General features: G+C 38.4%; 220 protein-coding genes, 3 pseudogenes and 2 riboswitches (1 of these 225 cut by a window edge). Of the genes and pseudogenes, 167 read left to right on the top strand and 56 right to left on the bottom strand.

Translation table 11 applies throughout. From position 1 onward, the window contains the following. The 14 genes from dnaA (at position 1) to IGJ19_RS00070 (ending at position 17,121) form a co-directional block, all read left to right on the top strand. A complete protein-coding gene (dnaA, locus tag IGJ19_RS00005) occupies positions 1-1,335 on the top strand; it encodes a chromosomal replication initiator protein DnaA (RefSeq protein ID WP_023518857.1) in 1,335 nt (444 codons plus the stop codon). 197 nt (positions 1,336-1,532) lie between these two features. Next, positions 1,533-2,663 carry a DNA polymerase III subunit beta gene (gene dnaN, locus IGJ19_RS00010; RefSeq protein WP_019723042.1) on the top strand — a complete coding sequence of 377 codons (1,131 nt, stop codon included), beginning with the start codon at positions 1,533-1,535 and terminating at the stop codon, positions 2,661-2,663. 207 nt (positions 2,664-2,870) lie between these two features. Continuing rightward, on the top strand, positions 2,871-3,113 hold the full coding sequence (gene yaaA, locus IGJ19_RS00015) for a S4 domain-containing protein YaaA (protein ID WP_019723041.1): 243 nt from the start codon (positions 2,871-2,873) through the stop codon (positions 3,111-3,113). Continuing rightward, on the top strand, positions 3,100-4,215 hold the full coding sequence (recF, locus tag IGJ19_RS00020) for a DNA replication/repair protein RecF (RefSeq protein WP_071867654.1): 1,116 nt from the start codon (positions 3,100-3,102) through the stop codon (positions 4,213-4,215). The genes yaaA and recF overlap by 14 nt, the downstream gene beginning before the upstream one ends. A gap of 6 nt (positions 4,216-4,221) precedes the next feature. Continuing rightward, positions 4,222-6,168, top strand: a complete 1,947-nt coding sequence (gyrB, locus tag IGJ19_RS00025; RefSeq protein WP_071867653.1) for a DNA topoisomerase (ATP-hydrolyzing) subunit B — start codon at positions 4,222-4,224, stop codon at positions 6,166-6,168. A gap of 19 nt (positions 6,169-6,187) precedes the next feature. Then, a complete protein-coding gene (gyrA, locus tag IGJ19_RS00030; protein WP_115357059.1) occupies positions 6,188-8,683 on the top strand; it encodes a DNA gyrase subunit A in 2,496 nt (831 codons plus the stop codon). Positions 8,684-8,922: 239 nt separating this feature from the next. Beyond that, a complete protein-coding gene (gene rpsF / locus IGJ19_RS00035) occupies positions 8,923-9,222 on the top strand; it encodes a 30S ribosomal protein S6 (RefSeq protein WP_019723039.1) in 300 nt (99 codons plus the stop codon). 47 nt (positions 9,223-9,269) lie between these two features. Then, complete coding sequence (gene ssb / locus IGJ19_RS00040; RefSeq protein WP_010734556.1) at positions 9,270-9,791, top strand: single-stranded DNA-binding protein; 522 nt, start codon at positions 9,270-9,272, stop codon at positions 9,789-9,791. Positions 9,792-9,816: 25 nt separating this feature from the next. After that, positions 9,817-10,053 (top strand): 30S ribosomal protein S18, encoded by a 237-nt coding sequence (gene rpsR / locus IGJ19_RS00045; RefSeq protein ID WP_010734555.1) that lies wholly within the window; start codon positions 9,817-9,819, stop codon positions 10,051-10,053. Positions 10,054-10,219: 166 nt separating this feature from the next. After that, positions 10,220-12,193, top strand: a complete 1,974-nt coding sequence (locus tag IGJ19_RS00050; RefSeq protein WP_074801123.1) for a DHH family phosphoesterase — start codon at positions 10,220-10,222, stop codon at positions 12,191-12,193. Between the two features lie 5 nt (positions 12,194-12,198). Further along, entirely contained in the window at positions 12,199-12,651 is a 453-nt protein-coding gene (gene rplI / locus IGJ19_RS00055; RefSeq protein WP_010734553.1) for a 50S ribosomal protein L9, read from the top strand. 189 nt (positions 12,652-12,840) lie between these two features. Continuing rightward, positions 12,841-14,208, top strand: a complete 1,368-nt coding sequence (gene dnaB / locus IGJ19_RS00060; RefSeq protein WP_010734552.1) for a replicative DNA helicase — start codon at positions 12,841-12,843, stop codon at positions 14,206-14,208. Between the two features lie 376 nt (positions 14,209-14,584). Then, on the top strand, positions 14,585-15,877 hold the full coding sequence (locus IGJ19_RS00065) for an adenylosuccinate synthase (protein ID WP_071867650.1): 1,293 nt from the start codon (positions 14,585-14,587) through the stop codon (positions 15,875-15,877). 380 nt (positions 15,878-16,257) lie between these two features. Then, positions 16,258-17,121 (top strand): DegV family protein, encoded by an 864-nt coding sequence (locus IGJ19_RS00070; protein WP_010734550.1) that lies wholly within the window; start codon positions 16,258-16,260, stop codon positions 17,119-17,121. A 72-nt stretch (positions 17,122-17,193) separates the two neighbouring features. On the opposite strand, the gene IGJ19_RS00075 is transcribed toward IGJ19_RS00070, so the two are convergent. Next, positions 17,194-18,816: an ABC-F family ATP-binding cassette domain-containing protein gene (locus IGJ19_RS00075; RefSeq protein ID WP_430604261.1), complete on the bottom strand. Its 1,623-nt coding sequence runs from the start codon at positions 18,814-18,816 to the stop codon at positions 17,194-17,196. Positions 18,817-19,051: 235 nt separating this feature from the next. Between IGJ19_RS00075 and IGJ19_RS00080 the strand changes: the two genes are divergently transcribed. Beyond that, a complete protein-coding gene (locus IGJ19_RS00080; RefSeq protein ID WP_019722684.1) occupies positions 19,052-19,573 on the top strand; it encodes an HdeD family acid-resistance protein in 522 nt (173 codons plus the stop codon). 100 nt (positions 19,574-19,673) lie between these two features. On the opposite strand, the gene spxB is transcribed toward IGJ19_RS00080, so the two are convergent. After that, entirely contained in the window at positions 19,674-21,416 is a 1,743-nt protein-coding gene (spxB, locus tag IGJ19_RS00085) for a pyruvate oxidase (protein ID WP_430604262.1), read from the bottom strand. 159 nt (positions 21,417-21,575) lie between these two features. Between spxB and IGJ19_RS00090 the strand changes: the two genes are divergently transcribed. Both IGJ19_RS00090 and IGJ19_RS00095 read left to right on the top strand, forming a co-directional pair. Beyond that, positions 21,576-22,553 carry a Gfo/Idh/MocA family protein gene (locus IGJ19_RS00090; protein WP_086335265.1) on the top strand — a complete coding sequence of 326 codons (978 nt, stop codon included), beginning with the start codon at positions 21,576-21,578 and terminating at the stop codon, positions 22,551-22,553. A gap of 97 nt (positions 22,554-22,650) precedes the next feature. After that, on the top strand, positions 22,651-23,469 hold the full coding sequence (locus IGJ19_RS00095; RefSeq protein WP_019722681.1) for a ZIP family metal transporter: 819 nt from the start codon (positions 22,651-22,653) through the stop codon (positions 23,467-23,469). Positions 23,470-23,548: 79 nt separating this feature from the next. On the opposite strand, the gene IGJ19_RS00100 is transcribed toward IGJ19_RS00095, so the two are convergent. Next, positions 23,549-23,746, bottom strand: coding sequence for a hypothetical protein (locus tag IGJ19_RS00100; protein WP_065096712.1), 198 nt, complete (start codon positions 23,744-23,746; stop codon positions 23,549-23,551). Between the two features lie 194 nt (positions 23,747-23,940). Here IGJ19_RS00100 and IGJ19_RS00105 point away from each other — a divergent pair, with 194 nt between their 5' ends. Further along, positions 23,941-24,519 (top strand): TMEM175 family protein, encoded by a 579-nt coding sequence (locus IGJ19_RS00105; RefSeq protein ID WP_071867646.1) that lies wholly within the window; start codon positions 23,941-23,943, stop codon positions 24,517-24,519. Positions 24,520-25,156: 637 nt separating this feature from the next. On the opposite strand, the gene IGJ19_RS00110 is transcribed toward IGJ19_RS00105, so the two are convergent. After that, positions 25,157-25,606 carry a hypothetical protein gene (locus IGJ19_RS00110; protein ID WP_019722679.1) on the bottom strand — a complete coding sequence of 150 codons (450 nt, stop codon included), beginning with the start codon at positions 25,604-25,606 and terminating at the stop codon, positions 25,157-25,159. A 471-nt stretch (positions 25,607-26,077) separates the two neighbouring features. Between IGJ19_RS00110 and IGJ19_RS00115 the strand changes: the two genes are divergently transcribed. Beyond that, positions 26,078-27,106 (top strand): FUSC family protein, encoded by a 1,029-nt coding sequence (locus IGJ19_RS00115; RefSeq protein WP_071867644.1) that lies wholly within the window; start codon positions 26,078-26,080, stop codon positions 27,104-27,106. Positions 27,107-27,166: 60 nt separating this feature from the next. Here IGJ19_RS00115 and IGJ19_RS00120 read toward each other — a convergent pair whose 3' ends face one another. The 4 genes from IGJ19_RS00120 to IGJ19_RS00135 all read right to left on the bottom strand — a co-directional run bounded on the left by IGJ19_RS00120 (position 27,167) and on the right by IGJ19_RS00135 (position 31,247). Beyond that, complete coding sequence (locus IGJ19_RS00120) at positions 27,167-28,606, bottom strand: 6-phospho-beta-glucosidase (protein ID WP_430604263.1); 1,440 nt, start codon at positions 28,604-28,606, stop codon at positions 27,167-27,169. A gap of 33 nt (positions 28,607-28,639) precedes the next feature. Beyond that, entirely contained in the window at positions 28,640-29,950 is a 1,311-nt protein-coding gene (locus tag IGJ19_RS00125; protein ID WP_019722676.1) for a PTS sugar transporter subunit IIC, read from the bottom strand. A gap of 145 nt (positions 29,951-30,095) precedes the next feature. Continuing rightward, positions 30,096-30,842: a MurR/RpiR family transcriptional regulator gene (locus IGJ19_RS00130; RefSeq protein WP_019722675.1), complete on the bottom strand. Its 747-nt coding sequence runs from the start codon at positions 30,840-30,842 to the stop codon at positions 30,096-30,098. Between the two features lie 87 nt (positions 30,843-30,929). Further along, entirely contained in the window at positions 30,930-31,247 is a 318-nt protein-coding gene (locus tag IGJ19_RS00135) for a MazG nucleotide pyrophosphohydrolase domain-containing protein (protein WP_074801112.1), read from the bottom strand. 68 nt (positions 31,248-31,315) lie between these two features. Between IGJ19_RS00135 and IGJ19_RS00140 the strand changes: the two genes are divergently transcribed. Next, positions 31,316-31,879, top strand: coding sequence for a TIGR00730 family Rossman fold protein (locus IGJ19_RS00140; protein ID WP_074801110.1), 564 nt, complete (start codon positions 31,316-31,318; stop codon positions 31,877-31,879). A gap of 450 nt (positions 31,880-32,329) precedes the next feature. Next, positions 32,330-33,157, top strand: coding sequence for a class I SAM-dependent methyltransferase (locus IGJ19_RS00145; RefSeq protein ID WP_430604264.1), 828 nt, complete (start codon positions 32,330-32,332; stop codon positions 33,155-33,157). A 169-nt stretch (positions 33,158-33,326) separates the two neighbouring features. Here the strand turns inward: IGJ19_RS00145 and IGJ19_RS00150 are convergent, their stop codons facing one another. Together IGJ19_RS00150 and IGJ19_RS00155 are read right to left on the bottom strand one after the other, a co-directional pair. Continuing rightward, positions 33,327-33,791 (bottom strand): helix-turn-helix domain-containing protein, encoded by a 465-nt coding sequence (locus tag IGJ19_RS00150; protein ID WP_430604265.1) that lies wholly within the window; start codon positions 33,789-33,791, stop codon positions 33,327-33,329. Positions 33,792-33,812: 21 nt separating this feature from the next. Then, a complete protein-coding gene (locus IGJ19_RS00155) occupies positions 33,813-34,883 on the bottom strand; it encodes an ATP-binding cassette domain-containing protein (RefSeq protein ID WP_430604266.1) in 1,071 nt (356 codons plus the stop codon). A 1,157-nt stretch (positions 34,884-36,040) separates the two neighbouring features. On the opposite strand from IGJ19_RS00155, the gene IGJ19_RS00160 reads away from it, so the two are divergent. The 7 genes from IGJ19_RS00160 to IGJ19_RS00190 all read left to right on the top strand — a co-directional run bounded on the left by IGJ19_RS00160 (position 36,041) and on the right by IGJ19_RS00190 (position 42,987). Then, positions 36,041-37,111 carry a radical SAM/SPASM domain-containing protein gene (locus IGJ19_RS00160; protein WP_019722665.1) on the top strand — a complete coding sequence of 357 codons (1,071 nt, stop codon included), beginning with the start codon at positions 36,041-36,043 and terminating at the stop codon, positions 37,109-37,111. Positions 37,112-37,128: 17 nt separating this feature from the next. Further along, positions 37,129-37,392 carry a hypothetical protein gene (locus tag IGJ19_RS00165; RefSeq protein WP_071867635.1) on the top strand — a complete coding sequence of 88 codons (264 nt, stop codon included), beginning with the start codon at positions 37,129-37,131 and terminating at the stop codon, positions 37,390-37,392. Positions 37,393-38,091: 699 nt separating this feature from the next. Next, positions 38,092-38,835, top strand: a complete 744-nt coding sequence (locus tag IGJ19_RS00170) for an ATP-binding cassette domain-containing protein (RefSeq protein ID WP_430604267.1) — start codon at positions 38,092-38,094, stop codon at positions 38,833-38,835. Continuing rightward, on the top strand, positions 38,810-39,481 hold the full coding sequence (locus IGJ19_RS00175) for a methionine ABC transporter permease (protein ID WP_065096719.1): 672 nt from the start codon (positions 38,810-38,812) through the stop codon (positions 39,479-39,481). The genes IGJ19_RS00170 and IGJ19_RS00175 overlap by 26 nt, the downstream gene beginning before the upstream one ends. Before the next feature lie 10 nt (positions 39,482-39,491). Continuing rightward, positions 39,492-40,307, top strand: a complete 816-nt coding sequence (locus tag IGJ19_RS00180) for a MetQ/NlpA family ABC transporter substrate-binding protein (protein ID WP_430604268.1) — start codon at positions 39,492-39,494, stop codon at positions 40,305-40,307. A gap of 375 nt (positions 40,308-40,682) precedes the next feature. Then, on the top strand, positions 40,683-41,849 hold the full coding sequence (locus IGJ19_RS00185; protein WP_430604269.1) for a carbohydrate binding domain-containing protein: 1,167 nt from the start codon (positions 40,683-40,685) through the stop codon (positions 41,847-41,849). Positions 41,850-42,255: 406 nt separating this feature from the next. Further along, positions 42,256-42,987, top strand: coding sequence for a hypothetical protein (locus IGJ19_RS00190; RefSeq protein WP_074801068.1), 732 nt, complete (start codon positions 42,256-42,258; stop codon positions 42,985-42,987). Between the two features lie 115 nt (positions 42,988-43,102). Here the strand turns inward: IGJ19_RS00190 and IGJ19_RS00195 are convergent, their stop codons facing one another. Beyond that, positions 43,103-43,756 (bottom strand): hypothetical protein, encoded by a 654-nt coding sequence (locus IGJ19_RS00195; RefSeq protein ID WP_430604270.1) that lies wholly within the window; start codon positions 43,754-43,756, stop codon positions 43,103-43,105. A gap of 288 nt (positions 43,757-44,044) precedes the next feature. Next, positions 44,045-44,989, bottom strand: coding sequence for an AraC family transcriptional regulator (locus tag IGJ19_RS00200; RefSeq protein WP_430604271.1), 945 nt, complete (start codon positions 44,987-44,989; stop codon positions 44,045-44,047). Between the two features lie 110 nt (positions 44,990-45,099). Between IGJ19_RS00200 and IGJ19_RS00205 the strand changes: the two genes are divergently transcribed. The 4 genes from IGJ19_RS00205 to yicI are packed head-to-tail and all read left to right on the top strand — an operon-like array spanning position 45,100 to position 50,403. Then, on the top strand, positions 45,100-46,380 hold the full coding sequence (locus IGJ19_RS00205) for an ABC transporter substrate-binding protein (RefSeq protein WP_430604272.1): 1,281 nt from the start codon (positions 45,100-45,102) through the stop codon (positions 46,378-46,380). 47 nt (positions 46,381-46,427) lie between these two features. Beyond that, on the top strand, positions 46,428-47,294 hold the full coding sequence (locus IGJ19_RS00210) for a carbohydrate ABC transporter permease (RefSeq protein WP_074801054.1): 867 nt from the start codon (positions 46,428-46,430) through the stop codon (positions 47,292-47,294). Further along, entirely contained in the window at positions 47,291-48,130 is an 840-nt protein-coding gene (locus IGJ19_RS00215; protein WP_142433319.1) for a carbohydrate ABC transporter permease, read from the top strand. Before IGJ19_RS00210 ends, IGJ19_RS00215 begins: the two co-directional genes overlap by 4 nt. An 11-nt stretch (positions 48,131-48,141) precedes the next feature. Then, positions 48,142-50,403 (top strand): alpha-xylosidase, encoded by a 2,262-nt coding sequence (gene yicI / locus IGJ19_RS00220; RefSeq protein ID WP_430604273.1) that lies wholly within the window; start codon positions 48,142-48,144, stop codon positions 50,401-50,403. Positions 50,404-50,551: 148 nt separating this feature from the next. On the opposite strand, the gene IGJ19_RS00225 is transcribed toward yicI, so the two are convergent. From IGJ19_RS00225 to IGJ19_RS00265, 9 genes are all read right to left on the bottom strand, one after another. Then, positions 50,552-51,067, bottom strand: a complete 516-nt coding sequence (locus tag IGJ19_RS00225; protein WP_019722787.1) for a YjbQ family protein — start codon at positions 51,065-51,067, stop codon at positions 50,552-50,554. Further along, a complete protein-coding gene (locus IGJ19_RS00230; protein ID WP_430604274.1) occupies positions 51,068-51,763 on the bottom strand; it encodes a triose-phosphate isomerase in 696 nt (231 codons plus the stop codon). A 12-nt stretch (positions 51,764-51,775) separates the two neighbouring features. Further along, positions 51,776-52,609, bottom strand: coding sequence for a class II fructose-bisphosphate aldolase (locus IGJ19_RS00235; protein ID WP_430604275.1), 834 nt, complete (start codon positions 52,607-52,609; stop codon positions 51,776-51,778). 12 nt (positions 52,610-52,621) lie between these two features. After that, on the bottom strand, positions 52,622-52,906 hold the full coding sequence (locus tag IGJ19_RS00240) for a PTS sugar transporter subunit IIB (protein ID WP_019722790.1): 285 nt from the start codon (positions 52,904-52,906) through the stop codon (positions 52,622-52,624). A 12-nt stretch (positions 52,907-52,918) separates the two neighbouring features. Beyond that, the gene (locus tag IGJ19_RS00245; protein WP_071867754.1) at positions 52,919-54,265 is read right to left on the bottom strand and encodes a PTS galactitol transporter subunit IIC; all 1,347 of its coding nucleotides are present in this window, start codon (positions 54,263-54,265) and stop codon (positions 52,919-52,921) included. Positions 54,266-54,277: 12 nt separating this feature from the next. Continuing rightward, positions 54,278-54,733: a PTS sugar transporter subunit IIA gene (locus IGJ19_RS00250; protein ID WP_071867753.1), complete on the bottom strand. Its 456-nt coding sequence runs from the start codon at positions 54,731-54,733 to the stop codon at positions 54,278-54,280. Next, entirely contained in the window at positions 54,723-56,678 is a 1,956-nt protein-coding gene (locus IGJ19_RS00255; RefSeq protein ID WP_430604276.1) for a BglG family transcription antiterminator, read from the bottom strand. Before IGJ19_RS00255 ends, IGJ19_RS00250 begins: the two co-directional genes overlap by 11 nt. A gap of 805 nt (positions 56,679-57,483) precedes the next feature. Next, complete coding sequence (locus IGJ19_RS00260; RefSeq protein WP_430604277.1) at positions 57,484-58,665, bottom strand: helix-turn-helix domain-containing protein; 1,182 nt, start codon at positions 58,663-58,665, stop codon at positions 57,484-57,486. A 29-nt stretch (positions 58,666-58,694) separates the two neighbouring features. Beyond that, on the bottom strand, positions 58,695-59,345 hold the full coding sequence (locus tag IGJ19_RS00265) for a hypothetical protein (RefSeq protein WP_430604278.1): 651 nt from the start codon (positions 59,343-59,345) through the stop codon (positions 58,695-58,697). Between the two features lie 403 nt (positions 59,346-59,748). On the opposite strand from IGJ19_RS00265, the gene IGJ19_RS00270 reads away from it, so the two are divergent. Both IGJ19_RS00270 and IGJ19_RS00275 read left to right on the top strand, forming a co-directional pair. Continuing rightward, positions 59,749-60,120: a hypothetical protein gene (locus IGJ19_RS00270; RefSeq protein ID WP_430604279.1), complete on the top strand. Its 372-nt coding sequence runs from the start codon at positions 59,749-59,751 to the stop codon at positions 60,118-60,120. A gap of 150 nt (positions 60,121-60,270) precedes the next feature. Next, complete coding sequence (locus tag IGJ19_RS00275) at positions 60,271-62,268, top strand: hypothetical protein (RefSeq protein WP_430604280.1); 1,998 nt, start codon at positions 60,271-60,273, stop codon at positions 62,266-62,268. An 86-nt stretch (positions 62,269-62,354) separates the two neighbouring features. Here IGJ19_RS00275 and IGJ19_RS00280 read toward each other — a convergent pair. Beyond that, positions 62,355-62,660: pseudogene (locus IGJ19_RS00280) on the bottom strand (IS5/IS1182 family transposase); the annotation flags it as partial. A gap of 70 nt (positions 62,661-62,730) precedes the next feature. Continuing rightward, positions 62,731-64,212 carry a helix-turn-helix domain-containing protein gene (locus IGJ19_RS00285; protein WP_430604281.1) on the bottom strand — a complete coding sequence of 494 codons (1,482 nt, stop codon included), beginning with the start codon at positions 64,210-64,212 and terminating at the stop codon, positions 62,731-62,733. A gap of 263 nt (positions 64,213-64,475) precedes the next feature. On the opposite strand from IGJ19_RS00285, the gene IGJ19_RS00290 reads away from it, so the two are divergent. From IGJ19_RS00290 to IGJ19_RS00300, 3 genes are all read left to right on the top strand, one after another. Beyond that, a complete protein-coding gene (locus IGJ19_RS00290; protein ID WP_430604282.1) occupies positions 64,476-66,968 on the top strand; it encodes a bacterial Ig-like domain-containing protein in 2,493 nt (830 codons plus the stop codon). A gap of 385 nt (positions 66,969-67,353) precedes the next feature. Next, positions 67,354-67,863 carry an RNA polymerase sigma factor gene (locus IGJ19_RS00295; protein WP_217809049.1) on the top strand — a complete coding sequence of 170 codons (510 nt, stop codon included), beginning with the start codon at positions 67,354-67,356 and terminating at the stop codon, positions 67,861-67,863. A 4-nt stretch (positions 67,864-67,867) separates the two neighbouring features. Further along, positions 67,868-68,881, top strand: a complete 1,014-nt coding sequence (locus IGJ19_RS00300) for a DUF4179 domain-containing protein (RefSeq protein ID WP_430604283.1) — start codon at positions 67,868-67,870, stop codon at positions 68,879-68,881. Positions 68,882-69,159: 278 nt separating this feature from the next. Here the strand turns inward: IGJ19_RS00300 and guaA are convergent, their stop codons facing one another. From guaA to IGJ19_RS00315, 3 genes are all read right to left on the bottom strand, one after another. After that, entirely contained in the window at positions 69,160-70,725 is a 1,566-nt protein-coding gene (gene guaA / locus IGJ19_RS00305) for a glutamine-hydrolyzing GMP synthase (RefSeq protein WP_430604284.1), read from the bottom strand. A gap of 58 nt (positions 70,726-70,783) precedes the next feature. Continuing rightward, a complete protein-coding gene (gene coaA, locus IGJ19_RS00310) occupies positions 70,784-71,707 on the bottom strand; it encodes a type I pantothenate kinase (protein ID WP_019723173.1) in 924 nt (307 codons plus the stop codon). Between the two features lie 376 nt (positions 71,708-72,083). Then, positions 72,084-73,004 (bottom strand): LysR family transcriptional regulator, encoded by a 921-nt coding sequence (locus IGJ19_RS00315; protein WP_195513762.1) that lies wholly within the window; start codon positions 73,002-73,004, stop codon positions 72,084-72,086. A gap of 451 nt (positions 73,005-73,455) precedes the next feature. Then, positions 73,456-73,623: riboswitch (M-box (ykoK) riboswitch) on the bottom strand. A 330-nt stretch (positions 73,624-73,953) separates the two neighbouring features. Between IGJ19_RS00315 and IGJ19_RS00320 the strand changes: the two genes are divergently transcribed. The 15 genes from IGJ19_RS00320 (at position 73,954) to deoD (ending at position 88,492) form a co-directional block, all read left to right on the top strand. Next, positions 73,954-74,559, top strand: coding sequence for a class I SAM-dependent methyltransferase (locus IGJ19_RS00320; RefSeq protein WP_195274006.1), 606 nt, complete (start codon positions 73,954-73,956; stop codon positions 74,557-74,559). 406 nt (positions 74,560-74,965) lie between these two features. Next, complete coding sequence (locus tag IGJ19_RS00325; protein WP_104872642.1) at positions 74,966-75,550, top strand: hypothetical protein; 585 nt, start codon at positions 74,966-74,968, stop codon at positions 75,548-75,550. Then, positions 75,534-76,100 carry a hypothetical protein gene (locus tag IGJ19_RS00330; RefSeq protein WP_108144368.1) on the top strand — a complete coding sequence of 189 codons (567 nt, stop codon included), beginning with the start codon at positions 75,534-75,536 and terminating at the stop codon, positions 76,098-76,100. Before IGJ19_RS00325 ends, IGJ19_RS00330 begins: the two co-directional genes overlap by 17 nt. Before the next feature lie 14 nt (positions 76,101-76,114). Next, positions 76,115-76,696, top strand: a complete 582-nt coding sequence (locus IGJ19_RS00335; RefSeq protein WP_161642265.1) for a hypothetical protein — start codon at positions 76,115-76,117, stop codon at positions 76,694-76,696. A gap of 308 nt (positions 76,697-77,004) precedes the next feature. Continuing rightward, positions 77,005-78,021: a LacI family DNA-binding transcriptional regulator gene (locus IGJ19_RS00340; RefSeq protein ID WP_071867745.1), complete on the top strand. Its 1,017-nt coding sequence runs from the start codon at positions 77,005-77,007 to the stop codon at positions 78,019-78,021. A 141-nt stretch (positions 78,022-78,162) separates the two neighbouring features. Beyond that, positions 78,163-79,464 (top strand): pyrimidine-nucleoside phosphorylase, encoded by a 1,302-nt coding sequence (locus IGJ19_RS00345; protein ID WP_430604285.1) that lies wholly within the window; start codon positions 78,163-78,165, stop codon positions 79,462-79,464. 13 nt (positions 79,465-79,477) lie between these two features. After that, a complete protein-coding gene (deoC, locus tag IGJ19_RS00350) occupies positions 79,478-80,140 on the top strand; it encodes a deoxyribose-phosphate aldolase (RefSeq protein WP_071867743.1) in 663 nt (220 codons plus the stop codon). Positions 80,141-80,158: 18 nt separating this feature from the next. Beyond that, complete coding sequence (locus tag IGJ19_RS00355; protein WP_430604286.1) at positions 80,159-80,557, top strand: cytidine deaminase; 399 nt, start codon at positions 80,159-80,161, stop codon at positions 80,555-80,557. Positions 80,558-80,620: 63 nt separating this feature from the next. Then, positions 80,621-81,706 carry a BMP family lipoprotein gene (locus tag IGJ19_RS00360; RefSeq protein ID WP_071867741.1) on the top strand — a complete coding sequence of 362 codons (1,086 nt, stop codon included), beginning with the start codon at positions 80,621-80,623 and terminating at the stop codon, positions 81,704-81,706. Positions 81,707-81,954: 248 nt separating this feature from the next. Next, positions 81,955-83,517 (top strand): ABC transporter ATP-binding protein, encoded by a 1,563-nt coding sequence (locus IGJ19_RS00365; protein WP_071867740.1) that lies wholly within the window; start codon positions 81,955-81,957, stop codon positions 83,515-83,517. Further along, positions 83,510-84,643 carry an ABC transporter permease gene (locus tag IGJ19_RS00370; protein WP_071867739.1) on the top strand — a complete coding sequence of 378 codons (1,134 nt, stop codon included), beginning with the start codon at positions 83,510-83,512 and terminating at the stop codon, positions 84,641-84,643. The genes IGJ19_RS00365 and IGJ19_RS00370 overlap by 8 nt, the downstream gene beginning before the upstream one ends. After that, a complete protein-coding gene (locus IGJ19_RS00375; protein WP_010734484.1) occupies positions 84,643-85,599 on the top strand; it encodes an ABC transporter permease in 957 nt (318 codons plus the stop codon). The genes IGJ19_RS00370 and IGJ19_RS00375 overlap by 1 nt, the downstream gene beginning before the upstream one ends. A gap of 94 nt (positions 85,600-85,693) precedes the next feature. Further along, positions 85,694-86,860, top strand: a complete 1,167-nt coding sequence (gene deoB, locus IGJ19_RS00380; protein WP_071867738.1) for a phosphopentomutase — start codon at positions 85,694-85,696, stop codon at positions 86,858-86,860. Between the two features lie 85 nt (positions 86,861-86,945). Then, positions 86,946-87,761, top strand: coding sequence for a purine-nucleoside phosphorylase (locus IGJ19_RS00385; RefSeq protein ID WP_010734482.1), 816 nt, complete (start codon positions 86,946-86,948; stop codon positions 87,759-87,761). 23 nt (positions 87,762-87,784) lie between these two features. Next, on the top strand, positions 87,785-88,492 hold the full coding sequence (deoD, locus tag IGJ19_RS00390) for a purine-nucleoside phosphorylase (protein ID WP_430604287.1): 708 nt from the start codon (positions 87,785-87,787) through the stop codon (positions 88,490-88,492). Positions 88,493-88,873: 381 nt separating this feature from the next. Here deoD and IGJ19_RS00395 read toward each other — a convergent pair whose 3' ends face one another. After that, positions 88,874-89,731, bottom strand: coding sequence for a carbohydrate binding domain-containing protein (locus IGJ19_RS00395; protein ID WP_430604288.1), 858 nt, complete (start codon positions 89,729-89,731; stop codon positions 88,874-88,876). A gap of 919 nt (positions 89,732-90,650) precedes the next feature. Here IGJ19_RS00395 and IGJ19_RS00400 point away from each other — a divergent pair. Further along, on the top strand, positions 90,651-91,001 hold the full coding sequence (locus IGJ19_RS00400; RefSeq protein ID WP_430604554.1) for a CPBP family intramembrane glutamic endopeptidase: 351 nt from the start codon (positions 90,651-90,653) through the stop codon (positions 90,999-91,001). A 467-nt stretch (positions 91,002-91,468) separates the two neighbouring features. Here the strand turns inward: IGJ19_RS00400 and IGJ19_RS00405 are convergent, their stop codons facing one another. The 3 genes from IGJ19_RS00405 to rpiA form a co-directional block, all read right to left on the bottom strand. Continuing rightward, positions 91,469-92,155: a 2,3-diphosphoglycerate-dependent phosphoglycerate mutase gene (locus IGJ19_RS00405; protein WP_010734478.1), complete on the bottom strand. Its 687-nt coding sequence runs from the start codon at positions 92,153-92,155 to the stop codon at positions 91,469-91,471. A 276-nt stretch (positions 92,156-92,431) separates the two neighbouring features. After that, the gene (locus IGJ19_RS00410; RefSeq protein ID WP_019723066.1) at positions 92,432-93,016 is read right to left on the bottom strand and encodes a recombinase family protein; all 585 of its coding nucleotides are present in this window, start codon (positions 93,014-93,016) and stop codon (positions 92,432-92,434) included. A 111-nt stretch (positions 93,017-93,127) separates the two neighbouring features. Next, on the bottom strand, positions 93,128-93,811 hold the full coding sequence (gene rpiA, locus IGJ19_RS00415) for a ribose-5-phosphate isomerase RpiA (RefSeq protein WP_010734476.1): 684 nt from the start codon (positions 93,809-93,811) through the stop codon (positions 93,128-93,130). 306 nt (positions 93,812-94,117) lie between these two features. On the opposite strand from rpiA, the gene rpsL reads away from it, so the two are divergent. The 37 genes from rpsL (at position 94,118) to truA (ending at position 116,738) form a co-directional block, all read left to right on the top strand. Then, the gene (rpsL, locus tag IGJ19_RS00420; RefSeq protein WP_010734475.1) at positions 94,118-94,531 is read left to right on the top strand and encodes a 30S ribosomal protein S12; all 414 of its coding nucleotides are present in this window, start codon (positions 94,118-94,120) and stop codon (positions 94,529-94,531) included. A 91-nt stretch (positions 94,532-94,622) separates the two neighbouring features. Continuing rightward, the gene (gene rpsG, locus IGJ19_RS00425) at positions 94,623-95,093 is read left to right on the top strand and encodes a 30S ribosomal protein S7 (protein ID WP_010734474.1); all 471 of its coding nucleotides are present in this window, start codon (positions 94,623-94,625) and stop codon (positions 95,091-95,093) included. A 78-nt stretch (positions 95,094-95,171) separates the two neighbouring features. Next, a complete protein-coding gene (fusA, locus tag IGJ19_RS00430) occupies positions 95,172-97,256 on the top strand; it encodes an elongation factor G (RefSeq protein WP_010734473.1) in 2,085 nt (694 codons plus the stop codon). A gap of 172 nt (positions 97,257-97,428) precedes the next feature. After that, positions 97,429-98,616 (top strand): elongation factor Tu, encoded by a 1,188-nt coding sequence (gene tuf, locus IGJ19_RS00435; protein ID WP_010734472.1) that lies wholly within the window; start codon positions 97,429-97,431, stop codon positions 98,614-98,616. A gap of 497 nt (positions 98,617-99,113) precedes the next feature. Further along, on the top strand, positions 99,114-99,422 hold the full coding sequence (gene rpsJ / locus IGJ19_RS00440; protein WP_010734471.1) for a 30S ribosomal protein S10: 309 nt from the start codon (positions 99,114-99,116) through the stop codon (positions 99,420-99,422). Positions 99,423-99,453: 31 nt separating this feature from the next. Next, positions 99,454-100,083 (top strand): 50S ribosomal protein L3, encoded by a 630-nt coding sequence (gene rplC / locus IGJ19_RS00445; protein WP_010734470.1) that lies wholly within the window; start codon positions 99,454-99,456, stop codon positions 100,081-100,083. A 27-nt stretch (positions 100,084-100,110) separates the two neighbouring features. Further along, on the top strand, positions 100,111-100,734 hold the full coding sequence (rplD, locus tag IGJ19_RS00450) for a 50S ribosomal protein L4 (RefSeq protein ID WP_010734469.1): 624 nt from the start codon (positions 100,111-100,113) through the stop codon (positions 100,732-100,734). Further along, positions 100,734-101,024, top strand: coding sequence for a 50S ribosomal protein L23 (rplW, locus tag IGJ19_RS00455; RefSeq protein ID WP_002290449.1), 291 nt, complete (start codon positions 100,734-100,736; stop codon positions 101,022-101,024). The genes rplD and rplW overlap by 1 nt, the downstream gene beginning before the upstream one ends. A 38-nt stretch (positions 101,025-101,062) precedes the next feature. Further along, entirely contained in the window at positions 101,063-101,893 is an 831-nt protein-coding gene (gene rplB, locus IGJ19_RS00460; RefSeq protein ID WP_010734468.1) for a 50S ribosomal protein L2, read from the top strand. 42 nt (positions 101,894-101,935) lie between these two features. Continuing rightward, positions 101,936-102,214, top strand: a complete 279-nt coding sequence (gene rpsS / locus IGJ19_RS00465) for a 30S ribosomal protein S19 (RefSeq protein WP_010734467.1) — start codon at positions 101,936-101,938, stop codon at positions 102,212-102,214. 22 nt (positions 102,215-102,236) lie between these two features. Beyond that, a complete protein-coding gene (rplV, locus tag IGJ19_RS00470) occupies positions 102,237-102,584 on the top strand; it encodes a 50S ribosomal protein L22 (protein ID WP_010734466.1) in 348 nt (115 codons plus the stop codon). 13 nt (positions 102,585-102,597) lie between these two features. Beyond that, positions 102,598-103,254, top strand: coding sequence for a 30S ribosomal protein S3 (rpsC, locus tag IGJ19_RS00475; RefSeq protein WP_010734465.1), 657 nt, complete (start codon positions 102,598-102,600; stop codon positions 103,252-103,254). Positions 103,255-103,256: 2 nt separating this feature from the next. Then, positions 103,257-103,691: a 50S ribosomal protein L16 gene (gene rplP, locus IGJ19_RS00480; RefSeq protein ID WP_010734464.1), complete on the top strand. Its 435-nt coding sequence runs from the start codon at positions 103,257-103,259 to the stop codon at positions 103,689-103,691. Further along, entirely contained in the window at positions 103,681-103,869 is a 189-nt protein-coding gene (rpmC, locus tag IGJ19_RS00485) for a 50S ribosomal protein L29 (RefSeq protein WP_002288664.1), read from the top strand. The genes rplP and rpmC overlap by 11 nt, the downstream gene beginning before the upstream one ends. 24 nt (positions 103,870-103,893) lie before the next feature. After that, positions 103,894-104,160, top strand: coding sequence for a 30S ribosomal protein S17 (gene rpsQ, locus IGJ19_RS00490; RefSeq protein ID WP_010734463.1), 267 nt, complete (start codon positions 103,894-103,896; stop codon positions 104,158-104,160). Positions 104,161-104,217: 57 nt separating this feature from the next. After that, positions 104,218-104,586 (top strand): 50S ribosomal protein L14, encoded by a 369-nt coding sequence (gene rplN / locus IGJ19_RS00495; RefSeq protein WP_010734462.1) that lies wholly within the window; start codon positions 104,218-104,220, stop codon positions 104,584-104,586. 36 nt (positions 104,587-104,622) lie between these two features. After that, positions 104,623-104,931: a 50S ribosomal protein L24 gene (gene rplX / locus IGJ19_RS00500; protein ID WP_010734461.1), complete on the top strand. Its 309-nt coding sequence runs from the start codon at positions 104,623-104,625 to the stop codon at positions 104,929-104,931. Positions 104,932-104,959: 28 nt separating this feature from the next. Next, on the top strand, positions 104,960-105,499 hold the full coding sequence (gene rplE, locus IGJ19_RS00505; RefSeq protein WP_010734460.1) for a 50S ribosomal protein L5: 540 nt from the start codon (positions 104,960-104,962) through the stop codon (positions 105,497-105,499). A gap of 18 nt (positions 105,500-105,517) precedes the next feature. Continuing rightward, a complete protein-coding gene (locus IGJ19_RS00510; protein ID WP_002356214.1) occupies positions 105,518-105,703 on the top strand; it encodes a type Z 30S ribosomal protein S14 in 186 nt (61 codons plus the stop codon). Positions 105,704-105,739: 36 nt separating this feature from the next. Continuing rightward, positions 105,740-106,138 (top strand): 30S ribosomal protein S8, encoded by a 399-nt coding sequence (gene rpsH, locus IGJ19_RS00515; protein ID WP_010734459.1) that lies wholly within the window; start codon positions 105,740-105,742, stop codon positions 106,136-106,138. Between the two features lie 31 nt (positions 106,139-106,169). Further along, a complete protein-coding gene (gene rplF, locus IGJ19_RS00520; RefSeq protein ID WP_010734458.1) occupies positions 106,170-106,706 on the top strand; it encodes a 50S ribosomal protein L6 in 537 nt (178 codons plus the stop codon). Positions 106,707-106,870: 164 nt separating this feature from the next. Then, on the top strand, positions 106,871-107,227 hold the full coding sequence (gene rplR, locus IGJ19_RS00525; protein ID WP_010734457.1) for a 50S ribosomal protein L18: 357 nt from the start codon (positions 106,871-106,873) through the stop codon (positions 107,225-107,227). Positions 107,228-107,247: 20 nt separating this feature from the next. Then, positions 107,248-107,748, top strand: coding sequence for a 30S ribosomal protein S5 (rpsE, locus tag IGJ19_RS00530; RefSeq protein WP_010734456.1), 501 nt, complete (start codon positions 107,248-107,250; stop codon positions 107,746-107,748). 14 nt (positions 107,749-107,762) lie between these two features. Beyond that, complete coding sequence (gene rpmD, locus IGJ19_RS00535) at positions 107,763-107,942, top strand: 50S ribosomal protein L30 (protein ID WP_010734455.1); 180 nt, start codon at positions 107,763-107,765, stop codon at positions 107,940-107,942. A gap of 48 nt (positions 107,943-107,990) precedes the next feature. After that, complete coding sequence (gene rplO, locus IGJ19_RS00540) at positions 107,991-108,431, top strand: 50S ribosomal protein L15 (RefSeq protein WP_010734454.1); 441 nt, start codon at positions 107,991-107,993, stop codon at positions 108,429-108,431. Then, entirely contained in the window at positions 108,431-109,726 is a 1,296-nt protein-coding gene (secY, locus tag IGJ19_RS00545; protein ID WP_023518901.1) for a preprotein translocase subunit SecY, read from the top strand. The genes rplO and secY overlap by 1 nt, the downstream gene beginning before the upstream one ends. Before the next feature lie 59 nt (positions 109,727-109,785). After that, on the top strand, positions 109,786-110,433 hold the full coding sequence (locus IGJ19_RS00550; RefSeq protein ID WP_010734452.1) for an adenylate kinase: 648 nt from the start codon (positions 109,786-109,788) through the stop codon (positions 110,431-110,433). Between the two features lie 190 nt (positions 110,434-110,623). Continuing rightward, positions 110,624-110,842 (top strand): translation initiation factor IF-1, encoded by a 219-nt coding sequence (gene infA, locus IGJ19_RS00555; protein WP_002288695.1) that lies wholly within the window; start codon positions 110,624-110,626, stop codon positions 110,840-110,842. Positions 110,843-110,874: 32 nt separating this feature from the next. Beyond that, on the top strand, positions 110,875-110,991 hold the full coding sequence (rpmJ, locus tag IGJ19_RS00560) for a 50S ribosomal protein L36 (RefSeq protein ID WP_002288710.1): 117 nt from the start codon (positions 110,875-110,877) through the stop codon (positions 110,989-110,991). A 17-nt stretch (positions 110,992-111,008) separates the two neighbouring features. Further along, positions 111,009-111,374, top strand: a complete 366-nt coding sequence (gene rpsM / locus IGJ19_RS00565; RefSeq protein ID WP_010734451.1) for a 30S ribosomal protein S13 — start codon at positions 111,009-111,011, stop codon at positions 111,372-111,374. 27 nt (positions 111,375-111,401) lie between these two features. Next, positions 111,402-111,791 (top strand): 30S ribosomal protein S11, encoded by a 390-nt coding sequence (gene rpsK / locus IGJ19_RS00570; protein WP_010734450.1) that lies wholly within the window; start codon positions 111,402-111,404, stop codon positions 111,789-111,791. Between the two features lie 79 nt (positions 111,792-111,870). After that, a complete protein-coding gene (locus tag IGJ19_RS00575; protein WP_005880735.1) occupies positions 111,871-112,809 on the top strand; it encodes a DNA-directed RNA polymerase subunit alpha in 939 nt (312 codons plus the stop codon). A gap of 26 nt (positions 112,810-112,835) precedes the next feature. After that, on the top strand, positions 112,836-113,216 hold the full coding sequence (gene rplQ, locus IGJ19_RS00580; RefSeq protein ID WP_010734449.1) for a 50S ribosomal protein L17: 381 nt from the start codon (positions 112,836-112,838) through the stop codon (positions 113,214-113,216). 268 nt (positions 113,217-113,484) lie between these two features. Further along, complete coding sequence (locus IGJ19_RS00585) at positions 113,485-114,324, top strand: energy-coupling factor ABC transporter ATP-binding protein (RefSeq protein ID WP_074800000.1); 840 nt, start codon at positions 113,485-113,487, stop codon at positions 114,322-114,324. After that, positions 114,300-115,169 (top strand): energy-coupling factor ABC transporter ATP-binding protein, encoded by an 870-nt coding sequence (locus IGJ19_RS00590; RefSeq protein ID WP_071867779.1) that lies wholly within the window; start codon positions 114,300-114,302, stop codon positions 115,167-115,169. The genes IGJ19_RS00585 and IGJ19_RS00590 overlap by 25 nt, the downstream gene beginning before the upstream one ends. Beyond that, complete coding sequence (locus IGJ19_RS00595) at positions 115,159-115,956, top strand: energy-coupling factor transporter transmembrane component T family protein (RefSeq protein WP_071867778.1); 798 nt, start codon at positions 115,159-115,161, stop codon at positions 115,954-115,956. Before IGJ19_RS00590 ends, IGJ19_RS00595 begins: the two co-directional genes overlap by 11 nt. 35 nt (positions 115,957-115,991) lie before the next feature. After that, positions 115,992-116,738, top strand: a complete 747-nt coding sequence (gene truA, locus IGJ19_RS00600; RefSeq protein ID WP_010734445.1) for a tRNA pseudouridine(38-40) synthase TruA — start codon at positions 115,992-115,994, stop codon at positions 116,736-116,738. Positions 116,739-116,817: 79 nt separating this feature from the next. Here the strand turns inward: truA and IGJ19_RS00605 are convergent, their stop codons facing one another. After that, positions 116,818-116,973, bottom strand: a complete 156-nt coding sequence (locus tag IGJ19_RS00605; protein ID WP_430604555.1) for an IS3 family transposase — start codon at positions 116,971-116,973, stop codon at positions 116,818-116,820. Positions 116,974-117,180: 207 nt separating this feature from the next. Here IGJ19_RS00605 and IGJ19_RS00610 point away from each other — a divergent pair, with 207 nt between their 5' ends. Both IGJ19_RS00610 and IGJ19_RS00615 read left to right on the top strand, forming a co-directional pair. Next, positions 117,181-117,282 carry a phosphotransferase gene (locus IGJ19_RS00610; protein ID WP_430604556.1) on the top strand — a complete coding sequence of 34 codons (102 nt, stop codon included), beginning with the start codon at positions 117,181-117,183 and terminating at the stop codon, positions 117,280-117,282. 184 nt (positions 117,283-117,466) lie between these two features. Further along, positions 117,467-117,940 carry an NUDIX domain-containing protein gene (locus IGJ19_RS00615; protein ID WP_430604289.1) on the top strand — a complete coding sequence of 158 codons (474 nt, stop codon included), beginning with the start codon at positions 117,467-117,469 and terminating at the stop codon, positions 117,938-117,940. Positions 117,941-118,236: 296 nt separating this feature from the next. Here the strand turns inward: IGJ19_RS00615 and IGJ19_RS00620 are convergent. From IGJ19_RS00620 to rpmB, 3 genes and pseudogenes are all read right to left on the bottom strand, one after another. Beyond that, positions 118,237-118,901, bottom strand: a pseudogene (locus tag IGJ19_RS00620) (transposase); the annotation flags it as partial. Between the two features lie 172 nt (positions 118,902-119,073). Next, positions 119,074-121,746: a YfhO family protein gene (locus tag IGJ19_RS00625; protein ID WP_071867776.1), complete on the bottom strand. Its 2,673-nt coding sequence runs from the start codon at positions 121,744-121,746 to the stop codon at positions 119,074-119,076. Positions 121,747-122,192: 446 nt separating this feature from the next. After that, on the bottom strand, positions 122,193-122,381 hold the full coding sequence (gene rpmB, locus IGJ19_RS00630; protein ID WP_010734442.1) for a 50S ribosomal protein L28: 189 nt from the start codon (positions 122,379-122,381) through the stop codon (positions 122,193-122,195). Between the two features lie 271 nt (positions 122,382-122,652). Between rpmB and IGJ19_RS00635 the strand changes: the two genes are divergently transcribed. The 10 genes from IGJ19_RS00635 (at position 122,653) to IGJ19_RS00680 (ending at position 134,553) form a co-directional block, all read left to right on the top strand. Beyond that, complete coding sequence (locus IGJ19_RS00635; protein ID WP_010720424.1) at positions 122,653-123,015, top strand: Asp23/Gls24 family envelope stress response protein; 363 nt, start codon at positions 122,653-122,655, stop codon at positions 123,013-123,015. 51 nt (positions 123,016-123,066) lie between these two features. Beyond that, on the top strand, positions 123,067-124,749 hold the full coding sequence (locus IGJ19_RS00640; RefSeq protein WP_086335298.1) for a DAK2 domain-containing protein: 1,683 nt from the start codon (positions 123,067-123,069) through the stop codon (positions 124,747-124,749). A 109-nt stretch (positions 124,750-124,858) separates the two neighbouring features. Then, complete coding sequence (gene recG, locus IGJ19_RS00645) at positions 124,859-126,895, top strand: ATP-dependent DNA helicase RecG (protein WP_065096389.1); 2,037 nt, start codon at positions 124,859-124,861, stop codon at positions 126,893-126,895. A gap of 46 nt (positions 126,896-126,941) precedes the next feature. Beyond that, positions 126,942-127,943, top strand: coding sequence for a phosphate acyltransferase PlsX (gene plsX / locus IGJ19_RS00650; RefSeq protein WP_071867773.1), 1,002 nt, complete (start codon positions 126,942-126,944; stop codon positions 127,941-127,943). 119 nt (positions 127,944-128,062) lie between these two features. After that, a complete protein-coding gene (gene acpP, locus IGJ19_RS00655) occupies positions 128,063-128,305 on the top strand; it encodes an acyl carrier protein (RefSeq protein ID WP_071867781.1) in 243 nt (80 codons plus the stop codon). Positions 128,306-128,891: 586 nt separating this feature from the next. Continuing rightward, the gene (locus IGJ19_RS00660; RefSeq protein WP_010734437.1) at positions 128,892-129,896 is read left to right on the top strand and encodes an ABC transporter ATP-binding protein; all 1,005 of its coding nucleotides are present in this window, start codon (positions 128,892-128,894) and stop codon (positions 129,894-129,896) included. Beyond that, positions 129,897-130,841 carry an ABC transporter ATP-binding protein gene (locus tag IGJ19_RS00665; RefSeq protein ID WP_010734436.1) on the top strand — a complete coding sequence of 315 codons (945 nt, stop codon included), beginning with the start codon at positions 129,897-129,899 and terminating at the stop codon, positions 130,839-130,841. Continuing rightward, entirely contained in the window at positions 130,841-131,803 is a 963-nt protein-coding gene (gene opp4B / locus IGJ19_RS00670) for an oligopeptide ABC transporter permease (RefSeq protein ID WP_010734435.1), read from the top strand. Before IGJ19_RS00665 ends, opp4B begins: the two co-directional genes overlap by 1 nt. A 28-nt stretch (positions 131,804-131,831) precedes the next feature. Continuing rightward, positions 131,832-132,746 (top strand): ABC transporter permease, encoded by a 915-nt coding sequence (locus IGJ19_RS00675; RefSeq protein WP_010734434.1) that lies wholly within the window; start codon positions 131,832-131,834, stop codon positions 132,744-132,746. 25 nt (positions 132,747-132,771) lie between these two features. After that, on the top strand, positions 132,772-134,553 hold the full coding sequence (locus IGJ19_RS00680) for an oligopeptide ABC transporter substrate-binding protein (protein WP_071867771.1): 1,782 nt from the start codon (positions 132,772-132,774) through the stop codon (positions 134,551-134,553). A 149-nt stretch (positions 134,554-134,702) separates the two neighbouring features. Here IGJ19_RS00680 and IGJ19_RS00685 read toward each other — a convergent pair whose 3' ends face one another. Next, positions 134,703-135,998: an ISL3 family transposase gene (locus IGJ19_RS00685; protein ID WP_260697409.1), complete on the bottom strand. Its 1,296-nt coding sequence runs from the start codon at positions 135,996-135,998 to the stop codon at positions 134,703-134,705. Positions 135,999-136,452: 454 nt separating this feature from the next. Here IGJ19_RS00685 and IGJ19_RS00690 point away from each other — a divergent pair, with 454 nt between their 5' ends. Together IGJ19_RS00690 and IGJ19_RS00695 are read left to right on the top strand one after the other, a co-directional pair. Next, entirely contained in the window at positions 136,453-138,423 is a 1,971-nt protein-coding gene (locus IGJ19_RS00690; RefSeq protein WP_074800013.1) for a DUF1430 domain-containing protein, read from the top strand. Then, positions 138,416-139,036 (top strand): ATP-binding cassette domain-containing protein, encoded by a 621-nt coding sequence (locus IGJ19_RS00695; RefSeq protein ID WP_074800016.1) that lies wholly within the window; start codon positions 138,416-138,418, stop codon positions 139,034-139,036. Before IGJ19_RS00690 ends, IGJ19_RS00695 begins: the two co-directional genes overlap by 8 nt. 277 nt (positions 139,037-139,313) lie before the next feature. Here IGJ19_RS00695 and IGJ19_RS00700 read toward each other — a convergent pair whose 3' ends face one another. Next, positions 139,314-139,955 (bottom strand): hypothetical protein, encoded by a 642-nt coding sequence (locus IGJ19_RS00700; RefSeq protein ID WP_430604290.1) that lies wholly within the window; start codon positions 139,953-139,955, stop codon positions 139,314-139,316. Between the two features lie 471 nt (positions 139,956-140,426). On the opposite strand from IGJ19_RS00700, the gene IGJ19_RS00705 reads away from it, so the two are divergent. From IGJ19_RS00705 to IGJ19_RS00740, 8 genes are all read left to right on the top strand, one after another. Continuing rightward, positions 140,427-141,281: a helix-turn-helix domain-containing protein gene (locus IGJ19_RS00705; RefSeq protein ID WP_430604291.1), complete on the top strand. Its 855-nt coding sequence runs from the start codon at positions 140,427-140,429 to the stop codon at positions 141,279-141,281. Positions 141,282-141,741: 460 nt separating this feature from the next. Beyond that, positions 141,742-142,434 (top strand): ribonuclease III, encoded by a 693-nt coding sequence (gene rnc, locus IGJ19_RS00710; protein ID WP_010734427.1) that lies wholly within the window; start codon positions 141,742-141,744, stop codon positions 142,432-142,434. A 12-nt stretch (positions 142,435-142,446) separates the two neighbouring features. Continuing rightward, positions 142,447-146,028 (top strand): chromosome segregation protein SMC, encoded by a 3,582-nt coding sequence (gene smc / locus IGJ19_RS00715; protein ID WP_071867767.1) that lies wholly within the window; start codon positions 142,447-142,449, stop codon positions 146,026-146,028. A gap of 8 nt (positions 146,029-146,036) precedes the next feature. Then, positions 146,037-146,846: a Cof-type HAD-IIB family hydrolase gene (locus IGJ19_RS00720; protein ID WP_010734425.1), complete on the top strand. Its 810-nt coding sequence runs from the start codon at positions 146,037-146,039 to the stop codon at positions 146,844-146,846. A 12-nt stretch (positions 146,847-146,858) separates the two neighbouring features. Further along, positions 146,859-147,857: a signal recognition particle-docking protein FtsY gene (gene ftsY, locus IGJ19_RS00725; protein ID WP_010734424.1), complete on the top strand. Its 999-nt coding sequence runs from the start codon at positions 146,859-146,861 to the stop codon at positions 147,855-147,857. Between the two features lie 401 nt (positions 147,858-148,258). Then, entirely contained in the window at positions 148,259-150,535 is a 2,277-nt protein-coding gene (gene gshAB, locus IGJ19_RS00730; protein ID WP_430604292.1) for a bifunctional glutamate--cysteine ligase GshA/glutathione synthetase GshB, read from the top strand. Positions 150,536-150,887: 352 nt separating this feature from the next. Next, complete coding sequence (locus IGJ19_RS00735; protein ID WP_430604293.1) at positions 150,888-152,372, top strand: transposase; 1,485 nt, start codon at positions 150,888-150,890, stop codon at positions 152,370-152,372. Between the two features lie 13 nt (positions 152,373-152,385). Next, on the top strand, positions 152,386-152,700 hold the full coding sequence (locus tag IGJ19_RS00740) for a hypothetical protein (protein WP_071868051.1): 315 nt from the start codon (positions 152,386-152,388) through the stop codon (positions 152,698-152,700). Between the two features lie 279 nt (positions 152,701-152,979). Here IGJ19_RS00740 and IGJ19_RS00745 read toward each other — a convergent pair whose 3' ends face one another. Next, positions 152,980-153,420 carry a YueI family protein gene (locus IGJ19_RS00745; RefSeq protein ID WP_071868050.1) on the bottom strand — a complete coding sequence of 147 codons (441 nt, stop codon included), beginning with the start codon at positions 153,418-153,420 and terminating at the stop codon, positions 152,980-152,982. Between the two features lie 383 nt (positions 153,421-153,803). Here IGJ19_RS00745 and IGJ19_RS00750 point away from each other — a divergent pair, with 383 nt between their 5' ends. Genes IGJ19_RS00750 through IGJ19_RS00765 form a run of 4 tightly spaced genes read left to right on the top strand, consistent with a single transcriptional unit; the run spans position 153,804 to position 157,433 of the window. After that, positions 153,804-154,754 carry an ABC transporter permease gene (locus IGJ19_RS00750; protein ID WP_071868049.1) on the top strand — a complete coding sequence of 317 codons (951 nt, stop codon included), beginning with the start codon at positions 153,804-153,806 and terminating at the stop codon, positions 154,752-154,754. Then, complete coding sequence (locus tag IGJ19_RS00755; RefSeq protein ID WP_071868048.1) at positions 154,747-155,706, top strand: iron chelate uptake ABC transporter family permease subunit; 960 nt, start codon at positions 154,747-154,749, stop codon at positions 155,704-155,706. Before IGJ19_RS00750 ends, IGJ19_RS00755 begins: the two co-directional genes overlap by 8 nt. Further along, positions 155,703-156,458 (top strand): ABC transporter ATP-binding protein, encoded by a 756-nt coding sequence (locus tag IGJ19_RS00760; protein WP_074800032.1) that lies wholly within the window; start codon positions 155,703-155,705, stop codon positions 156,456-156,458. The genes IGJ19_RS00755 and IGJ19_RS00760 overlap by 4 nt, the downstream gene beginning before the upstream one ends. 21 nt (positions 156,459-156,479) lie before the next feature. After that, a complete protein-coding gene (locus tag IGJ19_RS00765; protein WP_074800035.1) occupies positions 156,480-157,433 on the top strand; it encodes a siderophore ABC transporter substrate-binding protein in 954 nt (317 codons plus the stop codon). A 68-nt stretch (positions 157,434-157,501) separates the two neighbouring features. Here IGJ19_RS00765 and IGJ19_RS00770 read toward each other — a convergent pair whose 3' ends face one another. Both IGJ19_RS00770 and IGJ19_RS00775 read right to left on the bottom strand, forming a co-directional pair. Beyond that, a complete protein-coding gene (locus tag IGJ19_RS00770; protein WP_254905451.1) occupies positions 157,502-157,624 on the bottom strand; it encodes a hypothetical protein in 123 nt (40 codons plus the stop codon). 67 nt (positions 157,625-157,691) lie between these two features. After that, complete coding sequence (locus IGJ19_RS00775; RefSeq protein WP_010734416.1) at positions 157,692-157,988, bottom strand: hypothetical protein; 297 nt, start codon at positions 157,986-157,988, stop codon at positions 157,692-157,694. Between the two features lie 219 nt (positions 157,989-158,207). Here IGJ19_RS00775 and IGJ19_RS00780 point away from each other — a divergent pair, with 219 nt between their 5' ends. The 5 genes from IGJ19_RS00780 to IGJ19_RS00800 all read left to right on the top strand — a co-directional run bounded on the left by IGJ19_RS00780 (position 158,208) and on the right by IGJ19_RS00800 (position 161,055). After that, the gene (locus tag IGJ19_RS00780) at positions 158,208-158,786 is read left to right on the top strand and encodes a GNAT family N-acetyltransferase (protein ID WP_010734415.1); all 579 of its coding nucleotides are present in this window, start codon (positions 158,208-158,210) and stop codon (positions 158,784-158,786) included. A gap of 47 nt (positions 158,787-158,833) precedes the next feature. Then, a complete protein-coding gene (locus tag IGJ19_RS00785; protein ID WP_010734414.1) occupies positions 158,834-159,193 on the top strand; it encodes an iron-sulfur cluster biosynthesis family protein in 360 nt (119 codons plus the stop codon). An 18-nt stretch (positions 159,194-159,211) separates the two neighbouring features. After that, a complete protein-coding gene (locus IGJ19_RS00790; RefSeq protein WP_023518919.1) occupies positions 159,212-160,108 on the top strand; it encodes a metallophosphoesterase in 897 nt (298 codons plus the stop codon). A gap of 450 nt (positions 160,109-160,558) precedes the next feature. Continuing rightward, a complete protein-coding gene (relB, locus tag IGJ19_RS00795; RefSeq protein WP_071868045.1) occupies positions 160,559-160,792 on the top strand; it encodes a type II toxin-antitoxin system RelB family antitoxin in 234 nt (77 codons plus the stop codon). After that, positions 160,789-161,055, top strand: coding sequence for a type II toxin-antitoxin system RelE family toxin (locus IGJ19_RS00800; RefSeq protein WP_071868044.1), 267 nt, complete (start codon positions 160,789-160,791; stop codon positions 161,053-161,055). Before relB ends, IGJ19_RS00800 begins: the two co-directional genes overlap by 4 nt. Before the next feature lie 118 nt (positions 161,056-161,173). On the opposite strand, the gene IGJ19_RS00805 is transcribed toward IGJ19_RS00800, so the two are convergent. After that, entirely contained in the window at positions 161,174-161,797 is a 624-nt protein-coding gene (locus IGJ19_RS00805; protein WP_074800039.1) for a helix-turn-helix domain-containing protein, read from the bottom strand. A 183-nt stretch (positions 161,798-161,980) separates the two neighbouring features. Then, positions 161,981-162,715 (bottom strand): MIP/aquaporin family protein, encoded by a 735-nt coding sequence (locus IGJ19_RS00810; RefSeq protein WP_074800041.1) that lies wholly within the window; start codon positions 162,713-162,715, stop codon positions 161,981-161,983. 433 nt (positions 162,716-163,148) lie between these two features. Here IGJ19_RS00810 and IGJ19_RS00815 point away from each other — a divergent pair, with 433 nt between their 5' ends. The 4 genes from IGJ19_RS00815 to IGJ19_RS00830 are packed head-to-tail and all read left to right on the top strand — an operon-like array spanning position 163,149 to position 166,323. Next, positions 163,149-164,678, top strand: coding sequence for a helix-turn-helix domain-containing protein (locus tag IGJ19_RS00815; protein ID WP_074800044.1), 1,530 nt, complete (start codon positions 163,149-163,151; stop codon positions 164,676-164,678). Continuing rightward, a complete protein-coding gene (locus tag IGJ19_RS00820) occupies positions 164,668-164,889 on the top strand; it encodes a DUF2829 domain-containing protein (protein WP_010734410.1) in 222 nt (73 codons plus the stop codon). Before IGJ19_RS00815 ends, IGJ19_RS00820 begins: the two co-directional genes overlap by 11 nt. Then, a complete protein-coding gene (locus tag IGJ19_RS00825; RefSeq protein WP_019723414.1) occupies positions 164,886-165,647 on the top strand; it encodes a 3-oxoacyl-ACP reductase in 762 nt (253 codons plus the stop codon). Before IGJ19_RS00820 ends, IGJ19_RS00825 begins: the two co-directional genes overlap by 4 nt. A gap of 28 nt (positions 165,648-165,675) precedes the next feature. Then, positions 165,676-166,323 (top strand): DUF998 domain-containing protein, encoded by a 648-nt coding sequence (locus tag IGJ19_RS00830; protein ID WP_074800047.1) that lies wholly within the window; start codon positions 165,676-165,678, stop codon positions 166,321-166,323. A gap of 118 nt (positions 166,324-166,441) precedes the next feature. Here the strand turns inward: IGJ19_RS00830 and IGJ19_RS00835 are convergent, their stop codons facing one another. Together IGJ19_RS00835 and rpsD are read right to left on the bottom strand one after the other, a co-directional pair. Continuing rightward, positions 166,442-166,984 carry a biotin transporter BioY gene (locus IGJ19_RS00835; RefSeq protein WP_430604294.1) on the bottom strand — a complete coding sequence of 181 codons (543 nt, stop codon included), beginning with the start codon at positions 166,982-166,984 and terminating at the stop codon, positions 166,442-166,444. Positions 166,985-168,220: 1,236 nt separating this feature from the next. Beyond that, on the bottom strand, positions 168,221-168,832 hold the full coding sequence (gene rpsD / locus IGJ19_RS00840) for a 30S ribosomal protein S4 (RefSeq protein ID WP_010734406.1): 612 nt from the start codon (positions 168,830-168,832) through the stop codon (positions 168,221-168,223). Positions 168,833-169,155: 323 nt separating this feature from the next. On the opposite strand from rpsD, the gene IGJ19_RS00845 reads away from it, so the two are divergent. From IGJ19_RS00845 to IGJ19_RS00885, 9 genes are all read left to right on the top strand, one after another. After that, positions 169,156-169,953 (top strand): formate/nitrite transporter family protein, encoded by a 798-nt coding sequence (locus IGJ19_RS00845; protein ID WP_010734405.1) that lies wholly within the window; start codon positions 169,156-169,158, stop codon positions 169,951-169,953. A 33-nt stretch (positions 169,954-169,986) separates the two neighbouring features. After that, the gene (locus tag IGJ19_RS00850; protein ID WP_430604295.1) at positions 169,987-170,619 is read left to right on the top strand and encodes a DNA alkylation repair protein; all 633 of its coding nucleotides are present in this window, start codon (positions 169,987-169,989) and stop codon (positions 170,617-170,619) included. A gap of 14 nt (positions 170,620-170,633) precedes the next feature. Further along, positions 170,634-171,407 (top strand): HAD family hydrolase, encoded by a 774-nt coding sequence (locus tag IGJ19_RS00855; protein WP_071866085.1) that lies wholly within the window; start codon positions 170,634-170,636, stop codon positions 171,405-171,407. A gap of 439 nt (positions 171,408-171,846) precedes the next feature. Further along, the gene (locus IGJ19_RS00860) at positions 171,847-172,644 is read left to right on the top strand and encodes a TIGR00282 family metallophosphoesterase (protein WP_023518925.1); all 798 of its coding nucleotides are present in this window, start codon (positions 171,847-171,849) and stop codon (positions 172,642-172,644) included. A gap of 15 nt (positions 172,645-172,659) precedes the next feature. Continuing rightward, positions 172,660-173,034 (top strand): YlbF family regulator, encoded by a 375-nt coding sequence (locus IGJ19_RS00865; protein ID WP_071866086.1) that lies wholly within the window; start codon positions 172,660-172,662, stop codon positions 173,032-173,034. 13 nt (positions 173,035-173,047) lie between these two features. Continuing rightward, positions 173,048-175,636 carry a DNA mismatch repair protein MutS gene (mutS, locus tag IGJ19_RS00870; protein ID WP_373865789.1) on the top strand — a complete coding sequence of 863 codons (2,589 nt, stop codon included), beginning with the start codon at positions 173,048-173,050 and terminating at the stop codon, positions 175,634-175,636. 17 nt (positions 175,637-175,653) lie between these two features. Next, a complete protein-coding gene (gene mutL / locus IGJ19_RS00875; protein ID WP_430604296.1) occupies positions 175,654-177,762 on the top strand; it encodes a DNA mismatch repair endonuclease MutL in 2,109 nt (702 codons plus the stop codon). A 28-nt stretch (positions 177,763-177,790) separates the two neighbouring features. Beyond that, positions 177,791-178,357, top strand: coding sequence for a Maf family protein (locus IGJ19_RS00880; RefSeq protein ID WP_430604297.1), 567 nt, complete (start codon positions 177,791-177,793; stop codon positions 178,355-178,357). A 174-nt stretch (positions 178,358-178,531) separates the two neighbouring features. Further along, complete coding sequence (locus IGJ19_RS00885) at positions 178,532-179,476, top strand: tocopherol cyclase family protein (RefSeq protein WP_086335319.1); 945 nt, start codon at positions 178,532-178,534, stop codon at positions 179,474-179,476. A gap of 123 nt (positions 179,477-179,599) precedes the next feature. On the opposite strand, the gene msrB is transcribed toward IGJ19_RS00885, so the two are convergent. Both msrB and treR read right to left on the bottom strand, forming a co-directional pair. Continuing rightward, positions 179,600-180,046: a peptide-methionine (R)-S-oxide reductase MsrB gene (gene msrB, locus IGJ19_RS00890; RefSeq protein WP_430604298.1), complete on the bottom strand. Its 447-nt coding sequence runs from the start codon at positions 180,044-180,046 to the stop codon at positions 179,600-179,602. Between the two features lie 389 nt (positions 180,047-180,435). Beyond that, positions 180,436-181,149 carry a trehalose operon repressor gene (gene treR, locus IGJ19_RS00895; protein WP_142433578.1) on the bottom strand — a complete coding sequence of 238 codons (714 nt, stop codon included), beginning with the start codon at positions 181,147-181,149 and terminating at the stop codon, positions 180,436-180,438. 232 nt (positions 181,150-181,381) lie between these two features. On the opposite strand from treR, the gene treP reads away from it, so the two are divergent. From treP to IGJ19_RS00925, 6 genes are all read left to right on the top strand, one after another. Next, on the top strand, positions 181,382-183,361 hold the full coding sequence (treP, locus tag IGJ19_RS00900) for a PTS system trehalose-specific EIIBC component (protein ID WP_430604299.1): 1,980 nt from the start codon (positions 181,382-181,384) through the stop codon (positions 183,359-183,361). A gap of 151 nt (positions 183,362-183,512) precedes the next feature. Continuing rightward, positions 183,513-184,115, top strand: a complete 603-nt coding sequence (ruvA, locus tag IGJ19_RS00905) for a Holliday junction branch migration protein RuvA (protein ID WP_430604300.1) — start codon at positions 183,513-183,515, stop codon at positions 184,113-184,115. Positions 184,116-184,127: 12 nt separating this feature from the next. Beyond that, complete coding sequence (ruvB, locus tag IGJ19_RS00910) at positions 184,128-185,129, top strand: Holliday junction branch migration DNA helicase RuvB (protein ID WP_071866094.1); 1,002 nt, start codon at positions 184,128-184,130, stop codon at positions 185,127-185,129. Positions 185,130-185,177: 48 nt separating this feature from the next. After that, positions 185,178-185,780, top strand: a complete 603-nt coding sequence (locus IGJ19_RS00915; protein ID WP_192923821.1) for a TetR/AcrR family transcriptional regulator — start codon at positions 185,178-185,180, stop codon at positions 185,778-185,780. Between the two features lie 47 nt (positions 185,781-185,827). After that, a complete protein-coding gene (locus IGJ19_RS00920; RefSeq protein ID WP_071866096.1) occupies positions 185,828-186,298 on the top strand; it encodes a low molecular weight protein-tyrosine-phosphatase in 471 nt (156 codons plus the stop codon). Between the two features lie 131 nt (positions 186,299-186,429). Beyond that, positions 186,430-186,804: a hypothetical protein gene (locus tag IGJ19_RS00925; RefSeq protein WP_019724219.1), complete on the top strand. Its 375-nt coding sequence runs from the start codon at positions 186,430-186,432 to the stop codon at positions 186,802-186,804. Between the two features lie 295 nt (positions 186,805-187,099). Here the strand turns inward: IGJ19_RS00925 and brnQ are convergent, their stop codons facing one another. From brnQ to IGJ19_RS00945, 4 genes are all read right to left on the bottom strand, one after another. Beyond that, on the bottom strand, positions 187,100-188,464 hold the full coding sequence (gene brnQ, locus IGJ19_RS00930) for a branched-chain amino acid transport system II carrier protein (RefSeq protein ID WP_071866097.1): 1,365 nt from the start codon (positions 188,462-188,464) through the stop codon (positions 187,100-187,102). Positions 188,465-188,845: 381 nt separating this feature from the next. After that, positions 188,846-189,586 (bottom strand): amino acid ABC transporter ATP-binding protein, encoded by a 741-nt coding sequence (locus IGJ19_RS00935; protein ID WP_071866098.1) that lies wholly within the window; start codon positions 189,584-189,586, stop codon positions 188,846-188,848. Positions 189,587-189,598: 12 nt separating this feature from the next. Further along, the gene (locus tag IGJ19_RS00940; protein WP_071866099.1) at positions 189,599-191,194 is read right to left on the bottom strand and encodes an ABC transporter permease subunit; all 1,596 of its coding nucleotides are present in this window, start codon (positions 191,192-191,194) and stop codon (positions 189,599-189,601) included. A gap of 212 nt (positions 191,195-191,406) precedes the next feature. Next, a riboswitch (Lysine riboswitch) is annotated at positions 191,407-191,581 on the bottom strand. Between the two features lie 279 nt (positions 191,582-191,860). Next, a complete protein-coding gene (locus tag IGJ19_RS00945) occupies positions 191,861-192,157 on the bottom strand; it encodes a hypothetical protein (RefSeq protein ID WP_010734383.1) in 297 nt (98 codons plus the stop codon). A 176-nt stretch (positions 192,158-192,333) separates the two neighbouring features. Between IGJ19_RS00945 and IGJ19_RS00950 the strand changes: the two genes are divergently transcribed. From IGJ19_RS00950 to IGJ19_RS00970, 5 genes are all read left to right on the top strand, one after another. Then, a complete protein-coding gene (locus IGJ19_RS00950) occupies positions 192,334-193,050 on the top strand; it encodes an NAD-dependent protein deacylase (protein WP_071866102.1) in 717 nt (238 codons plus the stop codon). After that, on the top strand, positions 193,047-193,883 hold the full coding sequence (locus IGJ19_RS00955) for a chorismate mutase (RefSeq protein ID WP_086335322.1): 837 nt from the start codon (positions 193,047-193,049) through the stop codon (positions 193,881-193,883). The genes IGJ19_RS00950 and IGJ19_RS00955 overlap by 4 nt, the downstream gene beginning before the upstream one ends. Positions 193,884-193,887: 4 nt before the next feature. After that, positions 193,888-194,415 (top strand): transcription repressor NadR, encoded by a 528-nt coding sequence (locus tag IGJ19_RS00960; RefSeq protein ID WP_071866104.1) that lies wholly within the window; start codon positions 193,888-193,890, stop codon positions 194,413-194,415. Positions 194,416-194,566: 151 nt separating this feature from the next. Further along, complete coding sequence (locus IGJ19_RS00965) at positions 194,567-196,000, top strand: hypothetical protein (RefSeq protein ID WP_086335323.1); 1,434 nt, start codon at positions 194,567-194,569, stop codon at positions 195,998-196,000. Positions 196,001-196,074: 74 nt separating this feature from the next. Further along, entirely contained in the window at positions 196,075-198,801 is a 2,727-nt protein-coding gene (locus IGJ19_RS00970) for a hypothetical protein (protein ID WP_430604301.1), read from the top strand. A gap of 174 nt (positions 198,802-198,975) precedes the next feature. On the opposite strand, the gene def is transcribed toward IGJ19_RS00970, so the two are convergent. Next, positions 198,976-199,539 carry a peptide deformylase gene (def, locus tag IGJ19_RS00975; RefSeq protein ID WP_010734376.1) on the bottom strand — a complete coding sequence of 188 codons (564 nt, stop codon included), beginning with the start codon at positions 199,537-199,539 and terminating at the stop codon, positions 198,976-198,978. A gap of 242 nt (positions 199,540-199,781) precedes the next feature. On the opposite strand from def, the gene rpsO reads away from it, so the two are divergent. From rpsO to IGJ19_RS00995, 4 genes are all read left to right on the top strand, one after another. Beyond that, on the top strand, positions 199,782-200,051 hold the full coding sequence (gene rpsO, locus IGJ19_RS00980) for a 30S ribosomal protein S15 (RefSeq protein WP_010734375.1): 270 nt from the start codon (positions 199,782-199,784) through the stop codon (positions 200,049-200,051). A gap of 177 nt (positions 200,052-200,228) precedes the next feature. After that, positions 200,229-202,340: a polyribonucleotide nucleotidyltransferase gene (gene pnp, locus IGJ19_RS00985; RefSeq protein ID WP_071866107.1), complete on the top strand. Its 2,112-nt coding sequence runs from the start codon at positions 200,229-200,231 to the stop codon at positions 202,338-202,340. Between the two features lie 176 nt (positions 202,341-202,516). Beyond that, positions 202,517-202,774 carry a GlsB/YeaQ/YmgE family stress response membrane protein gene (locus IGJ19_RS00990; protein WP_065096493.1) on the top strand — a complete coding sequence of 86 codons (258 nt, stop codon included), beginning with the start codon at positions 202,517-202,519 and terminating at the stop codon, positions 202,772-202,774. Between the two features lie 100 nt (positions 202,775-202,874). Continuing rightward, complete coding sequence (locus IGJ19_RS00995; RefSeq protein WP_115357113.1) at positions 202,875-204,872, top strand: KUP/HAK/KT family potassium transporter; 1,998 nt, start codon at positions 202,875-202,877, stop codon at positions 204,870-204,872. A 137-nt stretch (positions 204,873-205,009) separates the two neighbouring features. Here the strand turns inward: IGJ19_RS00995 and IGJ19_RS01000 are convergent. Together IGJ19_RS01000 and pepG1 are read right to left on the bottom strand one after the other, a co-directional pair. Next, a pseudogene (locus IGJ19_RS01000) lies at positions 205,010-205,087 on the bottom strand (putative holin-like toxin); the annotation flags it as partial. 193 nt (positions 205,088-205,280) lie between these two features. Then, complete coding sequence (pepG1, locus tag IGJ19_RS01005; protein WP_104775597.1) at positions 205,281-205,424, bottom strand: type I toxin-antitoxin system toxin PepG1; 144 nt, start codon at positions 205,422-205,424, stop codon at positions 205,281-205,283. 260 nt (positions 205,425-205,684) lie between these two features. Here pepG1 and IGJ19_RS01010 point away from each other — a divergent pair, with 260 nt between their 5' ends. Then, positions 205,685-206,983, top strand: a complete 1,299-nt coding sequence (locus IGJ19_RS01010) for a hemolysin family protein (protein ID WP_074799582.1) — start codon at positions 205,685-205,687, stop codon at positions 206,981-206,983. Between the two features lie 46 nt (positions 206,984-207,029). On the opposite strand, the gene IGJ19_RS01015 is transcribed toward IGJ19_RS01010, so the two are convergent. The 3 genes from IGJ19_RS01015 to IGJ19_RS01025 all read right to left on the bottom strand — a co-directional run bounded on the left by IGJ19_RS01015 (position 207,030) and on the right by IGJ19_RS01025 (position 209,885). Continuing rightward, entirely contained in the window at positions 207,030-208,406 is a 1,377-nt protein-coding gene (locus tag IGJ19_RS01015) for an MATE family efflux transporter (RefSeq protein ID WP_074799583.1), read from the bottom strand. Positions 208,407-208,624: 218 nt separating this feature from the next. Continuing rightward, positions 208,625-208,948: a DUF960 domain-containing protein gene (locus tag IGJ19_RS01020; RefSeq protein ID WP_071866112.1), complete on the bottom strand. Its 324-nt coding sequence runs from the start codon at positions 208,946-208,948 to the stop codon at positions 208,625-208,627. Between the two features lie 328 nt (positions 208,949-209,276). Beyond that, positions 209,277-209,885, bottom strand: coding sequence for a 50S ribosomal protein L25/general stress protein Ctc (locus IGJ19_RS01025; protein WP_071866113.1), 609 nt, complete (start codon positions 209,883-209,885; stop codon positions 209,277-209,279). Positions 209,886-210,206: 321 nt separating this feature from the next. Between IGJ19_RS01025 and IGJ19_RS01030 the strand changes: the two genes are divergently transcribed. From IGJ19_RS01030 to IGJ19_RS01070, 9 genes are all read left to right on the top strand, one after another. After that, positions 210,207-210,923 (top strand): 16S rRNA pseudouridine(516) synthase, encoded by a 717-nt coding sequence (locus IGJ19_RS01030; protein ID WP_430604302.1) that lies wholly within the window; start codon positions 210,207-210,209, stop codon positions 210,921-210,923. 71 nt (positions 210,924-210,994) lie between these two features. Then, positions 210,995-211,201, top strand: a complete 207-nt coding sequence (locus IGJ19_RS01035) for a hypothetical protein (RefSeq protein ID WP_233433747.1) — start codon at positions 210,995-210,997, stop codon at positions 211,199-211,201. Further along, entirely contained in the window at positions 211,198-211,893 is a 696-nt protein-coding gene (locus IGJ19_RS01040) for a YjjG family noncanonical pyrimidine nucleotidase (RefSeq protein WP_142433575.1), read from the top strand. The genes IGJ19_RS01035 and IGJ19_RS01040 overlap by 4 nt, the downstream gene beginning before the upstream one ends. Before the next feature lie 83 nt (positions 211,894-211,976). Next, positions 211,977-212,606: a uridine kinase gene (gene udk / locus IGJ19_RS01045; RefSeq protein ID WP_010734363.1), complete on the top strand. Its 630-nt coding sequence runs from the start codon at positions 211,977-211,979 to the stop codon at positions 212,604-212,606. Between the two features lie 330 nt (positions 212,607-212,936). Beyond that, the gene (locus IGJ19_RS01050) at positions 212,937-213,539 is read left to right on the top strand and encodes a TVP38/TMEM64 family protein (protein WP_074799588.1); all 603 of its coding nucleotides are present in this window, start codon (positions 212,937-212,939) and stop codon (positions 213,537-213,539) included. Positions 213,540-213,564: 25 nt separating this feature from the next. After that, on the top strand, positions 213,565-214,053 hold the full coding sequence (locus IGJ19_RS01055) for a GNAT family N-acetyltransferase (protein WP_177187663.1): 489 nt from the start codon (positions 213,565-213,567) through the stop codon (positions 214,051-214,053). A gap of 434 nt (positions 214,054-214,487) precedes the next feature. Further along, the gene (locus tag IGJ19_RS01060) at positions 214,488-215,861 is read left to right on the top strand and encodes a hypothetical protein (RefSeq protein ID WP_074799589.1); all 1,374 of its coding nucleotides are present in this window, start codon (positions 214,488-214,490) and stop codon (positions 215,859-215,861) included. Beyond that, positions 215,842-216,288: a YaiI/YqxD family protein gene (locus IGJ19_RS01065; RefSeq protein WP_071866118.1), complete on the top strand. Its 447-nt coding sequence runs from the start codon at positions 215,842-215,844 to the stop codon at positions 216,286-216,288. The genes IGJ19_RS01060 and IGJ19_RS01065 overlap by 20 nt, the downstream gene beginning before the upstream one ends. A 176-nt stretch (positions 216,289-216,464) precedes the next feature. Further along, on the top strand, positions 216,465-216,830 hold the full coding sequence (locus IGJ19_RS01070) for a DUF2512 family protein (RefSeq protein WP_071866119.1): 366 nt from the start codon (positions 216,465-216,467) through the stop codon (positions 216,828-216,830). Between the two features lie 180 nt (positions 216,831-217,010). Here the strand turns inward: IGJ19_RS01070 and IGJ19_RS01075 are convergent, their stop codons facing one another. Further along, positions 217,011-218,756, bottom strand: a complete 1,746-nt coding sequence (locus IGJ19_RS01075) for an ABC1 kinase family protein (RefSeq protein ID WP_430604303.1) — start codon at positions 218,754-218,756, stop codon at positions 217,011-217,013. A gap of 178 nt (positions 218,757-218,934) precedes the next feature. Here IGJ19_RS01075 and IGJ19_RS01080 point away from each other — a divergent pair, with 178 nt between their 5' ends. The 8 genes from IGJ19_RS01080 to IGJ19_RS01115 form a co-directional block, all read left to right on the top strand. Next, a complete protein-coding gene (locus IGJ19_RS01080) occupies positions 218,935-220,002 on the top strand; it encodes a D-alanine--D-alanine ligase (protein WP_019722696.1) in 1,068 nt (355 codons plus the stop codon). 197 nt (positions 220,003-220,199) lie between these two features. Beyond that, entirely contained in the window at positions 220,200-221,552 is a 1,353-nt protein-coding gene (locus IGJ19_RS01085; RefSeq protein ID WP_074799593.1) for a UDP-N-acetylmuramoyl-tripeptide--D-alanyl-D-alanine ligase, read from the top strand. Positions 221,553-221,868: 316 nt separating this feature from the next. Further along, positions 221,869-223,404: a degradosome RNA helicase CshA gene (gene cshA / locus IGJ19_RS01090; protein ID WP_074799594.1), complete on the top strand. Its 1,536-nt coding sequence runs from the start codon at positions 221,869-221,871 to the stop codon at positions 223,402-223,404. Between the two features lie 708 nt (positions 223,405-224,112). Then, a complete protein-coding gene (gene acpS, locus IGJ19_RS01095) occupies positions 224,113-224,463 on the top strand; it encodes a holo-ACP synthase (protein ID WP_010736606.1) in 351 nt (116 codons plus the stop codon). Positions 224,464-224,478: 15 nt separating this feature from the next. Beyond that, positions 224,479-225,597 (top strand): alanine racemase, encoded by a 1,119-nt coding sequence (gene alr, locus IGJ19_RS01100; RefSeq protein WP_071866123.1) that lies wholly within the window; start codon positions 224,479-224,481, stop codon positions 225,595-225,597. Between the two features lie 10 nt (positions 225,598-225,607). After that, positions 225,608-225,970, top strand: a complete 363-nt coding sequence (locus IGJ19_RS01105; protein ID WP_019722700.1) for a type II toxin-antitoxin system PemK/MazF family toxin — start codon at positions 225,608-225,610, stop codon at positions 225,968-225,970. Between the two features lie 651 nt (positions 225,971-226,621). After that, on the top strand, positions 226,622-229,351 hold the full coding sequence (locus IGJ19_RS01110) for a YhgE/Pip domain-containing protein (protein ID WP_086335332.1): 2,730 nt from the start codon (positions 226,622-226,624) through the stop codon (positions 229,349-229,351). A 300-nt stretch (positions 229,352-229,651) separates the two neighbouring features. Next, positions 229,652-230,686 carry the 5' portion of an APC family permease gene (locus tag IGJ19_RS01115; protein ID WP_010736602.1) on the top strand. The gene runs 789 nt beyond the window's last position, so the window shows 1,035 of its 1,824 coding nt (coding positions 1-1,035); the start codon lies at positions 229,652-229,654; its stop codon lies off the right edge, out of view.

Below are 230,686 nucleotides of genomic sequence, written 5' to 3' on the forward strand. Positions count from 1 at the left end.
ATGGTATCCCTCGATGCTTTATGGACTGAATTAAAAACGACTTATCAAAAAGAACTGTCTCCAGCAAGTTACAATACTTGGATTGAGACAGCACAACCTAAATCCTTAGAACAAAGCCAATTAGTGGTGACTGTTCCAAGTAAGATCCATAAGGAATATTGGGAAAAAAATCTCGCAACAAAGATTGTTGAGGTCGGCTACATGTTAACGGGAAAAGAGATCATTCCACGTTTTGTGACCGGTGAAGAAGCGGAACAAGAAGAAGTAGAAGAAATCAAAACAATGAAAGTTCCCCCAATCACGCCAATCAAAAAAGCGATGTTGAATCCTAAGTATACCTTCGATACATTTGTTATCGGAAAAGGTAATCAGATGGCTCATGCCGCTGCCTTGGTCGTTGCTGAAGATCCTGGTTCGATTTATAATCCATTGTTCTTCTATGGTGGTGTCGGACTTGGTAAGACTCACTTGATGCACGCGATTGGTCATCAAATGTTGTTAAGTCAGCCAAATGCGAAGGTCAAATATGTAAGCAGTGAGACGTTTGCCAATGATTTTATCAATTCGATCCAAAATAAAACGGCCGAAGAATTTCGCCAAGAATATCGAAATGTCGACTTACTATTAGTCGATGATATTCAATTTTTTGCTGAAAAAGAAGCAACTCAAGAAGAATTTTTCCATACCTTCAATGCGCTCTACAATGAAGGAAAACAAATCGTCCTAACGAGTGATCGTTTACCAAACGAAATCCCTAAATTGCAGGAACGTCTCGTTTCTCGCTTTGCTTGGGGACTTTCAGTAGATATCACGCCACCTGACCTTGAAACAAGAACAGCTATTTTGAGAAAAAAAGCCGCAGCAGAACGCTTAGAAATCCCTGATGATACCTTAAGTTATATTGCGGGACAAATCGATTCCAACATTCGTGAACTAGAAGGCGCTCTTGTACGTGTTCAAGCATTTGCTACGATGAACAGTGAAGATATATCAACTAGTTTAGCTGCTGATGCTTTAAAGACATTGAAATCTGGCAAAGGTCACCCGCAACTCTCGATTTTGCAGATCCAAGAAGAAGTTGCAAAGTATTACCACATTCAATTAAAGGATCTAAAAGGAAAGAAACGCGTCAAATCGATCGTTGTTCCTCGTCAAATCGCTATGTACTTGGCGCGGGAATTAACCGATAGCTCTCTTCCTAAAATCGGCGCTGAATTTGGTGGAAAAGATCACACAACTGTCATCCATGCGCACGAAAAAATCCAGCAGCTGATCGATTCAAGTGTCAGCATGCAAAATGAAGTATCAGAAATCAAAAATTTCCTATTAAACTAAAAAGATGCTTGATAGAAAGAAAAACACCTTGTGGATAAAATTAGAAATCATTCAAAAGTTATACACATATTTTCCACAGCTGTTTTTTCTTTTCTCTTCTGGCATTTTTATAGTTTTCCACAGTATCAACAGTACCTAATACTTTTATTACTTTATTTACTAATAATAAAATAAATATATGGCAAAGGAGATCTACAATGAAAGTAACCTTAAACCGCGCAACATTTATGCAAGAATTGCAAACTGTTCAGCGTGCGATTTCAAGTAAAACGACAATTCCTATTTTGACAGGGGTTAAAATCACCCTCAATCAAGAAGGACTGACTTTAACAGGTAGTAATGCAGATATTTCAATTGAGACGTTTCTATCTGTTGAAAATGAAAAAGCGCAAATGCAAATTGAAGCAACAGGAGCCATTGTTCTACAAGCTCGCTTCTTCAGTGAAATCATTCGTCGATTGCCCGAAGAAACCTTTACGCTAGAAGTGTTAGAAAACAAACAAGTGGCCATTACTTCAGGGAAAGCGAATTTCTTAGTGAATGGGTTAGATGCGGATAATTACCCTCATCTTCCTGTTGTAGAGAGTCACAACCAGATGAAATTGCCTGTACATGTATTGACCAAATTGATCAATGAAACAGTGTTTGCTGTTTCTCAACATGAAAGTCGCCCAATCCTTACAGGTGTTCATTTCATTTTGAAAGACAACTCGTTATTAGCAGTAGCAACTGACTCACATCGTTTGAGTCAACGAGTGATCCCGATCGAACAATCAGCTGATCAATTCGATATCGTGATTCCTGGAAAAAGTTTGACTGAATTATCACGTTCATTGACAAATGAAGAAGAAATCGTAGAAATCAGTATTATGGAAAACCAAGTATTGTTCAAAACTGAAAATATGTATTTTTATTCACGCTTGTTAGAAGGGAATTATCCCGATACGAATCGTTTGATTCCTTCAAGTTTCAATACCGAAGTTGAATTTTCTGTTCCAAGCTTTTTAGCAGCGATCGAGCGTGCCTCTTTGCTCTCACATGAAGGACGCAACAATATCGTTCGTTTGTCGATCCAGCCTGATTCTGTTGTTCTATACGGTAATTCTCCTGAAATCGGAAAAGTAGAAGAGAGCTTGAACTATACGACTAGCACCGGTGATCCGCTGGACATTTCCTTTAATCCGGACTATATGAAAGCTGCTTTGCGTGCATTTGGCGATATGAGTATCAAAGTAAAATTCATTTCTGCCATTCGTCCATTTACGTTAGAACCAACGGAAGATGGGGTACAATTCATCCAATTGATCACTCCAGTACGCACAAACTAAAATACTAATTGAAAATAAACTGAAAAATAAACCATTTTAAACAGAAGGCCCTAAAATCAATTTTAAGGCTTTCTGTTTCTTTTTGTTCAAATCACCTTTTTTCATTTAAATCCGCTCATATGGAAAAATATATGGATAAATTTGTTTTCTTGCGAAAAAAAGGGTATAATAAAGTATACTTTTAATAATGAAAATGAGGGATGAAGAGTGAAACAACAAGTCATTCTAAAAACTGAGTTTATGACGTTGGGTCAAATGCTGAAAGAAGTCACAGTCATCGGCAGTGGTGGACAAGCAAAATGGTATTTAGCAGAAAACACGGTTTTGGTTGATGGCGAGCCAGAAAATCGTCGTGGACGAAAGCTTTATCCCGGTATGATGATCGAAGTTCCAGAAGCAGGAACTTTTTTTATGGTAAAAAAAGGGAATAACGATAATGAGGCTGAATAAGCTGCACCTCAAAAATTATCGAAACTATCAAGAATTGCAAATTGATTTTTCCAAAAACCTCGTGATTTTTTTAGGAGAAAATGCCCAAGGAAAAACGAATCTTTTGGAAAGTATTTATGTGCTTGCAATGACAAGAAGTCATCGTACAAATAGTGAACAAGAGTTGATTGGATGGAACGATGAGCAGTCGATGATCCAAGGGGAGATCACCAGAGGAACCTCTAAGATTCCGTTAGAGATCCAACTGTCTAAAAAAGGACGAAAAACAAAGATCAATCATATCGAACAAAAGAAGTTGAGTAGTTATGTTGGACAATTGAATGTCATTTTATTTGCTCCTGAAGATCTTTCTTTAGTGAAAGGAAGCCCACAGATCCGACGCAAATTTTTAGATATGGAATTAGGTCAGATCAATCCAATCTATCTTTACGATCTTGTCCAATATCAAGCAGTCCTAAAGCAGAGAAATCAATATTTGAAGCAATTGAATGAGAAAAAACAAACGGATTTACTTTATCTTGATATTTTATCTGAACAACTAGCAGAATTTGGTAGCAAAGTACTAAAGGCAAGAGCGCAGTTTATCAAGCGTTTAGAATATTGGGCAAATTCTTTACATCAACAAATCACGCATCAAAGAGAACAGTTGGCAATCGAATATGTGACCGCCCTCTCTTCTTTAGACACTATGACAGTTCAAGAGATCCAGTCACAATTTTTAACGTTGCTCGAACAAAACAAAAAGAAAGATCTCTTTCGAGGGACAACGACTGTAGGTCCCCATCGAGATGACCTTTCTTTTTTTGTCAATGAAAAAAACGTGCAAAATTTTGGTTCTCAAGGTCAACAGCGAACAACGGCATTAAGTGTCAAATTAGCAGAGATCGATTTGATCAAAGAAGAAACAGGCGAGTATCCGATCCTATTACTGGATGATGTAATGAGTGAGTTAGACGACCAACGTCAACTCCATTTACTTGAAACGATTGAAGGGAAAGTACAGACATTCTTAACTACTACCTCCCTAGATCACGTTAAAAATAAAATGACTGTTGAACCTGAGATTTTTTATGTTCAGCAGGGAGAAATAAAAGGAGAATAAACATACATGACAGAAGAAAGAAGTTTAGTCGAGCGCGCAAAAGAATATGATGCCAGTCAGATTCAAGTGCTTGAAGGTCTTGAAGCCGTTCGGAAACGTCCGGGGATGTACATTGGTTCAACAAGTTCAGAAGGACTTCACCACTTAGTATGGGAAATCGTCGATAATTCGATCGATGAAGTCTTGGCAGGATTTGCGACAAAGATCCAAGTCATCATTGAGGAAGACAACAGTATCACTGTCATCGATGATGGTCGTGGGATTCCGGTCGATATCCAAGCGAAGACCGGTCGTCCAGCTGTAGAAACAGTTTTTACTGTCTTGCATGCGGGTGGTAAATTTGGCGGTGGCGGCTACAAAGTATCCGGTGGTCTTCATGGGGTTGGTTCGTCCGTTGTGAATGCACTATCGACACTATTAGATGTCAAAGTGTACAAAGATGGTAAGATCTATTACCAAGAATATCGTCGTGGGGCGGTAGTCGATGATTTGAAAGTCATCGGTGACACTGATTTAAGTGGAACGACCGTTCACTTCATCCCAGACCCAGAAATTTTTACAGAAACGACAACTTTCGACTTTAATAAATTAGCGACTCGTATTCGTGAGTTGGCTTTCTTGAATCGTGGGATGAAAATCTCAATTGAAGATCGTCGCGAAGAAAAGCCTGTCGTGAAAGAATACCATTATGACGGTGGAATCAAAAGCTACGTCGAATATTTAAATGCGAGCAAAACAGTGATTTTCCCAGAACCTGTTTATTTAGAAGGGGAACAACAAGAAATCACTGTCGAAGTTTCGATGCAATATACAGACGGTTATCATTCTAATATCATGAGTTTTGCCAACAATATCCATACGTATGAAGGCGGAACACATGAATCAGGATTTAAGACAGCTTTGACACGGGTCATCAATGATTATGCACGCAAGCAAAAATTGATGAAAGAAAATGATGATAATTTGACAGGTGAAGATGTGCGTGAAGGCTTGACAGCAGTCATTTCGATCAAGCATCCAGATCCTCAGTTTGAAGGACAAACGAAAACAAAATTAGGAAACTCAGAAGTACGTACGGTCACTGATCGTTTGTTCAGTGAGCATTTCATGAAATTCTTATTGGAAAACCCAAGTGTGGGCCGTCAGATTATCGAAAAAGGACTACTTGCCTCTAGAGCCCGCTTAGCGGCTAAACGCGCGCGTGAAGTGACGCGGAGAAAAGGGGCATTGGAAATCAGTAATCTACCTGGTAAATTAGCCGATTGTTCCAGCAATGATCCTGAAAAAAGTGAATTGTTCATCGTCGAAGGAGATTCAGCTGGTGGTTCAGCAAAACAAGGACGAAGCCGTGAATTTCAAGCGATTTTACCGATCCGTGGGAAAATCTTGAACGTTGAAAAAGCAAGTATGGATAAAATTTTAGCCAACGAAGAAATTCGCTCACTGTTTACAGCGATGGGTACAGGGTTTGGTGAAGATTTCGACGTGTCCAAAGCACGTTACCATAAATTAGTCATCATGACCGATGCCGATGTCGATGGTGCCCACATTCGTACGTTGCTATTGACGCTCTTTTATCGTTATATGCGCCCAATCGTGGAAGCTGGCTATGTTTATATCGCGCAACCACCGCTATATGGCGTTAAACAAGGAAAGAAAATCACGTATGTCCAACCAGGAAAAAATGCCGAAGAAGAGTTGAGAAAAGTCATCGAATCATTACCAGCAACACCAAAACCAAGTGTTCAACGATACAAAGGGCTTGGTGAAATGGATGATCATCAACTATGGGAAACGACGATGGACCCAAGCAAACGTATGATGGCTCGTGTCAGTGTAGATGATGCGATTGCTGCCGATGAAGTGTTTGAAATGTTGATGGGTGATCGAGTAGAACCTCGTCGTGCATTCATTGAAGAAAATGCTCACTATGTTAAAAATCTAGATATTTAATCATGAAGGAGGAAGAAAAATGAGTGAAGAAATCAGAGAAAACATCCATGATGTCAATCTAACCAGCGAAATGAAAGACTCCTTCATAGATTACGCCATGAGTGTCATTGTCGCTCGGGCTTTACCAGATGTTAGAGATGGATTAAAACCAGTTCACCGCCGTATTTTATACGGGATGAATGAGCTAGGTGTCACACCAGACAAAGCACACAAGAAATCAGCCAGAATCGTGGGGGACGTTATGGGTAAATACCATCCCCATGGTGATAGTGCGATCTATGAGTCAATGGTTCGGATGGCGCAACCTTTTAGCTATCGCTACATGTTAGTAGATGGTCATGGAAACTTTGGGTCAGTTGATGGAGATGGCGCAGCTGCGATGCGTTATACTGAAGCCAGAATGAGTAAAATCGCGACAGAAATGTTACGTGATATCAATAAAAATACGGTGGATTTCCAAAGCAACTACGATGATACGGAAAAAGAACCAGTTGTCTTACCGGCACGTTTTCCTAACTTGCTAGTCAATGGTACGACAGGGATCGCAGTCGGAATGGCGACGAATATCCCGCCACATAATCTGACAGAAGTTGTAGCAGCGATTGATCTATTGATGGAAAATCCAGATGTGACAACCAATGAATTGATGGAAGTCTTACCTGGGCCTGATTTTCCTACAGGCGGATTAGTCATGGGGAAATCCGGCATTCGTCGAGCGTATGAAACAGGAAAAGGTTCAATCACTGTTCGAGCAAAAGTAGAAATCACGGAAATGCCAAATGGAAAAGAGCGGATCTTAGTCACTGAATTGCCATACATGGTCAATAAAGCGAAATTGATTGAGCGAATTTCAGAATTGCACCGTGACAAACGAATTGAAGGTATCACGGATCTAAGAGATGAATCTTCTCGTGAAGGAATGCGTATCGTGATCGATGTGCGTCGTGACGCGAGTGCCTCTGTTATTTTGAACAATCTCTACAAATTGACATCCTTACAAAACTCATTTGGTTTCAATATGTTAGCGATCGAAAAAGGCGTACCGAAAGTTCTAAGCTTGAAGCAGATCCTTGAAAATTATATCGAACACCAACGCGAAGTTATTACACGTCGTACGGTCTTTGAAAAGGATAAAGCAGAAGCAAGAGCACATATCTTAGAAGGACTACGAATCGCCTTAGATCATATTGATGAAATCATTGCGATCATTCGTGGGTCCAAATCAGATGAAGAAGCGAAAAACGCGATGATCGAACGCTTTGATCTTTCTGACCGTCAATCGCAAGCAATCTTAGATATGCGTTTGCGCCGTTTGACTGGTTTGGAAAGAGAAAAAATCGAAAATGAATACCAAGAATTATTGAAACTCATTGAAGATTTAGCTGATATTCTTGCTCGCCCTGAACGGGTAACAGAAATCATCCAAACCGAACTTGCTGAATTGAGTCAACGATTTGGCGACAAACGTCGTACAGAATTACTGGTCGGTGAAGTCTTGAGTTTAGAAGACGAAGATTTAATCGAAGAAGAAGAAATCGTGATCACATTGACGAATAATGGCTATATCAAACGTTTAGCCAACAACGAATTCCGCGCACAACGTCGTGGGGGTCGAGGCATCCAAGGAATGGGTGTTCATAACGATGATTTCGTGAAAAATCTTGTTTCTTGCTCCACACATGATACATTGCTGTTCTTTACCAATAACGGAAAAGTGTATCGTGCGAAAGGATACGAGATCCCAGAGTACGGACGTACAGCAAAAGGGATTCCGATCATCAACTTACTTGGCATTGATTCAAGTGAGAAGATTCAAGCAATCATCGCAGTAACTGGTGAAGCAGAGGAAGGACATTACTTGTTCTTTACTACGCGACAAGGAACAGTCAAACGTACGACTGTCACTGCTTTTGCCAATATCCGTAGCAATGGGTTGATTGCGATTGGTTTGAAAGAAAATGATGAATTGGTCAACGTCTTATTGACTGATGGCAAATCAAACATCATTATTGGTACACACGATGGATATTCTGTGACTTTTGCAGAAGATGCCGTTCGTGATATGGGACGTACAGCCTCTGGGGTTCGTGGGGTTCGTTTGAGAGAAGACGATTACGTCGTTGGAGCAGCCTTGATGAGTGAGGATCATGAAGTCTTGATCATCACAGAAAAAGGTTATGGAAAACGTACCAAGGTTTCTGAGTACCCTGTCAAAGGACGTGGGGGTAAAGGGATCAAAACTGCGAATATCACTGAGAAAAATGGTCCATTAGCTGGATTGACGACGGTGACAGGCGAAGAGGACATCATGTTGATCACAGACAAAGGCGTCATCATCCGCTTCAACGTTTCAACGGTTTCTCAGACAGGTCGGGCAACGCTAGGCGTGCGCTTGATCAAGATGGAAGCAGAAACGAAAGTAGTGACCATGGCAGCAGTAGAACCAGAACCTGCGGAAGAAACGACTGTCGAAGCAGAGACAGTTGATGTGGAAACTGATACTACAGAAGAATAGAAAATAGGCGTAAAACAAAAGTGAACGTCCTAAAATCAAAACTCCCAAGAATAGGTAAAACTATCTTTGGGAGTTTTTGGTCGTCTCAAAAGAAAAATTTAGAAAACAAAGAACAGCAGCTTGCTTTTTTAGTGCGTTGCGTGTATAATTGAGGATTGTGAGTAGTCTAATTTATTAGAAAACTCTCCTTGCTCTTGGGAAAGCTGAGAGCCGAAAGTCCATAGGGAGGTGAAAAATCAATGGAAAACACGAAATATGAAATCATGTATATTATTCGTCCAAACATTGATGAAGAAGCAAAAACTGCTTTAATCGAACGTTTCGATTCAATCTTGAAAGATAACGGAGCTGAAGTTATCGAATCAAAAGATTGGGAAAAACGCCGTTTAGCATACGAAATGAACGGTTACCGTGAAGGTATCTATCACATCGTTAAAGTATCTTCTCCATCATCAGCAGATGCAATCAACGAGTTTGATCGTCTTGCTAAAATCAATGACGATATCGTTCGTCACATGATCGTAAAAGAAGAAGCTTAATTATTGTTTCACATGGAACAATCAAACGATGAGAGGAGATGACCATTTTGATTAATAACGTTGTACTAGTTGGACGTCTGACAAAAGATCCAGATTTACGATATACATCAAGTGGCACTGCTGTAGCAACGTTCACTTTAGCTGTCAATCGTAACTTCACGAGCCAAAACGGCAACCGTGAGGCGGATTTTATTAATTGTGTGATTTGGCGAAAATCAGCAGAAACACTAGCAAACTATGCACATAAAGGAACTCTTTTAGGTGTAACTGGTCGTATTCAAACGCGTTCTTATGATAATCAACAAGGACAACGTGTGTACGTAACAGAAGTAGTTGCTGAAAACTTCCAATTATTGGAAAGTCGTGCAGCATCTGAAAACCGTCAACAAAGCGGTGGCTACCAAGACACTGGTCAATCGACAAATAATTTTGGCGGAAACGGCGGAAACAATAACTATAATCAAACATCTCAATCATCCAACGGTATGCCTGATTTTGATCGTGATTCTTCTGATCCATTTGGATCAAGCTCAACGATCGACATTTCAGACGATGATTTACCATTCTAAACGAATTTGATAGGAGGGAAATAGAATGGCACAACAAAGAAGAGGCGGACGTAAACGTCGTAAAGTAGACTACATCGCTGCTAACCATATTGAATATATCGATTATAAAGATATCGAATTACTAAAAAGATTTATCTCAGAACGCGGTAAAATTTTGCCACGTCGTGTAACAGGTACAGGCGCTAAAAACCAACGTAAAATTACGATTGCAATCAAACGCGCACGTATCATGGGATTACTACCATTCGTTGGCGAAGAATAATTCGCTTTAGGAATGATTCTGTAGGAATACCCAATCGTTTCAAACCATTACAGAGGAAGTTATGACTACTGTCGTGACTTCCTCTTTTTGTTCCATTTAGGTGTTTAGTCGCTTACATGACATGAGTTATGGTAAAATTAGGCTAATCAGTTACGGGAGGAAAGACATGGATAAAGAAAAAATAAAAGTAAGCCCGAGCCCTCTGCTCATTCTTTTATTGATCCTTGCAGAAGTTTTGGTTGTATTATTGATGCCATTTCGATTGATCAGTGCGTTGTTCATCCTGATTGTGAATCTATTTTGTATTCGTTATGGTTTAAAGATGAAACGGTGGTTGACTCTAAGGAATCGTGACAAGATCCAACAAGCTTCCACAGTTGCGGAATCCAATTTGAATTATGTTTCTGAGATCATGCCAGTCGGAATCATCTCTTACCAACCAGCGACACAAACCATTGATTGGCTGAATCCTTTCGCATTGAATGTGAAAGACCAAAGCTCTTTATTGGAAGCAGACTTGTTAGAAACTTTTTTTTCAGCAAAAGAAAAAAAGAAAAATCAAGTCTATTTAGCTGACAAAACGTTTCAATTTGAATTGGATACGGTGAAAGGGGTCGTTTACTTTATTGACGTGACCCAGAACCAATTACTGAAGATCCATCAAGTGAATAGCCAGCCAATCATCGGGATTCTTTCAATCGATAACTATGCAGATACGGTCGATAAATTGGATGAAAAAGAAGTTTCTTATTTGAACTCCTTCATTACGACACTGATTTCTGACTGGATGAATGAATATCATGTGTTTTTTAAACGAATCAATTCAGAGCGCTTTTTCTTTTTTGGACAGATGAGTGACTTAAAGAAAATGATGGATAAGAAATTTGATCTTTTAGATCGCTTACGAGCAGAAGCTGAAAGACAAAACCATCCGTTGACCCTTAGTATGGGAATTGCCTATGGACAACAAACACTAGAAGAAATCGGTAGCGAAGCTCAAAATAACTTAGATATCGCTTTGGTTCGTGGTGGGGATCAGGTCGTGGTGAAAGAAGTTCGTGAAGGAGCGAAACCTACTTACTATGGTGGGAAATCAGCAACGACCATCAAACGTACGCGCGTTCGTTCACGAGCGATGAGTACTGCTTTACGCAAAATTTTTGATGAAACCGGCGATGTATTTATTATGGGGCATCGCTTCCCTGATATGGACGCTATCGGTTCAGCCGTTGGAGTCAGTTGTCTGGCACGCTTCAATCAGAAAAAAGCCTATATCGTCATCGATGAAAAAGAAATCATTCCAGATGTGGAACGCTGTTTAACAGAAATCCATAAAGAACCAGAGTTGGAGATGCAATTGATTACGCCAGAGCGTGCAATGGAGCTTAAGAAAGCCAAAGACTTACTCGTAATGGTCGATTACCATAAACCATCGCTATCGATCTCTCAGAGCCTTTACGAGCAATTTGATAAGATCGTGATCATTGACCATCATCGTCGAGGCGAAGAGTTTCCAAGCAAACCGCTTTTAACCTATATTGAATCATCTGCGTCTTCTGCTTCTGAGTTGGTCACAGAATTGATCCAATATCAAAGTAGCCGAACCAATCGGATCAGTCGTTTAGAGGCGACATTGTTGTTAGCTGGCATGACCGTTGATACAAATAACTTCAACGTGCGAACGACAGCACGTACGTTTGATGTTGCAAGCTATTTAAAGACTTGTAGTGCAGACGCATCCTTAGTACAATATTTATTGAGCTCTGATTTAGCCACTTATTTAGAAATCAGCCACTTGATCGCCCACAATGAACAAGTGACGGAGGATATTGTGGTGGCAGCAGGGACGGATGAAAAAGAGTATAATAGTGTTATCGCAGCAAAAACAGCAGATACGTTGCTCTCAATGGTCAATATCAACGGTGCTTTCGTCATTACGAAACGGACGGATGGCTTAGTTGGTATCAGTGCCCGCAGCACAGGAACGATCAATGTCCAATTGATCATGGAATCCCTAGGTGGTGGCGGACATTTCACCAATGCGGCAACACAACTGGAAAATGTGACTGTAGAAGAAGCAAAACAACAACTGCTCGCTGCTATCCAAGAAAATATGAATCAATTATATAAAAAGGAGTAGATGAGATGAAAGTCATTTTCTTACAAGATGTTAAAGGCAAAGGCAAAAAAGGCGATGTCAAGGAAGTTCCTACAGGCTATGCGCAAAATTATTTGATCAAAAACAATCTGGCAAAAGAAGCAAATAAAAGCAGTATCAGTCAGTTAGAAGGACAGAAAAAAGCCCAAGAAAAGCAAGAAGCAGAAATTCTTGAAGAAGCCAAAAAATTAAAAGAGTTTCTTGAAAAAGAAGAAACAGTCGTGGAATTAAAAGCCAAAGCAGGAGAAGATAGCCGTTTGTTTGGCTCGATTCCATCAAAACAAATCGCTGAAGGCTTGAATAAGCAATACAAAGTAAAATTAGACAAACGTAAAATCGAGTTGAATAACCCAATTCGTACGCTAGGCTATACTAACGTACCTGTGAAACTACACCATGAAGTAACTGCAACGATCAAGGTACACGTTGTCTCTGAATAAACGAAAAGAACATGTGACGAAATCACTTCGATAAATCAGCCGCAGAGGACAAAAATCGCTTTCGATTATTTTTGACTTTTGCGGTCTATTTTCGAAGGAAGAGCTTTTGGAACAGATGTTCATTTTAGGGATGACTTTTCTGCCATTTTCTTGTAAAATGAAGCAATTGAAAGCAAGGAGCGATAGAATATGAGTGAAGTGTGGCAGGATCGAATTCCACCGCAAAATATTGAAGCTGAGCAAGCGGTTCTAGGTTCTGTTTTTCTAGACGCTGAAACGATCATCGATGCCATGGAGTACATAGAACCGAAAGATTTTTATCGTCGGGGACATCAAATCATTTTTGAAATCATGATCGAATTGAATGACCGTAGTGAAGCGATTGATGTCGTGACCGTCAAAGATCGTTTGGAGCAACGAAATCTCTTGGAAGATGCTGGTGGAGTCAGTTACTTATCTGATTTAGCTTTAGCTGTACCAACGGCAGCAAACATTGTCTACTACGCAAAAATCGTGGAAGAAAAATCATTACTCCGTAATTTGATCCAAACAGCAACAGGGATCGTGACTAGAGGTTTTGAACAAGGAGAAGAAGTCCAATCCATCTTAGATGATGCGGAACGTAGTATTCTTGAAGTATCAGAAAAACGTAATCGTAGCGGGTTCTTATCCATTGCGGAAGTCTTGAATTCTACGATTGAAAATATTGACCAACTCGCGCAAAACAATGAAGAGATCACAGGTTTGCCAACTGGTTACCAAGGATTAGATAAAATGACTGCTGGCTTCCAAGCAGAAGAGCTGATTATTTTGGCTGCACGTCCGGCGGTAGGGAAAACCGCCTTTGCCTTGAATATTGCCCAAAATGTCGGTACAAAGACAGATCGTTCCGTAGCGATCTTCAGTCTAGAGATGGGGGCAGAATCATTAGTCAACCGGATGCTTTGTGCGGAAGGTTCGATTGAAGCGAGTCACTTACGTACGGGACAGCTTTCAGAAGAAGAATGGTCCAATTTGATCGTTGCGATGGGTAGTTTATCCAAAGCAAATATCTTCATTGATGATACACCAGGGATCAAAATCTCTGAGATACGAGCAAAATGTCGGAAACTTGCACAAGAAAAAGGGAATCTAGGTTTGATACTCATCGATTACTTGCAGTTGATCGAAGGAAATGGGAAAGAAAACCGCCAACAAGAAGTATCCGATATCTCACGTCAATTGAAAAAGCTAGCGAAAGAATTAAAAGTTCCCGTCATTGCTCTTTCCCAGCTTTCTCGTGGAGTGGAACAACGCCAAGATAAACGACCTGTCTTAAGTGATATCCGTGAGTCTGGTTCGATCGAGCAGGATGCAGATATCGTAGCATTCTTATATCGTGATGATTACTATGAACGTGAAGGTGGCGAAGATGGCGATGCGCCAGAACCACAAAATGATAATGTGATCGAAGTCATCATTGAAAAAAACCGGAGTGGAGCAAGGGGAACGGTCGAATTGCTCTTTATCAAAGAATACAATAAATTTTCCTCGCTTTCTCCGCGAGAAGAATATTAGAACGAATAAATCTGAATAAATCAAACATCGAGGTCGGGACAGAAGTGTTTAGCCTCGAGAAATAAGGTGCCAGCCACGAAAATTGTTCTTCAAATTTTTGTGGCTGGCGCTTTATTTCTCGAAGAGGTTACTTCTATTCCCGCCGTTTATTCGATTTTAGGTGGTGTGAGAGGACGAATGTCCGGACATGTTTTTTTCAAATTCAGTCAGGTCAGGCGCCTACTTGTTAGTGACCAATGGAACGTAGCAAATTATAATGTTCGCTTTTTAAACGTTTTCTCTAAAATATATTAAATATCATTCGATTTTAGTTGAATAAAGTTTGAAGTATTGTTACAATAATTCAGGATTAAATAATATTAAATGAGGTGTTCAAATGTCATCTGTAGTAGTAGTGGGTACACAATGGGGCGACGAAGGGAAAGGAAAAATTACTGACTTTCTTAGTGAAAATGCTGAAGTGATCGCACGGTACCAAGGTGGCGACAATGCGGGACACACAATTAAATTCGATGGTGTTACGTATAAACTGCACTTGATTCCTTCGGGGATTTTTTACAAAGATAAAATCAGCGTGATCGGGAACGGTGTGGTAGTCAATCCGAAATCTTTAGTCAAAGAATTGGCTTATTTACATGAAAAAAATGTGACGACAGATAATTTACGTATTTCTGATCGTGCGCATGTGATTTTACCGTATCATATCAAATTAGACCAATTGCAAGAAGATGCAAAAGGAGAAAATAAAATCGGTACGACCATCAAAGGGATCGGACCTGCTTATATGGACAAAGCCGCTCGTGTCGGTATCCGTGTAGCCGATTTATTGGATAAAGAAATTTTTGAAGAGCGTTTACGAGTGAATTTAGACGATAAAAACCGTCAATTTGTGAAAATGTTTGATTCAGAGCCAATCGACTTTGAAGAAATCTTTGAAGAATACTACGAATATGGCCAACAAATCAAACAGTACGTGACGGATACATCAGTTATCTTAAATGATGCGTTAGATGCAGGAAAACGTGTTTTATTTGAAGGCGCACAAGGTGTGATGTTGGATATCGATCAAGGAACGTATCCATTTGTTACCTCATCGAATCCAGTGGCTGGTGGTGTAACGATCGGTAGTGGGGTCGGACCTTCTAAAATCAATAAAGTGGTCGGTGTATGTAAAGCTTACACATCACGTGTGGGAGATGGCCCATTCCCTACTGAATTGTTTGATGAAACAGGTCAACAAATTCGTGAAGTCGGTCGCGAATATGGTACAACGACTGGACGTCCACGTCGTGTCGGCTGGTTTGATACAGTCGTGATGCGTCACTCAAAACGTGTGTCAGGTATCACGAATCTATCATTGAATTCGATCGATGTCTTGAGCGGTTTAGAAACAGTGAAAATCTGTACAGCGTACGAATTAGACGGTGAACGAATCTATCATTATCCAGCGAGTTTGAAAGAATTGAACCGTTGCAAACCAATCTACGAAGAATTGCCAGGTTGGTCAGAAGACATTACTGCTTGTCGCACACTAGCTGAATTACCAGAAAATGCACGTAACTATGTAAGACGTATCTCAGAGCTTGTAGGCGTGCGTATTTCAACATTTTCAGTAGGACCTGACCGAAACCAAACAAATATCCTAGAAAGCGTGTGGGCGCAAATCTAGGCCTTTCAGTGATGATTCGCTAACAGGAACATTCTTTTAAGAATGAGTGGACCACTGAAATCACGAGAAATAAATGAAATCGGGACAGAAGTGTTTAGCCTCGAGAAATAAGGCGACAACCACGAAAATTGTTTTTCTAATTTTTGTGGTTGTCGCTTTATTTTCCAAGAGATTACTCCTGTTGCCATTATTTATCGGTTTTAGGGCGACACACAAAAATGAATGTGACTTTTGTTTTAGACTGATCGTGTTCATTTAAGCGTTCGCTTGATTGGCTTGTACCAAGTACAACGAATATAAGAGCTGAAGTTATTTAAAATTAAAGGAGTTTGCTATAATAGACTGCGATGAAAAGTGGAGAAAAAAAGGAGTTGGAACGAATGTATCAAATAGTCACAGATTCATGTTGCGATCTGCCCTATCAAGTGTTGGCAAATGCAAATGTTGATTTTTTATCCATGGAGATCCAGATTGGTGAGGAAATACGAATCGATGATCTGGGAAAAACATTTGATTATGAAGGGTACATCCAACAGTTACGTGAAGGAGCAATGCCTACGACCTCACAAATCAATGTGGGTCGCTATTTGGAGTTCTTCCGTAGCTATGTGGAGAAAGGCATCCCAGTCTTGTACGTTGCTTTTTCGAGTGGCATGAGTGGTTCTTACAGCAGTGCTTTACAAGCAGTCGAACTATTGAAAGAAACCTATGAGGACCCGCAAGTTCATGTGTTTGATACGAAAGCCGCAAGTATCGGGGAAGGACTACTTGTATTAGAAGCGGTTCGTTTGAAAGAATCGGGTTATTCTTTGGAAGAAACATTGGCTTGGCTACAAAATAATTACCTCAAAGTTCATTCTTGGGTAACCGTTGATGATTTAAAGCATTTAGAACGAGGAGGACGCATCTCTAAAGCAAGTGCTGCTATTGGTAGTCTGTTAAGCGTGAAACCGATCATTACCGTTGAACCAAGTGGTCATTTGAAGAATGTCGATAAAGTGCGTGGCAGAAACAAATCCATTCAGAAAATCGTGGAGGAAACGGTCAAAACGATCGTAGCTCCATTGGAACAAACGGTGTATATCGCTTATGCAGGAGACCTAGAAAGTGCTGAGAAAGCCAAAAAATTATTAGAAGAAAATATCAAAACAAAAGAAATCAAACTCTATCCCTTAGGACCAACGATCGCCAGTCATACAGGCTACGGGTGTATCGCCATCTTTTCAATGGGTGTGAGTCGATAAAAAAGAAAAACAGCTGTACAACGTAAGACTACTCACGTTGTACAGCTGTTTTTATAGTCACTTTTGAAATATTTAGTTCCACAATTGTTCTAATTGTTTTTGGATGTCTTTGTTCTCTAAGAATTCATCATATGTCGTATCCGCACGATCGATCACGCCTTTATCAGAAACAGCAATGATACGATTTGCTAACGTTTGGATGAATTGGTGGTCATGAGAAGCAAATAGGATCGAACCTGAAAATGCCATCAAACCATCATTCAATGCAGTAATTGATTCTAAATCTAAATGATTCGTTGGGTCGTCTAAGACAAGGACGTTTGCTTTTGAAAGCATCAATTTAGAAAGCATGCAACGAACTTTTTCGCCCCCAGAAAGAACATTCACGGGTTTTAGTACTTCCTCACCAGAAAACAACATACGACCTAAGAAGCTACGTAAGAAAGTATTGTCATCTTCTTCTTTACTTGCATATTGACGTAACCAATCAAGAATCGTTACGTCCGTATCGAATTCCTTCGTTGTATCCTTTGGTAGATAAGCATTGCTTGTTGTTACGCCCCAACGGACAGTACCAGTATCAGGTGTTAAATCACCCATGATTACTTTAAACAGCGTTGTAGTTGTTATATCGTTTTCAGCAACGAATGCTACCTTGTCTTCTTTGTTTAATGTAAATGATATATCATCTAAAATCTTTTTACCATCTATTGTGACACTCACGTTTTCTACTTGTAGTAAGTCATTTCCAATTTCACGTTCTGGTTTGAATCCAACGAAAGGATAGCGACGTGAAGAAGGTTGGATATCATCCAATGTGATTTTTTCTAACATTTTTTTACGGGATGTTGCTTGTTTTGATTTTGACGCATTTGCACTGAAACGTGCGATAAAGTCTTGTAATTCTTTGATTTGTTCTTCTTTTTTCGCATTGGCGTTTGCTTGTAACTTAGTTGCTAATTGGCTTGATTCTAACCAGAAATCGTAGTTTCCTACATAAAGCTTTATTTTTCCAAAGTCTAAATCTGCCATGTGGGTACAAACTTTATTTAAGAAATGACGGTCATGGGAAACAACGATCACTGTATTCTCAAATTCGATCAAAAATTCTTCTAACCAGTTGATCGATTGGATATCTAGTCCGTTTGTCGGCTCATCTAGAAGTAAAACATCTGGTTTACCGAATAGCGTTTGCGCAAGCAACACTTTCACTTTTTGTCCACCAGTTAGTTCGCTCATCAATTGATGATGTAATTCTTCAGGAATGTTCAATCCTTGAAGTAGAACTGCTGCTTCTGGCTCTGCTTCCCAACCGTTTAATTCTGCAAATTCGCCTTCTAATTCTGCCGCACGAATCCCATCTTCATCTGTGAAATCTTCTTTCATATAGATGGCATCTTTTTCTTTCATTACTTCATATAAACGTTTATGGCCCATGATTACTGTTTCCATCACAGTATATTCTTCATAGTCATAGTGGTTTTGTTTCAAAACAGCCATACGTTCATCTGGACCTAATGTGACAGAGCCTGTTGAAGGTTGCAAGTCACCTGATAACACTTTAAGGAATGTTGATTTACCTGCGCCATTTGCTCCAATTAAGCCATAACAATTGCCGGGAGTGAATTTTATATTAACATCATCAAATAGTTTGCGATCTGAAAAGTGCAAACTTACATCATTTACAGTAATCAATTTTTTTCCTCACTTTATGTTTATAATATTTGCCAAGTCTTCTAGAATTATATAGGGGAATGTTGAAAGTTTCAAGGAAATCAGTAATTCTTTACGTTTCACGTGAAACAATCAAAAGAAGAAAAGAGATAAACCGTTTTTTTACAACTAAAGCATTTTCATAAATGCTAAATTTTTGAAGTTATTTAAATGGGGGCGTAAGATAGAAATAGATTAAAAGAAAGTAGGGATTAAAATGAAAGAAAGTAGAAAAATTGATTGGGGTTCACTCGTTTTAGGGATATTATTTGTTTTAGTTTCCTTGATTTCTTTTCGCGATCCAGTAGGTAACTTAGTTGCTATCGTTATTGTATTTGCTATTTTTGCGATCCTAAAAGGATTATTTGAGTTATTTCTACGTAGTCGAGTAAAAGAACTGACAGGATATAAAGGGAAGATGCCGATAGTGATTGGGATCATTGATTTATTGATTGGGATCTTTTTCATTTTCAATATTGGTGCTGGGGTAGTTGCACTACCATTTGTCTTCGCTGTTTGGTTTATTATTGATTCTGTTTTGGCTTTATTTACTGCTGATTTATTCAGAGGAATAAGCGAAGGACATTATTGGTTTACAGTGGTCATCAATGTATTGGGTATCTTACTAGGTATTATTTTATTATTCAATCCTTTATCCTCTGCGTTGACGCTAAGTTTTTTAGTTGGATTTTATTTTATGGTCGTTGGGATCAATCAGATTGTTTATGCGTTTAGATGATTAGTAATAAAATAAGTGTATGAAATTTGAAAAAGATCCACCTCAAATCCTATCAATTTGAGGTGGATCTTTTCTCACTAACTTGTGGTTTACTGGATTTTTACAACTGTTTAGAAAGATGATGCGTATATATTTCATGAAGCACCGGCATATCATGTACTTCGTATTTTTCTTTGAAGCGCTCAATTTCTTCTTCGCTATACTTTCTTGGGTCTAAGTGTAAGTCTTCGACAGGTAAGGGCCGTTTGTTGGGGATCTTGACGTCGATCACGACTGGTCGATCAGATTTCGCCGCAGCATCGAAGGCAGGGCGTAATTGTTCGTAGTGTGTGATCGTGAAGCCATCGGCACCTAAGGCTTCGCAGGCTTTCCCAAAATCAGCTTGTTCAAGGGAAACACCAAATTTTTGTTGTTCAGTATCTTCTTGTTCTGCTTCGATAAATCCGAATGAATCATTTGAGAAAACGACATTGATGATTGGCAACTGATAGCTGACTTGGGTCAAGATATCTTGCATCACCATGGCAAAACCGCCGTCTCCGCTTAAAGTAAAGACTTGTCTCTCCGGAAAACTTAATTTAGCAGCAATGCCTCCTGGTACACCGTTGCCCATCGTTGCAAACCAACCAGAAGTAGTGTGTAACTGCTCACCAGTCATGTTCAGCAAACGGATCGAATGAATGGTCGTATTTCCAACATCTGTCACAAAAATAGCATCACGCTCAGCAATCCGGTTGATTTCTTTATAGATTGCTTCTGGTCGAATCGATTGCTCTGTGGGTTCTTCAAACGATGTTAACCAACGTCGCCAATTGCGAAGATTTTCTTGATTGGCTAGATACCAAGCATCTTCTGAGCGTTCTTTTCCCCATTCAACTAGGTTTTCTAACGTTGTTTTACCATCACCTAAGATAGCTAAATCGGTGTGGTGGCGGCGGCCGAATTTGGCGGCATCAATATCGACTTGGATAAAGGCTGCTTCTGGATTGAAGAACGTCCGCCCAAAAGGAAAGTCACTTCCTACAAATAAAATCAAATCGGCTTCTGCCAACGCTTCATTCGCAGGTTTTGTCGCTACCCGACCTGCAAATCCAAGAAAATTTTTGTCTTCATCTGGCACGATCCCTTTTGCTAAAACAGAGGCAACCACTGGCATTTTGAAATATTCGGTAAATTTCTTGATCTGATCATAGCCATGACGAACACCTTGACCGATGAACAAGACAGGCTTTTGAGCTTGTTCGAGATAAGGAAGGGCTGCTTTCACGTCTTCCATCTCAGGGAGGATCACCCCTGTTTTGTACGTAGAAGCATTAGAAACATCCTGCCACTCGATTTCTTCAAAACCAAAATCAACTGGGATCGTCACAACAGCGACTCCTTGATGTGCATAAGCTGCCTTGATCGCTTCGTCAACGACATAAGGTAAACTTTCTGGTGTCATGACTGTCCGATTATAAACACTAACATCAGCGAAAATTGGATTTTCATTTAATTCTTGAAAGGCAGTATAATTCATAGAAGTCGAAGCCACTTGTCCTAAAAGGGCGACAACTGGGACGTGATCCATTTGGGCATCATAAAGTCCGTTGATCAAATGGGTGGCTCCAGGACCAGCTGAGCCAAAGACAGCTCCGACTTTTCCTGTTAATTTGGCATCCGCTGCGGCAGCTAACGCGCCCACTTCTTCATGACGTACTTGGATATAATCGATTTGGTCTTTTTCATGGTACAACGCATCCATAATGGAATTGAACGAACCACCCGGAATCCCATAAATATGATCAACTCCCCAGCTTTCAAGCACTTTTACTATGGCAATACCGGCATTTATCGTTGACATTTTGATCCACTCCTTAAAAAAACAAATTATATTTATTGTCTAAAGTATAAATCTTCCTTATCAAAAGCCCAACTAAAGCGACTTTCAACCAAGTAGAGTGAATTGCCAGTAATGTGTGAAACTATGTTATAGTGGATTCAAAATGTTAGGAGGAAGAGTATGCTGAAAATCGGGATTATGAGCGGTGCCTCGATCGTACCTCGTTTTGTGGAGGGGATCAAAGAAAGTGGCGTGGCACAAGCTGTAGCGATTGCGACACGTCGCTTAGAAAAGGCGCAACAGTTAGCCACAGAGTTAGGTATTCCAAAAGCGTATGGCAGTTACGAAGCGTTACTTTCTGATAACAAGATAGAACTGATTTATATTCCATTGATCAATCACTTGCATTTTTCAGCTGCGAAAGCCGCGATCCAAGCAAAGAAACATGTGCTTTTGGAGAAGCCTTTTACGCTACATTCGGAGCAAGCACAAGAACTCTATGCCTTGGCTAAGGAACACAAGGTTTTTCTCATGGAAGCACAAAAAGCCCTATTTCTACCTGCGATCGAAGATGTGAAAAAAACCATTGAGACCGGAAAAATCGGAAACGTTCAATTAGTGGAGATACGTGATGCAAGACCAGGTTCAGAGAAGATTCCTTGGTTCTGGAAGATGGAACAAGGAGGTGGCGTATTGATTTCCAACGCCTCTTACCCATTAAGTGTCAGTCAATATTTATTTGGTACAGGATTTGATGAATATAACGGCTTATGTGTAGAACATGGAGAAGGTCTGACGGACGAAGAGTGTATGGTCAACCTGAAGAAGAAAGACCTTTTCATCAGTTTATTCCTTACGACAAAAATGGATTTTACTAGTACGTATACCATCATTGGAGAAAAGGGCACGATCATCATCCCTAACTATTGGAAAACAGACCATTATACGATCCAGATGAACAACGGAGAAGTGTTAACAAAAGATTTTCCAATGGATAGTGAATTTGTCTTTGAGATCCGTCATGTCGCCGATTTACTTTCCTCAGGTAAGAAGCAAGATACGGTGGTCGATCCAAACATGACGATTATAAATGTTCAAGTCGTTGATGATCTTTACCATAAGTGGTTTGGGAATGATTGGAAAAGCGTGAGGGGATAATCGCTTAGAATAAAGGATCATCAGATTAATAGTAGAATAGTAGTCACATTTTTGGCAATATGCTAGAGTAAGAATAAAAAGGTGAAAGGGGAATTGTATGGTTGATTGGTTACTGAAGCTAGAACCTTGGCAGCAAGCGTTGACGGGTACGGCATTTACTTATTTTATGACTGCGCTTGGGGCTGGCTTAGTATTTTTCTTTAAAGAAATCAAAAAAGATGTACTCAATTTGATGTTAGGTTTCGCTTCGGGTGTGATGATCGCCGCCAGTTTTTGGTCTTTATTAGATCCGGCAATCACAAAAGCAGAAGAAAATGGTGATATTGCTTGGCTTGTGGTGAGTATTGGTTTTGGGCTAGGGGGATTATTTTTATACATTGCCGACAAAACCTTACCACACATGCATTTTGGTCCAGCACACGAAAAAGAAGGCTTACCAACACATTTAAAACGCACGATTTTGCTTGTCTTTTCCATTACCTTGCATAATATTCCAGAAGGATTAGCAGTAGGTGTGGCATTTGGTGCAGCGGCAACTGCAGATAATCCAACGACTGCGGTGCTAGCAGCGATCTCTGTTGCGCTAGGTATTGGTATTCAAAACTTTCCAGAAGGTGCGGCTGTTTCGATTCCTCTCCGACAAGAAGGATTAAGTCGAACAAAAGCTTTTGTCTATGGGCAAGCTTCAGGAGTGGTTGAACCGATTGCTGGAGTCATCGGGGCAATCTTAGTGACAAAAGTTGCAGTCTTACTACCTTATGCCTTAGCTTTTGCTGCGGGTGCAATGATTTACGTCGTCGTGGAGGAACTGATTCCTGAAGCGCAACAAACACTTTCAAGTAAACGACACTATGCAGTTTTTGGTGTTATGACTGGTTTTATTATCATGATGATCTTAGATGTAGCATTAGGTTAAATGATATATCATTTAAAAGAAGTAAAAAAAGAGGCAGAAATTTTCTGCCTCTTTTTGTTTTTCATTTAGGAAAATAGTATTAGTAGTATTTTCTTTGTTGCGTGGTGCGAGTGATCCAACGGACTAACCAAATTGCAATGGCTGCTGGAATCAACAATTTAATACCTAACCATAATAAACCACTGATCACGCCAACGAATAGATTGAGGACAAAGCTAGCTACGACGAAACCTACCACTAATAGGATGATTGTTTGAAACGTATTTCTTTTTTGCATGATGATCGCCTCTTTTCTCGTTTGATAAACTTCTCAATAGAAGTTACGCTTGCTGTTTTCTATATAGTAAGTATAGCAAGGATTGATTGACTTAACCTCCACCCAGAGCCCGATTTCTACTTGCTACTTTGGTGTGAAAAGGTTGCTTTTTTGCCCTTATTACGAATAAAATGAAGCGAAAGGAGAGGAAAGTCATGCCGAAAAATCGACTAGAAGCCTTTACAGACGCCGTGATCGCTATTATTATGACGATTTTAGTGTTGGAGCTACATGAACCACACTCAGATACCTTGGAAGCGCTAGTTGCACTTGCGCCACGTTTTCTTATTTATATCATTAGTTTCTTTACCCTAGGCATTTATTGGAATAACCACCATCATTTGTTTCAAGCCGTCCACAAAGTGAATGGGCGAGTGCTCTGGGTGAATAGCTTTTTTATTTTTTTCCTGTCGCTGTTTCCTTTCGTTACTTCATGGATCAGCGAATACAGTAACAGTCTTGTCCCTGAAATGACCTATGGTATAGTGATATTAGGAGCGAATCTCACGTATTATTTGTTAGCAAGGACATTAGTTGCCTCAGAAGAAGACGAGAATGCATCTATTAAAGAGTTGTTTGGCAATTATCGTAAATCCTACGTATCTATTGGTTTGAATGTCGTGGGATTGATTTTGGGATATTTGATTGCGCCCATCGCCGTGTTAATAGTCAATGTCTTGATTTTGGTTACTTGGTTGATCCCAAGTCGTAAAATTGAAGCGTACTATCGCTAGATACTTGAATAACATAGTCAATCAAAAGACACAGAATAGTTAGGGAATACTCCTTTCCTGTTCTGTGTTTTTTTGTATGCTCTTGACTCGTTTAACGATTATAAAAAAATTTAACAGAAACATAAGTAAAAAATAAAAAAACAGTCGAATTTTTTAGGCACAATGATAGTTAAAGAGGGATGCATATGAGAAAACGAAAAAAATTTTATCCAGCAATCATTACAAGTTTTATTACCGTACTTATTTATGTAGAGCAATCGAGGTGTAATTTGCTCGTTCTCCTGTTATCAGTTTTACTTACTGTCATCGTCACGCTTAAAGGATAGACGATACAAAGAAGTAAACAAACCTGAGCTCGATCGATCACAAGGTCAAAGATGACGGATTTTGTGGACAAATAGAAAGAGCTAATGAGTTATCCACTGTGGATAACTCATTATTAGATCAAAAATTTGGATAACAAGCGTATTTATTTTTTATTGTTATTTTAAATAACATAGATAAATCGATACTAAAGGATGGACAGATATTCGTTGGATCTCAAAAAAAAACAAACTGAAAGGAAGAGGAATTTCTTCGTTTCAGTTTGCTTTTTTGTAGTATAAATATAAATCTATATTTACCCCCGTAGGGTATGTCAGCGTGTGTTGTAAGGTTCTCCTTCAATGGATACATTGTTTTTATAGGCAAAGTAACGATCATTTTTTTTCGCAATGCCAAATGTATCAGAAACATGAATGTTTTGTGGAGAGAATTTTATTGCTGGAATCGAGAACGATTGCTCTTTTGGATCAGTCACTCTGATTTCAAACGATAGTTCATTTTCATCTTCTTTTGTTAGTACGATATGGGGTGTATCATTAAAATTGATTTCTGTTACTTCGTAGATGCCTAAAAAATCGACCGAGTCACCAATGCTTTTCAATAATTGATTTTTTGTAGGAACATATTCCATTTTAATTTCGTCTGTTTGGATCATTTCAGCTTTGGAGGTAACATCTCGAACAGGAGAATTCAAAAAATGAATAAAAGAAAATAAACCGACACATGCAAACAAGCTACTGATAATTAAAATAATTTTCTTCATTTTCCTTACTTTTTGTCCTTTCTGTGTTCTCCAACGTATATGTCTGATGTTAAAATCAAAAAAACTTTATGTAACAATAAATTTTAATTTTTTTTTGTTATTAAAAATGATTTCTTTCATAGTATAAATTTAAAATACAAAAAAATAAAGCGGATTTCACAAATTCTTTGACTAGATGAAAAGCTTTTAATTTTAGATAGCTAAAACTATCTATATTATTACAAATAATGGTGGTTATTATTAATTAATTATAATATTTAATTAGTTATTTAATGATTGGTGGGAATTTCTGGCTGTTTAAGCGATGAAAATTGGTGTTATACTAGATAAAGTAAATTCGTTTAAATTTTTCTCTGGAAAACTCTCCTTTTACTTCTAATAGTTGATTTCTTTGATACTTCTTATAAATAGACAAGACATCCTTAAGGCGAAAACGATTTTTATATACATTTCAAAATAAGGAGGTTTTTTATGGTTAAATCTTATTTTACATTTAACAAAATTCAAGAAAATCCATTTCGTATCATGAATCTGATGGTGATGATCTTTCTCGTTTTATGGATCGGTTACATCAATCATAATTTTTTGATTTCAAGTTTCTCTTCTCTAGGTATCTTTACCTTCTTTTACTACCAGAACATTCCGATGAAGCAATTATTAAAGCGCCTATTTTTGATTGGTTGCGGTCTATTACTGGCTTTTACATTAGGGCTATTGTCGACGTATGTCATCTGGCTTGAACCATTTGCTGTTGGAGCAGTTGCTTTTTTCAGTCGATTTATTTTGCGTTTGTTCCATATTTCTAAACCAGGGGGCTTATTCTTTGCGATGCTAGCGGCTATGGGAACGAGTATGTCCGTTCCATTTTCCCATTTGCCGACAGTAGCTTCTTTTTTCTTTATGGGTGTTGTGTTTGCTTTGATTGCTGCATTTCTAACGAAAAAAATGGATTCACGCCCGGAACAGGAAGTGATAAAGGTATCCTTGAAGGAGCGTTTTCACCAAGAACCTTTAGTGATCATTGATTCGATTTTTTACAGCGCTGCATTGTTCCTTTCCGTTTATGTGAGCCATGGCTTGAACATGAAAAATCCTTATTGGCTGACACTGTCTTGTGCCTCGATTTTATTGGCTGAGAATTTAGATGCGATGAAACATCGGCAAGTGCAATACTTGATTGGTTCGATGTTAGGGTTGTGTTTATCGGCTGTCTTATCACTGATTCCTTTTTCCCAACTTGAAACGATTTTTTTAATTACGTTTCTTTATGGTATTTCTCAGTTTTTAGTTGCCCGAAATTATGCAGTGGCGAATATTTTTTTGAACCCCATGGCATTGATGCTTTCGACACTGGTCAGGAACACGTACTTGATCTCATTGATCGAGTATCGCTTTATTGGTATCGTCATCGGTAGTTTCATTGGTCTAGGCGTAGCCTGGGTGATGAATATCGGTCTGCAACATTACTTAGCAGTTGTGAAAGAAAAATATGAAACATAACAAAGAAAGGCGGTCACGACAATGAAGTCGGATCGCCTTTCTTTCTTTCTTTGTTCGTTACTAAAGCTGTTCACCATTTGTTTCAATCACTTGTTGGTACCAAGCAAAGGAATCTTTTTTCAAACGTTGTAAGGTTCCGTTACCGATATTATCTTTATCGACATAGATCATGCCATAGCGTTTTTCCATTTCACCACTGCCAAAGCTGACGATATCGATGATTCCCCAAGGTGTATAACCAATTAATGGTACGCCATCTTCAACTACTGCTTTTTTCATTTGTTCGATGTGTTCTCTTAAATAATTGATCCGGTAGTCATCATGGATCTCATTTGAATCAGTTAACTGATCGTAGGCACCAAAACCATTTTCAACGATAAACAGTGGGAGATCATAACGCTGGTACACCGTATTCAATACATAACGCAACCCAACAGGATCAATCGGCCAGCCCCAGTCAGAAGCAGTAATATAAGGATTTTTAACTAGTTTGGCTGAAGGAATATCTTCTGTTTGTCTGCCCTCAACATCGGGAAGGGTTGTGATCGTTCCCGACATATAATAGCTAAAACCGATATAGTCAACAGTTCCTTGACGTAAAATTTGTCGTTCTTTCTCGCTGATCTCGATCGTGAGCCCTTTTTGTTCCCAATACTTTTCTGTGTAGGTAGGGATTTCTCCGCGTACATGGACGTCACTGTAGAAGAAACGACGTTCATTTGCTTTGACTGAAGCAATCATATCTTCTGGCGCACAGGAGTAGGGATAGATTGGAACGTAAGCCATCATACAACCAATCTGAAAATCGGGATTGATCTTTTTCCCTTCATTGACAGCCCAAGCACTGGCAATCAGTTCGTTGACCCCTGCTTGGAATACTAAGGCCTCTTTATCTTGGTCATCTTCAATGATCATGGCTGAATTGGTCCAAACATGAACGGGCTCTTGTCCGTCCGCCTGATTATTGATTTCATTGAAGGTCATCCAGTAAGTTACTTTGTCTTTGTAACGGTCAAATACGCACTGAGCAAATTTAACAAATAAAGGAATGACCGCTTTATTGGCAAAGCCACCAAAATCTTCATAAATGGCATAAGGAATCTCAAAATGAGACAACGTGACTACCGGTTCGATCCCGTTTTTTAAGCATTCGTCAAAAAGATCATCGTAAAATTTTAATCCCTGTTCATTCGGTGTTTCTTCTTGACCAGTAGGAAAGATCCGACTCCATGAAATGGAAGTGCGTAGACATTTTAAGCCTAGTTCTTTAAATAATTGGATGTCTTCTTTGTAACGATGGTAAAAATCAATGGCTTCGTGGTTTGGGTAATATTCCTCTTCGACGACTCCTTTAGTGATCTTCCGCGGAATCCCATTTCCGCCAGCAGTCATAACATCAGCGATACTTGGACCTCGTCCATCAATATTCCAAGCACCTTCTGCTTGATGAGCAGCAATTGCGCCTCCCCATAAAAAATCTTTGGGTAACTCTCTATTCATACAAATTCCTCCTAAGTTTCATTGATTCTTAAGTTATATCTCTGTGCGTTGTGCGCGGTTGGAAGCCATGACAAAAGGTAGGTAAATCAAAACGGAAATCGCTAAACAAAGTACGCCTATTACAATTCCCATGATATTCCCACCAGTTCCTAAAAACAAATTGATGATCCCTGGGGTGGTCCAAGGTAAACCAATCGCTGGTGATGGCATGATTGGCCAGACGACTGTGACGAAGTAACCGACCAGAATATTGACCATCGGTGTTAAAACAAAAGGAATGATCATAATTGGATTTAAGACGATCGGTAGTCCAAAAATCATCGGTTCATTGATTTGGAAAATACCTGGTACAAAAGATAGTTTGGCGATTTCGCGATATTCAGGTCGTCGTGAAGCAATAAAAATCGCAATGATCAAGCCTAAGGTCATACCCGTTCCACCCATGTTTGCAAACATATCATTCAAGATGCCCCAGGTTTCTTTGTAAGGGACATCCCACAGCGAACCACCATCATTGATGAATTGGAGATTGGCTAAGTCCTGCTCGGTAAAAATCGCTGAACGAACAGCATTCAATGTGTTTGGCCCATGAATACCAATAGAAAATAGCAGTGTCTGAATAAAAGCTAAGAGTAGGACACCAAACACATTTCCACCTAAGTCACGTAAAGGTGCTTGGATACCGGCATAAATCAACTCGTTGATTCCTTCAGGCGCGATCATCAAGACGAAGAAGTTGATCAAAGCTGACATAGAAACAACGATAATGATTGGGATCATCCCAGAAAAAGAGCGAGAAACAGCTGGTGGAACGAGTTCAGGCATCTTGATTTGCAATTTCTTGACTTTGAATAATTTCGGTAGGAATTCTCCAACCAAGCAAGCGACAATCATCGCAACGAATAACCCTTGAGCACCCAAATATTGCGTCGAGATGACATTCATTTCATCGACTGCAAAAGAAGTAGGGTAAAAGATCATAAAGCAAGCGACACTAGTTAGCCCAACTAAGGTTGCATCAGCTTCGAAATGTTTTGCCAAAAGCTGAGCGACTAAAAAAGCAATAAACAAACTCATGATATTGATTGTGCCATTTGCTACAGAAGCAAGGACTTGTTGTGCACTTTCTAAATTTGGAAAGATACGTGAAAGTTGAAATAATTGCACGATAAAACTGTCTTTTGAAAATAAAATATTATTGACTAGGATGACTAATGAAGAAGAAATCGTTAATGGAAAAATAAGCATGAATGCATCTCGAACGGCTGCAATATGTCGTTGGTTGTTTAACCGTGTTGCAATAGGAACAAGACTTCGATCTAATAAATCATTGAATTTTTGCATAAGAATAACACCTTTCGCTATATGATGGATTCATTATAGCGAAAGGTGTGAAAGAAAAGTAAGCGCATTCTTATTTAGGATAAAAATTTGGAACAATGAAAATTATTTCGTGGTAGGAACATAGTGTTCCAAATTGAGTGGTGAATCATTCATCCTCTAAATAACCGATCAGTGTTTCAAGGATCGCCATGGAAGGTAGCTGACTAGTCAAATCAAGAAAGATGTCTTTCCGTTCTTCTTTAATGGCATAGTCAATCGAGTAATCACACAATTGAGCCAATGAACTTTCTTTATGTGCGGTAATACAATACTTATGCACGCTATCAGCATGAGCTAAACCTGAAATTACTTCGATTAGTTCTTTTGTTTCACCTGAAACACTCAAAAAGACTAACGCATTTTTTTGATCTGGACGCAAAAAACTACGAATCGGATAAGTCAGTTCATCTAAGCTAATACAAAAGTAACCGATATTCGCTAATTTTCGTGCCACATATTGTGCTAATGCTCCCGAAGCCCCCATGCCCATAAATAGGATAAAATCAGCTTGACGCAATGTTTTTGCCATTTTTTTGATTTGGTATTCAATATCGGGATGAAAAATAGTCATGTTCAACTGATTGATTCGTTCTTCTAACATTAATTGCTTGTCATCTGTTTCATAATGGGCTTTTTCCAAATGGTTTTTAATATAAAAACGAAATTCCGGAAATGAATCAAAGCCGACTTTTTGGATAAAACGAAAGACAGAAGTTGAAGAAACATGCGCATCCGTCGCTATATCTCGTACCCGCATATAAGGTATTTTCTCAAGGTTATTAACGATAAAGCGGTAAATCTCTTGTTCAACGGCAGACAATTTATTTAAGTTAAGACTTTCAAAGATAGCCATGTGTTTACCTCAAGATTCTTTTTCTTTAGAGTATAGCACGATGGAAAGGGTTTTTCTAAAAAAATTGGAAATGGCATCGTGAGAAGACTACATATTGAACCGGTTCTCTAGTTTTTGTTTGTGGTGATGAATGATTTCTTCGAATGTTAAGTCATATTTATCAGCAAGAATCAGAACATTATCTAAGACATCACCCAATTCCTCCATCAGATTTTCCTTGTAAAAATCAATTGTTTGTATAGATTCATCCGGACGATCCCGACCGATTTCGAGACTTCGAACCGCTCTTGAAACTTCGCCAACTTCTTCAGTTAAAAAGCCGATACGGATAAATGGATCGTAGTCGTACCAATTTCTTTTTTTATAAAAATCAACTACCCAATCATTGTATTCTTTCATGTTCATGTTGAGGTTAACCACCTTTCAATTATATAATAGCATAAGCTGAAAAAAATTTGGAAGGGGTTGCGGAAATGAACATTGCAGTCTATTGCGGAGCAAGTAAAGGGAATTCTCCAGAATTTGAACGAGTAACGAGAAGCTTAGGTGAGTGGATCGGGAAGAATGAATATCAGTTGGTTTATGGTGGTGGAAATGCTAGTTTAATGGGGATTATTGCTGATTCAGTACTAGGATCTGGAGGGAAAGTGACAGGTATCATGCCTGACTTTTTGGCAAAACGAGAACTAGCAAAAAAAGATGTCACCTCTTTGATGATCGTGTCGTCGATGCACGAACGGAAACAAAAAATGATTGAATTATCAGATGTCTATATTGCACTGCCCGGCGGTCCTGGAACCATCGAAGAAATTACTGAAGTGATTTCTTGGGGAAGAATCGGCCAGCATGTCAATCCATGTGTGTTAATGAATCACCAAGGATTCTTTGATCCATTAAAGCAGCAGTATCAAGCCATGGTCGATCAAGGCTTTTTAACAAGAGAAGACTTCGATAAAATTTTGTTTGCGGATGCACTGACAGAGATCCAGCCTTTTGTTGAACAGTATATCCCGCCTAAAATCAGGGAGTATAAATAAAGCCATTACTTGAACGCACCCCTTTCATAACGACTAATATAGTTGCCTGAGCCATTTGGACACATTGATCACCTTTAGGAAAAAAATGCTTTGGCATACTATTATTTTATAGATACGCTTCTTTTACGATCGTTTTATAGTCACCAGAGAAAAAATTGACAATTACAGGTATTCTCTATAGAATGAAACTATAAATTTAACAGAAAAAGGTGATGAATCCGGCATATCAGATGTTATATAATCAGTAACATGGGTATGATTGGAAGCGAGTAAATAAAATCAATTCAATAGGTTAAAAAATTAGCTGAGACACAGCTTTATTTAGCGTACCTATGTATTTGATTTTATTTTACTCGCATCTTCGCCTTATGCAGGGAAGCCGTAGAGTAAAATCTACGGCTTTTTTCTTTTGTTCAAATTTATAAAAAGAAAATGAGGAGATGGAAAACAATGATTGAAACACTTTTAAACCAACCAACACTTTATCAACAAACGAAAGGCGCATTTTGGGATGATCGTCACATCTCAAAACAAATGTTACAAGCACATCTTGACCCTGAATTTGAAGGTGCAAGTCGAAAAGCTGGGTTTATTGATGAATCTGTTCGTTGGATCAATACAGTAATCCCGCCGAAAACCTATCCAACGTTATTAGATATTGGCTGTGGTCCGGGAATCTATGCAGAAAAATTTAGTCGATTGGGGTATGAAGTAACGGGGCTTGATTTTTCTAAGCGTTCGATAGAACATGCCAAAAAATCTGCGGAAGACCAACAGTTACCGATTACGTACCATTATGCAGATTATCTGACAATGGATCTAGATAAACAATACGATATCATCACGATGATCTATTGTGACTTTGGGGCGTTATCAGCGAGTGATAGAAAACGATTATTGGAAAAAATTTATCAGCATCTAAAACCAACAGGAAAAGTTCTATTGGATGTTTTTTCGATGGCAAGTCATCAATCATTTGAAGAAAAGCGAGTTTGGGATACTTGTCCAGATGGAGGATTTTGGACAGATGAACCCCATGTGGCCTTGCAATATAATACAAAATACAACGAACGTGTAACTTTAGAACAAACGACGATCCTTACTGCGAACGAAACCAAAACTTATTATTTATGGATGACGTATTTTACAAAAGCAACTCTGCAAAAAGAAATGGAAGCGGCTGGTTTTGTTGTTAGTGGGTTTTACGGGGATGTAAAAGGAAGTCCTTATGATGAGAACTCGCCGACACTAGCTGTCTGGTTAACAAAAAAAGAGTAATAATTGCTTCTTGAATTTGAAGTAAAGGTGTTCAACCTTAAAAGATAAGAAGAGAGCTACAAGAACCTGTTGCTAGGTTTTGTGGCTCTTTTCTTGTTTTTTGATTTTACATATTGTGTGATTACGCCTGTCTACTTAATTTTTAAGAAGATAGGCATAACCACATAATTTAATCGTCTGTATAAGTTACTTCATAGATGTCCGTTTGTTGTTGCAACAAATGATTGATCCATTTGCCAAAATTGATGACATAGTCAAAACTTCCACTTAAAAGTAATTCTGCATGTTTTTCCTTATATATTTGGTAATAAAATAATCGGTCTTGATCATTAGCATAAACATCTTGATGGTAGTCGAGAATGTTATCTTTAAATTTTTGTATAGAGCTAACATGTTCAAAATACAGATTGAATCTTAGCGTATAAGGTAATTTGTTGATAGCAGAATCATTCTTGTCCATAAAAAAAACAAGTTGATGGCCCGCAATAAAGTCTAAAATATTATCCGTTGAAAAATACCATTTTCCTCCTATTTTCAAACCTATCAGTTTTCCAGACTTAATGTAGTTGCGGATAGAACGTGTGGTAACATCTAACATATCAGCGACCTCATTGACAGAGTAATAATTTTCCATTGAAAATACCTTCCTTAAACGTTAATCTATCGTCTCTACATGAGAGGACAGTTGAATGATTTTATTCGCAAAAGCTTTATTCTCTTTATCATGGGAGGTGAATAAAATAATTTTATTTTGGTGCATTTTAATAAGTGTATTAAATATGGCATCCGCAGAGTCTTTGTCGATACTACTCGTACTTTCATCTAGAATCCATATCTTGCTGTCTTGGAGCATCATGCGAGCAATAAACACACGTTGCTTTTCTCCTCCTGAGAGATTGGCGCCATTGTCAACGATCAAAGAATCCCAGTTTTTGTTTTTAAAAATCGGTGCAAGAAGTGATGATTGTTTCAACGCTTCTTTTTTCTCTTCAGAAATCGTCTGACCGAGAGTGATATTGTATTCAAGAGTATTTGAAAAGAGTAGAGTCGCTTGAGAGAGATAAGTCATCTGTTCCCTGACTAACCTTGTGTCTAATTGTTCAATAGGAAGATCATTGATATATAGACCATTGCTTTCATAAAACCCCAATATTGATTTTATCAAGGTTGATTTTCCAGAACCAGAAGGACCTTCGATGTAACAAATATCTCCTAAATTCAATGTTTCAGTCAATGATAGATGGATTCTTTTTGCATTTGATGTCATCGTGATTTGCGGATCTTCAAATTTAATGCTAGTGATTTGGCCAATTGGTGTGCCAGATAAATCTTCTTGATGAAGTTCTAAGTTTTCTTGAACAAATTGTTGGTTTGCCACGACCGTTCGATAATCGACATTGATTTTGGATAAATCAGAAAGGGAAGTGAAGAAAATAGGCATTAGTATACTGACTACCATCATATTATTCAACTGGAGCTGTTGGTTATACACCAAGTAGCTGATCGTTATAAAAATAATATTTTGAGAAAGTTGGTTGATGAATGAGACAGTATAACTAGTGATCTGGGCAAATTTATTTGTTGATGCCAAACTTGAATACATATTTTTGATGGTTGAGAAAGTTAATTGTTTAACGAAATCAAAATTCGGCAACATTTTAAATTGTTCTGGGTTTCCAAGTAGTAGAATCAGGTCTTTCTGGGCTTGAGCATTTTCGTCTTGCATTGTCTTGATTCTTGAATTAAGTGTTTTATTAATAAAAATATAAGAAAAAAGATTGATTGGGATCAGGATGAGTGTGATTAAAAAAATTAATGAATTAAGTGAAAAAAATATACTTAAGACGATGAGAATAGAGATGGTCGATTTTAGTACTAAAAAGAAGCTAGTTGTCATAAATGTGTAGGTTGTATCCACGATTCGAAAAATTCGAGAAACTAAATTTCCGGATTCTAAATTGATATATTTCTCAAATTTTAATGTATATATTTTAGATAATAGAGTGGAAAAGGAAGTTAAATTGAATTTTTCCGCAAAGTTTTCCCGATAAATGATCAGACAGACTTGGAAAATATATGAAAGTGTCATAGCACCCATTATTAGGAAAATAATAGGAAATATAGAGGAAGCTTGGTAGCTTTGGATACTGTTCAATATAAATGGTGCAATCAGGGTGGTTAGCACGGTTACTAAGACTAATAACGTTGATATAAAGATGTAAATATAGCTTTTTTTTGTAAGGAAGTTCATTTTTTCTGCTCCTTAAGTAAATATTTGACAAAATTTTATAAAACATATTATACTTTAGTTAGGAAAAAAAGTGAACTATATTTTCATTTTTTTTCTTAAAGCAGAAGGTAAGTAGTGGGTTAGAAACTTAATCTGAAAAAGAAGATAGTTTCTGTTACTGCTTATTCTTGTGTTCATTGTATGTCACTAGTTCATAACATAAAGGAGGGGTGCAAATGTTTAAAAAACCTGAATTGAAAAAAATTGTGGGAGCATATACAGCTCCATGTGCTTGTGGTGTTATTTCTGGGCAAGGTTCATAAGTGAAAAAGAGAACATGACAGTGATGTCTCTTCCCGACAAGCAAGCTGAGGTCTGCGAAATTTTTTGTAGATTTCAGCTTTTTGAAAGGGCTTTTATCAACACTTCCTACTTATTTTTGGTGCAGAAAGTGGGCGCTCCCTTCGGTTTACCCTGCGAAAATGAACTTGTGGTTTAAAAAATGAGGTGATTTTATCCGAATCAAAGAGAATCTTCATGCCTATCGATTCAATGAACAATTTATCGTACATAATGTCCTACGTAGTACATGGATATTAGTTGATCAAGAAGAATTAAACAAAATAAAAAAGCAAGATTACAAACATCTACCAATGGCAACCCAGAAAAAGATGGATCTGTTTCAAATCCTTTTAGAAGACCCGATTGAAGTAGAAAAAACGGAGCATGGAATACCAGAGACAGCTTATTTGGTTATGACCCATCAATGCAATTTGAAGTGTGTTTACTGCTATGCAGAAGCCAGTCCTGAAAAGGAATATGAGGATAGTTTAAATTTTGTCGAATGGATCGACGTTCTCAATCAATTGAAGGATTGCGGTGTAAAGAAAATTATCTTTACTGGCGGTGAGGTTGGGTTAAGTAAGGATGCGCTAAAATATATCGATTATGCCAAAAAAATTGGTCTAACTATTGGTTTGATCACGAATGGGACTTTAGTACGGAATGCAAAAGATGCAGCGTTTCTAGCTGAAAGATGTGCTTCGATCACCATCAGCTTAGATTCGATCGACCAAGTCGCAAATGATAAAAATAGAGGAAAAGGCTGTTATCGCATAGCAATGAGAGGGATTCAAAATCTATTAGACTTGAATTATCCAAATATTGCAGTCAATACGATCATTACCAATAATAATTTTAATAATATTGACGAAACGGTGGAATTTTTAAAGAAGAATAACATCAATTATAAATTAGGCGGATTCAGTGAACTAGGACGTGCAAAAATGGCAGAGATTTCTTTAACTGAGAGTGAGAGAACGGAAATCGAGTTAAAACAAAAGAACAAAAATCGTTCACCATTTTTAAAACCTTTCACCATCAAAGAATCCTGTGGACTTGGCGTTGGAGAATTTGCAATCAATCCTGTTGGTGATATATTTGCCTGTAAACTGTTAGAAACTGCTGACTACAAACTGGGAAATATTAGAGAAAAGCAACTTAGCGAGGTTTTTGGCGAAGAGAATATTACCTTTATTCGCTCTCAAAGCATCAATCATTTAACAAAATGTAACGATTGTTCATTCCGTTACTTATGCGGTGGAGGATGTCGTGCACATCATTATTATGCAACCAATGATACCCAAGGTGTAGACGAAGCAGAGTGTAATTTGATCAAGGAAATCCTAAAGCATCAAATGGTTCGTAGCTGTACAAATGAATAACGAAAAGAGTGGAAGACATGAAACTCAATGAGAACATTACTTATGAAAAAATGGGGAATGACTTATACATCATGGTTGAGAGTGAACGTTTTGTTTTAGACAATGACGTAGCAATTGATATATTTGATTTGTTAAAGGCTGAATCGACGAAAGAAAACATAAAAGCCTTTGTGCGAAACAAGTATCGTTTAGATAAAGAATTTACAGATGAAGAAAAAGATGCTTATGTAGAGGAATTTTTGACCGTGCTTAAAATTAATGGAATTATGACTGGATCTTGACGATCGTTGAATCTAGCAAAATAAGCAGCAGCCTATCAAATTTGACGGGCCGCTGCTTTTTTTTCGAGAGTAAACAGTTTTGTTCTGCTCTCGTTTTTAGTGTTGCTAAAAGTGGCACATCATTAACACTGTATGGACGAAAAGTACTAAAAACTACTTCCCCAAACAATTTTCAGTCCCGATTATTTCATCCATAATAATTGTATCCAGGATAGCTGTCATTCGTTCATGTATCAATAATCTAATTTTTGATACCATATAAGATAACGAACCAATCTATAGTGTATCATTAAATGAGCCATCCAATATCCAGATTATAACATCTTTTTACTTTCGCTCTATTTATTATTTTTTCTCAAATTAAAAAAAATAGTATACTAAATCAATTTGTTTTTAGATTTGATAAATTATGGAGTTCACCCATAAAAAATATATTTTAATCTCAAGATAGACTGGTCGAAAATGAATAAGTAAGCTATCTTTTATGAGCTTACTAGTACAGAAATAAAAACAGTGCATATTTATTGGTGAGTAAAAAAGTTGCTTTTTGCTTTCTTTTAATAGATTATAAAAATAGAAGTTTTTGTACTTTATTTACTCTTTAAAAAATTCAGATAAATCTTTGGTTAACAATAAAATTAATACAGTTTTTTTCTTTGTGTTAATCTTTTAATTGCATTTATAGACTGGAGGAAAAATGTGATCGAGCTAGTAAATGTGTCGAAGCAGTATGAAAAGACCAAGTCGTTGCATAAGATTAGTTTTACGGTGAAACAAGGGGAAGTGATCGGGATCGTTGGGAAAAGTGGTTCTGGGAAATCGACCTTGTTACGTTTATTGAATTTGATGGAAACGCCTACTGAAGGTACGATCAAACTAAATGGTGTAGATGTTCAGTCATTATCAAAAAAAGAGCGCCGACAGCAACAACAGAAAATAGGTATGATTTTTCAACATCATAACCTACTTGAAAATTTACGTGTTTACGAAAATATTGCATTACCTTTAAAGTTACAAAGGAAGAAAGAGCCTAAAAAAATCAATGATCTACTCGATTTTGTTGGCATGAGTCATAAAGCAGAAAGCTATCCAGTCAAACTTTCTGGAGGGGAAAGACAACGGGTTTCTATTGCAAGAGCGTTAAGTAGGGATCCACATTTGTTACTTTGTGATGAAGCAACGAGTTCTTTAGACGAAGAAAATACAGAAAGTGTGGTTCGTTTATTACATAAAACACATGCCGAGTTTCAACCGACTATTTTTTTTGTTAGTCATGAACTGGAAACCGTCAAACGCTTATGTAAAAGGATCTTAGTCATGGAAAATGGGCATCTGATCGGTGAATTGACGAATGACCCAAAACAGTACGCGGAAGAGGAACTAACTTATTTTGAAAAAATAAAAAGGAGTTTGACTGATGAACTTGCCCACAGCATTGATTGAATATTGGCCGTCTCTAATCAATAGTTTGAAAGAAACGGGCATCATGATGGCGATTTCCATGTTCGTTTGTGTGTTGGGAGGGTTGCCAGTAGGATTAGGTCTATATTTGACGAATCCCAAGGTTAGAGGGACACACCCTTGGTTATACTGGTTGCTCAACTTCATTGTGACAGTCGTTCGCTCGTTTCCATATCTTTTATTAGTGATCGCGTTGATCCCAGTGACGCGATCGATTTTAGGAAGGGCCTTTGGACCTGTTCCTTCATCCATACCACTTAGTATTGTGGCAGTCGCGATTTTTGCTCGTTTAGTGGAGCAAGTGTTGTTAGATGTCCCTGAAGAAATCTATGCCTTATCGAATTCATTAGGTGCTTCCAGATTTCAATACATCTGGCACTTCTTATTTGTTGAAGCGCGAAGTGGCTTAGTGTTGGCTTATACTACGACAACAGTTAGTATGATCTCTTATTCCACCGTCATGGGTGTCGTAGGTGGTGGCGGGATCGGTGATTTTGCTGTCCGTGTCGGCTATCAACGGTATGAGTATGGAGTCATGTATGTTGCTATTGTGATCATGATCGCTTTGGTCTTTGTTTTACAAATGTTTGGAAACTTTGTCGCACAATCATTAGATAAACGAAAGTAGGAGAAAAGTTATGAAAAAGTTTTATTTATTTGCATTTGCTTTAGTTGGTGTTCTAGTCTTAGCAGCCTGTGGTGGAAGTAATGAAACCGCAGAAAGTAAAAAAGAAATCACTGTAGCGGTTCAATTGGAATCCTCAAAAGATATTCTAGAAATTGCTAAAAAAGAAGTAGAAAAATCAGGCTACACGATCAATATCATGGAAGTCAGTGATAATGTTGCTTATAATGATGCCGTCCAACATAAGGAAGCAGATGCAAACTTTGCGCAACACGAACCCTTTATGGAACGATTCAATCAAGAAAAAGACGCTGATTTAGTAGCTGTCCAACCAATCTATTATTTTGCTGGCGGATTTTATTCAAAAGAATATGATGATGTCAATGATTTGCCAGAAAACGCTAAAGTGGGCATTCCTAGTGATCCAACAAATGAAGGTCGTGCGTTAGCGATTTTGAATGAGAATGGGATCATTCAATTGAAAGACGGAATCGGTTTTGATGGTACAGTCGCAGATATTGTAGAGAATCCTAAAAATCTTACCTTTGAAAGTATTGATCTTTTGAATCTAGTAAAAGCTTATGATGAAAGTGACATTGCGATGGTCTTTTGTTATCCAGCATATTTGGAACCAGCAAACTTGACGACAGAAGATGCCTTGTTACTCGAAGACGAAGCAGCAAGCAAACATTATGCGTTGCAATTAGTTACTCGAGAGGAAGAAAAAGATAGCGAGAAAATCAAGGTGTTGAAAGAAGCGATGACTACACCAGAAGTCGCTGACTACATCAAAAATAATTCAAAAGGCTCAAATATCCCAGCATTTTAAACAACGTACTAACCATAACAAATAATATTATGAGTGACACCTTCATGCGTTATGTTCTGCTAGATGACCTTCTTGAATGATTTCTAAAATAAAATTCAAAAAAATACAGCTTTGTGCTGTATTTTTTTATTTTATCCAAGAAAAAGAATAATTGAAATCATTCGATAAATCTATTGTACTATTGATTTTTTTACAATTATTATCCATTACATATTTTTGTTCAGTGTTATGTTTCCATAAAAATATTTTTCCGGAAAAAAGTGTTTTCTTGTTGAGATATTTATCAGTTATTCTTTTTAGAGAGCGAGATAGATTATGTTTTATGGTTCGCTGTATAACGAATTATCCGCTAAAAAAATAAATAAGGAGCTTGAGATGAAAAAAAACAACTTGAAAAAAATTGCAGCAACAAGCATGTTACTTCTTACGTTAGGAGGACCAGTCGTGACATCTGCGGCAAGTCAATCAACAGGTGATTCGGCGAATGTCAGTAATCAGGTAGAAGAACAGTTGACGATCAAAAACGGTGACTTCAATGATGGTTTGAACCATTGGATCGTGTCTAGTCCAGGTACACAGAATCCAACAATCGAAGAGTTAAGCGGGAATAAATATGCAGTTGCTACTTATGGAGAAAACATTCATCAATATTTGGCACTGAAACCAAACACGACCTATACATTCGGCTATGATGTAGCAGGTAGCGCTGATTTTCCAGCAAAAGTTGAATTTGGTACGATGAATCATGATGAAGGTTTTATTTCGTTAGAAGAAACATCACACAACAATGAAAACTGGACACGTAGAGAATTTACATTTACTACCCCTGATACAGAGAATACATACATCATTCGTTTTTCTTCGACAGGAAATGGTTGGGCGAAATTTGACAATATTCAAGTAGAACCAGAAAAAACAGAAACGAGTTTATTGACTGTAGGAACACAAGATCGTGAAGCTTATGCGTATTTAAATCTAGATGCAGAACGTTTCAACAGTTCAGAACGATTGATGGTCTATGTTGATGGTCGTTATCATTTTGAAACCTATAAAGGTAAAGCTTACTATTCATTTACAAGCAAAACCGATGAAGGTACTCAAGTACGTCGTAGCATTTCCGGTGTCAAAGGACAAGTAATCGAAGTCTATACCGCACCAAATTCACCTGGTCACAGCTCAACAGGCAAGCGCTTGTTAGAATCGATCACATTAGAAGAAGATTTAGCAGTGGACACTTCTTTATTAGAACATGCGGTGAAGAATATTCAATTAACAGGAAACAGATTAGACGTTGATTTTGATCGTGCAAGTTTCGAAGGGAACAACCGAATGTTCATTCGTAAAAATGGTGCCTATGTCGCAGAAATCTATAAAGGTAAAGTTTATTATGGATCAGTTCGTGAAAGAGCAGAGGACAGCGTAAAAGTTAGTAAAACAATTGATTATAAATCTGGCGATGTAATCTCAGTTGAATTAAGCAGTGGAACACCTGGTGGTTCATCGAATGTGTTGCAAGTATTAGCAACGTATGAAGTAGAATAAATCGATCAGAAGCTGAAACAATAGGAGGTATCCTCCAAACAATAGGCGGCAACTACAAAATCTTTGTAGTTGTCGCCTTATTTCTCGGGAAATGTGAACAATTGTAATGATATAGGTAACTTATAAAAAGTATCCAAGGGATTTACTGTCATTATTTTGTCGGAAAATCAATCAATGACGCAAACCAAAATAAAAGATAAGGGGGTCAATCGAAGACTAATGCGTAACTGGAAGTTTAAATTTTATTGAATTAAAATCTTGGCTATTTGGGTTAAGTAAATCAAGTAGTTTTATTTCATTTCAAAATAGTTAAGTGTACATGAAAATTTCTTCGATTAGTTAAACTGAAAAGTTATTAATAATATGCGTTATAATAATACTGATAAATTAAATAGAGGTGTTCAATATGAAAAAAATAGTACCAATCAGTATCTTATTAATAATTCTTCTCACAGGATGTGGCTCAAAAAATAATGAAACCGTTCAATCCTCCAATGGTCAAATAATTGAAAGTAGTAATAAAAAAGAATCTTCATCTAATACAAGTGAGAATCATTCACAGCAATCAACTGTTCAAAAATCAGAAGAAACAACTTCTACTCTTTCAGAAAGCAAGACAATAGAGTCTACTGTCTCAGAGAGTGAAATAACTGAAAGCGAACATTCAACAACTTTTCCAGAGGATTCAGCAACATCCTCAACAGTACCCTCGGAATCCATAAATGATCCGTTAAGTGTTTACTCAGACGAACAAATTGAATATGCACGCGTCTGGTTAACTACTAATGGTACAGCTTATAAAAATGATTTAGGTAATGCAGGGTTTACATTAAATGTTAACCATTCTCCAGCGGGTACAAAAATCAATCCTTATGACGAAAATAGCATAGTTTATCCTCAAGAGACAGTAACCTTAACCGGAAAATATGGGTATCAAGGTTTAGTTGTTTATTCTAGTAACCATGATGGTTCAATAATGTATTATCCTGTACCAAGTCACTTTCAACAGTCAGATGATCCAGTTACTATGAAGCAGGAAGAACAGAAAATACTCGATAATGCGCAGAGAATAAATATACCTACGGGAAATACAGAAGATATCCAGATCTTGATTAGTGCGATGAACATATTCAACTAAGCAAAAAATAGCCTATATTAACTTTACTGATATATAAACAATAAATAAGTACCATGTTAAGGAACAAGGTACTTATTTATTGTTTGTTAGCTTAAGTGAGATTTTATTCATAATGTCAATGTGTAACTGGAAGTTTAAATTTTATCGAACGAAAATCTTGGCTATTTTGGTTGACTAAATCACGCACGTAATAATATTCAATGTTAATTTCATCAACATTAGTATTCTTCATATCACCGTCTAATAAGAAGTAAGCTTGTACCACACCTGTGCTTCCCAATTTTAAAGGGGCTGTTTCTGGCTGACCGCTGGTTTGGTGTTGTAACGTAGGATAAACATTAATTCCGTCTTCTGTAACTAAATCAAAGTTTCTATAAAATTGTGAACCATCGTTAAAACCATTAATTGAATGGTTTGTCATGCGAATGTCAAGTCTAATGATAGTGTCTGATTTTGGAACTAAGTAGGCTTGTTCCCGAATAACGTCATCTGGTTGGGCACTGGCTTTGATAATTTCGATAGTAACTGCAGGTTCTCCATTTAAGTAGATTGTGGCCGGATCGTTTAATCCATGAAGTGTTGTCGTATCGTTTGTTGATTCGCTCTCTGAATCTGAGTGATCAGAGGGTGTTGCGGATGATTTATCTGCTGTAGTTACTGTACTAGCGATTACCGAAGAGTTTGTATTTGTGGTACTTGTTGATTTGCAGCTTGTTAACGTAAACAAAAAAAATAAACTAATCATTGCTAAAAAAAACTTGTTTTTCATATACTTGTTAACTCCTAAGTGATAGATATAGTTTGAATACATATTATTATAACATCAATAATTTAAAGTAAAGAATAAACTAGGATGCTCACATCTGGTAAATGAAGAGAAATAAATAAGTATTATCCTAGATTATCTATAAAAGAAATATCGACTAAAAAACTTTCTCCAAGTTTTAAGTCGATATTTCTTTATATTCAGTAACTATCTATGAGAGTTGTCCTAGTCTTTTCCACTATCGTTACTGTATGAGGTGAAAAAGCTGCTGGTAACAATCAAGAGATAGACTCATATATTGGTGAAATCGCACATTTTTTTCCGATAACCTGTCGGAGTCATTTGCGTTTCGCGTTTAAACAGGCTAGTGAAGTAATTAGGGTCTTCAAAACCGGCTTCCAAGGCAATATCGATGATTTTCAAATCTGTATGCAGTAACAGGTACTCTGCTTTTTTGATGCGCATTTGATTTAAATACGTGAAAAAAGTCATACGAAAATGTTTTTTAAAAAAACGACAGAAATGCTCTTTGCTATAGCCAATATGACGACTGATTGCTTCAAGAGTGATCGTGTTTTGGTAATTTTCTTCAAGATATAGAATGATTTTTTTACAGCGATACGTGTTGAGTTTGTTTTTACTAGCAACTAATTTTGCAGGATTTACCTGAGTACTACAGCGCGAAAAATGTTTGATCAGTAAGAACAATTGTGCTTTGATCGTCAGTTCAAAGCGAGATTCTTTCAAGGCAAATGTATCAATGATCGTGATCACCAGTTGTTGGATCTCCGCAATACTTGAGCAATCATTTGTAAAATGGATCGCTACTTGTTCTGGTGAATGGAGCAATGGATCAAGGTAAGTTTGCTGGATATGATCGGAAACGCGACTTTCAATGAATGAAGCATCAAACACGATGGCAAAGAAAGCACAGGCATTCATTTGATGATTGAGTGCTTCATGTAATTGATTCGCAGGAATAAACATGACCTCTCCTTCGTGAACAACGTAAGATACTCCTTCTATTTTGACTTCCATGAGTCCTTGATAGACATAAAGAATCTCTAGTTCTCGATGCCAATGGGGGTGGATCATATTTTCCTGATGGGCGGGGTGATTCGTATAGTGAACGGCAATTGGAAATAAACTATCCCCATGTTCGGTCATTTCCTTTAGTGTCGTATCAATATCTTGTTGACTGGGATTGGGGGTAAAAATATCGTTTGGTCTAAACATCACATTTCCTCCATTTTGATCAATATTACAAGGTATTTCGATTAAGATAGCGATTACATACCGTTGTAAATATCAATATAATCAATTTGTGAATAAGAGGAGGAATGGTGATGAAGAAACAACGAAGATTTTTGCTACTTGCTTTTGTTATGGTGTTAGGAATTACTGGTTGCGGTACGGCACAAAGCGGGTCTTCAGATGATGGTAGTGTAACATTAGAGATTTTCAATATCAAGACAGAAACAGCCGAGCAAATGGATGCTTTGGTAGAGGATTTTGAAAAAGACCATCCGCAGATCAAGATCAACTTGACGACGGTTGGCGGGGGAACCGATGCGACAGCAGCGTTGCAATCAAAGTTTTCCTCAGGGGATGAACCAGATATCTTTATGTTGGGTGGATTAGCAGATACGCAGATTTGGCAACATAAACTCTATGATCTTGGGGAAACGACGTTAGCTAAACAAGCAATTGAGGGAACATTAGAGGGGGCTACACTCGACGATACGGTCTATGGGGTGCCGATGAATATCGAGGGATATGGCTGGTTGATCAACCAGAAGATTTTTAAACAAGCTGGCATCGATAGTGGATCGATCAACTCATTTGAGGCATTTGAAGAAGCCGTTCAATTATTGGATAGTAAAAAAGATGAACTTGGGCTACAAGGCGTATTTGGTTTTAGCGGGGCAGAAACGTGGGTATCCAGTCAATATAGTTCAAATTTTCTTGCTCCGGAGTTTGATAACAGCTTAGAAATGACCTATGAGGCACCGGAATTAAGCGTAGATTATGCCGAGCAAATGAAAAACTACACCGACTTGGTCATTAAGTACAATGCACAACCAATGGAGGCAATGGATTACAGTACATCTGTTGAAGAATTATTTGCCAGTGAAAAGGTGGCTATCATCCATCAAGGAAATTGGATCGTACCGACATTGGATAGCTTAGATGAGACGTTCACGAAAGAAAAACTAGGGATTCTTCCTATGCAGATCGAAGCATCGGGAGAAAGCAACATCGTGGCGGGGCCAGCTTGGTATTGGGGGGTCAATAAAGACAAAGACCAAGAAGTCATTGATGCGTCGATCGAATTTTTAACGTGGATGTATACGGATGATCAGGCGATGACAGCAATCATCGATGAGTTTCAATTCATTCCGGCGTATACCAACTTTTCGAGCGAAGCGATCAATGATCCGTTATCTAAGGAAATCTATACGTATTTAAGCGAAGGTAAAACCGTTCCATGGGTCCATAATTCCTATCCAGATGGGTTTGGACAAAATATATTTGGTGTCCAGATCCAAGCGTATGCAGCCGATCGAATCTCTTGGGAGGAATTTATTGATACCTTGCAAACCAATTGGGCACAAGAAAGGAAGTAAGCGGTGAACGGTTGGTTTTTATCTAGTGAGATACAAGGAGGGTTCTCATGTTAACAAATCGCACAAAAGCTTTTTGGTTATTACTTGCACCAGCGTTATTGGCGTTAGCGATCGTTTTGTTCATTCCATTACTGACAGGTAGTTATTATTCACTGACAAACTGGAATGGCAATACAGTAGGTGAATTCGTTGGATTTGAAAACTATCTTCGGGCATTGAATGATCAAGGATTTATCGACAGTTTACTGTTTACCGCAAAATTCTCATTTTTCAGTGTGATTTTGATCAACATCGTGGCTTTAGGTCTAGCGATGTTCGTGACACAAAAATTAGGTAGATGGACGACTTTTTTCCGTACGATCTTTTTCATGCCAAATTTGATTGGAGGGATCATCCTAGGATTTATTTGGCAGTTTATTTTCAATAAAGCATTTGAAAGTCTAGCAACTATGACGGGTATCGATTTTTTTGCCGGTTGGCTGAACACGCCAGAAACGGGGTTTTGGGGGCTCATTATTTTATTTGTTTGGCAAATGAGTGGCTATATGATGCTGATCTATATCTCATTTCTCAACAATATTCCAGAAGAGATTTTGGAAGCGGCAGATATGGATGGGGCGAATCCTTTGCAAGTCTTTTTCCGTATCAAATTACCCATGTTGATGCCAGCTTTCACCGTCACTTTGTTCTTGACGTTGTCCAACGCATTTAAAATCTATGATCAAAACTTAGCACTGACACAAGGTGGTCCGTTCAATTCCACGCAAATGGTGGCGATGAATATCTACAATGAAGCATTTGGGATGCGAAAGATGGGGTATGCACAGGCGAAAGCGGTGATTTTTCTTGTCATTATTGTGATCATCTCAGTGGTTCAAATCTCACTGACACGGAAAAAGGAGGTCAGCGCATGAAGCAATCAAAAGTGAAACATCCACGACAGGTTAAGAAGTCTCTACTGATTTTTAGTGGATTGGTGCTTGCAAGTCTGTGGTTTTATCCGTTTTTCTTAGTGGTGATCAATTCATTCAAAACCAAAGCAGAGATATTCCAGAACACACTCACTTTACCAACTGGGCTAACACTTGATAACTATATCGAGTCGTTCGAGCGATTGGATTTTTTCAAAAGTGCAGCTAATTCGTTACTGATAACGATCGGATCTTTAGTATTGATTGTGTTTGTTTCTTCCATGGCGGCCTATGCGTTATCGAGAAATACGAGTCGCTTAAGTTCATTTCTTTATTTTATTGTCGCAATTGGCTTATTGATTCCTTTTCAGGGAATCATGATTCCCTTGATTTCACTTTTTGGGCAAGTCAGTATGCTGAATCAGCCAGGTTTGATGGTGATGTATCTAGGATTAGCGACAAGTATGTCGACCTTTTTATATTACGGTGCTTTACGAGGGATTCCGAAATCATTAGATGAAGCGGCATTGATCGATGGGGCAAATACCTTCCAAATCTATTGGCAAGTCATTTTTCCTTTGCTGAAGCCTACGACAGTGACAGTCATCGTGTTGAATGCCTTATGGTTTTGGAATGATTATCTGTTGCCTTCATTAAGCATCAACAAAGCAGGGATGTATACAATTCCTTTACAGATGTTTTATTTCTTCGGCGAATTCAATAAGCAGTGGCACTTGGCACTGGCTGCGCTAGTGATCGTCGTCTTACCGATTATTATTTTATTTGTTGTCTTGCAAAAACATGTCGTAAAAGGCATTTCAGATGGCGCAGTGAAGTAGGAGGAAAATAAATGAAGTTTACAAACGGCTATTGGTTGGCAAAAGAAGGGTTTCATCTTGAACACCCGAACCATGTCTATGAAGCTCAAGTGAAGGAGGATAAGTTAACTCTTTTCTTGCCTTATAAACCGATCCAGACAAGAGGGGATACCTTGAACCTAGGGATGACGACCTTGTCTTTTGAATCACCAAGAGAAGATATTATCAAAGTACAACTGGTGCATCATGACAAAGCACAAATCGGCCCTCATTTTCAACTAAACAGACAGTCATCTTCTGTCATGATCGATACAGAAAATGTAGAATTTTATACGTTTCAATCAGGACAATTAGTCGCACGAGTGCCGAAAAACGCCGCATTCCAAATTGATTTTCTCGCGGAAGGGAAATGTTTGACTTCTTCTTTGCCAAAAGCACAAGCCACTATTCAAAGTAGTGACGGTATCCATTACATGCGAGAACAGTTATCATTAGATCCGTATGAATATGTCTATGGCTTAGGTGAACGATTCACCCCGTTCATCAAAAATGGGCAAATCATTGATTGTTGGAATCAAGATGGCGGTACTGGTAGTGAACAAGCGTATAAAAATATCCCATTTTATTTAACGAACCAAGGGTATGGTGTCTTTGTCAATCATCCTGAAAATGTCTCATTTGAAGTTGGTTCGGAGAATGTTTCACGCACACAATTCAGTGTAGTAGGTGAACGATTGGAATACTATATCATCTATGGACCCGATATGAAAACGATCTTAAGAAAATACACTGATTTAACGGGCAAACCCGCATTGCCACCTGCATGGTCGTTTGGTTTGTGGTTATCAACTTCCTTTACGACGGACTATCGTGAAGAAACAGTCATGGGATTTATTGAAGAAATGCAGACACGAGAGATTCCGTTTGATGTCTTTCATTTTGATTGTTTTTGGATGAAAGAATTCGAGTGGTGCGGTTTTGAATGGAATCGCGAGCTGTTTCCAGATCCGCAACAACTGATTGAAAAAATCCATCAGAAGGGCTTGAAGGTCTGCGTATGGATCAACCCGTATATCGGACAAAAAGCGGCGGCCTTTCAAGAGTGTAAAGAGAAAGGCTATTTCATCAAAGATAAACATGGCGAAGTTTGGCAGTGGGATCTTTGGCAAGCGGGTCAAGGAATCATTGACTTTACAAATCCAGAAGCGCGTCATTGGTACAAAGAAAGGCTGAAAGAACTCATAGAAATTGGCGTCGATTCCTTCAAGACGGATTTTGGTGAACGTATACCTACGGATGTGAATTACCACGATGGTTCTGACCCGCAAAAAATGCACAACTATTATGCGTATCTTTATAGCGAAGTCGTCTTTGAATTATTAGCAGAATTACGCCCAGATGAAGCGGTCGTATTTGCTCGTTCTGCTTCGGTTGGTTCACAAAAATTCCCAGTTCATTGGGGTGGGGACAACTTATCGGAATACCCGTCCATGGCGGAATCACTGCGGGGTGGACTCTCATTTGTGTTATCCGGCTTTGGCTTCTGGAGCCATGACATTGGTGGATTTGAAGAGAATGCGACAGCGGATATTTATAAACGTTGGACACAATTCGGATTATTATCTACTCATAGTCGCTACCATGGTAATATTGAATACCGAGTACCGTGGAACTTTGGGGAAGAAGCGGTATTGGTCAGCCAACGATTTTCAAAATTAAAAAATCGCTTGATGCCTTATATCTATGAGCAAGTGGTAGAAACAGCGCAAACAGGTATCCCGATGATGCGTCCAGTGATGCTGGAATTTCCAGAAGACTATACGACGCATACGATCGATAAACAGTATATGTTCGGTGAACGGCTGTTGATTGCACCGATTTTCAATGGGCAGGGAAAGGTCACTTTTTATTTACCAGAGGGACGTTGGACGAATTATTTAGATAATCATGTATATGAAGGACAACAATGGTACACACAGACCTATGATTACTTCCACTTACCCCTCATGGTCCGTCCTAATTCATTGATAATCGAAGGTTCCGTGGATACGACCGCTGCATACGACTACACGAAAGACTTGACTGTGCACGTTTTTGAACTGACTGAAAAAGTGACGCAACAAGTGGTAGATCAACAGGGGCTTGCAGTTGGTACGATCACTGTCATACCCGAAGATGAGAGCTATCAAATCAAGACAGAAGGGTTATCAAACGTCCAAGTGGTGTTTAGAAATCGAAAAGTTCAAGGAGCAAACGATCATCCGCTGGGGTGTTCCATTCTCGTTGACCACTAGAAGAACCATTTGATTTCAGACAACAAAAAAGACGAAACGACACCTTCACATCAACCAATGGGAGTAGGTAGGATGTGCGTGCTGTTTCGTCTGTTTTGTTTAGCCATCAATGGTGGTTCCGAATGAATGGGAAATCGAAAGCGAGAAGTTACTCTCCCATCACCATGACGTGACAGGTTCGGTTTCGTACACGGTTTTGGTCAAAGTCTACGAAGTAAATATAGCCAACAGAGCCAATCTCTAATTTTCCTTCGCTCAAAATAAAACTTTCGCTTGCACCGAAAAAGGAAGAGCGGATGTGAGCATCGCCATTTAAAATCGTTGCAGGATCGGTTGGATAGTTAGGATCATCCAGACCCATCAGGAATTCTAAATGCTTCGGTCCTGGATAACGATAATTCGTGTTCTCAGATAGCTCTCTCGGAATGATTTTATCTAAAATACGATTTAGGTCTACTTGTAGAAATTCATCGCCATTAAAATCGGTATCGTGCATATACTCTTCAAAAATCACTGAGCAAGTCGTATGAGGAGATTGAACGAGACAAATACCATTCGTGATCTGACTTTTCTCAACGATTGCTTTTACTTGTTCAGTAATATTGTGATAAGAGACACGATTACCATTTGAAGTCAAAGTTAATTGGTCTTTTGCAAATTTCATCTATTTAAGCTCCTTTTTCAATTCCACTACTTTATGGATCATATCCGTCAATGTTTGAGCAGGATCGTCAGCTGCTACGATGCCACTTGTCCCACCCGTACCATCTGCACCGGATAATAACGCTTTTTCTACATCTTCAACAGTAGAAATCCCCGCTGCTTGTAAGAGCTGGATGTCTGGATTGATTGCGCGAACCGCATCATTGGTTGCTTTCATGTAAGAAATATCACTGGATTGACCAGTGCCAATCAACTCCGTCGGTTCACAGACCATCACATCAGGATGAAGTGTTGCCACTGCTTGTGCTTCTTCAATGGAATCTGCACAAACGATCGTAAGGATGCCTAATTCATCTGCACGTTTTACTGCTTTTGTAAGTTCATTGACAGTCATTGGATGTTCCGCATGATTTAAAAACGTAGCAGTAACCCCAGCTTCAGCAACTGCTTCAGGAAGGAGATAGCCCATGCCACGACCGACTTGGAGACCATCCAAATGTTGGACAGTAATAAATAAATTAGAAGTTTCGTTTTTGATTCGGACAGCATCGACATGCTGGACAGTGAATAAAATGTCAATATCGTGTGTAGCAGATAGTTCATCTGCTACCTTGGCTAAGGCAAGTGCCTGGTCGCCATATAAATAAGCTTTCGGATTAACAACAAAGAATGGGGCACGTAAGGTTCTTTTTTGCATAATTACACTCCTTTATTCATGAGAAGCTGTGTGGAAGACATTAAAATAATGCTCTAGAGTTTTAGCGATTGCTTCGTTTGCATCATGGATCAAGTCAAAGTAATTTTCTGGTTGCTTTTCACGGATCTTATCCATTGATGCTGTGATAAAGTCGGTAAAGATATTGATTTTACGAATCCCGTTCAGCGCACATTTCTCAAGATTTTCATCCCCAGAAGAAGAACCACCGTGTAACACTAAAGGAATAGCTAATGCCTCATACAGCTGTTGTAGAACATCGAAATTGATTTTAGGTGTACCTGTATAGTGACCATGGGCGGTACCGATAGATACTGCCAATGAGTCTATGCCAGTTGCTTCTGCAAATTTCACAGCTTCACTAAATTCTGTATAGATGGAGTCACTTTCCTCTGATTCCAAGCTATCTCCAGCGCCGACGTGACCGATTTCTGCCTCAACAACCACACCGAAAGGATGAGCATAATCAGCGATCGCTTTTGATCGGCGAACGTTCTCTTCGAATGAATCTTCTGATGCGTCGATCATGACCGAAGTAAATCCTAGAGCGATTGCTTGCTTGATGATTGCTTCGTCTTGACCATGATCTAAATGTAAGGCGACAGGTGAAGTACTTTTTTCTGCTAAGAATTTACCAATCAAAGCGGCTTCTTCTAACGACATCATATTCATATGAGACTGGGCAAACGCCAAGATCAATGGTTTCTTTAATCGTTCAGCTGTTTTTACGTACGTTCTTGCGCTATCTAAATCGAAGAAATTGGCAGCAGGGATCGCGTAATTGTTTTTATCTGCCTGTTCAAATAATTCTTTTGTGGTAACCAGCATGTGGATTCTCCTTTATTCGTTGATTTTCTTCTCGATTTCAGCATACATCGCTTCGGTACCGATACCTGTCAACAAAGGCAGACCCATAATGACACGATCTTTGATTGAATCTGGCACGACTGTCGTACTGACAACAATGTCATATTCATCGATTTTATTCATTTCGTCGGCTACTTTTGATTGATACAACTTTACTTGCTCCGTTAGCCCTTTTTCTTTTAACCATTCTTTTACTTTGTTCGTTACAACGGTAGAAGTTGCAACACCTGTACCACACATAATCAATAATTTTTTCATTCTAGTTTCCTCCTATTCAGCTGTTTTAGCTGCTTGTTTTTTTGGTAAAATTTTGTTGACGTAGATCAATCCGAAAAGAACAACTGCACCGATGATCGCTAAACCACCCCAGCTTAAAACTTTTGTTAGTCCGACATACATCCAAGTGGTCCAAAGACCACCTTCTGCCATCGCAGTAATCGTTGAGTTTCCTTGTAAATCAAAGTTTGCCGAACGAGCAGCTGTTGTGACTAGTGGGGCAACCCAAGATGTGATGTAAAGAATACTTACCATATAGAGTGTTCCAGCGATTACTGTTCGAATAATGTTTCCTGCAAAGACTGCAGCCATCAAACAGATCAAGAATGGAATCGTTGCTAAGTCACCAAAAGGCAAAGTTGTATTGCCGGGTAGGATAACCGCTAATAAGATCGTAATCGGCACGAGTAATAAGGAAGAAGAAAGAACAGCTGGATGACCTACAGATAACGCAGCATCCATTCCGATATAAAGTTCTCTTCCTGGGAAACGTTTTTTGACAAATTCATTGGCAGCTTCTGATATTGGAGTAAGCCCTTCCATTAATAAAGCAACCATTTTAGGCATGATCACCATAACTGCTCCTGTTTGAACCGCCAATTGACCAGTACCTGCAACATCATAGCCAGCTAAAATCCCCATCACCAAACCAATCAGAAAGCCCATTACAGTTGAATCACCAAAAACACCGAATTTCTTTTGAATCGTTTCTGGGTCAGCTTTCCAATCTTTCAATCCTGGGATACGGTCAAAAATCCAGTTCATTGGTAATGCAAAGACAAATCCTGGAGCTGCTGTTCCATGAGGGAACGTAATATTCGGGAATCCATAAAATTTGTTGATAATCGGACCTAAAATATCGCCCATCAAAAGGATCATCATCAAATAAATCACCGTTGCAGCGATTCCCATAGCGAAATCACCGGTCAAAGCAAAAATAAGTGAAGAAATAAATGCAGCATGCCAGATATTCCAGATATCAACATTCAATACTTTCGTCAAGCCGAGTAAAATCAGTACGATATTCAATACCACACCGATTGGAATAGCGAGACTCCCCAAAATCGTTCCATAAGAAATCGCTGCGGCTGCTGGCCAACCGACATCGATCGTGGTCAAGTTCAACCCTAAACGCTCAACCATGTGCTGTGCCGCTGGTCCCAAGCTGTTTCCTAGTAAGTCAATTACTAGATTCAATCCGACAAAACCAACACCAACTGTCAACGCTGAAGTAAATGCTTTTCCTGGTTTTGTTCCTAAAATGATCCCGAAAATAAAGATAAGGATAGGAAGGACAACAATCGAACCTAAATCAACAAACCACTGTAATGCGTCTAACATAAATGTTCCTCCTTAATGTAAGCCATATTTTTTGATAATCGCTAGATATTCTGTTTCTGTAGTGAGTGTTAAGAGTTCCTCTAAAACGCCAGGTTTCTGGAACATCTCAATCAATTGTTGTAACATTTCCAACTGTTCATGAGGTTCTTTCAACGCAAGCATAAACAACAATGAAACATCTATCTCTTTATCATTGGTGCCCATTTCAATAAATGGTAATGGTTTTTTGAGTGACATGAACGCCACTTGTGATTCATTGACATACTGGCTATCTGTATGTGGAATCGCAACGCCTATACCGTTGATGGCTAAGCCTGTCGGAAATACTTCCTCACGTCGAATAATATTTTGATAGAAATCATCCGTGACACATTGTTTCTTTCGTAGTTCTTCTGATAGCTTTTGCAACGCTTCTTCTTTCGTTGCGAATGATTGATTCAATAACGCAAGTTGATGATCAAAAAACAAGCTCATTCCCTCCTCTTATAAGTCTGTGATAAAGTTCATCTGGTGTTTGACTCGCTACAATCCACTGGATTTCTTCTGACGAATTGAACAAGTCATAAATTGAAGCGATCAATTCTTTTGCTTCGGTCATATTTTCTTCAGCGATTGCTAATAAAACAATCAATTGGATCTTTGTGTCTCCCCAAGCAATTGGTGAAGCAAGTGTGACAAATGCCAATTTTGTTTCTTTCACTGTATGTGGATCAGCATGAGGGATGGCCACCCCGGTTTTTAGTCCTGTACTACCTAATTCTTCTCGATCAAATAAAGAGCGTTTAAAACCGTGGCTAACTAAGTCTTTTTCCAAGTAATCATCGGCTAAAAAAGACAAGATCGCTTCTTTTGTTGAAAAGGGCTTTTGTATATAAATGAAATCTGGGTCAAGATATTTTTTTAGTAAAGTGGGCGATTGATATTTTTTTGAATGGAATTTTTTTTCATTTTCATTCAAATTAGAAATTCTTGCTGAAATGTTTGTGATTTCCTCGGTAGTTGGTAAAGCAGACACGTACATAACAGGCGGTTCTACTTCTTCTAAAGGGATTGTTGAAATGATTAGATCAACCATTTCCAAAGAAGTATGAGAGAGTTTGTTTGATTGAATGATTTCTAAAACCGTATTCGCCGAAATGGTCTGCTTGATCCGATTGAAAATCAATTCTGAAGTGGCAAGGCCAGAGCGACAAACGATGAGGATATGATTTGTCATCTTTCGCTTTTCAAAAGCCAGTTGGAAATGAATCGTGAGAAAAGAGACTTCATCCTCTGTTAAAGAACAGCGGAATTCTTTCTCTAACTCGCTAATCGCATACTTGGTCAATGTGAACATCGTCGAATATTGTGTTTTGATACTTTTAAGCAAAGGGTTCTTGATCAACATACCAGTTTTCAGACGATGGATCATGGGTACGATATGTGAGAGCAAGGCTTGTAACAACAGTTCATCTTGTGTCAGATCAATTTTCAATAAAGTCGACATTTTATCAATGATTTGTTTTGTGGAAACTGTGATTACTGAATCAGGCTTATCCGTACTTTGGACATAAGGTTCGATCCCATGAGCAAGTAAAAGCGAACAGATATATTGGATATCTGACTCCTGTAATGAAATAGACAAGGATTCATTGACCATTTCGGCAAATGAACGGGCAATCATATACAGTTTCATTCGTTTCAATTCATCAAAGACTAGCTGTTCTTGCTTTTCGATGTGATGATCTAAAAGAAGCCTAGATAAAAAAATCTGTAAGGATAAAGATAATGATTCTACAAAATAGTTATTAATTTGCCGTCCAATTTGCTGGATCATCCCATAAATAAACTGTTCTGTCAGGTCAATAATTCGCTCATCAAACAGCGAAGGAATAGAAGTATGTTGACTTCCTTCAGTTTCCATATATGGTTCTAAGAATGATTTGAAAACATTTTGTTGAACAGACTCATCTGCGATCAATTGCAATCCATGTGACGTTACTTTTCCTGTGATCTGTTTCGATTGGCAAAATCTTACGATGTCATCTACATCATTTTTGATCGATTGCTGGCTCACAAAAAAGTATTCAGCAAACTCATGATAACGCATGGCTTTTTCTGAAAAAAAATAGTTCCCGAATATAAACAAGCGTCGGTATTCTGGGGAGTATTCATCAAGAATGAGTTGCTCATATACCAACAAAGAACGTGCATTTTGTTTCGCTGATTCAGTACCTTCTAAGCGAATACCCTTGCGAGGTAGCTTAGTGATCACGGTACCAGTTTCTTTTATTTTTTCTTCCAAACTTGTTAAGTCGTTGTAAACTGTCTTAGGAGAGACATACAACTGTTTTTGGAAAAATGCTGCTGGTTGATACTTTTCTTGGTCTAAAAGTAGACGTAGCAACAACTTTTCCCTTTTGCTTAAACTCATCGAACCCACCTCCGGAAGCGCTTCCTTAATTCTATCTTAATGAAATTTTGTTATGTAGTAAATGATAATTAATTACCACATTAATGTGGTAGTCCTTGGTATAACAATGTTTTTTCGATTTCAACGGACAGTTTATGAGTGGGACAAGGTAATGATAAAAAGGAATTAATCAAAGTTTAATGCTTAGCAGAATGTTTAAAGGGGACGAGTGAGTAAAAGAGAAGTTGTTGTTTCAATACTGATTTTTAGTTGTTATTGTTTGGCTTAAATAAATGCCAATAGAATCCAAGTGCATGAAAAACGAAGGCTTTAGAATGAATAAGAGAATAGGCAAAGTGAGCAAATCAGTGTTAATTTTTATCAAGAGAATTTGAACAAATCGATGTATTTATTAAAGTGGATTTTACTCTGAGCGTTCTGATTTCATATGTACAGCTGTGCGAGCGGAGCTAGAAAAAACATAAAGAGCATATAGCTATTATTTTAGAAAGTGACTATCCGTACAGAAGTAATGTTTTTTTTATTATTGATAAAGAAATCAGCGGGGAGTTGCTAAAAGAGACAGTTATCAGTGTCAAAGTTTGGGAAGAATCAATGTAATAGTTGGAATCAAAGAGATATTTAATAGAATTGGTACTTAAAGTAGCATAAAAAATAGTCTAGATGACCTATTTAGAATTGAAGTGAGCATTCAAAATAAGCCATCAAAGCTAAAAAAAATTTTTGGCTTTGATGGCTTGTTATTGGAAAAATTACTTTTGGTAAATTTCATGAGGTAAAAAATTGCTAGAAGGTTTAACTGTTCCTATTTTCGATTAGGTGAAAAAGGGATGATATTTGAATGATAATAGTCTGTTCGAACCGTATCATTGAATTTTGTTAAAAAGTCTTCATCAACACTGAGTAGGTTAGCTAGAAAAGAAAGCTCAATATTGTATTTATCCAAAAAATCACTTAATAAAAGAAGTTGATTATCAAAAACAAAATGAAGAAGTGCGCGAATCTTGCCAGGTTGGACTATTGGAATATCTTCATCTAGAGGTTCTTTTTGGCGCATATTGTATTTATTGAGTGAAGCATAAAAATATCTGTTTTCCTCGAAACTAAGTAAGTCCAATTTATACGCACGGTACTCTAAAGCAATGATTGAAACCATATATTTCATTTTCAATTCCACATAAGAGTATGGGTTCGATTTCTTTTTGATTTGCTTAAAATCGTTGATAAATTCTTGTTCCGGAAGTAAGAAATAAGAGGCGAAGTCATTTGCTTCTTTTTCAATGACCTTATGTTCGTCTTTAGAAAGGCTATCCATATCAATCAATCGATGCATTAAAAGGTGTCCTAGTTCATGTGCTAAATCAAAATTTCTTCTGACAGAGGATTTTTTTCGATTTCCTAAAATGATAAAGGGACGGTTTTCTTTCGTCCAAACACTATAGGCATCAATCTCTGCGCCCATATTTTTTTCAAGAATCGAAATTCCAGACATCTCAAATTTATACAATAATTCTTTATTATTCTTTATATTTAATTCAATTCTAGCTTTTTCTGCTAGATGTTGAATGATCATTTTTTTATCAGTAGTTTTAGAAGCGCCATAATAATAGACTTCAGATGCTTGTCTTAATTGGTAGATTATTTTTGGTGGCTCCTCTACATTCGCTTCAAATGCTAAGATAAAATGGCTAATGAAATTTAAATACGTTGTTTCCATCTTTGCTTTTTTTCTAGCTTCGCGATCTTCTGCTCTATAGGCGATCCGTTCAATAGTCGCGATGTTTTTGATGAAAGATTCGGTATAAAAGAATTGGGGTTTTACAAAAAAAATTTGCTTGAATTCATTTATAATCTCAAATTTGGGCACCGTATATCCATTTTCATATTGCCATATCGCTTGCTCGCTGACATTGACTAAATCAGCGAGTTCTTTTCTGGAGAGACCTTTTAACTCTCGAACAGCTTGCAATTTCTCTCCGAAAAACATAGTTAACACATCCTAACTTTTTAATTTCATCAATTTTCTTTTTCCTCTATCTCTACAGCGACAGAAAGTCCAAAAGCATTTGGTTCTCCGGAAAAGATCGTTTGATCGGTCGTTTTTTCTTCTTTGATGATCGCTACGTCATCATATGTAATCTCATAGGTGCTAGTAGCCATATAAGTGGATAAATCTTTTATCAAAACTAAACTCATTGTCTCACTATTTGGCATCATTAAGTGGATAGAATCAATTATTTTAGTGGCATCATTGATTTCGTATGTAACTATGTAAAAACGAGAACAAGCATGTTCAACCGCTAACGAGCGACCTTCTTGGATCGCTTTTATTTCTTCGGGATAATTTAATTCTAATTCGATTTGCTCGGTTTGTTCTAAAAGCGTCAATCCTGTTTCTGTGAATGCGGGAAGATTAAGATCGGCTAAGTCTGTTAGGTAGTTTTTTTCTTTTTTTATCACGCCATCAAACGTTTGTCGGATTCTTCGAGAGTTCTTGACGATCAACATAAAAGTATCGGCTTCTTCATTTAGAGTGAACTGTAAATATTCCCAAGTATAGCCAGCTTTTTCAACTGTAAAATCAATGCCAACACTTTGTCCGATTTTTGCTACTTGATCATCAATGTGATTCCCTTTCGTCCAAGCGTATGCACCACTAACCAACATTTCCTTCTTCTTTGCTTTACGTTCATCAAGATAGTGTAATTATCCTTTCAAAGTGCCATCGACGATTGCTTGATAAATGCCTTCATTTAACTGGAATACGTTCATAAAACCTCCCATTTTTCAATTGATATGAGTATTATACAATAATTCAAAAAGTAAAAACATTGATTTTTCATTTTTTTTAAAGTGAATGGGGAATATGACGAACAATTCTTTTTTTAGGTTATTTCTCGAAGTTAAGAACTTTTGTCACAACCTCATGTACAATTATGACTTCAAAAAGGTATTTTTTGACTAATATCGAAAACCATCGACAGAAAATGGTATAAGTGATGTATATCCACTTGTAAGAAAGTTAAATAGTTAGCCTATGCAAAACATCTATTTTGGAGTTGATGCGAACATGAAAATCATATTAAGTAATATATTAAGAAACGTGTTACTTGCTTCATATTTAAGTACGATAGTAATTGGGCTAATAAAAATATTTTTAAAACAAGAATTTGTTATATTCAGCCTACCCGATATTTTATTGATTTTAGGATTAGCGATACTAAATGAAGAAAAGATCTATCTAAAAATTGGTAAACTGAAAGCATTTTTGCTCACTTTTCTTCTGCTGTATACATTTGAATCAACAGTGGAATACAGGAGTAATTATAAAATCGTTCTTCCCCTTAATAAGTACCTATGGATAATAGCAGTAGTTTCTTTAGGAATGTGTTTCTATTATCTGAGGAATTACTTTATAAAAAAAGACATTAAAGTAGAGTAAAAGAGTATTTCTAGTTAAGATATTTCTCCCCTATTAGTTCAGTAGATTGCTGTGAAATTTTGGAAAGTACATTTTTTGTAATATATATTTTACAAAATAAAATTTTTTAAAGCTATGTGTTACTAAAAGCGAATGAAGGAGTATTTCAGTATGGCAAATAACTTTTATACAAAAAATCCACAATTTGATTATTTAGATTATATGAGTGAATTACAAAAACTAAAAAAAAAGAAATTTGTTGAAAAGCTATTTACAGGAGCACTAGAAGATCCAAATCTTTTTTTATGTAAAATTAGAGCTCTTGGTTTAGAAATTAATGAGTATTCATGTTTGAAACAAACAAATCCATATCTAGATAAATACAATTTGTTTCTTAGTCAATGTACTGATAAAAAAATAAAAGAAAAGATAGAAAGACATTTAAAACATGTTAATCAGTTACAAAATTTATTTATAGAGTCTAATAACTCTATAAATAAAGAACTTAGTGAAACGATTATAAATAATAAGCATATTTTGGTTATTTTTATTATTTTTTTAGAAAGTCAATTGAGTTTATTAAGAGAGCAAAATGATTTGGATATTAGTCTTGAAAAAAGAGTGAATTCTTATGATAGTTACATATTTAGTTCCGGAAATATTTTAAGATACTTACTCCACCATATTTTATTAGAAGAACAATGCGGAATTAATCGAATTTTTTCTGAAAAAGATTTATTGTGGAATGTAAAAATATATTCTAAATATCAAGATAGGGATAATTTAATGGATGCATTTGAGTATTGGAAATATTCAGATATAAAAATAGAAAGAAAACCTGATAAAATAAGTATTGATTTTTTAGATGAAGATTTTAATAGGGCTGTTTTGGTCTCTAATTTTAGATATAAAAGATTTATGACTAGTATTGAATTAGATATTTTAAATTATAAATTAGAAAAAGACCAACGAAGTATTGATGGAGCTATTGATGAAGAATTATCAACTTTTTTGTCAGAAGAACTTTGTCGAAGATATATTGGACAGGAAAATTTAGATAAAAAAATTTATGACATTGAAATCAGAAAATGGATAGATGGTATTTATTTTTTACAACATGAGTCTATTTTATATTTTAATAAAAAGAAGAATAGAGCTATTTATTCTGTACAGAATTTATGTGTTGTAAAATCAGAGTTTGATTGGATCAAAAGATTATCTCATTTTTCTTCCAATATAACGAATAAAGAAGCAAAAGTTATAATAGAGAAATTTACTTTCAGCAAGAAATCAAAGGATTTAATTGACGCACCATTAATAAAAGTTCAAGATAAATTAATACTATTACCTACATTGGCCAAAGAAACTCGCCCATTATCAGCAATTTTATCAATGTTTTCTAAAGATGAGGAAGGAGATAGAAAAAATAGAGAAGACACTGCCTTAGGATTTAAAGGACTTATGCTTGAACAACGTACTAAGCATTTATTAAAAGTTTGTAGCCAGATTGATGCTAAACGTTTACATGTTAAAATGACAAAAGAAATAGGCTTGGAAAGGGAGATAGATTTAGCCTTTGTTTTAGATGGAATTCTGTTTTTAATTGAATGTAAATCTTTCAATCAGCCATATACAGTGAGGGAGCATGCTAAAACGAATAAGAAAATAAAAGAGGCGATTAAACAATTAAATAAGAATGCTGATTATTTCGAAGAGAATATGTCTATAACAATAAGACAATTGGGATTAAGTGAAAAAAAATCAATAAAAAAAGTTCAACGTGTATTACTTACCTCTACTATTCTTGGCGAAGCTGGAGCACAAGAAAATGTATTAATAGTTGATGAATCTTCATTAAATGCATTTTTGTTAAGAAATCCTCCAACCGTTTCCCATGCTGATGATACTATCAAAGAAAGAATATATTTAGATAAAGAAAATATATATTCAGGAAAAGTTACAGCAGAAAAGTTATTAAATTTTTTGAAAAAACAACTTTCAATCAAGCTTATGCAAAGTCTTATAGTAAAAGAACATAATTTAGATGGAGAAATAGGTTACAAATGTTGTAGAAAAGATATTGAAGATTTTTATTTGGAAAATGATGAAGAAAAAAACATAGCTTTAGATAGAATCTTTTCTGCTTATGAGAAAACTTTATCAAAATAGTTTTTTATTTCAAAATTATATTAAATGAAAATTGTTATAAAACGATTATCACAGATAATAGCAAGAAAGTGGGATATTAGTCCTTTCTAAAAAATAGAGAAGAGTCCAATTTTAACAAAATCCATCAAAATTGGACTTTTTTTATTCGTATTCGTATGTTTCTCTCCATGTATTTCCCTAACTTTCTCAAATTAGTGCGATAAGTGGCAATCCGATATCAATTGTCGCTGCTTGTCTCCCACGTAAGTGAAAACGTTGGAACGCAATTGAGCCTTCATATTCGTACAATGTGAAATCTTGGACAAATCCACCTGTATCTTTTTCCGACTATTGCCTTTGAACGGGACAGATCGGTTTGTTAGGCAAATATACTCGTCTTGTTCTTTCAAATAGTACTAATTTTGATTCTATTTGCTCTTCTCTTTGCTTTCTTTTTAATCACAATTGAGTAAGCGCTTAATATTAGCGGAATTGATTTTTCTGACTCTTTTGTTTGTCTAGATAGGTTTCTTGGATCAGGAAGAGTAATTCTTTCCATCTTGTTTCATTATCTAATGACTCTAAATAAAAAATCTTCTTATTTGCTGTGGACCGTTCTAATGTATCTGTGATGACGATATCTGATAAAGAATAATTATCTGTGATCATAATTTGCTTTTCATTGAATAGATGTCTAAGCTGATTCTCAATAAAAAAACTTGCAGTAAAATCTTTGGACAGATATAAATAGATGTTCACTTCTGACTTCATTTCAGAAGTGAGAAGAGTATAAAGTTGATTTGATAAGTAATTTTTATGCTTTTCATTAAGAGTAAGGGATGACAGATTCATTTCAATGATCGACATATATTCATTTTTTACATGTGACTGAAAAGACCAAGAAGGAATAAATAAATCAGTAAAGCAATCTAATACATCACCAACTAAAAAATAAAAAGTATTGAACAATGTTAAATAGTAGTTAAATAAATATCGTTCTTCTTCTGAAGTACTATCGTCTATCAAAATAGCATTCAAGCTAAGAATATCTCTAGACAATGTACAGTAAGGATGGTTTTCTTTAACAAAAGTTTTTCCTAAATCGATTTTATCCTGTGTTTGAATGATATCTGAAATAAAAATACGTGCAAGGAAATTAAAATATTGAATTTCCGTTTTTTCCACGTTTCTTTCGAGAGGACCAAATATATTCTGTTGAAAAATCGAAGCTATACCAAGAATTTCATGAACAATCGTGAAGAGCGTTTGGATCAATCGCTCTTTTGGTGGAGTCACATAATTCTGATTTTTGACTCTGATTTGCAAAATAGCATAGAGAATACAAAGGGATCTATTTTTTATATTTGATCGTTTGTGTGAGTTGGTCAATATTTCTTCTGGAATATTCTTTAGAATGCTTTCAAGGGATATATCACAAAAAGGCCATTCTATATCTTGAAATGAATCCTGCAAGAATACATAAGAAAACAACCGTATATTCATTTCATTTCCTTTTAAAGAATAAATTCCTTTTGTAATAGTAATTGTGAAGTCGAAAGCTGAGAATAATTCATTTAGATTCTGGGTAATCTTATTCAGATAACTAGTTGAGATAAAAAGCTCATTTATGATTGTATTTTTATCAAGTGAAGTTCTAGTGAGTAATAAAACAGTATAATTAAACATCGTATTTCTTTTAAGTAATTGAAGCTTTAGATTGTATGCCACATCGATTGCTTTTGATTTAAATGTGGGATGGATTTGAATAATACCAGATTTTTTTATCACTATAAAGTCTTTGAGATCTTGATGTTCTTCTAAATGTTTTTTTATAGTTGAAATGGCTTCTCTAACGGTTCTTTTAGATAACTTCAAATCTCGTGAAATATCAGCAGTCGTTGTTTGATCTTTATTTACAATAAAAAATAGAACTGCTAATTCTTTTCTTAAATAGTCTGGTATCATCCTCATTTACTCCATTTCTTGAATACAATTTTTGTCGTTTATTCTACAGAAATTGTGGATAGTAGTCGTTTTTTCGTCATGTTATTATATCACTGTTGGTATAGATATGTAAAACGATAAAATGTTATTTTTTAAAATTTTAAATCCTGTATTTAAATGTTTTTCATTTTTTCAACGTTATTTTTTAGATGGTTGGAAAATACATTTATCAAGTTTACACATCTGAATGGGAAAATAGGTTGAAAATGAAATGGAGAGAAGCAATGAAAAAGAAATTTGTAGCTATTTTTAGTGTCATGCTATTAGTAAGCCCTTCCTTAGTAGGAACAGGACAAGTAGTGGCGGAGACTATTGAAACAGAGCAGTCACAGGAACTAGAGGCGCAAGAGGTCGACAAAGGAGATATGACTGGTAGCACTGAAAGCATGCTTGAAAATAGCACAACTAGTGAATCGATTGAGAGCATTATAGAAGATTCTACCAATCAATCCAATAACACTGAGGTAGAAAATGAGAAAGCATCTTTCAGTGAAGATTCAATGCCCATTGTAGAAGTGGAAGATAGTTCTTTAGCTAACACAGTTGGAGAGGATTTAGTGTCGCAAGAAGAAACTACAAATGGAGAAGTCAGTTTAATAGTCAATGAAGTTGCATCTGGTCACTTGGGTACAGTTGATTGGGTAATTGAGGCTGATGGCACTTTGCATATAGGGGCAGGTCAATTATCGCCAACGGTTATGACGAATGGGCGTTCACCATTTTTTTCATATGCTGATCAAATTACTTCAATAATTTTTGAAGGAAAGGTAATAGCAGGTGAATCTTTAGAAATGCTATTTTGTGATTTGAACAAAGTTAGAAACATAGAAAAGCTAAGCTATCTTGATACGAGCCAAACTACTAATATGCATTATATGTTTTCGGGTATGTCTGGATTAACTTCAATTGATGTATCAGGATTTGACACAAGTAAAGTGACGGATATGAGACAGATGTTTGCTGGAGCAAGCAGTTTGACCTCTCTTGATATATCAAATTTTGATACGAGTTCTGTCACGTATATGGGAGAAATGTTTTATGCAATGACAAATTTAACTTTACTTGATTTATCCAATTTTGAAACACCTAATCTTACGAATATGATGGGTATGTTTTCTTATGCGGGTATAAAATCACTGGATATATCAAATTTTAATACCTTGCAAGCAAAAATGGGTCCAGATACTTTTTGGCAAACGCCGATTGAACATATCAAGCTAGGAGAAAATTTTGTATTTAAAGATTCTCTATTAGGTTCACCACCAATTGATAATACCTACATTGGAAAATGGCAGAAAGACCAGTCAGGTCCTCTTTATACTTCTTTAGAGTTAGCAACTAATTATATGGGTGCAACCATGAAGGGAGATTGGTATTGGGCTACTTCACAAGAAAGTATTGAAGTGATTGATTCTTCTATCTATGAAGGGGATAAATGGGAAGCAAAAGATAATTTTGTTTCTGCGAAAGATAAAGACGGGAATCCAGTGGCTTTTGAAGATCTGACAGTTGAAGGCACAGTGGATACTACGAAGGCTGGTACGTATGAAGTGAAATACAGCTATGACGGAGCAACAAGCATTGCTAAAATCACCGTGAAAGAAATCCAAACGGCTGTAAATGTCCATGACTCCACTGTTTATATCGGTTCAACATGGAAAGAAGAAGATAATTTTGATAGTGCAGTTGATAAAGATGGCAATCCAGTAGGTATCGAGGCAGTGGCAGTTGAAGGCACAGTAGATACAACGAAAGTCGGCACCTATGAAGTAAAATACAGCTATGACGGCGTGACAAGTATCGCTACAATTACGGTGAAGGCAAACCAAACAGTAGTGAATGTCCATGACTCCACGCTCTATATCGGTACGAATTGGAAAGCAGAAGATAACTTTGACAGTGCGGTTGACGGAGAGGGCAATCCAATAGGCATGGAAGCTGTGACAGTCGAAGGCACGGTAGATACCACGAAAGCTGGCACATATGAAGTAAAGTACAGCTATGACGGCGTGACAAGTATCGCTACAATCACAGTGAAAGCAATCCAAACAGCTGTAAATGTCCATGACTCCACTGTTTATATTGGTTCAACATGGAAAGCAGAAGATAACTTTGACAGTGCGGTTGATGAAGATGGCAATCCAGTAGATTTCAAAGCTATAACGGTGGAAGGTGCGGTGGATACAACGAAAGCTAGCACGTATGAAGTGAAGTACAGTTATGCCGGCGTGACAAATGTCGCCACGATCACGGTGAAAGAAATCGGAGCGCCGACCATAAATGTCCATGACTCCACGCTTTATGTTGGCGCAACATGGAAAGCAGAAGACAACTTTGACAGTGCAGTTGATGAAGATGGCAATCCAGTAAGTTTCGAAGCTGTAACGGTGGAAGGTAGTGTAGATACCACGAAAGCTGGTACCTATGAAGTAACCTATAGCTATAAAGGTGTAACGAGCACCGCCGCGATCACTGTTAGAGCTAAAGACAAAAATGGAACTACAAGCAATGATAATAAAGGTACACATTCTCAAAATACAAACAATAAAACAAGCAATAAAACAAGCAACAAAACTAGTAATAGAACGAATAATAAAATCAGCAATAAAAATCTACCCCACACTGGAGAGCAAACAAACCATATATGGCAACTAGTTGGACTAGTAACATTTCTTGTTTCATTAATCTATTTAACAAGAAGAAAGAAAATCCAATAAGATGATTCAAGTAGATAGAATGTTCAATCATTTGCTAATAGACTAAAGTTGATTTCTTATTTTTTGATCAAACAATACCAGCATGAGAACGAATTTTGTTTGAAAAAATCAAAATTTGTTGAGCTGATATTAGGTGGTTCTGATATGTATAGATTCACCTTTTATGTAAAAATTAGGTAGTTGAAGTGATTGAGATGCTTAGTGAGAAAATTTAAATATGATTGAAGACTGAGAGCTTAGATACCTCTCAGTCTTTTCGTTATTCGATCCACCTTTTATACAGCTGATTTGACAAGGTATCCATTGTTTAAGAAAAATTTTTTGAAAGGGAACTTTTTGCATGTTTTTTTGCTCTAATAGAGTAGATAAAGGTGGTGAATTTCTATTGTTAAGTGAAAAATGGCTAGTTAAAAGAGCTCAAAAAGGGGATGGGGAAGCCTTTGTAAAGTTAATAGAGCAGTATGAAAATGTTCTTTATGGGATAGCCAAAAGATATTTAGGTATAGAAGATGCAGCCGATGTTTTACAAGATACTATTTTAATTGCTTTTGAAGAAATTGGGAATTTGAAACAGCCTCAATATTTTCATACGTGGATAACAAAAATATTAATTAATCAGAGTTATAACCTGATTAAGAAAAACAATAAATTTTCCTATAACTATTCTGACAATCATCAAAAATTATTAGTAGAAGATTGTGAAGAAGGATTGGAACTTGAAAACCTTATTTCAAAGCTAGATCCGGTGTATAGAGTACCGATTTTACTTTATTATTACAGCGGTTTTTCATACAAAGAGATTAGTATTATTCTTGGAGAACCATTAGGGACTGTTAAATCAAGAATTTTTAGAGGTAAAGCCTGGTTGAAAAAAGAATACACGAAAGGTGATTAAAAATATGAATGAAGATTTTGAAAAAGAATTAACTAATCTAAAATATAATGAAGAAAAAATACCTAGGGAAGTAAAAGAAAAAATAGATGTCGCATACCAAAAAATCAAAACAAGTAAAAATAGGAGAATAAATTATAGAATAATACTAATAGCTAGTATAGCTGCGTTGGTTTTGATAGTTGTTTGCATCTCTCCAATAACACAAGCTGTTGGAAATTATTTGAAATTTGGACAATTTACATCCAAAAAGTTAGTGGAAGGAGAATTTGTTCATCAACTAAATAGTGTTGTTAAAGACAACGAAATTGAAATCAAATTAGAAAAAGCTTACATAGACCAGAAACAATTAGGACTATATTTCATTATCAATCTTCCTGAAAAATCCAAGCTTGTGTCCTCAAAAATAGATTACTATAACCTAGGATTTTCGATAAAAGAAGACGGCGAAGTACTATTTACAAACAACTCTACAGAAGATTCTCAAGTTGACTCGTATACATTTAATCAATATTTCGATGATTCCACAAATACTTTAGAAATTTCTTATCTAATAAATAGTTTCGAAAATGATTTTGATACTATGGAGGAACTGTCAGTTGAAATTAACAAAATAAGTGGAGTAAATCAAGGTGGAAAAGGAGCTGGGAAAGGATTTTCTAAGGTTGAAATATTAACTACGGAAGGTAATTGGCCTTTACCTGTAAATGTACAAGAAATGAAAAATTTTCAACCAATTGGTTTTACAGGTAATGTAATAGAAACTGGTAATAAAGCCTTTGGTAAAGCTTATCCTACAATGTTTGTTGTAGAAGCTGATCAGTTGAATGTTGCAAAAAATAGTACCGACATAAAACTCACCTATGAAAGTGAAGGTAAACTGAAAGAATCTAACTTATTGGAAAGTCGTTTATCTAGTGATGGTAAAGTACTTTGGTATTTTGATTTTATTGGATACGATGAGCAAGGTGTATTAAATGTCCAAATTGATGGTAAAGATGTCATTGTATTAAAAAAATAGTGTTTTAAAAAGTTAGATTATTGGTCTCATTTTTCAATGGATTTCAATTTGTGTGTTGAGTAGAACCTTTCCCATAAAATAAAGCAAGACAAAAGCTATAAAGACATATCTTTATGGTATAAACTTCTTGTTCAGAAATTTAGCTATGACACAACTATAAATAGTACATCAAAGAAACAAAGTTATTCAATGGACTTCTTTTTGTATTCCTATAGATACAAAACAAAAAAACCGTGAATCCCTTCATTAACAAAGGATTCACGGTTATTTTGATTATTCTATTCCCACTCCACAGTTGCTGGTGGTTTAGAGGTAATATCGTACACGATACGGTTCACGTGTGCGACTTCATTGACGATACGTACAGAGATTTTTTGTAGCACATCCCATGGGATACGTGCAAAGTCAGCTGTCATACCATCGATCGATGTGACCGCACGGATACCGACTGTGTAGTCATACGTACGACCGTCGCCCATGACACCAACAGAACGGATACCAGGTAAAACCGTGAAGTATTGCCAGATGTCACGGTCAAGACCGGCAGCGGCGATTTCTTCGCGTAAGATCATATCTGATTCACGGACGATCTCCAATTTTTCTTCAGTGATTTCACCTAAGACACGGATACCAAGACCTGGTCCAGGGAATGGTTGGCGCCAAACGATTGAGTCAGGCATACCAAGCTGTGTCCCTAGTTCGCGGACTTCGTCTTTGAATAATGTGTTCAATGGTTCGATCAATTCAAATTGCATGTCCTCAGGCAAGCCACCTACGTTGTGGTGTGATTTGATCGTTTGGGCAGTTTCTGTTCCACTTTCGATTACGTCGGTGTAAAGTGTTCCTTGTGCTAAGAAAGACACACCTTCTTCGCCGGCAAGCTTTGTTGCTTCGTCGTCAAACAAGTAGACGAACTCGTTACCGATGATTTTACGTTTTTGTTCAGGATCAGAGACACCTGCAAGTTTATTTAAGAAACGTTCTCTTGCATCTACTTTGATGATGTTCAAGCCGAATTTTCCGCCTAAGCTTTCCATGACTTGATCCGCTTCGCCTTTACGCAATAGACCATGGTCAACGAAAATCGATGTTAATTGATCACCGATCGCTTTTTGTAAAAGGACACCAACGACGCTTGAATCCACTCCGCCAGATAAACCAAGTAAGACTTTTTTATCGCCAACTTGTTCACGGATTTTTTCGATCTGCATGTCGATGAAATTGTTCATTGTCCAATTGCCTTCACAGTGACAGATGTCAAAAGCAAAATGACGTAATAATTCGATTCCGTATTCTGAATGACGGACTTCTGCGTGGAATTGGATACCGTAGAAGTTACGTTCTTTGTCTTGGATCGATGCAATTGGGCAATCGCTACTTGTAGCAACAGTTTCAAAACCTTCTGGTACTTTGGTTACTAGATCCCCATGGCTCATCCAAACGGTTTGTTGTTTTGGTGTTTGGCTGAATAGTGCCGCATCATCGGCTGTTACTTCAAGCAATGCTTTGCCGTATTCACGGTTTTTCGCAGGCTCAACAGAACCGCCAAGTTTGTACGTGATCAATTGCATACCATAACAAATACCCAACACTGGAATTCCTAAATTGAAGATTTCAGGATCAATGCCAAAAGCATTCTCATCATAGACACTGTTTGGTCCTCCAGAAAGGATGATCCCTCTCGGATTCATGGCTTTCACTTCTTCAGCTGTAATACGGTGGCTCAATAATTCAGAAAAAACACCTAAATCACGGATGCGTCGTGTAATCAATTGATTATATTGACTACCGTAATCTAGTACGATGATTTTTTCAACGTTTGTCATATCGGCAACGTTCGTCACATTTATTACCCCTATCCCTTTAAAATTTATCTCAAAATAGTTGAACTATTTTAAAATGCTAATATTTTCGCATGAAAATCGAATCGATAATATGATTTTCAGTTTTATGGAGAATTATATCGGCTCTTCCACGAGTAGGCAAGATATATTCGTTTAAATTCTTCAAATTCACATTTTTCCATACATCTCTTGCCATTTTAAACGCATCTTCACGATTACCAATGGCAAATTGGTAGTAATAGTTTTGTGGATGTTGAAAAGCTGTATCAAGTAACGCGCCAAAGCGATCCAAATACCATTTTTCAATCAATTCAGAATCTGCATCAACGTAGACAGAGAAATCAAAAAAGTCACTGACGTAAATTTGTTGATTAGCTGGTAGTTGAAGCGTGTTGATTCCTTCGACGATCAAAATGTCCGGTTGTTGGATCAGTTCATATTCATCGGGAATAATATCATAGACATCGTGAGAGTAGACTGGAACTTTGGTTGTTTCTTGACCGGATTTCACTTGATTAAGAAAATCGATCAACCTTTCCATGTCATAGCTTTCCGGAAATCCTTTCCGGTCCATGATACCACGTTCTTTTAAGACTTTATTCGGATATAAAAAACCATCTGTGGTGATTAGCTGGACATTTCTTCGTTTGAATGTCCGAGACAAAATCATTTGCAATAAGCGCGCGGTGGTGCTTTTACCGACTGCGACACTTCCGGCAATCCCGATAATAAACGGTGGGACTTGAGTGTATTTATGAAGGAATAACCCTTTGCTCAGAGAGAGGGATTCAAACTCTTTCATATGCAGAAAAATCAAGTGCGCAAGTGGTACATAAATGTCGCGAACATCTTGCATGGAAATACGGTCATTCAAACTTTTTATACTATCTAGTTCATCTTGTGTCAATGGAGCTTGACCATTTCGGTAAAATTCGCGCCACTCTTCTCTTGCCACACGGTAATAATTCATTGGATCATTCATACATAGCCTCCTGGATTCTCCCATCAATGGACCTATTTTAACATAAATGCGTGTCAAACCCTACCACTTAGGCGAGAAACTAAATGGTTTTTTCTCATATCAAAGGATGGAAGAATAGGCGTTCTTTCTTTTTTGATAACTGAAAAGAGGCGAAGAGAATAGAGGATTGTATAAGAAAAAAGTAACAGTTTAACTCAAAGTTAGCTGAAATAGTAGGAATAGAAGTAACATTCTGGGAAATAAAACGACACCCACCAAAAATTGAAGAACAAATTCAGTGGATGCCGCCTTACTTTTCGAAGATAAATCTCTCTATGATCTCTTATCAATGTTCATTTACGACATTGAAATACTTGTTTTATTTTGATTTCAGTATTTATCGTTTTGGTAAGTAATAGGTGCCAGTATCAGCAGCGCCCATCATTTGTGTAGTGTGACATGTTTGATTGAAAATCGCTTGGATTTCTTTTTCAACCTCTGGATAGAAGTAAAAGTTTTCTGATTCACTGTTTTTATAAAGATAAAAATGAATGGTTGGAAATGTTGGCAGAGAGACAAAACAAACAGGTTCAATAGCTAAAAGTTCTTGCGCAAAGGTATTGGCTAATAGCATTCCTTTTCCTTCTGTAATCATTTTCGTTGCTCCTAAACTATCTGGACAGACGACATATTTTGGTTCATTGGTCAGCTGTTTGACTACTTTTTTCGTAATCACTTGATGTTCGACATGGTCGAGTAAAAAGATAAAAGGTAACTCTTCTAGTACTTCCGCGGATAATATCCCATCTGGTTTTACAAAATAGCTACTGATTGCAACTTTAAGTTCCAAAGTGGCTAACCTTGTTTGAATGAATTTGGGGTGATCTAAGGTAGCAGAAGTAATGGCAAAGTCGATTTCTTTCTGACTTAGTTTATTTAGCAGATCCAATGAAGGAATATAACGGTAGTCGATCGTAAAGTTTTGATGCCGGCTTGGATATTTGTTTGCTTCAAAGATAAACGAAGCATCGCTTGTGCCGACACGCAAAGAAGGATAGTCTACTGATTCATTTAATGAGATATTCAATTTCTTCGCTTCCGCCAAAATCAATTCTACGGAAGGAAGGATCGCCTTTCCATGGGTACTCAATATGATCTTTTTCCCGTGACGCTCAAACAGATCTGTCCCGATTTCTTGTTCTAAACTTTTTAACGAACTACTTAACGAAGAAATACTAACATGGAGCTCTTTTGAAGCTTGTGAGAGACTATTGAAACGGGCAATCATATAGAAATATTCTAATTTTTCGATCGACATACAGCTATGCCTCCTTTATCATTCTATTCTCCTCATAACTGTCTCATGGGCCTCTTAAGAAAACAACAGTTATCTTGAAGTGCACGTAGAGATTAAACAATCCTTAATATTTTGTGAAATAAATCACTATATAATTGAATAACAAATGAATCCTTACAATTGATCGGTTGCTGATGGAATTGGATATAAGTTGGTAATTCATAAATTTTTGATGGAAAGGCAGTCATTGATTTGTTGCACGGGATGAAGCAAATCTCAACTAGGCAAGGAAATCGAAATCGCCGAAAACAGAAAGGGAATGTCGAGTCTGACATTTTTACCTAAAGCGGTTTGTCATCGTTATTTTGGTGGTGCGATTTTTGCTGACAACATAAAAAAGCCTCCTTAATACATAAAGGGCGGCGTACTCAAATAACCATTGGAAAGTGTAATTTGCAATTGTAGTGCGCAATTGTAATCACGTTAATTGAGCTTTGGCTTTCTGAGACGTAAGAAACAAGTTCTAGTTATCTTGGTAAAGCCTTAATTCGACAATCCCTGCTTTACTCGTTACTGTCTCTCGACATTTCCGAGCGATAACCTATGTTCTTCAGAGTAACCTCACCTAATATGATTATTTTTTCAATCACATCATAAAGGTCAGCGGAAGTAAGAGTCAATAATACTCCTTCTTTTAATCGGGTGATCATCTCGCTATTTATCATCATAAAGACGGTTATATCAAGGGTCATGCTCGTCCGATGTACCCTGTTCCTACTTTCACGAAACAGATTACGCAAATACCGAAAAAGGGTAAATAGAGAAATTCTAAGGAATGCGATTTTTCCTTCTATATTGCATTAAATAGCTTCATTCGGTAAAAGAAAACCGAAGACATACAGTTTCACTTGCACCTTCTCATAGAACACGTTAGACTATGAACAACTAACAGATAAGAAGGATGGAAACTATGACGAATCATTATTATTCCGAACACCCAGAGACTGCTCATGAGTTTGACGAATGGTCATTTGAGCTAAGAGGGAAAACCTTTCAGTTCGTGACGGACTCCGGCGTGTTTTCACGTGAAACAGTCGATTATGGCTCACGTGTATTGATCGATGCCTTTGAATGGGCACAGTTACCAGAAGGCAAAATTTTGGATGTTGGCTGTGGCTATGGTCCGATTGGGCTTTCTCTTGCCTATGCGAGTGAGCGTTTTGTTGAAATGGTAGACATCAACGCCAGAGCGGTTGATTTAGCCCAAGGAAATGCGAAGCGAAATCAAATCAAAAATGTAGCGATTCACCAGTCAAACATTTATGAAGAGGTGCCAGAAACAGACTACGCTGCGATCGTCAGCAATCCGCCAATCCGTGCAGGCAAAAAAGTCGTACATGAAATCTTGACGGGTGCGTATCCTCGTTTACGTACGGGCGGTACTTTAACGATCGTCATTCAGAAAAAACAAGGTGCACCTAGCGCACAAAAGAAAATGCAAGAAACATTTGGGAATGCAGAAATCGTGATCAAAGATAAAGGCTATTATATTATCCGAAGTGTAAAAGAAGATTGAACATAATCGAATGAAAATAACGAAGCAGTCGAAGAAATAAGTAAGATTTCTTTGACTGTTTTTGTTTGTTCACATATGAAGAGGGGAACTGGATAGGTAGGATAAACGGCAGAATAAATAAAGTGAAAATTGCAAAAGACAAGAAACGAAAAATAAAAAAATTGGAAATAAAATAACTTGTTTCTGATTTTTTGTTGTTTTAAAATAAAATTGATTTAATAGATATACAAGCAATTTTTATTTTGTTTTAAATAACGTTGGATAGTTCTGTTGGAAGCAGGTGTATGGTTATCGATATAGCATAAACAGATAGGAGAACTAGACAGGAAATAAAATATTTTATGTTAACCATTTGTTGAGAGTTACAGCGAGAAGTTATTTAAGAAGTAGCGGAGGAGGAAAGAGGATGGAGTTTTTTAACAAAGAAGAAATGGAGAAACTTATATATAAATGGAGCAATAGAATGGGGAAGTACAAAATACTATATTTGGATCATGCTTTTTTTCGTACAACAGACTATCAAGAGGAACAGAGCCATAAACAAGCAATTTTGCAATTTTTAAATAATAAGGATCATCATTTCAACAAAAAAGACAGCAGCTCAATAGAGAATATCATTTTTAGCGAACTTTTATCGTTTGATCACCTAGAGCAGTACCCGATTTTAGTCAATCCTGCGTTGATGCGAGGATCTAATCTTAGCTATAGCGATTTTTTTGCTGATTATGGACATTATACCCATGCTTTTCTTTATGGTAGGGAAGATCATTCTAGTGCAGAGAAGGATTTTTATCGTTTAAATAAAGAATTATTTCCAGAGCAAGAGCGTTTAGTTATTAAAGAATGGAATGATGATTGGTCGACATTTTTTCGTATGGGTAGAAGGCATAAAGGAAACCGCTTATTCACAGTATACGATCCACAACAAAAACGTATAACTGTTATTTACATACCACTAGTAGAGGAGGAACCATATGAAATTATTGGATAAGGAGACGAATCGATTTGTATTGACCATGGTTGAAAAAAACATTTGGATGAAAGATTTAGCAATCAACTATGTATTTTTCCAAGAAAAGAATGATCAAGGATACGAAAGCCATAGAAAAGCAGCCCTAGCATTTGTTACGTTCATCAATCAGAGACGAGGGCATGATCGAATTGAGTATACAGATAAACTTGATTTCCCAGTCAATATAACAGCATCCTATTCCATAAACCCAAGTGTAATGGAAGCAGAACGAATTTCATTCGACGCTTTTTTTTCTACATATAGTGACTTGAAAGGGCAGTATCTTTCAGATTATGCCTACGCTTTTTTTAAAATCCCTTTTTTCTATAAAGGAAGTAAAAAAGATTTTATTGAACTAAATGATTACTTGTTTCCTAGGAAAGAAACGTTAGTCATTTATCAATGGAACAACACGTGGTCAGATTATTTTGCTTATGGAAAACATTCCGGAAAAGGAGCGTATCTGTGGACGATTTATGATCCAACAAGAAAAAGATTTACGGTATGCGGGGCATCTACATTGAATTGAATGAGGAGGACAGAATGAAATTCTTAAAAGAAGAGACGTTTCAGTTTGAAAAGAAGCTTTGTTCAAAAAAATTTCCAAGAGCTAGGCTTGGACTCGATTATGTATTTTTTGAAGAAACAGATTATCGTGGATGGCCCAGTCATCGTAAAGCTGCCCTCGAATTCATCAAAGTGAAGAATGATGAAAGAGGTGTTCCAGGAATTCTCTATACAGATGTACGTTACTTTGATGATTTACCTATCATATGTAGTCCGATTAAATTGATATATGCAGTGAATCCGGAGTTAATGTATGGGAAACAGATAGAGGTAGATGCTTTCTTTTCAGTTGAAAAAGCAGATAAAAACAACTATGTTTCTGGTTACGCCCAAACATTTCTTTGTTCTATGTATTCTAATATTGGAGATGAAGCAGATTTTATTTTTTGGAATGATGTATTATTTCCTGATAAAACTGCGTTAACGATATACAAGTGGAATGATAATTGGTCGAATTATTTTTCTGCGGGTAGGGAATGGATGGGTACTTTCTTTTGGACAATTTCTGATACTGCATCAAATAAACTGATAGTTATCGGTTGTTCTTTGACTGATTGAGGAGAAGTGGATGTCAAAACACCAATTAGCTCAGAAATGTTGAGTTCAATTGGTGTTTTATTGTATAGATCATTTAGTTAAAAGGAGGTGTGTTCCGCACCTATATAGCCAGTGGAGGTGGGTAAATAAAGTTGGACTGGGGAAAGTGAGAGCGAACTTCGAAAAATAAATCGTTGTTTATAAAATTTAGCTGGCAAATATTTATCTGAGACGCATTTACTTTTGACCAAGCCTTTTTTCCCTCTATCCATTTCGAAAACCATTTGGTACACTGTTAGGGAATTTACATATATAAAGGGGGAACAAAAGTGAAACTGACAATTCGAGATATTGCTGAGATGGCGGGTGTTTCAGTGACGACTGTGTCACAGATTTTAAATAATAAAGGCAGCCGTTTTAGTGAAAAGACACGAAAAAAAGTGTTGTCGATCGTAAATGAACATCATTACAAGCCAGATTATTTTGCTTCTAATGTGATCAATCGTCACTCAAAAACGATTGGTATGATCGTGCCAGATGTGACGGATTTCTTCTTTTCAAAAGTGATCGAAGGGGTTGAAAGTTATTTAAATCCCTTAGGATATGTCATCATTCTTTGTAACTCCAGACATAGTCAAGACAATGAACTGAAGTATTTAAGGGAACTTTCTCATCGATCCGTGGATGGTTTATTGTTAGCAACGCCGAATGTATTGCCTCAAGAGTATGCCCTTGATAGTGGTTTTTATAACAACATGCCGATCATCCTGATCGATCGTGGGTTGAATCGTCGGGATAACGGTCGCTTGATCGTGAAGGAATATGAAGGCGCTTATCAAGCTGTCTCGTTATTGATCAAAAATGGTCATACTAAAATTGGTATGCTAAAAGAGACAACTGGCTATTATCAGTTAGAAGAGCGATTCAATGGTTATCGTCATGCATTAAAAGATCATGGATTAGCGTTCAACGGTAAGTTTGTAGAAGAAGGAGATCTGACTGTCCAAGGAGGGTACGAAGCAAGTAAACGCTTGTTACGGCACAAAGATGTGACGGCGGTGTTTTGTGGCAATGATGCCATGGCGATTGGTTGTTACCAAGCAATCGATGAAATGGGCAAGCGTATTCCAGAGGATATTTCGGTCATCGGCTTTGATGGATTAAAATTGTCTGAGTATATGATCCCTAAGTTGACAACGGTCAAACAACCGAGTTTCGATATTGGTTTTTATGCAGCTCGCTTTTTGATTGACACGATTGAATTTCCACAAAGAAAAGTTCCGAACAAAGTCTTTGAAACAAAATTAATTATTCGTGAGAGCGTAAAAACATTGACAAAGGTCTAGTAGGGCGTTATATTGCTTATGTAAGTGTTTACAAAGTTGGTAAGATACATTGCGGGAAAATAGTAAACCGGTTTACTAAAGTGGTTTACCTTTTTCGAAATTCCTGTATAATACCGAATGAAGAACGAGGAGGATTACGGCATGCGGATGGTCGATTTGATCGAAAAAAAGAGAGATGGACACCAATTATCAAAGGAAGAGATTGCGTACATTGTCACGAACTACACAAATGATAACATTCCTGATTACCAAATCAGCGCATTATTGATGGCTATCTTCTATCAGGATATGACCGATGAAGAAATCACTGATCTAACGTTGGCAATCGCTCATTCTGGCGATGTGATCGATTTGAGTTCCTTAGATGGGATCAAAGTCGACAAGCATTCTACCGGAGGGGTAGGGGATACAACCACCTTGATTTTAGCACCTTTAGTAGCAAGTGTAGGCGCAACTGTGGCAAAAATGTCAGGGCGTGGTCTTGGTTACACAGGTGGTACATTAGATAAGTTAGAGGCTATTCCTGGATTTCGGATCGAACTATCAGATGAAGAATTCATCCGCACCGTGAACGAAAGTAAAGTAGCGGTGATCGGCCAATCGGGCAATCTCGCTCCAGCAGATAAAAAATTGTATGCCTTGCGTGATGTGACGGCAACGGTCAACTCGATCCCATTGATTGCTAGTTCGATCATGAGTAAGAAAATCGCCGCAGGAGCGGATGCGATCGTGCTAGATGTGACGACGGGTGACGGTGCCTTCATGAAAAATATCGAAGATGCAAGACGCTTGGCGAAGACCATGACACGGATCGGCAAATTAGCCGGTCGCCAAACAGTAGCAGTGATTTCTGATATGTCTGAACCGTTGGGTGAAGCAATCGGCAACAGCTTAGAAGTCGTTGAAGCCATTGAAACACTTCAAGGGAACGGACCGGAAGATTTAGTTGAAATGTGCTATGCTTTAGGTAGTCAAATGGTCGTTTTAGCCGAAAAAGCGGCATCGATCGAAGAAGCGCGCGAAATGCTAAAAGAAGCCCTCGAATCTGGGCGAGCGCTAGCCAAATTCAAAGAAATGATCCAAAACCAAGGGGGCGACTCGACGATCGTCGATGAACCTGCGCGGTTGTTAACTGCTCGTTATATTTATGAACTGCCAGCGAAGACAACAGGTGTCGTGACAAAAATCGTTGCGAACGAATTAGGGATCGCAGCAATGATGCTTGGTGCAGGACGTAAAACGAAAGAAGATTCGATCGATCATGCTGTTGGTTTGCGATTGAATAAGAAAATCGGTGATAAAGTAGAAACTGGCGAATCGCTATTGACGATCTATAGTAATGAAGAAGACATTTCGCCAGTGATCGACTTGTTATATAAAAATATTGAAATCGGTGATACGGCTGAACAGCCTATCTTGATTCATGACATCATTACAGAGTAAAAGGAGAAGAGACATGGAATTAAATCGAATGATCGACCACACAATTCTAAAAGCAGATGCAACAAAAGCAGATGTGATGCGCATTATTGAGGAAGCAAAAAAACATCATTTCTATTCAGTATGTATCAATCCAACATGGGTTGCCTTGGCGAAAGAGGAATTACAAGGTGAGCCAGTCGCTGTTTGTACCGTTATTGGTTTCCCATTAGGAGCAAATACAGCCGCAACAAAGGCATTTGAAACAACGAATGCGATCGAAAATGGCGCAGATGAAGTGGATATGGTCATCAATATCGGTGCCTTGAAATCTGAACAAGACGATGTCGTGAAAAAAGATATCGAAGCCGTAGTCGAAGCTGCAAAAGATCGTGCGTTAGTTAAAGTAATTATTGAAACAGCCTTGTTAGAACAGGCGGAAATCATCAAAGCTTGCGAATTAGCGAAAGCTGCAGGAGCTGATTTTGTGAAAACATCTACTGGGTTCTCAACAGGTGGCGCGAAAGTGGAAGATATCCGCTTGATGCGTGAAACGGTTGGTCCAGAAATGGGCGTCAAAGCTTCAGGAGGTATCCACAATGAAGCAGAAGCCATTGCGATGATCGAAGCCGGTGCAACACGAATCGGTACAAGTGCTGGTGTGTCAATCATGTCCGGTTCAACTGGCGAAGGCTATTAATATTCTAAGGAGAAAAAGATGTCAGAAATCAAACAAGAATGGATCGATATCGCTATCGACGCTTTGGATAAAGCGTATGTGCCTTATTCCAAATTTCCAGTAGGTGCTTGTTTAGTGACAGCATCTGGGAAAACCTATCAAGGATTGAATATCGAAAATGCGTCATTTGGCTTAACGAATTGCGCAGAACGTACTGCGTTTTTTAAAGCAGTATCTGAAAAAGAAATGGACTTTACACATCTAGTCGTTGCAGGTCATACACCTGAGCCGATTTCTCCATGTGGTGCTTGTCGTCAAGTAATGGCAGAATTTTGTGACCCAGAGATGCCAGTCACGTTGGTTGGCGACAATGGTGTGACGAAAACGATGACGGTAAGAGAGTTATTACCTTACGCATTTTCAGAAAAAGATTTATAAATTATGTTCAATTCAGTCAGCTGACTGTTGAAAAAACAACTACTTTTAGGGGGCTTTACAGAAATGAAAAAAGCAAAATTATTTGGTTTAGGTGCTATCGCACTATCAGCAGGCTTACTTTTAAGCGCATGCGGTAACGGCGGTTCAGATTCTACTGATTCAACCGGTGGAAACAGTGCATCAGGAACAGCAACTGCAGCATTGATTACAGATACAGGTGGCGTCGACGACCGTTCATTCAACCAGTCAGCTTGGGAAGGGTTAGAAGATTGGGGTAAAGAGCAAGGCTTGTCACGTGGAAACGATGGCTTCCAATATTTCCAATCTGCCAATGAATCAGACTATATCCCAAATATCGATCAAGCGTTAAACGCTGGCTTCAAAACAATTTTTGGGATTGGGTTTAAATTGAAACCTGCAATCGAAGAACAAGCAACAAGTAACCCTGAAACAAACTTTGCAATCATTGATGATGTGATCGAAGGAAAAGACAACGTCGTTTCAGCAACATTCAAAGATAACGAAGCTTCTTATCTTGCTGGAGTTGCAGCAGCTTACACAACTGAAACAAATGTGGTTGGATTTATCGGTGGTGTTAAAGGTGAAGTAATCGACCGTTTTGAAGCTGGTTTTAATGCCGGAGTTAAAGCAGGTGCTGAAGCGTTGAACAAAGAAATCGAAGTATTGAACCAATATGCAGGTGATTTCTCAGCTCCAGATAAAGGACGTTCAATCGCACAAGGTATGTACGCACAAAATGCTGACATCATTTTCCATGCTTCAGGTGGTACAGGTAACGGTGTCTTCCAAGAAGCAAAATCATTAAATGAATCAGGCGACAAAACAGTTTGGGTAATCGGTGTTGACCGTGACCAATCTGACGAAGGAAACTACACATTGAATGGTGAAGACAAAAACTTCACATTGACATCAACACTTAAAGGTGTAGGAACAGTTGTAAAAGATTTAGCTCAACAATCAGCAGACGGTAACTTCCCTGGTGGCGAACACACTGTTTATGGTTTGAAAGAAGATGGTGTCGGTATCACTGAAGGCCAACTTTCTGATGAAGCGAAAAAAGCAGTAGATGAAGCAAAAGAAAAAATCATTTCAGGTGATATCGAAGTTCCTGAAACTCCTGAAAGCTAATAAATACCATTTCTATAGCCTTGTTGGACAATTGTTTAACAGGGCTATCGTTTAGTTATCTACTTAATGTTGTTTTTTTATGCAAGTTGCTAGGTACCCCGATTTGGATAAGGGAACAACTTGTAACAAGTAGCTTAGCTCCTTGGATTTTGGTTACTCGATGAGCGACGTTTTGTGAACGATCGTCATCGTCCCTTTTATTTTTTAAACAATGTCGTCTGGATATAAATTGTTAGGATGTGAAAAATGTGGATCAAGAAAATATTGTCATCGAAATGCGAAATATCACGAAACAATTCGGTACTTTCAAAGCAAATGACAACATCAACCTTCAAGTGAAAGCAGGAGAAATCCATGCCTTGCTTGGTGAAAATGGTGCAGGTAAATCAACGTTAATGAATGTTTTATCCGGTCTTTTAGAGCCAACATCAGGTGAGATTTTGATGCACGGCAAAGAAGTAAACATCACGAGCCCGACGAAAGCCAATCAATTAGGGATCGGAATGGTGCATCAACACTTTATGTTAGTCGATGCATTCACAGTAACAGAAAATATCGTACTGGGTAGTGAGCCAAGTACAGGCGGTATCTTGAACCGCAAGAAAGCCCGTGAAGAAATCAAACGATTATCTGAACAATACGGCTTAGCAGTGAATCCGGATGCGTACGTTCGTGATATTTCTGTCGGTATGGAACAACGTGTGGAGATTTTAAAAACACTCTATCGTGGGGCAGATGTCTTGATCTTTGATGAGCCAACAGCCGTACTGACGCCGCAAGAAATCGATGAATTGATCGTGATCATGAAAGAGTTAGTCAAAGAAGGAAAGTCGATCATTTTGATCACACATAAATTAGATGAGATCAAAGCAGTTGCCGATCGTTGTACGGTCATTCGTCGTGGTCAAGGGATTGGAACGGTCAATGTGAAAGATGTTTCTTCGCAACAGTTAGCCGATATGATGGTCGGAAGAACCGTCTCATTCAAAACAATGAAAAAAGAAGCACGTCCACAAGAAGTAGTGCTTTCTGTTGAAAATCTTGTAGTTAAAGAAAACCGCGGATTAGAAGCAGTGAAAGATTTGAGTCTGGAAGTCCGAGCAGGTGAAGTCTTGGGTATTGCTGGAATCGATGGAAATGGACAATCGGAGTTGATTCAAGCGTTAACTGGTTTACGTAGAGTAGAAAGTGGAACGATTCGTTTGAAAGACGAAGAGATCACGAATAAAAAACCACGTAAAATCACTGAATCTGGGCTAGGACATGTGCCAGAAGATCGACATAAATATGGCTTGGTTCTTGATATGACTTTATCTGAAAATATTGCCATGCAAACCTACTATCAAAAACCGTATAGTAAAAATGGTCTGTTGAACTATGGTGTGATGAATGAACATGCGAGAGATTTAATCGATGAGTATGATGTGCGGACAACGAACGAATTAGTTCCAGCGAAAGCTTTATCTGGTGGGAACCAACAAAAAGCCATCATTGCACGTGAGATCGATCGTGACCCTGATCTACTGATCGTTGCGAATCCAACACGTGGATTAGATGTTGGTGCGATCGAGTTTATCCATAAACGTTTGATTGAGCAACGTGATAAGTTCAAAGCAGTTTTATTGGTTAGTTTTGAATTAGAAGAAATTTTAAATGTGTCCGATCGTATTGCGGTAATCCATCAAGGAAAAATCGTGGGGATCGTTGATCCAAAAGAAACATCTGAAAACGAGCTAGGTCTATTGATGGCGGGTTATACTTTAGAAGAAGCACGTAGAGAGTTAGAAAAGGTTGGTGACACACATGAATGATCGTAGCGAAAGGTTCCGTAATCTGCTAGTGCCTATATTTTCGGTTATTTTAGGGTTGATTCTAGGTGCTATTTTGATGGTTGCCTTTGGTTACCATCCAATCCAAGGATATTCTTCCATGTTGAATGCTTCGTTAGGTTCACAACGAAGTATTGGTGAAACATTAAGACAAGCAACACCTTTGATTTTTACAGCCTTAGGTTTTTCTGTTGCAAATTCAGCCGGATTCTTTAATATCGGGCTTTCTGGACAAGCACTTTGTGGTTGGATCATAAGCATTTGGACCGCATTAGCTTTTCCAGATCTACCAAAAATCATTCTCTTGCCAATGTGCGTGATTTTAGGTGCACTTGCTGGGGCAATGGCCGCAGCTATTCCAGGATTGTTACGTGCGTTCTTTGGAACAAGTGAAGTTATCGTAACAATCATGATGAATTATATTTTGCTCTATTTAAGTACGTATACACTTCATGAAATAATGCCTGAATCTTATCGTTCAAGTTTAGACTCTTCAAATATGATCAGTGAGAATGCTTCCTTACGTATTCCTTGGCTAACGCAGATGTTTGGAGGCTCTCGTGTGAATGGCGGACTCTTCTTGGCACTGATTGCGTTAGTGGTTGTATGGATCGTTATGAAGAAAACAACCTTAGGCTTTGAGATCCGTTCTGTTGGATTGAATCCATACGCCTCTGAATATGCGGGAATGAGTAGTAAACGAACAATTGTCTTATCCATGGTTATTTCTGGTGGATTAGCTGGACTAGGTGGTGTGGTCGAAGGACTAGGAACATACCAAAACTTCTTCGTTCAAACAACTTCATTATCCATCGGGTTTGACGGTATGGCCGTGTCATTATTAGGTTCTGGTTCTGCCATTGGGATTTTGTTATCTGCGCTATTATTCAGTGTCCTAAAAATCGGTGGATTAGGGATGCAGACCGGTGCTGGGGTACCGTTTGAAATCGTCAATGTATCGATTGCCTTGATCATCTTCTTCGTGGGGATCAACTTCTTGATTCGTTTCCTTATGGCGAAATTCTTCCAAGGGAAAAAACAAGAGGAAATCGTCGCAACGATTGAAACGAAACCAAATCATCAAAATCAAGAAGGAGGAGAGCTGTAATGTCAACAGTAGAACTGATTTCCTTGATCCTTACATCAACACTTGTTTATTCAACACCGTTGATTTTAACCTCCTTAGGCGGAACGTTTTCTGAACGAAGCGGGATCGTCAACGTTGGGTTAGAAGGCATCATGGTGATGGGGGCGTTTAGTGCGGTCGTCTTCAACTTGACGATGAGTGACACATTAGGCTCAATGACTCCTTGGATTGCTATTTTAGTCGGTGGCGTGGTTGGTGTTCTCTTTTCCTTGATCCATGCAGTCGCAACGATCAGCTTGCGCGCAGACCATATCATCAGCGGAACGGTCATCAATTTGATGGCACCTGCTTTAGGTGTATTTTTGATCAAAGCATGGTATGGTAAAGGACAAACAGACAATATCTCACAAAACTTAGGTTACTTTTCATTTCCTGGATTATCTGAGATTCCAGTGATTGGTCAAATTTTCTTTAGAAATACATTTTTACCAGCGTATTGTGCGATTTTAATTGCTGTTATCGCATGGTTCGTCATCTTCAAAACTAAATTTGGTTTACGTTTACGTTCTGTTGGGGAAAATCCTCAAGCTGCAGATACACTAGGGATCAATGTATATGCGATGCGCTATTCAGGTGTCTTGATTTCTGGTCTTCTTGGAGGAATGGGTGGAGCTGTTTTTGCTCAATCGATCTCTGGGAACTTTTCAGCAGGAACGATTGTCGGTCAAGGGTTCATCTCAATGGCTGCAATGATTTTTGGTAAGTGGAATCCACTAGGTGCGATGGGTGCATCCTTATTCTTTGGTTTTGCACAAAGTTTGAGTATCATCGGCGCGCAATTACCAGTGATTTCTTCAATTCCACCAGTTTTACTACAGATTGCGCCTTATCTATTAACGATTATCGTTTTAGTGGCGTTCTTAGGTAAAGCATCTGGACCAAAAGCCAACGGTAAGAATTATATAAAATCCAAATAATCGTTTAGTGATTAAAAAGGGCGGGTTACGGGAAGTTTTTTTCGGCTCGCCCTTTTTACTTTATAAAGAAAATAAATAGAAAGAAGGAATACTCATGTTTAAACGCGTACATTTGATCGTCATGGATTCAGTCGGAATCGGAGAAGCACCTGATGCTGAAAAATTCGGAGATAAAGGTTCGGATACATTAGGTCATATTGCTAAAGAAGCTGGGTTGACGATACCGAATTTGGAGCAACTTGGATTAGGAACGATTCGTCCTTTAGAAGGGGTCGAAGCAGTGCAAGATCATCAAGGGTATGCGACAAAATTGGAAGAAGTTTCTGTCGGCAAAGATACAATGACAGGACATTGGGAAATCATGGGCTTGAATATCAAAACACCATTTCGTGTTTTTCCAAACGGCTTCCCTGATGAATTATTGAAGAAAATCGAAGACTTCTCTGGACGTAAAATTGTTTGTAACGAACCTTATAGCGGAACAGCAGTCATTGACGACTTTGGTGAACATCAAATGAAAACCGGCGACTTGATCGTTTATACGTCAGCTGATCCAGTGTTACAAATTGCTGCACATGAGGAAATTATTCCTTTAGAAGAACTTTATCGGATTTGCGAATATGTTCGTGAAATTACAAAAGATGATCCTTATATGATCGGTCGGATCATTGCCCGTCCATATCTTGGTGAGCCAGGTAACTTTACGCGAACAAGCAACCGTCACGATTACGCATTAGATCCATTTGGACATACGGTTTTAGACTCATTGAAAGAAGCCGGCAAAGATGTTATTGCAGTCGGTAAGATCAATGATATTTTCAATGGTCAAGGCATCACCGATTCTGTTCGTACGAAAAGCAATATGGACGGTGTGGATCAATTATTGAATGTGATGAAACAAGACTTCACTGGGTTGAGTTTTACAAACTTAGTCGATTTTGATGCGTTATACGGTCATCGTCGCGATGTGGTTGGTTATGCGCGCGCCATTGAAGATTTTGATTTGCGTATTCCAGAATTATTAGATGCAATGGCTGATGATGATCTATTATTGATCACCGCTGACCATGGGAATGATCCAACTTTCACTGGTACCGACCATACTCGCGAATATGTGCCACTACTTGCTTATAGTAAACAAATGAGTGGGCAAGGTAGTTTACCACAAGGTTATTATGCGGATATCTCTGCAACGATTGCCGAAAACTTTGACGTAGCAGCAACTGAAAATGGCGAAAGCTTTTTAAAACTATTGAAATAACGACGTGCATCATCCATCAATGAATCATCATTGGCTTTATTATGTAAGATAGAATAATCAAAATTTTATATATAGGAGAAAAACAATGAAATTAAATGAGATGTTACAAGAGACGACTGCGTTTATCAAAAGCAAAGGTGTCGGAACGATCGATTTTGGCATGATCTTAGGTTCAGGTTTAGGTGAATTAGCAGAGGAGATTGAAGAAGCAATCGTGATTCCTTATGATAAGATTCCGTTCTTTCCAACTTCGACAGTCGTTGGACATGCAGGTCAACTTGTTTACGGAACGCTTTCAGGCAAAAAAGTATTGGCGATGCAAGGACGTTTCCATTTTTATGAAGGTCATTCGATGCAAACAGTCACTTATCCTGTGCGAGTGATGGCTGCGCTAGGCGCGCATTCAGTTGTTGTGACCAATGCGTGTGGGGGCGTGAATGAATCATTTGCACCAGGTGATTTGATGCTGATCACGGATCATATCAACTTTACAGGTCAAAATCCATTGATTGGACCTAATGATGAAGAAATGGGTCCTCGCTTCCCTGATATGAGTGAAGCTTACACAAAAGCGTATCGTGAAATGGCAAAAGCAGCAGCGACATCATTAGACGTAGAATTAAAAGAAGGCGTGTATATGGGCTATTCTGGTCCAACTTATGAAACACCCGCTGAGATTCGTATGTCTCGCGTGATGGGAGCAGATGCAGTGGGCATGTCGACTGTACCAGAAGTCATTGTTGCAGCTCATAGCGGGTTGAAGGTCTTAGGAATTTCTTGTATCACCAACTTGGCTGCTGGTATGCAAGCAAACTTGAATCACGAAGAAGTCGTTGAAACAACTGAGAGAGTCAAACAAACATTTAAATCATTGATCAAAGAAACACTTTCTTTACTATAAAAAATTGATTGAGAGGTCTGGAAATGAGTGTTCATATTGAAGCAAAACCAGGAGAGATCGCAGACAAGATTTTACTTCCTGGCGATCCACTAAGAGCGAAGTATATTGCAGAAACTTTTTTAGAGAATCCCGTTTGCTATAACCAAGTACGCGGTATGCTTGGTTATACTGGAACGTATAAAGGCGAAAGAGTCTCTGTTCAAGGAACAGGAATGGGGATGCCTTCAGCGATGATCTATGCGCATGAGTTGGTCAATTCCTATGACGTAAAAAAATTGATTCGTGTTGGCACGTGCGGTGCCTTGTCAAAAGACGTACACGTTCGCGACTTGGTGTTAGCACAAGGAGCTGCGACTAGTTCTTCCATGATTGAGAAGGATTTCAACGCCTTCCACTTTCCACCAATCTGTGATTTTGACTTGTTGTTAAAAGCATACGAAGTAGCGAAAGAAAAGGGTTTTACTACACACGTCGGCAATGTACTATCAGAAGATTCTTTCTACAAAGACGATTTGACAGAAACATTCAAGTTAGCAGAACTTGGTGTGATGGGCGTGGAAATGGAAGCTGCTGCGTTGTATTATCTAGGTGCAAAATACCACGTGCAAACACTAGCGATCATGACGGTCAGTGACCATCTGATCACGGGTGAAGAAACAACTGCCAGCGAACGTCAGACAACATTCAATGACATGATTGAAGTAGGATTGGAAACGGCGATTCAAGAATAAAGTAATAATTAAACAGCAAGAAAGTGTGACTGCCTAAACTTCTATTAATAGAAAATTGGCAGTCACATTTTTTTGCAGAAACTGTCTCACATAACCTGAAATCAATGACAACCGTTGCTTCAGTTACTTCGAGAGTCCTTCTAAAGTCAACCATTTGAATGTCTAAAATGTGAATCGACATTCCTTCAATTGCAGACGAATGGCACAATCTTAACCAAATAAAATAGAACAGAAAGAAGCGAGTTACGCTCTTTCTGTTCCGAACTAGGCCACCAACAGGATGTGACAAATGAGTCATATCCTGTTGGTGGCTTCGTCTAGATGAATACCTTAATCATTTATTTGCTCACGTAATATGGTATGATTTATGATCATTTATGATTAAAACAAATCTGCTTCAATAGTATATGATTCTAACAATACTCGTCCTGGTAAATGTTGTCCTGGGTGTCCAGGTGCTCTAAAAACTTCGATAACTTGACCTGCAGTACCTGCAATGGCTTGTAGGATTTGGATATTGCCATCAATGAATCTTCTATAGGAATAGTAATGCATCCCGTTGTGTGTTTCAAAAAGGTATCTTCCATCAACAGTCACGACTAGTCTTTCTCGGCTATTGAAACGATCCTGATCTAAAGTTAAGTAGGCAAATGCTCGATTACCTTCTCTCCCTACAGATAACAAGTTTGTTGCTGTTACGCCTGTTTCCACTTGGATATTGTCATATTTCGCCCAACCAGTCCATGTAGAGGCAAAGCGCACAAGGTATGTATTTTCAGCGTCTGGAGTCGTAAAGGTAAGTTTGCCACGTTCCCAGTCCTCATTATTATGTTCAACGCGCTCTAATACATCAAAACCGACACCATGAGTCATGATCCCTAATTCAACACGTCCTGGTGCTGATTCGCTTGCTGCAACATCATAACTGAATGTATACGTTGTATTTGGTTTTAGAGTGACATACTGATGAACGTTTTCACCATTTGTTGCTAAAGCAAAGTTATTTCCATTAACGGTTTGAAGTGTGGGATTATTTGAATCTGGGTCACTAACGATCCAACGATCAAACCCGTCATTAAAGTCACCATTATGGATATACAATTGTTGCTCAATGGCCTGTTTGCTTGTACTAACGATGTCAGTTGTTGATAGACTTGTTGCGAATGTCGAAACTGGCCCTCCTAGACTTAAAACTACCATTCCTGCTGCCATCATTTTCTTTAAATTGTTTGTAATCATCTTGTATCTCCTCACTATATATATTTTTTTATTTTGTATTTTCTATGTAAGATTCAAATGCGATCATCTCTTTGTATCTTACAAATTAATCATAACCGAGAAAATAGCGACTGTGTAAACGCTTTTTTCTCGATAACGTTGATTATTAGAAAAAAATGATAAAATAAAAAGAGTTATAAGGTTGATTTTTATCTAAATTTCATTTATTAGTAACATAAGAAAAGATGGAGAGTTGTGGTGATAGCTCATACAAATGAAAATTTTCTCTTGGAAACAGGATAAAAGAATGAAATTCAAATAAGTTTCTACAAAAAATGTTCGCTCCACAACTGAATGATTGTCTGACATCTTGCTATGCAAAAAAAGGAAGAGGTATAATGAAAAGTAATAGGTCATGCTTTGAGATAATTGAGAAAGTGATGATGAAAATAATAAAGAGTACTTTTACATGGCAAATTGATAAATTGGAAGGGAGATACCAAAAGATATTGTTTATTTAATAAACATAAGCATTGTATGTTGGGAATGCGATAAGAAAGAGAATTACAGTGTTTTAACTATCTAAGCGAATACTGCTTGCTTTTTCAGGAGTCGGTGAGAAGGGGGACAAGATGATTCATAGTTCTATTAATTGGTGGTCAAGGTGAAGATAGATCATATGCGGCTAACTCTAATAAAAAGTATCATCCTAACTGTCTGGATAACCATTTTTTGTATAACAAACTTTGGAATAATAAGAAGTAAGACCATTCTCATACTATTAGAAAATAACCAATTGGGTCTAAATCTGATAATGATTTTATTTATTTACTTACTTTGCATGCCCGAATTAAATCGAGCATTACAAGGTATGAATCTGTCAATGATGAAACAAGTAGGATTCACTTTGCTACTTTTGTTAGTGACGAATTTTATATATATGGTACTTGTATTTGGCAGTTTTGAAGTAGTCTCACAAAATTACGATAGTGTTGTTCTATTTTCTGTCATAGTGATTGCCCCAATAAGAGAAGAATTAGTGTACCGTTACCTATTTTTGAGTATAACTGATTCTAATTGGTTAAAATTAGTGTATGGGCTGGTTTCAACAGGATTCTTTTTCTATGGGCATAGCTTTACATATGGTGGAAATCTATACGCAATGACTCAAGTTCTATTTTTGACTTTAGCTACAACCTATCTATACGTGAAAACCAACAATATATTACCTGCTATTATGTTACATAGCTTATATAATCTATTTCTCCTCTCGCTATCTATTGCCCAATAAAAAGCCCAACCTAGAAAGAATAGCTAGGCTGGACTGTTAGTAAAATGTCTTACATAACGAATAAGGTATACAGAACTAATTGGAGTCTACTATATTTTGTCTCCTTGCCTCGCTTTATCTTGTAATAGTAATAGCTGTATGGTGCGAAGAGATAAACTACCACTATTAAAATCGTTCCTAAGATCATAGCTTTTGAAAAAGGAGTTGCTCAGAATTTGTCCATTGTTCATGCGCAATTGGTATGACAGGGAATAAACTAAACGTTCTTTTTTCTCTCCATGCTACGCCTTCCCTCTTAATTTATTCAAACAGTACTTACTATTATGATCATTAGTTCTTATGTAAATTGATGTCATTCGCATTTGATAGCTAAGACTGCCGTCTATCTAATATCTAAAAAAACAGCCCTTTCATCTCTTACAATAGTAGGAGGTGAGGGGGCTGTCATACTTACAATAAAGGATCTATTATAAGTAGTATTTTTTGATGACAGTCAAGTCGTCGTTTAATTCATAAACAAGTGGTTGACCTGTTGGGATTTCAAGATCCATGATGTCTTCATCAGAGATTCCTTCGATATGTTTTGCTAATGCACGTAAAGAGTTACCATGTGCAGCAACTAAGACAGTTTTGTTGTCTAACAAAGCTGGTGCAATTTCGTCTTGCCAGAATGGCAATGCGCGTTCTAAAGTAACTTTCAAGTTTTCTCCACCAGGTACGTCGCGTTTGTCTAACATTGCATAACGACGATCGTTTGCTGCTGAACCTTCATCAGTTGCTTCCATTAATGGAGGAAGAGTGTCGTATGAACGACGCCAGATGTGAACTTGTTCGTCACCATATTTTTCTGCTGTTTCTTTTTTATTTAATCCTTGTAATTTACCATAATGACGTTCGTTCAAGCGCCATGATTTGATTTGTGGTACCCAAAGTTGATCTGAGTATTCTAAAATCAAGTTACAAGTTTTGATGGCACGAGTTAATACAGAAGTATAAGCAACATCAAATTCGATTCCAGCTTCTTTGATTTTACGTCCGCCTTCTTTTGCTTCTTCGATTCCTTCTGGTGCTAGGTTTACATCTGCCCAACCAGTAAATTGGTTCAATGCATTCCATTCGCTAAGACCGTGACGAGAAAAAACTAATTTTGGCATGTTTAACTCTCCTTTAAAATAAGTGTTATTTCTGAAAATTTCAGTTCTGCCTTATTGTACAATGTTTTTCATAAGATTTCCATTGTAAAATGAAAGCTGTTTGTTTAAAAGACCACTGACGAACTAAAAAAAAGGCTGTAAACAAGCGTTATTACAGAGCTTTCACTCAAAAAACTTGTTTGACAACCTTTTTATCTATTAAGTAAAATAATTTCTGTTTGTTTAGTGTGGGTTCTTTCGATCAATTATTGAAATCAACGGGTTTGTACTTGCTAATTAATTGAATAATTGCTGAAGCTCTTTTTCAGGTAGGTTGATATATTTGTAGCAAGTGCCGACTGAAACGCCACATTTTGAAGAAATAAATTGGATCGTTTCTTTCTTTTCATAGTAGAGACGACGAATTTTTTTGATTGTTTTGGCATCGATTTTTGGTCGTCCGCCGATTTTTCCTTTTTTGCGTGCTTCATCTAATCCAATCAGCGTGCGTTCTTTGATCAATGCACACTCCATCTCAGCTAATCCTTCCATTAATTGGAAGTAGACCGTCCCCATAGGTTCGCGAGTATCGATTTTTTCTGTGATGCTGACTAGATGTAACCCACGGTCTTTAAATAATTTCGTGAATTCTGTTAGTTGTCTTGTCGATTTTCCTAGATGATGAAGCTGGCAAATCACTAATGTATCGCCTTGCTCCATTTTCTCGATGACTTTTTCTAAACAAATGGCGTCAGATAAACTGTCTTTTTGACCATACGTTTCGTGAAAAATTTCGTGACAACCAAAATCAGAGAGTTTTTGCATTTGAGCCGTCAAATCGACATCATTGATAGTTGTACGTGCATAACCGATAATCTTCATGGTGATTCCTTTCTAGCAAAGTTTTCTAAGTGTTTGAGACAAGTAAAAATGTAGCATAAAGTAACTGAAAAAGATAGTTTTTTTAGGCATTTTCAACGAATCTCTTTCGCATTATTTTTGAAAGGGAGTATCGAGTACAGACACGCCATTTTCAGAGGCAACGACAACCTTTGAAACCATATTTAAAAACAAGCCGTGTTCGACGACACCGACTAATTGATCCAAATAAGTCGCTAATTTTTCGGGATCTTCAATTCGTTCTAAATGAAGGTCAATAATATAATGTCCACTATCTGTTACGACGGTCTCCCCAGTTTCTGTTTGACGTAATACAGGCTGATAGTTTTTTTCTTTAAAAAGACGCATCAGTTGTTGAGAACCATAAGGGATGACTTCGACAGGGAGTGGAAAGCGCCCAAGTTGATCCACCATTTTTGATCCATCGACGATCCAGATCGTTTGTTTTGAATAAGATGCGACAATCTTTTCAAATAAAAGAGCAGCACCGCCGCCTTTGATTCCCTGAAAATCGGCACTGATTTCATCGGCACCATCGATCGTCAAATCGACGACTGGGACTTCATCAATACTTTTCAAAGGGATACCTAAGCTTTCTGCTTGTGCTTTTGTACCGCTAGAAGTAGTGACACCAGTGATTTTCAATCCTTCTTCACGCATGCGTCGGCCAATTTCTTCTACCATATAATAGGCAGTAGAACCAGTTCCAAGTCCAACGATCATGCCATCTTCAACAAATTCTGCAGCTTTAATGCCTACTAATTGCTTTAAGTTCATTTCTATCCCTCCAGCATTTTTATAGCTCTTTAACTGCTATTTTAGCTTGATTTGATCGAAAAAGATAGGGAGCATAACACAAATTTTATAGGATAGAAAAAAATGTATATGTTTGGTTGACATTCTTTTTTATCCGTGATATTCTAACCAAGGTGCTTTATCTACAGGTCTCTGTTAAGAGACGTGCTGACTGTTTATCAAAGCATATTTGATAAAGATGCATAACTGCATTTATTTTTTATCGCAAAAAAAGAACCACCTGGATGTGTGGAACTAGATGTGAATCGTGGGAAGGAGGAACTAGGAATGCCTACAATTAACCAATTAGTACGTAAACCTCGTAAATCAAAGGTGGAAAAATCTAATTCACCTGCTTTGAACAAAGGATATAACAGCTTTAAGAAAACTCAAACAAACGTGAACTCTCCTCAAAAACGTGGGGTAGCTACACGTGTGGGAACAATGACACCTAAAAAACCGAACTCAGCTTTACGTAAATATGCTCGTGTTCGTTTGTCAAACTTAATTGAAGTTACTGCTTATATCCCAGGGATTGGTCACAATTTACAAGAGCATAGCGTGGTACTATTACGCGGTGGACGTGTAAAAGACTTACCAGGGGTACGTTATCATATCGTTCGTGGTGCACTAGATACTGCTGGTGTGAACGACCGTAAACAAAGCCGTTCTAAATACGGTACGAAAAGACCTAAAGCTTAATTTTAATTATTTACTACAAATGAAAATCGAACCTACTATATAATAGTCGTTCGATCAACTATGAAGAATATTTCGGAAGGAGGAGTTACGGATGCCACGTAAAGGTCCTGTTGCAAAACGTGATGTTTTACCAGATCCTATTTATAACTCAAAATTAGTAACTCGCTTGATCAACCGTGTAATGGTTGACGGAAAACGCGGTGTTGCTGCTAATATTATCTATAATGCCTTTGATTTGATCAAAGAATCTACAGGTAACGATCCATTAGAAGTGTTTGAACAAGCAATGAACAATGTTATGCCTGTTCTTGAAGTTAAAGCACGTCGTGTTGGGGGTTCAAACTATCAAGTACCAGTTGAAGTTCGCCCTGAACGTCGTACGACTTTAGCGCTACGTTGGGTAGTTAACTACGCTCGCTTGCGCGGTGAACACACAATGGAAGAACGCTTAGCGAAAGAAATCATGGACGCTGCAAACAACACTGGAGCTTCTGTTAAAAAACGCGAAGACACACACAAAATGGCAGACGCGAACCGCGCATTTGCTCATTATCGTTGGTAAGATCCTCTCTGTCTGTCGGCTAATCCCACAGCAGAAAGTCAATTTACAATCGATTTAAACAAAGAGAGGAGTAAGAAAATGGCAAGAGAATTTTCGCTAGAAAAAACTCGTAATATTGGTATCATGGCTCACGTTGATGCAGGTAAAACTACAACAACAGAGCGTATCTTGTACTATACTGGTAAAATCCATAAAATCGGTGAAACTCACGAAGGAGCTTCACAGATGGACTGGATGGAACAAGAACAAGAACGTGGTATCACGATTACATCTGCTGCCACTACTGCGCAGTGGAAAGGTTACCGCGTAAATATCATCGATACACCAGGACACGTAGACTTCACAATCGAAGTTCAACGTTCTCTACGTGTATTGGATGGTGCTGTAACTGTACTTGATGCACAATCAGGTGTTGAACCTCAAACTGAAACTGTTTGGCGTCAAGCAACTGAGTACCGAGTACCTCGTATCGTATTCTGTAACAAAATGGATAAAATCGGTGCAGACTTCTTATACTCAGTAAAATCATTGCACGATCGCTTACAAGCGAACGCGCATCCAATCCAATTGCCAATCGGTTCTGAAGATAACTTCACAGGTATCATTGACTTGGTAACGATGAAAGCAGAGATCTACACAAACGATCTAGGCACAGACATCCAAGAAACTGAAATCCCTGAAGAATATGCAGAACAAGCACAAGAATGGCGTGAAAAATTAGTCGAAGCTGTTGCTGAAACAGACGAAGAACTAATGATGAAATATCTTGAAGGTGAAGAAATCACTCAAGAAGAATTGATTGCCGGTATCCGCCGTGCAACAATCAACGTTGAGTTCTTCCCTGTGTTAGCTGGTTCAGCATTCAAGAATAAAGGGGTCCAATTGATGTTGGATGCTGTTCTTGATTACTTGCCATCACCACTTGATATTGAAGCAATCAAAGGTATTGACTCAAAAACAGACGAAGAAACAACTCGTCCTGCAGATGACGAAGCTCCTTTTGCTTCATTAGCATTTAAAGTAATGACTGACCCATTCGTAGGTCGTCTAACTTTCTTCCGTGTCTACTCTGGTGTCCTTGAAAGTGGTTCATACGTATTGAACGCATCAAAAGGCAAAAAAGAGCGTATCGGTCGTATCCTACAAATGCACGCAAACACACGTCAAGAAATCGACAAAGTGTATTCAGGTGATATCGCCGCTGCTGTTGGATTGAAAGATACAACAACAGGGGACACATTGTGTGCATTAGATGCACCAGTTATCCTTGAATCAATCGAATTCCCAGAACCAGTTATCCAAGTCGCAGTTGAGCCTAAATCAAAAGCTGACCAAGATAAAATGGGTGTTGCGTTGCAAAAACTTGCAGAAGAAGATCCTTCATTCCGTGTTGAAACAAACGTTGAAACAGGTGAAACAGTTATCTCAGGTATGGGTGAGTTGCACTTGGACGTATTAGTAGACCGTATGAAACGCGAATTTAAAGTTGAAGCAAACGTTGGTGCGCCTCAAGTTTCTTACCGCGAAACATTCCGTGAAGCAACAAAAGCGGAAGGTAAATTTGTACGTCAGTCTGGTGGTAAAGGTCAATACGGTCACGTATGGGTTGAATTTACACCAAACGAAGAAGGAAAAGGCTTCGAATTCGAAAACGCAATCGTTGGTGGTGTGGTTCCACGTGAATACATCCCAGCAGTTGAAAAAGGATTAGAAGAATCAATGAATAACGGTGTTCTTGCTGGATACCCATTAGTGGATATCAAAGCAAAACTTTACGATGGTTCATACCATGACGTCGATTCAAATGAAACAGCGTTCCGTGTTGCTGCATCAATGGCTCTAAGAGCTGCTGCAAAACACGCACGTCCTGTGATCCTTGAACCAATGATGAAAGTTACGATTACTGTACCAGAAGATTACTTAGGTGATATCATGGGACACGTAACAAGCCGACGCGGACGTGTCGAAGGAATGGAAGCACACGGTAATTCACAAATCGTTAATGCAATCGTTCCATTGGCAGAAATGTTCGGATACGCGACTACATTGCGTTCAGCAACTCAAGGTCGTGGTACATTCATGATGGTATTTGACCACTACGAAGACGTACCGAAATCTGTTCAAGAAGAAATCATTAAGAAAAACGGCGGAAAAGCTGAATAATTTCTTAAAGCAAGGTAGTCTCGTGAAGAGATTTATCTAGAGACTGTATTTTTTATGCAGTTTCGTGTAAAATAACTTTTGATGATACGGGCATGTGATCGGCAATTTTGTCTATCACATACCTATCAGACAAATAAAAATTAAACTGTAATTTTAGGGAGGATATTTTAAAATGGCAAAAGAAAAATTTGACCGTTCGAAACCACACGTTAACATTGGTACTATCGGACACGTTGACCATGGTAAAACAACTTTAACAGCTGCAATCACAACTGTACTATCTAAGAAAAACGGCGGCCAAGCAATGGCTTACGATCAAATCGATGGTGCTCCTGAAGAACGCGAACGCGGAATCACTATCTCAACAGCTCACGTTGAGTACGAAACTGACGCACGTCACTATGCTCACGTTGACTGCCCAGGACACGCGGACTACGTTAAAAACATGATCACTGGTGCTGCTCAAATGGACGGAGCAATCTTAGTTGTTTCTGCTGCTGACGGCCCTATGCCTCAAACTCGTGAACACATCCTATTATCTCGTCAAGTTGGTGTACCATACATCGTTGTATTCTTGAACAAAGTAGATATGGTTGATGACGAAGAATTACTTGAATTAGTTGAAATGGAAGTTCGTGACCTATTAACAGAATACGAATTCCCTGGTGACGATGTTCCTGTAATCGCTGGTTCAGCTTTAAGAGCTTTAGAAGGCGACGCTTCATACGAAGAAAAAATTCTTGAATTGATGGCTGCAGTTGACGAATACATCCCAACTCCAGAACGTGATAACGACAAACCATTCATGATGCCAGTTGAGGACGTATTCTCAATCACTGGTCGTGGTACTGTTGCTACAGGACGTGTTGAACGTGGACAAGTTCGTGTTGGTGACGTTATCGATATCGTTGGTATCGCAGAAGAAACAGCTCAAACAACTGTAACTGGTGTTGAAATGTTCCGTAAATTATTAGACTACGCTGAAGCAGGCGATAACATTGGTGCGTTATTACGTGGTGTTTCACGTGAAGACATCCAACGTGGTCAAGTTTTAGCTAAACCAGGTACAATCACACCTCATACAAAATTCTCTGCAGAAGTATACGTGTTGACTAAAGAAGAAGGTGGACGTCATACTCCATTCTTCACTAACTACCGTCCACAATTCTACTTCCGTACGACTGACGTAACTGGTGTTGTTGAATTACCAGAAGGAACTGAAATGGTTATGCCTGGCGACAACGTAACAATGGAAGTTGAATTAATCCACCCAATCGCTATCGAAAACGGTACTAAATTCTCAATCCGTGAAGGCGGACGTACAGTTGGTGCCGGTGTCGTTACAGAAATCAAAGCTTAATTCATTTTAAGCCTAACAAAGTAACATTTATTCGGACGTTGAAGTTCGAGGTAAGGATCTTGATCCTTTGCCTCGAACTTTTTTTATTTCAGCAGACAATTGATTAGAGGAGAGGCTATGAAAGAGAGGAATATCCAAAAATATTCTTAATATGTAGTGAATTGCCTTTTTCCTCTAAATAGGCGAATGGAAATTGAAAGGAAAAACAACAAATCCTTCTATAAAAAAGAGAAGGATTTCTCTTTTTTTAATTGAATGAAAACTTATGAAAATAAATTGTTTTTTACAGCAAAAAAACCTTGCGTTGTGAATTTAGATATATTATAATGACAAAGGTGCGTTTACCTTAGGTGAATGGCACAGACGAAATCAAAATGATTTTGTCGGCTAAGAAACGAGAGGTTGCGACACGCCCGGACGCTTTGCCACGAACGAGCGTGACGGAAATTTTCGTGGAGCTATGTCTACTTTTCAAAATAGGCGAAGGAGGGAACAAGATGGCAAAACAAAAAATTCGTATCCGTTTAAAAGCGTATGAACACCGTATTTTAGATCAATCAGCGGATAAAATCGTGGAAACTGCAAAAAGAACTGGAGCTGGCGTTTCTGGTCCAATTCCATTACCAACTGAACGCAGTCTTTACACAGTTATTCGTGCGACTCACAAATACAAAGATTCACGCGAACAATTCGAAATGCGTACACACAAACGTCTTATCGACATTGTGAACCCAACACCAAAAACAGTTGATGCTTTAATGAAGCTTGACTTACCATCAGGTGTTAACATCGAAATCAAACTATAAAAACTAAACTAATAATAATGGAGGTGTACTCATGACCAAAGGAATCTTAGGGAAAAAAGTGGGAATGACACAAATCTTCACTGAATCTGGCGAATTAATTCCAGTTACTGTTGTAGAAGCTACGCCAAACGTAGTACTACAAGTAAAAACAATGGAAACTGATGGCTACGAAGCTATTCAAGTTGGTTACCAAGACAAACGTGAAGTTTTATCAAACAAACCTGCGAAAGGTCATGTTGCAAAAGCAAACACGGCTCCTAAGCGCTTCATTCGTGAATTCAAAAATGTTGAGCTAGGAGAATATGAAGTAGGAAAAGAAATTACAGTTGATGTTTTCCAAGCAGGAGACATTATTGATGTAACAGGTACTACGAAAGGTAAAGGATTCCAAGGGGTTATCAAACGTCACGGCCAAAGCCGCGGACCAATGGCTCACGGTTCTCGCTACCATCGTCGTCCTGGGTCAATGGGTCCAGTTGCACCTAACCGTGTATTCAAAAACAAACGTCTTGCTGGCCGTATGGGTGGCAACCGCGTAACTATCCAAAACTTGGAAGTTGTACGTGTAGATGCTGAAAGAAACGTAATCTTGATCAAAGGTAACGTTCCTGGAGCGAAAAAATCATTAATCACTATCAAATCAGCTGTGAAAGCTAAATAATAGTAGGAAGAAAGGAGGAACTAAGGAATGCCGAATGTAGCATTATTCAAACAAGATGGAAGCCAAAACGGTGAAATCACTCTTAACGAAGAAATCTTCGGAATTGAACCAAATGAAAGTGTTGTTTACGACGCAATCGTTATGCAACGCGCATCATTAAGACAAGGAACACATGCGGTTAAAAACCGTAGCGCTGTTCGAGGCGGTGGCCGTAAACCATGGCGTCAAAAAGGAACTGGTCGTGCTCGTCAAGGATCAATCCGTTCACCGCAATGGCGTGGAGGTGGCGTAGTCTTCGGACCAACACCACGTTCTTACAGCTACAAACTTCCTAAAAAAGTTCGTCGTTTAGCAATGAAATCTGTATTATCAGAAAAAGTTGCAGAAAACAACTTGGTAGCAATCGAAGGATTAAGCTTTGATGCACCAAAAACAAAAGAATTCAAAGAAGTTCTTGCTAAATTATCTATTGACTCTAAAGTATTGGTTGTACTAGAACCTGGTAACGACTTTGCAGCTTTATCTGCACGTAACTTATCAAACGTTTCTGTAGTAACTTCTGACAACGTTAGTGTTCTAGATGTTGTATCAAATACAAAAGTTTTAGCAACACAAACTGCTCTTACTCAAATTGAGGAGGTGCTTGCATAATGAACTTACTAGACGTAATCAAACGCCCAGTGATCACTGAGAAATCAATGCTTGCCATGGATGACAAGAAATATACTTTCGAAGTAGACACACGCGCAAACAAAACTTTAGTAAAACAAGCGGTTGAAGCTGCTTTTGACGTGAAAGTCAAAAACGTGAACATCGTGAACGTACGTGCGAAATTCAAACGTATGGGCAAATATGCAGGATATACAAAAAAACGTCGCAAAGCGATCGTTACATTGACTGAAGATTCAAAAGAAATCCAATTATTCGAAGCTGCTGAATAAGCAACACTCGATAACTGATTAAATTAGGAGGGGAAAACGTGGCGATTAAAAAGTACAAACCTACCACAAATGGCCGTCGTAACATGACAGGTTCTGATTTTGCTGAAATCACAACATCAACACCTGAAAAAACATTGTTACAGCCATTGAAAAACCATGCTGGACGTAATAACAACGGCCGCATCACTGTACGTCATCAAGGTGGCGGACACAAACGCCAATACCGCGTGATCGATTTCAAACGTAATAAAGACAACGTTGTTGCTACTGTTCAAACGATCGAATATGATCCAAACCGTTCAGCTAACATCGCGTTAGTACATTATGAAGATGGAGTGAAAGCTTACATCTTAGCACCAAAAGGACTACAAGTTGGAATGAAACTTGTTTCAGGTCCTGAAGCAGATATCAAAGTCGGAAATGCTCTTCCTTTAGAAAACATTCCAGTTGGTACTGTGATCCACAATATTGAAATGAAACCTGGTAAAGGTGGACAATTGATCCGTTCTGCTGGTACAAGTGCTCAAGTACTTGGTAAAGAAGGCAAATACGTATTGATCCGCTTAAACTCTGGTGAAGTTCGCATGATCTTAGCTGCATGCCGTGCAACAATCGGTTCTGTAGGTAACGAACAACACGAACTTATCAATATTGGTAAAGCTGGCCGCTCTCGTTGGATGCGTAAACGCCCAACTGTACGTGGTAGCGTAATGAACCCTAACGATCACCCACACGGTGGTGGTGAAGGTAAAGCTCCAATCGGACGTAAAGCTCCAGTTTCTCCTTGGGGTCAACCAGCTCTTGGTTACAAAACTCGTAACAAGAAAGCTAAATCAGACAAACTTATCGTTCGTCGTAAAAATAAATAATTACTTTGACCATGTGTCGCACATTTTGAGAGGAGGTTCACCATGGGTCGTAGTTTAAAGAAAGGGCCTTTCGTTGATGAGCATTTAATGAGTAAAGTTGAAGCTCAAGCAGGGGCCGAAAAGAAAAAAGTAATCAAAACTTGGTCTCGTCGTTCGACAATTTTCCCAAGTTTTGTTGGATATACCATCGCAGTATACGATGGACGTAAACACGTACCAGTTTACATCCAAGAAGATATGGTAGGACACAAATTAGGTGAATTCGCACCAACTAGAACTTATCGTGGGCATGTCGCTGACGACAAGAAAACGAGACGCTAATTCGAGGGGAGGATAAAAGCAAATGGCAGAACAAATCACATCAGCTAAAGCAACTGCAAAAACAGTTCGCACTTCACCTCGTAAAGCGCGTCTAGTAATTGACCTTATCAGAGGTAAAAGTGTTGCGGATGCAATTTCAATTTTGAAATTCACACCAAACAAATCTGCTGGGATCATCGAGAAAGTATTGATGTCAGCAATTGCAAATGCAGAAAACAACTTTGACTTAGATGTTGAGAACTTGGTAGTATCTGAAGCATTTGTTAACGAAGGACCAACAATGAAACGTTTCCGTCCACGTGCAAAAGGTTCAGCTTCACCAATCAACAAACGTACAAGTCATATCACGGTAGTCGTATCAGAAAAATAAGGAGGGATAATCTGTGGGTCAAAAAGTACATCCAATTGGAATGCGTGTAGGCATCATCCGCGACTGGGATGCAAAATGGTTTGCTGAAAAAGAGTATGCAGAGTTCTTACACGAAGATTTAAGAATCCGTAAATTTATTTCAACTAGACTTGCTGATGCTGCTGTATCAACAATTGAAATCGAACGCGCAACTGGCCGCGTAAACATTTCAATCCACACAGCTAAACCAGGTATGGTTATTGGTAAAGGCGGATCTGAAGTCGAAAACCTAAGAAAAGAATTAAACAAATTAACTGGTAAAAGAATCCATATCAACATCGTGGAAATCAAAAAACCAGATTTAGATGCTAAATTAGTAGGTGAAGGAATTGCACGTCAATTAGAAAACCGTGTTGCATTCCGTCGCGCTCAAAAACAAGCGATCCAACGTTCAATGCGTTCTGGCGCTAAAGGGATCAAAACTCAAGTATCTGGACGTCTAAACGGTGCGGATATCGCTCGTTCAGAAGGATACTCAGAAGGAACAGTTCCTCTTCACACTTTGCGTGCGGATATTGATTACGCATGGGAAGAAGCAGATACAACATACGGAAAACTAGGAGTTAAAGTGTGGATCTATCGTGGAGAAATTCTTCCAACTAAAAAAAACACTGAGAAAGGAGGGAAATAAACATGTTAGTACCTAAACGTGTAAAACACCGTCGTGAATTCCGCGGAAAAATGCGTGGTGAAGCAAAAGGCGGAAAAGAAGTAGCATTCGGTGAATACGGCTTACAAGCTGTTGAATCACACTGGATCACAAACCGTCAGATCGAAGCTTCTCGTATTGCTATGACTCGTTACATGAAACGTGGCGGGAAAGTATGGATCAAAATTTTCCCTCATAAATCATATACATCTAAAGCGATCGGCGTTCGTATGGGTAAAGGTAAAGGGGCTCCTGAAGGATGGGTTGCACCAGTAAAACGTGGTAAAATCATGTTTGAAATTGCAGGCGTTTCTGAAGAAGTAGCTCGTGAAGCATTACGTTTAGCTTCTCACAAATTACCAATGAAAACTAAGATCGTAAAACGTGAGGAAATGGGTGGTGAATCGAATGAAGGTTAAAGAAATCAGAGAATTAACCACTGCCGAAATGCTTGATCAAGAAAAACAATTAAAAGAAGAATTGTTTAATCTTAGATTCCAATTAGCAACAGGTCAATTAGAAAACACTGCACGTATTAAAGAAGTACGTAAATCGATTGCACGCATCAAAACAGTTTTGCGTGAACAAGCTAAGTAATTATGGAAGGAGGCCATTAAGCGTATGACTGAAGAAAGAAATCAACGCAAAGTTTATCAAGGTCGCGTGGTATCAGACAAAATGGATAAAACAATTACCGTTGCTGTCGAAACAAAGAAAAACCACCCTATCTACGGTAAACGTATGAACTATTCTAAGAAGTACAAAGTACATGATGAAAACAACACAGCAAAAGTTGGCGACATCGTGAGAATTATGGAAACTCGTCCATTATCAGCTACAAAACGTTTCCGTTTGTTGGAAATAGTCGAAGAAGCAGTTATTATCTAATAACACGAGATTTTCCTATATAGATTGAATGCAAAATCTGAAAGGAGGATACACAACGTGATCCAAGCAGAAAGTCGTTTAAGAATCGCTGATAATTCAGGCGCACGTGAAATTTTGACGATCAAAGTCCTTGGCGGATCTGGTCGCAAAACTGCGAATATCGGTGATGTGATCGTTGCTACGGTTAAACAAGCAACGCCAGGTGGGGTTGTCAAAAAAGGTGACGTCGTTAAAGCCGTTATCGTTCGTACAAAATCAGGAGCTCGTCGTGCAGACGGTTCATATATCAAGTTTGATGAAAATGCTGCAGTGATTATTCGTGATGATAAAAGCCCTCGTGGAACACGTATCTTTGGGCCAGTTGCACGTGAACTACGTGAAAACAACTTCATGAAGATCGTTTCTCTAGCACCAGAAGTTTTATAATCTTGAGACACTTAACAAAGGAGGTGCGAAACAGTTATGTTTGTTAAAAAAGGCGATAAAGTTAAAGTGATCACCGGTAAAGACAAAAACAAAGAAGGCGTTGTATTAGCAGCGTTTCCTAAACAGGATAAAGTGGTTGTCGAAGGTGTGAACATGATCAAAAAACACCAAAAACCTTCTCAAGCTGCTCCTCAAGGTGGAATTGTTGAGATGGAAGCGCCACTTCACGTTTCTAACGTGATGGTCATCGACTCTACTGGTGTAGCTGGCCGAGTTGGCTACAAAGAAGTAGACGGAAAAAAAGTCCGTGTTTCTAAAAAAACCGGTGAAGTTTTAGATAAATAAAAAGTTTAAGGAAGGAGGGTCTTACTGAATGAACCGCCTAAAAGAAAAATATCTTAAAGAAGTAACTCCATCATTGATGGAAAAATTTGACTATAGCTCTGTTATGCAAACACCTAAAGTTGAAAAGATCGTCATCAACATGGGTGTTGGTGATGCGGTATCAAACGCTAAAAACTTAGACAAAGCAGTTGAAGAACTAACTTTGATCACTGGACAAAAACCAATGATCACAAAAGCTAAAAAATCAATCGCTGGATTCCGTTTACGTGAAGGAATGCCAATTGGAGCAAAAGTTACCTTACGCGGAGAAAGAATGTACGAATTTTTAGATAAATTAGTATCAGTTTCTCTACCACGTGTACGTGACTTCCATGGTGTAAGTAAAAAAGCCTTTGATGGTCGTGGAAACTACACTTTAGGTATTAAAGAACAATTGATCTTCCCAGAAGTAGATTATGATTTAGTAGATAAAGTACGTGGTATGGACATCGTCATTGTAACGACAGCGAACACAGATGAAGAATCTCGTGAGTTGTTGACACAATTAGGCATGCCATTCCAAAAATAATTAAAGGAGGCGAACTACGTGGCTAAAAAATCAATGATTGCTAAAAACAAACGTCCTGCAAAACATTCAACACAAGCTTACACTCGTTGCGAACGTTGCGGACGTCCACATTCAGTTTATCGTAAGTTCCATCTTTGCCGTATTTGCTTCCGCGAACTTGCCTATAAAGGTCAAATTCCCGGCGTGAAGAAAGCTAGCTGGTAAAAAAGTAAATTCGCATAAGAAGGAGGTAAAAGTTCAATGGTCATGACAGATCCAATTGCAGATTTTCTAACTCGTATCCGTAATGCAAACATGGTTAAACATGAGGCTTTAGAAGTTCCTGCATCAAAAATTAAACGTGACATCGCTGAAATCTTGAAACGTGAAGGTTTCGTCCGTGATGTTGAATATATCGAAGATGACAAGCAAGGCGTGATCCGTGTTTTCCTAAAATTCGGTAAAAGCGGCGAACGTGTTATTACAAACTTAAAACGTATTTCTAAACCAGGCTTACGTGTTTATGTTAAAGCTGGCGAAGTGCCAAAAGTTTTAAATGGCTTAGGTATCGCTATTATTTCGACTTCTGAAGGTGTTGTCACTGATAAAGAAGCTCGTGAGAAAAACATCGGCGGCGAAGTTATCGCTTACGTATGGTAATCAAGTAGAATCTACAAGGAGGTGTCTTTAAGTGAGCCGTATTGGAAATAAGATCGTTGTGATCCCTGAAGGAGTAACTATCACTCAAGATGGAAACAACGTTACAGTTAAAGGACCAAAAGGGGAATTGACTCGTACATTTTCTGCTGATATCAAAATGAATATCGAAGGAAATGAAGTGACATTCACTCGTCCAAATGACAGTAAAGAAATGAAAACTATCCATGGAACAACTCGTGCTAACTTCAACAACATGGTTGTAGGTGTTAGTGAAGGTTTCCAAAAAGGATTAGAATTAATCGGGGTTGGGTACCGTGCGCAAATGCAAGGAACAAAACTTGTATTGAACGTTGGTTACTCACATCCAGTAGAAATCACACCACCAGCTGGCGTGACTGTTGAAGTACCATCTAACACACAAGTAATTGTGAAGGGTGCGAACAAAGAAGAAGTTGGCGAATTAGCTGCGAACATCCGTGGTACTCGTCCTCCAGAACCTTATAAAGGTAAAGGTATTCGTTATGTTGGCGAATTCGTACGCCGTAAAGAAGGTAAAACTGGTAAATAATCGTTTCGAAAAATTTCATAGAAGCCAGCAGCAGGAAAAAAGGATTTTGCTGAAGTATGCCTTCATTAAGAGAGAGTTTACTTGTGCCGCAGCTTCTATTTTTTCAAAACTGATCATTTCTACTGTCTGACAGTAGAAAAAATAAAAATAAAGAGGTGACAATTGTGATTACAAAACCAGATAAGAACAAAACACGTCAAAAGAGACACCGTCGTGTACGTAACACTATCTCTGGTACTGCTGAGCGCCCACGCTTGAACGTTTTTCGTTCTAACAAAAACATCTACGCGCAACTTATTGATGACGTAGCGGGTGTAACGCTAGCAAGTGCCTCTACCTTGGATAAAGAAATTTCAGGTGGAACAAAAACAGAAGCAGCACAAGCTGTCGGTAAATTAGTTGCTGAACGCGCAACTGAAAAAGGCATTAAAGTCGTAGTCTTTGACCGTGGTGGATACCTTTACCATGGCCGTGTGCAAGCTTTAGCTGAAGCTGCTCGCGAAAATGGACTAGAATTTTAGAAGAAGGAGGAATACCATTCATGGTTTATATCGATCCAAAACATTTGGAATTAGAAGACCGCGTTGTTGCAATTAACCGTGTAACAAAAGTTGTTAAAGGTGGACGTCGTCTACGTTTTGCTGCTTTAGTTGTTGTCGGTGACAAAAACGGACACGTAGGATTTGGTACTGGTAAAGCACAAGAAGTACCTGAAGCGATCCGTAAAGCAATTGAAGATGCGAAGAAAAACTTAGTTGAAGTACCTATGGTTGGTTCAACAATCCCACACGAAGTAATCGGTGCTTTTAGTGGTGGTAGAATCCTAATGAAACCTGCTGTTGAAGGTTCTGGGGTTGCTGCTGGTGGACCAGTTCGTGCCGTATTAGAATTAGCAGGGGTAGCAGATATCACTTCTAAATCTTTAGGCTCAAACACACCAATCAACGTTGTTCGCGCAACTGTTGAAGGTTTGAAACAATTAAAACGTGCTGAAGAAGTTGCAGCTCTACGCGGCAAATCAGTAGAAGAATTAATCGGATAAGGAGGACAAACATAATGGCTGAATTAAAAGTAACTTTAAAACGCAGTATTATCGGACGTCCTCAAAACCAACGCGATACTGTTAAAGCGTTAGGTCTTACAAAGATTAACAGTTCTGTGGTTAAGCCTGCTAATGAAGCAATCAAAGGCATGATCAACACTGTTTCTCACTTAGTGGACGTTGAAGAAGTTTAATTAAACAAATGAAATAAGAACTAGGACAATTAAGGAGGTGCCAAACCTATGAAACTTCATGAATTAAAACCCGCTGAAGGTTCACGCCAAGTACGTAACCGTGTTGGTCGTGGTACTTCTTCAGGTAACGGAAAAACTGCCGGACGTGGTCAAAAAGGACAAAAAGCTCGTTCAGGCGGTGGTGTACGTCTAGGATTCGAAGGGGGACAAACACCATTGTTCCGTCGTTTACCAAAACGTGGATTTACAAATGTTAACCGTAAGGACTACGCAGTCGTTAATTTAGATGTCTTGAATCGCTTTGAAGACGGAGCTGAAGTAACTCCTGTTGCTTTAGTAGAAGCTGGAATCGTGAAAAACGAAAAAGCTGGAATCAAAGTTTTAGCTAACGGAGAATTGAACAAAAAGTTAACTGTGAAAGCAGCTAAATTCTCAAAAGCAGCACAAGAAGCAATCGAAGCGGCTGGTGGCTCTGTTGAGGTGATCTAATGCTTAAACTATTAAAAGACGCTTTTAAGGTCAAAGATATTAGATCGAAAATCCTTTTTACTGTATTTGTTCTCTTTGTTTTTCGTTTAGGGGCACATATCACTGTTCCCGGCGTAAATGCAAGCTCATTACAAGACCTATCTAGCTTACCGTTTTTCAACATGTTGAACTTGGTAAGTGGTAGTGCAATGCAAAACTTCTCGATCTTTTCGATGGGGGTTTCGCCTTACATTACTGCTTCGATCGTGATCCAATTATTACAAATGGATATCGTGCCACGTTTTGTGGAATGGTCGAAACAAGGAGAAGTTGGTCGTAAAAAGTTGAATCAGGCAACAAGATATTTGACGTTAGTATTGGCATTTATCCAATCTGTCGGTATCACAGCAGGGTTTAACCAATACGCTCAATTAGGTTTTGTCAACAATCCAAATGTCTCTACTTATGTAACGATCGGTTTGATCTTAACTGCAGGAACGATGTTTGTTACTTGGTTGGGTGAACAAATCACTGAAAAAGGTATCGGTAACGGTGTGTCAATGATCATCTTTGCAGGGATCATTTCAAGATTACCGGAAAGTGTACGTGAAATTTATGAAGATTACTTCGTAAATATCAATTCTTCCGATATCTGGAGATCTGCGATTTTCGTTGCCATCTTACTAGTTGCGGTTCTAGCAATCGTGACATTCGTAACATTTTTCCAACAAGCTGAACGTAAGATCCCGATTCAGTACACCAAACGTATAGCAGGTGCGCCAACAAGTAGTTATCTACCGTTGAAAGTAAATGCTGCTGGGGTAATTCCGGTTATCTTTGCAAGTTCATTTATTGCGACACCAAATGCTGTGTTACAAGCGTTAAGTGGGCGATTCGGATCTGAAAACTGGTATAAAATAATGATGGAGATCTTTAACTATAATACGGTGCCTGGCGCAACGATTTATACGGTATTGATCGTCGCATTTACATTCTTCTATGCCTTTGTTCAAGTAAACCCTGAGAAATTAGCGGAGAACTTACAAAAGCAAGGAAGCTATATACCAAGTGTACGCCCTGGTAAGGGGACTGAAGAGTATGTCTCAAGCTTATTGATGCGATTAAGTACAGTTGGAGCACTATTCCTTGGTTTAGTGGCATTATTACCAATCATTGCACAAATGATTTGGGATCTGCCACAATCAATCGGATTAGGTGGTACAAGTCTGTTGATCGTGATCGGTGTGGCTTTGGAAACTGCGAAACAGTTAGAAGGCTTAATGCTGAAACGTAAATATGTTGGCTTTATTGAGTAAGAAAGCGTGTTGAGGTTTTTCCTCAACACACGTTCTCACATTTATTAGGAGGGAAAGCAATGAACCTCATTTTAATGGGGCTGCCAGGTGCAGGTAAAGGAACACAAGCTGAAAAAATCATTGACGCTTATGGGATTCCTCACATCTCAACAGGAGATATGTTTCGTGCAGCTATCAAAAATGAAACAGCTCTTGGCTTGGAAGCAAAGTCTTATATGGATAAAGGTGCATTAGTTCCTGATGAAGTAACAAATGGAATCGTAAAAGAGCGTCTAGCAGAACCCGATACAGAGAAAGGCTTCTTATTAGATGGCTTTCCTCGTACAATCGAGCAAGCAGAAGCTCTAGATGCAATGCTAAAAGATTTAAATAAACAAATTGATGCTGTCATCGATATCCACGTGGGTGAAGAAGTCTTGGTTGAGCGTTTAGCAGGCCGCTTCATTTGCCGTAACTGTGGAGCAACTTACCATAAAATTTTCAACCCTACAAAAGTTGAAGACACATGTGATCGTTGTGGTGGGCATGAATTCTATCAAAGAGAAGATGATAAACCTGAGACGGTTAAAAATCGTCTGGCTATCAACATCAAAAATAGTGAACCAATCTTGGCTTATTATAAAGAACAAGGTTTGCTACACACTATCGATGGTGATCGTGAAATCGATGCTGTATTTACTGATGTCCAAAAAATCATTGAAAAATAGCACGATTGCCCGTAGCCGACTTGCATTAAGCAGTTACTCTTGTCAAGTTCAATAAATTATGATAGAATATGTCAGTCCGACTTCTAGAGAATCCTCTAGATGATCCATTTTGAGAATTTTGAGGTGGGAACTGCAGTTTCCGCCATTTTATCGTGTGAAAATGCGAAACAAGTACAAGGAGGTACTGTGCGTGGCAAAAGAAGATATGATTGAAGTCGAAGGTACAGTCGTCGAAACTTTGCCGAATGCAATGTTTAAAGTTGAACTAGAAAACGGACACCAAGTTCTTGCTACTGTTTCAGGTAAAATTCGTATGCACTACATTCGTATTCTACCTGGTGACAAAGTGACGGTTGAATTGTCTCCATATGATTTAAACCGTGGCCGTATTACTTATCGCTTTAAATAATTGTACTCCGTAAAACTACAGGAGGTATTATCATGAAAGTAAGACCATCAGTAAAACCAATGTGTGAACATTGTAAAGTAATTCGTCGTAAAGGACGCGTTATGGTGATTTGCCCAGCAAATCCAAAACATAAACAACGTCAAGGATAAATGGAGGTGCACTAAATATGGCTCGTATTGCAGGAGTAGATATTCCTCGTGATAAACGTGTAGTAGTTTCACTTACTTATATCTATGGTATTGGTAACACTACTGCGAAACAAATCTTAGCTAATGCTGGCGTATCTGAAGATGTTCGCGTTCGTGAATTAACGAATGAACAAACAGATGCTATCCGTGCAGAAGTAGATAAATTAAAAGTTGAAGGGGATCTTCGTCGTGAAGTGAACTTAAACATCAAACGCTTGATGGAAATCGGTTCTTACCGTGGAATCCGTCACCGTCGTGGATTGCCTGTTCGTGGACAAAACACGAAAAACAATGCACGTACTCGTAAAGGCCCAGCTCGCGCTATCGCTGGCAAGAAAAAATAATTCTTAAGTGAAGGAGGTTAAATCTTCATGGTAGCAAAAAAAGTGAATCGTAAACGCCGTGTGAAAAAGAATATAGAAGCTGGGATTGCACATATCCACTCTACATTCAACAACACAATCATCATGATCACTGATACTCACGGAAATGCTTTAGCGTGGTCATCAGCTGGTTCATTAGGTTTCAAAGGAAGCAAAAAATCAACTCCTTTTGCCGCTCAAATGGCAGCAGAAACAGCTACAAAAGCAGCAATGGAACACGGATTAAAAACTGTTGAAGTAACAGTTAAGGGACCTGGTTCTGGACGTGAAGCAGCAATTCGTTCATTACAAGCAACAGGTTTAGAAGTGACTGCAATTCGTGACGTGACTCCAGTTCCTCATAATGGTGCCCGCCCTCCAAAACGCCGTCGTGTTTAATGAGTGCCTCTCATTTTGAGTTCTATTAGTAACGTCATTGAACAAGACACTTTTCGTTTTGAAAGGGGTAAAGATAAGAATGATTGAGTTCGAAAAACCAAGAATCGCAAAAATTGATGAAGAAAAAGATTATGGCAAGTTCATCGTTGAACCTCTTGAAAGAGGGTATGGGACTACTTTAGGGAATTCCCTACGTCGTATTTTATTATCTTCTTTGCCAGGTGCTGCCATCACTAATATTCAAATCGATGGTGTACTGCATGAATTCTCTACCATCAAAGGTGTTAGAGAAGACGTCACTCAAATCATCTTGAACATTAAAGGTTTAGCACTGAAAATGTATGGTCAAGAAGAAAAAACCCTTGAGATCGATATTACCGGACCTGCTACAGTAACTGCTGGCGATATTATCGTTGATAGTGAGGTAGAAATTCTTAACAAAGATATGTACATCTGCAGTGTATCTGAAGGTGCTACGTTCCATGCTCGCCTAACGGTGAAACCAGGACGTGGTTATGTTCAAGCAGATGAAAACAAAAAAGAAGATATGCCAATTGGTGTTCTTCCAGTCGATTCAATCTACACGCCTGTACGTCGTGTCAACTACCAAGTAGAAAACACACGTGTTGGACATCGTGAAGATTTTGATAAATTGACAATGGAGATCTGGACAGATGGTTCAATCGAACCATTGGAAGCAATGAGTTTATCTGCAAAAATCATGACTGAACATTTAGACATCTTTGTCAACCTAACTGATGAAGCGAAAAACGCTGAAATCATGGTCGAAAAAGAAGAAACACAAAAAGAAAAAATGTTAGAAATGACGATTGAAGAATTAGACTTATCTGTTCGCTCTTATAATTGCTTAAAACGTGCAGGAATCAATACTGTACAAGAACTTACGAATAAATCTGAGCCAGAAATGATCAAAGTCCGTAACTTAGGACGTAAATCATTGGAAGAAGTTAAAGCAAAATTGCATGACTTAGGTTTAGGTTTACGTAAAGAAGATTAAACCTTTTACGAAGGAGGGAAACCAACGTGAGTTATCGTAAACTAGGACGCACATCTAGCCAACGTAAAGCGATGTTGCGTGATTTAACAACTGACTTATTAATTAATGAACGTATTGTGACTACAGAAGCTCGTGCGAAAGAAGTTCGCTCAACTGCTGAAAAAATGATCACTTTAGGCAAACGCGGAGACTTACATGCACGTCGTCAAGCTGCGGCTTTCGTACGTAATGAAGTTGCTAGCGTGCGTGAAGAAAATGAGGAAATCGTTATCGAATCAGCTTTACAAAAGTTATTCAACGATATTGCACCTCGTTATGCTGAACGTCAAGGTGGCTACACTCGTATCTTGAAGACAGAACCAAGACGCGGAGACGGAGCACCAATGGTTGTCTTAGAACTTGTCTAAAATCACACTAATAACATCACTTTATGGATGATTCTTTTAGAGTGTTATGATGTTGGAAGTTACTTATTCCGAGTCTAGCTCAGCGCTGCTCCCCAAGCGATTCGTTTGGGGAGTATGCACTCATCATAAAGTGTTTTTTTGTACCTTCAATTAACTGTCAAGACAGCCTTGAAGGTATAAAAAAACATTTTAAAAATCAGAAATGATTGAAAACTAAGCAGTTTTTTGATAGGGTTAATAGGAACTTTAGGATGAAGAGGGAGTACTTATGGAGCCGATTATTGAATTAGGAAAGATTAATTACAAATACCAACCAGAAGATTTACGACCAGCATTGAAAGATGTTTCTTTCACGATCAATAAAGGAGAATGGATCGCGATTATCGGGCACAATGGTTCTGGTAAATCAACGCTTGCAAAAACGATCAATGGCTTACTCCTTCCTGAGTCTGGGACGGTCAAAGTTGGTAATCAACTACTAAATGAAGAGAATATATGGACGATCCGCCAAAAAGTCGGCATGGTCTTTCAAAATCCGGACAATCAATTTGTTGGATCAACAGTAGAGGATGATGTGGCCTTTGGTTTAGAGAATCAAGGCATTCCTCGAGAAGAAATGATCGTTCGAGTGAAAGATGCTCTTGAAAAAGTGCGAATGTCTGATTTTGCGACAAGAGAACCAGTTCGTCTTTCCGGTGGACAGAAACAACGTGTGGCGATTGCCGGTGTTGTAGCCCTCCGACCAGAAATCATCATCTTGGATGAAGCAACAAGTATGTTAGATCCTGAAGGTCGTGAAGAAGTCATCACAACGATCAAAGAAATCAAAGAGGAAAGTCAACTAACCGTTATTTCAATCACGCATGATATTGATGAAGCAGCCAATGCAAATCGTATTTTTGTGATGAAAGAAGGCGAACTAGTGAATGAAGGGACACCGAAAGAGATTTTCTCTGCCGGACCTGAACTAATCAATCTAGGGTTAGATTTGCCTTTTCCTGAAAAACTAAAAAGTGCCTTGAAAGAACGTGGCATTGAAGTGCCTAAAGAATACATGACAGAAGAAAGGATGGTGGATTGGTTATGGACATCCGTTTTGAAAAAGTAAACTTTACGTACCAACCGAATACACCATTCGAGCAACGAGCTTTATTTGATATTGACTTGTTGATCAAAGAAAACAGCTACACTGCATTAGTTGGTCATACTGGAAGCGGGAAATCCACCTTGCTTCAGCATTTGAATGCGTTGATCAAACCGACGGAAGGAACCGTCCAAATCGGCGATCGTCAGATCAAACCAGATACAGATAATAAAAATTTGAAACCGATTCGAAAAAAAGTCGGTATTGTTTTTCAATTTCCAGAGGCACAGTTGTTTGAAGAAACGGTCGCAAGAGATATTGCGTTTGGCCCAAAAAACTTTGGTGTAAGTGAGGAAGAGGCGACTCTACTAGCAAAGGAGACCTTAGAACAAGTCGGCTTAGATGAGACGTATTTAGAACGCTCACCTTTCGAGCTGTCAGGAGGTCAAATGCGACGTGTAGCGATTGCCGGTGTTCTAGCTATGAAACCCGAAGTTCTCGTCTTAGATGAGCCGACAGCTGGGTTAGATCCACAAGGAAGAAAAGAAATGATGGATATGTTCTGGCGTTTGCATAAAGAACAGCAAATCACGATTGTATTAGTCACCCATTTGATGGATGATGTGGCAAACTATGCGGATTTTGTTTACGTCCTGGAAAAAGGCCGTATCGTCAAATGCGGAGAACCAAAAGAAGTCTTCCAACACCTTGAATGGTTAAAAGAACGGCAGTTAGGCGTACCAACAGCCACTGAGTTTGCAGAGGAACTACGAGTAAAAGGCATCCAGTTTGATGAATTGCCGATCACCGCAGACGCATTAGCGGACCAATTGGTCAAATTGGTGGGAGGTACAGCTCATGATGAATAAATTGATTTTTGGTCGTTATATGCCTGGAGACTCCTTTATCCATCGGTTAGATCCACGTGCAAAGCTATTGGCAAGTTTCTATTTTATTGGCATTATCTTCTTGGCCAATAACTGGCAGACATATGCCTTATTAGCGGCGTTTACTTTATTTGCTGTTTTCTTGTCAAAAGTAGATATCAAATTTTTTATTCGAGGCATCCGTCCGTTGATCTGGTTGATCTTATTCACTGTAGGCTTACAAGTACTGTTTACAAGTGGTGGAGAAACGTATTGGAGTTGGGGGATTTTCAATATCACTCAATTTGGTGTCATGAACGGACTATTTATTTTTTGTCGGTTTGTTTTGATTATCTTTATGTCCACCTTATTGACATTGACAACGCCGCCTTTAGAATTATCCGATGCGATCGAATATTTGTTACGACCATTGAAAGTTGTTCGCTTTCCAGTGCATGAAGTATCTTTGATGCTTTCGATCGCTTTACGTTTTGTGCCGACATTGATGGACGAAACCGAAAAAATCATGAATGCACAGCGCGCACGTGGTGTTGACTTTGGTGAAGGAAGTCTAGTACAAAAAATGAAAGCGGTGATTCCTTTACTGATTCCGCTATTTGTCAGCAGTTTCAATCGTGCGGAAGATCTAGCTACAGCCATGGAAGCAAGAGGCTACCAAGGTGGGGAAGGCCGGACAAAATACCGTATCCTTCACTGGCACTTACAAGACACTGTTGTTATGGTTGCTTTTGGGCTGATGACCATCGTACTAGTGTTTATCCGTAGCTAAACTTATCAAAGATGAATGAGAACAGGGGAAGATGAATGGTACGCTATAAAGCAATCATTGCCTATGATGGTACCCAGTTCAATGGTTTTCAGAAACAACCCAATGGACGAACGGTCCAAGAAGAACTGGAAAAAACCTTAAAGAAGATGGCAAATGGAAAAGAAATCACGATTTTTGGATCTGGACGGACAGATGCGGGGGTTCATGCAATCGGGCAAGTCATCCACTTTGATTATCCAGAAGAGCGACCTTTGGAACGTATGCGTTTTGGGCTAGATACGCAGTCGCCAGAAGATATTGCTGTGAAAAGTGTGGAGATTGTGCCTGAAACTTTTCACGCACGCTATTTAGTGAAAGAAAAAACCTATCAATTCAAAGTAGATATCGGAAAACCACGTAGTCCCTTCCGTAGACATTATGCGAGCTATTTTCCTTATCCAATAGATGTAGCAAAGATTGAACGTGCATTGCCTGATTTACTTGGTACGCATGATTTCACTTCATTTTGTGCTTCTGGAAGTTCCATTGAAGATAAAGTACGGACTATCTATGAAGCCAGCTTACAGGTCAATGAAGCAGGCGATGAGTTGACGTTTACGTTTCGTGGTGATGGCTTCCTTTATAAAATGATCCGCATTTTAGTTGGTACGTTGTTAAAAATAGGCAACGATCGTTTACCAGAAGATTGTCTTCCAGAAATCATTGCAAAAAAAGACCGCAATGCTGCGGGTCCGACTGCTCATCCGGAAGGGTTATACCTATACGAAGTAAAATATGAATAGCGAAGTGCCCCTTGCCAAGTAGAAAGTCAAAAAACAAAAATTTATACTATGCAGGAATCGAATCAATCGATTCCTGTTTTTATGTAGCTCGCTTTCTGAACTCGTTTGGCAAAAGCTTATTTAATGCTTCAGAGTAGCGATAATTATTGTAGTACCGCATGTAACTACAGACAGATTTCCTTAGGTAATCAAAACTTTGATAACTTTCTTGAGAGAATTCTTCTTCTTTAAATATACCCTATACCCCAGAAATGTTCGATCGGTTATTTAATCATCCAAAAAAAATAAAGCAATTTAAATCTATGAATATACTGAAAAGTGAAATTTACTATGATCAACTAGCAAACAAAGAAGATGTTTTATTAACAAAAATAATTGAATTTCAAAAAAAATTGGAATTCTTCCCAATCTCTTAAGGGACATGCAACAAATTTATCAATGAATACATGGGGATTTACATAAGAGAAATTTTATACTATCAAAAGATAATAAGTTTAAGATTATAGATTTTGATCAAAGCACATACTTCCCAGCTTCATGTTGAAGTTAATACTATCGAATCTAAGAAGTGGAAGTTAGCACTTTTAGTTTATTATTATATATTGATATATGATTTATCAATGATCAAAACTAACTACTCTTTTTTTTTTACAGAGTAAATAGAGTAATATATATATTTATGAAGATTCAAAATGTGATACAGAAAATTATAGACGAGAAGGGTTAGTATGAGAACATATTATAACATATTGTTGATTCCATACATTTTGGAAAGAAGCTCAAATTTGAAATGCTGTATATTTAAAAGAGAAGATATGTCTGTCTGGCAATTTATTGCAGGTGGAGGAGAAGATGAGGAAGCGCCTGATCAAGCTGCGATAAGAGAATTTATTGAAGAAAGTGGGATAGCATCAAATTTTTTGAAAGTTGACAAATTAGTTCAACTGGATTCAACAGCATCTGTTTTGGTAGACCATTTTCCTGAGCTTGTTAAGGATGCATTGAAGAGAGATATTTTTGTAATACCAATTTATACGTTTGCATACGATATAACTGAATATCAAGGAGCCCTACAACCATCCGATGAACATACTGAATTCACATGGGTTACTTTTGAAGAAGCACAACAATTATTACATTTTGATTTAGATAAAACGGCCATTTGTGAGTTGCAAAAGAGATTAAGTAGGAGGAACAAGTAATTTTCCTATATTGAAAGGCGATAATATAAGTTATTAAAAACTGAAAACTAAAGTTGTTGAATTGCCTAAAGGCCTATATGCCGAACAAATAATTCAAATTTAGTTTGGTTGATCTAAGACTGGGACATTAGTCCGTTCTCAAAAATAAAAATGAGTCCCATTTTGATGTATTTTGGGCTCTTTGTCAATAAGGACTGATGAGTTCAATCAAGTGAAATCCAGAAGAAGAGACTCCTTTTTCTTCGTTATTTTACATGAATAACTTGATTCGTCAAAAAAATACGGATTCGCATGTTCTAAAATGATTTAAAGCCATAAGACACTCATTTGAGTGTATTGATGTGAGTGTTCTTTGCTTCGATTTTCTCGTTAGAGTAAGGATAGATTAAGGAATGACGGACACCTTCTTCATAGCTTAGAAAATTTTGTAGTTTTAGCCGAAATTCTTCATCTAGTGTTTCTGATAACTGATGCAAGAGAGTGAGAAACGACTCGTGGTCTTTGTCACGAAAGGGCATCGGCTAGATCATATAAAGCGTGATAGGCGACTTTCAAGGCAGTAGAAGCGCCTAATAACCGATTAAGCGCCATGGATTCTGTCAGATAAGGATACTTGGGTGCGCGAAAGTTACGCCAAGTTTTATATTCTGTATGGTTGATGTTCTTCCGATTTTTGGTGAGTATTCGCCAATGGCTTTTTATTTTTCTTGGCATCGTTTGATCATTCGAGGAAATCAGACGTTTCATTTCACGTACACGAAAATCTTAGAACGCTTGATTCATGTGTTTGACGACATGAAAGCGATCAATGACTAATTTGGCATAGGAAACACTTTTTTTATTAATTGGAAATACGCCGTATTCATATCAGTGACTAGGTAGTTAACATCAGAGGATTCATACATGACTGAAAATAAGTGGTCAACCACGCTAAGTTTCGAGTGGGTACGACATCAACTAATTACCCAGTTTATATGGTTATAGAGCCCGTTTAGTCATCTTAATACTTAGCATTCCATTATTTTCACATGTGCGCATATAAACAGAAACTAGTCCAATTTTGACAAATTATATCAAAATTGGACTAGTTTTTATTTTTGAGAACGGACTAATGCCCCACACTATTTGTCTGTTTATCTTGCGCGACGACGTTCACGTCTTGGACGGTGATCATCGCTTTCGTTTGTAGGATCAATGACGCCGCTAAACGGCTGACGTCTACGAAGGTACCATAGATACAAGATAAACAAGGCAATACATCCAATAAAGAGAAGTAAGCCAGGAATGAATCCTTTTGGCATGTAACTAAAAGTAATCGTATGTTCACCTTCAGGAACTTCCACCATCAAAAAGGCATCTTGGAATTTCTTCACAGGAACTTTTTCGCCATCGATTTTAGCAGTCCAACCACCATCATAAGGGATAGTCGTGGCTACCATCGTTTTTTCAGTCGCATGAACAGTTCCTGTAGCTGTTCGACCGGTAGTAGTCATCTCTACGCCGTTATTTCTGATTTGGTTGATTGCGGCTTGATACGCCACAACATCAAGTCCGACCACCTGTGGTTCCATAAAGCTGACTTCTTTGGTCCCATAGAAGCTTGCAGTGAAGGTAACCGTTGTATCTTGTGGGTAATAACCTAAATCATAATATTGACCAGTAATGTTAATTTGAGATTTTCTAGATACACCATTGACGGTAATAGTTGCTGTAGAGCTTTCTAACTGTGCGAAATTTGTTGGAAACAGGCTGAGATACGCTTGGGTATTCGCAGGTACTTGGACTTCCCAAGTCAATTCTTTCGGTTGATTATTTGCTGTTTCACTATAAGTGACCCCATTTGTCGTTGTTGTGATCTTCGTGTTCTGTTGACTTTTTAGGGTTGGCGTATAAAACGTAAAGAATGATTGATTCAATCCAGAAAGACCATTCATCAAATTTGTTTGACTGGTTAGATTATCACCTATCGGTTGTTCGATCTTATTGATCGTCAAAGGTGCTTTGAAAGCTAATGGTACAGCATTACTATTTTCGTACAAAGTATAGTTGTCCGTTTGTTCGACGGATTGGAAGCCGTATTTATTAAAACTACTATCGTTTTTAGCAATATTGTATTTGATTCCCGTAAATCCATCCATCAACAAGGTATTGTTATTGTAGCGAATGTTCAAATTTGTGCCTCTAGAACGGAAGCCTAAAGTATCCAAGTAAGAGGAAGAGTTTCGATTTCTGATCGAAGAGAACATGCTGATCCCACTATAACCATAATTGATCGAATCATTCGGTGAAACAGGATCAAGGTTTTCTAATCGATAAAACGTATCGGAATCCTTTTTCGAGGCATCAACTAACGTTTTGATCTCAGGATAAGGTTCGGTATACAAACTTCTTGAGGCATAATTCCAATCATCGAGAATGCCATGGATCATACTGTTGGTATTGACTGCGGCTTCGGCTGTCATCAATAGTAACAGAAGAATACTCAAACGTTTCAAATCAAATGGGTGTTGTTGGAATAAACCAATCGTCAATGCGTAGAGCGCTAAAAAGACTAACGTCAAAACAAAGGATGTGAGCGTGACATACGTGTAACTGCCATCTGGTTTGATACCCCAAGCTGTAGCAAAAGCAGCCGCTAGTACAATGATGACACCTAGCAAACGCTTCTGATCCTTCTCCTGTAGCTGTTCCCAACTATGAGCCGCTAACAAGAGTACGAGAAACGAAAAGAGATAGGCATAACGAAACAAGAACATATTTGGTGCGTGCATCCCATGCCAGAATAGATTCAAAGGGACTAAATAGAAGCTAGCAATCAAGATCGCGAATAGCCCACCGAACAACAACTTGTTTTTCAAGGGGAATTTGCGACTGACAAAATACAAGAGACATAATGCTAAAGGAAATAATCCAGCATAGATAAAAGGAATCGATCCGTATTTCGTCGTGTCATAAACACCCACCATGTTTTTCATCAATAAATCTAAATAAGAAGTTGCTTCTGTCTTCAATGAAGTGATCTGCGTCAATGCTTCGCCATTGGCACGTAGATCGAGAATGGCAGGCAGGATGATCACCATAGAAGCGCCTCCTGCTAATAAAGAGGTGATCCCATAAGGTAAAATCGTTCCTTTGTACCTCCGCCAATTCGTCAGTAGTCGTGTAATAAAGTATAAAAAGGAGAAGACTCCGACCATGAAGCCCATATAAAAACTGGATAAGAACAACAGCAAGTAACTAACAAACAATAAAATAGGTTTCTTTTGGTCCATCACACGATGGATACCTAAAATGATCAGAGGAAGATAGACAAAGGTGTCTAACCACATGATGATCTCTGAATGGGCAGTGATAAATGAAATCGACGCATAGCTGACACTTAATGCGACTTGCCCCCAATGTGGAATGCGATAGGTACGTGCTAGAAACCAGAAGGATAAACCTGCTGAACCAACCTTTAGTAAGGTGATGAGATACAAGGCATCTGGCATCAATTGATTCGGGAACAATAAAACGAGTGGTGTGAAAAGTCCACCTAAATAATAAGAAATCAATGATAGATAATTTAAACCAAGTGAGGCATTCCACGTGTAAAAAATGCTTTGTTTCCCTAACAACATATTACGGAAGCTTGCATGAAAGTTTGAAAATTGTGAGAAAGCATCACTAGCCAAGATGCTCCGATCACTTCCTGGATAAATACCGATACTTAAATAAACCAATAAAAGAATCAGCAAAGGGATAAAGAAGCTAGCAGCTGCATAGCGGCCGTTTTCTTTTAAGAATTTTTTCAATGTTGTTTTCATTACAATTCAGTCACCAAATTTCTATTTGAAGTTATATTTAGTTTATCACATTCATGATTTTACTTGCTGAAAATACAACCAAATTCATAAAAAAATTACATTTGAAATTAAATAACGTTTGTGAGTTTAAATTACATTTACATTAAGAAAATAACGCAAAATAAGAAAACACTTTCTACTTTAAAATAAAGTGTTGACAGGCCTTTGCAAATGCGTTATGTTTTATTTGTAACAATTATAAAAAAACATATACCTATCACTATCTGAGGGGTAGTGGCACATAAAAGAAGACTTAAAACAATTATCTGGGTGATTGATTGTTTTAAGCCTTTTTTATTTTTTCTTCTTAAATTTCATGTGGTTGAGGAAATGTCTCTCATTTGATAATGATTCGCAAAAAATAAAAACCGTTCATTTTGTTGAACGGTTCAAATCATTTCATTCAATTATACGCGTTCAACTTTTCCTGATTTCAACGCACGAGTTGACACCCAAACTTTTTTAGGTTTGCCGTCAATCAATACGCGAACTTTTTGTAAGTTAGGTTTAACTGTACGTTTTGTTGAGTTCATCGCATGTGAACGGTTGTTTCCACTTTTTGTCTTGCGACCTGTAAAGTAACAAACTTTTGCCATGTAAATTTCCTCCTTTGCCTTGATTTGGAGCAATAGTAAATTCAGCTCATACCAGAATAACATATCATATGGCGTAGGAATTTGCAAGCATATTTTCATAGAATTGATTGACATTTTCAGTGATTAATTGTAACGTGAACAAAGTCTTTTCCTAATTTTTTTCAATGGTTTTTGAGTACTTTAAGGGAACAACCTTTTATTTCGGTTGACGCTATGATAAAATGTGATAGTAGAAAAATGGGAATATTTTACCCGTTAAGGAGGCTCATTCATGGCTGTAAAAATTCAAACGTCAGCTGGAACCATTGAAATTACCAATGATGTCATCGCAACAGTTGTTGGTGGTGCCGCAACAGATGTATTTGGTGTTGTAGGAATGGCTAGCAAGAATCAAATCAAAGATAATATCACTGAAATTTTGCGTAAAGAAAATTACTCAAGAGGAGTAGTTGTCCGCCAAGAAGCTAATGGGATCGCAGTAGATGTTTATACAATCATTAGTTATGGCACAAAAATTTCGGAAGTTTCTCGTAATGTCCAAGAAAAAGTGAAATATAACTTGGAGACTTTACTAGGTGTTACAGCCAATTCAGTAAATGTCTTCGTGCAAGGTGTTCGTGTACTGCCAGACTAGGCAGGAGACTTGCTGACTGTTCAGCAGTCGATCTGAAGGAGGATTATCTAGGTGAGTGTAACAGAAATTAGTGCAAGCCAATTCCAGGAAATGGTTCAGTCCGGTGCGAATCGGCTACAAAAAAATGCAGAATACGTCAATTCCCTAAATGTATTCCCGGTTCCCGATGGAGATACCGGTACCAATATGAATTTATCAATGACAAGTGGTGCAAAAGCCGTTGTTGATTCTACCTCTGAAAAGGTAGGAGAATTAGCAGCGCTGTTATCTAAAGGTTTATTGATGGGGGCAAGAGGAAACTCTGGGGTTATTTTATCTCAGTTGTTCCGTGGTTTTTCAAAACAAATCCCTGATGTGACTGTTTTGACAGCAACAGATTTAGCTGCAGCTTTTACTCATGGGGTCGAAACAGCTTATAAAGCAGTAATGAAACCTGTCGAAGGAACGATCCTGACAGTTGCAAGAGAAGCTGCCAAAGCTGGTGAGAAGAAAGCAAAATCAACAGATGATGTGATCGAAGTCATGACTGCGGTCGTTAAAGGTGGGAAACGTGCGTTAGCAAAAACACCTGATTTGTTGCCTGTATTAAAAGAAGTAGGCGTTGTTGATAGTGGCGGTCAAGGACTATTATTCGTATATGAAGGTTTTTTAACTGCGTTGAATGGTGAATACCAAGCAGACGAGGTCTATGAACCATCTCCTGCTCAAATGGACGATATGGTGAATGCAGAGCATCATCGTAGTGTGCAAGGTCAGTTAGCGACTGAGGATATCCACTATGGTTACTGTACAGAAATCATGGTGAAGATCGGTGAAGGTCCAACTGTAGATAGTACATTTGATTATGAAGAGTTTCGTAACTATCTAGATGGCCTTGGGGATTCCCTGTTAGTGGTCAATGACGATGAAATCATCAAAGTACACGTTCATACAGAAAATCCTGGGGAAGTCATGAATTACGGACAAAAATTTGGTTCCCTAGTGAAAGTCAAAGTGGACAACATGCGTTTGCAACACGAAACGATCTTAGAACATGACCAAGCCCCTTCAGCGCCGGTCGCACAAACGAAGCCTCGTGTACCTTACGGGATCGTTGCGATCGCAGCCGGAAAAGGTGTGCAAGAGTTATTTGAAAGTCTAGGAGCAAACTACGTGATCAGTGGTGGACAGACGATGAATCCAAGTACGGAAGATATCGTGAAAGCGATCAATGAAGTGAATGCAGATAAAGTCATCATTTTACCGAATAACAAAAATATCTTTATGGCAGCTGATCAAGCTGCTGAAGTGGCTGAACTTCCAGTTGCTGTTGTTCCATCAAAAACAGTTTCTCAAGGATTGACAGCGATGTTGTCCTTCAATGAACAAGCAACGTTAGAAGAAAATAAAGAAACGATGACAGATGTGCTTTCAAGTGTTGTCAGTGGTCAAGTGACACATGCGATCCGCGACACGATGATCGACGGAGTGAAAATCACAGAAGGCGATTTCTTAGGAATGATCGATGGGAAGATCGTGATCTCTAATCCAGATATCTTAGCGACATCACTTGCTACATTAGAGCAAATGATCAACGAGGATACTGAGATCGTCACGATATTAACCGGAGAAGACGGGTCTGCAGAACAAGCACAAGCATTTGCGGATCAACTGAGCGACAAATATCCTGAGTTAGAAATCGAGATCCATCAAGGAGATCAACCTGTCTATCCTTATTTATTTTCTGCTGAATAATACAGCCTGAAGCCGATAGATAAAGCAGAAAATCATTTGAAAGGATCTTCGGTCAACGATTCGCGAATCGTTGACCAAGTTCCTTTTTTTGTTAAAGGAGGGAAATCTTATGCGTTCGTTAGCTGATCCAGTCACAGTGCTGGCAGGTGTTGGTCAAAAAAGAGCGGATAGCTTGGCTAGTCTAGGCATCCATACAATTGAAGACTTGTTAACTTACTATCCTTTTCGTTATGAAGATATCCAAGAAAGAAATCTAAATGAAATCCAAGACCAAGAAAAAGTTACATTAAAAGGGTTGGTTGTCTCTCCGCCAGTAATGAGTCGTTTTGGCTACAAAAAAAGCCGTCTGCAGTTTCGAATGATGCAAGAACATGAAGTATTCAATGTTTCTTTCTTCAATCAGCCCTATTTGAAAGATAAAGTCATTTTATCTGAAGAAATCGCAGTTTATGGGAAATGGGATGCGAAACGTAAAGCACTAAATGGGATGAAGATCCTTGGTTCGCAAAGTCCAGATGATTTCTCTCCGATCTATCATGTCAACAAATCCATTCGCCAAACGACACTGGTCGATCTGATCCGTCGAGGGTTTAGTGAGTATGGTGATTTGATTGAAGAAAACTTACCACTATCTTTAATTGAAAAATACCGTTTGCTTGATCGTCCGACTGCTGTAAGAAGTATGCATTTTCCGCAAAATCATGAGGAAAATCATCAAGCCAAACGACGGATTGTTTTTGAAGAATTCTTTTTTTTCCAGATGCAGTTACAAGGACTGAAAAAAGCCGAAAAGTCTGAAAAGAATGGCTTAGAGATCCTTTATGATGTGGAACGATTAAAACAATTTACGAAAAAATTACCGTTTGAATTAACGATGGCACAAAAACGTGTCACCAATGAGATTTGCCGTGATCTCCGTAATCCACACCATATGCAGCGTTTGTTGCAAGGTGATGTGGGAAGTGGGAAGACCGTTGTTGCTGCGATTGCTTTATATGCGACAGTGACTGCTGGCTTTCAAGGAGCGTTGATGGTCCCAACAGAAATATTGGCGCAACAACATATGGAAAGTTTATCCCAATTATTTGACCCAAATGAAGTGACAGTTGCGTTATTGACCGGATCAACAAAAGCAAAAGAACGTCGCGAGCTATTAGAGCGGTTAGAAAATGGGGAAATCGATATCGTCGTGGGAACACATGCACTGATTCAAGAAGGTGTAGCATTTCAAAATCTAGGATTAGTGATCACCGATGAGCAACATCGTTTTGGCGTGAACCAACGAAAAGTATTGCGTGAGAAGGGTTGGCGTCCGGATGTGTTATTTATGACTGCCACCCCGATCCCTCGAACCTTAGCAATTACAGCATACGGCGAAATGGATGTATCTGTGATCGACGAGCTTCCCGCTGGACGGATTCCGATCGAAACAAGATGGGTCCGAACACCTCAATTAGATAGCGTGCTAGAATGGACCTATAAAGAATTGCGTAGAGGACATCAAATGTACGTGATTTGTCCATTGATCGAGGAGTCCGAAGCTTTAGATGTGAAAAATGCAGTGGAAATTTACGAAAAACTTCGTGAGTTATTTGCACCAGAATATGAAGTTGGCTTGTTGCATGGTAAAATGAAGAATCAAGAAAAAGATCAGATCATGGAAACATTCAAAGAAAATCAACTCCAGATCTTAGTATCAACCACAGTGATCGAGGTCGGTGTCAATGTGCCGAATGCAACGGTCATGCTGATCATGGATGCGGATCGTTTTGGATTAGCCCAGCTGCATCAGTTGCGTGGGCGTGTCGGTCGAGGAAGCGAGGCTTCTTATTGTATCCTCGTGGCAAATCCGAAAAATGAACTGGGTGTCGAACGAATGAAAATCATGACAGAAACCACAAATGGCTTTATCTTGAGTGAAAAGGATTTAGAATTACGAGGGCCAGGAGAAGTATTTGGCTTCCGTCAATCCGGCTTGCCAGAATTTGCGATCGCAGATCTAGTAACAGACGGGAATGTCTTAGAGGTTGCCCGTGAAGAAGCTGCGGCAATCTGGCAAATCAAAGACTGGCAGTTATTACCTGAATATCAACCATTAACAGCCAAGTTGCAATTAGGCGAACAAGATAATCGTTATTTTGATTAACAGATTATCAATACTTTCAAAATGATGACAAGGAGTGGAAATAATAATGAGAATTGCAGTAGATGCAATGGGCGGAGATCACGCACCACAAGCCATTGTGGAAGGAATCGCTCTAGCACAAAAAGATTTCCCTGAGTTGGAATTTGTTCTTTACGGTAAAGAATCAGAAATCAAGAAATATTTGACAGACGAAACAAATATCACAATCGTCCATACTGACGAAAAAATCAATAGTGATGACGAGCCAGTTAAGGCGATCCGTCGCAAGAAAACTGCGTCAATGGTTTTAGCTGCCCAAGCAGTCAAAAATGGAGAAGCAGATGCTATTTTTTCAGCAGGAAATACAGGAGCCTTACTAGCAGCTGGCTTGTTTATTGTTGGACGCATCAAAAACATCGAACGTCCTGGACTAATGTCCACATTGCCAGTTATTGGCAAAGAAGGTGAAGGGTTTGATATGCTAGATTTAGGTGCAAATGCAGAAAACAAACCAGAGCATCTTTTACAATATGGTATTTTGGGGTCATTTTATGCGAGAAAAGTTCGTGGGATCGGCCGACCTCGCGTCGCATTGCTCAATAATGGGACGGAAGAAACTAAGGGAAGCGAATTGACAAAACAAGCATTTGAACTCTTGCAAAATGAAACAAGCTTGAACTTCATTGGCAATGTAGAAGCGCGTGACTTACTAAATGGTGTGGCAGACGTCGTAGTAACCGATGGCTTTACTGGAAATGCAGTGTTGAAATCCATTGAAGGCACAGCGATGAATATGATGACCTTATTGAAATCTGCCATCTTGAATGAAGGCATCAAAGGCAAAATGGGTGCATTACTACTAAAAGACGGTTTACGCTCTTTGAAATCAGAAATGGACTATTCAAAACATGGAGGAGCTGTTTTATTTGGATTGAAAGCACCAGTTATCAAAACGCATGGTGCAACTGGACCGGATGCAGTTCGCTACACGATCCGTCAAATCCATACGATGCTTGAAACCAATGTTGTAGGGCAACTGGTGGAGCAATTTGAGCAAAAAGAGGACTAAATTTTCTGCGAATTGACAAGCTGATGGAGAAAAAAGGGTGGACATTCCAAAAAATTGTCAGTAAAATTAGCTATGGTGAAGAAAACGTAGTAGTTCTAAGAATTGTGGGGGTGAAAAAATTGACGCGCGAAGAAGTATTTAATAAGGTAGCTAAAATCATTTCAAATCACTTTGAAATGGATACAGACAAAGTGACAGATGAATTGAACATTAAAGATGATCTGAAAGCTGATTCAATTAGTATCATGGAATTTGTTCTTGAACTAGAAGATGAATTCGGTACAGAGATCTCTGATGAAGACGCTGAACAAATCGAAACAGTCGGCGGTGCCGTGGATTATATCAGCAACCACTTGAAATAAATTGAATAAATACACATCAACTGATGAATGAATTGACGAAAGCCAATTTCAACTCAAAGCCAAGAAGTCAGAAATAGTTTAGCTATTTCAGGATTTCTTGGCTTTTTCAGGCATTATTTTTAAATAAAAAGGTTTTTTTAAAGAGGAGAATTATGTCATAAAATACGATTGTAATAGGTGGTTTTACAACATTTACATTTCGTATATACTGTATAATTATGCTTTTGTAAAATGGAATATCTATTCGGTTAAAACTGTTTTTTATATAAAGAGTGATTTTTGCAGATTTTTATAATGATTCTTAGTTTATAAAAATAGTAGGATAAAGAGAAGGCTAGCCACATACCTCATTTTTTTTTAATCTTCTTTAAGAGCTGACATAGCTACGTAAGATTTTTCAGACAATTCTGGCAACAGTGTGAAATAATCTTGCAATATAAAACGGTTTTCTATATAATTATTAATAATTAATTACACACTCCTTAGAATGCTACTTATTTAATTTTTTTTTGCTAAGTTGTTATTCAGTGTAGGATTATTTTTTTTATTAAAAACTTCCATCGAGGGAGCAGAGAGGGGTATTCGATTGTCAGATAACCAATTATTAGATGTTCAGAACCTACACACAGGCTTCCGTCTAAAAGATGAATACTACGATGCAGTAGACGACGTTTCTTTTACTTTAGATAAAAACGAGATCTTAGCCATCGTTGGTGAGTCTGGTTGCGGGAAAAGTACGTTAGCTACAACGATTATGGGATTATTAGATCCTAACAATACAAAGATCACAGGGGAGATCATGTACAATGATTTAAATTTGATTGAATTAAATGAAACATTGTATAACAAGATCCGCGGAAATGATATTGGGATGATTTTTCAAGATCCATTATCTGCACTAAACCCTTTGATGAGAATTGAAGACCAAATCAAAGAAGGTTTGTCTTACCATACAAAAATGACGGCTGAGCAAAGACAAGCACGTGCATTAGAATTACTAGAACAAGTAGGGATTCCGAATCCTGCACGAGTTGGACGTCAGTATCCTCATGAGTTGTCAGGTGGGATGAGACAGCGGGTGATCATCGCGATTGCGATTGCATGTAAGCCACCGATCATTATCGCGGATGAACCAACGACTGCCTTGGACGTAACGATTCAAGCACAGATTCTTGACTTACTGAAAGATTTACAAGAAGAAACTAAAACTGGGATCATCCTGATCACACATGATTTAGGTGTCGTAGCTGAAATGGCGGATCGTGTTGCTGTGATGTATGGTGGACAATTTGTTGAAGTTGCAGGAGTCAAAGAGTTATTTGAAAATCCAAAACACCCATATACACAATCATTGCTAAATTCGATTCCACAAGAAGGAAATCACGAGGCAGAGTTACACGTGATTGAAGGCGTAGTCCCTTCCTTAAAAAATATGCCACGAACAGGTTGCCGATTTGCGCCACGGATTCCTTGGATCCCAGCAAGCGCTCACGAAGAAAATCCAGTCTTGCATGAAATCGCACCGAATCATATGGTACGTTGCTCATGTTATAAACATTTCCACTTTAGAGACGAAAAAGGAGAGGTGTAGATGTCAGAATTAATTACAATCAAAGATTTGAAAGTTCACTATCCTATTCGCAGTGGGTTTTTCAACCGAGTAACAGACCATGTCTATGCAGTAGACGGTGTCGATTTTATTATTGAAAAAGGAAAAACATACGGACTAGTTGGAGAATCAGGTTCTGGGAAGTCCACAACCGGAAAAGCGGTTGTCGGCCTAGAAAAAGTGACTTCTGGCCAAATCATGTATGAAGGAAAAGACGTCACGAAAAGAAGTAACCGCAAAAAAATCGGCTACAACAAAGACGTCCAAATGATCTTTCAAGATTCAATGTCTAGTTTAAATCCTAAAAAACGAGTACTGGACATTATCGCTGAGCCGATCCGTAACTTTGAACGCTTGAGCGATCAGGAAGAAAAGAAAAAAGTCAAAGGCTTATTGGACATCGTTGGGATGCCAGAAGATGCGTTATACAAATATCCTCATGAATTTTCTGGTGGACAAAGACAGCGTTTAGGGGTTGCCCGAGCAGTAGCAACGAATCCTAAATTGATTGTTGCTGATGAACCTGTATCTGCCCTAGACTTATCTGTTCAGGCACAAGTATTGAACTTTATGAAACGCATCCAACAAGAATTTGGCTTGAGCTATTTATTCATCTCTCATGACTTGGGTGTCGTAAAACACATGTGTGACAACATCGCGATCATGTACAAAGGTCGATTTGTTGAAATCGGTACACGAGAAGATATCTATAATGATCCGCGCCACATCTACACAAAACGCTTACTATCTGCGATTCCACGAATCGATGTAGACAATCGGGAAATACAAAAACAAAACCGACGAAATGTTGAACGTGAGTATATCGAACATCAAAAAGATTACTACGATACAGCAGGGCGAGTGTATGATTTACGTACACTAACCACTACACACAAAGTAGCGTTGAAAGATGGAGGTGCTAGCTAATGTGGAAAACGATTCTACGAAGAGTTCTTTTGATGATCCCACAAGTGATCATTCTTAGTGTGTTGATCTTTATGCTAGCGCAAGCCATGCCTGGAGATCCGTTTACAGGATTGATCAACCCAAACCAAGATCCAGCTGTGATCGAGCAGATGCGTCAGGCAGCGGGCTTGAATGATCCTTGGTATGAACAATATTTCCGTTGGGTCGGAAATGCCTTACAAGGTGATTTTGGACAAAGTTTCTTGTATAAGCGTTCGGTTTCCTCTTTGATTGGAGAACGAATCGTCAATACTTTATATTTATCTATTTTAACTGTTATTATTACGTACTTGATTGCTGTACCACTAGGTATGTTAGCTGGTCGATACCAAAATTCGATTTTGGACAAAGCTGTTGTTATTTATAACTTCTTCAGTTTTGCTGTTCCATTATTCATTTTCGGATTGATCATGTTGTTTGTTTTTGGCTATCGTTTAGGTTGGTTCCCAACAAGTGGTTCTCAGACTTTAGGTTTCCAGGGAGGATTTTTCGCTCAATGGATGGATCGATTGCAATACATTCTATTACCATCGATCACACAGGCCTTTTTAGCCACAGCAGTAACGATCCAGTATTTACGAAGTGAAGTCATTGATTCGAAATCCTTAGACTTTGTACGTACAGCTCGTTCCAAAGGGGTGCCGACAAACAAAGTATTCAGTCGTCACATTTTCCGTAATGCAGCATTGCCAATGGCATCTCAAATGGGGTATGAAATTACTTCATTGATTGCTGGTTCTGTCGTTATCGAAAAAATCTTTGGTTATCCTGGTGTCGGAAAATTGTTTATTGACTCAATCGGTCAACGTGATTATACCGTAATCACAGCCTTAGTCTTGATTTTAGGAATCGCAACGCTCGTCGGAACACTGCTGTCAGATATTATCATGAGCATTGTTGATCCGCGTATACGAATCCAATAAAAAAATCAAACAGAAGGGAGAATCGATCATGAGTGATAAAAACAAAGAAGTTGCGCAAGAAAGTATCCCACCAATGGGTATACGAATGATTGCACGAGAATTCAAAAAAGATAAAGTAGCCATTTTTTCACTGGCTTTGTTAGTTGTTTTACTATTAGTTATTTTTATCGGGGCAATCTTTATTGACCAAGATAAAGTAATGTTTGTTAGTATTTTTGATAAGTATGCTGAACCTGGCGCCATCTCTTCTCAAGGATCAAAATTCCTTTTAGGAGCAGATGAAGGTGGACGTGATGTCTTCGGTCAATTGATTATCGGAGCAAGAAACTCTGTGATGATCGGTTTTGCGATTACGATCATTACGTCGATCATCGGAGTAGGACTTGGAATTCTTTCAGGGTTTTATGGTGGGATCATTGATAACGTATTGATGCGTATTGTTGATTTTATTATGATTTTACCGATCATGTTGATCATTATCGTGTTTGTTTCGATCATTTCGCGCTATAACGTTTGGTCATTTATTTTTATCATGAGTGCATTTTATTGGGTAGCTAAAGCCCGATTATTCAGAAGTAAGACGTTATCAGAAGCTAGACGTGATTATGTCAGTGCTTCAAAAACGATGGGAACAAGTGATTTCAAAATCATGTTCCGTGAAATCATGCCAAACCTTAGTTCATTGATCATCACCAACTTAACAATGAACTTTGCGGCAAATATTGGGATCGAGACCACTTTGACTTTCTTAGGCTTTGGATTGCCAGCTAATGTACCTAGTTTAGGAACATTGATCGGTTATGCAAGTAACGGTGAAGTTTTAGTGAATCGACAATGGATTTGGTTACCCGCGTCAATTCTAATTTTAGTGTTGATGTTGAGTATAAACTACGTTGGACAAGCATTTAAGCGTTCTGCAGATGCGCGTCAACGTTTAGGATAAGAGAAGTGAAGGGGGAAAATAGGATATGAAGAAAACGATTTTTGGATTTGTCACACTGCTATCTGTGGGAGCATTAGCAGCGTGTGGAAATGGCGGCGGAACTAGCTCGTCAGGTAATAATTCAGCAGATAATGGGGATAACAGTGAATTGACTTTCCCATTAGCAACAACGAATAATGATGAAGCAATCGAAGACGGTGAGTTAAATGTTGCAGTCGCAACAGACAGTCAATTCAAAGGATTATTCCAATGGGAATTTTACCAAGATGCCTTTGATGCAGCGTTTATGGCGCCTTCACATGAACCATTATTTACAAATGATGACAACTTCACGATCACAAACGATGGTGCAGCCTCATTAGAATTAGACGAAGATGCGAAAACAGCGACAATCACACTTAAAGACAACGTAAAATGGTCTGATGGTGTCGATGTCACAGCAGATGATGTTATTTTCCCTTATGAAATCATCGGTAACTCTGAATACACTGGTATCCGTTACGATGATACATTCCGTAATATCGTTGGTATGGAAGAATATAACAGCGGTAGTGCAGATACGATTTCTGGAATTACAAAAGTAGATGACAAAACTGTTAAAATCGAATATAAAGAAATGAACCCAAGCATGCTTCAAGCAGGTGGTGGTATTTGGACATATGCAGCGCCAAAACACACACTTGAAGGAATTGCTATCAAAGACATGGAATCAAGTGATCAAGTCCGTAAGAACCCTGTGACATTTGGTCCTTACTATATGAGTAACATCGTTGCTGGTGAATCAGTAGAGTTCTTACCAAATGAATACTACTGGAATGGTACACCACAATTGAAGAAAATCACAATGAAATCATTACCAACAGCAAGTGCAACAGAAGCATTGAATTCAAAATTGTATGATATGATTTTCCAAATGCCAACAGATACTTACGAAACATACCAAGATATCGCTGGCTATACGAATCTAGGACGTCAGCAAACTTCATACACTTACTTAGGTTTCAAACTAGGTAAATGGGATGCTGAAAGTGGAAGTGTTGAATATGATCCAAACTCAAAAATGGCTGACAAATCATTACGTCAAGCAATGGGTTACGCTTTAGACAACACTGCAGTAGGTGAACGTTTCTATGCTGGTTTAAGAAGCAATGCGACTTCATTGATTCCACCAGTATTTGAAAGTTTCCACGATGCAGATCTAAAAGGCTTCACACAAGATATTGATAAAGCCAACAAATTATTGGATGATGCAGGATATAAAGATGTTGATGGCGATGGTATCCGTGAAGACAAAGATGGTAACAAGTTGACAATCAACTTTGCGTCAATGTCAGGTGGCGAAACAGCGCAACCATTAGCAGATTACTACGTACAACAATGGAAAGAAATCGGTTTAGATGTTCAATATACAACAGGCCGTCTGATCGAATTCAACTCATTCTATGATCGTTTAGAAAATGATGATCCAGAAATCGACATCTACCAAGCAGCTTGGAACACAGGAACAGATCCAAACCCAAGTGGACTATGGGGGGCAAATGCAGCGTTCAACTACACTCGTTATGAGTCAGAAGAAAACACAAAATTGATCAATGATATCAATTCAAGTGCAGCATTTGATGCAGATTACCAAAAAGAAGCTTACAAAAAATGGCAAGAATACGCATTTGAAGAAGCTTTTGCTATTCCAACATTGTTCCGTAACGAAGTATTACCAGTAAACGACCGCGTTAAAGATTGGAATTGGGCATATGATGCTGTCAATCCATGGGCTGTTGTATCTGTAACTTCAGATTCACGTTCATAATCATTAAATGATAAAACCGAATCAGTTCGAGATAGGATTCTCCTATTCTCGGCTGGCTCGGTTTTTTGGCTCTTTGTCAATAAGGACTGATGAGTTGCGAAAAATTAAATCTGGGTCAGAATGAACCTCATTCTGGCTCAGATTTTTTGTTATCTAACATTGATTAATTGATTGGTCAAAAAGATTCTAATTTTCATGTTCTCAAATGATCTAAAACCGTAGGATACTCGTTTCATCGTTTTTATGTGGGTATTCTTTGCTTCTATTTTTCCATTGGAGTAAGGATAAATCATCGCATTGGCGATGCCTTCTTCGTAGGTCAGAAGGTTTTGAAGTTTCTCACGAAAGCCGTCATCTAACGTTTCGGGAAGTTCTGCCAATAAGGAGAAAAACAAGTCAGGGTCTTTGTCTCGAAAAGCTTCAACTAATTCATGGAAAAAGGGATACGCCTCCTTTAGGGGCGTAGAAAAGCTAAGCAATCGATCAATCATCATTGCTTCAGTAAGAAATGGGTATTTAGGTGCTCGGAAACTTTTCCATGTTTTATACTCATAGTGGTTAATGTTTGCACGATTTTTTAGCAGAAAGCGCCAGTTCTTTTTCAGTTTTTCTGCATGGCTTTTCTGTCCTGCTTTACGCAGTTCATTCATTTCACGGATACGCAACTCATTGAAAGCTTGATTCATGTGTTTGACAATATGAAACCGATCAATCACTACTTTCGCATTTGGCAGAACGCGTTTGGTAAGCTGGAAGTAGGCGGCGTTCATGTCTGTGACTAAGAATTTTACTTCTTCTGGATTGATGCAGCCCAAGAAATAGTTTGTTAATCGAGGTAATTTACGCGTAGGTAAGATATCAATTAAATTACCTGTTTCTCCATCTGCGCAAATAAAGCTCATTTTATCTTCTATGGAAGTGTGCGAACGAAATTCATCAACCATCAATACTTTGGGGAGAATCCTCTTAGTGGGCTTTGGTAAATAGCTTTTAAACTCTTTCAATGTACGAATAACGGTAGTCAAAGATACCTGACAGCTTTTCGCAATAAAAGATAAAGAGACTTTTTCAGTCAGTAAAGAAGCAATTTTATATCTGACATGATCCGCAATTGAATGTCTTGGGCGGACAAAATAGCTTTGAGCAGTCCAATGGGTTCGACAGTTTTTACAGGTATAGCGTTGCTTTTTTAAGCGCATAACCATTGGCATATGATTGTATTGTTCAAAGCGGACAATGATTTCCTTCTTCCCATTTTTCACGACAATTGCTTTCCCGTTTCCATCTACCACAGTAGAACCACAACTTCTACAGGTACGAGGATCAGGTGAGAGAATGGCATTAATGACCAATGTCTTTTCCTTATGAAAGATCTCGTAAGAGATCTCAGTAATCATCAAATCTTTATCTATTAATCTCAGCATTTTTTTGATAGAATCATTCATATAGCATATCGTCCTCTCAGTTGTTTATTTTGTGGTGATTTAATCATACTAGAGAACGATATGTTTTTTAATACCTAAAATGAAAATGGGACTGAAGAATCAATTTTGATTCATCAGTCCCATAAATTATAGAGCCGGTTTTTTTGATTAGGAAAAAAAGGAATTATCTGTTTTTAGAACATGTGAAAGTATATAATATATATGAAAGGAGGAGAATAATTAGGAAATTTTATTTTTGTTGTTACTTTATATAGTTCAGAAGACACTATCAATCTTCAGAGGAGAATATATGTGGAGGCTCCTCGCTTTGTACTAAAAATAGATCTGGAGGGTGGTGGATATAGAAATCATAAGTAGCTAAGATATAAATGTAGTTACAATATTTCATAACTTCTCAAATATTGTTCAAAGTGTTTTCAAATTCCTTATATTTTAGGTGCTTTTTTCTTTCATTATGAAAAAAATCTATCGAGGGTTATTTATAGTTACAGTGTTAAGTTTCCTTTATGCCATTTCTTTTATCGGAAATGAAGGAATCAAGAGTGCTATCCCAAATGCTCATTCGGGCATTGTAATTGAAGAAGCGAGTGGAACGATTGAGGAAATCAATCAAAAAATTTCTGCTTATGCAAAAAAACATCAAATTGCTATACATAAACTGGTTTTTAGAATTGGCGCTTCTGGTGAGACGACAAAGGAAATTTATACCTTTGACAAGTTGGAACGTTCGGAATACTCTTTTCCACCTATAAAATCGGATGTTGCCACCTATTTTTATGATTACACAGAGATGCAGCATCAAGATGTGTTGGGGACTTATATTGTAACAGAAGCCCCTCCATCTGGAATGATCGCTGATTTTCATGATCAAGGAATCAAATTGGAGATTGAAGAGATAAAATGGTTTCAGTTATTGACGGCGGGTTTATTAATGAGTATTGGACAACTCTTCTTTATTCTATTTTTCTTTGTGATTTTAGCTTTACTGTTTTATAAAGCTTCCCTTCGCAAGAAAATTGGTGTGATTGAGATGTTAGGACATCGTTGGCTGATAGTGTCCGTCAAGGATAGTTTCATTGATAGTGTGATTTTTACTCTCTTGATGGTTGCTTTTTCTTGGTGGTTTCCACAATTACAGTTTCTTTATCGACCGATTTTTTTCTGGGGTCATTTAATGATTTGGGTTCTTCAATTATTTACGAGTGGGATTATTTTTTCGTTCGGTACGATTTCAGATAAGATAAAAGGAAGGAAACCTTACCGATTATTATTTAGTTTGAACCTTTTATTAAAGATCATCATCTTCACGTTTGTTACGGTGCAAGCCAGTACATTATCAAATAAAGTAATGGAGACGCGTGAACTTGAACAGCAGCTCTCCCAATGGACAAGAGTTCCTGACTATTATCACTTGGCATTTAGTAGAGACACCAATCTACTTGTAAACCCGACAAAAAGTAAAGACGTGCGAAGGAAAGCACAAGCGCGAATCAATGCACGGTTACTTCCCTTGTTGGAAAAATCAGAACAGTCAGGTGGAATTTTTCTAAGGGACAATGAACTTGGTCATAGTAGTCCGACACTAAATTATATTCAAAATGACGCTTTTTGGTTAAGTAATCATCAGGCCGTACAAGAATTGGCTATCAAGGATGCTGAAGGTCAATCGATACACTCATTAGATGATTCTTTTTTCTATCTGCTCATCCCTGAAAATAAGCGAATGTATACAGAAATGATCATTCAAGAAGCAGAGGATGAACTTGATTTTTATCAAAATTCTTTTGAGTACGAAACGAAAGCATACGAAGGCGAGTTAAAAATTCTTTATACGCAAGCAAACCAAGTCCTTTTTAACTATAACTTCCAACCCTATGAAAAAAATTTTTCTTCCAATCCAATTATCGTTTCCATGTCATTGCCATTGATCCAACCAAATATCGAAATATGGATACAGGATATTTCAAATGGGACTTACTTGTTTCGAGACCCTCAACTTGTCCAAGAATTTATTAAAGAAAACCATATGGAACACGATTTTTATGGATTGATTGCTGTAAAAGATAGCATCAATCAATCTCTTATGGAGGTGAGACGTGACTATTATACAACCCTTAGTATTTTGTTCTTGATCCTTATTGGCTTTGTTTTTATTCAAGTCTATTTGAGTTTACTGTATGTGGAAATGAATAAGAAAAAACTGTTTCTCAAATATATTGCTGGTTGGACTCTGCTACAGAGGCATCACAGATATTATGAAATAATATTAGGCATTTCTACCTTTGTTGCGTTGATCTTGCTACTCATCAACCATGCTTGGTGGCAGATTTTGATTCTATTACTATTATTTGAATTATGTATCCTTTTATTCACTACGTATTTATCAGAAAAAAGAAAACGTCTGGAGGTGATCAAATATGATTGAAGCCAAAGAAATCACTAAAAAGTATAAAGGAAAAGTGATTTTTGAAAACGTATCTTTACATGTAGAGACTGGTTCAATAACTGTGATCACGGGAAGTAGTGGTGTAGGGAAAACGACGTTACTGAACTGCTTAGGACAACTGGAGCCAATTGATTCTGGTGAAATATGGATAGACAATCAAATTCTTCACCGTAAAAGTAAAAAACGTTTCTTTCGTGAGTATGCAGGATTTTTATTTCAGAACTTTGCATTGATCGATAATGAAACGGTCAAGCAAAATTTACAGTTAGTAGTAAAAAAAGAGGAAAAAATGATTGCTGCGCTCCGCAAGTTCCAAATGGAAGACTCATTGCACCAAAAAGTATTTCGTTTAAGCGGTGGTGAGCAACAACGAGTAGCTTTAGCTCGCTTGTTTTTGCAAACCCCTAAAATCGTTTTTGCAGATGAGCCCACTGCCTCTTTGGATAAAGGGAATCGGCAACTTGTGATCGAAGCATTGAAAGAATTGAATGAGCAAGGAGTGACGATTGTCTTAGTCACCCATGATTTAGATTTGGCAGAACAACTAGGTGGGCAAGTTGATATGAACCTACTGATAAACAAGATGTTGTGATCAATAATTTTTACGAGTACTCACAATAAAATACGACGATCTCACTCCGATAGAAAAGAGATGAGATCGTCGCTTAAGTATTTTGTTTCATACTTTACTTATTCTTTAAGGTTATGCATAAAAGATTATTCCGTTTCTTTAGTTGCTTTTTCCGACTCATTCAACTCAATATCTGCTTTACTTTTTGATCGTAGTAAACCAATTATTTCATTTAACTGTGTAATGATTTTTAGTAAACCAACAAAAACAACTAAAAAAATATAAATAGTTATTGTAATCACCAACTTGCGTTGTATTTTGACGACCATAGTTCGTCAGTTAGTGTCACTCGAACGGTTCCGGTATTTCCGTGACTAGATACCAGACCACGGGCGCTTGCCGTTTTTCTAACCAATTCACCTGCAATTAAATTACAAATAGCGATAATCACTGCACCAGCAACTGTGATTCCGCATGTAGCAGCAAGAGTGTCTAATATGACCGTGTACAATAAGTTGCCTCCAGTTCCCATGACAAGTCGATCATAGAAATTATACACAGACGTTTTACCAGTGCTAGTATTATAGTACATATTCCAGCCACCATTTTGCAGTTTGCCACCTACGCCTGCTACTGCACGAGACCCATAACTAGCACCATCAAACTCTTCCATCAATTCATCCATGTGATTCTTTACATCTTTGACTGTCATATTCATTACTTTCTGTTCAAAATCTGTAGCAATGGTATTTTGAGTTGATGCTATTGTATTGGGCAAAATCGAACTTGAATATCTTAATTGTGCTTCGTTCATTAATTCAGCAATTGTCTTATCTTCAAAATTGTTAACTTGCGTCACTTTTTGATTCTCACTATCTGATGCGTAAACAACAGAACTTAGTGAAGGAACTAACGGTGTTGCTAAGGTTACAATCGCCATAGAGGTAGTTAATAGCATTTTTAATTTATTTATGTTCATATTATTCGACCTTTCACTATATATTTTTTTATGGTACTAACAAATTTTTGAAAATATTTTCTATTGATCTGCTACGGATTGACAACTTCCCAACCAAATAATATCATTATAAAAGAAATCGTTTTCCCTCCTTTTGTTAGTAGATTTAAAGTTTTTATCTTCCGATTGTTATAGGAAAACTTTATGAACCTTTGTTCTTTTTATTGATGTTTTCTCAAGTAATATTCCTCATTTGGATTAGGTCGATTCCTTATTTATTAAGATATGCGATTGCCAAATAAAGATAATTATAGTTGTTATAGATTAGTTCCTTACTGTATTATTATTTAGTGTATTACGAAATGTTATAATGTATCTTAGTTATATAATAAGATTATTTGATAGTTTGCACCAAAGTTAGTCAAAAATAAGTAGAAAATTTGGTGATTTTATATGGAACATGGGGAATTGATTAAAAAATTAAGAACCGATAGAAGAATAACACGAAGAGAGTTGAGCGCAGGGGTACATTCGATAAGCACATTACAGCGGTTTGAAAATGATACCGCTAGAATTGACATAGATACCATTTGGCAATACTTGGAAAGAATGAATATTCAAATAGATGACTACTATTTGGAGTATTATAACTATCAATTAAGTAAAAAAGAGCACCTACGAAAAAATTTTAGGAGTGCAATTATTTCTGAGTATCATGCAAAAGAGTATTTAGATAACTTACAAGAAGAATATAAAAAAAGTAAAGACGTTTTTTTTCTGTATCTAATTGTTCAAATAAAAGCAGTCGCTGAAAAATTGCCAAATTATCAACTTGGTAAGATAGATGAAAATGAATCAAAAAAAATTTTGGATTATTTGAGTAGGATAGAGGAGTGGGGATATTTTGAATTAGCAATGTATACTAATTGTTTAGGAGTCTTTAAAAAGGAATACCGATTATTTCAATATAAGGATGTGCTCAATCAGTTTAGGAAATTTAAAGGTATACCTAAATATCAACACGCATTAATAAAATTTATTATAAACTCTATCATTTTAGAATTTTCCGAAAAAAATTATGATAGGATTTTGGATTTGTTAGGAATTTTGTATGATGAAACAAAGGACTCAGATTATTTAAAAGGAAGAATATATTGGAAATTTTTTTTCCGATTGTATCAGTCTGTCGTTGGGGATTTTGAATTTGATGGCTCGATAACTATTGAGATGCTAAGGTTGCTTGGATACGAAGAAGAGGCAGAAAATTTTTTGGATATTGAAAGAACGATTTTGAACGATAATACATAAATTAGTTTGTCTACTTAACAAGATGCATTAATCAGATCAGATATACTTCATACCTATAAAATCTGATGTTGTTGCTTATTTTTTAAGATTACATAGAAATGAAAAGAGCAAGATATGTTCATTGCTTATATTGTAATGGAAGTACTCCTATTAAAATCCGAGGACATTGTTTAAATATACGTATGATAAATCATACTGACTGAATAATCGCTGATTCCAACTACAATTAATATAACTTTAAAAAGGCATTTTTCTGTTTTTTGAAAAGTGCTTTTTTGTTCTTTAATGAGTAATGATCTGGATTTAGGAATATTACAAGTTTTAATATATTTTTATGAAAGAGAATCTCCAACATGGTTTATAAAGCTTTTCATACCTTTTGTCTCAACCATTTCATATTTTATAAAAAACCAGTATAATAAGGAAGTATTGAAAAAATAGCCATAAAGGAATGTGGGAAATGGACAATCAGCTAACAAAAGAATTGAAAGAAAAGTATAGCATCGTTTTTCACGATTTAAACTTACTTGAACAAGCTTTTACCCATTCATCCTATGTGAATGAGCATCGCAATTTGCAACTATCCGACAACGAACGTCTTGAGTTTTTAGGAGATGCTGTATTAGAGTTAATGGTTTCTGAATATCTGTATCGTTTGTATCCAGATATCCCAGAAGGAAAATTGACCAAAACTCGTGCAGCTATCGTGCGTGAAGATAGTTTGTCCAAATTTGCCAAGGAATGTCGTTTTGACCAGTACATCCTGTTAGGAAAAGGTGAGGAGAACTCAGGCGGACGAACCCGTCCAGCGCTTCTTTGTGATCTGTTTGAAGCCTTTTTAGGAGCGTTATACCTTGATCAAGGATTTGACGCAGCACATGCGTTTATTGAAACGGTGATTTTTCCGAAGGTACGTGCCGGTGCTTTTTCCCATGAGATGGATCATAAAACAAGATTACAAGAAGTATTGCAAAAAGCAGGAGACGTGTTGATCGAATATCGTTTGATCAATGAAGAAGGTCCAGCACACGAACGTATTTTTTGGATCGAAGTATACGTTGATGATCGGTTGATTGGAACTGGACAAGGAAAATCGAAAAAACTAGCAGAACAAGCTGCTGCTGAGAATGCTTTAGCAGCACTAAGTAAGTGAGGGAAAGACTTCGTGTATTTAAAACGCATTGAAATAGCCGGCTTTAAATCATTTGCAGATAAAACAATCATTGAGTTTGAAAATAGTGTCACAGCGGTCGTTGGACCAAACGGTAGCGGGAAAAGTAATATTACCGAGGCCATCCGTTGGGTACTAGGAGAACAGTCTGCGAAAAGCCTTCGTGGTGGGAAAATGCCGGATATTATTTTTGCCGGTTCTGATTCCCGTAAACAATTGAATGTCGCTGAAGTAACCGTCGTATTAGACAACTCTGATCATTACTTGCCACTAGAGTATAGTGAGATCAGTGTGACACGTCGTTACCGTCGAACAGGTGAAAGCGACTTTTTCATCAATAAACAACCTTGCCGTTTGAAAGACATCCAAGAATTATTTATGGATTCTGGCTTAGGGAAAGAATCATTTTCGATCATCTCTCAAGGAAAAGTCGAAGCAATTTTTAGTAGTAAGCCAGAAGACCGACGAGGGATTTTTGAAGAAGCAGCTGGAGTCTTGAAATACAAACAGCGCAAGAAAAAGGCGGAGCAAAAGCTTTTTGAAACAGAGGATAATCTAAGTCGTGTCCAAGATATCATCTATGAACTTGAAGAGCAATTAACTCCTTTGGCCGCCCAGAGTGAGGCTGCGAAGGAGTTTTTACGATTAAAAGAAACATTGACTAACACAGATATCTCTTTGATGATTGCTGAAATCAAAGCGGCAAAAAAAGAGTGGGATGAACGACAAATACAATTAGATCAGTTCAACCAATCACTAACGTCCTTAACGACACAGATCCAAACAAAGGAACAGTTATTAGCCGACAAACGTAAACAAAATAACCAGGCCGACCGTATGATCGAAAAAAATCAACAAACGTTATTAGCGTTGTCAGAAAAATTAAAGCAAACAGAAGGACAAAAAGAAGTATTACTTGAGCGAACGAAGCATACCCAAAAGAGCTCAAAAGAATACCAAGCTTCTTTAACTGAAGTGCAAGAAAAAGTGGCTCATTTTGAAGAATTACAAGCGACTTTGACACAAGAAGTCAGTCAAAAAGAAGCAGAGATCCAACAGGCTGAAAAAGCACTGATGAGTACGCAACAAGAATTGGAGAAATACCAAAAATCAACAAAAGAATTGTTGGCAGAATTGCGCGATCAGTATGTCGATTTAATGCAAGAACAAGCAACTGTCGGCAATGAATTGAAGTACTTGGAGCGTCAATATGTCCAAGAGACATCTAAAAGTCAGCAAACACTAGCCAAACAATCGGAAGTGGAAGCGAATGTTGCGGAAATGTCCGCTAAGCAAATCGAGTTGACAGAGCGACATGAAAAGCTACAACAAGCTTTGAATGAGGTCAAAGCGTCACTTGAACTTGTGCAAACAAAAGGAAAACAAGCACAAGAGCGCTTGGCAAAAGAACAGCCTAAAATGTATCAACTGATGAACCAAGTCCAACAATTGCGGGCACGTCAGAAAAGTTTACAAGAAATCCAAGAAAATTACTTTGGCTTCTATCAAGGTGTACGTTTGATCTTGCAACAAAAACAACGTCTTTCAGGTATCGTTGGAGCGGTTGCTGAATTGATCGATGTTCCAGCTGATTATACATTGGCAATCGAAACAGCTTTGGGTGGTTCAGCGCAACATGTCATTGTTGAAAATGAAGGCGATGCACGTCAAGCGATCACTTATCTGAAACAACAAAAAGGCGGACGAGCAACGTTTCTACCATTAACGACAATCAAACCTCGCCAATTACCTGCACATATTTTTGCACAAGCGCAAACAGTTGACGGGTTTATCGGAATCGCTAGCGAACAAGTGACTTATCCCGAACAGATCCAGACAATCGTTCACAATCTATTAGGGACGATTCTATTAGCAAAAGACTTAGCAAGTGCCAATGCCATTGCCCAGCAGATTCGTTACCAGTATCGTGTGGTCTCACTAGAAGGTGATGTCATGAATGCCGGTGGTTCAATGACTGGTGGGGCGACGAAGCGAGGCAATCAAGGAAGTTTGTTTGCACAAAATCAAGAATTAAAACAATTGACTAGTGAGTTTCAACAAGCCGATCAGGAATTGCAAAGTCAAGAAAAGAAAGTCCAAGCATTGCAACAAGAAGTCACGGTTTTGGCAGAAGAACAAGAACTTCTGCGGACACAAGGAGAACAGTTACGCTTTGAAGAACAAGAAGTAGCAAATCAACGACAAAATGTGGCCAACGAACTCACTCGTTTTGAAAAAGAACAGCAAATCTCAAGTTATGAAACGCGTGAACTGCAACAATTCATGGAGAATTACCAAAAACAACAGGCAGAGCTTTTAGCAAAACAGCAAGAACTAGAAGTACAACGCCAAGCGATCGATGCTGAAATCAGTTCATTGAGTCAAGAAAGTGACAAGATGGAAGAACGTCGCGCGCAGATCCAGGAAAAACAAGCACAGGAGCAAGCCTCATTAGCCGTATTGAAAGAGCAATACAATCACTTACAGATCCAACTACGTGGCGCACGTGTACAAAAAAATGAGGCATTAGCCAAACAAGAAGGACTAGAACAACAACTGCATGCATTGACTGCGGACTTCTCTGATCACGAACTGACAGAAGAAAGCTTAGATCAACGAATCGCTGATTTAGCGACAGAAAGAGATCGCTTAAAAGCTTCTCTAGAAGACGCCAAACAGTCACGTGAAGAAATGCAAACGACCATCGATGCGTTGGATGCCGACCTATTAGCTGAAAACCGTAAACAAAAAGAACTTTTGACAGAGCAGTCACAGTTAGAGGTCCAAAAGAATCGTGCGGAAATGATTTTGGATAATCATTTGAATTATCTTCAAACGGAGTATCAGATGAATTATGAAAAAGCCTGTGAATCTTATGAAGAAACAACGGATGTAGCGAACAGCCGGGTAGAAGTTGCTTCGTTGAAACAACAAATCGATCGTTTAGGCCCAGTAAATCTGAACGCCATTGAGCAGTATGAGCAAGTGAATGAACGTCATACCTTTTTGGCTGCGCAACGGGATGACTTATTATCGGCTAAGGATCAATTATTTGAAACAATGGATGAAATGGACGATGAGGTACGGACTCGTTTCAAAGAAGTTTTTGAAGCAATCCGCCAAGAATTCAAAATCGTTTTCCCAAACATGTTTGGTGGCGGTCGCGCAGAGCTTGTGTTGACTGATCCGACTGATTTGTTGCAGACAGGGATTGAAATCGAAGTTCAGCCTCCAGGTAAAAAACTACAAAGTTTAAGTTTACTTTCAGGAGGAGAACGTGCATTGACTGCGATTGCGTTGCTCTTTTCGATTATTCGTGTCTGCCCTGTACCGTTTTGTATCCTTGATGAGGTCGAAGCTGCGCTAGATGAAGCCAATGTCAAACGCTTTGGTCGCTATCTCAGCGAGTTCCAAGACGATATACAGTTTATTGTGGTGACGCATCGTAAAGGGACGATGGTTGCTGCGAATGTCTTATACGGTGTGACCATGCAAGAGTCTGGGGTTTCAAAAATCGTCTCTGTCCGTATGGAAGACATCAATGAAGAAGGAAGAATGAGTGAAACGAAAGTGTAGGGGACGAAATGATCAAATTAATCGCTATCGATTTAGACGGAACACTATTGAACGAAGAAAAGAAAATCTCATCTGAGAATAAACAAGCTTTGGCTCAAGCAAAAGCACAAGGGGTAAAAATCGTTTTATGCACGGGGCGTCCGTTAGCAGCGATGGCTCACTATTTACAAGAATTAGGTTTAGTCGAAGAAGGCGATTATAGCATTACCTTCAACGGTGGCTTAGTGCAGAAAAATGATACAGGTGAAATCATCGAGAAAAAAGCGATGTCTGTGTCTGATATCCATCGTCTTTATGCGTTGGCACAAGAACTAGACTTGCCGTTAGACGTCTTATCAGATAATGTCGTCTTGCAATTACCTAGTGCGCCTCAAAAGCAATCGATGTACAATGTATTAAACAACTTATTGCAATTCCAACCAGCAGTACTAGCTGATATCACAGATGAGTTTGTGTTGAACAAAGCAGTCATTGCCTATGAGCAAGAAGAACTAGATGCAAAAATCAAGGAGATTCCAAGCGCTTATTATGAGTCGTATGAGATTATCAAAACGCGCAATGTTTTATTAGAATTTATGCCAAAAGGCGTCACTAAGGCATATGGTATTTCTTTATTAGCGAAAGATTTAGGACTTGAACGTAGTGAGATCATGGCAATCGGAGATGAGGAAAATGATCTACCGATGATCGAATACGCAGGACTTGGTGTAGCCATGGAAAATGCGGTACCTTTTGTCAAAGAAGCCGCTGATCATGTCACGGCAAGTAACATCGAACATGGGGTAGCAAAAGCGATCCAACAATTTGTTTTAGTGTAAAGGAGGTATACTATGGGATTTTTTGATAAGATCAAACGAGCCTTTACTGGTGAAGAAGCACCAGAAGAAGTAGAAGTACAAGAGAAATATGACAAGGGTCTAGAAAAGACCCGTAAAACGTTCGGTGAACGAATGAATGAACTGTTTGCGAATTTCCGTACGGTCGATGAAGATTTCTTCGAAGAATTGGAAGAAACATTGATCGGTGCAGATGTTGGCTTTGAAACAGCCATCAAGATCACTGAAGCGTTACGCCAAGAAGTGAAGCTAAGAAATGCCAAGAAACCAGCTGAGATCCAAAATGCGATCATCGAAAAATTAGTTGAGCTTTATGAGCAAGAAGGCATCGATGAAGTCAATACATTGAATCTCCAAGAAGAAGGATTAACAGTGATCCTCTTTGTTGGTGTCAATGGTGTAGGAAAGACGACGAGTATCGGTAAATTAGCACATCAATACAAAACGGAAGGCAAAAAGGTATTGTTAGCCGCAGCAGATACTTTCCGTGCGGGTGCGATCGATCAGTTAGTCGTTTGGGGAGAACGTGCAGAAGTTGAAGTGGTTCGAGGCAAAGCTGGTGGTGATCCTGCGGCAGTCGTTTACGATGCCATCGAAAAAGCCAAAGAACAACAAGCAGATATTTTACTTGTTGATACAGCTGGACGTCTGCAAAACAAAGTCAATTTGATGAACGAATTAGAGAAGATCAAACGTGTGATCCAACGAGAATTACCAGAAGCACCACATGAGATCTTACTTGTGTTAGATGCGACGACAGGGCAAAATGCCATGGTCCAAGCGAAACAGTTCAAAGAAACCTCTGATGTGACAGGGCTAGTTTTAACAAAATTAGACGGTACAGCTAAAGGTGGAATCGTCTTAGCCATTCGTAATGAATTGCACTTGCCGGTCAAACTTGTTGGTTTGGGTGAAGGCATCGATGATTTAGAAGCTTTTGATCCAAATGACTTTGTCATCGGTCTATTTAAAGGCTTATTGAAAGAAGAATAAACAGTATATGAGCATAAGTTCATCTAAAGAGCTTGTAACAAAGGTGTTCAACTTCAAGAAATAAAAAAGAAGCCACGGGAATCGTTCTTTAAATTTCCGTGGTTTTCCCTTTATTTTTGAAGAGGTTCCGTTTGTTTCAGGCTCTTTTTTCTCCTTCCTTCCAATGGACTAGCGATATTCAAGGAACAATATTTCGAATATAAACCAAAAATGAACCAGCGATTTTTTTGACTGTCCTATCTGGCTATGTGCTATCTTGTTGTTCAGTTTGGAGTCATTTTCCTACAATATCAGGTGTTTTTTTAAAAAAACACCCCTTTTTTCTCATTTTCAAACAATTTCATTCTTTTTCTTGGCGGTTTTTACTATAATGAAACATATGAATTGGAGGACATTTAACCATGAACTATAAAGAATTATTACTGCATCCTCGTTCACTACCATTCATTAGTCAAGCCCGTTTTGGGGTTGAACGTGAAGGGCAACGTGTGAACTTCTCTGGAAAGTTGGCAACAACCGATCATCCTGAGATTTTTGGGGATCGTACGTATCATCCATACATCCAGACAGATTTTAGTGAAACTCAAGTCGAATTGATTACTCCGGTCACGGATTCTATCAACGAACTTTTTAAATACTTGGAAGCAATCTACGACGTTGCTTCACGCTCAATGGCAGATGATGAAATGATCTGGCCTTTAAGTATGCCTCCGGCTTTACCTGAAAAAGACGAAGAGATCATGATTGCGAAGCTTTCTAATTTTGAAGATGTCTTGTATCGTCGTTATTTAGCAAAGGAATATGGCAAACGCAAGCAAATGGTCAGCGGCATCCATTTCAACTTTGAGTTTGGCGATGATCTTTTACAATCCTTGTTTGTACAACAAACAGAGTTTACCGACTTTGCAGCATTTAAAACAGAATTATATTTTAAAACAGCACAGAATTTCTTGCGTTATCGTTGGTTGATCACTTATTTGTTTGGGGCGTCACCTCTAAGTGAAGACCACTATTTTGTCGGCAAACCAGCACCAGCAGAACCGGTACGCAGTATTCGTAATAGTTCCTATGGTTATACGAACCATCCGAATGTCAAAGTATCCTATGCGTCAATGCAACAATATTTAACCGATATTGAAAAAATGGTGGAAGAAGGCAAGTTATCCGAAGAAAAAGAATTCTATGCACCGATCCGTTTTCGTGGTGGAAAACGTGTAGCTGATTTAGCAAAATCAGGTATTCGCTATATTGAACTGAGAAATATTGATTTAAATCCTTACGCACGTGTAGGGATCAGTCAAGCACAAGTTCAGTTTTTACAATCGTTCTTAATGTATATGCTATGGATGGAACATGACGTAGCAGTCGATGCATGGGTCGAAGAAGGCGAGCAGCGAAATGAACACGTGTCGTTAGAAAACCCTATGGATCAAACTGCTTTTTATGATGAAGGAATGCTGCTTCTTCAAGGAATGAAAGAGATGCTTGTAGCTTTAGGACAATCCGAACGCCTACCATTGATCGATGACATGATCGCACAATTGGATCAACCACGTGAAACATTGGCAGGCAAGATTTATCAGCAAGCACAACAAACAAGCCAGCATGACTTTGCTTATACTTTAGGAAAACAGTATGAAGAAGAAAGTTATGAACGTTCGTATCAATTAGCGGGATTTCGTGACATGGAGCTGTCGACACAGATTCTGATGTTTGATGCGATCCAAAAGGGCATCGAAGTAAAGGTCATAGATGAATCAGATCAATTTTTACGTCTACAGCATCAAGAGCATATCGAATATGTGAAAAATGCCAATATGACAAGTAAAGACAGCTACATTGTGCCATTGATCATGGAAAATAAAACAGTCACTAAAAAAGTGCTAAAAGAGGCCGGATTCCGTGTACCTGAAGGAGCCGAATTTACTTCAATCGAAGAGGCTTTGAACGCTTATCCACGATTTGCAGAACAAGCCTTTGTTATTAAACCTAAATCGACAAATTATGGGTTAGGGATCACGATCTTCAAAGAAGGAGCATCTTTAGAAGATTACCAGGCTGGTTTAGCAATCGCTTTTCGTGAAGATACTTCTGTACTAGTTGAAGCATTCATGCCTGGAACAGAATATCGCTTCTTTGTGATCGATGGGCAAGTAAAAGCGATCTTACTTCGTGTTCCTGCCAATGTTGTGGGTGACGGAAAACGGACGGTGGAAGAACTTGTCGCTGAAAAAAACCTAGATCCATTAAGAGGCAGTCACCATCGTGCACCATTGGAATTGATCCAGTTAGGTGAACTTGAGCAGTTGATGTTAAAAGAGCAAGGACTAACCATCCATTCTGTACCTGAAAAAGATCAAATCGTGTATTTACGCGAAAATTCCAATATCAGTACAGGTGGCGATTCAATTGACGTGACGGATGAATTTTCCGAAGCGTATAAGCAAATTGCCCAACAAGCAGTAGAAGCCTTAGGTGCAAAAATCAGCGGGATCGACCTGATCATTCCAGATAAAGATATTGATCCTCAAACAGATGACCAAGCCTATGGCATCATCGAAGCCAACTTCAATCCAGCGATGCACATGCACGTCTATCCATTTGCTGGAAAAGGCAGAAGACTGACGATGAACGTGTTGGAATTGTTGTATCCTGAAGTGATCAAGACACAGAACTAAAATAAGTCATGAATAAGGGCTGTATCAAAAGTATTCAGCCACATTTAGCAACTTGATCCAAAAACAGCTTACCTGTTTGGATCAAGTTGCTTATTTTTTGAAATAATTACTACTGAGCACTGCTTATAGTCTAGGAGTGAAGGTATGACGAGTCGTCCAATCTCTACGATTAAAAAAGACAAAGGAGTACGACAAACTTGATAAAATTAGGTAACAACACCTATCTAATCGAACTTTCATCTTATAGATAGCAATGGTTTGTTACAATGTTTTGTGAAAGCGTTTTAAAAATGTAAGGAGGAATTTTTAGAGAAAGTAGTAAATAGACCAATATATATAAGGAGAACAACATATGAGTATTGAGATGTACCTGTCCGATTCTTTAGCCCAAGCTACGAGTGCCAGCCACTTCTGCCAAAAACAAGTCACTGATTACCAAAATCTCCAACAAGCCATCACTCAATTCACTTTACAAACGCCCAATCTCCAAGGGAAAACCTACGACGCTGCGAAAGCCTATTTTTCCCAAGTACTTTACCCACTCGTGCAAGGAGGAATCTTACTCTCCGAAGCGGTCGAGAAAGCAGCGAAACGATTTCCACAACAGTACATAGAACAAGTCGACTCCATTAGCTTGAAACAATCCGAATTAGAAGCACAGATTCGCCAAATGAATCAATATATCACTCAAGCCGAGGGAATAAGGCAATTGCTTCTTTCACCTTATATGCCAGAAGAACATCAAGGCTTTCAACTCAATCAAAATACATTGTTACTCACAATGTATCATGACTTGAAACACAAGCTGGAAGAAAAACTCCAAAAACTCTTAGCTTACAACCAAAGCTCCGCGCAGTTTTTTACAGAAATCAAAAGTCTCGAACAAGCAGTGAATCAAGGACTTGCCCAAACAAAAACTGCTTGGAATAGCCAAACGAAAACATTCTCTATGCCAAAAGATTTGTCCTGGACAACCACGATCCAAGACAAATGGCAACAAGCAGACAACGAGAAAAAAGGCATCGATCCAACTAAAAACAAAGAACTAGAAAAGTACAATGTCTATGCTCTCATTATTCACGATAGCGAGGGCAACCCACGTGTCTTTTGGAAAATCGAGGACAAGCAATCAGGCTACGGCATCGTGAACCCCGAGCTGTATCAATATGTCACGAAAGTAGGCCATTACTTAGACCCTGAATTGATCCAATTCATGACGTATGACACCTACCAAGAGAAAGTCAATGCAGCATGGCGTCAAGGTGTCAATTACGAAACCGGCGAAAAACTAGACCCACTCTTAGGCAGTCTCGTTTCTACCTCGCAATATGTCAAAGATGGCTATACATGGATCAACGAATCTGAACTCGGTCAAGCCTTGATGGTCTTAGGCTTTACTTATGCGTCTTACAAAGTATTGACGACTACTGGTGTGAAGCAGGTGGAGAATGGTAAGATTGAGGAGGCGAGTGGGTGGGATATTGATAAGTCATCTTGGAGTTTAAATAGAGAAGGTGCAAATATAAATGGCCGTAAATACTCTAGCCATGCTCTAGAAAGAATGGCACCTGATATACCAGAAGTTAGAGCACAATTGAATATTAGAGCACAAAAAATCGCAAAAAATATGGGATATATTCCTGGAACAAATGAGTATAGTGATTTCATAAAAAAATATGTACAGCCAAGGAATATTCCGCCATCAGTAATCGAAAATGCTATATCCAAGGGTGTGAAAACCCGTGGAAATCAAATAAATACATGGAAGTTAGAAACTAGTGATGTTACAGTAATAATTAATGATTTGGGATTAGTAATTACAGTGATTCCTAAGTAAGGGAGATAAGAAAATGAAATATGATGAGTTAGAATTGATGGAGCTTTTCCTATCAGAAGGTGAGAGTATAACTGATAATATAGGTGATGGTAATATCATGTATAAAATTTCCCGAGGTGATTTTAAGCTGAAAATCTTTATAAGGACTTATGAAAACCAAATCAGTGTATTTTTGACTTATAAAGAAGCAGATGTTTTTTATGGAGATTTTTACAATATTACAGAACTAAAAAAGAAAGACATGTATCTAAAGATTTTTAAAGAAAATCAGGAAATTGTAGAACTTTGTTTTGGGATGATGCTTTCAGTGAGTGTTAGCAATCAATAATTGTATGACAAAGGCACATATTTTAAATAGTTCATGATAAATCAAAATATGTGGAAACTACCTAGGAATGGAGCAAAAAATTGAAACTATTGAACCAATGAAACTACAAATCGTAAAAAATTAAAAACTTAATAACTTAATAACGATTGTAATAAACAAAAAAATCATCCACATTACTAGATTTATCTAGTTTGTGAATGATTTTTGTTTTGCTAGAGGAGCATCCGAACGCTGACAAGTTTTGATTAGAAACTCAAAAATTTAGTTTGCCTTTTGAAATCACTTGAATAATCGGTCCCAAAAGCTTTTTTTCTTGGGTACTTCTTCCTCTTGCTTCGTTGGATATTTTTCTTCTACATCGATCACAGGTTCATTCACTGCTTCTTTGCTTGCGATCAGTAGACCAATACTTTCCGGATCTTCGGAAACATGATCGTTTACAACCGTGAATTTCGTTTGATTTTTCGTTGCCAATTGGATGTATTGATTCTGGATATCCAGGGGTAAGGTCCCGTTTATCAGAATAAATGCTTCTGGTCGTTTCTCTAGTTCTTGTAGGAACTTTTCTTTATTTGTCGGCTCATTCATTTCAGCAACGGTCATACTGAGGTAGCAACGTTCACGAAAGGTACCTAGGTATTTATGCTGTTCTTCTGGGTTGACCAAGGGCGTGCCATACATTCCTTTGTCCAAATGATTTTTCAATTCATCTGATGCCATCCAATTTCCTCCTTTGTTGTTTTAAGTCATTATAACATAGAGGTTGTGACAGAAGCATTTTGACCTGATCAGTAAGCTAGAAAATTGAAAAATAGTTTTTCATATTTTGTCATTTTCTAGCTTAGTGTTGAAGGTTAGCTTTTGGATCACCGTGTAGCCAGGTGGTGAGAAAGTCGTTTAGCTCCAAGCATTAAGGCAGAAATTGAGAAATAGCTTCCCACATTTTTAAGGTCAGAAACAAAAATGAATTTTATTTTTGTATCGTACACGTATTCTAAAATTTATAGGGATTGCTCTTATTTCATTAAAAAACGGTTGCTTTTGTTCAATGCTTCACTTAGAATAAGAATGAGAATCATTCTCAGTTAGCGAGGTAAAGGGAAATGCGCGTGGGTCGCTTGATGGTTTTTTTAGTTATTTTAAGTATATGTTCGCTATTTATTGGCGTGTCTCGAGTGGAATTCATGGAGATTATCCGATTTGAAGGACAGAGTATGCAATTGTTGTTGGCGACACGTTTTCCGCGAACGATTTGTTTAGTACTGGTAGGGGCAACGAGTAGTATTTGTGGGTTGATCATGCAACATCTGACTCAAAATAAATTTGTTTCACCAACGACAGCTGGCACGATGGATAGTGCGAGATTGGGTATCTTAGTGGTGATGCTCTTTTTACCGAATGCTTCTTTGTGGATTCGTTCAGCAACTGCATTTTTATTTGCGTTTGCAGGTACGCTCTTATTTTTATCTTTTGCACGATTTTTTCCACAAAAAAATCAGCTGATGTTACCATTGATCGGCGTGATGCTAGGAAATATTATCGGCTCTGCTGCAACATTTTTCGCCTATCAGTTTCAGTTAGTACAAAACATGTCTTCATGGCTACAAGGAAATTTTGCAACAGTCATGCGGGGAAATTATGAATTATTGTATGTAACGATTCCTTTATTACTTATCTTATCTTTTTTTGCCTATCAATTTACGATCGTAGGCTTAGGTGAATCGTTCGCAGTGAATTTAGGGATGAATTATCGCAACATGCAACTACTAGGGATTGGTCTTGTTTCTTTAGCCAGTGCGATCACTTTGATCATGGTTGGGACGATTCCTTTCTTGGGAGTGATCATTCCAAATATCACAGCAAAGCTCTATGGGGATCAGGTACATAAAACGTTAGGAATTACCGCCATTTTTGGTAGTATCTTTTTGCTTATCTGTGACATGATCGCTCGTCTTGTGATTTTTCCTTATGAAATCCCAGTCAGCGTCATCGTAGGGATCATCGGTGGTTTGATTTTCCTTTACTTGTTAGTAAGGGGGCGCAAACATGGGTAAAAAGATCACTGGTCTATTTTTTATTTTGTCTCTACTCGTGATTGGTGTGACGATTGGTTATTTGACCATCAATACGTATGGTAATTGGGCATTTGCATGGGCCTTACGAAGCAAAAAAATCATGGCGTTCATTTTAGTGGCACTTGCGACGAGCAGTGCGACCGTTAGTTTCCAAACGATTACCCAAAATCAATTTTTGACACCTTCTGTGTTAGGGCTCGATTCCCTCTATGTACTTGTTCAAACCCTCCTCTTTTTCTTGATTGGTGGTGTGACGATGCTTCAGCAAACAGGCACAGGCTTTTTCTTAGTCAACGTGGCATTGATGGTTGGCTTAAGCCAGTTATTATTTTTCTTTTTATTACGAAAAGAAGCTCCTAACTTATTCTTATTATTGATGACTGGGATGATTTTAGGGACACTTTTCAATAGTATCAGTACGTTTTTACAAGTGGTGATGGACCCGAATGAATATGATTTGTTGCAAGGGAAGTTATTTGCTAGTTTCGGTAATGTCCAGACTGCCTACCTCCTACCTGCTGCATTGTTGATTGGCTGTTGTTGGGTGTTCCTTTTTTATAAAAGACATTTTCTGGATGTCTTTCATCTAGGGAAGGATCAAGCAACGAACCTTGGGATTGAGACAGAGCGTTTTCAATTTTCTATTCTTTGTTGTGTCAGCTTGTTGACAGGAACAGCCACTGCTTTGGTGGGACCAATCACCTTTCTTGGATTTATTGTCGCAAACGTCAGCTATCGTTTGTTTGCAACGTATCGTCATGGTGTTTTACTATTAGGAAGTTTTTTGATTGCTTTCTTGTTTTTGACTGGGGGACAATTGATCGTTGAGCAAGTGTTTGGGTGGAACACGACGGTCAGTGTGGTTGTAGAGTTCACAGGGGGTATTTACTTTATTACAAAATTGATTCGAGAAAGGAAGGAACTGGGATGATCAATTTGAATAGTGTCGAGAAGTCTTACCAAGGAAAAACGGTCGTCGAGGCCTTGCAATTGGAAATCTCGGATCAACAATTGACAGCCTTCATCGGTCCAAACGGCGCAGGAAAGTCAACCGTTCTTTCTATGATCAGTCGTTTGATTCCTAAAGATGCAGGTGAGATCTACTTGGATCACAATGAAGTAAAAGCTTGGAAGTCCAAAGAGATGGCAAAAAAACTAGCTATTTTGAAACAATCCAATGAGGTCAGTATGAAAATCACAGTCGAAGAGCTTGTATCGTTCGGGCGTTTTCCTTATTCGAAAGGAAAGTTGACAACGAAAGACCATCAGATCATCGAAGAATCACTCCAACACCTAGGGTTGGAAGAACTGAAGGACCAAACAATCGACACGCTTTCTGGGGGACAATTGCAACGAGCGTATATTGCGATGGTCCTTGCGCAAGATACTGATTACATTTTGCTGGATGAACCACTCAATAATCTCGATATGAATTTTGCGGTACAGATCATGCAAATTTTAAAACGTCTTGTACAAGAATTAGGAAAAACGATCGTCATTGTGTTACACGATATCAACTTTGCAGCGAGTTACGCAGATGAAATCGTCGCAATGAAACAAGGAAAGTTATTTAGACAAGGCAAAACAAACGACATTATCAAAAAAGAAGTACTAGATCAATTATACGAAATGGACATTCGAATCTGTGAAATCGAAGGACGCAGATTTTGTCTTTATTTCTAAAAACTACGAAGGAGCATCAAAATGAAGAAAATAGTTTTAGGATTTTTAGTCATGGCATCATTAGGATTAACAGCATGTGGAAATAACGAAGCACAAACGAGTGAAACAACAGCATCAAGTACTGTCGCAACGGATACAATGTTGACAGTCAAAGATAGCAACGGGGAATCTGTGGAAGTGCAACAAAATCCTGAGAAAGTTGTAGTGTTCGACAATGGATCATTAGATACACTTGATGCATTAGGTGTTGGAGACAAAGTCGTAGGAGCGGCAACTAAAAATCTACCTGCTTACTTAGAAAAATATCAAGAAGTTGAATCTGCTGGAGGAATCAAAGAACCTGATTTGGAAAAAATCAATGAGATGCAACCAGATTTGATTATTATTTCCGGTCGTCAAAGTGATTATCAGGAACAGTTGAGCCAAATTGCCCCGACACTATATTTAGCAATGGATGCAGAAAAGCCATGGGAATCGATGCGAGAAAATGTGACAACATTGGCAAAGATTTTTGATAAAGAAAAAGAGGCAGAAGAAAAATTAACAGATTTAACGAAACAAATTGATGAAGTAAAAGAGAAAGCCAGTGCGCTTGATCAAACAGCTTTAGTTACTTTAGTGAATGAAGGGCAACTTTCAGCATATGGTTCAGGTTCACGTTTCGGACTAGTTCATGATTTATTTGGCTTTAAACAAGCCGATGATCAAATCGAGGCGTCTACACATGGTCAAAGTGTTTCTTATGAATATGTTTTAGAGAAGAACCCAGGGATTTTATTTGTGATCGATCGTACCAAAGCAATTGGTGGAGATACAAGCAACGATAACGTAGCTGCAAATGAATTAGTGGCACAAACAGATGCCGGTAAAAATGATCAAGTAATTTCATTGCAACCAGATGTTTGGTATTTGAGTGGTGGTGGACTTGAATCAATGAACTTGATGATTGAAGACGTCAATCAAGCGCTAAAATAATTTTTCAATGAATACACAAGAAATGAACGAGTGCCTATCAACTAGATAAGTACTCGTTCATTTCTTATTCAATGGGTGATTGTTTGATCGTTAGGAAAATCTAGTGTAAGAGTAAATTCATTATCGACTTCATAAGGATCGATTCGTGGGGTTGGATCATGGAAAAAGTGAGCAAGCCATTGTCGGAACATAAGATCGCCTCCTTTGATTTGACTAAAGGATACAAGGCGAACCTTAGAGAAAGCTTAAAGCGTAAAATCAAGCGTGTGTTTCGGCTAATGCTTGATAATTGACGATCTTGACTTGACGATAAAAGTCAGCGGGTAGTTTTGACCAACGTTTCAAAAGTTGATAAAAATAACTATCTTCTGCTTTGATTTTGTACTCACTTAAAATCAATCCGAAGTAGTTTGGTTTTTTCTTTGCTAATTTGTGATAGATCGACAATGCTTTTTCTTTGTCTTCATCAACAAATAGTGTTTTGACTTCAATATAAGATCCTTCAATGTTCTGTGTTTCTTCAATAAAGTAAATGCTTTTTATATATTCTGTCATAAGTAAGACCTCCAGCGCTTGTTTAGTTGTTAAGATAACAATAGCTAAAATTTGTTAATAAATCGTGAACAAATAATTATTCTTTTTCAGCAATTGTTTAAGTTTTTTCGTTTATCAATATTTAATCTGTTATTTTAAGGAGATATTAAGTTTTGTCTTGCTTCTTTCCGTGAATTTCGATACAGTAATTTAAACTAAAGGAAAAGGTAGGGGATGCACATGGAATTATTGATCAATCGAAACTTAGTGTTTGCAGAAAATCGTGTCATAGAAACGGAACGTCTGATTTTAAGACCAATCACATTGGAAGACGTAGAAGATATATTTGAATATGCCCATGATGTAGAAACGACCCGCTTTGTTTTCCCTCGACATCAGTCGATCGAAGATACAAAAATCAGTGTTGCGAATTTTTTTATGGCATCACCGCTTGGAAAATATGCTATTGAATGGAAAGAAAACCGCAAGATGATTGGTACGATCGATTTGCGGATACAAGAAGGCGATGATACGGCTGAATTAGGTTACGCTTTAAATAAAAAGTATTGGGGAAAAGGAATCATGCCGGAAGCTGGAAAAGCGCTTCTGAAATTGGGCTTTGAAAAAATGGATCTCGTAAGGATCTTTGCTTATCATAATACGAAAAATAGTAAATCGGGACGAGTGATGGACAAGTTAGGAATGAGAGAAGAAGCTGTGATTCCTGATGCAAAACGAGAAAAAGGAGAAATCATTTCAATCGTTCTTAAAGGAATTACCAAAAAAGCTTGGTTGGAAGGTCACCCAAAAACAAGTTAGTTGCAACTTCGTACAAAAATCATTAAGCTAAAATTGAGGTGATTAAGATGGAATTTATCGTATCAAAAGAAGCGGAAGAACTGCTTCGTGGAAAAGTGAATGACAATGAACAATTATTGCTAGATGTAGAAGACGGAGATGGACCATTTGCGAATAGCCGGATCACTTGCCAAATCGATACTTCTTTTCGTCTGATTATTGTAGAAAAAGAAACATCGGCAGATCTAAGCTTATATTCTGAAGTAGTCGATACCCAAATGGGACCAATCAAAATCAAGAAAAGCGCACTCGTTTATTTGGATAATCCGACGACGTTAGCAGTAGAACCAACTTACAAGAGTCTGCAACTGAAAGGACCAGGAGGAATCATCAAAAATAACCTCCAAATCGTCACATCAACTATCTAAGATTTAGAAGGAAAAAGAATGGGAAATTTAGCGATCATCAGTGACTTACATGTGGACATCAATCAATTTGGCGAAGCTGAATTAATGCTCTTATGGGAAGTCTTACAACAAAAAAAGATTACTCGGCTTCATTTGGCTGGGGATACCGCCAATAAAGTCGATCGTTGTGTCGCAGTCGCTGAATTTTTTGCAGAGCGACTACCAACGACTTTCCATTTTGGCAATCATGAGTTAGCCGATGTTACTGGCGAAGCAATGATCAGTCATTTTCCAGACGTCCATTTTTTGAATGAGCGCTATATTCCATTAAATGAGAAAACCGTGTTATTAGGCATCAACGGTTGGTATGATTACCAATTCTCAGAAGAAAAAGACGTGAAGAAAATCGTGCGGATGAAGCGTTTGTACTGGTATGACCGCTTGATTGAGCGAGATGGAACGGATCTAGAAGTGAATGATCGAGTAGTAGAAGCAACACGATCATTATTGGATACGCTACACAAAAAGAAAATGAATGTGATCTTGTCAACACATTTTGTCCCAAAACAAGAATTCATTGTTTACCAAAACGCGCCTTATGAACGTTGGAACCAACTCAATGCGTTCTTAGGTTCAGCTTCATTTGGAAAACTACTCGATCAATACGATAATCTTCAACAAGTCGTCTTTGGGCATACGCATCGACGGTTTGAGGATAAAGTACTCCAAGGAACGACGTATAGTTGTCGGCCGTTTGGCTATTATTACGAATGGCAATTGACACGAGATTTTATCGATGAATATCAATTGATTGATCGTTACAATCCAATGAAATTACGCGTATTATTACGAACGCATCGTCCAGAATTTAAAGAATACCAGTTACAACATTTGAAAAAAGAGTTTGAACAAGCAGTAACAGTGATTGCTTACTGAAAATTTGAAGACCACCAAGTATCGATTTAGATGACACTTGGTGGTTTTTTATGTATTTTTTAGTTTTACTTCATCGATCATTCCCATTTATTCTTGATCTCCGCTACTTTATTCCACCAATCCTGTCCGGCAACTTCATCGATCGTGTAATCTAGCGATGTATCAGACAATAAGCTGCCAACTTCTTTTTTCAATTCACTTGTCTAAATGGACACTTAATCGTTCCTTTGTCTTATTTGTGTCCATAATGAGTTGAATTCTCTCTTTGATGTACAAGCTACGACCCTATTCTACACTTATTTAGGGGGATAGACGATAAGAATATTCTTTGTTTCTCTATGGATGAGTAGATGAAAAATCATCTCGATAAGTGAACACAATTGTGTTCTTTCGTTCGAGGGTATGTTATAATTAAAGTGCCTATGAATTAAATCAGAGGAGGGGAATATTATGGCAACAATTACAGTTCGTGTGACAGAAGATGAGAAAAAATTTTTGGATGAAATGGCTAAGTTTGAAGGAAAGAGTCTCTCTGAATTACTTAAAACAAAAACATTAGATGCTTTAGAAGATGCGTATGATGCAAAGATAGGAGATTTAGCCTATGAAGAGTATTTGAAAGATAAAAAATCAAATGATTTATCTGTTCTTTTAGAGGAGTATGATATAGGTGAAAAAAAATGAGCTACTCGGTAAGAACAACTCCTACCTTCGATAGGCAAATAAGAAAACTAGACAAATTCGAAGCAACAACTATATTAAGATGGTTACATAAACAGATCGAAGGCACAAAAAATCCTAGATATACAGGTAAGCCACTTGTGGGGAACTACGCAGGTAAATGGCGATACAGAATAGGAAATTATCGCGTCATTACAAAGATTGATGATGAAAAGTTGATTGTTTTAGCATTAGAAGTAGGACATAGAAAAAATATATATCTATAGTAGAATCTACTCCGAAGTGAATAGTTATACACTTCGGTTTTTTGTATTCAAATATTTTTCACCAAGTCAAACCAAAAAGCACCTTATTCAAAAAGGAATGAGATGCCTTTGTATTGAGTTATCTAACCGAGATTTTATTCTTATTTTTGATAAAGATAAAACTTATCACGCCGAACACGAAGAGTACCAAGCCTAAAAGTAAAGTATGAGTCATGCCGATTGGGTAAGGTGCTACCTGGCCTTGATTGAAAACAAATATTGAAAGATATCCGACAAACATAGAAACTGGCATAAAGATGATTCCAATGATATTAAGCCAATCAACAGATAAGGGGGCTTTTTCTTTTGATAATAATTTTCCAATAAAATAGCCAGCAATTCCAACTGCCTGAATAATCATTGAACCCCAAACATCTTCGAGGGCTTGTTCTGCATACCATCCAGAAAATGCACTGAATAGACCAATTGCAACAAAGGCTGTGGATGAGATGTAAAGAATCTTACTTATTATTTCTTTGCTTTGTTCGTCTTTATTCTCTACAGTTTCGATTCCTTTTAGAATATAATCTGTTGTTACTCCAAAAAATTCACTCATTAAAATTATTTTTTCTAAGTCTGGTGTACTTTGTCCGCTTTCCCATTTAGATACAGCTTGTCTTGAAACGCCCATCGTATCTGCAAGTTCCTCTTGAGATAGCCCCTTTGTTTTTCTCAAGTGTTGTATTCTTTCTGGCATGACCATCGTCAACACTCCCTTCTTTTCTGACTCTATTGTAACAATTTTATCAGTTGCGGAGCTACCATCTAGGTGTTGCGTTCTGCCAACTAATGGTTGCGAGAATGATTTTTAGATTTGAAATCAATAAAAAACGGAAATCTAAGGAATTGCTTCCAAAGATTTCCGTTTTTATAGTATTCATTAATTTTATGCCATAAATAATGCTTTGTAGAGAAATATTGCTACAATACCGGCACAAATCGGTGCCACAACTGGAACCCAAGCGTAATCCCATTGTGAAGAACCTTTATGTTTCAATGGTAACAACGCATGAACCAAACGAGGTGCAAAGTCACGTGCTGGGTTCAATCCAGGACCTGTAGGACCTCCTAGTGAAGCGACCAATGTCCAAACTAAGAAACCAAGAGCTAAGTGAGCTGTTCCTAAGTTATCTTGGAAGAAAGGTGCTTTTGTGATACCTAATGCGCCAAAGAATAAGACGAATGAACCGAAGAATTCGTTGACGAAACCATTGAATTTAGAACCAACACTGTTGATAGTTGAGAAAGTTCCTAAGACATGGTTTACATCTTCAGTTTGATCGTAATAAGGTTTGTAACAAGCGACCACGATCAATTGTCCAAGAGCTGCTCCAAGTAATTGTGCAACGATATAAGGTACGACTTCTGCCCAAGGGAATAAACCATTAGAGGCTAAAGCAATCGTAAATGCCGGATTGATATGATTTCCGCTAATGCCACCAAAAATCATTGCTGGCATCATCACACCAAAACCATAACCAACAGCAATCAGCATCCAGTCACTGCCATATCCTTTTGTTCCTTTTAAATCTACGTTTGCGACAGCACCATTACCTAAAACGATCAATAATGCTGTACCAAGTAGTTCCGCCGCTAGACGGGTCATAAGTGAATAATCCATAATACCCTCCATAAATTTATTGAAATATAAAAAAGAAACAACAACACAGCGGGTGAAGTGTTCCGTAAGAGGTGTACTTCTGTTGTCGTGATAAGTGCAAAATAAAAAACGACTTCTTTATAGAAAGAAATCCGAGCAACAGTCGACACATTGATAAAACCCTATGACACAAAACACCAACCCTAACTATAAATATATCAAAAATAAATAGTGAGTTTTATCAAATATTGTCGCTATCAACAAACATTTTTTGAAAATTTCAGAAAAAATGAAACTGAAATGGAACGAATAATCGCACGATGCACTGTGAGTGAATCGTCTACAAAAAGAAGGGAATTACTTTAATTGAATGCCTCCTTAGCTTGTCTGTTTTGGTGTTTCAATAAGGATTATATGCTACAATGAGGAAAATAGTCGATAAGGGGTGAAGTCGTTGTATTTGTCTTCTGAGTACTTAAAACGTTTTGACAAAGACTTATATTACAAAGTGCTCTTACTCGAAAGCTTTGAGGATCAGGTAGGGCACACAGCGGCACAACTTGCACAAAAGGTTCAACTAGACGCACGAAGTGTAACCAGATATTTAGTTGAATTGATCAAAAATTATCAATTATTCAGTGGAAAAGAGCAATCTTTATTCACGAAGAATCATCGATCGGGTTATCATTTTTATGATTCTCTTGATTCGATTGAACGTGAACGCTTTTTGATTTACCTCGTGCAAAGTACGCTTAAATACCAGCTATTGCACGACATTTTTTTTGAAGAATTTCATACGCTGTATCAATTCTCACAAAAGCATTATATCAGTGAGTCAACTGCTCATCGGAAAATCAATGATTGGAAAGAACAATTTTCGAGGTATGGTATCCAACTCAAAAGAGGAAGCTATATTGCGTGTGGGGAAGAAGAAATCATTCGATTATACCTACATATGACTTTTTGGCAGTTATTTCGTGGTAAAGTTTGGCCCTTCGAAACTATTCCACAACAGGACGTCAAACAAATTGCGGACCAGATTTTACAGTTTTTTGATGTTCGGTTGAATGAGATCAAGAAACGGCGATTAGAGTATATGTTAGGTGCATTTTTCTTACGTAAATCCCAAAAACATTTTGTGGTTTTAAATAATAAAAAACGACAGTTGATTGAAAAAAATCCACTCTTTGAAGCATTTAGTCAGTGGATGGCGCCTTTTTTTCCAAACTATTTCCAAGGGAAAGAAGAATTAGGTGCACTATTTCTAGTGCTGATGACCAGAGAAGAATATTATCAATCGTCAGGAATCCGTCAGCAGATTTTTGCTTTTCACCGAAAACAACAAACCGCTCCTTTTATAGCTCTATTAGAAATGAAGAATGCGTTAGCAGCATACTGTGAAGAAAAGCAGTTGACCGAGGAATCATTCACCAAAGAAGCAGAGAACTATTTGCTAAGTAGTCATCTGTTCGCGTACTTGTTTCCTCATGCGAAGGAAATGGTTGATGGGGAAGGTAGCAATTTTTCTAGACACTTCCTTAGTGAAAATGAGTCATTGAAACAATGGTTGCTGAATTTTTTCAATCGTGCAACACAACGTGCAGACGAGTGGGTCTATGAGAATGCGACTTTCTTGATGCGAAGGTATCTAACCGTGTTAAAAACGATGCGTGTTTTTGATCGACAATTACCAAAAGTCACTATTTTACTGATGACGGACTTTCCTCTTTTTGAAGAAGAATTACTAAAAGAAAACCTAAGGCACTTTTTCAGAGAGGAGTATCAGTTGTACTTTTTACCAGCGGATTATCGAGGAAGAGAGGTCGATCTATTACTATCCACAAGCAAGATCCATCGCAAACCTTGGGCGGATCTAGACTATTTCATCGTTACAGATGAACTTGAACTCTCGGATTATATCCGTTTATTTGATAAAATTAAAGAAATCCAAATAAAGAAAGAGAGAAAAAATCATGACATTTGAAGAAGTATTGCCACAGTTAAAAACAGGTGCAAAGGTTATTAGAAAAGGTTGGAGTGGATTTGAATTATATGTTGTTCTAGTATCCGATGATGAATTTGATGGTTGTCCAGTAACGCCTTATTTTCTGATCAAAACGAGCGACGAAGGATTTTCTAGCTTTGCGCCAACCGTTTGCGATATTCTAGCAGAAGATTGGATGATCGTTGAATGACGAATCATTATCCGGACTTAGCGAATCAAGTCGTCTTTGTGACAGGTGCCGCTCAAGGAATCGGTGCTGCACAAGCAGAAGCTTTTTTAAATCAAGGAGCGAAAGTATTTGGTGTGGATCTGAAATTAGGTAAGATGGAAGAACTAGCCATACAATATCCTACGCATTTTATCTCATTTCTCGGTGATATTTCACAAAAAGAAGTGATTGAACAAGCAGTCACTACGTGTCATGAAAAAGTCGGCGATATTTCAATCTTATTGAATACCGCAGGGATTCTTGATGGCTACAAGCCTTTATTAGACACAGACGAAACACTTTGGGATCGGATCTATGAGGTCAACGTAAAAAGTCTCTTTCGATTAACAAAACAAGTGTTGCCTGATATGCTCGAAAAGCAAACGGGAACGATCATCAATATGGCCTCCATTGCAGGTATGGTGGCTGGCGGTGGTGGGATCGCGTATACGAGTGCCAAACATGCAATCATTGGATTTACGAAACAGTTAGCGCTTGATTATGCTGCGCAAGGAATACGTGTAAAAGCCATCGCACCAGGCGCCATCCAAACACCGATGAATGCAGCTGATTTTGCAGGTGACGGAGAGATGGCCAAATGGGTCGCAGAAGAAACGCCTGTTAAGCGTTGGGCACAGCCGGAAGAAGTAGCAGAATTGACGTTATTTCTTGCGACGCCTCAAGCGAGTTATATCCATGGAGCAATCGTTCCAATCGATGGTGGATGGTTGCTTAAATAGCTGAAAGAAGAATAAGTGGGGGAAACGTATGAAAGTGATCGATTGGTTGATGCCTCTTGGAATGGTTAGTGTAGTTGCTTATTTTGTACATGTGTTTCTTGGGCAATACCTTTGGGAATCATATGATCCAATCACGACAGACATCAGTTCTTTAACCGCCGTTGGTGCGCCAAATGCGAATTTATTGAATATGATCCTGCTTATCTATGGTATAGGCTTTTTACTGTTTGTCATTGGAATGGTCGTGACCGCCTTTGAAAAGTATCATGGGATGACTCGGATCGGTTATCTGATTTTTCTTGTGATGGCAAGCACTACAGTGGTAGGCTATAAACTATTTCCATTGACAGGCGATAAGGCGGATATGAATTTCCAAAATACGATGCATATTGTTGTGACGATCATTGTCGTATTTACTACTATATCGTCTTTATTCCTTATTGGATTTGGTTATCTTAAACAAGAAAAACTACGTACGTTAGGAAAAATATGTATTGCAACCGCCATATTGATCACTTTCTTTGGCGCATTGAATCCAATTGGAATGGCACAAGGATGGAACATTTTAGGGTTGACGGAGCGAATGGTGATCTTCCCACTGCAAGCCTTTGTTTTCTTTCTGTCCTTCATCTATACGACGAATAATAAGTTGATAGTGAAAAATGAAATGGTATAACTAGATGATTATAGAAGTGTCTGGCTATGAGAATAAGCGATATCCGCCAAAAAATAGTTGCTCTATTTGGCGGATATCGCTTATTTTTAAAGTTTTTCTTTTTTATCCTATTAATTTTTTAAACTAATTTTTGAATGTTGAACCGTAATCTTTTTCTTAAAGTAGTGCCAACATAAGCCGCTCCCGTACTTTTGAGCAACTCTGGCAACAAGAATGGGACGAATCCGCTCAATAGCGCAGTTTGAACGGACAAATGACTACTAAATGATAACCAAAGCGTACCTACAACTAAAGCAAGAAGAGAGCCGAATAGATTGGCACACCAAGCGTGGAAAAAGCGAGAATTGGTCTTCTCAATCCACCAACCAATGACGAAAGACTGAAGAATAAAACCAAAAAGGTAGCCGCCTGATGGTCCGAATAAGATGCCCATTCCCCCAGTCATGCCAGAAAAGACGGGTAGTCCGATCAATCCTAATAAGAGATACATACAAACAGCGAGAGTACCAGCACGTTTCCCAAGAAATGTGGCGGTCAAGCCAATCGCAAAAGTCTGGCCAGTAAGAGGAACCAAACCTAATGGGATAGTAAATTGTGAGAGGACTGCAATGATTGCTGTAAATTCGGCAACGAGTATAAGTTCTTTTAATGATTTTGTCATCCGTTCTCCTTTTGTCAACCTTTTTTATTTTTGTGGTTAACGAAATTATAGAGGAAGAGAAAATAAATGTAAAGTCTCTTTATGATATATTTTGAAAACGCACATAAGAAGTAAGAGTACAAAAATATTTCCAAATGTGAGAAAAAGTATGAATAGCAAGTGTTTTGATACGTGATATAATTTTTATATAACATAATCAACTATATTTTGGCACATAGAAAAATGAGGATGATCATTCATGATCTTTCTACAGATAGGTGCCCAACCTAGTCAATGAACTGGTTTGTTGGTTGAAACGGCCAGTGAACATTCATCGATTTGCCATGGGTAACTAAAAGCTGTTTGACGAATGAATGTGCCAATAATCAGCAACTGTGAAAGTGACAAGTTAACATGTCTATCCACCATTGATAAAGGGAGAAACTAAGCAGTTGCTTGCTTAAAGGACACATTTCATTGGAAAAGCAATGATGCGAGACAGTTTATGAAATTTGAAGCATCACACTGTAGAGGACATGTTCTTTTCCTCGTCTAAACCAAGTGGGAAGTGGCAGTTAAAAGCTGTATCTTCAGAGAACGATTGAGAACATCAAAAACTTAGCTGTTTTATCACCCAAGTAGCGAATACAAATTGATTTCTCTTGCTATTGTTCGAGTCATGGATACAACTGAACCTGCTAAAGCCAACATAAAAAGATAGCACTCGACTCAACGGAATACGTACGTTGTTTTGAGGTCTATCTTTTTATGTGTGTCCGAGCGAAGAAAAGACACGGGGACATTATTTCTTATTACTTGGAGCTAATCAGCTTTTTCACAACCTCGATAAACGGTGTTCAAAAAGCTGACCTTCAACATTAAGCCAAAAAATCAAAAAATATGAACAGCTATTTTCTGATTTTCTATCTTACTGCTCAGGCCAAAACGCTTTTTTCGCAACCTCGATAAACGGTGTTCAAAAGCCAACTCCTACGATAATAAGGCAATACCTGAAAAAATATAGAGAACTATTTTCTCAGGTATTGCCTTATTACTTGGAGCTACCCGTCTTTTTCACAAACTTGATAAACGGTGTTCAAAAAGCAACACTTCGGACATAAGCCAAAAAAATCAAAAATGAAACAGCCATTTTCGATTTTTTTGGCTTATGCCTTAGTGCTGAGCGCTTCTTTCACAACCTAAAAAAACCAGCTATCCAAAGGATAGCCGGTTTTTTTTGTACCAAAGTTTTTTGAATTATAGGCTTTGGTTGTAGTATTCAACGACAAGTGCTTCGTCGATTTCTGGGTACAATTCGTCACGTTCTGGTAAACGAGTCAATGAACCTTCTAATTTTTCAGCGTCAAAGCTTACGAATGCTGGACGTCCAACAGTTGCTTCAACTGCTTCTTTTACAGTTGAGATGTTTTGTGATTTTTCACGAACTGAAATCACTTGACCAACTGCAACGTGGTATGAAGGGATATCAACACGTTTGCCATCAACCATGATATGACCATGGTTAACTAATTGACGTGCTTGACGACGAGTAGTTGCAAGACCTAAACGATAAACAACATTGTCTAAACGTTGTTCTAGTAAGATCATGAAGTTAACCCCGTGTTTACCTTCTTTGATTTTGCTTGCTTTAACGAACAAGTTACGGAATTGACGTTCGTTCATACCGTACATATGACGTAATTTTTGTTTTTCAGTTAATTGCATACCGTATTCTGATTGTTTGCCACGGCTGTTTGGTCCATGTTGACCTGGAGCGTAAGGGCGACGTGCTAATTCTTTTCCTGTGCCAGATAATGAAATACCTAGGCGACGAGAAATTTTCCATGATGGTCCTGTATAACGAGACATTAAAATTTCCTCCAATAGATAACTATATTTTTTGGAGTAAAATAATCCGTTAAAAAATTCATAATCGTATAGTTTGTTCTTCAATCTTCACCTTTGCAGCCGCGGTTACGCAATTGAACCCGAAGCGGGGCAACAAACTAGGGACGAGTTATTATTTTTCTGCTGCATTATTTTACACGAACTACAGTATAAGCGATATGACCTATCAATGTCAAGAGAATAAGTAGCAAAAAAGCTTTACAAACCCCAGTTCTGTCTATAGAATAAGAGGGTATATGCCAAAAGCATGAAAATAATTGAACAAATCTTAAAGGAGAAAAGAGATGAACCCAGTATCACCGTTGTTTGAAAAGATTGAGGCATCAATCGAAAAGAAAGTTGATTTGATCGGAAATAGTTACGCCCGTTATGCCGTGCGTGCTTTATTAGCCAGTTTGTTCTTGACACTTGGAACTGCTGTTGCTTTTTCGATTGCAATCAAAGGTGAGCATATTGCTCATGGATTTGGAAAGATACTTTATGCGTTTATGTTTAGTTGGTCGTTAGTCATGATTTTATACATGAATGCTGAACTTGGTACCTCAAATATGCTTTATATGTCGGTCGGGGTCCAACGTAAGCGGTTAAAATTAGGTCTAGCTGCAAAAATTCTGTTTACTTGTATTTTATTTAACTTGATTGGTGGGGTATTATTTGGCTTTTTAATTTCTTTGACGACACCATTCCAAGATCTGCCGATGGATAATTATATGTTAGAGTCGATTGCAGTCAAATTGACGAAACCGACAACAACCATTTTGGTGGAAGCAATGTTTGCCAACATTGTAGTAAATACAGCGGTATTGATTAGTATGCGAATGAAAGATGATGCAGGGAAAGTCTTAGCGATTGTTTTCATTATTTTCATTTTTGCTTTTTTAGGCTATGAACACGTTATTGCCAACTTCCCGGCATTTACATTAGCTTATTTTGTTTCAGGTGGGCAGATGGATGCCATGACTGTTGGTAATGTGATCCACAATCTTTCCTTTGCGTTGATTGGGAATTACGTTGGTGGTGGTTTAGTCATTGGTTTAGGTTATGCATGGTTGAATCAATCAAAATCATCCTATGTTGACTAGTTCGTTCCTTTAAAAATCGAAGGAGGCCATCCCTTGGAGACAATTGTTTTTCCGAATAATAAAGAAAAAGCTCAGCAGATGGAAGCTTACATGAAGCATCATTTCCGATTTGCAGGAGTTCCTAAGCCAGAAAGAGCGTTACTACAAAAGGCTCTTTTAAAAGAAAGCCAGGAGATACCTATTTCAGACTTACTTTTATTAGTAAAAGATTATTATATGCAGGAAGAACGGGAGTATCAGTATTTAGCGATCGATTTAGTCCAAAAGAACGTCAAGCGTCTTTCTTTTGATAACTTAGTATGGTTACTTGAGCTTGTCTCACAGAAGGAATGGTGGGACAGTATTGATTCTTGGCAAAAAGTCTACAGCACGTGGGGAAAACTTCACCAAGAAGTTGATGTGGTTTTCAAATTATTTGAAGGTCAAGAAGACTTTTGGTTAAGACGAATTGCGATCACCCTGCAACTAGGGTTCAAAGAAGAGACAGATGTCGCTCTACTCGAACGAGCGATTGACGCAGATCGTTCAACAAAGGAATTTTTTATTCAAAAGGCTATTGGTTGGGCGTTGCGGGACTATAGCAAAACAAATCCACTTTGGGTAAAAGAACAATTGACAAAAGAATTAAGCAAGCTTGCAACGAGAGAAGCAAGTAAGTATTTATAGAGAGGCGAGATAGAATGACACGCAAATTAATTGCTTTTGATATCGACGGCACGTTGTTAGATTCCAACAAACAGGCATTGGACAGTACAAGGGAAGCCTTGGAAAAACTGCGTAAAGATGGACATTTAGTGACGATTGCTACAGGGCGTAGTCGCTTTCACGCACAAGAAGTTATCCGTGATCTAGCATTTAGCAATTATATTCTATGTAACGGTGCAGCCGGATTTTTGGATCATGAACAAGTCTATAAAAATTTGCTGGATCAAGAACAATTACACCAATTTATTCAAGAAGCGCAAGAAAAGGATATTGATACAGCATTTGTTAGTTTAGATTCAATCAAACGCTTTTCATCTAATCGTATCGATATGATGGAAGATGCGATGCATTCATTTGGTGCACATTTACCAGAATTGGACGAATACTTTGTTGAAAAACAGGATGTCTATCAAGCATTAGCTTTCTTTGACCATTCCTATGATCAACAATTCAGCGCTTATGATCGTATTCGGTTTGTGCGTTGGCACGAAAATAGTGTCGATGTGGTGCCACACGATGGTTCAAAAGCGGTAACGATCATGAACCTAGCCAATCGAGTAGGGATTGCGCCAGAAGACGTCATCAGTTTTGGTGACGGACAAAATGATCGCGAAATGCTTCGCATGTCTGGTATTGGGGTGGCAATGGGGAATGCCGTACCAGAAGTTCAAGCGGAAGCAAAAATGGTGACAGATACGAATGATCAAGATGGTATTTGGAAGGCTTTGAAAGAATTAGCTTTGATTTAAATTGCAAAGTTCATACAACAATAATTTTAGTTAAAAAGAGGGCATGCAACAGGATTTTTCTGATTGAATGTCCTCTCTTTTTTGAGTTTTGTATGATATATAAACGATATGTTATCATATTATCAGATAGTTACTATCATACTTCTTTAAAATAGGAGGTGATATCATGGGAGACATCATCGTAAACGTCGTTTTGGTTTTGAAATTGCTGTTTTGGTTCATGACCTTCATAGGTATAGCACTGTCTATTGTTTACTTAGTAAAAAAATAAATTTTGATCAATTTACATAGTGAGAGATAAGAATAGAAAAAGCTGTTGCTAGCAAGTTCCAAATTGCCTTTCTGATTATTCTAGAAAACAGCTTCTATTACAACCTCTTTCCTTTCTTTACTAAAACACTTATAATATAAGATACGTTAGAAGAGAAGAGGAAATCGTGTGCGGGTATTGTTTATTGGTGATGTAGTAGGTGCGATGGGTAGAGAAATGATCACAGAATATCTCCCTCGCTTGAAGAAAAAATATCGTCCACAAATGACGATCGTGAATGGTGAGAATGCGGCTTCAGGTCGTGGGATCACAGAGAAAATCTATAAGAAGTTTCTGCAAGATGGCGTAGATGTCGTGACGATGGGGAATCATACGTGGGACAATCGTGATATTTTTGAATTTATCGATGACGCGAAAAAAATGGTTCGTCCAGCAAATTTTCCAGAAGGTACGCCAGGGCAAGGAATCGTTTTTGTCAAAGTCAATCAATTGGAACTGGCAGTCATCAATATGCAAGCTCGTTCATTTATGGTTGATTTAGATGATCCATTTCGTAAAATGACCGAGTTAGTCGAAGAAGCTCGGAAAAGAACACCGATCATTTTTGTTGATTTTCATGGAGAAACGACGAGTGAAAAACAAGCAATGGGCTGGTTTTTAGATGGAAAAGTGTCTGCTGTAGTCGGTACACACACGCACGTTCAAACGAACGATGCGCGAATCTTGCCACAAGGAACGGCATATTTGACGGATGTTGGTATGACGGGTCCATATGATGGGATTTTAGGGATGCGTCGTGAACCAGTCATTGAAAAATTTTTAACGGCTTTACCAAAGCGTTTTGAAGTGGTGGAACAAGGTCGTGGGCTTTTAAGTGGTTGTATCTTGGACATCGACGACCAGACAGGACAAGCAAAAGATATCCAATTGATCCAAATCAACGATGACCGCCCTTACAGAGAATAGAAAGCGAGAGGGAATGTGCAGGACAAAACGACGATCCAATTAGAAGTCGACCAATTGGCGACTCTTTTAAAGAAGAATGAAACGATCACACGTTATCAAGAATTGGAACATAAAGTGAAACATAGTCGTTACTTGAATCAACAAACAGAAGCATTGAAGCAAGCGCAAAAAGATGCAGTACAATATGCGCATTATGGACAAAAAGAAGCAGAAAAAGAAGCAATCAAACGGATCGAAGTCCTGACACAATCTATCGACGACTATCCTTTAGTGATTGCTTACCGCCGTCAACTGGTGGAGGCAAATGAGTTATTGCAACACTTGACTCAAATGATCCAAAATGAAATCAATGAGTATATAGAGGAGGAGCATAATGCCTCAAAAAACTAAGAACACTCCAATGATGGAACAATATCTAAGCATCAAGGCACAATACCAAGATGCTTTTTTGTTCTATCGTCTCGGAGATTTTTATGAATTATTTTACGAAGATGCTGTCAAAGCAGCACAAATCTTAGAACTGACATTAACTAGTCGAAATCGTAATGCGGATGATCCAATCCCGATGTGTGGGGTACCGCATCATTCTGCACAAGGATATATCGACAGTCTGATCGAAAAAGGCTACAAAGTAGCGATTTGTGAACAAGTCGAAGATCCAAAGACGACTAAAGGAATGGTCAAACGAGAAGTCGTGCAATTAGTGACTCCTGGAACAGTGATGGATAGTAAAGGATTATCAGCCAAAGACAACAACTTTCTGACGGCGGTGGTCAATCAAGGTTCCGCTTTTGGGTTTGCTTATGCCGATTTGAGTACAGGCGAATTAAAAACAGCCCGCTTACTTGACGAAGAAGCTGTCTTGAACGAAACCTCTGCGTTACAAACAAAAGAATTGATTCTAGGTACAGAGATCAGTGAAACGTTATATGAACAACTAAGCACAAGACTTGGCTTAGTCTTCTCAAAACAAGAAAGTGTAGAAGAAAATGCAGAATTCAATTTTCTAACGAGTGAGTTGACGGATGAATTAGAGAAGGAAGCGACTGGAAAGTTACTTACTTATTTAGCAGTCACCCAAAAAAGAAGTTTGGCACATATCCAAAAAGCGGTCGAATACCAACCAGATCATTTCTTGAAGATGGATTATTATTCTAAATTCAATTTAGAATTAAGCCAGTCGATCCGTACTGGAAAAAAACACGGCACACTTCTATGGTTATTAGATGAAACCAAAACAGCAATGGGAGGACGTTTGCTCAAACAATGGCTTGATCGTCCGCTGATCCAATCCCATCAGATCAATGCTCGGCAAGAAATGGTGGCATCGCTGATCAATAGTTATTTTGAACGTCTTGATTTACAGAGTGCGTTGACGAAAGTCTATGATTTAGAACGTTTAGCTGGACGTGTCGCATTTGGTAACGTCAATGGTCGAGATTTGATCCAGTTAAAAACATCATTGCAACAAGTACCGATGATTCGCGGGCTGATTGAAGGCATCGATCAAGGACAATGGTCAGAGTTATTAACAGATATGCAGCCAATGGATTCATTAGTTGAGTTGATCGAACAAGCGATCCAAGAAGATGCACCTTTACAAATCACTGAAGGAAACGTCATCAAAGACGGCTTCAATGAACAGCTAGACACCTATCGTTCTGCGATGAGAAACGGCAAACAGTGGTTAGCAGAATTAGAAGCGCGCGAACGCCAAAGTACAGGGATCAAAAATTTAAAAGTTGGGTTTAATCGAGTGTTTGGTTACTATATTGAAATCACGAAAGCGAATTTGATGAATGCCGAACTGGAAAAATATGAACGTAAACAAACGTTAGCCAATGCAGAACGATTTATCACTCCTGAATTAAAAGAATTAGAAACACAGATTCTAGAAGCGGAAGAAAAATCAGTCGATCTAGAATACCAACTCTTTTTAGCTGTTAGAGAAGAAGTGAAAAAAGCAATCCAGCCATTGCAAACTTTAGCAAAATCATTGAGTACTGTAGACGTCTTACAAAGTTTTGCAACGATCAGTGAGCGTTATCAATATGTTCGTCCAGAATTGACGAACCAAAAGACACTAGTGATCGAAGAAGGACGTCATCCGGTTGTAGAAAAAGTGTTAGGGCATCAAGAATATATCCCAAATAGCGTGATCATGTCGGAAGAAGAAATGATCTTGTTGATCACTGGTCCTAATATGTCTGGTAAAAGTACGTATATGCGACAGTTAGCATTGACGGTATTGATGGCTCAGATGGGCTGTTTTGTTCCGGCGCAAAAAGCAGTGCTGCCGATTTTTGATCGGATCTTTACCCGAATCGGTGCAAGTGATGATTTGATTGCGGGGCAAAGTACCTTTATGGTGGAAATGATGGAAGCCAACCAAGCGTTGCGTCATGCGACGCCGAACAGTTTGATTTTATTTGATGAACTCGGTCGAGGAACAGCAACTTACGATGGAATGGCATTAGCACAAGCCATCATCGAGTACATTCATCAACACGTCAAAGCCAAGACGTTGTTTTCTACGCACTACCATGAGTTGACGGTGCTTGATACAGAATTGCCGCAACTGAAAAATGTTCATGTTGGCGCAGTCGAAAAAGATGGCGATGTGGTATTTTTACACAAGATGATGGACGGTCCGGCAGATAAAAGCTACGGGATACATGTAGCTAAAATCGCGGGTCTACCAGATGAATTATTGTCACGTGCCTCTGCGATCTTAGCCTTTTTAGAATCAGGAGAAACGACACACCATGTCTCTGCACTTGAAGCATCTGTCACGAAAAAAAGCGACTATCCTAAGTCACAAACCAACCAACCAAGCCATCAGGTCAATGAAGAGAGTCAACAACTATCTTTATTTGGTGAAGTAACGGAAGCTGAAACGCAAATCATTGCTGCATTGAAACAGTTGAACCTACTAGAAATGACGCCAATGGATGCGTTGAATAAATTGTACGAACTGCAAAAACAATTATAGGAAGAAGGTGCTGATCGATGGCGAAGATCCAAGAATTATCCGAACGCTTGGCCAATCAAATCGCCGCAGGAGAAGTCGTTGAACGACCCGCTTCTGTGGTGAAAGAACTTGTTGAAAATGCCATTGATGCCCATAGCTCTCAAATCGATATTCTCGTAGAAGAAGCCGGTTTACGAAAAATCCAAATCATCGATAACGGTGAAGGAATCTTAGCAGAAGACGTTGAAAATGCGTTCAAACGTCACGCAACGAGTAAAATCCATAACCGTGATGACTTGTTCCGCATTCGGACATTAGGGTTCCGAGGGGAAGCTCTTCCTAGTATTGCTTCTGTCTCTGAATTGACGATCGAGACAGCCAATCAAGATGAAACACAAGGGACCTATCTTGAATTAAAAGGTGGGGAAGTGTTGACACATCGTCCTGCTCCATTGAGACAAGGAACGAAAATCACAGTGAGCAATTTGTTTTTCAACACGCCTGCACGGTTAAAATACGTCAAGACATTACAAACGGAATTGGCGAATATAGGCGATATCGTCAATCGACTAGCGTTGAGCCATCCCGACATCGCCTTTCGCTTAGTCCATGATGGCAACAAGATGTTAGCAACAGCTGGTAACGGAGATTTGAAACAAACGATTGCCGGAATCTATGGTTTGGCGACAGCGAAAAAAATGTTGAAGGTTGAAGCAAAAGATCTAGATTTTGAAGTTTCTGGTTACATTTCTTTACCAGAAGTCACTCGTGCAAGTCGTAATTATCTTTCAACGATCATCAACGGTCGTTTTATCAAGAACTTTTCCTTGAACAAAGCAATCGTGGCAGGTTATGGTTCTAAACTGATGGTTGGTCGTTTTCCAATTGCTGTTTTAGAAGTCAAAATGGACCCGTTGCTTGTCGATGTGAATGTCCATCCAACGAAGCAAGAAGTTCGTCTATCGAAGGAAAAAGAATTGACTGAATTGATTGCACAAGCGATTCAACAAGCACTCAGTCAAGAAAATCTGATTCCTAGTGCAGCAGACAATTTACGTTTCAAAAAAAAAATCGCCGATCAACCTAAAACGGAACAAATCGAAATCGATCTTTCTTATGCGTTTGAGGAACCACCAAAGAAACCCCAAAGTTTAAATTTTGATCGCCAGACAGGTACATTTTACGTGGAAGAAAATCCACAAAAATCAGCCTATCCTGTTGATAAGTCTGTGGAAAATGTTGAAAACTCTTCTATTTTTTCTGAAGATACACTGAATTATCCAGAAAAAGAAGAAAAAACGGTGGATAACTCTGGTGAAAGTGTTGATAACTTTGTAGAAAAACCAGTGGATAACTTTCAGCAAAATCATTTATCCACTGTTGATAACTACTCAGTACAAGAAGAACGAACAGCATCAGTAGAAGAGAAAAGCATAGAGGAAGAACCAAGCTTTGAGCAAGAAGAAAGCAAGTTGCATCCCGAGTTTGATATGAGTCACGATAGCCGAATTTTGGAGAAAGCAATCAGTAAAGTCGAGCAGGAAGTACCAACACAACGTTTCCCACATCTTGAATATTTTGGACAAATGCATGGGACCTATCTATTTGCCCAAAGCAATGAAGGCTTATACATCATTGATCAACATGCTGCGCAAGAGCGGATCAAATATGAATATTTCCGTGAAAAAATCGGCGATGTTTCAGATGATTTGCAAGAATTACTCGTTCCTTTTGTTTTAGACTATCCTAATAGTGATGCAATCAAGCTAAAAGAGAAGAAAGAACTATTAGAAGAGGCAGGCATTTATCTGGAAGAATTTGGTCAGAATAGTTTTATCGTAAGAGCGCATCCGACATGGTATCCAAGTGGGGAAGAAGAATCGATCATTCAAGGGATGATCGACATGTTATTGACAACTGGTGAAGTGAGTGTGAAGAAATTCAGAGAAGCCACAGCAATCATGATGAGCTGTAAACGCTCGATCAAAGCGAATCACTACTTGAACGAAGCACAAGCGAGGGTCTTATTAAAAGACTTAGCAAAATGTGAGAATCCGTTCAACTGTCCTCATGGTCGTCCGGTATTGATCCACTTTACGAATTCAGACATGGAACGAATGTTTAAACGAATCCAAGATCCGCATTGATCCGCGAGATTCGGAAAGGAAGTTTTTGATGAAAATAGTATTGGCTTCACAGTCGCCTAGAAGAAAAGAATTGCTCGGAAGATTAGTGCCAGCATTTTCGATCCAACCGGCAGATATCGATGAAACGCCTAAGCCAAATGAGGACCCGCTTGCATACGTCCAACGCATGGCAGCAGAAAAAGCGGAGGCTGTGCAAAAAGAAAGCGAAGAAACGTTAGTTATTGCTAGTGATACTACCGTAGTTCTAGGAAACGAAATCCTTGGCAAACCAGAGGATGATGATGAGGCAAAACGGATGTTACGCAAATTCAGTGGTACGACACACGACGTCTACACAGCCGTCGTAATAACTGATGGGACTCAAGAAGAGTGCATCCTTTCCCATGCATCAGTCACTTTTTATGAATTGACCGATGAAGAGATTGAGCGCTATCTAGCAACTGGCGATCATCGTGATAAAGCTGGGGCGTACGGCATTCAAAGTTACGCAGGGGCTTTCGTAGAGTCGATTTCTGGCGATTACTATAGTATTGTCGGCTTTCCGATCGGCGCAGTCAATCAGGCGTTGAAAAAATGGCCAGATCTTTTGTCCTAAAATCGCGGACATCTGTATCTAGGTGAATAAAATCAAAAACACATGATCCGAGTAGCAAGAAACGGATCATGTGTTTTTTCTAATTATATTAGTTCATGACCTGGATTCAAGCGTATCGGCTAGAAGCTATAAAAAAACATGGTAAACTTAATTTATCTGAAGGGAGTGGACGAGGTGATTACAACGGATAAGTTTTATCATGGTGAAACGAAAAAAGCGCCGTTCTTTGAAGGTTGGTATTTTAAGCATCAAATCGGCGATGAAGTCTACGCATTTATTCCGGGGTACTCCATTGGAGAACAAGGCGAAAAGTGCCCGTTTATCCAAGTGATCAATCATGAGTCCTCGGAAGTCTTTCATTTTGATCGTGAAGTCTTCATGGCAAGCGAAGATCGTTTGTTTGTGAAAATCGGTGAAAATACATTTAGCGAGGAAGGAATCACACTAGCTTTACGTAGCCCCTCGTTGACGATCGAAGGAACGATTTCTTACGGAGAGTTTACTCCGTTAAAAAGGAGTCGCTATGCCCCGAGTATCATGGGACCTTTCTCTTATTTATCTTTTATGGAATGCTACCACGGAATTTTAAGCATGAAGCATTCGTTAAAAGGATCGTTGAGTTGGAACGGTCAATTGATTGATTTTACAAATGGAATAGGGTATTTAGAAAAGGATTGGGGAAGTTCATTTCCCGCAACCTATTTATGGGTCCAATGCAACCAGTTTACTGGTTCAGATGCTCGTTTTTTCTTTTCCGCAGCTGAGATCCCGTTTTTAGGTTTCCGTTTTTTAGGAATCATTTCGGTTTTACAAGTCGGTGAAGAAGAATATCGCTTATCCACCTATGATGGAGCCAAAATTTCGGAGATTTTCCGTGAAGAGGACCATCTGATCATTCGAATACAGCAAAAAAATATTGAACTAGAAATACAAGTGTTAGCAAAAGAAGGGCATGCGTTGATGGCGCCACAACAAGGTCAAATGAGTCGGATCATCCGTGAAAAAGCGAGTACAGAGATGACCTTGATTGTCCGAGAAAACAAGCAAGAGATCTTTCATCAAAAGGGGAAGGCTGCTGGGTTTGAAGAAGTGGGCAATCTCCAAGGGCATGAGTATTAAGAATCTTGATCATATAAAAGTTCTGTCGCACCTTCAAAAATAAGCCTGAACCTCCAGAAATTAAAACAATTTTCGGAGGTTCAGGCTTATTTTTCGTAGCGATGTGATTTGATCACATTCGACTTATTCGACAATTGATTTATATTCACTGTAACCAGCAGCATCCATTTCTTCATAAGGGATAAACTTCAATGCAGCAGAGTTGATGCAATAGCGTAAGCCACCTTTATCTGCGGGTCCATCATTAAAAACATGTCCAAGATGGGAGTCGGCTTCATTACTTCTTACTTCGACTCGGTGCATCCCATGAGAAAAATCCGCTTTTTCTTTGACGTCTTTTCTGCTGATGGGTTGGCTGAAAGCTGGCCAGCCACAGCCTGCATCATATTTCTCTGCAGAACTGAAAAGCGGTTCGCCGCTAACGATATCGACATAGATCCCTTTTTCATAAAAGTCGTCGTATTCTCCAGTAAATGGACGTTCTGTCGCATTTTTTTGTGTCACTGCATAAGAAATCGGAGATAATGTTTCTTTTAAGTCCTCTTTGTTTGTGTCGGTTGGTTTACTCATTGATACTGCCCCCTTTGTCTCCTAATCATACTGCCATCTGAAATAGAAGCAAACAATCTGCTTTAAGTAGGGAGGATAGCCTAGCGATTTAGCGGAAATTTAACGAACAGGTTTTACTTGCTACCTAATTACGTCGAGCTACTGGGGTTTCTTACAACCTTGATAAACGGTGTTCAAGAAGCAACACTTCGGTCACAAGCCAAAAAAATCAAAAATGAAACAGCCATTTTTGATTTTTCTGTCTTCTGCCTTAGTGCTAACCGCTTCTTTCACAACCTAGATAAACGGTGTTCGAAAGCCAACTCCTTCAATAATAAGTCAAAAATCGAAAAAATATGAAGAGCTATTTTCTCAATTTTCGTCTTACTATTCGGAGCTGAACGGCTTTCTCACAACCTTCTTCTTCGTGCAAATTCCACGAACCGGAATTTGTCGAGGCGGTGGATTGATTCGGTGTATTCGAAGCATTCGGTATTCTCTAAATAGACGAGTCCGCGAACAATTACGACGTAAGGATCGTCGTGGAGGTCCATTGATTCTGAAATACTATCATCGATCGGTTCGACGGTGATTTCTTTTTGGGCATAGGCAATGGAGAGATCTAGCTCATTTTCAAAGTATTCATAAATCGAATTCGCTGCTTGTTCCTTGGTCAAAGTAGGAATGGTTTCTTTTAACAAATAGTCTCGATCTAAAATGACGACTTCGCCATTGATTTTCCGTTGGCGGACTAAATGCCAGACAGGTGTATTGACTGGCCAGCCAGTTACTTTGTGTAATTCGTTGTCGACTACTGTTTCTTGAAGTGTTTGCACGATCGTTTCACTAGGGATATGTTGGTTTTCTTGAAGCTCTTTATAGCTTGTCAATCCAGCAATAGGAAAATCAAAGCGGTTACGGTCTAAAACGATCGATCCTTTTCCTTGTTTCTTTTGGATATATCCTTCTGTTGTCAATAGATTAAGTGCTTTACGAATTGTTTCCCGTGAAACACCATAGATTTTGATCAATTGATTTTCACTAGGTAGTAAAGTATGAGGAGGATACTCTTTGTCTAAGATTTTCTTTTCTAAGTCTAAAAAAATTTCATTGAATTTGTTCATCGTTCCTCTCCTTTGGGCAATCGTTCGTTCTTCGCTTATAAACTATACTACAGCTATATGTAGATTTCAAACTGGACTTGGATAGAAGATAGATGTTTCTACGACAAGGATAATAACGATTACAAATTATTTATCTTTTTGGCATAAAACGCTTGCAATCTGCTAAGAAAAACATTATAGTGTGAGTACAAAGTAACTTGTATAAACAAGTCAAATGAAAGGGGTTTATGTTATGGGGAAATATCAAGCAGATGCCGAGAAGCTGTTAAAAGGAGTCGGCGGGAAAGAAAATATCTCTGCGGTTAGCCATTGTGCGACACGAATGCGCTTTGTTTTAAATGATCCTGCAAAAGCAAATGAAGCTGAGATCGAAGAGATTGACAGTGTGAAAGGAATGTTTACCAATGCTGGTCAATTCCAAGTAATCATCGGGAACGATGTCTCAACATTTTATAACGACTTTGTTGCGGTATCAGGAGTTGAAGGCGTTTCAAAAGAACAAAGTAAAGCTGCTGCGAAACAGAATCTTAATCCATTGCAACGAGCAATTGCAGTTCTAGCTGAAATCTTCACACCATTGATTCCAGCAATCATTGTTGGGGGATTGATTTTAGGGTTCCGTAACGTGTTGGAAGGCATTCAGTTCGAGAGTTTAGGTGGAACGATTGCAGAAAGTTCGACATTCTGGAATGGAGTTAATTCATTCTTATGGCTACCTGGGGAAGCGATTTTCCATTTCCTACCTGTAGGGATCACTTGGAGTATTGCAAAGAAAATGGGAACGACACAGATTTTAGGAATTGTTTTAGGGATTACTTTGGTTTCACCGCAATTATTAAATGCCTATAGTGTCGCCTCAACTGCCGCTGCAGATATCCCATTTTGGGACTTTGGCTTTGCACAAGTACAAATGATTGGTTACCAAGCGCAAGTCATTCCAGCGATGCTTGCCGGGTTCTTACTTGCTTATTTAGAGATTTTCTTCCGTAAGTATATCCCACAATCGATCTCAATGATTTTTGTCCCACTGTTCTCACTATTACCAACAGTTATCGCTGCTAATGTAGTGTTAGGTCCAGTCGGTTGGGCAATTGGTAACTGGATTTCATCAATCGTGAATACTGGATTGACTTCATCAATCAGTTGGTTATTCAGTGCGTTATTTGGTTTCTTGTATGCCCCACTGGTTATTACGGGATTACATCATATGACAAATGCAATCGATATGCAGTTGATTGCTGACTTTGGTTCAACCAATTTATGGCCAATGATCGCATTGTCAAATATTGCGCAAGGATCTGCCGTACTTGCAATCATCTTCTTGCATCGCGGCAATAAAAAAGAAGAACAAGTTTCTATTCCAGCGATGATTTCTTGTTATCTAGGAGTAACGGAACCAGCTATGTTTGGGATCAACTTGAAATATGTGTATCCATTTGTAGCTGCAATGATCGGTTCTGGTGTGGCAGGGATGTTTGCGAACTTGATGGATGTTCGAGCAAATGCGATTGGTGTAGGTGGCTTGCCAGGAATCTTAGCGATCCAAGCACAAACGTGGTTACCATTCACGATTGCAATGATCATCGCAATCATCGTACCATTTGGTTTAACTGTAGTGTTTAGACGTAAAGGGATCTTGAACAAATTAGATCCAGTCAATCCAGAAGAAGTAAGTGTTTTACAAACTGCGGAAGGCGTATCTATTCCTACACAAAACTTTGAAGCCGCAGGAACAACTGCTGTAGCCACTGCCAATGAAGATTTATTCGCCGTTGCAGACGGACAAATTAAAGCAATTACAGAAGTGAATGATCCAGTTTTCTCACAAAAAATGATGGGTGAAGGCTATGCGATCATTCCTGACAATCAAAAAATCTATTCGCCAGTAAATGGTAAAGTAACTAGTGTATTTGAAACAAAACATGCAATCGGTATTCTGAGTGAAGCCGGTGTGGAAGTTCTTGTTCATATGGGACTTGATACTGTTGAATTAAAAGGTGCACCGTTCAATGTTCTTGTGAAAGAGGGCGATCAGGTCTCGCCAACTACGCAACTCGCAGAGATGGATCTCAGTGCCGTTGAACAAGCAGGTAAACAAACAGATGTCTTAGTTGTTCTAACGAATACGGACAAAGTGGCTGATTTCTCATTAAGTAAATCAGGCCAAGTACAACATGAAGAAATGATTGGTCAAGCCTCTATCAATCGCTAATACACAGAGAAAATATGCTACGAGTTTGGGTCTTTATCAAAGACCTAAGCTCGTAGTTCTGTTTTTGGGAACACTTTTTTTAAATCGCAAAGTATGCTACAATGGATAGAAATATGGGAACGTATGTGTGCGAAAGAAAGAGGAAATTTCAATGTATGAATATCTAAGAGGCATGGTGACTTTTATCAGTCCGTATTATATCGTTATAGAAACGCAAGGGGTGGGCTATCAAATTGCGTTAGGTAACCCTTATCGCTATAGTAGTAAGTTAGATAAAGAAGTAAAAATCTATGTTCATCAAGTCATTCGTGAAGATGCCCATTTACTATATGGGTTTGATTCACTCGAAGAGAAACAATTGTTTTTACGATTAGTCAGTGTTTCAGGGATCGGACCGAAAAGTGCATTAGCGATCATGGCGAGTGATGATCATTCCGGCTTGATCCAAGCGGTGGAAACTGGCGATGTCACTTACTTGACGAAGTTCCCAGGTGTAGGTAAAAAAACAGCACAACAAATGATCTTGGATCTAAAAGGCAAGTTTGGCGAGTTGAGTATCGATACGCCATTTTCTTTATTTGATGAAGCAACGGTGCAAGATGCAAGTGCCTTGTCAGAGGCAATGGAAGCTTTAGCCGCTCTCGGCTACAGTGAGCGTGAAATCAAACGAGTAGAGAAACAACTAAAAGAAATCGACAATCAGACAACGGATGAGTATCTAAGGCAAGCATTGAAATTGATGATGAAAAAGTAAGGAGGATTCTTGATGACAGATGAATATCTTCTCTCACCAGAACCCGGTGAGAATGAATTGAGTTTAGAAAAATCTTTACGCCCTCAATTGCTTGCGCAATATATCGGTCAACATAAAGTAAAACAAGAATTGAGTATCTACATCGAAGCGGCACGTAATCGTGAAGAACCGCTAGATCACGTCTTGTTATACGGTCCTCCAGGTTTGGGGAAAACAACGATGGCTATGGTCATTGCAAATGAGATGCAAGTTAATATCCGTACGACAAGTGGACCAGCCATCGAGCGACCAGGAGATCTGGTAGCAATTTTGAATGAACTAGAAGCAGGGGATGTCTTGTTTATTGATGAGATCCATCGCTTACCTCGCGTGGCAGAAGAAATGCTTTATTCGGCGATGGAAGATTTCTATGTAGATATCATGGTAGGGCAAGGGCCGACCGCTCACCCCGTTCATTTTCCGTTACCACCTTTCACGTTGATCGGTGCAACGACTCGAGCAGGGATGCTGTCTGCACCTTTACGTGACCGTTTTGGAATCATTGCGCACATGGAATACTATGAAGAAGAAGATTTAAGAGAAATCGTTTTACGATCTGCCGATATTTTTCAAACGGAGATCATCACCGATGGGGCTTTAGAAATCGCACGACGTTCTCGTGGTACTCCGCGGATCGCCAATCGTCTATTGAAACGAGTGCGTGACTTTGCCCAAGTACAAGGAGATGGCAAGATCGATCAGTTGATTGCTGACCGCGCATTGACACTCTTACAGGTCGATCAAGCGGGATTGGATTATGTCGATCAGAAATTGCTACGTACGATGATCGAACTGTATGGTGGGGGCCCAGTAGGTCTAAGCACATTATCCGTTAATATTGGAGAAGAGCGAGAAACAGTCGAAGATATGTATGAACCTTTTTTGATCCAAAAAGGCTTTTTGAAACGGACTCCTCGTGGTCGGATCGCTACCGCCTATGCGTATGAACACTTTGGCTATGACTACCAAGTGTGAACACTCTTTTCTATTGAAAGAGCAAATAGTAGAATATTGATTGAAGAGATGGGAGGGATCATTGTGGGAGAGGCGTCACATACGAAACAAATGATCAAAAAAGTCTTAGTGTCGCTTTGCGAAACACAGCCTTTTCGTAAAATCAGTGTGCAACAGATCGCACAAGAAGCAGGCATCAACCGACAAACATTTTATTATCATTTCACCGATAAGTATGATTTATTGCGTTGGGTGTACTATGAAGATTCGTTACATTACCTAAAAACAGAATCACTTTCTCTCGACAATTGGGAAGAGCAAGCCTTGCTGATGTTAAAAGCCATTGCCGAAAATAAACAGTTCTATTCAAGTACCGTTAGTTCAGAACAGGAGATTCTGCAAAAGCAATTTTCTGCGTTGATCCAACCCTCATTTATTAAAATCTTTGAGCAAATGGATGAAGAAAAACAACTAACTTCCAAAGATAAATTATTTTATGCTCGTTTTTTCTCTTATGGCTGTAGTGGAGTCTTAGTCAATTGGATCACACAAGGTTATACAGAAACACCCTTAGAAGTTGCAATGCAGTTCTTTCGTTTAGCCAAAGATACTGAATTGTATTCGTATCGGTTGTACGCATTGGAAGAAGAACAGGAAATAAAAGACGAATGATCTTTTTTCATTGATTCCAAAATAGGAATACAAAAGGAGAGAATGCTATGACGAAAGTATTATTTGTTTGTTTAGGAAACATTTGTCGTTCACCTATGGCAGAAGGGTTATTAAAAAAGAAAGTAGCAGAACAGGATTTGATGGATTCCTTCGTCATTGATTCAGCTGCAACAAGTACCTATGAGGTAGGTAGTGCTCCTCATCCAGGGACACAAGCGATTTTGGCAAAAGAACATGTTGATACGCGAGAAATGATTGCTCGCCAAATACGTCAAGAAGACTTCCAAAAATTTGATTGGATCATCGGTATGGATCAGTCAAATGTGGCTGACTTAAAGCAAATTGCGCCGATTGAAGCGCAAGAGAAAATCCAACTATTTTTGAGTCCAGTCATTGGCAAAAAAGTACAAAATGTACCTGATCCATATTACACGAATAACTTTGAAGAAACCTATCGATTGATCAATGAAGGCTTAGAAAAATGGCTTGAATTATGGATGAAAAACGACTTAAAATAACGCATGTATTGTTTGGTGGTTTTAGGTAAAAGTTGGTATAAAATAAACTATATTCTTGTTTTTTTAAGAAAAATTGGATAAAATAGGAGTAATTAAGTAACATATTCTTGGCTAGGGGAGGGGTACATTCAATGGATGAAGAAACAGTATCACCAATGAAGAAACTGACAAAGTTAGTGACTAATACTTCGTTTCAACTTTTTGATTCATTTGTGAATGACACAGAAGAAAAAGCTGAGAATGTACGGTTACAAGGGGAGTTCATTCTTGAACTCCAAAAAGCTGCAGCTCAGAATAGTTTAGTGATTCTACAAGTGCGCGAGAATCCACTAAGCAATAAGTACGAAACCTTTTCCGGTTGGGTGGCAACGAAAACAGTTGAACATGACCGAGTGATGATTCGCTTGCAAAATCAAGAGCAACAAATCCGAATCGTCCCAATTGAACAAATCGAAAAAATCACTAGTCTTTCACCTACGGGAGACCAAGAGCGATTATCTAAATAAGAATAAAAGCTATGAAAAAGTAGATTGCTTTTTCATAGCTTTTTTATATGTTTTTCTTACTAGAGAGAGAGGATCTAAAGATTCTCAAAGAACTTGATGTGTGGTATATGTATAAATAAAAAAAGGACCTGCTAGCCGGGGAGCTAGCAGGAAAGGAGTTAAAAATGAAAAAGTGTTGTTAGGGTTGTTTGTTGGTATACTTATATATTAAAGGTGAGTTGTGAATATTTTGTGACGAAAGTTTACCAAAGTTGTTAATTTTTTTATACAAAAAGTTAAACATCTCTTTTTTTTGTTAGCTAACAATCAAGTCAGGTTTTTTTTCATTTTTGAAGAAACTCCAGAGTAATCCGATGATAAAGCCAATCAATGCTGGTGTGATCCAGCCCATTCCTAATGAGAAGAATGGGAGATAGGAATCAGCGAATGTTAAAATGCCTTTGACGACACTTGTTTGCTTGATTGAATCAGGACAAGCATTCAGTCCATCTACGATGGAAGCGAGTAATGTGAAATAAGTGGTCATTCGATAAACAGAAGTACGTTGTTTAAACAATGGGCCAAACAAGACAAGTAAGATCAAGGTCATTGCCAACGGATAAATAAACATCAAGACCGGTAAAGAGATCTGAATAATATTCGTCAAGCCCACGTTTGCAACTAAACATGCCAATAAACTTGTTCCTGTTACAAAGAATAGATAGCTTCTTTTAGGAAACAATTCAGTGAATGTTTCTGCGAATGCAGTAATCAGTCCGATACCTGTTTTTAAACAAGCAAGAATCACGATAAAGGCTAATAGGATACTCCCGTAAGTTCCTAAATAGTGATCAGCGATTTGAGCCAAGGCGATACCACCATTCGCACTCATAGGAAATGTTCCTAGACTCATTGTTCCTGCATAAGAAAGTAGGGTATAGATGATCCCCATCAACACGATGCTGATCGCGCCTGATTTGATCGTATCTCTTGCAATATCAGAAGGCTTTGTGACACCCATGCCACGAATCGTCGTGACGATAATGATCCCAAAAGCTAAGGCAGCTAACGCATCCAACGTATTGTATCCTTGTGTAAAACCAGTGAAGAATGCTTGGTTTTGGTAGTGAGGTTGTACAGGCGCATCCGCCACTGAGCCAAGTGGGTTGATAAAAGCAAGTAATAGCAAGATGCCTAGTAATACTAAAAATGCGGGATTCAAAAATTTACCAACATAATCCAATATTTTAGTTGGACGTTTGGATAACCACCAAGCAGCTAAAAAGAATAAGAAACTAAAAATAGCTAAAAATAATGTTTGATTTTCTGCTGGAATAAAAGGTGCTAAGCCAATTTCAAAAGAAGTAGTTGCCAAACGTGGTAAGGCAAAAAATGGACCAATGACTAAATAAAGTAAGACAGTAAAAATAAGTGCATAAGTTTTATTGATCCGTTGTGCTAATTCGTAGACACCAGAGGTCTTTGAAACACCGATCGCAATGACACCTAAGAATGGTAAACCGATCCCTGTAACTAAAAAGCCAAGATTTGCCCAGAAGATATCCGCACCAGCTTCTTGCCCCATATGGACAGGAAATATAAGATTACCAGCTCCAAAAAATAGGCCAAATAGCATGGAACCGATGAATAGATTTTCTTTGAATGATAATTTTTTTGACATAGAAAACTCCTTTACTTTTTTGTATTTTGTTAAAAGTAACAAATTATGTGATGAATTGCAACAATTTTCTGAAAATTATCGAATTCTCTAGAATGATGCTACACATTGACGAAACGACTGCTAACCCTGTGAGAGGAATAAGTAGCGTGTTTTCTCTGCCTCGAAAAAATGTTAGTCAAAAGATTACTCCATTACCTAAATCTTCTTAATTGAAGTGGTTTCTCACAACCACATGTTACGTGAGGTTGTGCAAAAGTTCAACCGATAAAGCAATCGGAACAAAAACAATAAATAAAAAGAAGAACCGCAACTTTTTGAGTAGGGTGACCTTGCTCAATCAAGTTGCGGTAGTTTGAATACTAAGGGTGATTTGATACTTTATTAGTTATTCAAAATGCGTGACAAGAACTCTTTCGTACGTGTTTCTTTTGGATGAACGAAGATATCTTCAGGACTTCCTTCTTCCGCGATCACACCTTTATCCATGAAGATCACTCGGTCAGATACCTCTTTCGCAAATTCCATTTCATGGGTTACGATGATCATTGTCAGTCCAGTATGGGCTAGATCTTTGATCGTATTCAATACTTCACCGACCATTTCAGGATCAAGGGCAGAAGTTGGCTCATCGAAGAGCATCACATCAGGGTCCATTGATAGAGCACGAGCGATAGCGACCCGTTGTTTTTGACCACCAGATAGTTGAGAAGGGCGAGCTTCGATGTATTGTCTCATACCGACTTTTTCTAAGTTTTCGATTGCTACTTTACGGGCATGCTCTTTCTCTCTTTTTAAGACAGTGGTTTGTCCAGAAATACAGTTTTCTAAAACATTCATATTATTGAAAAGATTGAAGGATTGGAAAACCATACCGACATTTGTCCGATATTTTGGTAAATTATATTTTGGTGCTAAGACGTTTTCGTTGTTGTAAATGATCTCGCCGCCTGATGGTTTTTCTAGTAAATTGATACAACGTAAGAATGTTGATTTACCTGAACCAGAGGAACCGATGATGGTCACGACTTCCCCTTTATTGACGGTCATGCTAATATCTTTCAGCACTTCATTGTCGCCGAATTTTTTACTTAAATGATTGATTTCGATGATATTCTCACTCATAGGACTGCCTCCTTATTCCTGTAGGTTCGCGTTGTTGACTTCTTCAATTTTTGTATACGCAGTAGGTCCGTCGATTTTCTTCTCAATCACACGTAGGATTCTTGTGATCGTGAAGGTCATGATCAAGTAGATGATCCCAACGATCGTGAATGTTTGGAAGAATTGGAAGTTTGCACCAGATGCGGAGTTTCCTTGGAAGAATAAATCTGCCACACCAATGACACTTAATACGGCGGTGTCTTTGATATTGATGACAAACTCATTTCCGGTAGCCGGCAAAATATTTCTCAATACTTGCGGAATCACTACTTTACGCATCGTTTGACTGTGGGTCATGCCGATCGCTTGGGCGGCCTCAAATTGTCCGCCATCTACTGCAAAAATCCCACCACGTACGATCTCAGTCATATACGCACCAGTGTTGATCGAAACGATGAACAACGCAGCAATCGTGCGATCCAGAGAAATACCAAAGGCTAGAGCCAATCCATAGAAGATGACCATTGCTTGAACCATCATTGGTGTACCACGGAAGACTTCGATATAAACAGATAACAAGAAATTAGCTACTTTTTGGAAGAAGCGTGTCACTTTATTATCAGATTCTGGAATTGAGCGAAAGACGCCAATCAATAAACCTAATGTTGTTCCTACAACTGTACCGATCAATGCGATAAATAGTGTCAAACCAGCTCCGCGTAAGAACATGTTGCCATATTGATCCCAAATCGTCTTGAAATCTTGGAGCAAGCCAGTTTCTTCTGCATCTCCATCCGTTGACGCAGGTTGGTCTTCAATGGCTTGGTCCATGATGGCAATGCGATCATCATGAGAAATGCCGCTTAATATTTGGTTGACTTGTTGGAGATCAGGATCACCTTTGCGCATTCCTACAGCGATTTGGACATCTTCGGGATTTGTTTGAAAGCCATTTGCTTCATCTAGTTCGAGCATTTTCAAGGCTGGGTTGACGCTTGTGGCTGTTACCCCTTCTGGACGTTCGCTGACGTAACCGTCGATCATGCCAGAAGCTAGTGCTGTTCGCATGGCTGAAAAGTTATCCATTGCTTGTTGCTTGTCCACTCCTGGGATCTGATCGATCACGTTATAGTGGAATGTATTCAATTGTGCAGTGATTTTTGCGCCAGAAAGATCTTCTAAGCTAGTCGCATTCGCAAACTTACCATCTTTTTGTACGACGATCACAAGTTCTGATTCATAGTATGGATCAGTAAAGTCGATTTCTTTTTGGCGTTCAGCCGTCGGACTCATGCCGGCAATGATGGCATCGATCTTTCCAGATTGAAGGGCAGGGGGTAAACCGTCCCATTTTGTTTGGACAATGACTAGTTCTTTACCTAAACCTTCGGCTACCTTTTTGGCAATTTGTACATCATATCCGCCAGCAAAGCTATTTTGGCCTTGAATTGGATAGGCATTGTTTGCATCTGTTTGTTGAGACCAGTTAAAGGGCGCATAACCAGCTTCCATTCCGACACGAAATTGATCGCTCGGGGTTTTATCATCTGCATGAGCCAAAGTGGTCAAGCTAAAGATCGATAGAATAAACGTAAAAATTAGAGTGAGTGTAACTGAATTTTTTTTCATCTGTCTTCTCCTTTTTGTTTGTTCACGTACGTGGTCCTTCAGGCATATACTGATAAGACCAACGTTCGCTCAGCTTCTTTGGCTGATAACCAAAGCGCCTTGACACGAGTGGTCGAATACATGCATTGCAGTTGCTTATCAAGGAGAAATAAAAAACGACCACTTTGTAGGTACAAAAGGGCCGCTAAATTTCACAGAGTGATAAACCTCTCACAAAACATAGCGCAACTTAGCATCACTGCTAAGACAGTCCGTAAGCTGTTAACTTACGTCCCAACATACTTTTTAAGCAAAAAAAAGTACATTTCGGCGATCCTCCCTAGCCCTGCTTCCACATGTTTGCTTCACTCCACAGGTTTAATGATTCTCGCGACCTCTACCTCATTGATTGAGGCATCTCGTATTCAGTTATTTATACAAAAAATAGTCTACGATAGAGTAGCCACTTTGTCAATGAGAAACTACATTTTTGCAGAAAAAAGTTGATAAATAAAGAAATATACTGTTTATTTAATTTCTTTCATGAAAAAAGGAAAAGAGAATGTTTTCAAAAAAAGAATAATTATACATTTTATGCAAAACTTAAATGATAGTAAAATAACGAAAAACAGACTGCAAAATCACGCAGTCTGTTTCCTTTTTTATCTAATTTTATCTAAAAGTATTTTAAGCTGTAGCTTTCTTAGGTTCACGACCAAGAATGGCTTGTAAAATAACTGTTACTCCATAAATAGCTAAAACGAGATAGATCAAACTAGAGTATTGTGTGATCCCCCAGCCCCATGTGCGATAAACAACTAATGTAATTGCTAGAACAATTGCTGCCAATACATTGAAAAAGGCAAACGCCCATAGATTTCCATTTTCTTTACGTACTAAATAGAAGATAGAGAAATAAATACTTAATGCTAACCAAGCGATACATGCTAAAATAACGCCCCAATAAATTAAGAATGCAACCATATTGATTCACCTCATTTCATACTCAAAATATACAGATCATTGGTATTGTAGCACGTTTTCATTGTTTTGTCAGTGATGTTTGTGAGTATTTTCTCAAAAAAAATCTCTGAATTTTCATTCGATTGAGGGTATGTTTCATTTTATTTCGATTATAATAGAAGAGAGGTGAGTGATAAATGTTGGAACAAACAATTGAAGAAGCAGCGACAGCGATGATTGAAAGTCAAAAACTGACCTTTCTAACAGGGGCAGGTGTGTCCACACCTTCTGGAATACCCGATTACCGTTCACTAACAGGTGTTTACCAAGGGATGGATCGCCCAGAATATTTATTGAGTCATCAAGCGATGGAGGAAGAACCACAAAAATTTTATTCGTTTCTCAAACATCTTTATCATCCCGAAGCACGCCCGAATATCATCCATCGAGAAATCGTAGAGTTGGCTAAAGAAAAAGAGGTATGGGTCGTTTCGCAAAATATCGATGGGTTACATGAGAAAGCTGGAAGTAAAAAACTAGTTAATTTTCATGGGAATCTGTATCATTGTTATTGTCGAAACTGCCATCAAGCTGTTGACTGGCAAGATTATCTCAGCAGTGACAAGCATCAACTATGTGGTGGTCAGATTCGCCCAGATATTGTGTTATATGGAGAAGGGTTCCAAGATGAAGTATTAGAGCAAGCAGCTTTTGCTGTAAGTCAGGCCGACTTGATTGTGATCGTAGGGACAAGTTTTCAAGTCCATCCCTTTTGTGATTTGATCCAGTTTCGCTCACCACAAGCGAAGCTGTTAGTCATCAATCAGACCCCTGTCTATCTATCAGAGGCGTATCGATTTGTCCAAACAGATGGAACGAAGGTGTTCAAAAAAGTACAGGAGAGTGTAAAATGACAGCTAAAACAGAAAAAGAAAAAATGATTGCAGGCGAACTTTATTTTGCGGGTGATCCAGAATTATCAGCCGATAGAAAATTTGCTCGAAGTCAAAGCCAGATCATCAACCAAGCGGAAACAAGTGAACTTCGCAGTCAATTACTTAAAGAAACGTTTGGCGCTACCGGCGAAAAGATTTATATGGAACCGACGATCAATTTTGATTACGGCTATAATATTTACGTAGGTGAGAATTTTTATGCGAACTTTAATTGTACATTCTTAGATGTTAGTACGATCAAAATTGGCGATAACTGTATGTTTGCCCCTAATGTCCAGCTTTATACTGCCACACATCCGCTACATCCAGTGAAACGAAATAGCGGGTTAGAATTCGCTAAACCAATTGAGATCGGCAATAATGTGTGGCTCGGTGGTGGAGTGATCATCACCCCTGGAGTGACTTTAGGAGACAATGTCGTTGTCGGGGCGGGAGCAGTCGTAACCAAATCATTCCCAGATAATGTAGTGATCGCAGGGAATCCGGCACGGATCATCAAACGAATCGATGAACCAATGCCTGAAGAGTCATTGGAGGAGTTGAGACAATCGATTGATCAAATCGATCACCAATTAGTAGAACTACTTGAAAAAAGAATGGCTACGGTCACGAAGATCGGTGACGTCAAACGAACAACTAACCAAGCAGTTTATGATAAAAAAAGAGAACAACAAGTGTTGGATAAAGTTGCTAGTTGGTTGAAAACACCAGAATACAGTGAGACGATCTTAGCTACTTATGCAGATATCATGAAGCACTCACGAAACTATCAAAATAAACGAATGGAGTAGATAAATGATTGAAGGAGAAACTCGCCGAAAAGAAATCATTGAAACGCTAGTTGATGCAGAGAAACCTGTCAGTGCCAGTAAGTTTGCTACTCGTTTTGGTGTCAGTCGCCAAATCATTGTAGGAGACATTGCGTTGCTACGAGCAGCAGGAGAAGCGATCGTGGCGACGGCCAGAGGATATCTTTTGGAAGATGAACAAGATAAAAATGGGTTCATCAGTAAAATCGCTGTACAACATCAGAGAGAACAAACAGAGGAAGAACTACAGTTGATCGTTGCTCATGGTGGCGAGATACTAGACGTCATCGTTGAGCATCCCTTGTATGGCGAACTGACAGGGATGCTTCATATCAAGACAGTAGAAGATGTTCGCTCATTTATGAAACGTTATCGGAAAAGTCAAGCTTCGTTATTGTCTGAATTAACGGATGGGATCCATCTGCATACGATCCGTTACTCACATAAGGAAGTATTGCAGCAAATCAAACAAAGCTTGGCAGAAGCAGGCATCTTGTTCGAAGGGAACCAATAATTTACTTTATGAGATGGAGATAGGAGTGTTTTTACTTCTATCTCCATCTCATTTTTTCTTTATTTATAAAATAATTGATTTATGCTATGGCAAAACTTTAACTATACTGAACAGAAATGCTACAAATACTTTTATTGAAAGAGGGAGAAAAATGCTTCGAGGAACAAATCAAAAAACAATTCTTTGCTTTGGAGCAGCTGAAAGCAATTTGGAACAACAGTTGAATGATAGAGAACTCAGGAAAAAAACAAATCCGTATGACCCATTGGTTTATATGGAAGAGTTAGTCGACTATCTCATTCAACAACCTTTTGAGAATTTCTCTCTTCAACCCAAAGAGTTGATTGACCAAATAAAAGAAGGCAGCAAATATCCACTCTGGGAAGATATTCAAGCCATCATGATGGAGGACCCAAGGTTTCAATTACACAGGATCTACTCGGAGCCGTTTCTTGAGGAGTATCAACAATACAAGGAAACAGGACAATTTGCCAATCACTTAATGAAAGATACTTTAACTTATAGTCTACGAATACAATTGTTAAAAAAAACAGAATTATTAATGATTGAAGTTGCAAAAAAACGAAGTGATCTTATCATCTGGATACCTTTAGATTCTTATGATGGGGATTTTGTAACGACGATCCAAGGGAAGCAAAATAGATATAAAGATTTTACGTTACGCAGTTTATACCATGAAAAAGATAAGCTCAAAGCATCAATTGTCTTTTGGGAGCATGGACAAATCGTCGCAGCTCCTTGGGAAAGAAATGCTAGATTATGGAGAAATTGTGTGGAAAATGATTTGAGAAAATCATCGGCTATTTCCTCGTCAGAGAGCCATCTTCTAATCTACGGATTACGGGTAGCACGTATCCACTTTAACTATGAAGATCAAGTTTTGCTAAAACATTTCCAATATAAGGACATAAATGATTTTAATATCGATAAGTATAATGATATTTTAATGGAAAGTATTTTTGAACATATAAAACATTGTCCTACAGAAAAAAGTAGAGAAGAATTTTTTAGTCATTGGATTGATTACCTCCCCGAAAAGGAACGCTATTTACCATTGTGGGAAACATATTATCATGTCACACAAACGATTGAAAAATTTCAATTGAAAAACATCTTTAAAGAGGTCATTTCAGAAGACGATACCCAATTTGATCGTCCAGAGATCAAGCAACACTTCATAAAAAAAGGCTGTAAAATAGGGATAGAACTCACTTTGTTGTCTCAACATGTCACAATAGTCTTTCTATTAGACGAACTTTGTGACCTAAGAGTAGTAAAAAAAGTCCCCGGCATTACTGGAAGTGAACTACGCTACATGTATCGAAACTGGGAACGGTTTAAGCAGCGAGTCGTTTTTATTGAAAAGAAAAAATTTGTTTCTCCACCTTGGGAATCTGATCCTGAATTTTGGGCAACCTATCAGCCTAAGTCAAAGAGCCTGGCACAACCAGAAGGGTATACGCTTAGTGATAAAAAAGAATTTAAACAGTTGAAAACCTACGCAAAGACGAATAGCCAATCGCAAAGTAAACAAAGAATCAGACAGATGGAACATTGTCGCTGACTGAATCATAAAAATACATACTGACACACCATTGAGACGAATAGATAAAAAATAAGACGATTGGGAGGTCAACTATGATAGATCAAACAATGAACGAATTCAGAAAAAAATTAGATATATTAGCTTTATCTTTATCACTACAAGAAAATATCAATCATTTTGGTTTAAATAAAGACTATCAATTATTATTCTCAACATATATTCAAATGATTCGTGAGGATCAAGACAATTTTTTTATTGAAAAGGAACGAAAAGAAAATATCATGGAATCGCTAAAGCGAACAAAAGATTTTTATGATTTTGAGAAAAAAGAACAAGTGCAAATGATCTTTGAAAAACTGAGAAATGATGATCCAACAGATTTCATGCTTATTCCCTCTTCATTTTATCCAGGAGAGTATGGGGCAGTATCACCTCATACATGTGGATTAACAGTCTATAAAAAAAATGATTCTTTTATAATTATGAAGGTGGATAAAGAAAAAAATTTCGATGATCACACGGTTTCTTATTTTGAGATTCCGCCAACAAAAATTTTGGAACTAAGTGAACTGTTTCTTAAAGAGCGATTTCATGAAGTTCGCAAACCATATTTTGTATTGAGAAGGTTAGCAACTCTTTCAACCCAAAACGAATCAATCGGTATACCAGCCATCACGATGAAAGAACAAAAGAGTGGGAATTGTTCAGTTAGCGAAGTTGATGCTTCGCTAAAAACAATTTTATTCAATTGTAGGAAAGATATCTTTTCTTTAGAGATGAATAATCAAGTGACACCTAAATGGCATTCAAAACATGCTGAACCGTCTTTGGAAATGCACAATAGATTTCTTAGTGCTTTGAAAGAAAAGAATCCAGATTGGAATCGGCAGCTCGATTATATCTTTATTTATTATTTATATAAAAAAGGCCAACTTAAAAGTGAGTTTTTAAAAAATATTGATACAAAAAAACGTCGATGGCATCTACAAATCCAGTTTCTTTTTAAGGAAGATCCATATATTTCAGCAATATTCAATCATCCTGGCCAACTTCCAACTATAGATGAAAACTTGATCCAAGAAAAATCCAGCAATATCATTCAATCACTAGGTATTCATACCACAAGTAAGCTTGCAGAAATTTCTTCTGGTGATTTAAAAGAATATCTCTATCAGCAAAAGTCCATAACCGATACAATAAATGGTCGTTTACCATTTATACAAGTTCCAATAGCTAAGGAAATGATCCAGCGAATGTTATCTAGCTTAGAAAAGAAAGAGCAGGAAGTAACGGAGGAATTACACCGACGAAAAGTATTAAAAGAAAAAAGGAAAGAAATAAGGTTGGAGCAGAACTTGAGCAACCCTGCATCTATTCATTATCAACCGGAGACGATTTTTCCAATAGAAAAAAATGTCGAGAAGTTAAAACATGTATTGATTTTTGGTGACGAACAGGATAGAAAAGGCTTAATGGAAAAATTGGATCATTTAGATCCTAGACAAAAAAAGATACCCCATGATTCGAAAGTTTACATAGAATTGATTTTTCACGCCTTAAGAAAACGTTCAATTAATTCCAAGAATTTAGAAAGAGCAATACAGAACAATCCTCTACTTAATGAAATCATTCAAGTAATAAGAGATAGCATAGATTTGAACACAAACGCTGTTTATCCAATGCAATCACTGGGAGAGAGGCAAGAGTGTACACAAACAATAGAATATACTAATCAAGACTTTGAAGAGATTGCAGATGCGGGGAGCCAAAACCCCTTGATCCACCGTTCTGAATTGATCCTGATTGAAGCTGTTAAAAAAAGAGAAGATGTTGAGCTATGGGTACCATTAGATTCGCTTCGCCATCAAATGGATCAAACAATTGACAGTTTTAGAAATGATGTGTTCGATCATGCGCTGCGAGTCTTGTATCTTCAAAGAAATCAACTACAAGGTAGATTTGTTTTTTGGGAAAATGGGCAAAGAGTAGTGGCACCATGGGAGCGTGATCCAGAATTATGGGCAAATCGTGTACCAAAATCAGTTATCAAAAATGAACCCTTTCCTATAGAGGATTCACATACAGCGGCAACTCAAAAAGCAACCATAGATGTGCTTCCACCGTTAAATGAACAGGCAAAGAGATTTGAACGAACATTTACTTCGCTAGATAAGATCGAACCACAAAAAGCTAAGTTAGTAGTCACTGATAACCTTAAAGATTTCAAGAGTGTCGTTACCCACTTAAGCACGGTAGTAAAAGAAGGCCAAGTTATAGTAGCCTCAATGAATGCAAATGAAAAGATAAATGAATTGGCTAGTGTCAAAAGATGTTTATCTGGTAAAGAAACTTCAAAAAACAAGGAAGCTGTTATAAATGCCTCTTTGGATGAGCTTAAGTTGTGTAAAAATGTAAGTGCTCTATTTAGAAGGACAGCATCCAATACAGGAGTGGAAATGGAACTAGATCCACCACACAAACCAATAAAACGATTGGTTGATCAAGCAACCGATCAATTAATTCAAAGAAAAGGTCACTCGTATTACACAAGAATTGCAGGAATGAATGATCGAAGTACGAATACTAGTGAGAACGCTAGAAATAAGACCCATTGCTTTAGTAGTGTTGTGTCTCGGTTCAATAATGTATTTGAAAAAGGGAAAAACACTCCAGCAGAAAATGTGACTACCAAACCAACCAATACAGAAAAAGTTAGGATGACTAAATTGTTAACTGGTTTTCGATCAACAAAATTTGGACAGAATCTCGGAATGCATCAGACAACAAAACACCAGCAAAAAACATTGACGGAACGTTGAGTTATCTTTAAGAGAAGAGTAAAGAGTGTTTCGTACAAGAAACAATCATTTATTGTTGTCAACTTCTATAAAAATGTTAAAACAAGATCGAGATGAGTTTTTACGGTAGAAAAAATGAACAGAGGAAAGCAGATGAAGCTGCCACTCTCTGTTCATTTTTGTCATTATCTATTCTTACTCGATCACCAAGACGCCTTCTTTTAAGGCAAAAGGATTTTGATCATTGATATGGTCATAGAACATTACGCCATTGATATGGTCGATTTCATGTTGTACTACGATGGATTCATAATTTTTTAAACGGATTTTTTGTTTCTCACCGTTTTTGTCATAATACGAAAGCGTGATTTTTGCATGGCGCACAACATACCCAGGGACTTCACGATCGACGGATAAACAGCCTTCACCTTCGCCTAAGCAAGCATTCTGGACGGAATGGCTCAGGATTTTTGGATTATACATGACCGTACTCAACGTCGGTTCTGTGATTTCTGGATCTGGATTTGGTACGTGGACCGCAATGATCCGTTTTGAAATATCAAGCTGAGGCGCAGCTAGGCCGACACCACCACGTAAATTTAATTCTTCTGCTTTGATTGGATCTTGGCTATTTTTAAGAAATTCCAACATTTCTTCTCCTAATAAGAGATCTTCCTCACTGAGTGGAAGAGCGACTTCTTGCGCTACTTCACGTAATGTTGGATTGCCTTCTCGAATAATGTCATCCATTGTGATCATGGAATATGTACCCCTTTCTTATCAAACACTCTCTTTTCGGTTAATAGTTTACCATAAATTTGAAAAAGTAGTAGCCTGATTGTTTAATCAACTAGATTTTCTTAAGGATTCTACACTTGATTTATTAGGAAGATTCAGGTAAAGTATAGCTGTATGTTTAAAGCATATGTCCTGTTACTTGGTTAAACGAATCACCAACGTTTTACTCAGTCACAGGGGAATAATTAAACGAGGTGAAAGAAATGGCAATTTCAAAAGAACGCAAAAACGAAATCATCAAAGATTACGCACGTCATGAAGGAGATACTGGTTCTCCAGAAGTACAAATCGCTGTATTAACTGAAGAAATCAACCACTTGAACGAACATGCACGTGTTCACAAAAAAGATCATCATTCATACCGTGGTTTGATGAAAAAAGTTGGTCATCGTCGTAACTTGTTAGCTTACTTACGTAAAACTGACGTTCAACGTTACCGTGAATTGATCCAACGTCTAGGCTTACGCCGTTAATTTTTAACAGAAAGTGGGGTTCGCGTGAATCTCACTTTTTTACTTTAAACTATCAAACATTTCTGTGAATCAGCTCGATGGACTCCTACTAACCAAATGAAAGGTGCAAAAGATCGCTTTCGCGGTTTTCATTTGTTTAGTAGCGTCTAGCGTTCACGAGAAGGAAAAGGAGTATTTATGTCAGAAAAACAAGTTTTTAAAACGACATGGGGCGGACGTCCCTTAGAGATCGAAGTTGGCCAATTAGCCAAACAAGCCAATGGAGCAGTATTAGTTCGTTATGGGGATACGGTCGTATTAAGTGCGGCAGTTGCTTCAAAAGAAGCCAAAGATACAGATTTCTTCCCATTGACGATCAATTATGAAGAAAAAATGTATGCAGCTGGTAAGATCCCAGGAGGATTTATCAAACGTGAAGGTCGTCCAAGTACGGAAGCAACCTTGACTGCTCGTTTGATCGACCGTCCGATCCGTCCAATGTTTGCGGAAGGTTTCCGTAATGAAGTCCAAGTTACAAATATCGTGATGAGTGTGGAAACAGATTGTTCTCCCGCAATGGCAGCAATGTTAGGTTCTTCACTAGCTTTATCGATTTCAGATATCCCATTCGATGGACCAATCGCAGGTGTTGAAGTTGGCCGTGTCAATGGCGAGTACATCTTGAACCCAACAGTTGAACAAGCAGAGACTACCGATATCGAATTAAGCGTAGCTGGGACAAAACAAGCAATCAACATGGTTGAAAGTGGCGCAAAAGAAGTTTCTGAAGAAGATATGCTGGGTGCATTATTATTTGGATTTGACGCAATCAAAGAATTAGTCGCATTCCAAGAAGAAATCGTTCAAGCTGTCGGCAAAGAAAAAATGGAAGTTTCTTTATTACAAGTCGATGCTGACTTGAAAAAAGAAATTTTTGATGCATCATATGGCACGATGAAAGAAGCGGTCATGACAGAAGAAAAATTAGCGCGTGAAGATAATATCGACCAAGTGAAAATCGATATTCGCGAAGCTTATGCAGAGAAATTTGCGGGTCATGAAGAGGAAGCGCAATTACTAAAAGAAGTGAAACAAATTACGGAAGATCTTGAAAAAGACGTCGTTCGTGAGTTGATCACGATTGACAAAATCCGTCCTGATGGTCGTAAATTAGATGAGATCCGTCCTTTAGCATCAGAAGTTGGCTTGTTGCCACGTGTTCATGGTTCTGGATTATTTACTCGTGGACAAACTCAAGCACTATCATCATGTACATTGGCACCTTTAGGGGAACACCAAATCATTGATGGCTTAGGTGTAGAAGTCAGCAAACGATTCATCCACCATTACAATTTCCCACAATTTTCTGTGGGTTCAACTGGTCGTGCCGGTTCACCAGGTCGTCGTGAAATCGGTCATGGTGCATTAGGTGAACGTGCATTAGCACAAGTGATCCCTTCAGAAGAAGAGTTTCCTTACACGATCCGTCTAGTGGCAGAAGTGCTTGAATCGAATGGTTCATCTTCTCAAGCAAGTATCTGTGCAGGTACCTTAGCATTGATGGACGCAGGTGTGCCAATCAAAGCACCTGTTGCTGGTATTGCTATGGGATTAGTATCTGATGGTGAAAACTACACGATTTTAACAGACATCCAAGGTCTAGAAGACCATTTAGGCGACATGGACTTCAAAGTTGCCGGAACAAAAGATGGAATCACAGCACTACAAATGGATATCAAGATCCAAGGTATCACGGAACAAATCTTAAAAGAAGCACTGGCACAAGCAAAACAAGCACGTATGGAAATCTTAGAAGAATTGACTTCAACGATCGCTACACCACGTGAAGAGCTTAGCCAATATGCACCTAAAATCGAAATGATCCAAATCGATCCTACGAAAATCAAGGATGTCATCGGTAAAGGTGGCGATACGATCAATGGAATCATTGATGAAACAGGCGTGAAGATCGATATCGATCAAGACGGTAAAGTAAGTATTGCTTCTTCTGATAAAGAAATGATCCAAAAAGCAATCAAGATCATCGAAGACTTGACAAAAGAAGTCAAAGTTGGCGAAGTCTACCTTGGTAAAGTTGTTCGTATCGAAAAATTCGGTGCATTTGTCAACTTGATCAAAGGGAAAGACGGCTTAGTCCATATCTCTCAATTAGCGAATGAACGTGTGAACAATGTAGAAGACGTTGTGAAACTAGGCGATGAAGTGTTGGTGAAAGTGACAGAGATCGACAAACAAGGTCGTGTGAATCTTTCAAGAAAAGCAATGTTGAACGAAGAGGACAAGAAGTAATTCCATCGTTTTAAGATAAAAGTTTTTTAATAAGCGTACTACTACGAAAATAATTTTATATTTTCAAAAGTAGTACGCTTATTTTTTTAAAATCGTTAAAGTAAAACGCATAAAGGGTCAATTTATATTTTCTTAATAAACACTTAGTTATTTAAAGTGCAAAAGGAGGAATGGAAATGATCCATTTTTTATTCTCATTGATTGTAGGTGGCGTATTAGGATTCGTTGCTGGAGCTGTTCTTAATGAAGATGTTCCAGGGGGCGTCACTGGAAATATTATCATTGGTTTCTTTGGAAGTTGGTTAGGTGAATTTGTGTTAGGCGATCTAGGTCCATCAATCAGTGGCTTTTATCTTATCCCATCATTGATCGGGGCACTCGTTTGTTTGGCTCTTTACTCCTTTACAGCCGATTATTTAAGAAGACGTCGATGAATCGGTTATTTTTAGCTGATTTATTGACACCGACGTTGAATACTTGGATAATTAGGTGGAATTTAGGTCAATCATAGGATTGGAGAAATGAGGGGGAACAGTGACAACAAAGCATAACACAAAAAAAATCTCGATGGCTGGGTTATTAGTCGCCATGGGGGTTGTTTATGGAGATATCGGTACCAGTCCGCTTTATGTAATGAAAGCAATCGTAGAAGACAATGGCGGCTTGCGGGGGATCAACCCAGATTTTGTTATCGGAGCAGTCTCCTTGATTTTTTGGACTTTGACATTATTAACGACGATCAAATATGTCGTGATTGCTTTAAATGCAGATAACCATGGGGAAGGTGGGATCTTTTCTTTATATACTTTGGTTAGAAAAGGCGGTAAATATCTGATCATACCTGCAATGATCGGTGGCGCAGCATTATTAGCAGATGGGGTACTGACCCCCGCTGTAACGGTTACGACCGCTATTGAAGGATTGCGTGGGATTCCACAATTCTTTGACCGTTTCGGCAATGACCAGAACATCATCGTCATTATTACTTTAGTTATTATTTTTGTTTTATTCATGGTCCAACGATTCGGTACAGAAGTTGTCGGGAAAGCATTTGGACCGATTATGTTTTTATGGTTCACCTTTTTAGGCGCGATGGGCTTGTTTAATTTCAGTCAAGACTGGACAGTGATCCGTGCCTTAAATCCTTATTATGCGATCCAGTTGCTATTTAGTCCTGATAATAAGCTAGGTCTATTTATTCTAGGAAATATCTTTCTGGCTACTACTGGGGCAGAGGCGCTTTATTCTGACTTAGGACATGTCGGAAAACGAAACATTCGTTTAAGCTGGCCATACGTTAAAGTATGTTTGGTATTGAATTATTTTGGGCAGGCAGCATGGCTGTTGAATGTCTATCAAAATCCAGAAACCCAAGCGATCGAAAACTTGAATCCATTTTTCAAAATGATGCCGGCTAGTTTTACCGTCATTGGGGTCATATTTGCAACGATTGCGGCTGTTATCGCTTCGCAAGCGTTAATTACTGGGTCATTTACTCTAGTTTCAGAAGCAATCAAATTGAAATTATTGCCTCGGTTGAAAATCATGTATCCCGGAAGCAGTATCGGGCAAATGTATATTCCAGCAGTAAATTTGATTCTATGGATTGCTTGTTCACTGGTTGTTGTTACCTTTAGAACCTCACACCATATGGAAGCTGCGTACGGGCTGTCCATTACCGTAACGATGTTGATGACGACTGCCTTACTTTATTTCTATTTGCTCCAAACTGGCTATCCGAAGTGGTTAGCTCATACAATTACCTTTTTCTTTGGGGCAATCGAAGTCGTCTTCTTTATTTCAAGTATCGTGAAGTTCTTCCATGGCGGTTTTGTCGCTGTGTTGATTGCTTTAGTCATTCTAGCAGTCATGTTTGTTTGGGAACAAGGAAATATCATTCGTGAATCGGTCGCAGAAGAAGTGGCATTAAAAGAATATATTCCACAACTTCAAGCATTGAAAGAGGACAAATCCTTACCAATGTATCAAACGAATGTAGTTTTCTTAGTGCCAGATATGGCAGATGGGAAGGTTGGTCGTCAGTTCGTGTATTCCATTTTAGATAAACGACCAAAGCGGGCGAAGGTCTATTGGTTTGTCCACGTAGAAGTAACCGATGAACCCTATACGAAAGAATATCAAGTGGATATGATGGGAACCGACTTCGTTGTTCAAGTGAACCTGTTCTTAGGATTCCGCGTACAACAAGAAATCAATGTCTACGTTCGACAAATCATCCACGATTTAATGAAACAAGGACGTCTACCAAAACAACCACAGACGTATTCATTGACTCCAGGAAGAGAAGTCGGCGATTTCCAATTCATCTTGATCGACGAAGTAGTTTCCAATGTAACAACTCTTGGAAAATGGGAACGACAAATCATGCAAGCCAAACTTGCCATCAAGAAAATCGCTACGACGCCAGAAACATGGTTTGGTTTAGAATACAGTGAAGTCAAACATGAAACAGTACCTTTGCTGATTGGTGGAACAAGAAAAACGTGGTTGAAAGAACGAAAAAGTAAGTAGATAAAGAATTAGTTTATGCTATACTAAAACTGGAAAGAGGAGTTGCGATAACAACTCCCCTTTGACAGTACCGCTTAATTAACAGCGGCATATTTCAACTTATTTTTTACAAAATAACCGTCCTATGCCGAGGACGGTTATTTCTTTTTGTCGTTGTTAAGCAATGCTACAACCAACGTAATCAGAGCGATAGTAAACATACCAAAGCTGAGCATCAATTTAGACTAAATGCCCAACTGACAGAGGATCTTCCCTAGAACTTAATCTAGTAAGCATGTCGATAGTATGCTATACTAAATACGAAAAGAGGAGTTGCATCAACAACTCCCCTTTGACAGCGTTGTTTAAAAAACAGCGGCATAGGTTTAGTTAATTGTTATAAAAATAACCGTCCTAAGCCGAGGACGGTTATTTCTTTTTGTCGTCGCTAAGCAATGCTACAACCAACGTGATCAGGGCGATGGTGAACATACCAAAGCTGAGCATCAATTGGATTGTATCGAATGCCGACAAAAGGCGTCTCCTTTCGTAAGATTTAGAAAGTATGTGCATACGCACCACCTCGCTTTCGAAGGATAGCCACCGTCATTAAACTGTACTGTCACGTAATAGCATAGCACATGCGTACATTTTAAACCTTAATTTATAAATTTTCTTGTTATTGAATAGCTGTTGAATGCTAGTGATACAAGTGAATAAATCCTCCCATTATTTAAAGTGATCTAGTGGGAGAAGCAGAAATCAAAAGCCTCCTAGTTATACTCTTTTTATGAAAAGTTGTACAATTGAAATGGAAAAGTGAGGCGAAACAAATGGTATTAAATTTTGTCATATTATTTTTGATGATAGCAATCACTGCTTTTTTTGTTGCGAGTGAATTTGCTTTAGTAAAAATCAGACGTTCCCGTTTAGAGCAATTGGAAAAAGACGACGTGAAGAACGCCAAACTAGCGCTGCATGTGACCCACCATTTAGACGATTATTTATCTGCAAGTCAATTGGGTATCACATTGACAGGCTTGATCATTGGTTGGGTTGGCGAAGGTTCTGTGGCAGCATTGTTGGAACCTTGGATCGGTCAACTTCCGATCGGACGGGGAATAAGTGCAACGATCTCTGTCGCATTAGGGTTCATTTTGGTGACGTATGTCGACGTTGTGGTGGGGGAACTTTTGCCGAAAAGTTATAGTATCGTCAATACGGAACAAGTTGTGTTATTCGTAGTCAGACCCTTGCATTATTTTTATCTGGCGATGTTTCCTTTCATCTGGGTATTGAATCATTCGGCAGCAAGCTTAGGTAAATTGCTAGGCGTGAAACTAGTATCAGAAGGTGAAGAAACACTCTCGCAAGAAGAATTGACTTTAGTTGCCCTCAATTCTTACCAGCAAGGTGAGTTGACAAAGGATGAATACCAGTACTTAGAAAATGTCTTTGAATTTGATGACACACTGGCAAAAGACATTCAAGTAGATCGGACATCGATGCAAGTATTTGATGCGTCAGATACAGTCAAACAAGCCATCAAGGAATCGATTGAACGTGGGCATACGAGATATCCTGTCATACTGGAATCCAAAGATAATGTGTTAGGATACGTGACATTACCTGCGTTGATCAAACAATCTTTAGAAGATGACCAGATAACGGTGGAGTCTCTGATTGAAGAACCAATCGTGACAGCAGAAACTATCCCCATCAAAAAACTATTGACGATCATGCGAAGAAAAGGAAAACATATAGCGATCTTAAAGGATGAATATGGTGGGACAAGTGGACTTGTCACGATCGAGGATATTTTAGAAGAGATCGTCGGTGAGATTCGAGATGAAACAGATGTGGACCAAGCATTGATTGCGAAACAAGAAGATGGTAGCTATATTGTTTCAGGTAAGTTGACGCTTGATGATTTTGAGCGCTACTTCAATGAAGATGTGCCAGAATTTGAAGAAACAAATTTCATCACTCTGGCTGGCTTTATGTCAAGCTATCAAAAAGAGATCGAACCAGGTACAGTGATCACGATTGGACAATTCAAATTTACAGTTTTGGAATATGATCATGCACATATCGACTATTTCAACTTGGTGATTTTACCAACGAATCCATAGAAAAAAAGTGTTCTTCCCGTAGTATAGGAGGAACACTTTTTTTAATCTAATAACTGATTTCAGCATCTTCAATTGAAAATTGCTGTTGTTCGGCGTCTAGCTGTTTCAAATGTTTCACAGCGCGGAGATAAGAGTAAAGCAAGACAATGACAGAACCAGCCCAAGCGAGTGGTGAAGCAAGAGCAGCACCTGGATAGCCCCAGATTCCAGTCAGAATGATTGCAGCGAAAGAACGCATGATCAGTTCCATCATCCCTGCAATCGTCGGTACTTTACTTTGACCAAGTCCTTGTAATGTGTAACGTAAGATAAATAGGATAGCTAAGATCCAGTAAAGGGAGCCGTTGATGTTGAAATACGTTTGTGCCAAATCAAAAACGACAGTTTCATTTGGGCTGACAAACAAGCTCACCAATGGTCGACCAAGGAAAATGACAATTGCTCCGGCTAAGAAACTAAAGCCGATACTCATCACTAATGTTTGACGAACGCCTTTTAAGATACGCCCATATTGTTTCGCTCCATAGTTTTGTGCTGCAAAAGTCGCCATCGCAATCCCAAAGGACATCATAGGTTGAACAGCAAATTGATCGATTCGACCAGCTGCGGCTTGGGCAGCTACGACATCTGTACCTAAGCTGTTTAATGCAGATTGCAAGACGATTGCACCAATCGCAATGATCGAAGATTGGAAAGCCATTGGTAAAGCAACATTCAAATGCATACGGATCTCTTGTTTATCGAACGAAAAATCTTTTTTACGTAATTGAAGCATTGGGATCTTTTTCTTGATATAGACGATACATAATAGACTAGAAGCAATTTGCGCAATCACTGTTGCAATAGCAGCACCTTCTACTCCCATACCGAAGTTGATAATAAAGATCAAATCCAAGACAACGTTGATAATTACCGCAACGATCAAAAAGAGTAAAGGCGTTCGACTATCACCAAGTGCGCGAATAACATTTGACAATAAATTGAAGCTGACGGCAGCAAAGATTCCCCATAGGATGATCACGATGAATGTTTGTGCTTCATCAATGATATCTGCAGGTGTTTGCATCAACTGGAGCATCGGACGAATAAATACTAAGCTAAGGACAGTTAAAATCACAGTAACAATGACACTAATCATGACACTTGTAGCAAAACTTTTTTTCAACCCCCGGAAGTCTTTCGCACCATATCGTTGTGCTGTAATAATGGCTAAACCAGCGGTTAGACCTTGAGCAAAGCCAATAATCAAGAAAGTTAATCCACCGGTAGCTCCTACAGCCGCTAGTGAGTTTTTCCCTAATGTCTGCCCAACGATGATCATATCGACCATGTTGTAAAACTGCTGAAAAACATTGCCTATCAATAAAGGGACAGTAAATAGCAAAATCAGTTTGGCTGGGCTTCCTTTTGTTAAATCGCGCATCTTGTAAACTCCTTATTTCTTTTAAAATTTAGTTAGTAGTATATAGTGTTTACCCTTGGAATACCAATTAGAATCTGATGATAAATAAATAGCTAAAATGCTTTATGTTTTCTGAAAATTTTCAGAGAAGGTCATCATAAAAGTAGCCAAGAAGTGAGTCTGCGATGAAAATCAAAGAGTCAACTTACTTGGCTATCGTGCAAAACAAAGGGTTTTTTTTAGTATTGTTTAATTTCACTTGGGAGAAGAATGGTTTCTCTGGTCCCATCATCATAGGCAAATACTTGCGCCGGATACTGTGGAGAATAAGGGAATGGTAAATCGATCCCCATCTCGACGGTACTGCCTGCTTGAGAAAAATGCAAGGTTACTTTCCCATGATTGTTGATTAAATCAAAAGCTAAAATATTATCTAATGGAATAACACCCTTAAGGTCTAAATCAATAACGAACCAGATACTATCGATCAGTTCATCTGGTAAACTTGATACCACACCTAGTGATGCGTATCGATTACGGCTATTATCAAAACTTTCAAACATCGGCTTAGCCTCCTTTGTCTAAAAAACCGAAATGACGAGAACAACATATTATTATCAGGATAAACGAGTTATACTTTTTTAACGTTGGTTCATTCTAATAAACATTTATACAAAATGCAACAATATTTGCATACTTTTTTTCAAAGTATAAGAAACTTTTAAGAGGACTTCAAGAAACCTTACTATATAAAGGTTTTTGCGCTTATCAAAAAAACAAATAAGGGTTGATAAATAGGAATATACCATTCTTAAAACAATTTATTTTTAAGTGGGAATTAAAAAAAACGAAGCAATGACACAAGTCACTGCTTCGTTGATCAAAAGACGTTTATTCTTCAGTTGAACCAATCACTTCTGGTTCTGCTGCTTCACCAGTTGATTCTTCTTCTTCTGTTGGTGCAACAACTGCGGCGATTTGTTCTTCTCCATCAGTAATGATCGTGTATGCGTCATTTTTTGGTAGATCCGCTACAGTGATCGAATCACCTAATGCTAAATCAGTGATATCCACTTCGATGTTTTCTGGTAATTGATCTGGCGTAGCAGAAACAATCACAGTATATAGGTTTTGAGCCAATACACCACCAGATTTCACACCAGTAGATTCGCCCACAAGGACAATTTCTGTTTCGACTTCTGTTTCTTCTGTCATATTAACAGATAGGAACTCCACGTGTTCTAATTGGTTGGTAAATGTGTTTGATTGGACTTTATGAACAAGTGTGTTGACTTTTTTTCCTTCAATATTCATTGTGATAACTGTGTTTGCGGCATTCTCACGCAATACTTTACTAAATGTCGCACGATCAAATGAAATTGGCGTGCTTTCTACATTGTAGCCATAAACGATTGCAGGAACTTTTCCTTCATGACGCAATTTGTTTCTCAATGAACGGGGACGTACTTCTCTTTTACTTACTTCTAATGATACTGACATAACCAAAATTCCTCCTTAAAATGTGACTGTCTGCTTTGGTGTCAGACAGATTTTATTTAAGTGAATGTCACATGGTCTCTTGCACATTATCAGGTAGCGCGAAAAAACGCAAAAAGACAGATGCGCGCATCTGCCCTTAAAAAGTCAGGATTCAACTTTTCTCCACCAGGTCATTACGCTGTGTATGAGAAATCCAATTCACTTTACTCTTTAACCGTAACGCGAATTTCTAAGTAAGTCAAGGAAACAACTTAACGTTTCCATTTTGCATGATGTACGATTCAGGTTATAATGCGTATGTAGCTAGGAAAGGAAGCAGTTATGCGGTTAGATAAATTAATAGAAAAAGAATTAGAAACATCACGTAAAGAGATGAAACGACTTTTTGCGATGAAACTCGTACGTATCGATGGTAAAGTGGAACCGAAACAGAATCGTAATGTGGATAGTTTGCTCCACTGTATCGAAGTGGATGGCGTAAATCTACATACAAATGAAGTATACTTTATGCTGAATAAACCCAAAAAAGCTGTAACAGCGGTGACAGACGTTCACAAAACGACCGTTATCGATTTGTTGGCTTCAGCCGACCGCACCCAGCCTTTGTATCCAGTGGGGCGATTAGATCGTGATACAACAGGGTTATCGCTAATCACTTCAAATGGACAATTAGGCTATGAAATGTTACTGCCTGAGAAGAAAGTGAAGAAAACATACGTAGCAGTTGTCAATGAACAAGTGACAGAAGCTGATCAAGTTGCTTTTGAAAAAGGGATCATCTTTGATAGTGGCTATCAGTGTTTGCCAGCCCATCTAGAAGTCTTGGATATCCAACAAGGACAAAGTATCGTACGCCTGACGATCCAAGAAGGAAAATTCCACCAAGTGAAAAAAATGTTTTTGGCTTGTGGGAAAAAAGTGACAGCATTACAACGCATCAGCATGGGTCCATTACAGTTAGATCCACATTTAGCTGAAGGTTCATATCGTTCATTGACGTTAGACGAACTAAAAAAACTAAAAAAATATTTTAAATAATAAAAGTGAATTGGGTATTTCATTCGATGGATTTGTATTACACTCCTAATAGGAGTAAGAGGTGATGTTCTATGTCTGGAATCGAAGGAAAAGACAAAATTAACGAAAAAAAGAAAGTTCAAGTGAATATCAATAAGAATTTAGCTACTGACGTCGAAAGCATTTTAGATTCATTAGGAGTAAATCCGTCTATCGTAATCACTGCTAACAACCTAACAACCCACGAAAATGCAAATAAACGAAACATTAAATATAGAAGAAATAGGAGAATTAGATGAAATATCATACATTATTATTCGACGTAGATGATACGTTATTAGATTTTCAACAAACAGAAGCAGAAGCCTTGCACCAACTCTTTGCGGAACAAGGCATTGAACTGACACCAGAGATCAGAACAAGTTATAAAGCATTGAATCATCATTTATGGCGAGAATTTGAAAAAGGGCAGATGACAAGAGATGAAGTGACAGGCAACCGCTTTGGTCTGTTGTTCCAACAGTTCGGCAAGACAGTAGATAGCCAAGCAATGGATCAACGTTATCGACATTATTTGAATCAGGGCCATCATTGGATTCCTGGAAGCCATGAATTACTGGAAGCAGTGTCAAGTGAAGCTGAACTTTATATAGTGACGAATGGGGTTTCTCAAACCCAACATCGACGATTAACAGATGCTCGGATGATCCATTATTTTCGAGAAATTTTTGTCTCAGAAGCAATTGGCGCACAAAAGCCAATGAAGGCTTTTTTTGATCACGTGTTTGCTAATATTCCTGAGTTGGACAAAGAACGAACGGTGATTATCGGTGATTCACTGACTTCGGATATCAAAGGTGGAAATGAAGCAGGGATCGATACGATCTGGTTCAATAAAAATAAGTTGCCTGAAATACCAGAGATCCAACCAACCTATCGGATTGATTCTTTAGAAGAACTTTACCAGCTCTTGGAAATCTCACCTCATTAATTTTCAGAAAAATAGTGCATTTTCCTTTTTTTTCGCTATAATAGATTAGAATGAAAAAACGGATATGAAAGAGGTTTTAGTCAATGACAAAAAGCAAGCCAATTATCATTGGTGTGACGGGCGGATCGGGAAGCGGAAAGACAAGCGTCAGCCGAGGGATTTTTAGTCACTTTCCAGACCACTCCATCATGATGCTTGAACAAGATTCTTACTATAAAGATCAAAGTCATCTTAGCTTTGAAGAACGGTTGAATACAAACTACGATCATCCTTTTGCCTTTGATAATGAACTGCTGATCCAGCACGTTGAAAAACTACTGAACTATGAAGCCATTGAAAAACCAGTCTATGATTATGTTGCCCATACGAGAAGTCAAGCAACAATCATCCAAGAACCAAAAGAAGTGATTATTTTGGAAGGTATCTTGATTTTAGAAGACGAGCGTTTACGTGATTTGATGGATATCAAGATCTATGTAGATACAGACGATGACATTCGGATCATTCGCCGCATCAAACGTGACATGGAAGAGCGCGGCCGTACCTTAGATTCTGTGATCGAACAATATTTAACAGTCGTTAAGCCGATGTATCATCAGTTTATTGAACCAACAAAACGTTACGCTGATATTATCGTTCCAGAAGGTGGCGAAAATCACGTAGCTATCGACTTGATCACAACGAAAGTTGCTAGTTTTTTGAATCACCAGTAAAAAGATAAGAACAGGTGTTAGAACTGAAGTAGTCGTTATGCCTATCTTCTAAAACCAAATAAACGGCGTTTTATAAGTAACTTCTGCGGGTAATCAGTCATAAAGAAGTGCTCAAATCCGAGAAATAAGCGTGAAAAACCGAAAATTTTTCTTCAAATTTTTGGGATTTCACGCTTATTTCTGAAGGAGCTTCTTCACGTTGTTTATTCGGGCTTAGGAGGCACAAGAGGATCAAGCTTCTGTTGCACGAAGTTGCATACAACGATCTTGTAGTTGTTCGTTACCTGTTCTTTTATGAAATATAGAAAATGAAAAGTGTAGGAGAAGCGTATGGCTGAGAAGAAAACATGGGTACATAGAACCATCCAAGTCGCACCACTCGTTGGATTAAGTATTTTTTTCATATTGATCATGTATGGTTATCGACATGGCATCTTTCAATCGGCAGATTCTTTGCAACAATTCATGCAACAGTTTGGGAGCTATGCGATCATTTTATTTATTCTTATCCAAATCATCCAAGTGATCATTCCGATTCTGCCAGGAGGGATTTCTTCTGTTGCAGGGATGTTGATGTTTGGAAATGTCTTTGGGTTGCTGTATAGTTGTATTGGCTTGATTATTGGTGAAGCAATCGGCTTTTTATTCGTGCGTTATTATGGTACGAGTTTTGTCCGTTTTATCTTATCACCAAAAAAATTCAAAAAATTTGAACAGCTAGTCATTGAAAAAACAAACAATATCAAAAAGGTATTGATCGTTACTTTACTTTTGCCTTTTGCGCCAGATGATTTGATTTGTCTCGTCGCTGGGTTGACGAAGCTTTCATTTAGAGAATACATGCAAATCGTTATTCTTTTAAAACCTTGGTCGGTCGCTGTATATAGTATGATCATGTTGTTTTTATTCCAACAGGCACAAGGGCATTTTTAGTTCATTGAACGGGGGAGAGTAAATGTTGGAGAAAGTAATAGTAACTGAGAAAGAACTCGATGAACTCGTGGCAGTTATCCATGACGTATGGCCAGAAGCCTTTACGCCGATCATCGGTCAAAAGCAAGTCGCTTATATGTTGGAGACATATCAATCAAAAGAACAGATTGAAAAAGAATGTGCAACAGGAGTCAATTATTTCTTATTGAAGCTAGATGGGCGGACGGTTGGCTATACTGCTTATGAAAAGATGGGTTCTTCGATCTATTTAAGTAAACTCTATATTCTTCGAGAAGTACGAGGGAAAGGTTTGACCTCTGAAATTTTTCGTTGGTACGAACAACTAGCAAAAGAAACAGAAGCACAGGAGATTTTCTTGCGTGTCAATCAAGGAAATCAACAAGCAATCGCAGTCTATCAACATCAGGGATTTGTCATTGAGGGAGAGTTGATCAGCGATATCGGCGAAGGATTTCAAATGGTTGATTATAAAATGAAAAAAAGACTCGCATAAAAAGCTTGCTTGTGTTAAAGTATACGTTATGCGACGGGTCGAGAAGATCTCTGAACGTTAGAGGTCTAATTGATTTTGGCGGCACATGATCCACGGATCACCTACCGGATGTAGGCGTGCTGGACAAGACTTTTGTGGAGAAGGGCTTGTCTGTCTGAATCTTTCAGGCACCAGTGAGTGGCGAACAGAAATGTTCAACACTCAAAAATAAGCAGGGATTCCCAAATTTGCTAGTCAAATTTTGTGGAGTTCCTGCTTTTTTTTCTATCGGTTGACTGCGGATCAGTGTGCTGCTTTCACAACCTCTATAGGGTGTTGGCTGCTTTGCTCCTATGGTATAATCAGTTTTGTACCTACAGACATGTGGGTATGTCTATAGAGATGATGCGTTGACATGACAAGTCGCTCATGTTTAACACGTAAGGAGTTTTTATATGATTGATAAAATCAAACGATTTGGGCGGAACTTTACCCAGACGACACCTTTTATTTTGAGTAATACGGTTATCTTGGTGCCGTATCTTTTATTTTTAAGTTTGAGTGATGGGAACCAATGGTTATCGATTTTACCCTTCACTTTGTTCTATACCTTTCGCATGACAGGTCTGTTCTTAGTTAGTAGTATTCGCTTTGGTCTGGATAGCTATACCTTGTTGATGATTTCTTTATTGATGGGTGGTGCAGGTTCGTTGATCGGGATTTTCGGTGTCCTTTATTTCCCGTTGTATTATCTATCAAGTGTACTTTTAGGACTAAGTGCGGCATGGCTGATCCCCACAAATATCACAGTGAATTACCATGAAAAACAACAGGGATTCACGAACATGTCAGCAAATAAATTTCCATTTGCGATTTTGTTGTTGCTTCTTTTGTTTCGGGTGATCGAGCTTCCTGGGTCAACACAAGTCGTCATGACGTTAGCTTTATATACATTGTTCTATATTATGGCATACCATACGGTCAGTCATTATCCACGCTACGAATTAGATTTTAAAGAGATGAAGTCGAATGTGGTAGTTACCAAAGAGTTGCTTTTATTTATCGGCTTTTTCGTTTTGTTGTTTCTTTTGAGAAATGCTCGTTTGTTGATTGACCCTGCGTTATTTGATGTGGCAATCTATGGATTTATGCTGTTGTTTCTATTTGCGGCTTTTTATCTTGGGAGAGCGAGAAAGCATTGGAAATTACCCACTTGGTTGAATAGTTTTACTTTTTTGAATGGCATGTTAGGCAATTTTCTTTTTTTATTCGGGACACTTTATATCGGTCGTATCTATGGTTTCGACTATTTGGGCGTGTATATGTATTTACCTTATGTTGCAGGGATGGTGTTAGCTAAAATCATTGGCAATCAAGTGATCCAGATTCCGACGATCGAACCAGTCCTCATTCAACTAGCCGGAGTATTTAGTTCGTTGATGGTACTGTTACTTCCACAAATCGGTTTTGTGGTTGGCTTATTCTTATTAAGTTTTTGGCATGCGATAATAGGCAGTTGGTTGAATCGTACGTATTATGAGATCGACGCAGAAATACCGATGGATAATCGCGTGATCAAGAAGTTTACGACGCAAAACAAAGGAAGTGTGACCCATCAATTCTTATTGATGTCATTGATGTTGTTGATGGCACAATGGTTGGACAAACCTGTGAGCGTATTGCTCCAACTGACTGGTAGTCTGAGCGTGCCAAACGCGATGATCCAATTGTTAGTTTACGTAAAATGGATAAATGTCAGTGTATTGCTCCTTGGGGTAACTGCTGTTTATCTTTTATGGAGGAAAGAACATGCGAAAAATATTCATTGATGGTGACGGCTCTCCAGTGAAAAATGATGTGATTGAAATTGCGGCATCTTTTCAATTAGAGGTAATGATCGTGACAAGTGTCGATCACTATACTAATAAAGAGTATCCAAGTTATGTACAGTTTGTTTATGTCGATAAAGGGGCAGACAGTGCAGATTATAAAATCGTCGGGCTGATCAAAAATGGTGATTTTTTGATCACTCAAGATTATGGCTTAGCTTCACTGGTCTTACCTAAAGGTGTTCGAGTCTTTCATCAATCGGGGAAAGAGTTTGATACCACGAACATTGACGGATTATTGGAACAACGTTACCAAAGCAGTAAGTTGAGAAAAGCGGGTATCCGGACGAAAGGGCCGAAGCCTTTCACTCACGAAGATCACCAACGGTTCAAAGAAGCGCTGATCCGAGCGCTTAAAGAAAGTTGAATAGAATATAAAACAGGTGAACATTGTTTCTAACTAAACAGAAGCGGTGTTCATCTTTTTTATTGCTAAAATAAGTACGATATCTTTGATTGATTCTATAACAAAAGATATAATTATGAAGATTATTTAATTATATAATCATATATTTTTAACCAAAAAAGAAGGGAGTGCAGAAAATGAAACATGTGAAGGCGTTGGTGGTAAAAGCAATCATGATTTGGGCAATTTTGTGGATCGTTTTAACGGGACTGTATGGTGTTAGTTTCATGGATTCAACGATTGTCGGAGTAATCATTGTTGTCATGATCTATGTATTAGGTGATTTGGTGATTTTACGAAAAGTAGGAAATATCGCGGCTACAATTGCAGATGCTGGTTCAGCTGCAGTCATTCTATGGTTATATCTTTATTTTATGAACGATATGACGGATATTTGGATGAAGGTTTTAATACCTGCGTTATTGATCGGGATCGCTGAATGGTTCTTCCATAAGTGGTTGTTGTCACAAAGAATCGTACCAGATGAACGAAAAATGAAATAATCAAACAAAAAAAGCTGAAATTATCAAATAGATAGCGAGCAAAAGGCTACAGACTAAAAAACAGGAATAGTGTGTATCCTTAACTCTAATCATCAAGCAATGAGGTTGTGTCAAAAGCACACAGCTTAAAAAATAAACGAGAACATCCGAAAATAGTTTCATATTTTGGGATGTTTTCGTTTATTTCCGTCGTTTTTTATAATAGTTGATCAATGTATCGATGGCTAAAAAGAGAATGACTACAGCTGCGATCGTATACGTGAATATACCTAATAGTGTAATAAAATTGATTTGATCGTCTGGTGCAGCTTGGACGAGCAGCGAAGAACCGACGATCAATGCGGCGAGTATCACACCAAATACTAAGCGGTTCACCATACTTTCGATCCGGTTCATCAGTTGGTCTTGTTTCTTTAGTTCCAAATTGATTTTTCCTTGTCCAGAACGCCAAGTTTCTAGAAGATGGTAGACTTGCTGTGGGATTTTCGGTACGGTTTTGATACCATCGAGTATATCTAAGCCCGCTTGCTTCAATGTATCTTCGACAGAGAGATGTGCTAAGAAATATCGTTGTGCAATGGGCGTAGCGACTTCCATCAAAGATACTTCAGGATCAAGGACACGAATCACTCCTTCTAATGTGCTAAACGCTTTAAGCAATAACGTGATATCACGATCGATTTGTAAGTTGTTCTGATGGCAAATCGAGACGATCTGCGCAAAGACTTCTTGCAAGTCGATTTCTTCAAGGGGGAGGTCTAAATATTGTGTCAAAAAGCTAGCGAGTTGTTGATGGAATTCACTTTCATCAAAAGGCCCTTCTTGTTGACATAAGTTGATGACGGCTTTTTCAATACGGTAAATATCTCGTGTATAAATCGCTAAAACGATTTCCATCAGCTTTTGTCTTAGCGAAGCGGAGAGACTACCCATCATACCGAAATCAATATAACTGATTGTATATGGTTGTAATGGTTCAGTGACAGTAGCAGTCGTTTTGAAAGAAATCGAGCCTAGTTGTTTTTGGTGTTCTTTTGTGTCTGTCGTTACATTTTCTGAAAGTTCTTCAACGCTTAAAGGATGGAACAATAAATTCCCAGGATGTGGATCGGCATGAAAAAAGCCATCGTCAAAGATTTGCTTCATAAAATGTTCGATCAATCGTTTAGCCACTTGTTGTTTCAATTGAGTATTCGTAAGTGTCTCAATGAGGCGTTCATCCGTTTCTTCAAGATTCATCAATTGGTTGAAGTTCTTTCCAGACATTTCTTCCATCACAATAACTTTTTTTGTGCAAAGTGCCTCATAGATTTTAGGGGATCTAATTTCATACCAATGGTTGTTTAGGACATAGAAACGTGCGCCATTTTGACTTTCTTTGTAGAAGTCCAATTCGTTTGTCAATGAACGTTTGACTTCTTGCAACACGCCTTTTAAATCGATGACGCTTGTTTCAGGAATATATTTGATCAAAGGAATCGCCCGTTCGAATAACTGTAAGTCCATCATGATTTCCTTCGCAATATTTGGATGTTGGACTTTTACAACGACTGCATCGCCATTCTTTAACGTTGCACGATGTGCTTGACCCATAGAGGCAGAAGCGAAAGGTGCTTTATTGAAGCTAGTAAAAATCGTTTCTAAGGATGCGTCTAATTCCTGTTCAATCGTTTTTTTCGTCGTGACAAAGGGATCACTTGGTACATTGTCTTGCAATGTTTTGAATGTCTTAGTAAACTCAGCAGAGAGTAAGTCATCACGGACAGAAAGCATTTGCCCAATTTTTATAAAGGTTGAGCCAAGTTCTTCAAAGGCTTTTTTTACTTGTTCAGGATTTTTTTGTTGGATCAGATTAGGCAGAACATTTTCTTTGATGAATACGTGAATGATTTCTGTTAAACGGCTTCGAGAAGTAGTTTTGGTCATAACTATGCCTCCTTTCTCTTATCATAACGATAAAGAAAAAAAGCGACAACTATTCCGCTGTTTTTTGAATAAAATGACATGTGCCTCACCTTTTTTCAAATAAGCTGTTTGCATCTTTTGTTTTTGTGCTAAAATATGAAGTAAAAATGAATGATATCGAATACAGGAGGAAAATCTTTTGAAGATTACTTTATTATATGGTGGACGCAGTGCGGAACACGAAGTTTCGATTCTTTCAGCGTTTTCCGTTTTAAATGCTATTTATTATGCTTATTATCAAGTACAGCTCGTATTTATTAGTAAAGACGGCCAATGGGTCAAAGGCCCGTTGTTGACTGAAAAACCTACAAGTGAAGAAGAATTGCACTTGACGTGGGACCCAAGTGGGAAAATGACAGAAGGATTTACGGGTACTGTCATCAATCCAGGAGAGATCAAAGAAGAAGGAACCATCGTCTTTCCAGTTCTTCACGGTCCAAATGGCGAGGATGGCACGATCCAAGGATTCTTGGAAACCTTGAATATGCCTTACGTCGGTGCGGGTGTACTGACGAGTGCTTGTGCCATGGATAAGATCATGACAAAATATATTTTACAAGCAGCCGGTGTACCGCAAGTACCTTATGTTCCAGTTTTGAAGAATCAATGGAAAGAAAATCCTAAAAAGGTATTTGACCAATGTGAAGGCTCATTGCTTTATCCGATGTTCGTGAAGCCAGCAAACATGGGGTCAAGCGTGGGGATCACTAAGGCTGAAAATCGAGAAGAATTACAGAATGCCTTAGCAACAGCTTACCAATACGATTCACGTGCCATCGTTGAACAAGGAATCGAAGCACGGGAGATCGAAGTCGCTGTTTTAGGAAATGAAGACGTCCGCACGACCTTGCCTGGTGAAGTGGTAAAAGACGTGGCATTTTACGATTATGATGCGAAGTACATCAATAATCGCATCGAGATGCAGATTCCAGCAGAAGTACCAGAAGAAGTCCATCAAAAAGCACAAGAGTACGCAAAATTAGCGTATACGATGTTAGGTGGAAGTGGCTTGAGCCGTTGTGATTTCTTCTTGACGAATAAAAATGAATTATTCCTTAATGAATTAAATTCAATGCCTGGATTTACAGCATTCAGCATGTACCCATTGCTTTGGGAAAATATGGGCTTGAAATACGGTGACTTGATTGAAGAGTTGATCCAATTAGGCTTGAACCGTTATAATCAAAGACAAAGTTTCTTTGACTAATTGAAACGTAATCAGCACAAGTATGTATGTGTCGAAGTAGTATGTATAGCAAAATAAAGGTTGTGGATGATCATCTGGTACTGATTGAAAGCGAAAGATTTTTACTATTCGACGCTATCAGTATTGGCGATTTTCACCACCTTTTTTGTTCCTATTCCTATAGGACTACTGGTCTAAATCGAAAGGACAGAGAATGGATGAACATAACAATACAAGAAATTGCTCAAGCAGTTGGAAGTCACCATGAGTCAACCCAATCAATCACAGGAGTAGAATTTGATAGCCGCAAAATCAAAGAAGGCGATTTGTTCGTTCCTTTAGCTGGCGCAAGAGATGGGCATGAATTTATTGAACAAGCTATCGCAAATGGGGCAGTTGCTTCTTTTTGGAGTTGGGCAGCCGAAAAGGCACCAGAGGGGATCGAGATCATACCAGTTTCTGATCCTTTAAAAGCAATGCAAGAGTTGGCGCAATACTATTTGAAAAAAGTTGGGGCAGATGTGGTGGCTGTTACCGGTAGTAATGGGAAGACGACCACAAAGGATCTAACAGCTTCTGTCTTAGCGCAAGGATATAAAACTTATAAAACACAAGGAAATTACAATAATAATATTGGCATGCCTTATACGATCTTGCATATGCCTCAAGATACTGAAAAAATCGTTTTAGAAATGGGAATGGATCATGCCAATGAAATTACGGAACTCTCGTTGCTGGCACAACCAAAAGTTGCAGCAATCACGATGATCGGTGAGGCTCATATCGAGAATTTAGGTTCACGAGAAGGCATCGCCAAAGCAAAAATGGAGATTGCTGATGGGTTGCTACCAGACGGATTATTGATCGTACCGAATAATGAACCATTGTTAGAACCGTTGATTGCTCCGTTGTCTCAAAAAATCAAGACGTTTGGAATCGAACAAGGCGATATTTCTGCACAACGAATCATCGAAGAAAAGCAACAAACGACATTTATCGTTGAAGGCGAATCATTCACGATCCCTTTACCTGGTAGCTATAATGTGACGAACGCGCTGATTGCTTATGCGATCGGGCAGTTTTTCGAGTTGTCTCTGTCGGAAATCCGACGAGGTCTAGCAACTGTCACAGTGACACAAAACCGAACAGAATGGCTGACTGCTGGAAACGGGGCAGCGATCTTAAGCGATGTTTATAATGCCAATCCTACAGCTATGGGATTAGTCTTAGATACTGTAGCAAGCCTCCCAGCAGCGGGACGAAAACTTGCCGTGTTAGCCGATATGTTGGAGCTAGGGGTAGACTCGCCTCTCATGCATGCTTCCATGAGTGAACATATTTCTTCAGACATCTTTTCGATGATCTTTTTGTATGGAAAAGAAATGCAGGCGTTAAAAGATGCTTTGGCTCAGAAATATCCTGATTTGCCGGTTTATTATACCGAAGAAAATAAAGAGCAATTGATTGCAGCGGTGATTGCTGAGATCCAGCCAGATGACACGATTGTACTAAAAGGTAGTAATAGTATGGGCTTGATTGAAGTGGTCGAACGACTACAAGAAATGAAATAAAAACTGTAAACTTGCAGAAAACAATAAATTATGCTAGAATAACCTATTGCCGAAAGATGAAGAGAAATTGGACTGGCTTGATGATGAAATGCGAAAGCCAGATGTCATAACAATGATAAAGCTGAACGCGACCCGTTTGGCTTTTCTAATGCCTAAACTTCGCAAAGTGATTTTTCGGTGGTGCCACAGGGGCTAAGAATGGATGGGAAACGTGCGTGGCCACTGTCAAAAAAGCAACAGACACTTTGACCGAACAAAAGACGGGGTAGCAAACTATAGCTACATCCTCAGTTAACAACCATATAGGAGGATTCATTTGAAATTTAAAGAACTAGAATTATCACCAGAATTATTAAAATCAGTAGAACGTGCAGGATTTGAAGAAGCGACACCGATCCAATCAGAAACGATCCCACTTGCTTTACAAGGTAAAGATGTGATTGGACAAGCACAAACAGGAACAGGTAAAACTGCTGCGTTTGGCTTACCGATGTTAGAGAAAATCGATGCAAATCGTCAAGAACTACAAGGATTGGTTATTGCACCAACACGTGAATTAGCGATCCAAACACAAGAAGAACTTTATCGTTTAGGACGTGACAAACGTGTCCGTGTCCAAGCTGTCTATGGTGGCGCCGATATCGGCCGCCAAATCCGTGGATTGAAAGACCGTCCACATATCGTCGTTGGTACACCGGGTCGTATGTTAGACCATATCAACCGTCACACATTGAAACTTGGAACAGTTGAAACATTAGTATTAGATGAAGCAGACGAAATGTTGAACATGGGCTTCTTAGAAGATATCGAAAGTATTATCTCTAAAGTACCAGACCAACGTCAAACACTATTGTTCTCAGCAACAATGCCACCAGCAATCAAAAACATCGGTGTGAAATTCATGAAAGATCCAACACACGTGAAAATCAAAACCAAAGAAATGACTGCTGATTTGATCGATCAATACTATGTACGCGCAAAAGAATACGAAAAATTCGATGTGATGACTCGCTTGCTCGATGTACAATCACCAGAATTAACGATCGTCTTCGGACGTACAAAACGTCGTGTAGATGAATTAGCTCGTGGCTTAGAAGCTCGTGGCTATCGTGCAGAAGGTATCCATGGCGACCTTTCCCAACAAAAACGTATGAGCGTATTACGTTCATTCAAGAGTGGTCATTTAGATATTTTAGTTGCTACAGACGTAGCTGCACGTGGTTTAGATATCTCAGGAGTTACTCATGTATACAACTATGATATCCCACAAGATCCAGAAAGCTATGTTCACCGTATCGGTCGTACTGGTCGTGCAGGTAAAGGTGGTATGTCAGTAACTTTCGTTACACCAAACGAAATGGGTTACTTACATGTTATTGAAAACTTAACGAAAAAACGTATGACAACTTTACGTCCACCGACTGAAAAAGAAGCATTCAAAGGACAACTAGGCGCTGCTATTGAACAAATCGAAGAAAAACTTGAAGAGAATGGCTTAGATAAATATCTGCAAACTGCGGATAAATTATTGGAAGAATACTCTGCTCAAGATTTAGTCGCTTTATTGTTGAAAACAACAGCCAAAGATCCATCAGATGCAACACCAGTAAAAATCACACCAGAACGTCCATTGCCAATGCAGAAAAAAGGCTACAACAAAAATGGTAAACGTGGTGGCGGAAGTGGCGGCGGAAACAGCCGTAATCGTCGTGATAATGGCAACTACCGCGGCAACAAAAATTCAAAAGGTAGCGGTAGCTACAGCAAAAACCATAACAAACAAAAAGACAATGGTGGAAAACGCACAAACGACAAAAAACGTGGTTTCGTGATCCGCACGAACAACGACTAATCCACATGTAAAGGGGTGGTCTCAGAAGGACCATCCGAATAAGCCCGTCAGATCCAAAAATAGCTTACCTATTTTTGGCCTTGACGGGCTTATTTTGTATTGTTTATTTGGAATTGATAGATAATAAAAAAACAAACATACTCTCTCTTTCATTACATAAAGAAGTAGAGATCATAGGGTAAAAATCTACTAATAATGGGAAGTCTAAGAGTATTAAGTATAAATTTAACGTAGTTCCTCCTTTTAGCAGGTAATTTAGATAACTTTAACAAAAATGTTATTTAAAAAAATAAAATATTTAGCTTTTTAAGGATATAGCAACAAATTTTTGTTTTTTTTGTTTATTAAGTAAAAATAATTTCTTTTTTTATGCGTGATCCATGGTAAATTAGAATTAATACCAATAAAATCATTTTATAAACAAACAATGCGGAAAATGATTTATATATCAGCTGTTTTTCGAATTGTACGTCTTATTTTTTTGAAAAACGTTCGTAAAAAAAGCAATGAAGTGACTTGAACTGTTTTCTTTGCGTCAGAGATTTTTAGCAATCAATTCTCAATGGTTTTTTATTGGAGAAAATGAAGAAGTGGTTTTTCACTAGGAAACAACTTTCATTTTTGTTATTTCTAGACTTATTGGTGGTAAATTGTCTAAAATTTGGTAGAATTAGAGTGTTCTAAAATTTTTTGAAAAGAGAATCGTGTATGATAAAAGGGATTGGGATTGATGCAGTTGAACTGTCGAGGATTGCTAAGATCATTAAAGAAAAGCAAAACTTTATTGATCGTGTACTGACACCAAGTGAAATCGAAATGTTTCGTTTGCTGCCATTTCATCGTCAGGTTGAGTTTTTAGGCGGTCGTTATGCATGTAAAGAAGCTTTTTCAAAGGCTTGGGGAACAGGGATCGGTAAAGTTACCTTTCAAGAGATCGAAATTTTAAAAAATGGATCAGGACAACCAATTGTAACGAAATCTCCACATGAAGGAGCAGTCTGGGTCAGCATCACACATACAGACGAGTTAGCTTTTGCACAGATTATTTTAGAAGACTAGAAAGAAGGAAGAACAATGGTTATTGCTTGGCATCGTCCGACAAAAGCAATTGTACATAAACAGGCAATTACAGAAAATGTAGCAAATGAAATAGCTCGATTGAATGGGAAAGAATTGTTTGCTGTTGTCAAAGCAGATGGTTATGGTCATGGAGCAATCGAAACAGCAGAAGCTGCAAAAAAAGGTGGAGCTTCTGGTTTTTGCGTAGCTACTTTAGATGAGGGAATCGAGCTGAGAGAGGCAGGTTTCACACAACCTATTCTTGTATTGAATATGGTTCCGATCGATGCGTTGACACTTGCAGTCATCCACGATCTATCTATTACTGCGGGAACAAAAGAATGGTTGGAAGCTGCGGCTACTTATATAGCAGAACGACATCTAGAATATTTATTGAAATTGCATTTGAAAGTCGATACCGGAATGGGAAGAATTGGCTTTCTCAATAGTGCAGAAGTGAATGAGGCAGTGGAAATCATCCAAGATAGTCCCAATTTAGAATGGGAAGGGATCTATACTCATTTTTCTACAGCAGATCAAGCAGATACCACCTATTGGGAACAGCAGAACCAAAAATTCAGTGAGATCATCGAAAGTCTACCTACTTTACCAAGATATATCCACAGCAGTAATAGTGCCACTGCATTATGGCACGAAAAAGCTATAGGCAATATGATCCGCTATGGGGTAGCAATGTATGGCTTGAATCCATCCGGTCACGCGTTAGCGGAAGTATATCCCCTACAACCAGCGCTTGAACTTGTATCTGAATTGATCCAAGTGAAAGAGTTGTCAGCAGGAGAAGGTGTAGGTTATGGAAAAACCTATACGACTTCAGCTTCAGAATGGATCGGAACTGTACCAATCGGTTACGCAGATGGTTGGTTACGGAAAATGCAAGGTTTCTCATTATTAGTGGAGGGAAATTATTGTGAGATCATTGGTCGTGTATGCATGGATCAATTGATGATCCGTCTGCCCTATCAAATGCCAGTAGGAACTAAAGTTACGTTGATCGGGAAAAATCAACAGGCTAAAATCACAATGCAAGATGTAGCAGATCAATTGGGTACGATCCATTACGAAGTCGCATGTGTGCTAGGGCCCCGTATACCTAGAGAATATCAAGAGTGAGGAGAGGCGTATGGTAAAAAGAGGAGATATTTATTTTGCTGATCTTTCTCCGGTGGTAGGATCAGAACAAGGTGGGACAAGACCGGTCTTAGTGATTCAGAACAATTTAGGTAATCATTTTAGTCCAACGGTCATCGTAGCAGCAATTACTGCGAAAATGGCGAAACCTAAATTGCCCACACATATAGGAATCAAAGCGACCGGAACAGGGATCGAAAGAGACTCAGTCATTTTACTTGAACAAATCAGAACGATTGATAAGTCCAGATTAAAAGAAAAAGTCTGTCATTTAGAACGATCGATTATGTTAGATGTCGATCGTGCATTGAAAATCAGTGTTGGTATCGAAGCGCTTGTCCCAGTGTCAAAATAAAAGACAAAAACAGCACGTTTATACATAAAAAATAGCACCGTGTGTTTAGTCAATCATTGCGCGATTCAGCGCTTGGCAACAACAAAAAAAGAGGAACTTCAACGGTCTGGGATATTCGTCCCATCGCACCACCTAAAACCGAATAAACGGCGGGAATAGAAGTAACCTCTTCGAAAATAAGGCGCCATCCACAAAAATTTGAAAAACAATTTTCGTGGATGGTGCCTTATTTCTCGAAGCTAAACACTTCGATCCCGACCTCTGGCTGTCGTGCCTTTTTTTGTTTGTGTGGTTCGGTTTTGCCGGATTTTCCAGTTCTATCAGAAGATTTAGTTTATAAAATAACGATGCATATACATTGAAAATAAGATTATAATTTTATGAGTAACCAATTTAGACATTTTTTTAGAAACTATGGTAAGCTTTTTATAACAGATTTATTTGATTACACATAAAAAATTCTCGGGATGCTACATTTGGTAGTGGACTAGCGAATAAAAGAAGATTAATTATTTGTTAAGCAAAAGATGACAATATTCGGACAGTTTGATTTAACTGTCAAAAAATTAGTTGCTTGATTGAAAATAGGATTGAAAATCGTATGGTTTTCATGATAAAGTGATGCAGCTGAAACAAAAAAAGGTGATGAATATGAAATCAATAAAAAATACAATAAACTTATATTTACTTGATTGGAAACGAATTTTTAAAAATCCTGTTGCGACTCTTTTGATCATCGCAATTATGATCATTCCTTCATTATATGCTTGGTTCAATATCAAAGCATTATGGGACCCTTATGGTAATACAGGGGAATTACCGATTGCTGTTTATAGTGCAGACAAGCCGGCTGAGTTTGAAGGACAAGAAGTCGCTATCGGAAAAGAAGTACTAAAATCATTACATGAAAATAAAGATTTAGGTTGGCAGTTCGTTGACTCTAAAAAAGAATTAGAAGACGGTGTACGGTCTGGGGAATATTATGCTGGTATCTATTTGCCAGAGAATTTCTCGGAGGATTTATTAAGCTTTACGAGTGGTGATATCAAAAAGCCGGAAATTGAATATACAGTCAATGAAAAAATCAATGCCATTGCACCAAAAATTACAGATAAAGGTGCATCTACGATCCAATCACAAATCTCCAGTGAATTTATTCGAACGGCGAGCGAAACTTTACTAAAAGTCTTTAATGAAATTGGGTACGATATTGATACAAACCTAGTAAGTATCAATAAAGTAAAATCAATGATTCTATCAACAGATGAAAACTTGGATACGATCGATGGCTATACCCAACAAGTACTTGATCTACAAAAACAACTTCCAGATATCAAAGACAAATTAGCGAAAGCAAATGAATTTGTTGATTATCTCCCAGAAGTAGATGAGATGGGACAAAAGGTCGTTGAATTGAACGATAAAATGCCAGAATTAAAGGAACAAGCCAAAATCATTCTTGACCTTCAACAAAAAATCCCGGAGATCCAAGATGCTGGACGACAAATTGCTGAAATCGACAACGATTTTTCATCAATCGAAGAAACGATGAATCAAGGAATCGAGGAAGCAAAACAAGGATTGACCATCATCCAACAAGTCCAAGACATCTTACCTGATGTGAAAAATTTAGAATCACAAGCGAAGAATCTCGCAGCGGATACCAAAACGGGCGCTGAACAATTAAAAGAAGCCGTACCAGGTATCACGACAAGCGTGAAGACGACGTTAGATTCGATTGGGCAAGTAGCGACAAATACAGCTAGTTTAGCTGATGCAATCAATTCTGCCCTAAAAACAGCTGTGGAAGATAATAAGTTGACAGAGGAAGAACGAGAAAATCTAGTGAAGCTAGTTGATAACATATCCTCTAGTATTAGTAGTCAGCAAACAGCAATAAATAGCCTAATAGAATTTTTAACAAATTTACAAAAAGAAAATGGTGGAGAGAACTTAACTAATATTATAAATCTATTAAACAATATCAGTGCAAATTTAAATACAATTAACTCACGTCTACCAAATCTTAAGAGTATCATTCAATCAGCTAGTGTAGAAGAAATTGAAAAATTAGTATCTGAAGAATTAACAAGTATAACAGCAGCTGCAAAAAATGTTAATGATACTATCGGTAAAATAGACGTAAATGAAGTCAGCACCACCGTTGAATCGATCTTGACACAAGTGATCGATACGATCAGTACAGCGCAAGGTGCGTTGAGTAAAGCAGATCAAATCGACTTTGATTCGCTATTAAATTCAACCAAAGCAACCGTAACAAATGCGGTGGCGATCTTAGAGAAATATCAAAAAGAAATGCCTGCAATCGGTCAAGAGGTCCATGATGCAAATACGATGCTAAACGGTAATATGGAAACGATCGTAAATGGAATCAATAAGGGAGCTGACCTATACAATAACGACTTACCTGTATTAGAAGAGAAACTTGGTTTAGCTGCTGATTTTATCCAAAATGATTGGCCAACGATCAAAAATGAAATCAATACCACAATGACCACCGTCAACGATAAAATGCCAGAAGTCGAAACAGCGGTGAATGCTGCGGCAGACTTGATCACGAATGACTGGCCAAACATCAAAGCTGGTATCCAAAAAGCCGCAGATGCGATCCGTAAAGGAGAAGAAGAGGTTGATCTTGGGGAAGTCATCAAACTCTTGAAATTAGATGCGACAAAGGAAAGTGAATTCTTTACGATGCCTGTGGAACTACAAACTAATTCGTTGTATCCAATCCCTAATAATGGATCAGCAAGTACACCGTTCTATACTGCGCTATGTTTGTGGGTAGGTGCGGTCTTACTTTCAAGTGTCGCTACAACAGATTACTATTTAGATAAAAAAGCGCGTAAAAACTATACAAAACGGGAACAGTTTGGCGCCCGCATGTTGACCTTCTTGACGATGGCGATCGCTCAAAGCTTGATCGTTACTTTAGGGAACATGTTCTTGCTTGGTGTGTATGTAGTGAATCCAGTCTACAGTGTACTGTTTGCTGTTTTGATTGCTTTGTCATTTATGATGATCGTCTATGTTTTAGCAGCGCTGTTTGACAATGTCGGCAAAGGGATAGCCATCATTATTCTTGTCTTGTCCATATCTGGTGGTGGTGGGAACTATCCAATTCAAGTTTCAGGGAAATTTTTCCAAATGATCAATCCTTTCTTGCCATTTACTCATGCAGTCAACCTCTTACGTGAATCAGCTGGTGGTATCTATTGGCCAAATGCCCTACATGCGATTTTGATATTAGTCGGCATATTTATTGTCGTAGGGATCGTTGGTACAGTGTCGTATCCATTTGTGAGTGAAAAAATGAAGAAATTCAAAGAAGCTGCGCATGAAAGTCGAATCTTCCACTAGAAACGTGATACCATCTATTCGTTTCTCGTAAAGATTTTAAGACTCTGTTTTTAAGTGAAGACGAGCTTAGGATAACGTTATTTTCCTAAGCTCGTCTTTTTTCTGTACCAGAGAAAGCAAGTGGTTTAATCATGGAAATCACTCTAAAAATGAATTAAAAAAATATGGGGATTTTCTATCGATATTTTTCCCGAATTTTGTTGACATTTAAAGGTCAAGGGCGTACTATAACATCTTGTTTACTATAAAAAATGACACCTGTAATTCGTAGGGGAAAAGGTGTGTAAAGGAGCATAGAAATTGGATTACTTAAAAAGGTTGTTAGTAGGGAAGCCGTTGAAGTCGGCGGAAAACGACGAGCATAAATTAACAAGGTTTGCTGCGTTAGCACTACTATCTTCCGATGCGTTGTCATCGATTGCGTACGGAACAGAACAAATCGTTGTGGTATTAGTGGCGTTGTCTGCTGCTGCGATCTGGTATTCATTGCCAATTGCTGCATTTGTTATTATTTTATTGATTTCATTAACTCTTTCTTATCGGCAGATCATTCACGCTTATCCACACGGGGGTGGGGCTTACGTTGTTAGTAGTGAGAACCTCGGTAAAAATGCTGGACTGATTTCGGGCGGGTCTTTATTGATCGATTATATGCTGACTGTTGCGGTTTCCGTCTCAGCCGGTGCAGAGGCGATTACTTCTGCTATACCAGCTCTATATGGGCATCAAGTAGCGATTTCAGTGACTATCGTCCTCTTGTTGATGATGTTGAACTTACGTGGACTGAGAGAGTCAGCTTCGTTTTTACTATTCCCAGTCTATACATTTATTCTCGTCATCTCCTTATTGATTGTCGTTGGTTTGTTTAATATCGTGACTGGGGCAGTACCATTACAAGCAACAGCACTGCCTGGTGCAGTTGTCCCTGGGGTTTCCGTCGCATTGATCTTACGGGCTTTTTCTTCTGGTTCTTCTTCATTGACTGGTGTAGAGGCAATCAGTAATGCGGTACCGTTCTTCAAAAAGCCACGGGCAAAAAACGCAGCGATGACCTTGACGATGATGGCATTGATCTTAGGGTTCTTTTTTGTAGGGATCACGTTTATCAACTATTGGTATGGAATTGTTCCTGAAAAAGAAGTAACTGTTCTTTCCCAAATCGGACAAGCTGTTTTTGGACATGGGATCTTGTATTATATCTTGCAATTTGCGACAGCCTTGATTTTGGCAGTGGCAGCAAATACAGGGTTTTCTGCCTTTCCAGTATTAGCGTATAACTTAGCAAAAGATAAATTCATGCCTCATATGTACCAAGATCGTGGTGATCGTTTAGGG

The organism is Enterococcus sp. DIV1368b, from assembly GCF_050529595.1.
Taxonomy (GTDB): domain Bacteria; phylum Bacillota; class Bacilli; order Lactobacillales; family Enterococcaceae; genus Enterococcus_B; species Enterococcus_B mundtii.

What these genes read in the sequence shown, in the direction of transcription:
- dnaA (WP_023518857.1), top strand. Translation starts at nt 1, where the DNA reads ATGGTATCCCTCGATGCTTTATGGACTGAATTAAAAACGACTTATCAA.
- dnaN (WP_019723042.1), top strand. Translation starts at nt 1,533, where the DNA reads ATGAAAGTAACCTTAAACCGCGCAACATTTATGCAAGAATTGCAAACT.
- recF (WP_071867654.1), top strand. Translation starts at nt 3,100, where the DNA reads ATGAGGCTGAATAAGCTGCACCTCAAAAATTATCGAAACTATCAAGAA.
- gyrB (WP_071867653.1), top strand. Translation starts at nt 4,222, where the DNA reads ATGACAGAAGAAAGAAGTTTAGTCGAGCGCGCAAAAGAATATGATGCC.
- gyrA (WP_115357059.1), top strand. Translation starts at nt 6,188, where the DNA reads ATGAGTGAAGAAATCAGAGAAAACATCCATGATGTCAATCTAACCAGC.
- rpsF (WP_019723039.1), top strand. Translation starts at nt 8,923, where the DNA reads ATGGAAAACACGAAATATGAAATCATGTATATTATTCGTCCAAACATT.
- rpsR (WP_010734555.1), top strand. Translation starts at nt 9,817, where the DNA reads ATGGCACAACAAAGAAGAGGCGGACGTAAACGTCGTAAAGTAGACTAC.
- IGJ19_RS00050 (WP_074801123.1), top strand. Translation starts at nt 10,220, where the DNA reads ATGGATAAAGAAAAAATAAAAGTAAGCCCGAGCCCTCTGCTCATTCTT.
- rplI (WP_010734553.1), top strand. Translation starts at nt 12,199, where the DNA reads ATGAAAGTCATTTTCTTACAAGATGTTAAAGGCAAAGGCAAAAAAGGC.
- dnaB (WP_010734552.1), top strand. Translation starts at nt 12,841, where the DNA reads ATGAGTGAAGTGTGGCAGGATCGAATTCCACCGCAAAATATTGAAGCT.
- IGJ19_RS00065 (WP_071867650.1), top strand. Translation starts at nt 14,585, where the DNA reads ATGTCATCTGTAGTAGTAGTGGGTACACAATGGGGCGACGAAGGGAAA.
- IGJ19_RS00070 (WP_010734550.1), top strand. Translation starts at nt 16,258, where the DNA reads ATGTATCAAATAGTCACAGATTCATGTTGCGATCTGCCCTATCAAGTG.
- IGJ19_RS00080 (WP_019722684.1), top strand. Translation starts at nt 19,052, where the DNA reads ATGAAAGAAAGTAGAAAAATTGATTGGGGTTCACTCGTTTTAGGGATA.
- spxB (WP_430604262.1), bottom strand. Translation starts at nt 21,416, where the DNA reads ATGTCAACGATAAATGCCGGTATTGCCATAGTAAAAGTGCTTGAAAGC.
- IGJ19_RS00090 (WP_086335265.1), top strand. Translation starts at nt 21,576, where the DNA reads ATGCTGAAAATCGGGATTATGAGCGGTGCCTCGATCGTACCTCGTTTT.
- IGJ19_RS00095 (WP_019722681.1), top strand. Translation starts at nt 22,651, where the DNA reads ATGGTTGATTGGTTACTGAAGCTAGAACCTTGGCAGCAAGCGTTGACG.
- IGJ19_RS00100 (WP_065096712.1), bottom strand. Translation starts at nt 23,746, where the DNA reads ATGCAAAAAAGAAATACGTTTCAAACAATCATCCTATTAGTGGTAGGT.
- IGJ19_RS00105 (WP_071867646.1), top strand. Translation starts at nt 23,941, where the DNA reads ATGCCGAAAAATCGACTAGAAGCCTTTACAGACGCCGTGATCGCTATT.
- IGJ19_RS00110 (WP_019722679.1), bottom strand. Translation starts at nt 25,606, where the DNA reads ATGAAGAAAATTATTTTAATTATCAGTAGCTTGTTTGCATGTGTCGGT.
- IGJ19_RS00115 (WP_071867644.1), top strand. Translation starts at nt 26,078, where the DNA reads ATGGTTAAATCTTATTTTACATTTAACAAAATTCAAGAAAATCCATTT.
- IGJ19_RS00120 (WP_430604263.1), bottom strand. Translation starts at nt 28,606, where the DNA reads ATGAATAGAGAGTTACCCAAAGATTTTTTATGGGGAGGCGCAATTGCT.
- IGJ19_RS00125 (WP_019722676.1), bottom strand. Translation starts at nt 29,950, where the DNA reads ATGCAAAAATTCAATGATTTATTAGATCGAAGTCTTGTTCCTATTGCA.
- IGJ19_RS00130 (WP_019722675.1), bottom strand. Translation starts at nt 30,842, where the DNA reads ATGGCTATCTTTGAAAGTCTTAACTTAAATAAATTGTCTGCCGTTGAA.
- IGJ19_RS00135 (WP_074801112.1), bottom strand. Translation starts at nt 31,247, where the DNA reads ATGAACATGAAAGAATACAATGATTGGGTAGTTGATTTTTATAAAAAA.
- IGJ19_RS00140 (WP_074801110.1), top strand. Translation starts at nt 31,316, where the DNA reads ATGAACATTGCAGTCTATTGCGGAGCAAGTAAAGGGAATTCTCCAGAA.
- IGJ19_RS00145 (WP_430604264.1), top strand. Translation starts at nt 32,330, where the DNA reads ATGATTGAAACACTTTTAAACCAACCAACACTTTATCAACAAACGAAA.
- IGJ19_RS00150 (WP_430604265.1), bottom strand. Translation starts at nt 33,791, where the DNA reads ATGGAAAATTATTACTCTGTCAATGAGGTCGCTGATATGTTAGATGTT.
- IGJ19_RS00155 (WP_430604266.1), bottom strand. Translation starts at nt 34,883, where the DNA reads ATGCAAGACGAAAATGCTCAAGCCCAGAAAGACCTGATTCTACTACTT.
- IGJ19_RS00160 (WP_019722665.1), top strand. Translation starts at nt 36,041, where the DNA reads ATGGCAACCCAGAAAAAGATGGATCTGTTTCAAATCCTTTTAGAAGAC.
- IGJ19_RS00165 (WP_071867635.1), top strand. Translation starts at nt 37,129, where the DNA reads ATGAAACTCAATGAGAACATTACTTATGAAAAAATGGGGAATGACTTA.
- IGJ19_RS00175 (WP_065096719.1), top strand. Translation starts at nt 38,810, where the DNA reads ATGAACTTGCCCACAGCATTGATTGAATATTGGCCGTCTCTAATCAAT.
- IGJ19_RS00180 (WP_430604268.1), top strand. Translation starts at nt 39,492, where the DNA reads ATGAAAAAGTTTTATTTATTTGCATTTGCTTTAGTTGGTGTTCTAGTC.
- IGJ19_RS00185 (WP_430604269.1), top strand. Translation starts at nt 40,683, where the DNA reads ATGAAAAAAAACAACTTGAAAAAAATTGCAGCAACAAGCATGTTACTT.
- IGJ19_RS00190 (WP_074801068.1), top strand. Translation starts at nt 42,256, where the DNA reads ATGAAAAAAATAGTACCAATCAGTATCTTATTAATAATTCTTCTCACA.
- IGJ19_RS00195 (WP_430604270.1), bottom strand. Translation starts at nt 43,756, where the DNA reads ATGAAAAACAAGTTTTTTTTAGCAATGATTAGTTTATTTTTTTTGTTT.
- IGJ19_RS00200 (WP_430604271.1), bottom strand. Translation starts at nt 44,989, where the DNA reads ATGTTTAGACCAAACGATATTTTTACCCCCAATCCCAGTCAACAAGAT.
- IGJ19_RS00205 (WP_430604272.1), top strand. Translation starts at nt 45,100, where the DNA reads ATGAAGAAACAACGAAGATTTTTGCTACTTGCTTTTGTTATGGTGTTA.
- IGJ19_RS00210 (WP_074801054.1), top strand. Translation starts at nt 46,428, where the DNA reads ATGTTAACAAATCGCACAAAAGCTTTTTGGTTATTACTTGCACCAGCG.
- IGJ19_RS00215 (WP_142433319.1), top strand. Translation starts at nt 47,291, where the DNA reads ATGAAGCAATCAAAAGTGAAACATCCACGACAGGTTAAGAAGTCTCTA.
- yicI (WP_430604273.1), top strand. Translation starts at nt 48,142, where the DNA reads ATGAAGTTTACAAACGGCTATTGGTTGGCAAAAGAAGGGTTTCATCTT.
- IGJ19_RS00225 (WP_019722787.1), bottom strand. Translation starts at nt 51,067, where the DNA reads ATGAAATTTGCAAAAGACCAATTAACTTTGACTTCAAATGGTAATCGT.
- IGJ19_RS00230 (WP_430604274.1), bottom strand. Translation starts at nt 51,763, where the DNA reads ATGCAAAAAAGAACCTTACGTGCCCCATTCTTTGTTGTTAATCCGAAA.
- IGJ19_RS00235 (WP_430604275.1), bottom strand. Translation starts at nt 52,609, where the DNA reads ATGCTGGTTACCACAAAAGAATTATTTGAACAGGCAGATAAAAACAAT.
- IGJ19_RS00240 (WP_019722790.1), bottom strand. Translation starts at nt 52,906, where the DNA reads ATGAAAAAATTATTGATTATGTGTGGTACAGGTGTTGCAACTTCTACC.
- IGJ19_RS00245 (WP_071867754.1), bottom strand. Translation starts at nt 54,265, where the DNA reads ATGTTAGACGCATTACAGTGGTTTGTTGATTTAGGTTCGATTGTTGTC.
- IGJ19_RS00255 (WP_430604276.1), bottom strand. Translation starts at nt 56,678, where the DNA reads ATGAGTTTAAGCAAAAGGGAAAAGTTGTTGCTACGTCTACTTTTAGAC.
- IGJ19_RS00260 (WP_430604277.1), bottom strand. Translation starts at nt 58,665, where the DNA reads ATGTTTTTCGGAGAGAAATTGCAAGCTGTTCGAGAGTTAAAAGGTCTC.
- IGJ19_RS00265 (WP_430604278.1), bottom strand. Translation starts at nt 59,345, where the DNA reads ATGTTGGTTAGTGGTGCATACGCTTGGACGAAAGGGAATCACATTGAT.
- IGJ19_RS00270 (WP_430604279.1), top strand. Translation starts at nt 59,749, where the DNA reads ATGAAAATCATATTAAGTAATATATTAAGAAACGTGTTACTTGCTTCA.
- IGJ19_RS00275 (WP_430604280.1), top strand. Translation starts at nt 60,271, where the DNA reads ATGGCAAATAACTTTTATACAAAAAATCCACAATTTGATTATTTAGAT.
- IGJ19_RS00285 (WP_430604281.1), bottom strand. Translation starts at nt 64,212, where the DNA reads ATGATACCAGACTATTTAAGAAAAGAATTAGCAGTTCTATTTTTTATT.
- IGJ19_RS00290 (WP_430604282.1), top strand. Translation starts at nt 64,476, where the DNA reads ATGAAAAAGAAATTTGTAGCTATTTTTAGTGTCATGCTATTAGTAAGC.
- IGJ19_RS00300 (WP_430604283.1), top strand. Translation starts at nt 67,868, where the DNA reads ATGAATGAAGATTTTGAAAAAGAATTAACTAATCTAAAATATAATGAA.
- coaA (WP_019723173.1), bottom strand. Translation starts at nt 71,707, where the DNA reads ATGAATGATCCAATGAATTATTACCGTGTGGCAAGAGAAGAGTGGCGC.
- IGJ19_RS00315 (WP_195513762.1), bottom strand. Translation starts at nt 73,004, where the DNA reads ATGTCGATCGAAAAATTAGAATATTTCTATATGATTGCCCGTTTCAAT.
- IGJ19_RS00320 (WP_195274006.1), top strand. Translation starts at nt 73,954, where the DNA reads ATGACGAATCATTATTATTCCGAACACCCAGAGACTGCTCATGAGTTT.
- IGJ19_RS00325 (WP_104872642.1), top strand. Translation starts at nt 74,966, where the DNA reads ATGGAGTTTTTTAACAAAGAAGAAATGGAGAAACTTATATATAAATGG.
- IGJ19_RS00330 (WP_108144368.1), top strand. Translation starts at nt 75,534, where the DNA reads ATGAAATTATTGGATAAGGAGACGAATCGATTTGTATTGACCATGGTT.
- IGJ19_RS00335 (WP_161642265.1), top strand. Translation starts at nt 76,115, where the DNA reads ATGAAATTCTTAAAAGAAGAGACGTTTCAGTTTGAAAAGAAGCTTTGT.
- IGJ19_RS00345 (WP_430604285.1), top strand. Translation starts at nt 78,163, where the DNA reads ATGCGGATGGTCGATTTGATCGAAAAAAAGAGAGATGGACACCAATTA.
- deoC (WP_071867743.1), top strand. Translation starts at nt 79,478, where the DNA reads ATGGAATTAAATCGAATGATCGACCACACAATTCTAAAAGCAGATGCA.
- IGJ19_RS00355 (WP_430604286.1), top strand. Translation starts at nt 80,159, where the DNA reads ATGTCAGAAATCAAACAAGAATGGATCGATATCGCTATCGACGCTTTG.
- IGJ19_RS00360 (WP_071867741.1), top strand. Translation starts at nt 80,621, where the DNA reads ATGAAAAAAGCAAAATTATTTGGTTTAGGTGCTATCGCACTATCAGCA.
- IGJ19_RS00370 (WP_071867739.1), top strand. Translation starts at nt 83,510, where the DNA reads ATGAATGATCGTAGCGAAAGGTTCCGTAATCTGCTAGTGCCTATATTT.
- IGJ19_RS00375 (WP_010734484.1), top strand. Translation starts at nt 84,643, where the DNA reads ATGTCAACAGTAGAACTGATTTCCTTGATCCTTACATCAACACTTGTT.
- deoB (WP_071867738.1), top strand. Translation starts at nt 85,694, where the DNA reads ATGTTTAAACGCGTACATTTGATCGTCATGGATTCAGTCGGAATCGGA.
- IGJ19_RS00385 (WP_010734482.1), top strand. Translation starts at nt 86,946, where the DNA reads ATGAAATTAAATGAGATGTTACAAGAGACGACTGCGTTTATCAAAAGC.
- deoD (WP_430604287.1), top strand. Translation starts at nt 87,785, where the DNA reads ATGAGTGTTCATATTGAAGCAAAACCAGGAGAGATCGCAGACAAGATT.
- IGJ19_RS00395 (WP_430604288.1), bottom strand. Translation starts at nt 89,731, where the DNA reads ATGATTACAAACAATTTAAAGAAAATGATGGCAGCAGGAATGGTAGTT.
- IGJ19_RS00400 (WP_430604554.1), top strand. Translation starts at nt 90,651, where the DNA reads ATGGTACTTGTATTTGGCAGTTTTGAAGTAGTCTCACAAAATTACGAT.
- IGJ19_RS00405 (WP_010734478.1), bottom strand. Translation starts at nt 92,155, where the DNA reads ATGCCAAAATTAGTTTTTTCTCGTCACGGTCTTAGCGAATGGAATGCA.
- IGJ19_RS00410 (WP_019723066.1), bottom strand. Translation starts at nt 93,016, where the DNA reads ATGAAGATTATCGGTTATGCACGTACAACTATCAATGATGTCGATTTG.
- rpiA (WP_010734476.1), bottom strand. Translation starts at nt 93,811, where the DNA reads ATGAACTTAAAGCAATTAGTAGGCATTAAAGCTGCAGAATTTGTTGAA.
- rpsL (WP_010734475.1), top strand. Translation starts at nt 94,118, where the DNA reads ATGCCTACAATTAACCAATTAGTACGTAAACCTCGTAAATCAAAGGTG.
- rpsG (WP_010734474.1), top strand. Translation starts at nt 94,623, where the DNA reads ATGCCACGTAAAGGTCCTGTTGCAAAACGTGATGTTTTACCAGATCCT.
- fusA (WP_010734473.1), top strand. Translation starts at nt 95,172, where the DNA reads ATGGCAAGAGAATTTTCGCTAGAAAAAACTCGTAATATTGGTATCATG.
- tuf (WP_010734472.1), top strand. Translation starts at nt 97,429, where the DNA reads ATGGCAAAAGAAAAATTTGACCGTTCGAAACCACACGTTAACATTGGT.
- rpsJ (WP_010734471.1), top strand. Translation starts at nt 99,114, where the DNA reads ATGGCAAAACAAAAAATTCGTATCCGTTTAAAAGCGTATGAACACCGT.
- rplC (WP_010734470.1), top strand. Translation starts at nt 99,454, where the DNA reads ATGACCAAAGGAATCTTAGGGAAAAAAGTGGGAATGACACAAATCTTC.
- rplD (WP_010734469.1), top strand. Translation starts at nt 100,111, where the DNA reads ATGCCGAATGTAGCATTATTCAAACAAGATGGAAGCCAAAACGGTGAA.
- rplW (WP_002290449.1), top strand. Translation starts at nt 100,734, where the DNA reads ATGAACTTACTAGACGTAATCAAACGCCCAGTGATCACTGAGAAATCA.
- rpsS (WP_010734467.1), top strand. Translation starts at nt 101,936, where the DNA reads ATGGGTCGTAGTTTAAAGAAAGGGCCTTTCGTTGATGAGCATTTAATG.
- rplV (WP_010734466.1), top strand. Translation starts at nt 102,237, where the DNA reads ATGGCAGAACAAATCACATCAGCTAAAGCAACTGCAAAAACAGTTCGC.
- rplP (WP_010734464.1), top strand. Translation starts at nt 103,257, where the DNA reads ATGTTAGTACCTAAACGTGTAAAACACCGTCGTGAATTCCGCGGAAAA.
- rpmC (WP_002288664.1), top strand. Translation starts at nt 103,681, where the DNA reads ATGAAGGTTAAAGAAATCAGAGAATTAACCACTGCCGAAATGCTTGAT.
- rpsQ (WP_010734463.1), top strand. Translation starts at nt 103,894, where the DNA reads ATGACTGAAGAAAGAAATCAACGCAAAGTTTATCAAGGTCGCGTGGTA.
- rplX (WP_010734461.1), top strand. Translation starts at nt 104,623, where the DNA reads ATGTTTGTTAAAAAAGGCGATAAAGTTAAAGTGATCACCGGTAAAGAC.
- rplE (WP_010734460.1), top strand. Translation starts at nt 104,960, where the DNA reads ATGAACCGCCTAAAAGAAAAATATCTTAAAGAAGTAACTCCATCATTG.
- rpsH (WP_010734459.1), top strand. Translation starts at nt 105,740, where the DNA reads ATGGTCATGACAGATCCAATTGCAGATTTTCTAACTCGTATCCGTAAT.
- rpsE (WP_010734456.1), top strand. Translation starts at nt 107,248, where the DNA reads ATGGTTTATATCGATCCAAAACATTTGGAATTAGAAGACCGCGTTGTT.
- rpmD (WP_010734455.1), top strand. Translation starts at nt 107,763, where the DNA reads ATGGCTGAATTAAAAGTAACTTTAAAACGCAGTATTATCGGACGTCCT.
- rplO (WP_010734454.1), top strand. Translation starts at nt 107,991, where the DNA reads ATGAAACTTCATGAATTAAAACCCGCTGAAGGTTCACGCCAAGTACGT.
- secY (WP_023518901.1), top strand. Translation starts at nt 108,431, where the DNA reads ATGCTTAAACTATTAAAAGACGCTTTTAAGGTCAAAGATATTAGATCG.
- IGJ19_RS00550 (WP_010734452.1), top strand. Translation starts at nt 109,786, where the DNA reads ATGAACCTCATTTTAATGGGGCTGCCAGGTGCAGGTAAAGGAACACAA.
- rpmJ (WP_002288710.1), top strand. Translation starts at nt 110,875, where the DNA reads ATGAAAGTAAGACCATCAGTAAAACCAATGTGTGAACATTGTAAAGTA.
- rpsM (WP_010734451.1), top strand. Translation starts at nt 111,009, where the DNA reads ATGGCTCGTATTGCAGGAGTAGATATTCCTCGTGATAAACGTGTAGTA.
- rpsK (WP_010734450.1), top strand. Translation starts at nt 111,402, where the DNA reads ATGGTAGCAAAAAAAGTGAATCGTAAACGCCGTGTGAAAAAGAATATA.
- IGJ19_RS00575 (WP_005880735.1), top strand. Translation starts at nt 111,871, where the DNA reads ATGATTGAGTTCGAAAAACCAAGAATCGCAAAAATTGATGAAGAAAAA.
- IGJ19_RS00585 (WP_074800000.1), top strand. Translation starts at nt 113,485, where the DNA reads ATGGAGCCGATTATTGAATTAGGAAAGATTAATTACAAATACCAACCA.
- IGJ19_RS00590 (WP_071867779.1), top strand. Translation starts at nt 114,300, where the DNA reads ATGGACATCCGTTTTGAAAAAGTAAACTTTACGTACCAACCGAATACA.
- IGJ19_RS00595 (WP_071867778.1), top strand. Translation starts at nt 115,159, where the DNA reads ATGATGAATAAATTGATTTTTGGTCGTTATATGCCTGGAGACTCCTTT.
- truA (WP_010734445.1), top strand. Translation starts at nt 115,992, where the DNA reads ATGGTACGCTATAAAGCAATCATTGCCTATGATGGTACCCAGTTCAAT.
- IGJ19_RS00615 (WP_430604289.1), top strand. Translation starts at nt 117,467, where the DNA reads ATGAGAACATATTATAACATATTGTTGATTCCATACATTTTGGAAAGA.
- IGJ19_RS00625 (WP_071867776.1), bottom strand. Translation starts at nt 121,746, where the DNA reads ATGAAAACAACATTGAAAAAATTCTTAAAAGAAAACGGCCGCTATGCA.
- rpmB (WP_010734442.1), bottom strand. Translation starts at nt 122,381, where the DNA reads ATGGCAAAAGTTTGTTACTTTACAGGTCGCAAGACAAAAAGTGGAAAC.
- IGJ19_RS00635 (WP_010720424.1), top strand. Translation starts at nt 122,653, where the DNA reads ATGGCTGTAAAAATTCAAACGTCAGCTGGAACCATTGAAATTACCAAT.
- recG (WP_065096389.1), top strand. Translation starts at nt 124,859, where the DNA reads ATGCGTTCGTTAGCTGATCCAGTCACAGTGCTGGCAGGTGTTGGTCAA.
- plsX (WP_071867773.1), top strand. Translation starts at nt 126,942, where the DNA reads ATGAGAATTGCAGTAGATGCAATGGGCGGAGATCACGCACCACAAGCC.
- IGJ19_RS00665 (WP_010734436.1), top strand. Translation starts at nt 129,897, where the DNA reads ATGTCAGAATTAATTACAATCAAAGATTTGAAAGTTCACTATCCTATT.
- opp4B (WP_010734435.1), top strand. Translation starts at nt 130,841, where the DNA reads ATGTGGAAAACGATTCTACGAAGAGTTCTTTTGATGATCCCACAAGTG.
- IGJ19_RS00675 (WP_010734434.1), top strand. Translation starts at nt 131,832, where the DNA reads ATGAGTGATAAAAACAAAGAAGTTGCGCAAGAAAGTATCCCACCAATG.
- IGJ19_RS00680 (WP_071867771.1), top strand. Translation starts at nt 132,772, where the DNA reads ATGAAGAAAACGATTTTTGGATTTGTCACACTGCTATCTGTGGGAGCA.
- IGJ19_RS00685 (WP_260697409.1), bottom strand. Translation starts at nt 135,998, where the DNA reads ATGAATGATTCTATCAAAAAAATGCTGAGATTAATAGATAAAGATTTG.
- IGJ19_RS00690 (WP_074800013.1), top strand. Translation starts at nt 136,453, where the DNA reads ATGAAAAAAATCTATCGAGGGTTATTTATAGTTACAGTGTTAAGTTTC.
- IGJ19_RS00695 (WP_074800016.1), top strand. Translation starts at nt 138,416, where the DNA reads ATGATTGAAGCCAAAGAAATCACTAAAAAGTATAAAGGAAAAGTGATT.
- IGJ19_RS00700 (WP_430604290.1), bottom strand. Translation starts at nt 139,955, where the DNA reads ATGGCGATTGTAACCTTAGCAACACCGTTAGTTCCTTCACTAAGTTCT.
- IGJ19_RS00705 (WP_430604291.1), top strand. Translation starts at nt 140,427, where the DNA reads ATGGAACATGGGGAATTGATTAAAAAATTAAGAACCGATAGAAGAATA.
- rnc (WP_010734427.1), top strand. Translation starts at nt 141,742, where the DNA reads ATGGACAATCAGCTAACAAAAGAATTGAAAGAAAAGTATAGCATCGTT.
- IGJ19_RS00720 (WP_010734425.1), top strand. Translation starts at nt 146,037, where the DNA reads ATGATCAAATTAATCGCTATCGATTTAGACGGAACACTATTGAACGAA.
- ftsY (WP_010734424.1), top strand. Translation starts at nt 146,859, where the DNA reads ATGGGATTTTTTGATAAGATCAAACGAGCCTTTACTGGTGAAGAAGCA.
- gshAB (WP_430604292.1), top strand. Translation starts at nt 148,259, where the DNA reads ATGAACTATAAAGAATTATTACTGCATCCTCGTTCACTACCATTCATT.
- IGJ19_RS00735 (WP_430604293.1), top strand. Translation starts at nt 150,888, where the DNA reads ATGAGTATTGAGATGTACCTGTCCGATTCTTTAGCCCAAGCTACGAGT.
- IGJ19_RS00740 (WP_071868051.1), top strand. Translation starts at nt 152,386, where the DNA reads ATGAAATATGATGAGTTAGAATTGATGGAGCTTTTCCTATCAGAAGGT.
- IGJ19_RS00745 (WP_071868050.1), bottom strand. Translation starts at nt 153,420, where the DNA reads ATGGCATCAGATGAATTGAAAAATCATTTGGACAAAGGAATGTATGGC.
- IGJ19_RS00750 (WP_071868049.1), top strand. Translation starts at nt 153,804, where the DNA reads ATGCGCGTGGGTCGCTTGATGGTTTTTTTAGTTATTTTAAGTATATGT.
- IGJ19_RS00755 (WP_071868048.1), top strand. Translation starts at nt 154,747, where the DNA reads ATGGGTAAAAAGATCACTGGTCTATTTTTTATTTTGTCTCTACTCGTG.
- IGJ19_RS00760 (WP_074800032.1), top strand. Translation starts at nt 155,703, where the DNA reads ATGATCAATTTGAATAGTGTCGAGAAGTCTTACCAAGGAAAAACGGTC.
- IGJ19_RS00765 (WP_074800035.1), top strand. Translation starts at nt 156,480, where the DNA reads ATGAAGAAAATAGTTTTAGGATTTTTAGTCATGGCATCATTAGGATTA.
- IGJ19_RS00770 (WP_254905451.1), bottom strand. Translation starts at nt 157,624, where the DNA reads ATGTTCCGACAATGGCTTGCTCACTTTTTCCATGATCCAACCCCACGA.
- IGJ19_RS00775 (WP_010734416.1), bottom strand. Translation starts at nt 157,988, where the DNA reads ATGACAGAATATATAAAAAGCATTTACTTTATTGAAGAAACACAGAAC.
- IGJ19_RS00780 (WP_010734415.1), top strand. Translation starts at nt 158,208, where the DNA reads ATGGAATTATTGATCAATCGAAACTTAGTGTTTGCAGAAAATCGTGTC.
- IGJ19_RS00785 (WP_010734414.1), top strand. Translation starts at nt 158,834, where the DNA reads ATGGAATTTATCGTATCAAAAGAAGCGGAAGAACTGCTTCGTGGAAAA.
- IGJ19_RS00790 (WP_023518919.1), top strand. Translation starts at nt 159,212, where the DNA reads ATGGGAAATTTAGCGATCATCAGTGACTTACATGTGGACATCAATCAA.
- relB (WP_071868045.1), top strand. Translation starts at nt 160,559, where the DNA reads ATGGCAACAATTACAGTTCGTGTGACAGAAGATGAGAAAAAATTTTTG.
- IGJ19_RS00800 (WP_071868044.1), top strand. Translation starts at nt 160,789, where the DNA reads ATGAGCTACTCGGTAAGAACAACTCCTACCTTCGATAGGCAAATAAGA.
- IGJ19_RS00805 (WP_074800039.1), bottom strand. Translation starts at nt 161,797, where the DNA reads ATGGTCATGCCAGAAAGAATACAACACTTGAGAAAAACAAAGGGGCTA.
- IGJ19_RS00810 (WP_074800041.1), bottom strand. Translation starts at nt 162,715, where the DNA reads ATGGATTATTCACTTATGACCCGTCTAGCGGCGGAACTACTTGGTACA.
- IGJ19_RS00820 (WP_010734410.1), top strand. Translation starts at nt 164,668, where the DNA reads ATGACATTTGAAGAAGTATTGCCACAGTTAAAAACAGGTGCAAAGGTT.
- IGJ19_RS00825 (WP_019723414.1), top strand. Translation starts at nt 164,886, where the DNA reads ATGACGAATCATTATCCGGACTTAGCGAATCAAGTCGTCTTTGTGACA.
- IGJ19_RS00830 (WP_074800047.1), top strand. Translation starts at nt 165,676, where the DNA reads ATGAAAGTGATCGATTGGTTGATGCCTCTTGGAATGGTTAGTGTAGTT.
- IGJ19_RS00835 (WP_430604294.1), bottom strand. Translation starts at nt 166,984, where the DNA reads ATGACAAAATCATTAAAAGAACTTATACTCGTTGCCGAATTTACAGCA.
- rpsD (WP_010734406.1), bottom strand. Translation starts at nt 168,832, where the DNA reads ATGTCTCGTTATACAGGACCATCATGGAAAATTTCTCGTCGCCTAGGT.
- IGJ19_RS00845 (WP_010734405.1), top strand. Translation starts at nt 169,156, where the DNA reads ATGAACCCAGTATCACCGTTGTTTGAAAAGATTGAGGCATCAATCGAA.
- IGJ19_RS00855 (WP_071866085.1), top strand. Translation starts at nt 170,634, where the DNA reads ATGACACGCAAATTAATTGCTTTTGATATCGACGGCACGTTGTTAGAT.
- mutS (WP_373865789.1), top strand. Translation starts at nt 173,048, where the DNA reads ATGGAACAATATCTAAGCATCAAGGCACAATACCAAGATGCTTTTTTG.
- mutL (WP_430604296.1), top strand. Translation starts at nt 175,654, where the DNA reads ATGGCGAAGATCCAAGAATTATCCGAACGCTTGGCCAATCAAATCGCC.
- IGJ19_RS00880 (WP_430604297.1), top strand. Translation starts at nt 177,791, where the DNA reads ATGAAAATAGTATTGGCTTCACAGTCGCCTAGAAGAAAAGAATTGCTC.
- msrB (WP_430604298.1), bottom strand. Translation starts at nt 180,046, where the DNA reads ATGAGTAAACCAACCGACACAAACAAAGAGGACTTAAAAGAAACATTA.
- treR (WP_142433578.1), bottom strand. Translation starts at nt 181,149, where the DNA reads ATGAACAAATTCAATGAAATTTTTTTAGACTTAGAAAAGAAAATCTTA.
- treP (WP_430604299.1), top strand. Translation starts at nt 181,382, where the DNA reads ATGGGGAAATATCAAGCAGATGCCGAGAAGCTGTTAAAAGGAGTCGGC.
- ruvA (WP_430604300.1), top strand. Translation starts at nt 183,513, where the DNA reads ATGTATGAATATCTAAGAGGCATGGTGACTTTTATCAGTCCGTATTAT.
- ruvB (WP_071866094.1), top strand. Translation starts at nt 184,128, where the DNA reads ATGACAGATGAATATCTTCTCTCACCAGAACCCGGTGAGAATGAATTG.
- IGJ19_RS00915 (WP_192923821.1), top strand. Translation starts at nt 185,178, where the DNA reads ATGGGAGGGATCATTGTGGGAGAGGCGTCACATACGAAACAAATGATC.
- IGJ19_RS00920 (WP_071866096.1), top strand. Translation starts at nt 185,828, where the DNA reads ATGACGAAAGTATTATTTGTTTGTTTAGGAAACATTTGTCGTTCACCT.
- IGJ19_RS00925 (WP_019724219.1), top strand. Translation starts at nt 186,430, where the DNA reads ATGGATGAAGAAACAGTATCACCAATGAAGAAACTGACAAAGTTAGTG.
- brnQ (WP_071866097.1), bottom strand. Translation starts at nt 188,464, where the DNA reads ATGTCAAAAAAATTATCATTCAAAGAAAATCTATTCATCGGTTCCATG.
- IGJ19_RS00935 (WP_071866098.1), bottom strand. Translation starts at nt 189,586, where the DNA reads ATGAGTGAGAATATCATCGAAATCAATCATTTAAGTAAAAAATTCGGC.
- IGJ19_RS00940 (WP_071866099.1), bottom strand. Translation starts at nt 191,194, where the DNA reads ATGAAAAAAAATTCAGTTACACTCACTCTAATTTTTACGTTTATTCTA.
- IGJ19_RS00945 (WP_010734383.1), bottom strand. Translation starts at nt 192,157, where the DNA reads ATGGTTGCATTCTTAATTTATTGGGGCGTTATTTTAGCATGTATCGCT.
- IGJ19_RS00950 (WP_071866102.1), top strand. Translation starts at nt 192,334, where the DNA reads ATGTTGGAACAAACAATTGAAGAAGCAGCGACAGCGATGATTGAAAGT.
- IGJ19_RS00955 (WP_086335322.1), top strand. Translation starts at nt 193,047, where the DNA reads ATGACAGCTAAAACAGAAAAAGAAAAAATGATTGCAGGCGAACTTTAT.
- IGJ19_RS00960 (WP_071866104.1), top strand. Translation starts at nt 193,888, where the DNA reads ATGATTGAAGGAGAAACTCGCCGAAAAGAAATCATTGAAACGCTAGTT.
- IGJ19_RS00965 (WP_086335323.1), top strand. Translation starts at nt 194,567, where the DNA reads ATGCTTCGAGGAACAAATCAAAAAACAATTCTTTGCTTTGGAGCAGCT.
- IGJ19_RS00970 (WP_430604301.1), top strand. Translation starts at nt 196,075, where the DNA reads ATGATAGATCAAACAATGAACGAATTCAGAAAAAAATTAGATATATTA.
- def (WP_010734376.1), bottom strand. Translation starts at nt 199,539, where the DNA reads ATGATCACAATGGATGACATTATTCGAGAAGGCAATCCAACATTACGT.
- rpsO (WP_010734375.1), top strand. Translation starts at nt 199,782, where the DNA reads ATGGCAATTTCAAAAGAACGCAAAAACGAAATCATCAAAGATTACGCA.
- pnp (WP_071866107.1), top strand. Translation starts at nt 200,229, where the DNA reads ATGTCAGAAAAACAAGTTTTTAAAACGACATGGGGCGGACGTCCCTTA.
- IGJ19_RS00990 (WP_065096493.1), top strand. Translation starts at nt 202,517, where the DNA reads ATGATCCATTTTTTATTCTCATTGATTGTAGGTGGCGTATTAGGATTC.
- pepG1 (WP_104775597.1), bottom strand. Translation starts at nt 205,424, where the DNA reads ATGCACATACTTTCTAAATCTTACGAAAGGAGACGCCTTTTGTCGGCA.
- IGJ19_RS01010 (WP_074799582.1), top strand. Translation starts at nt 205,685, where the DNA reads ATGGTATTAAATTTTGTCATATTATTTTTGATGATAGCAATCACTGCT.
- IGJ19_RS01015 (WP_074799583.1), bottom strand. Translation starts at nt 208,406, where the DNA reads ATGCGCGATTTAACAAAAGGAAGCCCAGCCAAACTGATTTTGCTATTT.
- IGJ19_RS01020 (WP_071866112.1), bottom strand. Translation starts at nt 208,948, where the DNA reads ATGTTTGAAAGTTTTGATAATAGCCGTAATCGATACGCATCACTAGGT.
- IGJ19_RS01025 (WP_071866113.1), bottom strand. Translation starts at nt 209,885, where the DNA reads ATGTCAGTATCATTAGAAGTAAGTAAAAGAGAAGTACGTCCCCGTTCA.
- IGJ19_RS01030 (WP_430604302.1), top strand. Translation starts at nt 210,207, where the DNA reads ATGCGGTTAGATAAATTAATAGAAAAAGAATTAGAAACATCACGTAAA.
- IGJ19_RS01035 (WP_233433747.1), top strand. Translation starts at nt 210,995, where the DNA reads ATGTCTGGAATCGAAGGAAAAGACAAAATTAACGAAAAAAAGAAAGTT.
- IGJ19_RS01040 (WP_142433575.1), top strand. Translation starts at nt 211,198, where the DNA reads ATGAAATATCATACATTATTATTCGACGTAGATGATACGTTATTAGAT.
- udk (WP_010734363.1), top strand. Translation starts at nt 211,977, where the DNA reads ATGACAAAAAGCAAGCCAATTATCATTGGTGTGACGGGCGGATCGGGA.
- IGJ19_RS01050 (WP_074799588.1), top strand. Translation starts at nt 212,937, where the DNA reads ATGGCTGAGAAGAAAACATGGGTACATAGAACCATCCAAGTCGCACCA.
- IGJ19_RS01060 (WP_074799589.1), top strand. Translation starts at nt 214,488, where the DNA reads ATGATTGATAAAATCAAACGATTTGGGCGGAACTTTACCCAGACGACA.
- IGJ19_RS01065 (WP_071866118.1), top strand. Translation starts at nt 215,842, where the DNA reads ATGCGAAAAATATTCATTGATGGTGACGGCTCTCCAGTGAAAAATGAT.
- IGJ19_RS01070 (WP_071866119.1), top strand. Translation starts at nt 216,465, where the DNA reads ATGAAACATGTGAAGGCGTTGGTGGTAAAAGCAATCATGATTTGGGCA.
- IGJ19_RS01075 (WP_430604303.1), bottom strand. Translation starts at nt 218,756, where the DNA reads ATGACCAAAACTACTTCTCGAAGCCGTTTAACAGAAATCATTCACGTA.
- IGJ19_RS01085 (WP_074799593.1), top strand. Translation starts at nt 220,200, where the DNA reads ATGAACATAACAATACAAGAAATTGCTCAAGCAGTTGGAAGTCACCAT.
- acpS (WP_010736606.1), top strand. Translation starts at nt 224,113, where the DNA reads ATGATAAAAGGGATTGGGATTGATGCAGTTGAACTGTCGAGGATTGCT.
- alr (WP_071866123.1), top strand. Translation starts at nt 224,479, where the DNA reads ATGGTTATTGCTTGGCATCGTCCGACAAAAGCAATTGTACATAAACAG.
- IGJ19_RS01105 (WP_019722700.1), top strand. Translation starts at nt 225,608, where the DNA reads ATGGTAAAAAGAGGAGATATTTATTTTGCTGATCTTTCTCCGGTGGTA.
- IGJ19_RS01110 (WP_086335332.1), top strand. Translation starts at nt 226,622, where the DNA reads ATGAAATCAATAAAAAATACAATAAACTTATATTTACTTGATTGGAAA.